This window comes from Pseudomonas sp. CFBP 13719 (assembly GCF_014842095.1).
Lineage (GTDB): Bacteria > Pseudomonadota > Gammaproteobacteria > Pseudomonadales > Pseudomonadaceae > Aquipseudomonas.
Genome location: NZ_JACYVB010000003.1, coordinates 744,203 through 936,460 on the forward strand (window position 1 = coordinate 744,203; position 192,258 = coordinate 936,460).

At 61.8% G+C, this 192,258-nt stretch carries 192 protein-coding genes, 3 tRNA genes and 2 pseudogenes (1 of these 197 running past the window's edge); 108 read left to right on the top strand and 89 right to left on the bottom strand.

The annotated features are described in order from the left end of the window. On the top strand, positions 1-1,496 hold the 3' portion of the coding sequence (locus IFT57_RS13645) for a putative bifunctional diguanylate cyclase/phosphodiesterase (RefSeq protein WP_192151734.1). It extends 748 nt beyond the left edge of the window; 1,496 of the gene's 2,244 nt are visible here — the last part of the coding sequence; its start codon lies off the left edge, out of view; its stop codon occupies positions 1,494-1,496. A 115-nt stretch (positions 1,497-1,611) separates the two neighbouring features. Beyond that, complete coding sequence (locus IFT57_RS13650) at positions 1,612-1,830, top strand: hypothetical protein (RefSeq protein ID WP_192151735.1); 219 nt, start codon at positions 1,612-1,614, stop codon at positions 1,828-1,830. Positions 1,831-1,849: 19 nt separating this feature from the next. On the opposite strand, the gene IFT57_RS13655 is transcribed toward IFT57_RS13650, so the two are convergent. The 4 genes from IFT57_RS13655 to IFT57_RS13670 are packed head-to-tail and all read right to left on the bottom strand — an operon-like array spanning position 1,850 to position 4,785. After that, the gene (locus IFT57_RS13655) at positions 1,850-2,725 is read right to left on the bottom strand and encodes a transporter substrate-binding domain-containing protein (RefSeq protein WP_122715627.1); all 876 of its coding nucleotides are present in this window, start codon (positions 2,723-2,725) and stop codon (positions 1,850-1,852) included. Beyond that, the gene (locus tag IFT57_RS13660; protein ID WP_122797098.1) at positions 2,722-3,483 is read right to left on the bottom strand and encodes an amino acid ABC transporter ATP-binding protein; all 762 of its coding nucleotides are present in this window, start codon (positions 3,481-3,483) and stop codon (positions 2,722-2,724) included. The genes IFT57_RS13655 and IFT57_RS13660 overlap by 4 nt, the downstream gene beginning before the upstream one ends. After that, positions 3,480-4,139, bottom strand: coding sequence for an amino acid ABC transporter permease (locus IFT57_RS13665; RefSeq protein ID WP_192151736.1), 660 nt, complete (start codon positions 4,137-4,139; stop codon positions 3,480-3,482). Before IFT57_RS13665 ends, IFT57_RS13660 begins: the two co-directional genes overlap by 4 nt. After that, on the bottom strand, positions 4,120-4,785 hold the full coding sequence (locus IFT57_RS13670; RefSeq protein ID WP_122477583.1) for an amino acid ABC transporter permease: 666 nt from the start codon (positions 4,783-4,785) through the stop codon (positions 4,120-4,122). The genes IFT57_RS13665 and IFT57_RS13670 overlap by 20 nt, the downstream gene beginning before the upstream one ends. A gap of 395 nt (positions 4,786-5,180) precedes the next feature. Between IFT57_RS13670 and IFT57_RS13675 the strand changes: the two genes are divergently transcribed. Further along, a complete protein-coding gene (locus IFT57_RS13675) occupies positions 5,181-7,352 on the top strand; it encodes a TonB-dependent siderophore receptor (protein WP_192151737.1) in 2,172 nt (723 codons plus the stop codon). Between the two features lie 79 nt (positions 7,353-7,431). Here the strand turns inward: IFT57_RS13675 and IFT57_RS13680 are convergent, their stop codons facing one another. Continuing rightward, positions 7,432-7,611 carry a hypothetical protein gene (locus IFT57_RS13680; protein ID WP_192151738.1) on the bottom strand — a complete coding sequence of 60 codons (180 nt, stop codon included), beginning with the start codon at positions 7,609-7,611 and terminating at the stop codon, positions 7,432-7,434. Between the two features lie 1,846 nt (positions 7,612-9,457). Here IFT57_RS13680 and IFT57_RS13685 point away from each other — a divergent pair. Together IFT57_RS13685 and IFT57_RS13690 are read left to right on the top strand one after the other, a co-directional pair. After that, entirely contained in the window at positions 9,458-10,147 is a 690-nt protein-coding gene (locus IFT57_RS13685; RefSeq protein WP_192151739.1) for a S1 family peptidase, read from the top strand. Further along, complete coding sequence (locus IFT57_RS13690; RefSeq protein ID WP_192151740.1) at positions 10,140-10,586, top strand: hypothetical protein; 447 nt, start codon at positions 10,140-10,142, stop codon at positions 10,584-10,586. The genes IFT57_RS13685 and IFT57_RS13690 overlap by 8 nt, the downstream gene beginning before the upstream one ends. Positions 10,587-10,691: 105 nt before the next feature. On the opposite strand, the gene IFT57_RS13695 is transcribed toward IFT57_RS13690, so the two are convergent. Continuing rightward, positions 10,692-11,696 (bottom strand): phage portal protein, encoded by a 1,005-nt coding sequence (locus IFT57_RS13695; RefSeq protein ID WP_192151741.1) that lies wholly within the window; start codon positions 11,694-11,696, stop codon positions 10,692-10,694. Continuing rightward, a complete protein-coding gene (locus tag IFT57_RS13700; protein WP_192151742.1) occupies positions 11,696-13,456 on the bottom strand; it encodes a terminase ATPase subunit family protein in 1,761 nt (586 codons plus the stop codon). Before IFT57_RS13700 ends, IFT57_RS13695 begins: the two co-directional genes overlap by 1 nt. Before the next feature lie 144 nt (positions 13,457-13,600). Here IFT57_RS13700 and IFT57_RS13705 point away from each other — a divergent pair, with 144 nt between their 5' ends. The 12 genes and pseudogenes from IFT57_RS13705 (at position 13,601) to IFT57_RS13755 (ending at position 20,277) form a co-directional block, all read left to right on the top strand. Then, positions 13,601-14,431: a GPO family capsid scaffolding protein gene (locus IFT57_RS13705; RefSeq protein ID WP_192151743.1), complete on the top strand. Its 831-nt coding sequence runs from the start codon at positions 13,601-13,603 to the stop codon at positions 14,429-14,431. Positions 14,432-14,456: 25 nt separating this feature from the next. Further along, positions 14,457-15,470 carry a phage major capsid protein, P2 family gene (locus tag IFT57_RS13710; protein WP_192151744.1) on the top strand — a complete coding sequence of 338 codons (1,014 nt, stop codon included), beginning with the start codon at positions 14,457-14,459 and terminating at the stop codon, positions 15,468-15,470. Positions 15,471-15,479: 9 nt separating this feature from the next. Further along, entirely contained in the window at positions 15,480-16,184 is a 705-nt protein-coding gene (locus IFT57_RS13715; protein ID WP_192151745.1) for a phage terminase small subunit, read from the top strand. 99 nt (positions 16,185-16,283) lie between these two features. Continuing rightward, complete coding sequence (locus IFT57_RS13720; RefSeq protein WP_192055442.1) at positions 16,284-16,748, top strand: head completion/stabilization protein; 465 nt, start codon at positions 16,284-16,286, stop codon at positions 16,746-16,748. Then, a complete protein-coding gene (locus IFT57_RS13725) occupies positions 16,748-16,957 on the top strand; it encodes a tail protein X (RefSeq protein WP_192151746.1) in 210 nt (69 codons plus the stop codon). The genes IFT57_RS13720 and IFT57_RS13725 overlap by 1 nt, the downstream gene beginning before the upstream one ends. Positions 16,958-16,993: 36 nt before the next feature. Beyond that, a complete protein-coding gene (locus tag IFT57_RS13730; protein WP_192055446.1) occupies positions 16,994-17,317 on the top strand; it encodes a phage holin, lambda family in 324 nt (107 codons plus the stop codon). Then, positions 17,314-18,126 (top strand): N-acetylmuramidase domain-containing protein, encoded by an 813-nt coding sequence (locus IFT57_RS13735; protein WP_192151747.1) that lies wholly within the window; start codon positions 17,314-17,316, stop codon positions 18,124-18,126. The genes IFT57_RS13730 and IFT57_RS13735 overlap by 4 nt, the downstream gene beginning before the upstream one ends. Beyond that, a pseudogene (locus IFT57_RS27000) lies at positions 18,123-18,485 on the top strand (Rz-like lysis system protein LysB); the annotation flags it as partial. The gene IFT57_RS13735 and the pseudogene IFT57_RS27000, both read left to right, overlap by 4 nt. After that, complete coding sequence (gene lysC, locus IFT57_RS26895; RefSeq protein ID WP_342030352.1) at positions 18,409-18,669, top strand: Rz1-like lysis system protein LysC; 261 nt, start codon at positions 18,409-18,411, stop codon at positions 18,667-18,669. The pseudogene IFT57_RS27000 and the gene lysC, both read left to right, overlap by 77 nt. Beyond that, positions 18,666-19,145: a phage tail protein gene (locus tag IFT57_RS13745; protein ID WP_192151749.1), complete on the top strand. Its 480-nt coding sequence runs from the start codon at positions 18,666-18,668 to the stop codon at positions 19,143-19,145. The genes lysC and IFT57_RS13745 overlap by 4 nt, the downstream gene beginning before the upstream one ends. After that, positions 19,142-19,582, top strand: coding sequence for a phage virion morphogenesis protein (locus tag IFT57_RS13750; protein ID WP_192151750.1), 441 nt, complete (start codon positions 19,142-19,144; stop codon positions 19,580-19,582). Before IFT57_RS13745 ends, IFT57_RS13750 begins: the two co-directional genes overlap by 4 nt. 305 nt (positions 19,583-19,887) lie before the next feature. Beyond that, a complete protein-coding gene (locus tag IFT57_RS13755; RefSeq protein WP_192151751.1) occupies positions 19,888-20,277 on the top strand; it encodes a type II toxin-antitoxin system RelE/ParE family toxin in 390 nt (129 codons plus the stop codon). Positions 20,278-20,298: 21 nt separating this feature from the next. Here the strand turns inward: IFT57_RS13755 and IFT57_RS13760 are convergent, their stop codons facing one another. Next, on the bottom strand, positions 20,299-20,610 hold the full coding sequence (locus tag IFT57_RS13760) for a helix-turn-helix domain-containing protein (RefSeq protein WP_192151752.1): 312 nt from the start codon (positions 20,608-20,610) through the stop codon (positions 20,299-20,301). Between the two features lie 426 nt (positions 20,611-21,036). On the opposite strand from IFT57_RS13760, the gene IFT57_RS13765 reads away from it, so the two are divergent. Genes IFT57_RS13765 through IFT57_RS13790 form a run of 6 tightly spaced genes read left to right on the top strand, consistent with a single transcriptional unit; the run spans position 21,037 to position 25,892 of the window. Next, on the top strand, positions 21,037-21,582 hold the full coding sequence (locus IFT57_RS13765; protein WP_192151753.1) for a phage baseplate assembly protein V: 546 nt from the start codon (positions 21,037-21,039) through the stop codon (positions 21,580-21,582). Continuing rightward, positions 21,579-21,932: a GPW/gp25 family protein gene (locus tag IFT57_RS13770; protein WP_192151754.1), complete on the top strand. Its 354-nt coding sequence runs from the start codon at positions 21,579-21,581 to the stop codon at positions 21,930-21,932. The genes IFT57_RS13765 and IFT57_RS13770 overlap by 4 nt, the downstream gene beginning before the upstream one ends. Further along, entirely contained in the window at positions 21,929-22,843 is a 915-nt protein-coding gene (locus tag IFT57_RS13775; protein ID WP_192151755.1) for a baseplate J/gp47 family protein, read from the top strand. Before IFT57_RS13770 ends, IFT57_RS13775 begins: the two co-directional genes overlap by 4 nt. Positions 22,844-22,851: 8 nt before the next feature. Then, complete coding sequence (locus IFT57_RS13780) at positions 22,852-23,451, top strand: phage tail protein I (protein WP_192151756.1); 600 nt, start codon at positions 22,852-22,854, stop codon at positions 23,449-23,451. Next, positions 23,448-25,208, top strand: a complete 1,761-nt coding sequence (locus IFT57_RS13785) for a phage tail-collar fiber domain-containing protein (protein WP_192151757.1) — start codon at positions 23,448-23,450, stop codon at positions 25,206-25,208. Before IFT57_RS13780 ends, IFT57_RS13785 begins: the two co-directional genes overlap by 4 nt. A gap of 12 nt (positions 25,209-25,220) precedes the next feature. Then, on the top strand, positions 25,221-25,892 hold the full coding sequence (locus tag IFT57_RS13790; RefSeq protein WP_192151758.1) for a tail fiber assembly protein: 672 nt from the start codon (positions 25,221-25,223) through the stop codon (positions 25,890-25,892). 105 nt (positions 25,893-25,997) lie between these two features. On the opposite strand, the gene IFT57_RS13795 is transcribed toward IFT57_RS13790, so the two are convergent. Next, complete coding sequence (locus IFT57_RS13795) at positions 25,998-26,285, bottom strand: type II toxin-antitoxin system RelE family toxin (RefSeq protein WP_192151759.1); 288 nt, start codon at positions 26,283-26,285, stop codon at positions 25,998-26,000. 9 nt (positions 26,286-26,294) lie between these two features. Further along, positions 26,295-26,528, bottom strand: coding sequence for a type II toxin-antitoxin system Phd/YefM family antitoxin (locus tag IFT57_RS13800; protein WP_192151864.1), 234 nt, complete (start codon positions 26,526-26,528; stop codon positions 26,295-26,297). Between the two features lie 310 nt (positions 26,529-26,838). Between IFT57_RS13800 and IFT57_RS13805 the strand changes: the two genes are divergently transcribed. From IFT57_RS13805 to IFT57_RS13835, 7 genes are read left to right on the top strand one after another with little or no spacing between them, the layout of a single operon-like run. Further along, on the top strand, positions 26,839-28,011 hold the full coding sequence (locus tag IFT57_RS13805; protein WP_192151760.1) for a phage tail sheath protein: 1,173 nt from the start codon (positions 26,839-26,841) through the stop codon (positions 28,009-28,011). A 44-nt stretch (positions 28,012-28,055) separates the two neighbouring features. Then, positions 28,056-28,571, top strand: a complete 516-nt coding sequence (locus tag IFT57_RS13810; protein ID WP_192151761.1) for a phage major tail tube protein — start codon at positions 28,056-28,058, stop codon at positions 28,569-28,571. A 27-nt stretch (positions 28,572-28,598) separates the two neighbouring features. Beyond that, positions 28,599-28,916 (top strand): phage tail assembly protein, encoded by a 318-nt coding sequence (locus IFT57_RS13815; RefSeq protein ID WP_192151762.1) that lies wholly within the window; start codon positions 28,599-28,601, stop codon positions 28,914-28,916. A gap of 8 nt (positions 28,917-28,924) precedes the next feature. Then, positions 28,925-29,047, top strand: a complete 123-nt coding sequence (locus tag IFT57_RS13820; protein ID WP_192151763.1) for a GpE family phage tail protein — start codon at positions 28,925-28,927, stop codon at positions 29,045-29,047. After that, a complete protein-coding gene (locus IFT57_RS13825; RefSeq protein ID WP_192151764.1) occupies positions 29,040-31,598 on the top strand; it encodes a phage tail tape measure protein in 2,559 nt (852 codons plus the stop codon). The genes IFT57_RS13820 and IFT57_RS13825 overlap by 8 nt, the downstream gene beginning before the upstream one ends. A gap of 5 nt (positions 31,599-31,603) precedes the next feature. After that, positions 31,604-32,044 carry a phage tail protein gene (locus IFT57_RS13830; RefSeq protein WP_192151765.1) on the top strand — a complete coding sequence of 147 codons (441 nt, stop codon included), beginning with the start codon at positions 31,604-31,606 and terminating at the stop codon, positions 32,042-32,044. Next, positions 32,041-33,243, top strand: coding sequence for a phage late control D family protein (locus IFT57_RS13835; protein ID WP_342030353.1), 1,203 nt, complete (start codon positions 32,041-32,043; stop codon positions 33,241-33,243). Before IFT57_RS13830 ends, IFT57_RS13835 begins: the two co-directional genes overlap by 4 nt. A gap of 52 nt (positions 33,244-33,295) precedes the next feature. On the opposite strand, the gene IFT57_RS13840 is transcribed toward IFT57_RS13835, so the two are convergent. From IFT57_RS13840 to IFT57_RS13850, 3 genes are all read right to left on the bottom strand, one after another. Further along, positions 33,296-33,994, bottom strand: coding sequence for a hypothetical protein (locus tag IFT57_RS13840; RefSeq protein WP_192151766.1), 699 nt, complete (start codon positions 33,992-33,994; stop codon positions 33,296-33,298). Positions 33,995-34,061: 67 nt separating this feature from the next. After that, complete coding sequence (locus IFT57_RS13845) at positions 34,062-34,250, bottom strand: hypothetical protein (RefSeq protein ID WP_192055483.1); 189 nt, start codon at positions 34,248-34,250, stop codon at positions 34,062-34,064. A gap of 80 nt (positions 34,251-34,330) precedes the next feature. After that, positions 34,331-34,669: a helix-turn-helix domain-containing protein gene (locus tag IFT57_RS13850; protein WP_192151767.1), complete on the bottom strand. Its 339-nt coding sequence runs from the start codon at positions 34,667-34,669 to the stop codon at positions 34,331-34,333. Between the two features lie 84 nt (positions 34,670-34,753). Here IFT57_RS13850 and IFT57_RS13855 point away from each other — a divergent pair, with 84 nt between their 5' ends. The 7 genes from IFT57_RS13855 (at position 34,754) to IFT57_RS13885 (ending at position 39,911) form a co-directional block, all read left to right on the top strand. Further along, complete coding sequence (locus tag IFT57_RS13855; protein ID WP_192055486.1) at positions 34,754-34,966, top strand: DNA-binding protein; 213 nt, start codon at positions 34,754-34,756, stop codon at positions 34,964-34,966. Further along, the gene (locus IFT57_RS13860; RefSeq protein ID WP_192151768.1) at positions 34,966-35,457 is read left to right on the top strand and encodes a YmfL family putative regulatory protein; all 492 of its coding nucleotides are present in this window, start codon (positions 34,966-34,968) and stop codon (positions 35,455-35,457) included. Before IFT57_RS13855 ends, IFT57_RS13860 begins: the two co-directional genes overlap by 1 nt. Before the next feature lie 49 nt (positions 35,458-35,506). Further along, positions 35,507-35,791: an ogr/Delta-like zinc finger family protein gene (locus tag IFT57_RS13865; protein ID WP_192055490.1), complete on the top strand. Its 285-nt coding sequence runs from the start codon at positions 35,507-35,509 to the stop codon at positions 35,789-35,791. After that, complete coding sequence (locus tag IFT57_RS13870; RefSeq protein ID WP_192151769.1) at positions 35,788-36,144, top strand: hypothetical protein; 357 nt, start codon at positions 35,788-35,790, stop codon at positions 36,142-36,144. The genes IFT57_RS13865 and IFT57_RS13870 overlap by 4 nt, the downstream gene beginning before the upstream one ends. Positions 36,145-36,257: 113 nt before the next feature. Beyond that, complete coding sequence (locus tag IFT57_RS13875) at positions 36,258-38,984, top strand: toprim domain-containing protein (RefSeq protein WP_192151866.1); 2,727 nt, start codon at positions 36,258-36,260, stop codon at positions 38,982-38,984. A 75-nt stretch (positions 38,985-39,059) separates the two neighbouring features. Then, a complete protein-coding gene (locus IFT57_RS13880) occupies positions 39,060-39,416 on the top strand; it encodes a DUF7673 family protein (protein ID WP_192151770.1) in 357 nt (118 codons plus the stop codon). 219 nt (positions 39,417-39,635) lie between these two features. After that, the gene (locus IFT57_RS13885; protein ID WP_192055496.1) at positions 39,636-39,911 is read left to right on the top strand and encodes a pyocin activator PrtN family protein; all 276 of its coding nucleotides are present in this window, start codon (positions 39,636-39,638) and stop codon (positions 39,909-39,911) included. Here IFT57_RS13885 and IFT57_RS13890 read toward each other — a convergent pair. Continuing rightward, positions 39,886-41,037 carry a site-specific integrase gene (locus IFT57_RS13890; RefSeq protein WP_192151867.1) on the bottom strand — a complete coding sequence of 384 codons (1,152 nt, stop codon included), beginning with the start codon at positions 41,035-41,037 and terminating at the stop codon, positions 39,886-39,888. The genes IFT57_RS13885 and IFT57_RS13890 overlap by 26 nt on opposite strands. Before the next feature lie 102 nt (positions 41,038-41,139). Here IFT57_RS13890 and dusA point away from each other — a divergent pair, with 102 nt between their 5' ends. Both dusA and tal read left to right on the top strand, forming a co-directional pair. After that, positions 41,140-42,150, top strand: a complete 1,011-nt coding sequence (dusA, locus tag IFT57_RS13895) for a tRNA dihydrouridine(20/20a) synthase DusA (RefSeq protein WP_192151771.1) — start codon at positions 41,140-41,142, stop codon at positions 42,148-42,150. Positions 42,151-42,330: 180 nt separating this feature from the next. Then, on the top strand, positions 42,331-43,260 hold the full coding sequence (gene tal / locus IFT57_RS13900; protein ID WP_122477480.1) for a transaldolase: 930 nt from the start codon (positions 42,331-42,333) through the stop codon (positions 43,258-43,260). A 76-nt stretch (positions 43,261-43,336) separates the two neighbouring features. Here tal and rssC read toward each other — a convergent pair whose 3' ends face one another. Further along, positions 43,337-43,819: an anti-sigma factor antagonist RssC gene (gene rssC, locus IFT57_RS13905; RefSeq protein ID WP_122477478.1), complete on the bottom strand. Its 483-nt coding sequence runs from the start codon at positions 43,817-43,819 to the stop codon at positions 43,337-43,339. Then, positions 43,816-45,000 (bottom strand): two-component system response regulator RssB, encoded by a 1,185-nt coding sequence (rssB, locus tag IFT57_RS13910; protein ID WP_192049041.1) that lies wholly within the window; start codon positions 44,998-45,000, stop codon positions 43,816-43,818. The genes rssC and rssB overlap by 4 nt, the downstream gene beginning before the upstream one ends. A gap of 287 nt (positions 45,001-45,287) precedes the next feature. Here rssB and IFT57_RS13915 point away from each other — a divergent pair, with 287 nt between their 5' ends. Continuing rightward, the gene (locus IFT57_RS13915; RefSeq protein ID WP_192151772.1) at positions 45,288-45,590 is read left to right on the top strand and encodes a PilZ domain-containing protein; all 303 of its coding nucleotides are present in this window, start codon (positions 45,288-45,290) and stop codon (positions 45,588-45,590) included. Positions 45,591-45,645: 55 nt separating this feature from the next. Here IFT57_RS13915 and IFT57_RS13920 read toward each other — a convergent pair whose 3' ends face one another. After that, positions 45,646-46,347 carry an MlaA family lipoprotein gene (locus tag IFT57_RS13920; protein WP_122715635.1) on the bottom strand — a complete coding sequence of 234 codons (702 nt, stop codon included), beginning with the start codon at positions 46,345-46,347 and terminating at the stop codon, positions 45,646-45,648. Between the two features lie 270 nt (positions 46,348-46,617). On the opposite strand from IFT57_RS13920, the gene IFT57_RS13925 reads away from it, so the two are divergent. Beyond that, positions 46,618-46,881: a DUF4404 family protein gene (locus IFT57_RS13925; protein WP_122477471.1), complete on the top strand. Its 264-nt coding sequence runs from the start codon at positions 46,618-46,620 to the stop codon at positions 46,879-46,881. A gap of 48 nt (positions 46,882-46,929) precedes the next feature. Here the strand turns inward: IFT57_RS13925 and queF are convergent, their stop codons facing one another. From queF to IFT57_RS13945, 4 genes are all read right to left on the bottom strand, one after another. Beyond that, entirely contained in the window at positions 46,930-47,760 is an 831-nt protein-coding gene (queF, locus tag IFT57_RS13930) for an NADPH-dependent 7-cyano-7-deazaguanine reductase QueF (RefSeq protein WP_192151773.1), read from the bottom strand. A 103-nt stretch (positions 47,761-47,863) separates the two neighbouring features. Then, positions 47,864-49,108 carry a lipoprotein-releasing ABC transporter permease subunit gene (locus tag IFT57_RS13935; protein WP_192151774.1) on the bottom strand — a complete coding sequence of 415 codons (1,245 nt, stop codon included), beginning with the start codon at positions 49,106-49,108 and terminating at the stop codon, positions 47,864-47,866. 29 nt (positions 49,109-49,137) lie between these two features. Next, on the bottom strand, positions 49,138-49,821 hold the full coding sequence (gene lolD / locus IFT57_RS13940) for a lipoprotein-releasing ABC transporter ATP-binding protein LolD (RefSeq protein WP_192049034.1): 684 nt from the start codon (positions 49,819-49,821) through the stop codon (positions 49,138-49,140). Positions 49,822-49,828: 7 nt separating this feature from the next. After that, complete coding sequence (locus tag IFT57_RS13945) at positions 49,829-51,079, bottom strand: lipoprotein-releasing ABC transporter permease subunit (RefSeq protein ID WP_122715639.1); 1,251 nt, start codon at positions 51,077-51,079, stop codon at positions 49,829-49,831. A 95-nt stretch (positions 51,080-51,174) separates the two neighbouring features. Between IFT57_RS13945 and IFT57_RS13950 the strand changes: the two genes are divergently transcribed. Further along, positions 51,175-51,762, top strand: coding sequence for a PilZ domain-containing protein (locus IFT57_RS13950; RefSeq protein WP_122799829.1), 588 nt, complete (start codon positions 51,175-51,177; stop codon positions 51,760-51,762). Between the two features lie 29 nt (positions 51,763-51,791). Beyond that, a complete protein-coding gene (locus tag IFT57_RS13955; RefSeq protein WP_192151775.1) occupies positions 51,792-52,514 on the top strand; it encodes a glycerophosphodiester phosphodiesterase in 723 nt (240 codons plus the stop codon). 42 nt (positions 52,515-52,556) lie between these two features. On the opposite strand, the gene sthA is transcribed toward IFT57_RS13955, so the two are convergent. Beyond that, the gene (gene sthA, locus IFT57_RS13960; protein WP_049859964.1) at positions 52,557-53,951 is read right to left on the bottom strand and encodes a Si-specific NAD(P)(+) transhydrogenase; all 1,395 of its coding nucleotides are present in this window, start codon (positions 53,949-53,951) and stop codon (positions 52,557-52,559) included. A 223-nt stretch (positions 53,952-54,174) separates the two neighbouring features. Then, positions 54,175-55,086, bottom strand: a complete 912-nt coding sequence (gene ptrR / locus IFT57_RS13965; protein ID WP_192151776.1) for a putrescine utilization regulator PtrR — start codon at positions 55,084-55,086, stop codon at positions 54,175-54,177. Positions 55,087-55,186: 100 nt separating this feature from the next. Here ptrR and IFT57_RS13970 point away from each other — a divergent pair, with 100 nt between their 5' ends. The 4 genes from IFT57_RS13970 (at position 55,187) to IFT57_RS13985 (ending at position 58,958) form a co-directional block, all read left to right on the top strand. Further along, positions 55,187-56,560, top strand: a complete 1,374-nt coding sequence (locus tag IFT57_RS13970) for an aldehyde dehydrogenase family protein (RefSeq protein WP_192151777.1) — start codon at positions 55,187-55,189, stop codon at positions 56,558-56,560. A gap of 68 nt (positions 56,561-56,628) precedes the next feature. Next, a complete protein-coding gene (locus tag IFT57_RS13975; RefSeq protein ID WP_192151778.1) occupies positions 56,629-57,495 on the top strand; it encodes a pirin family protein in 867 nt (288 codons plus the stop codon). A 111-nt stretch (positions 57,496-57,606) separates the two neighbouring features. Then, the gene (locus IFT57_RS13980) at positions 57,607-58,074 is read left to right on the top strand and encodes an Lrp/AsnC family transcriptional regulator (protein ID WP_122477453.1); all 468 of its coding nucleotides are present in this window, start codon (positions 57,607-57,609) and stop codon (positions 58,072-58,074) included. A gap of 365 nt (positions 58,075-58,439) precedes the next feature. After that, complete coding sequence (locus tag IFT57_RS13985; RefSeq protein WP_192151779.1) at positions 58,440-58,958, top strand: DUF4880 domain-containing protein; 519 nt, start codon at positions 58,440-58,442, stop codon at positions 58,956-58,958. Between the two features lie 2 nt (positions 58,959-58,960). Here IFT57_RS13985 and IFT57_RS13990 read toward each other — a convergent pair whose 3' ends face one another. Further along, a complete protein-coding gene (locus IFT57_RS13990) occupies positions 58,961-61,327 on the bottom strand; it encodes a DNA polymerase II (RefSeq protein WP_192151780.1) in 2,367 nt (788 codons plus the stop codon). 156 nt (positions 61,328-61,483) lie between these two features. Between IFT57_RS13990 and IFT57_RS13995 the strand changes: the two genes are divergently transcribed. Beyond that, complete coding sequence (locus tag IFT57_RS13995; protein ID WP_192151781.1) at positions 61,484-63,385, top strand: DNA topoisomerase III; 1,902 nt, start codon at positions 61,484-61,486, stop codon at positions 63,383-63,385. A gap of 110 nt (positions 63,386-63,495) precedes the next feature. Further along, entirely contained in the window at positions 63,496-63,786 is a 291-nt protein-coding gene (locus IFT57_RS14000; protein ID WP_192103543.1) for a YkgJ family cysteine cluster protein, read from the top strand. Positions 63,787-63,802: 16 nt separating this feature from the next. Here the strand turns inward: IFT57_RS14000 and IFT57_RS14005 are convergent, their stop codons facing one another. The 3 genes from IFT57_RS14005 to IFT57_RS14015 form a co-directional block, all read right to left on the bottom strand. Beyond that, the gene (locus IFT57_RS14005; protein ID WP_192151782.1) at positions 63,803-64,480 is read right to left on the bottom strand and encodes an anti-sigma factor; all 678 of its coding nucleotides are present in this window, start codon (positions 64,478-64,480) and stop codon (positions 63,803-63,805) included. A 26-nt stretch (positions 64,481-64,506) separates the two neighbouring features. Next, entirely contained in the window at positions 64,507-65,043 is a 537-nt protein-coding gene (locus IFT57_RS14010; protein WP_192151783.1) for a sigma-70 family RNA polymerase sigma factor, read from the bottom strand. Positions 65,044-65,139: 96 nt separating this feature from the next. Next, a complete protein-coding gene (locus tag IFT57_RS14015; protein WP_192151784.1) occupies positions 65,140-65,676 on the bottom strand; it encodes a DUF3455 domain-containing protein in 537 nt (178 codons plus the stop codon). Positions 65,677-65,865: 189 nt separating this feature from the next. On the opposite strand from IFT57_RS14015, the gene IFT57_RS14020 reads away from it, so the two are divergent. Further along, positions 65,866-66,783, top strand: a complete 918-nt coding sequence (locus IFT57_RS14020) for a ZIP family metal transporter (RefSeq protein ID WP_122797119.1) — start codon at positions 65,866-65,868, stop codon at positions 66,781-66,783. Here IFT57_RS14020 and IFT57_RS14025 read toward each other — a convergent pair. After that, positions 66,775-67,620: an NAD-dependent protein deacetylase gene (locus IFT57_RS14025; RefSeq protein ID WP_122797120.1), complete on the bottom strand. Its 846-nt coding sequence runs from the start codon at positions 67,618-67,620 to the stop codon at positions 66,775-66,777. The genes IFT57_RS14020 and IFT57_RS14025 overlap by 9 nt on opposite strands. 83 nt (positions 67,621-67,703) lie before the next feature. Continuing rightward, positions 67,704-67,925: a hypothetical protein gene (locus IFT57_RS14030; RefSeq protein WP_192151785.1), complete on the bottom strand. Its 222-nt coding sequence runs from the start codon at positions 67,923-67,925 to the stop codon at positions 67,704-67,706. A 61-nt stretch (positions 67,926-67,986) separates the two neighbouring features. Here IFT57_RS14030 and IFT57_RS14035 point away from each other — a divergent pair, with 61 nt between their 5' ends. Both IFT57_RS14035 and IFT57_RS14040 read left to right on the top strand, forming a co-directional pair. After that, a complete protein-coding gene (locus IFT57_RS14035; protein ID WP_342030354.1) occupies positions 67,987-68,982 on the top strand; it encodes a DHH family phosphoesterase in 996 nt (331 codons plus the stop codon). Between the two features lie 50 nt (positions 68,983-69,032). After that, on the top strand, positions 69,033-69,275 hold the full coding sequence (locus IFT57_RS14040; RefSeq protein WP_122715655.1) for a hypothetical protein: 243 nt from the start codon (positions 69,033-69,035) through the stop codon (positions 69,273-69,275). Between the two features lie 16 nt (positions 69,276-69,291). On the opposite strand, the gene IFT57_RS14045 is transcribed toward IFT57_RS14040, so the two are convergent. Then, positions 69,292-70,512, bottom strand: a complete 1,221-nt coding sequence (locus IFT57_RS14045; protein ID WP_192151786.1) for a GGDEF domain-containing protein — start codon at positions 70,510-70,512, stop codon at positions 69,292-69,294. A gap of 281 nt (positions 70,513-70,793) precedes the next feature. On the opposite strand from IFT57_RS14045, the gene IFT57_RS14050 reads away from it, so the two are divergent. The 3 genes from IFT57_RS14050 (at position 70,794) to IFT57_RS14060 (ending at position 74,777) form a co-directional block, all read left to right on the top strand. Then, a complete protein-coding gene (locus tag IFT57_RS14050; RefSeq protein ID WP_122797124.1) occupies positions 70,794-71,309 on the top strand; it encodes a sigma-70 family RNA polymerase sigma factor in 516 nt (171 codons plus the stop codon). Next, positions 71,306-72,262 (top strand): FecR domain-containing protein, encoded by a 957-nt coding sequence (locus tag IFT57_RS14055; RefSeq protein ID WP_192151787.1) that lies wholly within the window; start codon positions 71,306-71,308, stop codon positions 72,260-72,262. Before IFT57_RS14050 ends, IFT57_RS14055 begins: the two co-directional genes overlap by 4 nt. A gap of 148 nt (positions 72,263-72,410) precedes the next feature. Next, on the top strand, positions 72,411-74,777 hold the full coding sequence (locus IFT57_RS14060) for a TonB-dependent siderophore receptor (RefSeq protein WP_446731191.1): 2,367 nt from the start codon (positions 72,411-72,413) through the stop codon (positions 74,775-74,777). 109 nt (positions 74,778-74,886) lie between these two features. Here the strand turns inward: IFT57_RS14060 and IFT57_RS14065 are convergent, their stop codons facing one another. Next, the gene (locus IFT57_RS14065) at positions 74,887-75,069 is read right to left on the bottom strand and encodes a hypothetical protein (RefSeq protein ID WP_192151788.1); all 183 of its coding nucleotides are present in this window, start codon (positions 75,067-75,069) and stop codon (positions 74,887-74,889) included. Positions 75,070-75,152: 83 nt separating this feature from the next. Continuing rightward, positions 75,153-75,992 carry an undecaprenyl-diphosphate phosphatase gene (locus IFT57_RS14070; protein ID WP_192151789.1) on the bottom strand — a complete coding sequence of 280 codons (840 nt, stop codon included), beginning with the start codon at positions 75,990-75,992 and terminating at the stop codon, positions 75,153-75,155. Between the two features lie 845 nt (positions 75,993-76,837). Between IFT57_RS14070 and IFT57_RS27005 the strand changes: the two genes are divergently transcribed. After that, positions 76,838-77,038, top strand: a complete 201-nt coding sequence (locus IFT57_RS27005; protein WP_342030355.1) for a S24 family peptidase — start codon at positions 76,838-76,840, stop codon at positions 77,036-77,038. Positions 77,039-77,103: 65 nt separating this feature from the next. On the opposite strand, the gene IFT57_RS14075 is transcribed toward IFT57_RS27005, so the two are convergent. The 7 genes from IFT57_RS14075 to IFT57_RS14105 form a co-directional block, all read right to left on the bottom strand. Beyond that, entirely contained in the window at positions 77,104-77,577 is a 474-nt protein-coding gene (locus tag IFT57_RS14075; RefSeq protein WP_244657312.1) for a hypothetical protein, read from the bottom strand. Positions 77,578-78,177: 600 nt separating this feature from the next. Then, positions 78,178-78,251 (bottom strand) — tRNA-Cys (locus IFT57_RS14080). A 38-nt stretch (positions 78,252-78,289) separates the two neighbouring features. After that, a tRNA-Gly gene (locus tag IFT57_RS14085) sits at positions 78,290-78,365 on the bottom strand. A 67-nt stretch (positions 78,366-78,432) separates the two neighbouring features. Then, complete coding sequence (gene pgsA, locus IFT57_RS14090) at positions 78,433-78,993, bottom strand: CDP-diacylglycerol--glycerol-3-phosphate 3-phosphatidyltransferase (RefSeq protein ID WP_122715716.1); 561 nt, start codon at positions 78,991-78,993, stop codon at positions 78,433-78,435. Positions 78,994-79,025: 32 nt separating this feature from the next. Beyond that, positions 79,026-80,849 carry an excinuclease ABC subunit UvrC gene (gene uvrC / locus IFT57_RS14095; RefSeq protein ID WP_122715717.1) on the bottom strand — a complete coding sequence of 608 codons (1,824 nt, stop codon included), beginning with the start codon at positions 80,847-80,849 and terminating at the stop codon, positions 79,026-79,028. 2 nt (positions 80,850-80,851) lie between these two features. Beyond that, positions 80,852-81,496 (bottom strand): response regulator transcription factor GacA, encoded by a 645-nt coding sequence (gacA, locus tag IFT57_RS14100; RefSeq protein WP_122477418.1) that lies wholly within the window; start codon positions 81,494-81,496, stop codon positions 80,852-80,854. A 112-nt stretch (positions 81,497-81,608) separates the two neighbouring features. Then, positions 81,609-81,992 carry a helix-turn-helix domain-containing protein gene (locus IFT57_RS14105; protein ID WP_122796426.1) on the bottom strand — a complete coding sequence of 128 codons (384 nt, stop codon included), beginning with the start codon at positions 81,990-81,992 and terminating at the stop codon, positions 81,609-81,611. Positions 81,993-82,073: 81 nt separating this feature from the next. On the opposite strand from IFT57_RS14105, the gene IFT57_RS14110 reads away from it, so the two are divergent. Further along, positions 82,074-82,295, top strand: a complete 222-nt coding sequence (locus tag IFT57_RS14110; RefSeq protein ID WP_122796425.1) for a DNA-binding protein — start codon at positions 82,074-82,076, stop codon at positions 82,293-82,295. A gap of 10 nt (positions 82,296-82,305) precedes the next feature. On the opposite strand, the gene IFT57_RS14115 is transcribed toward IFT57_RS14110, so the two are convergent. Beyond that, on the bottom strand, positions 82,306-82,749 hold the full coding sequence (locus IFT57_RS14115) for a GNAT family N-acetyltransferase (RefSeq protein WP_192151791.1): 444 nt from the start codon (positions 82,747-82,749) through the stop codon (positions 82,306-82,308). Positions 82,750-83,086: 337 nt separating this feature from the next. Here IFT57_RS14115 and IFT57_RS14120 point away from each other — a divergent pair, with 337 nt between their 5' ends. From IFT57_RS14120 to rarD, 5 genes are all read left to right on the top strand, one after another. Next, the gene (locus IFT57_RS14120) at positions 83,087-83,236 is read left to right on the top strand and encodes a hypothetical protein (RefSeq protein ID WP_192151792.1); all 150 of its coding nucleotides are present in this window, start codon (positions 83,087-83,089) and stop codon (positions 83,234-83,236) included. 49 nt (positions 83,237-83,285) lie between these two features. Beyond that, positions 83,286-84,401 (top strand): 3-deoxy-7-phosphoheptulonate synthase, encoded by a 1,116-nt coding sequence (locus tag IFT57_RS14125; protein WP_192151793.1) that lies wholly within the window; start codon positions 83,286-83,288, stop codon positions 84,399-84,401. Between the two features lie 102 nt (positions 84,402-84,503). Further along, on the top strand, positions 84,504-84,656 hold the full coding sequence (locus tag IFT57_RS14130; protein ID WP_192151794.1) for a hypothetical protein: 153 nt from the start codon (positions 84,504-84,506) through the stop codon (positions 84,654-84,656). 87 nt (positions 84,657-84,743) lie between these two features. Continuing rightward, on the top strand, positions 84,744-86,279 hold the full coding sequence (locus IFT57_RS14135; RefSeq protein ID WP_192151795.1) for an EAL domain-containing protein: 1,536 nt from the start codon (positions 84,744-84,746) through the stop codon (positions 86,277-86,279). A gap of 76 nt (positions 86,280-86,355) precedes the next feature. Beyond that, complete coding sequence (gene rarD / locus IFT57_RS14140; protein ID WP_122799888.1) at positions 86,356-87,240, top strand: EamA family transporter RarD; 885 nt, start codon at positions 86,356-86,358, stop codon at positions 87,238-87,240. A 15-nt stretch (positions 87,241-87,255) separates the two neighbouring features. Here rarD and IFT57_RS14145 read toward each other — a convergent pair whose 3' ends face one another. Further along, positions 87,256-88,812 carry a TerC family protein gene (locus IFT57_RS14145; protein WP_122715724.1) on the bottom strand — a complete coding sequence of 519 codons (1,557 nt, stop codon included), beginning with the start codon at positions 88,810-88,812 and terminating at the stop codon, positions 87,256-87,258. 371 nt (positions 88,813-89,183) lie between these two features. On the opposite strand from IFT57_RS14145, the gene mexE reads away from it, so the two are divergent. The 4 genes from mexE to IFT57_RS14165 all read left to right on the top strand — a co-directional run bounded on the left by mexE (position 89,184) and on the right by IFT57_RS14165 (position 95,729). After that, the gene (gene mexE / locus IFT57_RS14150) at positions 89,184-90,413 is read left to right on the top strand and encodes a multidrug efflux RND transporter periplasmic adaptor subunit MexE (RefSeq protein ID WP_122715847.1); all 1,230 of its coding nucleotides are present in this window, start codon (positions 89,184-89,186) and stop codon (positions 90,411-90,413) included. A gap of 12 nt (positions 90,414-90,425) precedes the next feature. Beyond that, positions 90,426-93,605, top strand: coding sequence for an efflux RND transporter permease subunit (locus tag IFT57_RS14155; protein ID WP_192151796.1), 3,180 nt, complete (start codon positions 90,426-90,428; stop codon positions 93,603-93,605). After that, the gene (locus tag IFT57_RS14160) at positions 93,602-95,014 is read left to right on the top strand and encodes an efflux transporter outer membrane subunit (protein WP_192151797.1); all 1,413 of its coding nucleotides are present in this window, start codon (positions 93,602-93,604) and stop codon (positions 95,012-95,014) included. Before IFT57_RS14155 ends, IFT57_RS14160 begins: the two co-directional genes overlap by 4 nt. A 145-nt stretch (positions 95,015-95,159) precedes the next feature. Next, positions 95,160-95,729, top strand: a complete 570-nt coding sequence (locus IFT57_RS14165; protein ID WP_192151798.1) for a GNAT family N-acetyltransferase — start codon at positions 95,160-95,162, stop codon at positions 95,727-95,729. Between the two features lie 206 nt (positions 95,730-95,935). Here IFT57_RS14165 and IFT57_RS14170 read toward each other — a convergent pair whose 3' ends face one another. Continuing rightward, complete coding sequence (locus IFT57_RS14170) at positions 95,936-96,820, bottom strand: LysR family transcriptional regulator (RefSeq protein ID WP_192151799.1); 885 nt, start codon at positions 96,818-96,820, stop codon at positions 95,936-95,938. Between the two features lie 1,207 nt (positions 96,821-98,027). Here IFT57_RS14170 and egtB point away from each other — a divergent pair. Both egtB and ligD read left to right on the top strand, forming a co-directional pair. Next, positions 98,028-100,175, top strand: coding sequence for an ergothioneine biosynthesis protein EgtB (gene egtB / locus IFT57_RS14175; protein WP_192151800.1), 2,148 nt, complete (start codon positions 98,028-98,030; stop codon positions 100,173-100,175). Between the two features lie 39 nt (positions 100,176-100,214). Continuing rightward, a complete protein-coding gene (ligD, locus tag IFT57_RS14180) occupies positions 100,215-102,803 on the top strand; it encodes a DNA ligase D (protein WP_192151801.1) in 2,589 nt (862 codons plus the stop codon). A 28-nt stretch (positions 102,804-102,831) separates the two neighbouring features. Here ligD and uraH read toward each other — a convergent pair whose 3' ends face one another. Next, a complete protein-coding gene (gene uraH / locus IFT57_RS14185; RefSeq protein WP_122796415.1) occupies positions 102,832-103,185 on the bottom strand; it encodes a hydroxyisourate hydrolase in 354 nt (117 codons plus the stop codon). A gap of 328 nt (positions 103,186-103,513) precedes the next feature. Between uraH and puuE the strand changes: the two genes are divergently transcribed. The 4 genes from puuE (at position 103,514) to IFT57_RS14205 (ending at position 106,597) form a co-directional block, all read left to right on the top strand. Continuing rightward, entirely contained in the window at positions 103,514-104,443 is a 930-nt protein-coding gene (puuE, locus tag IFT57_RS14190) for an allantoinase PuuE (protein ID WP_192151802.1), read from the top strand. Beyond that, positions 104,440-104,955, top strand: a complete 516-nt coding sequence (uraD, locus tag IFT57_RS14195) for a 2-oxo-4-hydroxy-4-carboxy-5-ureidoimidazoline decarboxylase (protein WP_192151803.1) — start codon at positions 104,440-104,442, stop codon at positions 104,953-104,955. The genes puuE and uraD overlap by 4 nt, the downstream gene beginning before the upstream one ends. A gap of 69 nt (positions 104,956-105,024) precedes the next feature. Continuing rightward, on the top strand, positions 105,025-106,020 hold the full coding sequence (gene alc / locus IFT57_RS14200; RefSeq protein ID WP_122715734.1) for an allantoicase: 996 nt from the start codon (positions 105,025-105,027) through the stop codon (positions 106,018-106,020). A gap of 73 nt (positions 106,021-106,093) precedes the next feature. Continuing rightward, positions 106,094-106,597, top strand: a complete 504-nt coding sequence (locus tag IFT57_RS14205; protein ID WP_122796411.1) for an ureidoglycolate lyase — start codon at positions 106,094-106,096, stop codon at positions 106,595-106,597. 110 nt (positions 106,598-106,707) lie between these two features. On the opposite strand, the gene IFT57_RS14210 is transcribed toward IFT57_RS14205, so the two are convergent. After that, positions 106,708-107,904 carry an aminotransferase-like domain-containing protein gene (locus IFT57_RS14210; RefSeq protein ID WP_192151804.1) on the bottom strand — a complete coding sequence of 399 codons (1,197 nt, stop codon included), beginning with the start codon at positions 107,902-107,904 and terminating at the stop codon, positions 106,708-106,710. A 288-nt stretch (positions 107,905-108,192) separates the two neighbouring features. Between IFT57_RS14210 and IFT57_RS14215 the strand changes: the two genes are divergently transcribed. Genes IFT57_RS14215 through IFT57_RS14230 form a run of 4 tightly spaced genes read left to right on the top strand, consistent with a single transcriptional unit; the run spans position 108,193 to position 111,683 of the window. After that, positions 108,193-108,798 carry a paraquat-inducible protein A gene (locus tag IFT57_RS14215; protein ID WP_446731192.1) on the top strand — a complete coding sequence of 202 codons (606 nt, stop codon included), beginning with the start codon at positions 108,193-108,195 and terminating at the stop codon, positions 108,796-108,798. After that, positions 108,795-109,409, top strand: coding sequence for a paraquat-inducible protein A (locus IFT57_RS14220; protein WP_192151806.1), 615 nt, complete (start codon positions 108,795-108,797; stop codon positions 109,407-109,409). Before IFT57_RS14215 ends, IFT57_RS14220 begins: the two co-directional genes overlap by 4 nt. Then, the gene (locus tag IFT57_RS14225; protein ID WP_122796407.1) at positions 109,402-111,084 is read left to right on the top strand and encodes a PqiB family protein; all 1,683 of its coding nucleotides are present in this window, start codon (positions 109,402-109,404) and stop codon (positions 111,082-111,084) included. The genes IFT57_RS14220 and IFT57_RS14225 overlap by 8 nt, the downstream gene beginning before the upstream one ends. Next, entirely contained in the window at positions 111,081-111,683 is a 603-nt protein-coding gene (locus IFT57_RS14230; RefSeq protein WP_192151807.1) for a PqiC family protein, read from the top strand. Before IFT57_RS14225 ends, IFT57_RS14230 begins: the two co-directional genes overlap by 4 nt. Here the strand turns inward: IFT57_RS14230 and IFT57_RS14235 are convergent. Both IFT57_RS14235 and phnN read right to left on the bottom strand, forming a co-directional pair. Beyond that, a complete protein-coding gene (locus IFT57_RS14235) occupies positions 111,676-112,092 on the bottom strand; it encodes a response regulator (RefSeq protein WP_192151808.1) in 417 nt (138 codons plus the stop codon). The two genes, IFT57_RS14230 and IFT57_RS14235, sit on opposite strands and share 8 nt — an antisense overlap. Positions 112,093-112,255: 163 nt before the next feature. Then, positions 112,256-114,049: a phosphonate metabolism protein/1,5-bisphosphokinase (PRPP-forming) PhnN gene (gene phnN, locus IFT57_RS14240; RefSeq protein WP_192151809.1), complete on the bottom strand. Its 1,794-nt coding sequence runs from the start codon at positions 114,047-114,049 to the stop codon at positions 112,256-112,258. 250 nt (positions 114,050-114,299) lie between these two features. Between phnN and IFT57_RS14245 the strand changes: the two genes are divergently transcribed. From IFT57_RS14245 to IFT57_RS14265, 5 genes are all read left to right on the top strand, one after another. Beyond that, the gene (locus IFT57_RS14245; protein WP_192151810.1) at positions 114,300-114,896 is read left to right on the top strand and encodes a hypothetical protein; all 597 of its coding nucleotides are present in this window, start codon (positions 114,300-114,302) and stop codon (positions 114,894-114,896) included. After that, complete coding sequence (locus IFT57_RS14250; protein ID WP_192151811.1) at positions 114,856-116,151, top strand: MFS transporter; 1,296 nt, start codon at positions 114,856-114,858, stop codon at positions 116,149-116,151. The genes IFT57_RS14245 and IFT57_RS14250 overlap by 41 nt, the downstream gene beginning before the upstream one ends. A 134-nt stretch (positions 116,152-116,285) precedes the next feature. After that, on the top strand, positions 116,286-117,263 hold the full coding sequence (locus IFT57_RS14255; protein WP_244657313.1) for an aliphatic sulfonate ABC transporter substrate-binding protein: 978 nt from the start codon (positions 116,286-116,288) through the stop codon (positions 117,261-117,263). Positions 117,264-117,267: 4 nt separating this feature from the next. Beyond that, positions 117,268-118,107 carry an ABC transporter permease gene (locus IFT57_RS14260; RefSeq protein ID WP_192151813.1) on the top strand — a complete coding sequence of 280 codons (840 nt, stop codon included), beginning with the start codon at positions 117,268-117,270 and terminating at the stop codon, positions 118,105-118,107. Continuing rightward, positions 118,104-118,817: an ABC transporter ATP-binding protein gene (locus IFT57_RS14265; RefSeq protein ID WP_192151814.1), complete on the top strand. Its 714-nt coding sequence runs from the start codon at positions 118,104-118,106 to the stop codon at positions 118,815-118,817. Before IFT57_RS14260 ends, IFT57_RS14265 begins: the two co-directional genes overlap by 4 nt. A 144-nt stretch (positions 118,818-118,961) precedes the next feature. On the opposite strand, the gene IFT57_RS14270 is transcribed toward IFT57_RS14265, so the two are convergent. Further along, on the bottom strand, positions 118,962-119,819 hold the full coding sequence (locus IFT57_RS14270) for an SDR family oxidoreductase (protein ID WP_122715747.1): 858 nt from the start codon (positions 119,817-119,819) through the stop codon (positions 118,962-118,964). Between the two features lie 227 nt (positions 119,820-120,046). Here IFT57_RS14270 and IFT57_RS14275 point away from each other — a divergent pair, with 227 nt between their 5' ends. Next, complete coding sequence (locus IFT57_RS14275; protein WP_122477368.1) at positions 120,047-120,319, top strand: hypothetical protein; 273 nt, start codon at positions 120,047-120,049, stop codon at positions 120,317-120,319. A 115-nt stretch (positions 120,320-120,434) separates the two neighbouring features. Here the strand turns inward: IFT57_RS14275 and IFT57_RS14280 are convergent, their stop codons facing one another. After that, the gene (locus IFT57_RS14280; RefSeq protein ID WP_192151815.1) at positions 120,435-121,340 is read right to left on the bottom strand and encodes a polyprenyl synthetase family protein; all 906 of its coding nucleotides are present in this window, start codon (positions 121,338-121,340) and stop codon (positions 120,435-120,437) included. Between the two features lie 223 nt (positions 121,341-121,563). Here IFT57_RS14280 and fni point away from each other — a divergent pair, with 223 nt between their 5' ends. Genes fni through IFT57_RS14305 form a run of 5 tightly spaced genes read left to right on the top strand, consistent with a single transcriptional unit; the run spans position 121,564 to position 127,525 of the window. Beyond that, positions 121,564-122,610 carry a type 2 isopentenyl-diphosphate Delta-isomerase gene (gene fni, locus IFT57_RS14285; RefSeq protein WP_192151816.1) on the top strand — a complete coding sequence of 349 codons (1,047 nt, stop codon included), beginning with the start codon at positions 121,564-121,566 and terminating at the stop codon, positions 122,608-122,610. After that, positions 122,607-123,881 (top strand): glycosyltransferase, encoded by a 1,275-nt coding sequence (locus tag IFT57_RS14290; RefSeq protein ID WP_192151817.1) that lies wholly within the window; start codon positions 122,607-122,609, stop codon positions 123,879-123,881. Before fni ends, IFT57_RS14290 begins: the two co-directional genes overlap by 4 nt. Continuing rightward, positions 123,878-125,053 carry a lycopene beta-cyclase CrtY gene (gene crtY / locus IFT57_RS14295; RefSeq protein ID WP_192151818.1) on the top strand — a complete coding sequence of 392 codons (1,176 nt, stop codon included), beginning with the start codon at positions 123,878-123,880 and terminating at the stop codon, positions 125,051-125,053. Before IFT57_RS14290 ends, crtY begins: the two co-directional genes overlap by 4 nt. Beyond that, the gene (locus IFT57_RS14300) at positions 125,040-126,530 is read left to right on the top strand and encodes a phytoene desaturase (RefSeq protein WP_192151819.1); all 1,491 of its coding nucleotides are present in this window, start codon (positions 125,040-125,042) and stop codon (positions 126,528-126,530) included. The genes crtY and IFT57_RS14300 overlap by 14 nt, the downstream gene beginning before the upstream one ends. Further along, positions 126,527-127,525, top strand: a complete 999-nt coding sequence (locus IFT57_RS14305; protein WP_192151820.1) for a phytoene/squalene synthase family protein — start codon at positions 126,527-126,529, stop codon at positions 127,523-127,525. Before IFT57_RS14300 ends, IFT57_RS14305 begins: the two co-directional genes overlap by 4 nt. Here the strand turns inward: IFT57_RS14305 and IFT57_RS14310 are convergent. From IFT57_RS14310 to IFT57_RS14320, 3 genes are all read right to left on the bottom strand, one after another. Then, on the bottom strand, positions 127,407-127,943 hold the full coding sequence (locus tag IFT57_RS14310; protein WP_446731193.1) for a sterol desaturase family protein: 537 nt from the start codon (positions 127,941-127,943) through the stop codon (positions 127,407-127,409). The two genes, IFT57_RS14305 and IFT57_RS14310, sit on opposite strands and share 119 nt — an antisense overlap. Positions 127,944-128,020: 77 nt before the next feature. Then, entirely contained in the window at positions 128,021-130,150 is a 2,130-nt protein-coding gene (locus tag IFT57_RS14315; RefSeq protein WP_192151870.1) for a TonB-dependent receptor domain-containing protein, read from the bottom strand. A gap of 209 nt (positions 130,151-130,359) precedes the next feature. After that, positions 130,360-130,569 (bottom strand): hypothetical protein, encoded by a 210-nt coding sequence (locus IFT57_RS14320; RefSeq protein WP_122477353.1) that lies wholly within the window; start codon positions 130,567-130,569, stop codon positions 130,360-130,362. Positions 130,570-130,818: 249 nt separating this feature from the next. Between IFT57_RS14320 and IFT57_RS14325 the strand changes: the two genes are divergently transcribed. The 4 genes from IFT57_RS14325 to IFT57_RS27280 all read left to right on the top strand — a co-directional run bounded on the left by IFT57_RS14325 (position 130,819) and on the right by IFT57_RS27280 (position 133,170). After that, on the top strand, positions 130,819-131,079 hold the full coding sequence (locus IFT57_RS14325) for a hypothetical protein (protein ID WP_192151821.1): 261 nt from the start codon (positions 130,819-130,821) through the stop codon (positions 131,077-131,079). 106 nt (positions 131,080-131,185) lie between these two features. Continuing rightward, positions 131,186-131,452 (top strand): DUF6555 family protein, encoded by a 267-nt coding sequence (locus tag IFT57_RS14330; RefSeq protein WP_122477350.1) that lies wholly within the window; start codon positions 131,186-131,188, stop codon positions 131,450-131,452. A gap of 264 nt (positions 131,453-131,716) precedes the next feature. Further along, positions 131,717-132,943, top strand: coding sequence for a zinc-dependent alcohol dehydrogenase (locus IFT57_RS14335; RefSeq protein WP_122715757.1), 1,227 nt, complete (start codon positions 131,717-131,719; stop codon positions 132,941-132,943). A gap of 128 nt (positions 132,944-133,071) precedes the next feature. Then, positions 133,072-133,170: a hypothetical protein gene (locus IFT57_RS27280; protein ID WP_446730936.1), complete on the top strand. Its 99-nt coding sequence runs from the start codon at positions 133,072-133,074 to the stop codon at positions 133,168-133,170. Between the two features lie 100 nt (positions 133,171-133,270). Here the strand turns inward: IFT57_RS27280 and IFT57_RS14340 are convergent, their stop codons facing one another. Further along, positions 133,271-134,851, bottom strand: a complete 1,581-nt coding sequence (locus IFT57_RS14340; protein ID WP_192151822.1) for a GGDEF domain-containing protein — start codon at positions 134,849-134,851, stop codon at positions 133,271-133,273. A 260-nt stretch (positions 134,852-135,111) separates the two neighbouring features. Next, complete coding sequence (gene glgX / locus IFT57_RS14345) at positions 135,112-137,286, bottom strand: glycogen debranching protein GlgX (RefSeq protein WP_240998755.1); 2,175 nt, start codon at positions 137,284-137,286, stop codon at positions 135,112-135,114. 227 nt (positions 137,287-137,513) lie between these two features. Here glgX and IFT57_RS14350 point away from each other — a divergent pair, with 227 nt between their 5' ends. Then, positions 137,514-137,954: a response regulator gene (locus tag IFT57_RS14350; protein WP_122796387.1), complete on the top strand. Its 441-nt coding sequence runs from the start codon at positions 137,514-137,516 to the stop codon at positions 137,952-137,954. Continuing rightward, positions 137,947-138,954 carry a sensor histidine kinase gene (locus tag IFT57_RS14355; RefSeq protein WP_192151823.1) on the top strand — a complete coding sequence of 336 codons (1,008 nt, stop codon included), beginning with the start codon at positions 137,947-137,949 and terminating at the stop codon, positions 138,952-138,954. Before IFT57_RS14350 ends, IFT57_RS14355 begins: the two co-directional genes overlap by 8 nt. Positions 138,955-139,008: 54 nt before the next feature. On the opposite strand, the gene hpxO is transcribed toward IFT57_RS14355, so the two are convergent. The 3 genes from hpxO to IFT57_RS14370 form a co-directional block, all read right to left on the bottom strand. Continuing rightward, on the bottom strand, positions 139,009-140,166 hold the full coding sequence (gene hpxO / locus IFT57_RS14360) for an FAD-dependent urate hydroxylase HpxO (RefSeq protein WP_192151824.1): 1,158 nt from the start codon (positions 140,164-140,166) through the stop codon (positions 139,009-139,011). A 178-nt stretch (positions 140,167-140,344) separates the two neighbouring features. After that, the gene (gene poxB, locus IFT57_RS14365; RefSeq protein WP_192151825.1) at positions 140,345-142,063 is read right to left on the bottom strand and encodes a ubiquinone-dependent pyruvate dehydrogenase; all 1,719 of its coding nucleotides are present in this window, start codon (positions 142,061-142,063) and stop codon (positions 140,345-140,347) included. A gap of 209 nt (positions 142,064-142,272) precedes the next feature. Further along, positions 142,273-142,683, bottom strand: a complete 411-nt coding sequence (locus IFT57_RS14370; RefSeq protein ID WP_122477338.1) for a DUF3597 domain-containing protein — start codon at positions 142,681-142,683, stop codon at positions 142,273-142,275. Between the two features lie 240 nt (positions 142,684-142,923). Between IFT57_RS14370 and IFT57_RS14375 the strand changes: the two genes are divergently transcribed. Both IFT57_RS14375 and IFT57_RS14380 read left to right on the top strand, forming a co-directional pair. Further along, on the top strand, positions 142,924-143,292 hold the full coding sequence (locus IFT57_RS14375; protein WP_122477336.1) for a histone-like nucleoid-structuring protein, MvaT/MvaU family: 369 nt from the start codon (positions 142,924-142,926) through the stop codon (positions 143,290-143,292). Positions 143,293-143,380: 88 nt separating this feature from the next. Then, positions 143,381-143,707, top strand: a complete 327-nt coding sequence (locus IFT57_RS14380) for a hypothetical protein (RefSeq protein ID WP_192048937.1) — start codon at positions 143,381-143,383, stop codon at positions 143,705-143,707. 55 nt (positions 143,708-143,762) lie between these two features. Here the strand turns inward: IFT57_RS14380 and IFT57_RS14385 are convergent, their stop codons facing one another. From IFT57_RS14385 to IFT57_RS14400, 4 genes are all read right to left on the bottom strand, one after another. Further along, positions 143,763-145,994: a xanthine dehydrogenase family protein molybdopterin-binding subunit gene (locus tag IFT57_RS14385; RefSeq protein WP_192151826.1), complete on the bottom strand. Its 2,232-nt coding sequence runs from the start codon at positions 145,992-145,994 to the stop codon at positions 143,763-143,765. Beyond that, complete coding sequence (locus IFT57_RS14390; RefSeq protein WP_192059874.1) at positions 145,991-146,986, bottom strand: FAD binding domain-containing protein; 996 nt, start codon at positions 146,984-146,986, stop codon at positions 145,991-145,993. The genes IFT57_RS14385 and IFT57_RS14390 overlap by 4 nt, the downstream gene beginning before the upstream one ends. Further along, positions 146,986-147,561, bottom strand: coding sequence for a (2Fe-2S)-binding protein (locus tag IFT57_RS14395; protein ID WP_244647987.1), 576 nt, complete (start codon positions 147,559-147,561; stop codon positions 146,986-146,988). The genes IFT57_RS14390 and IFT57_RS14395 overlap by 1 nt, the downstream gene beginning before the upstream one ends. Before the next feature lie 467 nt (positions 147,562-148,028). Next, entirely contained in the window at positions 148,029-148,886 is an 858-nt protein-coding gene (locus IFT57_RS14400; protein ID WP_244657346.1) for an AraC family transcriptional regulator, read from the bottom strand. Between the two features lie 227 nt (positions 148,887-149,113). On the opposite strand from IFT57_RS14400, the gene IFT57_RS14405 reads away from it, so the two are divergent. Continuing rightward, positions 149,114-150,346 carry an MFS transporter gene (locus tag IFT57_RS14405; RefSeq protein WP_244657315.1) on the top strand — a complete coding sequence of 411 codons (1,233 nt, stop codon included), beginning with the start codon at positions 149,114-149,116 and terminating at the stop codon, positions 150,344-150,346. 37 nt (positions 150,347-150,383) lie between these two features. Here IFT57_RS14405 and IFT57_RS14410 read toward each other — a convergent pair whose 3' ends face one another. After that, a complete protein-coding gene (locus IFT57_RS14410) occupies positions 150,384-151,277 on the bottom strand; it encodes a LysR family transcriptional regulator (RefSeq protein ID WP_192151827.1) in 894 nt (297 codons plus the stop codon). 100 nt (positions 151,278-151,377) lie between these two features. Here IFT57_RS14410 and IFT57_RS14415 point away from each other — a divergent pair, with 100 nt between their 5' ends. The 3 genes and pseudogenes from IFT57_RS14415 to IFT57_RS27010 all read left to right on the top strand — a co-directional run. Then, the gene (locus tag IFT57_RS14415; RefSeq protein WP_122796377.1) at positions 151,378-152,547 is read left to right on the top strand and encodes a mandelate racemase/muconate lactonizing enzyme family protein; all 1,170 of its coding nucleotides are present in this window, start codon (positions 151,378-151,380) and stop codon (positions 152,545-152,547) included. Positions 152,548-152,648: 101 nt separating this feature from the next. Next, positions 152,649-153,956 (top strand): C4-dicarboxylate transporter DctA, encoded by a 1,308-nt coding sequence (dctA, locus tag IFT57_RS14420; RefSeq protein WP_122796376.1) that lies wholly within the window; start codon positions 152,649-152,651, stop codon positions 153,954-153,956. Between the two features lie 164 nt (positions 153,957-154,120). Next, positions 154,121-154,375: pseudogene (locus IFT57_RS27010) on the top strand (3-hydroxyisobutyrate dehydrogenase); the annotation flags it as partial. A 218-nt stretch (positions 154,376-154,593) separates the two neighbouring features. Here IFT57_RS27010 and IFT57_RS14425 read toward each other — a convergent pair. Continuing rightward, positions 154,594-155,526, bottom strand: coding sequence for a LysR family transcriptional regulator (locus IFT57_RS14425; RefSeq protein ID WP_122477317.1), 933 nt, complete (start codon positions 155,524-155,526; stop codon positions 154,594-154,596). A 121-nt stretch (positions 155,527-155,647) separates the two neighbouring features. On the opposite strand from IFT57_RS14425, the gene IFT57_RS14430 reads away from it, so the two are divergent. Continuing rightward, positions 155,648-156,574 carry an alpha/beta hydrolase gene (locus IFT57_RS14430; protein WP_192151828.1) on the top strand — a complete coding sequence of 309 codons (927 nt, stop codon included), beginning with the start codon at positions 155,648-155,650 and terminating at the stop codon, positions 156,572-156,574. 209 nt (positions 156,575-156,783) lie between these two features. On the opposite strand, the gene IFT57_RS14435 is transcribed toward IFT57_RS14430, so the two are convergent. Continuing rightward, positions 156,784-156,860: transfer RNA gene (locus IFT57_RS14435), tRNA-Arg, on the bottom strand. Positions 156,861-157,159: 299 nt separating this feature from the next. Between IFT57_RS14435 and IFT57_RS14440 the strand changes: the two genes are divergently transcribed. The 3 genes from IFT57_RS14440 (at position 157,160) to IFT57_RS14450 (ending at position 158,291) form a co-directional block, all read left to right on the top strand. After that, entirely contained in the window at positions 157,160-157,387 is a 228-nt protein-coding gene (locus tag IFT57_RS14440; RefSeq protein ID WP_192151829.1) for a hypothetical protein, read from the top strand. 10 nt (positions 157,388-157,397) lie between these two features. Further along, entirely contained in the window at positions 157,398-157,583 is a 186-nt protein-coding gene (locus IFT57_RS14445; protein ID WP_122796374.1) for a PA3371 family protein, read from the top strand. Between the two features lie 381 nt (positions 157,584-157,964). Beyond that, on the top strand, positions 157,965-158,291 hold the full coding sequence (locus IFT57_RS14450) for an Arc family DNA-binding protein (protein WP_043190613.1): 327 nt from the start codon (positions 157,965-157,967) through the stop codon (positions 158,289-158,291). Positions 158,292-158,349: 58 nt separating this feature from the next. On the opposite strand, the gene brnQ is transcribed toward IFT57_RS14450, so the two are convergent. Next, entirely contained in the window at positions 158,350-159,663 is a 1,314-nt protein-coding gene (brnQ, locus tag IFT57_RS14455; protein WP_192151830.1) for a branched-chain amino acid transport system II carrier protein, read from the bottom strand. 273 nt (positions 159,664-159,936) lie between these two features. Beyond that, entirely contained in the window at positions 159,937-161,589 is a 1,653-nt protein-coding gene (gene mqo, locus IFT57_RS14460; protein ID WP_192048915.1) for a malate dehydrogenase (quinone), read from the bottom strand. Positions 161,590-162,060: 471 nt separating this feature from the next. Between mqo and IFT57_RS14465 the strand changes: the two genes are divergently transcribed. Further along, positions 162,061-162,624, top strand: coding sequence for a GNAT family N-acetyltransferase (locus IFT57_RS14465; protein ID WP_192151831.1), 564 nt, complete (start codon positions 162,061-162,063; stop codon positions 162,622-162,624). Between the two features lie 67 nt (positions 162,625-162,691). Here the strand turns inward: IFT57_RS14465 and sucD are convergent, their stop codons facing one another. The 9 genes from sucD to sdhC form a co-directional block, all read right to left on the bottom strand. Then, complete coding sequence (sucD, locus tag IFT57_RS14470) at positions 162,692-163,573, bottom strand: succinate--CoA ligase subunit alpha (RefSeq protein WP_122796370.1); 882 nt, start codon at positions 163,571-163,573, stop codon at positions 162,692-162,694. Beyond that, on the bottom strand, positions 163,573-164,739 hold the full coding sequence (sucC, locus tag IFT57_RS14475; protein ID WP_122796369.1) for an ADP-forming succinate--CoA ligase subunit beta: 1,167 nt from the start codon (positions 164,737-164,739) through the stop codon (positions 163,573-163,575). Before sucC ends, sucD begins: the two co-directional genes overlap by 1 nt. Positions 164,740-164,917: 178 nt before the next feature. After that, positions 164,918-166,351 carry a dihydrolipoyl dehydrogenase gene (lpdA, locus tag IFT57_RS14480; RefSeq protein ID WP_122796368.1) on the bottom strand — a complete coding sequence of 478 codons (1,434 nt, stop codon included), beginning with the start codon at positions 166,349-166,351 and terminating at the stop codon, positions 164,918-164,920. 100 nt (positions 166,352-166,451) lie between these two features. Beyond that, positions 166,452-167,684: a 2-oxoglutarate dehydrogenase complex dihydrolipoyllysine-residue succinyltransferase gene (gene odhB, locus IFT57_RS14485; RefSeq protein ID WP_122715782.1), complete on the bottom strand. Its 1,233-nt coding sequence runs from the start codon at positions 167,682-167,684 to the stop codon at positions 166,452-166,454. A 42-nt stretch (positions 167,685-167,726) separates the two neighbouring features. After that, on the bottom strand, positions 167,727-170,558 hold the full coding sequence (locus IFT57_RS14490; RefSeq protein WP_122715783.1) for a 2-oxoglutarate dehydrogenase E1 component: 2,832 nt from the start codon (positions 170,556-170,558) through the stop codon (positions 167,727-167,729). Positions 170,559-170,802: 244 nt separating this feature from the next. Next, positions 170,803-171,507, bottom strand: coding sequence for a succinate dehydrogenase iron-sulfur subunit (locus tag IFT57_RS14495; RefSeq protein ID WP_043193659.1), 705 nt, complete (start codon positions 171,505-171,507; stop codon positions 170,803-170,805). An 11-nt stretch (positions 171,508-171,518) separates the two neighbouring features. Further along, positions 171,519-173,291 (bottom strand): succinate dehydrogenase flavoprotein subunit, encoded by a 1,773-nt coding sequence (gene sdhA, locus IFT57_RS14500; protein WP_122477298.1) that lies wholly within the window; start codon positions 173,289-173,291, stop codon positions 171,519-171,521. A 3-nt stretch (positions 173,292-173,294) separates the two neighbouring features. Beyond that, a complete protein-coding gene (gene sdhD / locus IFT57_RS14505) occupies positions 173,295-173,663 on the bottom strand; it encodes a succinate dehydrogenase, hydrophobic membrane anchor protein (RefSeq protein WP_043190640.1) in 369 nt (122 codons plus the stop codon). Beyond that, positions 173,657-174,043 carry a succinate dehydrogenase, cytochrome b556 subunit gene (sdhC, locus tag IFT57_RS14510; protein ID WP_185793015.1) on the bottom strand — a complete coding sequence of 129 codons (387 nt, stop codon included), beginning with the start codon at positions 174,041-174,043 and terminating at the stop codon, positions 173,657-173,659. Before sdhC ends, sdhD begins: the two co-directional genes overlap by 7 nt. A 349-nt stretch (positions 174,044-174,392) precedes the next feature. Here sdhC and gltA point away from each other — a divergent pair, with 349 nt between their 5' ends. Further along, a complete protein-coding gene (gene gltA / locus IFT57_RS14515) occupies positions 174,393-175,682 on the top strand; it encodes a citrate synthase (protein ID WP_122715784.1) in 1,290 nt (429 codons plus the stop codon). A 48-nt stretch (positions 175,683-175,730) separates the two neighbouring features. Here gltA and IFT57_RS14520 read toward each other — a convergent pair whose 3' ends face one another. From IFT57_RS14520 to IFT57_RS14560, 9 genes are all read right to left on the bottom strand, one after another. Continuing rightward, positions 175,731-176,333: an START domain-containing protein gene (locus tag IFT57_RS14520; RefSeq protein WP_122477295.1), complete on the bottom strand. Its 603-nt coding sequence runs from the start codon at positions 176,331-176,333 to the stop codon at positions 175,731-175,733. A gap of 37 nt (positions 176,334-176,370) precedes the next feature. After that, positions 176,371-176,622, bottom strand: a complete 252-nt coding sequence (locus IFT57_RS14525) for a YkgJ family cysteine cluster protein (RefSeq protein ID WP_122477294.1) — start codon at positions 176,620-176,622, stop codon at positions 176,371-176,373. 131 nt (positions 176,623-176,753) lie between these two features. Further along, positions 176,754-177,083 (bottom strand): translation initiation factor 2, encoded by a 330-nt coding sequence (locus IFT57_RS27015; protein WP_244657316.1) that lies wholly within the window; start codon positions 177,081-177,083, stop codon positions 176,754-176,756. A gap of 253 nt (positions 177,084-177,336) precedes the next feature. Further along, positions 177,337-178,776, bottom strand: a complete 1,440-nt coding sequence (locus IFT57_RS14535; RefSeq protein ID WP_122477290.1) for an aminotransferase-like domain-containing protein — start codon at positions 178,774-178,776, stop codon at positions 177,337-177,339. A gap of 112 nt (positions 178,777-178,888) precedes the next feature. Then, on the bottom strand, positions 178,889-179,695 hold the full coding sequence (locus tag IFT57_RS14540; protein WP_192151833.1) for an OmpA family protein: 807 nt from the start codon (positions 179,693-179,695) through the stop codon (positions 178,889-178,891). 8 nt (positions 179,696-179,703) lie between these two features. After that, the gene (locus IFT57_RS14545; RefSeq protein WP_122715788.1) at positions 179,704-180,042 is read right to left on the bottom strand and encodes a DUF4398 domain-containing protein; all 339 of its coding nucleotides are present in this window, start codon (positions 180,040-180,042) and stop codon (positions 179,704-179,706) included. 24 nt (positions 180,043-180,066) lie between these two features. After that, positions 180,067-180,894, bottom strand: coding sequence for a substrate-binding periplasmic protein (locus tag IFT57_RS14550; RefSeq protein ID WP_192151834.1), 828 nt, complete (start codon positions 180,892-180,894; stop codon positions 180,067-180,069). A gap of 111 nt (positions 180,895-181,005) precedes the next feature. Further along, complete coding sequence (locus IFT57_RS14555) at positions 181,006-181,950, bottom strand: electron transfer flavoprotein subunit alpha/FixB family protein (RefSeq protein WP_122796362.1); 945 nt, start codon at positions 181,948-181,950, stop codon at positions 181,006-181,008. Then, positions 181,950-182,699 (bottom strand): electron transfer flavoprotein subunit beta/FixA family protein, encoded by a 750-nt coding sequence (locus IFT57_RS14560; RefSeq protein ID WP_122477283.1) that lies wholly within the window; start codon positions 182,697-182,699, stop codon positions 181,950-181,952. The genes IFT57_RS14555 and IFT57_RS14560 overlap by 1 nt, the downstream gene beginning before the upstream one ends. Positions 182,700-183,272: 573 nt before the next feature. Between IFT57_RS14560 and IFT57_RS14565 the strand changes: the two genes are divergently transcribed. Next, positions 183,273-184,937 carry a 4Fe-4S dicluster domain-containing protein gene (locus IFT57_RS14565; protein ID WP_192151835.1) on the top strand — a complete coding sequence of 555 codons (1,665 nt, stop codon included), beginning with the start codon at positions 183,273-183,275 and terminating at the stop codon, positions 184,935-184,937. Between the two features lie 25 nt (positions 184,938-184,962). Then, positions 184,963-185,730: an SDR family oxidoreductase gene (locus IFT57_RS14570; protein WP_192151836.1), complete on the top strand. Its 768-nt coding sequence runs from the start codon at positions 184,963-184,965 to the stop codon at positions 185,728-185,730. A 5-nt stretch (positions 185,731-185,735) separates the two neighbouring features. Here the strand turns inward: IFT57_RS14570 and mrdA are convergent, their stop codons facing one another. From mrdA to IFT57_RS14600, 6 genes are all read right to left on the bottom strand, one after another. Next, on the bottom strand, positions 185,736-187,628 hold the full coding sequence (mrdA, locus tag IFT57_RS14575) for a penicillin-binding protein 2 (protein ID WP_192151837.1): 1,893 nt from the start codon (positions 187,626-187,628) through the stop codon (positions 185,736-185,738). A 99-nt stretch (positions 187,629-187,727) separates the two neighbouring features. Then, a complete protein-coding gene (locus IFT57_RS14580; RefSeq protein WP_122715794.1) occupies positions 187,728-188,801 on the bottom strand; it encodes an AI-2E family transporter in 1,074 nt (357 codons plus the stop codon). A 99-nt stretch (positions 188,802-188,900) separates the two neighbouring features. Continuing rightward, positions 188,901-190,217 carry an ATP-binding protein gene (locus IFT57_RS14585; RefSeq protein ID WP_192151838.1) on the bottom strand — a complete coding sequence of 439 codons (1,317 nt, stop codon included), beginning with the start codon at positions 190,215-190,217 and terminating at the stop codon, positions 188,901-188,903. Beyond that, on the bottom strand, positions 190,214-190,882 hold the full coding sequence (locus IFT57_RS14590; protein WP_122477273.1) for a response regulator transcription factor: 669 nt from the start codon (positions 190,880-190,882) through the stop codon (positions 190,214-190,216). The genes IFT57_RS14585 and IFT57_RS14590 overlap by 4 nt, the downstream gene beginning before the upstream one ends. Then, entirely contained in the window at positions 190,882-191,193 is a 312-nt protein-coding gene (locus tag IFT57_RS14595) for a PepSY domain-containing protein (RefSeq protein ID WP_122477271.1), read from the bottom strand. The genes IFT57_RS14590 and IFT57_RS14595 overlap by 1 nt, the downstream gene beginning before the upstream one ends. After that, on the bottom strand, positions 191,193-191,501 hold the full coding sequence (locus tag IFT57_RS14600; protein ID WP_122715797.1) for a PepSY domain-containing protein: 309 nt from the start codon (positions 191,499-191,501) through the stop codon (positions 191,193-191,195). Before IFT57_RS14600 ends, IFT57_RS14595 begins: the two co-directional genes overlap by 1 nt. A gap of 234 nt (positions 191,502-191,735) precedes the next feature. Between IFT57_RS14600 and queD the strand changes: the two genes are divergently transcribed. Continuing rightward, positions 191,736-192,092, top strand: coding sequence for a 6-carboxytetrahydropterin synthase QueD (queD, locus tag IFT57_RS14605; protein WP_122796356.1), 357 nt, complete (start codon positions 191,736-191,738; stop codon positions 192,090-192,092). The last annotated feature ends 166 nt before the right edge of the window (positions 192,093-192,258 follow it).

Below are 192,258 nucleotides of genomic sequence, written 5' to 3' on the forward strand. Positions count from 1 at the left end.
GTACCCGTTTCTGGGTGCAACTGAGCATCGTGCCAGTTGCCAACGAAAAAGGCTGGTTCACCCACTGGGTGTCCGTGCAGCGTGATATCACCGAGCGCAAGGAAGCCGAAGAAAGCCTCAAGCAAGCTCAGATCGACCGCGAGGAACAGGTAGCGCTGCGCTCACGCCTGGTGGAGCGTGAACGGATTCAGGAAGAGCTGACCTACGCCGCCTTCCATGACGACCTGACCCGGCTGAAGAACCGCGCCTACTTCATGGCGAAGATTCAGGAAGTGTTCAACCTTGACCATGCCGAGCGCGAAGCGGCTGTGCTGTACATGGACCTGGATCGCTTCAAATACATCAACGACGGCATGGGCCACCGTGCCGGTGACATCCTGCTGCAGATCGTGGCGCAGCGGCTGGAGTCCTGCCTTAACGGCAACGCCGTGCTGGCGCGCATCGGCGGCGACGAGTTCGCCATCCTCCACACCGGCAATGACTCCAAGCACGCTGCGATAGAGACCGCGCAACGGGTCATCCAGGCGCTTGGAGTCGCCGTCGACGTCGAGGGCCAGGCGATCTTCACCTCCTGCAGCGTCGGCATCGTCACACTCGACGCCGCCCACACCAGCGCCGAAGATCTGGTCCGCGATGCCGACGTCGCCATGTACGCGGCAAAGAAACGAGGCCAAGGCAAATGGACCTTGTTCGACCTGTCCATGCGCCAAGCGGCGGTCGACCTGCTGCTGATGCGCAACGCGCTCAAGCACGCCTTGGCGCGAGAAGAGTTCTACCTGGTCTACCAGCCAATCTTTGCCGCCCGCTCGCGCCGCATCGAAGGCGTCGAAGCGCTGGTCCGCTGGCAGCACCCCGTGCTCGGCAACGTGCCGCCCGACGTGTTCATCGCAGTCGCGGAAGACATCGGCATCATTCATGAAATGGGCCGCTGGGTCATGCAGACCGCCTGTGCCGAGCTCAAGCGCTGGAACGCCAACGCGGCTTGCACACTGAAGCTCAACGTCAACGTCTCGGGTGCCGAGCTCAACCATGTCGGGTTCGTGGCGAAGGTCGCGGAAATACTGAAAGACACCTCCTTCAGCGCCCACAACCTGCAGATCGAAATCACCGAATCGGTCTTCCTCAACGAACCGGAAACCGTGGCCATCGCCCTCGCCGATTTGCGCGAGCTGGGCGTGCACATTGCGCTGGACGACTTCGGCACCGGCTACAGCTCGCTGGGCTACATCGACCGCTACCCGATCGACTCGATCAAGATCGACCGCTCGTTCGTCACGCGCATGATGACCCACAGACGCACTATCGCCATCGTCACCAGCATCCTGTCGCTGGGCAGCGCCCTGGATGTCGACATCGTCGCCGAAGGCGTGGAAACCCAGGACCAGTTGGACCGGCTGCAGGCATTGGGCTGCCCGTTCGTCCAGGGCTACCTGCTCAGCCCGCCCCTGCGCGGCGAGGAAATGAAGCAGTTGATGGCAGCGCGCGACGATACCTGAAAGCTACCGCGCGCCTGATCACATCAGGCTCGCGGCGGTGAAGGCGTGTTCGCAGGTGGATAGCTTTTGAAGGCGGATCGAAGCTAAGCTGCGCGCTCTACGGAAGGAGTCTGGAATGAAAACACTGTCTGCACTATTGATCCTGGGCGTACTGAGCGGCTGTGCCTCCTACAGCGACCGAGACACCGGCGAAGGCGGTCGCGAGATCGGCAGCAAGGGCTACACGGTGCGCTGTGACGCCACGCCCGCTAATCAACCTGGCTGCTATTCTCCGCCGCCCTCCTATTCTTGGAATTTCATGAAGAATTTCCATCTCAAGCTTGGGCAGAACTGATCCGCAAGATCGGCCGCCTTCACGGCTTCCAGCGACCCCCCTCCACGATAACCAGATTAGGGTCGGTGTCCGCTGGCAAGTCCTTGCGCACGTACTGGTCATAGAGCTTGAGCAGGGCTTTCTCTTCACCCAGCTTGGCCAATTCGTCGTTCACCCAATCGCGCAGCTCGGTGTTGCCTTTCTTCACGGCCGGTGCGATAGGCGCCTCATCGCCCAGCTTCTGGGCGAGTACGCGGTAACCGGGGTTCTGTTTGGCCCAGTTGAACAGCACGAGGTTGTCCTGGGCATAGGCGTCGCCGCGGCCGCTGGCCAGGGCTTGCAGTGATTCGGAGTTCTTTTCGAACTTGAGCAGCTTCCAATCAGGGTGATTCTTGGTCAACCACAGATCGGCCGTGGTGCCGGTGGTGACGATGGTGGTCTTGTCGGCCAGGTCATCGAGCTTCTGTACGCTGCTGCCGTCCGCCACCAACGCCTGCACGGCGACACGCAGGTTCGGGTTGGTGAAGTCCACCGCCTGGCTACGCTCGGGTGTCACGGTCATGTTGGCCAGGATCAGGTCGACCTTGTCGCTCTGCAGAAACGGGATGCGGCTGGCCGGCTCGACGCTGACGAACTCGATTTTCTTCTCGTCACCCAGCAGGTCCTTGGCGAAGCGCTTGCCCAGGTCGGTGTCGAACCCGACGTATTCGCCTTGCTCATTGACGAAACCAAAGGGCGGTTTGTCGCTGAACACCCCAACGATCAGCTTGTCGCGGGCCTTGATGGTTTCCAGGTAGCTGGTGGCAGGTTTCGCCGTCGCGGCTGGGGTGGAGGCCTTGGGTTCGGCCGGTTTGTCGCAACCGGCCAGCAATCCAAGGGCGAGTACGGGTAGAACCAGGGCAGTTTTGAAGTTCACGATGCTTTCCTTTTCGGCATGTTTTCTACGTAGGAAAACCTTTCCAGGAACTGCTGCGCGCGTGCGGTCTGCGGGGCGCTGAAGAAGGTTTCGGGATCGTTCTGTTCCGCGATACGGCCGCGGTCCATGAACAGAATGCGGTCGGCCACCGCGCGGGCGAAGGCCATTTCGTGGGTAACGATGAGCATGGTCATGCCGCCCTGCGCCAGGTCGAGGATCACCTCGAGGACTTCCTTGACCATTTCCGGATCCAGCGCAGCGGTGACTTCGTCGAACAGCATGACCTTGGGGTTCATGCACAGTGCCCGCACAATGGCGATCCGTTGCTGCTGGCCGCCCGACAGCTCGCGGGGGTAGGCGTTGGCGCGTTCGGCCAGGCCAACCCGAGCCAGCAGCGCCTCGGCCTGCTGCCGCGCTTCCCGGGCATCGCGCTTCTGCACTTGCAGCGGCCCCAGCAGCACGTTCTGCAGCACGGTCATGTGAGGAAACAGGTGGTAGCTCTGAAACACCATGCCGATCTGCTGACGCACGCGGCGCCAGTCGGCATTGGCAGGCAGCAACTGCCCATCGAAAGTGAAGGTACCGCTGTGGCCCAGTTCCAGGCCGTTCAAGCAGCGCAGCAAGGTGCTCTTGCCGCAGCCGCTGGGGCCCAGGATCACCACCACCTCGCCTTCGGTCACCCGCAGATCGATGTCAGTCAGCACCGGTGTATCGGCGAATTTCTTGCTGAAGCTTGCGAGTTCGATCAATGCGCTCATGCGTGATTCCAGCGCCGTTCAAGCACGCGGGAAGCGGCCGACAGCGGATAGCAGACGATAAAAAAGAAGACAAACAGAAAGCCGTAGATCAGCACCGACTCGTAGGTGCGCTCGATGATCTGCTGGCCCACCTTGGTGATGTCGACAACGCCGATCAGCACCGCCAGCGAACTGGTTTTGAGCAAACGGGTGCAGACGTTGATGACCGGCGGCGTGAGGCGCTTGAGCGCCTGGGGCAGCAATACCCGACCGTACAACTGGCCCAGGCCCAGGCCGATGGCCAGTCCTGCCTCGCGCTGCCCGCGGGGTATGGAGCGCAGCGCGCCACGCACGACTTCGCCAATCTCGCTGGCGCCCCACAGCGACAACACCAGCACTGCGCACCAGAACGCAGGCAGGCTGAGGCCGAAGAAGATCGGCAGGCCAAAGAAGAACAGGTACAACCAGACCAGTACCGGAATGGCGCGAAACAGCTCCAGGTAGACCCTCAGCGGCACGTCCAGCCAGCGCTTGCCCAGGCTGCGCAGCACGCCATAGAACAGGCCGCCGACACTGCTGAACAGGATCGCAAGCGCGGAAATACCCAAGGTGCGACCGGCCCCGGTCAGCAGTTGAGGTGCCGATACCCAGAGCAGCTCAAGACCCGAACTGGCCATGTTGGAGCCTCCTTTCCAGCAGGCCCAGCAGCAACGACAGCGGCAAGAACAACAGCACGCACAACCCGGTCATCACTGCCAGCATCTCGTAGGTCTTGTAATACAGAGCGATGTAACTCTTGGTGGTGTAGAGAATTTCCGGCACGGCAACGGCCGACACCACCGTGGTCTCCTTGAGCAGGAACACGAAGTTGGCGAACAGCGCAGGCAAGCTGAGAATGCCTGCCTGGGGCAGCACTACATGGCGCAACAGCTGCCAGCGCGACAGACCGATGGACAGGCCAGACTCGATCTGCGACTTGGGCACCGCTTCGATGCCCGCGCGCAGTATTTCGGTCAGGTACGCACCTCCCATGAACGTCATGGCAATGACCGCCGCCGCGAAACCGGAAATCCGCACGCCCAGAGCGGGTAAGGCGAAGTAGATGAAGAACAGCTGAATCAGCAGCGGCGTATTCCGCGCAAGCTCGACGTACAGCGGCACGAGCCGATGCAGCACCGGGACCCGGAACGTGGCGATGGCCGCGTTGAGCACCGCGACGGCGAGTGAGCTCAGGATGGCGATCAAGCCGACTTGCAAAGTGACCCCCACGGCGCGCGCAAAAGCGGGAAGCGTGGACAACGCGAACGCGTAGTCGAAGGTCATCGGTTGACCTCCAGACGTGTTGAAACAGATAAAGCGGACATCGGAAAGCGCCTGCGTCTGGCTTGCGGTCGCTGAGTGTAATCGACCGTTTTCAATCCAATTAATACTGAATAAACATAAGCTTAGACGGTGATCGTCAGGCCGCTCTTGCGTGGCGGACTTGACGGTCATGATCGCCACTAGCGCTTGTAGTGACAGTTCAAGAGGGGCAATGCGAGGCGCCCTGCTCTCGGGTCGAGCATCTAAGGGGTGTAGCTTTCCAACAGATATTCCCAACAAAATATGAATAATAACCATTCCTATTTGTTACAGTTCTGCTTGTGCTGATCGTCGAGACGGAGGCGCGGCCTGATTTCGTCCTTCAGGCAAACAACGTTTAACGCACAGGAGTCCCCATGCCGGCAAAAAAAATCTTTGCCTATCACCCGCTGACACTGGCGATGCTACTCAGTGGCCTGCCACTGAGCACGGCCTACGCCGCCGACAGCGCCAGCGCTGCCATATCCAACGCCACCCTGGAGCTGCAGGAAACCACCATCGATGCCCAGGCCCTGGAAAACCCGACTGGCCGGATCCGTGGACCTGTGGCGACTCGCAGCACCAGCGCAAGCAAGGCCGACTCGGCGATCAAGGATATTCCTCAGTCGATTTCGGTCATCACCCGCGACGAGATGGACAACCGCAAGACCGACACCTTGGCCGAGGCCTTGAGCTACACGCCAGGCGTGATCGCGCAGCCAGGCGGGTTCAGCCGTGTAGCCGACGACTTCGTGATCCGTGGCTTCAACGTCGGTTCAGGCACCGGCGGCATTCTGCGCGACGGGATGAAACTGCAAGGCAGCGTGTATGACGGAGGCATCGAACCCTACGGCCTGGAGCGCGTGGAAGTGGTCAAGGGTGCTTCTTCTGTGTTGTACGGCCAACTGTCGCCGGGCGGTCTGCTCAACACCATCACCAAGCGCCCGACCGACACGCCCCTGCATGAAGTCAATGTCGAATACGGCAGCCATGCGCGCAAACAGTACAGCTTCGACCTAGGCGGCCCGATCGACGACGCCGGACAGTTCTCCTATCGCCTGACCGGCCTTTGGCGCGACAGTGGCACCCAGACCACCGATACCGACGACGACCGCCGCTACATCGCACCCGCCTTCACCTGGCGCCCGAACGACAGCACCTCGCTGACGGTCCTGGCCAACTATCAGGAAACCCGTACCGGCTTTGCACCACCGCTGGATTTCGACCTGATTACCTCGTCCAGCACTCGCTACCCCAAGGTCGACCGCGACCTGTTCACCGGCGAGCGCGGCTTCGATCACTACAACAACTACTCGACCAGTCTGGGCTACCTGTTCGAACACGATTTCACACCCGACTTGAAAATCCGCCATTCGCTACGCCACTTCGAGGCGGACCTGAGCTGGGACTACATGCAGATAGCTGATACCGGCAGCGCCGCCCTGCGCAACCGAGGCCAGCTGGCGCGCCGACCTAGCATCCGCCGCGAGCGCTCAGAAGGCTGGACCAGCGACAACAACGTGCAATGGACCCTCGACAGCGGCCGCTGGCAGCACGTCCTGCTGGCGGGCGTGGACTACTACCACAAGATCTACGACTCTCATCGCTTCGCTGGCGCCAACTCCATGTTCAGTCCGGCCAATCCGGTGTACGGCGCTGCGACCAACGTCACAACTGCCAACACCGGCTCGGACCTGCACAGCGCTCAGACCGGCGTCTACCTGCAAGACCAGATCAAGTTCGACGACAAGTGGATTCTACTGCTGGGCGGTCGTCAGGATTGGGCCGAAAGCCGAACCTACAGCTTCGCCACTGGCGCTCGCACGCCGCGCGATGACAAGAAAGCCACCGGCCGTGTCGGCCTGGTCTACCAGGCGGACAACGGGCTGGCGCCTTATGTCAGCTGGAGCCAGTCGTTCCTGCCGGCCAACGTCTTCAACGCCAACGCCAACACCTCGTTCGATCCGACCGAGGGCGAGCAGTACGAGATCGGTGTGCGCTACACCCCGCCCGGTACCACAGCGCTGCTGAGCGCCGCGGTCTACGACCTCAAGCAGAAAAACTCCCTGAGCACCGACCTCACCGGCAACAGCGTGCAGTTCGGTGAAACCCGCTCACGCGGTGTGGAGCTTGAGGCGAAAGCGGAGATCACCACGAACCTGAGCGCCACTGCGTCGTACACCTACACCGACGCGAAGATCACCGACGATGCGGTGTCCACCCGCATAGGTACGCGCATCGACGGCGTGCCGTATCACATCGCCAACCTGTGGGCCGACTACCGCTTGACTGCCTTGGGCCTGCCTCAGGTCGTGGTCGGCGGCGGCGCCCGCTACATGGGCACCAGCCGTACGTCCAGCTCGGACGCCAACGAGAAGGTCTCCGCCTACACCCTGTTCGACGCGAAAGTCACCTATGAAGTCGACAAGAACTGGACCGTGGCCATGAAGGCGCAAAACGTCGCCAACGAGAAGTACCTGTTCTGCAACGTCTCGTGCCGCTACGGCGACGAGCGAGCGCTGATCGGTTCGGTCAACTATCGCTGGTAAGGGCTGATCAGTGACACGTCGACCAGCCTCTTTGGTTGGTATCAAGTTCGCCTGGTAGATTGGGCTTTGTATCTGTCACTCACTGGAAACGAAGAACACAGGTGTACGGCACACATGCCTCTTTGAACCGGGCGTTGATTTCTTCCAGGCTCAAGGTCAAGTCAGTGTCTATGCCAGACAGACGTTCGATGGCCAGGCGTTCAGAACGCAGATCCTCAAGGTCATCCTGCAGCGCTTGATAAGCGACCTGTTTTCGCACGAACGACCGAGTGTCTTGGTAGACTTGTCTCCCGTCACGTTTCCTACGGAGCCGACCTGCATAGCAAACACCTCGCCAGCCCGTTTTCGTCCTCGAATAACGGCCCCGGCGAAAGTGGTTAAGGTCATTGTACGGTGGTAAAACTTACTACTCACCCCACGAAAACGTCCGAAAACGCCCGAAAACTGGTACAAAACGCGCAGAGTAAAATGGTACAGAATGTAGCTGAAACGCCCGCCAAGCCTGGCCTGGAGCCCTCCCGCCGCTTCAGCGTGGCGCCCATGATGGATTGGACGTACTAATTTTACAGGCCCCTGAATACGGGGCCTAACAGCCTTCTCCTGTCTCTCCGTACCACTTTTGTACCATCACCGCCCGACGCAAGCTTCTCTGCTGGCCTGGCCACCACATCGTTCCGCTCGCATCGCAAGTGGCTGTCGCTCCAATCCATCAGCGGTCCCCTCTTTCGCCTGATACCGAACCAAACCAATGCCGTTGACCCGGCTTTGCATTGCGCGGACGAGAGATGGCTTCATGGTTTGGGGGGGCAGAAAAAGAGTAACTTCGGTAACACTCCCGATGAAAAAGCCTTTAAATCATTGAAATATATAGCTTTTTCGAAAAATGCAAAGAGTAACATTTGAGTGATATTGAAGTAATCTGATTACTCCCCATAAGCGTTTTTTCACTAGATAAAAAATCTATACAGATCATATACTTATGAAAATATTACGTTTCAGGTTACAGGTTTGTTACTCCTTTCTGTAATCCCGGAATCCACGGAAGGCATGGCTTCCAGGTCTTCCAGAGCTGCTGATTACTGAAATTACTCATTTTCGAGCCCTACCCCCCATCGCCATCCAAGTGAGTGCCACAGGCCTCGGTTGATAACGCTACTCGGCGCAGGTTTCTGCAGGGGGCCAGTACCCGCTCAAACTATGACCCCAACCCACACAGCCACTGGCGGCAGAGGATCCGCAGGGCCGCAGCCAAAGCGACCCATTTAGCCCGCAGGCGAGGTGGGGGGACGACGGCGCGCTGACGTTGATCGGCCAATCTTGGCGGAGCACCTTTCAACCCGATCAATACTTATAGCGACCGATATAACAAGCGACCGTCTTGGATCATCAGCATCTATACGAGAGGCAACTGAGGACATACTCAGCATCTGAGGCCTTCATACAGGAAGCCGTTCTCTTGCGTTCGATGTATTTTTAGGGAATAGGCACTGTGTGTTTATTACCCATAGAGGTGACATAGTAAACTTACGACCACACGGTCTTTGAGAACGCAGTCGCGCAACAACAACAATAGGAGCCGTAAATACTAGACGGGCAATTTATGATCGGTTTGACTGTTGGTCAACATATGGCGACGCGGCTAAGTTGGCGCACGAAGCAAAGGTCCTCGCTCAGACCTGGAGCGAACGCGAACATCTGTCCGCAATGGCCAGCGATATGAAACCGGCAACTCTGCCAAAAAAATAATAAACGAGTCAACACGAATGAGAAGCTAGGGGCATTAAGAGTGTGACTTTTAAATTCCTTTAATAAATATCTAATCCAGAAACTATGCAACCTTAGCCTCGCATCTTAAATATATGTGCTTAAGCTTTTTTTAAAAGCCTAACACTTCAGATAGCACATTAATGTGCAGACGCTCGAACACACGGAACACATACTGACTTCATAACAATTAAATTTGCGGATTTTAGCCTCTTAGACTATCCTGAGACATGGAAAGGCGTTGCAGCACGTGTCAATAAACTAAAAAAGCAAACATTCACACCTTAGAAATTAAATTGCGCAAGCAAAACATCGAAGTTAACATTCAAAGGAGATTTTTTATGCTTCAAAGAGTCGCCCAACAATACGGAAATATAACGTCTATGCTTGTCACACTCGACAAGCACAACAAAAGCTATAACTTTATCGCTTCGGCATTTGCATGCGGCACAGCTGGCTACTTCCTAACATCCGCCCATACAATTAAGCCCCATGACAATCTTGGAATCATGATAAGTCGTGAAATAAATACATTCCAAACAACCAAAGCCGAAAGTTTAGAAGGGTTCGCGGTTACCCTTGTAGGGTTTGACCCGATCAACGATGTAGCCTTACTCAAAGCCAATGAAAAACTTGATTTTAACATGCCCTCCCCTTCAGCTTTTTTAGGTGATGAAACAGCTATTAAAGTCGGAACAAGCATAGGATACTTGGGCTACCCATATGGATCACAGGGATTAGAGACTGTCAAAATCTCATCTTCTATAATTAGCTCTAAAATCCTGACTTCAAACGGGACCAGAGCGTTGCAATTGGACTCATCCGTCAACGATGGTAATAGCGGCGGACCGTTAATCGACATTGCGTCAGGCAAAATTATCGGCATAATTACCGGCCGATATAGTCCGTCGGGACCCACACCTGTTGCGTTTATCGGAGGTGTTCCGCTTGGGCAGGATAGCAACATTTCCTACGCGGTTGGCATCAGCTACGCCGTAGATCTGATGAAAGATGAGGGCATCTATGTTTGATTTTGATAAAGCCGAATTCGAGGAGGTCATCGCGAAGCACATTCCTCAAAGTAAACGCGCCTTGATTACTAGCGCATTAGACAGCAGCGAGCAATACCTAGAAATTTTAGGTCAACAATTGAGCGGGGATAGCGCCACCAATACATTTATGGTTGTCACAGCGCGCAGAACAGCTTCAACAACAAGCGTTTGGCAAGCAGTTAAGTCTGAAATTTTTGATTTTTTCTGCACCGAATCGGCTTCTTACACGAAAGAACGAAAAGGTGGGGAAAGCGTATTAAATAAAACTATTCACGCCATAACGCTAATAGTTGCGACAAAGTTTCACATTGGACTTGCCGTTGTATCTCCAATTGTAACTATTGGCTTAATGCTTGCTCTTAAAGTTGGGAAAAATGTGTGGTGCGATTTATCAGGGTATCCAGCTGCCTCTTCATAGACGGAGACAGAGCTAAACCTTATATTAGCTAGCAAGAGCCATCAAGAGCTAATTCTTATGTACGAAGAATGCTTTTGATGGCGCAAACACTGTCACTTAACAGTATTACCGGCCAATTTCACCTGCAAATTCAAACCGCACCACCTCCTCCCCCACCCAATCATTCACCTGCCTTAACCGCGCCTGGATCGGCTCCAGCTCATTCATCGCCCAGATCTCCGCCGCTTCCTTGATCGACCCAAACCCACCAGCGTTCTGCGGGACGATGCCCATCAGCTGCGGTGGGATCCGGAGGGCGGCGAGCATGTCGTCGCGGCTGATGTTTTTGATTGAGCTGAATTCGTCTTTTGCGGCCACCTCGGAAACGGGGATCAGTTGGATGCCATCCTTTTTTCCGCCCGGGGCGTACATGAACAGGTTGCGGAAGTTGCCCGGGCCTTTGGCGGACTTGAGGGCGGCGCGCAGCGCGGCCACGTCGGTTTCGTTCTGGGCGGTGTCGGTCATGTACATGATGAAACCGGCATGGCTGCCGTTGTTGTAGTACTTGCGGCGGAACAGCGTGGCGGATTCATTGAGCAGTGCGCTCTGCAGCGCGGGGAGCCATTCGGGGAGGCCATAGATTTCCTGGTTGATGTCGGCCTCGCGCAGGTGGCAGATGGAGCCAGACAGAAACTCATGTTCATCTTTCCAGTTGCGCACTTGGTAGTAGCTGCCGGGCTCTGTGCCGCGGCGGATGTACTTGGCCAGGACCGGCTGCAGGCCCAGTGATTGGCCGAGCATGTTGCGCTGTTTTTCCAGGTAGGCGTTGCCCAGCCAGAGCCAGTCCAGGGCGAATTGCTCGAACGTCTGGCGGGACAGCAGGCGGTGGGGGATGAAGGTGCGGGCGAGCATGTTGCGTTTGAAGTTGAGGCCCGACTGCAGGAACACGCTGGCCCGGGAGGACTTGGCCAGGCCGTCGAACGAGAGGGGCGGTTCGTACCAGCGGCCGTTGGACCAGCACTCCAGGTAGTCGAGGATGCCGCGGTCATCGAGCACCGGCGTGGGGTCGCCGAAGGTGAACGCCTCTATGCGGGCGGCGGGTGCTGGCAGGTGGGCTGGGCTGTCGTTCATCAGTAGATCTCCATGAACCCGGTGTTGGTGGCGGTCTGCCCCTCCAGCGGTTCGTTGTGCAGTGCGTGGAATAGGGCCCAAGCCAGGTCGGCGTGACCGGTTTCGTCGGTGCGGCCGGCGGTGTAGGTGAACTGGCGGCCGCTGGCGGTGACGGTCTTGCGGATGGCCATGAGTGACTGGGCCATGTCGATCCAGCCGGCGTCGAATTCCAGCCGGCCTTTGTGGATGACGTCGTAGGCCTTGAGCACCAGGCGGGTTTTCACTTCGGGCGAGTAGCTGAAGGTGGTCAGGTTGGGGAAGAACTGGCGCACCAGCTGCGCCACGCCGGAGCCCATGCCGGTGATGTCGATGCCGATGTAGGTGACCCAATAGCGTTGGGTGATCTGGCGGATCGCCTCGGCCTGGGCGGCGAAGTCCATCCCGCGGAACTGGTGGCGCTCGAGCACGCGGAACTTGCCGCCAGGCACCAGCGGTGGCGCGACGACGACCAGCCCGGAGCTGTCGCCGGTTTCGGCGGGGTCGTAACCCACCCACACCTGCCGATCGGCGAACGGCCGGGCGGCGAAGGGTTTGTAGTCCTCGGCCCATTCGATCCAGCTGTCGACCATGCACGGCTGCAGGACGTTGAGCGGGAAGATGCTCGCGCCGTCGTCGACGAATTGGCACATCAGCAGGTTGGCGAAGGCCTCGGCGTTGTATTCCAGGCGCAGTTCTTCGAGGTCGAACAGTTCGCAGCCACGCTCGGAGGCATCCAGGATGGTGACGATCTGCCGCCAGATCCGGTCCTCGCACAGCCGCCCCTGCTGCAGGGCTTCGTGGGACACGTCCAGCTTGAGCCGTTGCGCTGCTGGCTTGCCCTTGTTGAAGCGCTCGCCGGTCCAGAACGTGAAGGCCTCGTGGGCCATACTCGAGGGTGTGGAGAAGTAAGTGCGACGGTAGCGCTTCTGCATCGCCATGCCGCTGGCGACCTTGTTCAGTTCGTTGAACTTGAAGGTCCAGAAGAATTCGTCGAAGTAGAAATTGCCGTGATAGCCCTGGGCGGTTCGGGCGTTGGTGCCGAGAAAATGGAGCTCTGCGCCGTTGGCCAGGATGATCGGGTCGCCGGTCAGCTCGACGCCGCACACTTCGCGGGAAAAGGCCTGGATGTAAGCCTTGAAGATATGCGCCTGGTTCTTCGAGGCCGACAGGAAAATCTGGTTGCGCCCGGTCACCAGCGCGTCGAGAAACGCCTCGCGGGCGAAGTAGTAGGTCGCGCCGATCTGGCGGCTTTTGAGGATCGCCCGGGTGCGCTGGTTGCCCGCCCGGTACCAGTCCAGCTGGTAACCGAAACAGCCATCGCGGAAAGCCTCGGTGAGCAGCTCGATCTGCCCTTCGTCGAACTCGTTGCGCGCCGCCTTCTTCTTCGGCCCGGCGTTGCGCGCCGCCAGTTTGGGGTTCAGGTCCGTCTCGGTACCGCCGCCCTTGAAGCGCTCGATGCGCGCCTGGCGCTCGAGCTGGCGGTGCAGCAGGTCGATCTCCTTGAAGTCGCCGCCGGTCTTGCCCTCCTTCAGGATCAGCTGCACCAGGCGCGCTTCCAGGGCGCCGCCGATGCGTTCGACGTTGTCGGCCCGGTCCCACTCGTCGCGGGTCTTCCAGGCGTGCACGGTCTTCTCGTTTTCCTCGAGCATTTCAGCGATCGCGCAGATGCGCAGGCCGGTCCAGTAAAGGAATTTCGCCTGGCGACGGTTATCGCGGAGGGGTGCGGGCAAAGCGGCAGTCATGGCGGCGATGCTGACGCCGCGCGCGCGTGGGGCGTAGCGGGGTCGGGTGTAGGAAACCGGACTACAACCGGCGCACATTGCCGCTCGGCCGCGCACTGCCGACGATGCACCTCAACGCACTGCCCTGCACCGAGGACATCCCGAATGAAGAAATTCCGCTCCAAGTGGTTTCGCGTCGCCACGGCCGGCGCGACCTCCGACGGCCGCAAGATCGAACCCACCTGGATCCAGGAAATGGCCGCCAGCTACAGCCCCACGCTGTATGGCGCGCGCATCTGGATGGAGCATATTCGCGGCACCCTGGCCGACAGCCCGTTCCGTGCCTACGGCGATGTCACCGCGGTGAAGGCCGAGGAAGTCGAGGTCGACGGCGAGCGGCGCTGGGCGCTGTTCGCCCAGATCGAGCCGACGCCCGACCTGATCTCCATGACCAAGGCCAAGCAGAAGATCTACACCAGTGTCGAGATTGCGGAGAAATTTGCCGACACCGGCCGCGCCTACCTGATCGGCCTGGGCGTCACCGACAGCCCGGCCAGCCTGGGCACCGAGGTGCTGTCGTTCGCCGCTCAGCACCCGGAGAACAACCCGTACAGCGGGCGCAAGCAGCATCCGGACAATCTGTTCACGGCTGCCATCGAGGTCACGCTGGAGTTCGAGGAGTACGAGCAGAAGCCCTCTGCCGGCGCTGCGCTGTTCGCCAAGGTCAGGGAGCTGATCAAGGGCAAGGATGTGCAGGTCGACGCCGAGTTTGCGCAGTTTGGCGAGGCCGTGACGGCACTCGCCGAACACGTCCAGGAGCAAGGCGAAACCCTTGCGACCGAGCAAGGCAAGCTCGCCGAGCTGGCCCACCAGCAGCGTCAATTCAGCGCCGACTTCGAGGCGCTGAAAAACACCCTCAGCACCACCGCCAACCCGCACCACACCCAGCGCCCACCGGCCACGGGTGGCCGCGGCGAGCAGCTCACCGACTGCTGAAACCCCTATCGCCACGGAGCAACCCATGCGCAACGAAACCCGCCGCCTGTACAACGCCTACCTGCAGCAGCTCGCCCAGCTGCACGGCGTGCCCGACGTCACCACCAAGTTCGCCACGGCGCCGTCCGTGACCCAGAAGCTGGAAACCCGTATTCAGGAGTCCAGCGAATTCCTGCGCCGCATCAACATCTACGGCGTCGACGAGCAGATGGGCGAGAAGATCGGTCTGGGCATTTCCGGCCCCATCGCCGGGACCACCGACACCACCGCCAAGGACCGCGAAACCCGCGACCCCAGCACCCTCGACGACCGTGGCTACCTGTGTACGCAGACCAACTTCGACACCCACCTGCGCTACGCCAAGCTCGACGCCTGGGCCAAGTTTCCGGACTTTCAGGCGCGCATCCGTGACGCGATCATCAAGCTGATGGCGCTGAGCCGGATCATGATCGGCTGGAACGGTACCAGCCGTGCCGACAGCTCCAATGCCGCGACCAACCCGCTGCTGCAGGACGTCAACGTCGGCTGGCTGCAGAAGATGCGCCTGGAAAACGCGGCGCGAGTGCTCAAGGAAGTCGAGCCCGACAGCGGCAAGATCGCCATCGGCGACGGCAAGGATTTCGCCAACCTTGACGCCCTGGTGTTCAGCATGGTCGCCGAGTTCATCGAGCCCTGGTACCAGGAAGACCCCGAACTGGTGGTGGTGTGCGGGCGGCAGCTGCTGGCCGACAAGTACTTCCCGATCATCAACCAGAAGCTCGACCCCACCGAGATGCTGGCCGCCGACATCGTCACCAGCCAGAAACGCATCGGCAACCTGCCCGCCGTGCGGGTGCCCTACTTCCCGGCCAACGGGCTGATGGTCACGCGCCTGGACAACCTGTCGGTGTATTGGCAGGAAGGCACCCGCCGCCGCACGGTGGTCGACAACGCCAAGCGCGATCGCGTGGAGAATTTCGAGTCGGTCAACGAAGCCTATGTGATCGAAGACCTGGGCTGCGCCGCGCTGGCCGAGAACATCGACCTGGTTGGCAAGTGAGGCGATGACATGAGCAACCCCTGCCGTCGCCACTTCCAGCGCACCACTGCGGCACTGGCCGCCGCCGAAGCCGTGGGCCCCGAGCAGAGCATGGAAGGCGCCAACGCCTACGAACTGCAGATGGCCCAGCTGCTGCAGGACCGCCTGCGCCTCAAGCAGATCCAGTCCACCGAGGGCAAATGCGCGCTCAAGCGCCAGTTGCTGCCGGCGTATGAACCCTACGTGCAGGGCGTGATCGAGGCCGGCCGTGGCGCCCAGGACGAGGTGCTGACCACGGTCATGCTCTGGCGCGTCGATGCCGGCGAGTTCGCCGGCGCGCTTGACCTGGCTGCCTACGTGTTGGAACACGGCCTGCTGATGCCGGACCGTTTCGAGCGCACCACGGGCTGCCTGATCGCTGAAGAAGTGGCCGAAGCGGCGTTGCTGGCGCAGAAGGCCGGTGGTTCGTTCGACCTGGCCATCCTGCACCGCACGGTTGAGCTGACCACCGACCACGACATGCCCGACGAGGCCCGCGCCAAGCTCTATTTGGCCACCGGCCGCGCCACGCTGGTGGGCCTGACGCCTGAACAACCTGGGCAACCGGGCCAGGTCAGCGCCGCCATCGAGCTGCTCAAACGCGCCATCGCGCTGAACACCAGCTGCGGCGGCAAGAAGGACCTGGAAGGCGCCGAGCGCCTGCTGAAAAAGATTGCTCCCTCAACCGGGAGCTGACCGAGCGTACCCCGCAAGCCCGGCGGCCCGGAGCCGAGCAGCCAGTAACCTGATCGCTGCACTGCAACGCTCCGGCCACCGCCGACTGAGGTATCAGACATGAGCGGATTCATTGCTGGCGGCACGCCGACCCAGCCCTTCCCGATTACCAACGACGGTTTCTGGCCGGACATCGATGGCGCCCTACTACGCGCCTCGATCCGCCTGGACGGCAGCGTCACCGACGCGCGCCTGGAGGTGGCCACGGTCAATGCGCTGATCGAGATCAATGCCGAGTTGCAGACGTTGAAGGCCATTCATTTGGCTGACGGCCACCGCACTCTGGCCGCCGTGCCCGCGCCACAGATCCAGGCGCAAAGCCAGTGGGTCTGGCAGTACAAGCGTGCCGTGTATTGCACGGTCGGCGCCGAGTTGGCCGAGCGCTATCGCAGCTTCGACAGCACCGGCGAAGGTCACAAAAAAGCCGATGACCTGACCCCGTCCGTGGACGAGTTCCGCCGCGATGCGCGGTTTGCCATCCGCAACCTGCTGGGCGCGGCGCACTCGACCATCGAGCTGATCTGATGGCCGTCCAGCTCGCTCGGCAGGGCGACACGGTCGACCTGATTTGCTGGCGCTTCTACGGCCGCACGGCCGGCGTGACCGAAGCCGTGCTGCAGGCCAACCCAGGGCTGGCGGATCAGGGCCCGGTGCTGCCCCACGGCACCCTGGTCACCCTTCCGGATGCCCCGCCCCAGGCCGAGCACCGTTCAATGGTGAACCTATGGGACTGACCCCAGCGGCCTCCACCCCCACCACCGGACAGCGGAATGAACAAGATGCCTGACAAACCGGACAACCTGGCCTGGCTCGCGACCTGGCTGGAACACAACTGGCCCGGCCTGTATGCCGGTGCGCTGGCGGCGTTCATTGCCGCTTTGCGAGTCGTCTACGGCGGCGGCAACTGGCGTCGCGTGGCCCTGGAAGCGCCGTTGTGCGGCGCCCTGGCGCTGGCGGCCAGCCATGGGCTGACGCTGGTGGGAATTCCCAGCAGCACCGGCCCCTTCTTTGGCGGCGTCATCGGCCTGCTGGGCGTCGAAGGCACCCGCGCGCTGGCCGGCCAATTCTTCAAACGCAAGGCGGAACAACCATGACCCTATTACGCCACGGCGAACGCAGCCAGGCGGTGCTGTTGCTGCAGCAGCGCCTCAACCAACGCGGCGCCGATCTGTATGCGGACGGCCTGTTCGGCGATGCCACCGAGGACGCCGTGCGTGTGTTCCAGGGCAAGGTCGGCCTGGTCAGCGATGGCATCGCCGGACCCAAGACCCTCGCCGCCCTCGGCGGCGGGCACTGTGCCCACCTGTTGCAGCAGCGCTCGCTGGTTGCCGCCGCCGAACGCCTGGGATTGGACGTGGCCACCGTCATGGCCGTTAACGAGGTGGAAAGCCAGGGCGAGGACTTTCTGGCCAACGGCAAGCCATCGATCCTGTTCGAGCGCCACGTCATGCACCGGCGCCTGAGCATGGCTCGCCGCCCGGACGATGAGGTGGCCGCGCTCCTGGTCAGCCACCCCAACCTGGTCAACCCGCGACCGGGTGGCTATGCCGGCGGCAGCGCCGAGCACCAACGCTTGGCCAACGCGCGGCTGATCGATGATGACTGCGCACTGGCGTCCACCAGTTGGGGCGCCTTCCATGTCATGGGCTACCACGCCGAACGTCTGGGCTATACCAGCGTCCAGGACTTCACCCAGCGCATGGCCCTGAACGAGAACGAACAGTTCGAAGCCTTCGTGCGCTTCATCGAAGCGGATCCTGCCCTGCACAAGGCGCTCAAGGCGCGCAAATGGGCGGTGTTCGCCAAGGGCTACAACGGCCCGGCGTATCAACGAAATCTGTATGACACCAAGCTTGAACGCGCCTATGAACGGCACGCGGCTGGGTGCCTGGTGCCCGCATGAGTCTGCTGCGCCAAGTGCTGTTCGGCGCGGGATTGCTCGCGGCGCTGGCCCTGCTGGTGTGGACGCAGAGCCTGCGCATCGCGGTTTCGGAGGGCCGCTTGGAAGTCGCCCTGCAGGCAGCGGCCTCCGCCCGTACCGAAGCCGAGCGCGCTGCCGCCGAGGTGATCGGATTGCGGGATGTGCTGCGCAATGAACGCGCGTCCCAAGTGGGCCTGCGCCTGATGCAAAACGACCTGCGCACCGCCCTGGCTGCGCGCCAACGACAGCTTGAGACCCTCACCCGTGAAAACACCGCACTTCGCCATTGGGCTGACCAGCCTTTGCCTGACGCTGCTGCTCGGCTGCGCCAGCGCCCCGCCCTCACCGGCGCCGACGCTTATCGTGACTGGCTGTCCGGCCGTGACCCCCTGCACCCTGCCAGCAACAGCCCCGCGCCATAACGGCGAGCTGCTGCGCGACCAGGACAGCCTCGAAGCCGCCTGGGCCGACTGCGCCGCCCAGGTCGACATGATCTTTCGCCACCAACAGGCCGCCACCCCATGAACAAACCCGGCTCGCTGCGCGAACATTTCTTGCGCTTGATCCCCGAACTCAAACACAACCCCGACCGGCTGATGATCTTCATCGACAACGGCACCCTGCGCAGCACCGTGGCCCACGGGCTGTCGTTCGAATACAGCTACACCCTGAACATCATCCTCACTGACTACGCGGGCCATCCAGATGCAGTGGCCATTCCCCTGTTCGCCTGGGTCCAGGTCAACCAGCGCGAGCTGATGGAGAACCTGGTGCGCGGCAAGGAGGCGATCGGCTTCGAGGCGGACGTGCTGGACAACAGCAAGGTCGACCTGTCGATCAAGCTGCCGCTGACCGAGCGCGTGGTGGTGCAGACGCGGGAGGATGGGTCGCTGTCGGTGGATCACCCGGCCGAGCCGGTGGTGGACCTGGATCCGTTTACGTTGCGGTCGTTGGAGCTGTATTTGAAAGGTGAGTTGCTGGCGACGTGGGGTGGCATATGAGCGATGAGCTGGAGGTGCTCGAGGAGTGGGCCGGGGCGTTGTTGGCGAAGCTCGAGCCGGGGGAGCGGCGGAAGTTGTTGGGGCAGGTGGCGCGGGATCTGCGGCGGAATCAGCAGCGGCGGATTGCGGCGCAGAAGGCGCCGGATGGGACGGCGTATGCGCCGCGCAAGCGGGCGCGTGGGGGGTTGAGGGGGAAGCGGGGACGGATCAGGTCGCAGATGTTTGTGAAATTGCGGACGGCGCGGTGGATGCGGACGGAGGTGGATGCTGCGGGGGTGGCGGTGGGGTTTATGGGACGGGTGGGGAGGATTGCGCGGGCGCATCAGTTGGGGCGGGGGGTGGGTGGGAGTGATTTGCCTCGTCGGCGATTGTTGGGGCTGGAGGGCGAGGATAGGAAGGTTGCTTTGGATTCGATACTGCAAATGCTTACGGTCTAACAGGTCTGCTTGGACCCTTATGGCTTCATCCTCCTTTGTGGTTCGCTCTTATGCCCCCCCACCGCCTCTCTCGCGTCAGAGCTATACCATCTCACTGCCCTGACAAGGCATAAGTCAATTAAAAGCGTATAGGTAATTGACTTTGTTATCAATTCTTGTAACACTGTATTTGCCAAAGTATGTTTTGGCAGAGAGGTTACCGTAAGGTGCCACTCCGGCGTCACTCATATCGAGGACGCCATAACTCAATAGAGGCCTTGAAATGAATAATTTCCGACTCCCTTACCGACTGCCTGGAGGTACCAATGAACAAGAAAACCAGCGACACCAACGACAACGAAAGTAAGACCCGCGTTTTAGAGTATCACCCTGAAAAAGCTGCATTCAAGGAGATGGCGACAGTACCAGAACGCATCAGGGACGCGTTCCTCCTAAGCCTCTCTATGGTTTTGAAGCACCTAGAACCTGCTTGCCAAGTAAGCCCGTTGGGCGGCTTAGGGAAGAACGTTTACGAGCTCAAAATCAACGGAAGACCAGCTTGGCGCTGCATCTACTACACAGGCATCACCGGCAAGATTGTAGTACTGCACGTCACGGAAAAAACCACCAACGGACGCGATAGTCAGATCGCCAACGTAGTGGAGCAACGCCTAAAGACCCTGAGGGATGAGCTCAAGGTCGGCAGGAAGAAATAGGATGTGAATTGGCGATGGCTTTTACAGCATCGCCTTTTTTAGGTTCATTACGAGGGGCTGGGCGCTATTTTCAGGGTCGAAATCTGCATCCAGTTTGTAGCCTATACGCACCAGCATTTCCAAGAGCGTATCGATGGAGAATTTCTCCAGGTACCCCTTGAACAGGTTGCTCATACGCGGAGCGCTGACGCATAGCTCGCTGGCGGCGGCAGCTTGACTCCAACCTTTCTGGCGGATGAGAGTGATCAGCGTCATGAAGAGCTGGGTCTTCAGATGCTTCATGTTGTATTCCACGGGATCGTCCGTGAACTGCTCGAATAGATTCTGGCTCATTTGGGTGCCTCCATTTCTTTCGGAGGTTAGGTCTCTGGGTTGTGTGTCTGCTAAGGGTAAAGGCGATGCCTTATCGTCTTATACGCTTATACTATTATCATTTCTTGTAACCTGACAAGCGAAAAACATCGTTTCGTAGGGTGTTAACGCACGTTGCAGCCTGGTTTACGACGAAAGGTTCGCAGTTGGTAGCGGCGAAACGAGCTCCGAAACCCGCTCCGAAACCTTTCCCGAATTGCCGAAAGCTATCAGGCCCGCTCGCGCAAACCGAAGCACTGCAGCTTGTTTGCCCGTTTGCTACGTGCTGAGAAGCCGCGAGCGCCACGATAGCAACGTCTGCCAGCAGGCAGGCGCCTACGAATGTATTTTCCTTTGCTACACCAGACTGTAGATGCGGCACGGACAGTCGCCCTGCACCATCCCCCCATGCCTACCCTTCCCACCCTCCTCCGCCGCCTAGAAAACCTGATCCGCCCCGGCACCATCGCCGCGCTCGATCCGGCCACCGCCCGTTGCCGTGTACAAACCGGTAACCTGCTTACCACCTGGCTCCCCTTCTTCACCCTCAACGCCGGCGAGGACTCCACCTGGCACCCGCCCAGCCCCGACGAGCAATGCCTGATCCTCTCCCCCTCCGGCAACCCGGAAAGCGGCTTCGTCCTCATCGGCCTGTACAGCGATCGCTACCCCGCGCCGAATGACAGCCCAACTCGCCACCGCCGCCGGTACCGCGACGGGGCCGTCGTTGACTACGACACCGCCACCCACACCCTCACCGCCACCCTCCCGGCCGGCGGTCAGATCGTGGCCAACGCGCCGGGCGGCATGCGGCTGATCGGTGACCTTGAGGTCGACGGGTTGATTACCGCTACAAAAGACGTCGTTGCCGGCGAGCAGAAGATCAGCCTCACCACCCACAAAACCGCTGGCATCCAACGGGGCACCAGCATCTCCGATGGGCCTGTCCCATGATCGGCATGAACGCCGCCACCGGCCGCGCGCTGAGCGGCGATGCGCACCTGCGCCAGTCCATTGCCGACATCCTCACCACGCCGATCGGTTCGCGGTTGATGCGGCGCGACTACGGCAGTCAGCTGGCCGATCTGATCGACTGGCCGGTGAACGACAGCACTCGCCTGCTGGCCTATGCCGCGACGGCCATGGCGCTGATGCGCTGGGAGCCGCGGATTCGTCTCAGCCGTGTGCAGCTGCAGATGGACGGCCTCAGCGGCCAGGCGCAGTTGGACATCGAGGGCACCAAGGTCGACACCCATGAACCGCTCAGCCTGCGCGTGCCGCTGGCGCTGGGGGCACACGTATGAAGGCGTTCACTCCAATCGACCTGGGCCAGTTGCCGGACCCGACCTTTGTCGAGCAGGTCGACTTCGAGCAGATCCTCGCCGAGCGCAAGGCGTACGCGGTGAGCCTGTGGCCCGCCGAGCAGCGCGCCGAGGTGGCGGCGACGTTGGCGCTTGAGTCCGAACCGCTGACCAAGCTGCTGCAGGAAAACGCCTACCGCGAAATGCTTTGGCGCCAGCGGGTCAACGAGGCGGCGTTGGCGACACTGCTGGCCAAGGCGCAGGGCAAGGACTTGGACCAGGTAGCCGCGAACGTGAACGTGGCGCGCCTAGTGGTGCGGCCCGCTGATCCGAAGGCGGTGCCGCCAGTGGCGGCGATCCTGGAAGCCGACGACAGCCTGCGCGAGCGCGCCCAGTTGGCGTGGGAAGGCCTGTCCACGGCCGGCCCACGCAACAGTTACATCCTGCACGCGCGCAGCGCCGATGGCCGAGTGGCGGATGCCACGGCCGAGAGCCCCTCGCCGGCGACGGTCGTGGTCACGGTGCAGGGCGCCCTGGGCGATGGCAGCGTGGATCAGTCGGTAGTGGACGCGGTGTACGCGTACCTGAGCGACGATGATCGGCGCCCGGTCGCCGACCGCCTGGTGGTGCAAGGCGCTCAGATCCTGCCCTATGTGATCAACGCCGTGCTCTATCTGGCGACGGTGGGCCCAGAGGCCGACCCGGTGATGGCCGCGGCCGAGGCCAGTTTGAACGCGTTTCTGGCCAAGCGGCGGCGGTTGGGCGTGGAGGTGTCGACTTCAGCCCTGCATGCGGCGCTGCACGTCGAAGGCGTGCGCAAGGTGCAGCTACAGGGCTGGACCGACCTCAGCCCCACCCAAGCCCAGGCCGCGTACTGCACCCACTACACGCTGACGCGCGGGGTGCTGACGTGACCGCGCTGATGCCCCCCAACGCACTCACCCTGGAACGCCTCGCGGCCGAGGCCACCGCGCAGATCCAGCGCGTACCGGTGCAGATCCGCGACCTGGTCAATCCGGATCGCTGCCCGGTCGACCTGTTGCCGTATCTAGCGTGGGCCTTGTCTGTGGACCGCTGGGACAGCACCTGGTCAGAAACCATCAAGCGCCAGGTCATCAAGTCTTCCTACTTCATCCACGCGCGCAAGGGCACGATTGGCGCCCTGCGCCGCGTCGTCGAGCCACTGGGCTACCTCATCGAGGTGGTCGAGTGGTGGGAAACCGAACCCCACGGGGTGCCTGGCACCTTCGCGCTGCAGGTGGGGGTACTGGAAACCGGCATCACCGAAGAGATGTACCAGGAGCTGACGTGGCTGATCGACGATGCCAAGCCCGTTGCCCGCCACCTGACCGGCCTGGCCATCAGCATGGAGACGGTAGGCCGGCTTTACGTAAGCACCGCCCTTCAGGAAGGCGATGAAATAGACGTCTACCCACCGCAACCGCGAGACATCGACGTGTCTGGCGTCATCGGCCGTGGCGGACGTGAACACACCCTCGAAACCGTGGATGTCTACTCATGATCGATCATACCTCGCAGTTCTTCGCCATCTTGACGAACGTGGGCACCGCCAAGCAGGCGAACGCCGATGCCCTGGGCATCGCCTGGAAGATCACGCAGATGGGCGTGGGCGACGCCAACCTCACGGATCCGATACCCGATGCGGGCCAACGCGCCCTGATCAACGAGTGGCGGCGGGCACCGCTGAACGCGCTCAAGGTCGATCCTGTAAACCCCAGCATCATCATCGCCGAACAAGTCATTCCGGCCGACGTGGGTGGCCGATGGATCCGCGAGATCGGACTCTACGATGCGGACGGCGACCTGGTCGCGGTCGCCAACTGCGCGCCGTCGTTCAAGCCGCTGCTCTCGCAGGGCTCGGGCAAGACCCAGGTCGTGCGCATGAACATGGTCGTGAGCAGCGCGGCAAACGTGGAGCTCAAGATCGACCCCAGCGTGGTGTTGGCCACCAAGGAGTTCGTGACAGAAGAGTTGGCCAAGCAAGACTTCAAGCACTCGGCCTGGGTCGCTACGACCGCCAACATCAACCTGGCCGGTCTGCAGACGATTGACGGTGCTGCCGTACCGGCGGGCAAGCGAGTACTGGTCAGAGCGCAGACCGAGGCCAGGAACAACGGCCTATACCTCACTGCTGTGGGTGCGTGGACGCGTACCAGCGATGCGAACACCCATGACAAGGTCACACCGGGGATGCTGGTGCTCATCGAGCAAGGCGTGCTTTACGGCGATAGCGGTTGGCAGCTGCTCACCGACGGGGCAATCACCCTGGGCGTCACCGCCCTGGCCTTCGGCATGGCGTTCGGTCGCACGGGCATCGCCCCAGGCAGCTATCGAAGCGTGACGGTCGATCAATATGGACGCGTGGTGTCGGCCACCAATCCAACCACGGTGGCTCAGTACGGGCTGACCGACGTCTACACGAAATCGCAGGTGTTTTCGAAGGGCGAAACCTATGCCCGGGCAGATGTGTTCACCAAGGACGAGACCTCCAGGAAGGTGGCTGACGCCGTTGCGGCCCTCGTTTCGTCCTCACCCGAAGCGCTGGATACGCTCAGCGAGCTGGCCGCAGCCTTGGGTAACGATCCGAACTTCGCCGCGTCGGTCAACAACCAGTTGGCAAACAAGGCGCCCAAGCACTCGCCGACGTTCACGGGGATTCCCAAAGCACCAAGGCCAGGGCCTGCCGATGACAGCGAGCAGATTCCGTGCACGGCGTGGGTATGGGCTTCCGTTCGCTCGAGCGTCCACGCCGCCGAGGCAAACAAGGCGGGAATGTGCGTGCATTTTGCCATGGCCTCGCCTCCTGCAGGTTATCTGCGGCGCAACGGCGCGGCGGTCTCACGAACCACCTATGCGGCCCTGTTCGCCCGTATCGGCACGATCTACGGTGCCGGCGACGGCTCCACCACTTTCAACCTTCCCGACTCGCGTGGCAGCTTTGATCGGGGCTGGGATGAGCAGCGAGGACTGGACAGCAACCGCGTGTTCGGTTCGACGCAAACCGACCAGAACGCTCGTCACACCCATAGCGGGACGACGGCATCCGCCGGTGCACACGCCCACACCCTGGGCGTCAACCTCGACCGGTCGCCTGCAGGTGACGGCAATGCCGTATTCGGCGACGAGGACTACTACGGCAAGGGCGCGCTGAGCACCGCCTCGGCCGGCGCCCACACACACGCCGTCACCATTGGCGCCTCGGGTGGCACCGAAGCCAGGCCGCACAACGTCGCCTTTTTGCCCTGCATCAGATATTGAAAGGAGCTTCATGTGGAAGACGAAACCGTTCATCCAGTCCAGTGGTGGGAGCACGCAGAGATCATCCCGCCCGTCGTCTGCAACGTATCGCCCGTGACGCGAGAGTTCGTCAGCTCAAGCGTGGCAGACCCCAGTCCACTTGAGCCAGGCGTGTGGTTGATACCCGCGCACAGCTACCTGACGCAGCCGCCGGAGTTCATCCCGGGGTATGCGGCGGTGGCCCTGCCGGATGGCAGCGGTTGGAGCCACATCGTCGACCTGCGCGGCAGCACGGTGTATTGCACTGAAACCGGCGAACCCCAGACATGGGAAGCGCTCGGCGAATTGCCAGGCGGGCTTACGCTGCAAGCGCCCGAATCTGCATTCGATACCTGGCAGGATGACCGATGGGTGCTGGACCGGCCCGCCCACACAGCTGCGCTGCAACGCACCGCCAGCAAGAAGAAACAACTGCTCAACCAGTACGCCACTGCCCTGATCGACACCCTGCTCGACGCTGTCGAGATGAAAATCGCCCAGGAGAGCGAACTGGCTGCCCTGAAGGCGTGGAAGGTCTACAGGGTCGAGCTGAGCCGTGTCGATACCACGTCGAGCACACCCGCCACCACGGGATGGCCAGTTTCCCCCGATGAAACAGCCATGCTGGCCTGGCTGACGGCGCAAGGTTTCGAAGCGTCCGATTGATGCATGTGTGACGGCTAATTTTCGGAGAGCCGGCATCGCTCTTGAATACCCACAGGGCTGGCTGATCGTGAGGCGTAAAAAACCCCGCCGAAGCGGGGTTTTGGTTCACACCCTTTTCACTGCTGCGTCGTAGACCTCGTCATCGCGTCGGGCACCTACGCACACGACCAGGATGATTTCAGTACCGTTGATGCGGTAGACGATACGTACATCGCCTGTCCGGATCCGGCGGTACCCGGCCAGTGGCCCGCGCAAGGCCTTGCCGATCTTGTCGGGTTCTCCCTCGGCAATACGCTCGCGTATGACCTTCAGGACTCTCTTGGCTTCAGCACTGCCCAGCAGCTTGAGGTCTGTCTCTACCAGTGAATGAAACCGAACAGTCCAGTTCTTCATCGTCATTGCCTATTTGAACCGGGCCTCCATGTCTTCGAGGCTCACGGTAACGTCGTTGTCGAGGCTGGGCAGGCGCTCGATGGCAAGCAGTTCAGAACGCAGATCTTCGAGCTCGTCCTGCATGGCTTGGTAGGCGTCGATGCCCACCAGCACAGCGGCCGGCTCGTTGTCCTTGAAGATCACCAGGTGCGAGATATCGCCGCTGGTGACGTCCTTCAAGCGCGCGCTGAAACCACGAACCATGGCCGTAGCGGAAACCGCCTGCTCAGCCCGGTTGAGGAGTGCACTCATGCCGTATTCCTTCGTCGTCAGTTATTTAGTCGTTTATTAGTAGTCAGTAGTCAGTAGTCAGTAGTCAGTAGTCAGTAGTCAGGAAGCTTGGTGTAGAGTACTTCCACAGCGGCAGTATCGCGCACAATCATACGTACAACAATACACATACTCGTTCTTCCGATGACTGGATGTAACGTCGGCCTCTACACACGCCATACCTCGCGCCTGTCAGGCCCAAGCGACAACCTAGTGCTGTCTCCAACAGCACAGGCTCGCCAACATGGCCACCGACTACCACCACGGCGTTCGCGTCGTCGAAATCAACGAAGGCTCGCGCCCCATTCGCACGGTGGCTACCGCTGTGGTGGGGATGGTTTGCACCGCTGACGACGCAGACCCCGCCGTCTTCCCGGTGAACAGGCCCGTACTGCTCACCGACGTCCTCACCGCGAGCGGCAAGGCCGGAGTGAAGGGCACATTGGCGAAAAGCCTGGACGCCATCGCTGGCCAAGCCAGCCCGCTCACCGTTGTGGTTCGCGTGGCGGCCGGTAACGACGCCGCTGCAACTGCCGCCAACGTCATTGGCGGCGTCACTGCGAGCGGGCAATACACTGGCTTGAAAGCGCTGCTGGCGGCCGAGGCCCAACTGGGAGTGCGCCCGCGCATCCTCGGCGTCCCCGACCTGGACTCTCTGCCGGTCGCCACAGAGCTGGTGGCCATCGCTCAGAAACTGCGAGGCTTCGCGTACGTCAACGCGTGGGAGTGCGAAACAGCATCGGACGCGATGGCCTATCGGGAGAATTTCGGCGCCCGGGAACTGATGACCATCTGGCCAGACTTCGTCGGCTTTGACGGCGCCACCGGCGGTGCTGCACCTGCATCGGCCATTGCCCGCGCACTGGGCCTGCGGGCCAAGCTGGACCAGCAGGTGGGCTGGCACAAAACCCTGTCCAATGTGGCTGTGAACGGCGTCACCGGCCTGAGCAAGGACGTCTACTGGGATCTGCAGAACCCGGCCACCGATGCGGGCCTGCTCAACGCTGCAGGCGTCACCACCTTGATCCGCCGCGAGGGCTTCCGTTTCTGGGGCTCGCGCACCTGCAGTGCGGATCCGCTGTTCGCCTTCGAAAGCTACACCCGCTCCGCCCAGGTACTGGCCGACACCATGGCCGAAGCGCATTTCTGGGCCGTGGACGTGCCGCTGCACCCCAGCCTGGCCCGCGACATCATCGAGAGCATCAACGCCAAGTTCCGTGAGCTGATACGCGGCGGGTACCTCCTGGGGGGCGAATGCTGGTACGACGAAGCCGCCAACGACAAGGACACCCTCAAAGCCGGCAAGCTGTTCCTGGACTACGACTACACGCCCGTACCACCACTGGAAGACCTCACCCTGCGTCAGCGCATCACCGACCGCCACCTCATCGACTTCGCCAGCCGCGTCAGCGCCTGACCCCTCGCCCCGCGTGGCTGCGGCCGCGCCATTGGAGCCTGCCCATGGCCTTGCCCAAGAAACTCAAGAACATGAACCTGTTCAACGACGGCGTCAGCTACGTCGGCCAGTGCAAGAACGTCACCCTGCCCAAGCTGGGCCGCAAACTGGAAGCATGGCGCGGGGGTGGCATGGACGGCCCGGTCAAGGTCGACCTGGGTCACAGCGACGACGGCCTCCAGCTGGAGTGGACCCTGGGCGGCTGGGACCTCACCGCGCTGCGCCAGTACGGCGCCGTCTCGGCCAGCGGCGTGCTGCTGCGCTGGGCAGGCTCGGTACAGCGCGACGACACCGGCGAGGTGTCCGCAGTCGAGGTGGTGGTGCGCGGCCGGCACGAAGAGATCGACCTGGGTGAATCCGAGTCCGGCGAGGACACCGAGCACAAGTTCACCACCACCTGCACCTACTACAAGTTGACCATCGACGGTAACGAAGAGATCGAAATCGACCTGCTCAACTTCCTCTTCAAGGTCAACGGCGACGACCGCTTGGCCGAACACCGCAAGGCCATCGGCCTGTAACCCCTATCCCATACACGAGCCCTGCCAATGACCACCGAAGCCTCGCAAACACCGAACCCGAACGTCGTCACCCTGGACACGCCCATCAAACGCGGTAGCGTCGAGATCAACGAGGTCACCCTGCGCAAACCCATGGCCGGCGAGCTGCGCGGCGTGACCTTGGCCGATCTGCTGCAGATGGACGTGCTGGCCCTGCGCAAGGTCCTGCCGCGCATCAGCAACCCCGCCCTCACTGACCAGGAGCTGGGCCAGATGGACCCTGCCGACCTGGTGCAGCTGGGCGGCGTGGTCACCGGTTTTTTGTTGCCGAAATCGGCGAAGACGGACGCCTCCCTCGGTGCGTAGATGACGCCATGGCCGACATTGCCGTGATCTTTCACTGGGCCCCCGAGGCCATGGCGTCGCTGTCGCTCACCGAGCTGATGGCCTGGCGCGAGCGGGCACGGGTGCGAAGCGGGGCCAAGGACGATGGATAAGCTCAGGCTGCAGGTGCTGCTCTCGGCCGTGGACAAGGTCACCGGCCCGCTCAAGCGGATTCGCGGCGGCAGCCAGGTCACGGTGCAGGCGCTCAAGGCTGCGCGCGATCAGGTCAAAGCGCTCAACGCCCAACAGGCCGACGTGGCCGGGTACCGCAAGCAGCAAGCGGCAATCACCGGCACCTCGCAAAAGCTGGTCGACGCCCAAACTCGGCTGCGAGAGATGCGTACCGCGCTGCGCCAGACCGGCGAAGCCGCCACGGGCAAATTTCGCACCGACTACCGCAAGGCGCACGAAGCGGTGCGCGACCTGACCCTCAAGCTGCAGAACCAACGGCGCAACCTGGCGCCGCATGCCACGCGTCTGCGCGAAGCCGGCATTGCCGTGGGCCAGCTGGGGCAGCATGAGGGCCGGCTCAAGCAGCAGCTGGACGCGGCCAACCGCTCGCTGCTGCAGCAACAGGAGCGGCTGGCGGCGGTGACGCGGCGGCAGCAAGCCTTGACCAAGGCCGAGCAACTGCATGATCGCCAGCAGCGCTTCGTCGGCAGCATGGCGGGTGCTGGCGCGGCAGGTGTGGCCGGTGCGAGTGCGCCGTTGTACGCCGGTGCACGGCTGCTAACGCCGGGGCTGGAGTTCGAGGCAGGGGTCAGCCGGGTTCAGGCCATCACTCGGCTCGAGCAGGATGCGCCTGACCTCAAGGCGCTGCGCGATCATGCGCGCGAGCTGGGCGGCAGCACCAAGTTCACGGCGGGCGAGGCCACCGGGGCGCAAGGTTTTCTCGGCATGGCCGGCTTCGATCCCAAGGCGATCCAGGCGGCCATGCCGGGCATGCTGGACCTTGCCGCTGCGGGCGGTACCGAGCTGGCCGAGACCGCCGACATCGCCTCCAACATTCTGTCCGGCATGGGCCTGCACGCCTCGCGCATGGGCGAGCTGGGCGATGTCCTGGTGGGCACGTTCACCCGCTCCAACACCGATCTGCGCATGCTTGGCGAAACCATGAAGTACGCCGCGCCCATGGCCAAGACCTACGGTATCGAGCTGGAAACCGCCGCGGCCATGGCCGGCAAGCTGGGTGACGCAGGGCTGCAGGGCAGCATGGGCGGCACGGCGTTGAGCAGCATCATGAACCGCCTGGCCGCGCCGCCGAAAATGGCCGCCAAGGCGCTCGAGCAACTCAACATCACCACCGCCGACGCCCAGGGCAATCTGCGCGAGCTGCCGGACATCCTCAAGGAGATCCACGACAAGACCGCCGGCATGGGCACGGCCGTGCGCGGTGGCTTGTTCAAAGCGATCGCCGGCGAAGAAGCGGTCAAGGGCATGGCGCACCTGGTGGACCAGGCCGGCAGCGGCGAGCTGCAACAGTTGGTGGCGACGTTGCGCAAGACCCAAGGCGAGTCGGCACGCACCGCCCAGGTGATGGCCAACAACCTCAAGGGCGACCTCACCACCCTCAAGAGCAGCTGGGAAGACCTGGGCATCGAGCTCGAAGGTCAACAAGACCACGCCCTGCGTGACCTGGTGCAGTCGATCACCGAGCTGGTGCGCAGCACCAAAGCCTGGGCGCAGGAAAACCCTGTGTTGGTCAGCGGCCTGGTAAAGGCTGCCGCCATCACCGCCGGCCTGGCCCTGGCGTTCGGCACCGTGGCCTTGACGTTGGCGGCGCTGCTGGCGCCGATGATCGTGGTGCGCCTGATGTTGGCCAGGCTCGGCATTCACCTGCCTGGGCTGCTAGGCCTGTTCTGGAAATTGGCCAGCAACGTTTTGCCGTTCGTGGCCAGGGCCTTGCTGCTGGTCGGCCGCGCCTTGCTGCTCAACCCCGTTTCACTAGTGCTGGGGTTGCTGGCCGGCGCGGCCTACCTGGTCTACCAGAACTGGGATGCGGTCAGCGGCTTCTTCAGCAGCACCTGGGCCGAGATCCGCACTGGGTTCAGTGGCGGCATCACCAGCCTTATGCAGACCTTGGCCAACTTCAGCCCGATGGGCCTGCTCTATCGCGCCTTCGCCCAGGTGATGCAGTACCTGGGCGTGGAGCTGCCCGACCGTTTCACCGCCATGGGCGGCCAATTGATGGACGGCCTGGCCAGCGGCATCACCCGCAAACTGAGCGTGGTGCGCGAAGCCATCAGCGACATGGGCCAGGCTTCCGTCGACTGGTTCAAGGACAAGCTGGGCATCCACAGCCCCTCGCGCGTGTTCGCAGAACTGGGCGGCCACACCATGCAGGGCCTGAGCAACGGCTTGACCGAGGGCGCATCGGGCCCGCTGCAGGCCGTCGCCAGCGTCGGCAAACGGCTGGCCCAGGCCGGCGCGCTGTCGGTCGGCCTGGCCAGCGCCGGCACTGCCGTCGCGGTGGACAACCGGCCGCCGATATCGGCTGCGGCAACGCCTGTGGTGCAGGTTGCCGGTGACACCATCTCGATCCAGATCCAACCCGCACCCGGCGCCGACCCCGCCGCCATCGCCCGCGCCGTGGCCGCCGAGCTGGACCGCCGCGACCGCGCCAAGCAAGCCCGGGCGCGCAGCGCCTTTTCCGATCAGGATTAAGCCCCATGATGATGGCCATCGGCATGTTTATTTTCAGCCTGGAAACCCTGGTCTACCAGGAGCTCCAGCGTCAGACCGACTGGCGCCACGGCACCACCTCACGCATCGGCACCAACCCGGCCCGCCAGTTCCTCGGCCGCGGCGAAGACGCCATCACCCTCCCCGGGGTCCTGCTGCCCGGGCTCAAGGGCACACCGCTGAGCCTGGACACGCTTCGCTACATGGCCGACAGCGGCAAGGCCTGGCCGCTGGTCGAAGGCACCGGCCGCGTGCTGGGGTTGTGGGTGATCGAGAGCATCAGCGAAACCCGCACGTTGTTCTTCCAGGACGGCGCCGCGCGGCGGATCGAGTTCAGCATTGCCCTCAAGCGCATCGACGACGGCCGCGTCGACCTGATCGGCAGCCTGCTCGGCGCGGCAGGTGATGTGCTCAGGCGCGCCCTGTGAGGTGGCCAGATCTGGGGGCCCACCCGGTGCCCCTCTGCCGTCTGCTAGTGGACGGTCGCGACATCACCTCGACGCTGATGCCGCGCCTGGTCAGCCTGCAGCTGACGGACAACCGTGGGCTCGAGGCCGACCAGCTGGACGTGACCCTGTCCGACCACGACGGCGCCTTGGTGATCCCGCCTCACGGCGCCAGGCTGCAGCTGTGGCTGGGCTGGAGCGACAGCGGCCTCATCGACAAAGGTGTGTACGTGGTCGACGAGACCGAACACAGCGGCGCGCCGGACGTGTTGAGTATTCGCGCGCGGGGTGTCGACCTGCGCGCCGGCTTCAAGGCACGCCGCGAGCGCAGCTGGCACGCGTGCACCTTGCATCAGGTCCTGCAGGACATCGCCACGGCCTACGGATTGAAAGCGGCCATTGCCCCCGTGCTCGGCGCACACCCCATCGCTCACCTGGACCAGGCCAACGAGTCGGACGCCAACCTGCTCACCCGCCTGGGCCAGGCCTACGACGCGCTGGCCACCGTCAAGGCCGACCGCTTGCTGTTCATGCCGATCGGCGCGGCCACCAGCGTCAGCGGCGTGGCCCTGCCGCACATCACCCTCACCCGCCTGGATGGCGACCAGCACCGCTACCTGCAGGCCGATCGCGACAGCTACAGCGGCGTGCGTGCCTTCTACTACGACGTCAACAGTGCCGAAAAGAAGCACGCCATCGCCGGCGAGGGCGACAACTACAAGGACCTGCGCCACACCTACGCCGACCGCGACAGCGCCCTGGCCGCCGCCCGCGCAGAACTGCAACGCCTGCAACGCGGCTCGGCCACGCTCAGCTACACCCTGGCCAAGGGCCGCCCGGAACTGATACCCGAGCTGACCTATTCGCTGCTGGGCGTAAAGGATGAGATCGGGGCCATCGTCTGGCTGGGCGGCAACGTCTCCCATGACTTCACCAGCGATGCGTTCGTCACACGGCTGGAGCTGGAATCAAAGCTGCCGGACGGCGACGAGATCGCGGAGCTGGCCACCGATGAGGGCACGTATACGGGGGTCGTGGCGTACTACCGGGATGAACGCGGTGCACAAAAGTCCGTGACCCAAGGCGACCAGACGAAGGCGAAGCGGCTGGTGCGGTTGTATGCGAGCAAAGACAGCGCGGTGCGGGCGGTGCAGCGGGAGTTCGGGCGTTTAAGCGGATGAAGGGATTGACGAGAAACGACGCGAGGCCGTGTGACCGGCCTCGCGGTGGGGCTCACACCGGTTCAGCCAGGAACCAGGTGCCGAGCGCCTCCATCTTCATCGTGCTCAAGCGCACATTGCCGAAGCGAACCGGCTTGCCCCCGAGCAGGGACGGCATGTGTTTCATCACCTCCCCCACAGACGCATCAGGCACGGCCGCACTGAGTGCCGCGCTCGCTTGAATGAGGATCTCGATGCCCGACGCATCGGTGCCATTCCCGACGCCGATGACCGTGACGGCATTGACGTTACCGGTGTGCTTGTCGAGGCCCAACGTGATGCTGACCACTGGGCTGAGGACGATGGACCGCGAGTTGTTCACCTCCCCTTCTTTGACCGGCCGGGCTTCAACTGGACGCGTGTGATCCACCGTCTTCAGCGCCTGCTCGAGCCGCTCCAGGTATCGCTCGTCATTGAAGCCGAAGGTCTTGCTGGCGGGTGGCGTCGATGCAGGAGGGAGCTCGGATCGCGTGCCCTCGGAAATCGCCTCGACAACCGGTGGCATGGATACATCCTCCACTTCCCCAGCTGGCGGTGCGTTGATCAAGCCCAGCGCCAGCACCACCACGAAAAATGCCGCAACGGTCCCCAAGGTACCGCTCACCAGCTGACTCACCACCCAACCCCAGGCCCGCCTGCGATACATCCGATACAGCTGTACCCAGACCACACCCCAGACGATCAATGCCGCCAGAAAAACTACAAAGTCCATATTGTCTTCTCCACCGCTGCCGCTGCGGGCAGTCCCTCATTGATGACGCTCGATGACGCGCGAGCCTTCATTTGCGACGTGTGTGCGCAAAGGCAGCAGCAATACGCTGCAGGTGCGCCTTGTCGCCATCAGACGATTCGCGGAAGTGCGTGAGCAGGGTGAGTTCTTCACGTACGACGATGAAGCGCCCTGCGGTGCGCGGGCGCGGTCGTTTTCTGCAATCCATTTTGCGAGACATCCGGGTCACTCCATTCATGTTGGAGTACCGGAGAATTAGCAACGCGAGGGGCGTGGCAATCGGACTGGGTCGACGCGATCCTGGTGAATCGATACCAATTATTTGCTACTGGCAGCGGCCATGGCTTCAGCCACGCGCAGCACCGCGCCCTGATCATCTGCACTCAGGCTGCGCAGCTGCTCGATCAGACGTTGCTCGGTGGCATTGAGGGTCTCGACCGCGCCGGGGGTGGGCTGACCGGTGAGTACGAACGTGATGTCCAGGCCCAACTCGCCAGCCTTGATCAAGTACTGCGCACCAGGCTCGCTGCCGCCCGCTTCATAGGCCGCCTGGGTCCGCTTGGACACGCCAAGCTGCGCGGCAAACAGTTCCTGATTCATGCCCAAGCGCTTGCGCTCGGCCTGCAGGCGCTCACCAATCATCTGTGAAAGATGCAATTATTTTCATCTCCGCTATTTACAAGTGCAGATTTGTGCATCATTCTTCGCTCGTCGCCACATGATATTGCACGGATCTGCACTATGCCCAATGCCACTACACCAGAGCAAGCACGCCTCCAGGCCCGTCAGGCCCTGGAGCGACGCGGGGAAACCGTCATGGCCTTCGCCGAACTGCACAGCCTGAACCCCAGCACCGTGTACGCCGTGTTGAGTGGCCAAAACAAAGGCCGACGCGGCGATGCGCACAAGGCAGCGGTATTGCTGGGGATCAAGGACGGGGAGATCACAAACTAATGGCCTCCAAACGAATAGCCAACCAGAGCCTCACCCGGCCGGTTCTAGAAACCCGTCGCCAGGTGGTCAGTGCAGTTATCTGCGCCTACCCCGGCGGCCGCGAATGCGCCGCCGCCCGCCTCGGCTTGCCGTTGAAGAAATTCGACAACCACGCCTACGAAAGCGCCGGCAGCCGCCCGCTGACCGACGAGCAGATCCTGCTGCTCGAGCAGGAAGCAGGCACCCACCACCTGGCCGACTACATCACCGCCCTGTACCGCGGCGTCTTCGTGGCCCTGGCCGACCCGGAACAGCTGGACAACCTGGACCTCTACGCCCGCTCGGTGAAGACCGCCGCCAAGCGCGGCGCCGTCGACGCCATGCTCGCCGAGGCGCTCAAGGACGGTGCGATCGACGCCCGCGAGATCGAACAGATCCTCACCGCCCACCGCGCCCACGTGGCCGCGCGGCATGAAGAGATCAATGCAGTGATCACCCTGCATCGGCAATGAACCTGGACTTAGCAAGCGGCGCCGGCACGAAGGTTCGGCGGGGAGAATTATGAGTACCTACAAGCTGGTGTGCCCCCATTGCGGCGGCGTCCTGCGCATCCGGACCAGCGTGGGGCAGCACATCTTCCTGCGCACCGCCTACCTGCAGTGCTGCACCGTGGCCTGCGGCGCCACCTTCCGCGGCCAGTTCGAAATCACCCACGAAATGAGCCCCTCAGGCATGCCCAACCCCACGGTGCAGCTACCGGTGGCCCCGCAATCCCTGCGCCGAGAATCGATGCGCAAGGACGATGAAACACAGATGGATCTACTCGACCTGGAGAATGCGTCATGAATAGCGTGATCGATGCGATGGAATACCGCGAAACCATGCAGCGGGCAGCCCTGGCTTATCTCAAGCGCCACCAGAAAGAACATCTGGACCACGATGACCAGCTGTTCAGCCGCACGATCACCCACTTGCGCCTCGCCCTGGGCGTACCCGAGCACCTGGCAGAGTCGCTGGCCGGGCTGGCCTACAGCGAACTTCACGACACCGCCGATGAGCGAATGCTGGACGTCAGCCGCAGCACCGGAGCGACTGCCGTGCTGACGGACCCCCTCACGGGCAATGTGTACACCCTTCCGGTCGCGCTGATTTTTCAGCACCTGATCGATGGTCGCGCACTCCCTCGATCTGCCCTTTGATACCTGATTGTTGAGCCGCTCGCCGCTGGTGGCCTACCCGTGCTGGCGGCAAAAAAACGTCTGATAGGCGCTCTCAAACACAGCCTCGACACAGCGAACTGATCCCGATGGAAATGGAACACAGGCTGCGAGCCAACGTCATCCAACGCCTTGAGCGCGACTACCAGCTCAGGCACATGGCTGGCACCCAGTACATGCGCAAAGGCATCTGCCCAGCACCTCACTGCGGCCAGAAAACGCTGTACACCTTCCACGATTCACCTTGGGTGCTGATCTGCGGGCGCCCGGAAAAATGCGGCCACCGCGTGCATGTCAAGGACATCTACGACGACCTGTTCAACGACTGGAGCAAGACCGCCCCGTCGACGCCGGAAAACCCACTGGCCACGGCCCGCGCCTATCTGGAATTCGCACGCGGCTTCAAATACGAACTGATCGCCGGATGGTTTACCCAGGAGAACTACTGGGACCACCGTCTGAACGCCGGCAGCGCCACAGTGCGGTTTGCCTTGGAGAAAGGTGGTTACTGGGAACGGCTGATCGACCAGCCCGAACGTTTTGGAAAAATGAAGGCGCGCTTTCGTCCTACGGGCGATGGCCTTCCAGGCTACAAAGGCGTCTGGTGGTGCCCGCCCAGCGTCGACCTGCTGGTAGAGAACGAACTGTGGATCACCGAAGGCATCTTCGACGCCATCGCCCTGCTGCACAACGCCGTGCCTGCCGTTTCCATGATGTCGAGCGCGCCCTGCCCGACCGAGTCTCTGAAAGCCCTGATCAAACTGCACCACGACGCCGACCGGCGTTTGCCTCACCTGGTGTGGGCCCTGGACAACGAACCGGTGGCCAAGACCAACATGCGGCGCTGGGCCAAGGAAGCTCGCGAGCTAGGCTTCACCTGCTCGGCGGCCCTGGTCCCGCAGCAGCAAAACGGTAGGAAGCTGGACTGGAACGATCTGCATCAGCGCTGGCAGTCGATCGAGGACGAGGCCAAACGTACGGATCGCATCGAACAAGATCTGGACGAAGCGCGTCATCTGGGCGACCTGCTGCTTGCGGACTCTGCCGAGGAAAAAGGTTTTCTGATCTACCAGCGCGATGAGCGCAAGGCGTTCCACTTCTCGTTTCAAAAGCGCCTGTACTGGTTCCAGCTCGACCTCGAACAATACGACCGGGCCGTCAGCGACCTCGACAGTTCGGAGCGCCACGACGACCAGTTGCTGACCGATGACCAGCGCCGGCACAAAGCCCTGCGCCAAGCCGGAGCGGTGAGCCGCATATCCAACTGCAACTTCCAGGCGCTGTACTACATGCGCAACGACTTGACCGACGAGGCCTGGTACTACTTCCGCATCGAGCGCCCACAGGGGCCTGCCATCAAAAGCACGTTCACGGCCAAGCAACTGACCTCGGCACCCGAGTTCACCAACCGCTTGCTCAACGTCTCCAACGGCGCAATGTTCGAAGGCAGCGCGCAACAGCTCAAGCGCATCCTCGGCCCTCAGCTCGACTGCCTGAAAACCGTCAACACCATCGAATGGATCGGCTACTCCCGCGAGCACGGAGCCTATGTGTTCAACGACCTGGCATTCGCCGGCGGCAAGCTGCAGAAGCGCAACAAGGAAGACTTCTTCGACCTGGGCAAACTCAGCATCAAGTCGCAGAGTCAGTCGCCAGTGCTGCAGATCAATCCCGACCTGAACGACTACAACGAAGGCTGGTTCGAGGTCTACTGGCGGTGTTTTGGAGTTCAAGGCGTGGTCGTCCTGGCATGGTGGCTGGGCGCTATGCACGCCGAGCAGATTCGCCAGATCCACAAATCGCTGATGTTCCTGGAATTGGTAGGCGAAGCGGGCTCAGGTAAGACCACACTGGTAGAGCTGCTGTGGAAACTGGTCGGCCGCACCGATTACGAAGGCTTCGACCCCTCCAAGGCCACACCGGCAAGCCGGGCCCGCAATTTCTCCCAGGTGGGTAACCTGCCGGTGGTGCTCATCGAATCCGAGCGCGAGCAGCGCGAAGGACAACCGGTCAAGCACTTCGACTGGGACGAACTGAAAACCGCCTACAACGGCCGCAGCGTCCGTTCCACGGGCGTGAAGAACAACGGCAACGACACCCACGAACCGCCGTTCCGCGCCGCCCTGTTGATCGCGCAGAACAACCCGGTGAATGCGTCTGAACCCATTCTGCAGCGCCTCTGCCATATTCACCTGACCCGCGAGCACCACACCCCGGAAACCAAACAATTCGCCGAACAACTCGAACGCATGCCGATGGACCGAATCAGCGGCTTCCTGGTGAAGGCGTTGACGCGCGAGGCCAACACGATGCGGATCATGGAAGACAACACCTCGGGCTACGAGCAGGAGCTGCTGGCACTGCCCGACATCCGCACGGTGCGCATCGCCAAGAACCACGCTCAACTGCGCAGCCTCGTAGACGCCTTGGCCGACATCGTCCCTTTGGGTGAGCAGCGCAAGGCTTTGGCCCATGCAGAGATCAAACGAATGGCCGTGGAGCGTCAACAAGCAATCAACGCCGACCACCCCACAGTGCGTGAATTCTGGGACCTGTACGACTTTCTCAACGGCATGGACGAGAAAGGCGCCCTCAATCATGCCCGCAAGGACGGGCTGATTGCCGTGAACCTCAACGAGTTCGTCGAGACAGCCGCCAACAAGCGACAACAGGTGCCGGTCCTCAGTGATCTGAAACGCCTGCTCAAAACCAGCAAGTCGCCCAAGTTTCTGGAATCGAACAAGCCTGTGAATTCCGCGCGAGCGCTGGACGCATTCGACAAGCCGAAAACCATCCGCTGCTGGGTCTTCCAGGGCGTGTAGGCAACGCAACGACAGACGCAGAAAACACCCCGGCCAAGCGCTGCAACGCAACGGCCCATTCAAAGGAGAAGCACCATGCAATCACACCACTACTGCCCGGCCAGCCAGATCGCGGCACTGCTTCAAATCGAAGGACGCGAGCGCCTTGCCATAAGGTCTGCAGGTGTCGCCGCACTCAACCGATTGCTCCTGGTTGCCCAGCGCAACACAGGCCAAAGCCGAATCATCGGCAGGTTTCTGCTGAGCCTCTACAACGGCCATGCGTTCCCCTTCCCCCTCACAGATCTGCGAAGCGTGGACACGACGTTGTTCGACGACTGCATCGCCTTATTGAACATGGATCGATGCCCAGAGAAAGAGGTGCACGAGTACTTCGAGAATGGCGACGCGTTGTGGTCGCAACTGAAGACAGATTGGGCGGCAAGGGATTAACGGACGGCTCAAAGCCAAAAGAAGTGGTGGCGTGGGGCTGCAACCCCCGCCACCGACCACCTCAAGGAGAAGCACCATGCAAATGAAGCAACCCCGAGGCGGCGCCGCGAAGGCTATCACACTGTGGTGGACTTCCAGTGCCGCACCAACATCTGGTCATCAACTCGATCGTTCGCTGATCGGTCATGCGGTCACCTACCCCACTACGAGCCAACCATCATGAATACCGCTTTTATCTTGATGGCCCAGTATGACGGTCAGGCCATCATCCCTCTCGAACTGGTGTGCCGCGATTACTTCACTCATCTGACGCCGGAAATGTTCCAGCGCAAGGTCATGAGCGGCCAGATCAAACTGCCGATTACCCGCATGGAAACGAGCCAGAAGTCGGCCAGAGGTATCCACCTCAGTGACCTGGCTAGTTATCTGGACCTGCAGCGCGCCGCTGCGGTAAAAGAACACTGCCAGCTCAACGGCTTAAAACACGCCTATTGAGCCATTTAATCGAAGCGGCGCCCAACTGGACGGGCGCGCTGACGATTTTCTCAAGCCAGGCCCACTGCGCATAGCGATCGCCCTGACCGCGCAAGTGCGTATAACGCCGCAGCGAATTCCAGTCCCGGTGGCCCGACACGCTGGCCACCCGCGGGATATCCCACGCCATTTCGAAAAGCCTGCTTACCCCTTCATGTCGAAGGTCGTGAAAGTGCAGATCCGCGATGTTCAAAAACTTGCAGGCTTTCGTCCAGGACGTGGAAATCGACTCTGGGCTGTAGGGGAATATGTCGTCTCCTACCCTAGGCATCGTCTGCAGAATCTGCCACGCCTCATCAGGCACATAGCACCAGACGTCATTGCCGATCTTCTGCCCCGGGTTCTTCATGTCACGCACCAGGACACGTTGCCCGGCCTCGTCGATATCGGCCCAGCGAATGCGCGTAATCTCGTCGAGCCGACGTGTCGAGAACAAGGCAAAGCCCACCACTTTCAGCATATTGATGACACTCGGGCGGCGCGCCTGCATGTCCTGATAGTGCTGCAGAATGCTTTCCAGCTCATCCAACGTCGGCCGGCGGTCGCGCTCTCGACTTTTCAAGTTATAGCCCAGCTTGCGCAGCACGCGCCTGGCGCCACTCATCGCCAGCGGATCGACGTGGTAGCCCCAAGCATCCCTAGCAATCGAAAGCACAGCCCCAAGATGCGCAAGGTCGTTGCCGGCAGTCTGCGGCTGCACGCCACCGCCTTCGACGCTCATACGCCACAGGGCATAGTCGACCAGCGCCTGGGTATTGATGTCGGTGTCGCTCAGCCCGCCGAAATGCGAATTGCCGATCGCGGTGAGCGTGCCCCGCTTGGTCTTGCCCAATGGCCGGGCTTTTTCCACTTCGACCAGGTAGCGATCGATCATGTCTTTGACGCTGACACCAGTGCGGGAGAGACGCGCGATAGCGCCAGGCTCATCGAGTTCAGCCTCCCGTCGACGTGCCCAGACCTGAGCGGCCTGTTTTCGGGCGAAAGTCTGGCTCTCTTGATAGACTTGCTGCCCTTCACGGGCCAAGCGGATCTGAACGGTATAACTGGCCGATCCATCGGCTCTGAATCGCTTTCTTATCGTAGCCATGGGCAACTGGTACACGTCTGTTTTGGACTGGTACATTGTACCAGTGACCCCTAAAAAACGTCCGAAAACGCCCGAAAACTGGTACAAAACGCGCAGAGTAAAATGGTACAGAATGTAGCTGAAACGCCCGCCACGCCTAGCCTGGAGCCCACTCGCCGCTTCAGCGTGGCGCCCATGATGGATTGGACCGACCGCCACTGTCGCTACTTCCTGCGCCTGCTCTCGCGGCACACCCTGCTCTACACCGAAATGGTCACCACCGGCGCTTTGCTCAATGGCGATCACGAGCGCTTTCTGCGCTACGACGATGCCGAGCACCCCATCGCGCTGCAGTTGGGTGGAAGCACGCCGGCCGACCTGGCCGCGTGCGCGCGCATGGCGCAGGCGCACGGTTACGACGAGGTCAATCTGAACGTGGGCTGTCCCAGTGATCGCGTGCAGAACAACATGATCGGCGCCTGCCTCATGGCGCACCCTGCGCTGGTGGCCGACTGCGTCAAGGCCATGCGCGATGCAGTGTCGATTCCGGTCACGGTCAAGCACCGCATCGGCATCAATGGCCGCGACAGCTATGAGGCGCTGTGCGATTTCGTCGGACAGGTGCGCGAGGCAGGCTGCCGCAGTTTTACCGTGCACGCACGGATCGCCATCCTTGAGGGCCTGTCGCCCAAGGAGAACCGCGACATCCCCCCGCTGCGCTATGACATTGCCGAGCGCTTGAAGGCGGATTTTCCGGACCTGGAAGTGATACTCAACGGTGGCATCAAGACGCTGGAAGCCTGCGCCGAGCATCTGCAGACCTTCGATGGTGTGATGCTGGGACGCGAGGCCTATCACAACCCATACCTGTTGGCTCAGGTCGACCAGCAGTTGTTCGGCAGCAACGCGCCGGTGATCAGCCGTTTCGACGCGCTGCGGCAGATGCGGCCGTACATCGCCGCGCATATCGCGTCAGGCGGTGCCATGCACCACGTTACCCGGCACATGCTCGGTTTGGGTACGGGCTTTCCCGGCGCGCGCAAGTTCCGCCAGCTGCTGTCGGTGGACATCCACAAGGCCGATGACCCGCTGGCGCTGCTCGATCAGGCCGGGGCGTTGCTCGAAGGGCGCTGATCGCCCAACGATGCATCATTGGCCGGATCGGAGCGCATACTCGATCCATTGAACCGTCGCGCGGCGCGACACTCGAATGTAGGTCTTTCCGCCGCCCTCCCCCTGCTGCACGCCCTTGGCCCTTGAGCCGGACGCAGCGCTCGGGTAACGTCATTCATTCGCACAGGACAGAGCACGCTCATGACTTCCAAGCTGGAACAACTCAAGCAAATGACCACCGTGGTCGCCGACACCGGCGACTTCGACGCCATCTCAAAGCTCAAGCCGGTCGACGCCACCACCAACCCGTCGCTGCTGCTCAAAGCAGCCTCGCTGGAAGCCTACAAGGACATGCTGCGCAAGACCATCAGCGACAGCAACGGTGATGTCGGCTTGGCGTCGGATACCTTCGCGGTTGCCGTGGGTACCGGGATCCTCAAGGCCATCCCAGGCCGCATCTCCACCGAAGTGGACGCGCGCCTCTCTTTCGACGAGCAGGCCCTGCTGGCCAAGGCCAGCCAGATCATCGACCTGTACGAGAAGGCCGGTGTCGGTCGCGAGCGTGTGCTGATCAAGCTGGCGTCTACCTGGGAAGGCATCCGCGCCGCCGAGAAGCTGGAAAAGGCAGGCATCCAGTGCAACCTGACCTTGCTGTTCTCCTTCGCCCAAGCGCAAGCGTGCGCCGATGCCGGTGTGTTCCTCATTTCACCGTTCGTGGGTCGCATCTACGACTGGTACAAGAAATCCACCGGCCAGGAATACACCGGTTCGGACGATCCAGGCGTGCAGTCGGTGACGCGCATCTACAACTACTACAAAGCCAACGACTACAAGACCGTGGTCATGGGCGCCAGTTTCCGCAACATCAACCAGATCGAGCAACTGGCCGGTTGTGATCGCCTGACCATCAGCCCTGAGCTGCTGCACAAGCTGGCAGAAGATGAAGGCACGCTGGAGCAGAAACTCAAGCCAGGCAATGCCGGCGAACCCAAGCAGATCCTCACCGAGGCGCAGTTCCGCTGGGCATCGAACGAAGACGCAATGGCCACTGAAAAGTTGGCTGAAGGCATTCGTCAATTCGCTCGCGACCAAGAGAAACTCGAAACCTTGCTGACCGCCAAGGTTTCCTGATTCCAGCCTGCCGCACACGAAAAAGGCGACCGCAAGGTCGCCTTTTTTTATAGCCGAGCGAGTCGCCCGAAGGTACTCAGCTGCGTTCCAGGGCGTTGACCAGATCGTGGAAGGCTTCGCGGTTGGACTCGTTCAAGCCCATGAGAATCTTGTGCGCTTCCAGCACCTTGGCCCTGACCACATCTTCGGACAGATCCTGTGAAGGCAGATCCGTCAGGCAATCGGGGCAAGGAATCGGGCGACCGACGATGTTGAACACCTGATCGAAACCCATGGACTGCAGCAGGCGCGTGATGTCCTCGTGGGTCGTCACCACCGTAGGCAGCAATCCGACTTTTTGACGAGACATGATCGACAACTTGGCCAGCAAGCCCAAGGTGGTGCTGTCGATGCTGCGGGTTTCGGTCAGGTCGATCACGATGGCTGAAAAGTCCAGAGCGGTGAAGATCCGCTCTATTGTCGCATCCAGCGCCGAGCATAGCGTGAGGCGCACCTCACCCACGAATTTCAACACGAACGTGCCGCTTTGTTCCGCAAACTGGATTCTACCAGTACTCATGCAAGGTTCCTGCTCAGCACCATCAGGGCGATATCATCCGGCATCTCCCCGAGTGTGGCCAGTCCAAACTTTTGCCGCAAGCCATCCAGGCTGCCGCCCGCTGCACTGACGATCTCAGGCAATGCAGCTTCTTTTTCCTTCAGCGTTTCGCCTGGCAGCAAGTCCAGTATCCCATCGGAAAGCAGGGTAAGGCTGAACTGCTCCGGCAACGCCATGACGTGATCGGTGTACGTGGCTTCGTTGAACAGACCCACCGGCAGGCCGCGTCCCTGCAGGTACTGCGTTTGCTCGGGGGTGTACAGCACTGGAAGCGGCAGATGCCCGCCGATGCTGTAGGTCAACAGCCCGGTGTGCTCGTCGATCACTCCGCCGACCATGGTGACATGCTTGCCCAGACGGGTATTGATCAAACCCCGGTTGATATGGCCCAACACGTCCGACGGCTTGAATTCGGGCATCGACCCACCGCGCCTTGATTCGAACATGAGGCGGGTGGTCATGAATTTCAACAGCACCGTGACGAATGCCGACGAAGCACCGTGGCCGGATACGTCGGCCAGATAGAACGCCACGCGGTGCTCATCGACGCGAAAATAGTCGACGAAATCGCCCGACAGGTACAGCGACGGGATGATCTGGTGTTCGAAACGGAAGCCGTCGGTGCTCCAGGGGCTCTGAGGCAGCATGTTCATCTGCACTTGCCGACCGGCAGTCTGGTCTTCCTGCAGCAGATGCAGGCTGGCTTCCAGTTCACGATTGGCCGTTTCCAGCTTCTCGCGGTAGCGACGATTTTCCAGCAGCAGCCGCGAGCGGTCCAGGGCCCGGCGAACCGAGTGCTCAAGCACGGCCAGATCTTCAAGAGGCTTAATCAGGTAATCGGCGGCACCCAGGCGCAACGCTTCGACTGCGTCGTTCATCACCCCGGCACCGGACAGCACGATCACTGGAATATCGGGAGAACGCTCGGTCACCTGGCGAATCAATTCAAGGCCGCCGACCTGCGGCATGCGCAGGTCACAGATGACGAGATCGGGCTGTTGTTGCTCGAATACCTGAAGGCCCTGCAGGCCATTGTTCGCCTGCAGCACGCTGAAGCTGCTGTCTTCGAGGTAGGCCGCAAGGCTTGCGCGCACCACATCGTCGTCATCGATGATCAGCAGCGTTGCACTGGTTTTCTGCATGTGGGCAAACGGCGCCAGAAATTGGTTGTCGTAAGTAGGTCAGCAAGGTAAAAACTGGCGACGAAAGCAATGCATCGCCTACCTTTACTTCTAGCCTCTCGCGGAGGCGAATACAAGCGCTGGGTGCCCTGAGCATTCGGATGCAGAGGTGCCTTGTAAGGCGCAGACGGTACTCCCATCCGGCAAGCGTTTCAAGGGTGTTGCGACACGGGCCAGGGCGGGCCGATTGGCCTATTACCTTGGGTTATAAGAACGTTAACAATAGCAACCAGATCGAAGGACAAACCATGAGCCACAGTGATCGTGACTACAGTGAGAAACGTGATTTCATCCGCATGACTGTGGATGCAAAGGTCGACCTCAGGGTCGGTGACGTTGTCGTTCCCGCCGTATGCAAGGATCTTTCGAGCACCGGTATGCAGTTGCAAGCCCAGACTCAATTAAGCGTGGGGGATCAGGTTGGTGTGCATCTGCCTTCGAACCATCCTACGCTCAGCGATCTGAACATCCAGGCTGAAGTGATACGCGTAGAGGATTCGAACGAGGCTGGCCTGCAGATCATAGGCCTGCACACGCTCAGCATGGACTAAACCGCGCGCATGAAAAAGGCGACCCTCGGGTCGCCTTTTTCATGCCTGGTAACAATTAAAAATCGTCTTCGACTTCGCCATCTTTGACGCGGAATTCGCGGTTCTGCAGGTAAGCGTTACGCAGGAAAATGTACTTGTCACCGTTGATCAGCTTTTCGGCCGACAGCAGGCTCGCACGTGTATCGACCAGGTTCACACCCAGCGTGGTATTGCGGGTCGGCACGTGGTCGATGTAGCGGTACGGCGAGGTGTAGGTGTCAGGATACTTGGCGAACGCATCGCGCACGGTGCTTGGGCCCATCAGCGGCAGGACCACATAAGGCCCGCTGCTCACGCCCCAGTAGCCCAGGGTCTGACCGAAATCTTCATCGCTGCGCTGCAGGCCCATCTTGGTGCCCACATCGAAGAAGCCGAACAAGCCGAACGTTGTGTTGAAGATCAGGCGCGCAGTGTCGGTACCGGCAGCGGCAGGCTTGAGCTGCATGACGTTGTTGGCGAGGTTGCCGACGTCGCCGATGTTGCTGAATACGTTATGAATGCCGTCTTCCAGAAACTGCGGCGTGATCCACTGGTAGCCCTGAGCGATGGGCTTCAGCGCGTAGGTATCCAATGTATCGTTGACCCGGAAAATCGCACGGTTGACCGGCTCCCACGGATCTTCTTCGGCGGCCTGTGCTACCACGGGCGCCACGGCAAGTCCCAGGAGCAGACAGGCTCCAGCCACTCGGTCGATGACAGCTGAACCGGTCAGACGCATACGTGTTACTCCTTGAGATACGATTGGGTCGCATGCGACCGCCAACAAAATGTGGCCCAGTATAAAGTGTCCAGGCCGGATTAGGCAGTGCGCTGGCAAACGCAGCGCTGCCGATCAATCCTCGACATACCCATGCCAGACTACACGCTCGCTCTCGAGTTCATTCGCAGCCCCGTTGCAACGGTATGGAATTCCAATGATGCGACCTGACACGGACCTTTGCGCACGTGCCGCGGTCCATGTAAGTGCCTATCACTCAAGGAGAACGTCATGCCAGCCCGCGAATTGCAGGAACAACTCGATGAACTGCGCGAGCAACTGGAAAAGAACCAGACGCTGTCGCTCGAAGAGCGCGAAGACATGCGCGTCCTGATGGAGCAGATCAAGGCGCGCATGGAGCTGGAAAATGCCACGGCGGACCCGTCGGTCGCCGACAGCGTGAACCTGGCCGTCGAGCGCTTCGAGGTGGATCACCCTGGCGTGGCCGGCGCACTGCGCAATATCGTGCAGACGCTCGGCAACATCGGTATCTGAAGACTGTACAACTGCAGCCGCCTGCCCAAGCGGCTGCTGGATGCATCCTTACTGGCGAACCAGCCTGCCATTGGCAGCAGGCACTGCATCAGTGCTGCGGTAAGGGTTGATGTCCAGGCCGCCGCGACGTACATAGCGCGCGAACACGGTCAGTCTTTCTGGCTGCAGGAGTCGCTGCAGATCAGTGAAAATCCGCTCGACACATTGCTCATGGAAATCGGAGTGCTGACGAAAGCTGACCAGGTAGGCCAGCACGCTGGCGTGGTCCAGCGCCGGGCCACTGTAGGCAATACACACGCTGCCCCAGTCCGGCTGGCTGGTGACCGGGCAATTGGACCGCAGCAGATGGCTATGGATGGTTTCTTCCACAATGGAGCTCGGGTCGCAACGCAGCAGCTCAGGCTGTGGGTGATCGTAGCTGCTGACCGTGATGTCCAGCTCGTCGATGCACATCCCAGGCAGTTGAACCACGCCCTCGGCCTGCACTTCCTCCAACCGACGCACATTGACGCCCACCGACTTGCCGGCCACCTTGGAAAGATCTTCCACCAGCACGGCTTGAAGGTCATCCACCGAGACGAACGCGGTCTGGTTGAGCGAATTCAGGTACAGCTTGAACGACTTGGATTCGATGATGTTCGGTGAATCCGCAGGAATGCTGAACTCACCAATGGCCACGACCGGCTTGCCCGAAGGCAGCAACCAGGAAAGCTCGAAGCAGTTCCACACGTCCACGCCGGTATAGGGCAGGGTTTCCGCGCTCAAGCCCAGCTCGGCCCACTTCGCTGCGCGAGGAATGGGAAAAAGCAACGAAGGGGTGTAGGTGGAAACGTACTCGCTGGACTTGCCCAGGGGGGAATGTTCGGCTGCGGGATGCATGAAATAAACCTGACTGAATGAACGACAGCAGTTTAGCGAATTTGCCGCGTTGCTGCATGGCGACGACGGCGCGGCTGCACGACCGCACCGTGGTCATCATGGATCATTCGTAGCGCAAGGCGTGCGCCGGTTCGATCTGTGAGGCTCGATACGCAGGGTAGATGGTCGCAAGGAAGCTCAGCACCAGCCCTGCCCCGCAGATCAGCATGACATCTCCACCTTGCAGCTCGGAGGGCAGATTGCTGATGAAATACACGTCCGAGGTAAAGATGTGCTGGCCGCTGACGCGCTCCACCCAGCCGACGATGGCGCTGACGTTGATCGCGGCGATCACGCCCAGCACGCCTCCGATCACGGTGCCGGCCACGCCGATGACCGTACCCTGGACCATGAAGATCCCCATGATCTGCCTCGGCGTGGCGCCGATGGTACGCAGGATGGCGATGTCCGCGCCCTTGTCGTTCACCACCATGATCAGGGTGGCAATGATGTTGAACGCCGCCACCGCAACGATCATCAGCAACAGCAAGCCAATCATGGTCTTTTCCATTTTCATGGCACTGAACAGACTGCCCTGGGTGTGGGTCCAGTCGTCGGCCTTGTAGGCCGTACCGAGGTCCTTGACGATAGCCGCACTGACCTCCGGCGCCGTGTACAGGTCCTTTAGCTTGAGCCGCACACTCTGCACCTGACCCGGCTGCCAGCGCTGCATTTCGGCTGCATCCGCCGCGTTGATCAGGCCCATGGAGCCATCGAGTTCGGCGCCGACCTTGAACACGCCGACCACGTTCAGGCGCTGCATGCGCGGGGTGATGCCACCCGGCGCGGTGCTGACTTCCGGCACGATGAGGGTGATCTTGTCGCCCACATTCAAGCGGAAGCGCCTGGCGGTGATTTCACCGACGACGACGCCGAATTCGCCTGGCCTGAGATCGCCCAGGCGGCCCTGGACGATATGGTCGGCGACGATCGACACCTCGCCCTCGCGGGCCGGATCGACACCGCTGATCTGGATCGGCTGCATCATGCCCTTGTACGAGAGCATGCCATCGAGCTCGGTGAACGGCACGGCCGCCAGCACCTCGGGGTTTTTCATGGCGGCGGCAGCCACGGGACGCCAGTCGTCCAGCGGCTTCACGCCCTGAATCATGGCGTGGGGCACCATGCCCAGGATGCGCGAGCTCATTTCGCGCTGGAAGCCGTTCATCACCGAGAGCACCACGATCATCGCCAACACGCCCAGAGCAAGGCCGATCATCGAGGTCATGGAGATGAACGAAATGAAGTTCTTGCGCCGCTTGGCGCGGGTGTAGCGCAAGCCGATGAAAATTGACAAGGGTCTGAACATGCAGAGGTAACCCGTTAGAAAAGAAGAAGCTAGATCGGCACCAGACGCCCGTCTTCCAGACGCAGTACGCGGTCCATCTGTCGTGCCAGGCTCAGATCATGGGTGACCACCAGGAACGCGGTGCGCAGCGAAACGCTGAGTTCGAGCATCAAGTCCTGAATGCCTTGCGCGGTGTGGTTGTCGAGGTTGCCTGTGGGCTCGTCGAGCATCACCAGCCCCGGCGTGTTCACCAAGGCGCGGGCGATGGCCACGCGCTGACGTTCGCCGCCAGACAGCTCCGCCGGCTTGTGCTGCAGCCGATGCCCCAGGCCTACCCGCTCCAGCAGCGCAGTGGCGCGCTGTTTGGCCTCGGGGATGGCCGTCTTGCCGATCAGCAGCGGCATGCAGACGTTTTCCAGCGCAGTGAATTCGGGCAACAGGTGGTGAAACTGGTAGACGAAACCCAAGGCACGATTGCGCAGCAGCCCGCGAGCACGCTCGTTCAGCGCCGAAAGCTCTTCACCCGCCAGCCATACGCTGCCGCGGCTGGGCGTATCGAGCCCGCCAAGCATGTTGAGCAAGGTACTCTTGCCCGAACCGGAGCTGCCGACGATAGCCACGCGCTCACCGGCGTGCAGCTCCAGTTGCAGGTTGTCCAGCACGACCACGGATTCAGGGCCTTCCTCGTAGGATTTACCCAGGTTGCGACAACTCAGTACTGCTTGTTCACTCATGCCCGACTCACTCATAACGTAACGCCTCCGCCGGCTGGGTACGCGCAGCACGCCAGGCCGGATACAGGGTGGCGAGGAAACTCAGGACCAATGCCGCGCCGCAGACCATGAACACATCCTTGGCCATGAGCTGCGAAGGCAGGTAATCGATGAAGTAGACATCGGCATTGAGAAATTTGTGGCCGATGGCTTTTTCCAGCAGGGCAATGGCAGCGCTGACGTTCAAGGCCGCCAGAATACCGACCACGGCGCCGATCAAGGTACCGACCACGCCGATCACCGTGCCTTGGACCATGAAGATGCGCATGATCTGCCCCGGCGTCGAGCCCAGGGTGCGCAGAATGGCGATATCGCCCTTCTTGTCGTTTACCACCATCACCAGCGTGGAAATGATGTTGAACGCAGCCACGGCCACGATCAGCAGCAATAGCAGGCCAATCATGGCTTTCTCCATGCCGATGGCCTGGTAGAGATTGCCGTGGGTACGGGTCCAGTCGCGCGCATAGTAGGTCTGGTCACCCAACTGCTTGGCGATTTGCCAGGACACTCGCGGAGCCTGGAACAGATCTTCGAACTTCAAGCGCAGGCCCTGAACCTCGCCCGCTTTCCAGCGGTGCAGCTTGCCCAGGTCTTCGAGGTTGGCCAGGCCCAGGTAGCCGTCGAGCTCGCCGGCGCCGACGTGAAAGATGCCGGTCACGGTGAAGCGTTTCATGCGCGGGAACATGCCGGCCGGAGTCACCGTAACTTCGGGTGCCACGAAGGTGACCTTGTCGCCGATACCCACGCCCAGCTTGGTCGCCGCCTTGTCGCCGATCATCAGGCCGAACTCGCCAGCCTTGAGGTCATCGACCCTGCCCTGTTTGACGAAGGCGTCGATGATCGAGACGTTGTGTTCCTGCGCAGGGTCGATGCCATTGAGCAGGATTTTCTGCACCTGGCCGGCATGGGTCAGCAGACCCTGCATCTGGGTGAACGGCGCGACCGCCGCCACCTGCGGGTTCTGCCGGACCTGAGCCGCCAGCGCCGGCCAGTCGGCAATTGGCTGGCCGGATTCGACGGTGGCGTGGGGCACCATGCCCAGCACGCGGGTGCGCATCTCGTGATCGAAGCCGTTCATGACCGACAGTACGACGATCATCACGACCACGCCCAGGGCGAGGCCGATCATCGAGGTGAGGGAGATGAACGACACGAAATGATTGCGCCGCTTGGCACGGGTGTAACGCGCGCCAATGAAAACGAAAAGAGGTCTGAACATGTCGGGGCTTGTTCGGGTGAAAGAGGAGACGTCCTGCTGGCAGGGCGTGACGAGCAGCTTTACACTCGGACCATCGCCTCTACCCTGGGTTCGTCATGTCGACATCAGATGAAGAAGATCGCCGCGAATACTATCGCATCGATGACCGCATCGCACTGGAAATCACCATACTCCCGGCCAGCGAGACGGCGGGTGAAGACATGTTGCAGGATGCGTCGCCGCTGTTCGACCTGCTTGGCGAAATGCACCTGGCCGAGTTCGAAACCCAGCATCTGCTGCGCCAACTCGGCGAAGCCGACCGCGCGGTGGAAGCCGTGCTCAAGGCCCAGAACAAGCGTATCGACCTGCTCAGTCAGATGGTTGCGCAGACGCTTGTGGAGCGTATCGGCGAGGCCCGGCCAGTGGTGCTGTCCGAAGGCGGCCTGGCGTTCTTCCAGCAACAGCCAATGGTGGAGCATACGCGCCTGGCGTTGCGGATCGCGCTGATGCCGCAAGCGCTGGGGCTATCACTCAAGGCAAGCGTCACCAACTGCATCGCAGTGGGCAACGACCAGTTCGAGATCGGTACCCAATTCGTCGACATCAGTGATGCCCAGCGCCAGCTGCTCGCCCGTTACATCCTGCACAAGCAGCAAGTCCAACGGCGTCAGGCGCGCGAGCGGCAAGACGCGACCACTGACTGACACCCACTCTTCTCATTCAAGGAGCGAACGTGACGCTTATCTATGGCCATCGCGGTGCCAAGGGCGAAGCCCCGGAAAATACCCTCGCAAGCTTCAAGCAATGCCTGGAACACGGCGTGCGCCGATGCGAGCTGGACCTGCATCTGTCCAGGGACGGCGAACTGATGGTCATCCATGACCCCACCCTCAAGCGCACCACTGGCCGTGGCGGCAAGGTCGTCGAGCACGATGCACAGGCGCTGACCAGCTATGACGCGCGCAAGGGTGGGCCGGGATGGGTGTCACCCTGCCCCATTCCACGCCTCGAGGAACTGTTCGAACACTGCGCCTTCGATCACTGGCAGCTGGAAGTGAAGAGCGCATCGCGCACGCGCGCGGCCACTACTGTGCTGGCTATCCGCGAGCTGGCACAACGCATGAATCTGCTGGACAAGATCACCATTACCTCCAGCTCCCGGGAAGTGCTGCGCGCAGCTCTGGAGTTGACCCCGGACGTGGCCCGCGGGTTGGTGGCCGAATACGCCTGGCTGGACCCGATCAAGGTGGCGCAAGGTTATGGGTGCGAGCTGCTCGCCTTGAACTGGACGCTGTGCACACCCGAGCGCTTGCTCAAAGCCCAGGGCCAGGGTCTGCATGTGTCGGTATGGACGGTCAACGAGCCTGCACTGATGCGCAGACTCGCCGACTTCGGCGTGGACAGCCTGATTACAGACTTTCCCGGTTTGGCCAGCGCCACCCTCGAGAATCGCTGAAATCGGTCTCCCCGGCCGGCTCAGGCCACCGGCCGGAGCCGCTCAAAAAAGCCGGTTGAGGCCGTCGTAGGCTGCAACCCGATAGGCTTCGGCCATGGTCGGGTAGTTGAAGGTGGTGTTGACGAAGTACTTCAGGGTATTGAGCTCGCCGGGCTGGTTCATGATCGCCTGGCCGATGTGCACGATCTCCGAGGCCTGGTCACCGAAGCAATGCACGCCCAGCACCTGCAGGGTTTCGCGATGGAAGAGGATCTTCAGCATGCCCACCGGCTCGCCGGAAATCTGCGCGCGGGCCATGCCCTTGAAGAATGCCTTGCCCACCTCGTATGGCACCTTGGCCTGGGTCAGTTCGTGCTCGTTCTTGCCGATCGAGCTGATCTCGGGAATGGTGTAGATCCCGGTCGGCACGTCGTTGACGAAGCGCCAGCTGCCGTTGTCGACCACGCTGCCGGCTGCCGAGCGGCCCTGGTCGTGGGCAGCACTGGCCAGGCTCGGCCAGCCGATCACATCGCCTGCCCCATAGATCGTCGGCACCGAGGTGCGGTAGGCCTCGTCGACGCTGATCTGGCCGCGACCGTTGACCTTGATGCCGATGTTCTCCAGACCCAGGCGGTCGGTGTTGCCGGTACGGCCGTTGCACCAGAGCAAGGCATCGGCCTTGATCTTCTTGCCCGACTTGAGGTGCAGCACGACGCCGTTCTCGAGGCCTTCGACTTTCTCGTATTCCTCGTTGTGCCTGACCATCACGTTGTTGTTGCTGAAGTGATAGCTCAGGCCCTGGGAAATTTCGGCGTCAAGGAAACTGAGCAATTGCTCGCGGTTGTCGATCAACTCGACCAGCACGCCCAGGCCGCTGAAAATCGACGCGTACTCGCAACCGATGACGCCGGCGCCGTAGATGATCAATTTGCGTGGGGTGTGGGTGATGCTCAGCACGGTATCGCTGTCGTAGATGCGCGAATGGCTGAAGTCGATGTCGGCGGGCCGGTAAGGCCGCGAACCGGTGGCAATGATGACGCTCTTGGCGATGAGCTTCTCTTGCGCACCATTGGCGCAGATCACTTCGACCGTCTGCTCGTCGGAGAAACTGCCGGTGCCGAAGAACACGTCGACGCGGTTGCGCGCGTAGTAACTGGTGCGCGAGGCCACCTGTTTGGCGATCACCCGCTCGGCGCTCTTGAGTACGTCCGGGAACGAGAACCAGCGCGGCTCGCCGATGGCACGAAACATCGGGTTGGTGTTGAACTGGATGATCTGCTTGACCGAATGGCGCAGGGCCTTGGAAGGAATGGTACCCAGGTGGGTGCAGTTGCCGCCGACCTGGCGCCGACTGTCGACCATGGCCACCTTGCGCCCGGCCTTGGCGGCGTTCATTGCCGCCCCTTCTCCGGCGGGGCCGGAACCCAGCACCACTACGTCGTAGTTGTAGACAGCCATGCGTACTCCTTCAAATCTGGCCGGGCGCCACGACGGCGCCAACGGCTGGCGTGCCCTCATCGGGCATCGAAAAACTTGCGGTGCATTCTATAGCAAGCGCAGGCACCGCGAACATTTACCCTGGGTCGGCGCGTAGCCTATTTTCCGTGGCCGGCAACGTCAACGTTTGCCTGCGACATTTCGCCACCCTGCGACCGTCGAAGATCCCCGCCCCGGTGAATGACTAAGTCAGCGCCGTGCCAGATGCCGAAGCCTTGGAGGTCGTCGAGGCCTGCAGGACGCTGTCGTCGAGCAGTTCGAGCATCGCCGCCAGGTTGGGCGAACCTGCGCCACGGCGCCAGATCAGCCAGGTGTGCAACCAGCGAAACTCTTCGGCCAGGGTCCAGACACTGACGTTGCTGCTGCCGGGCATGCTTTCCAGCATGCTGCGCGGCATCAAGGCCAGGCCGGCGCCGGCACTGACGCAGGCGAGCATGCCGTGATAGGACTCCATTTCGAAGATCTTGCCGGGCGCCGCGCCGTCGGCGACGAACCAGTTTTCGAAGTGCCGACGGTAGGAGCAGTTGGCGCGAAAGGCATAAATGGTTTCGCCATTGACGTCCTGGGCTCGGGACACAGGCGCGTGACTGCGCGCGCTGACCAGCACCATTTCTTCGTCGTACACCACACGCCCATCGAGCAGCGGATGACGCAGCGGGCCGTCGACAAAGGCAGCGGCCAGCCGCCCGCCGAGCACGCTGTCGAGCATGTCGCCCGACGGTCCGGTGGACAGGTCCAGCTCGACCTTGGGATAACGATGATGGTACGCCGCCAGCAACGGTGGGATGCGCACGGCTGCCGTGCTTTCCAGCGAGCCCAGTGCGAACGAGCCCTGCGGCTCGGTACCCGACACCGCCTGGCGCGCCTCCTCGACCAGATCGAGGATGCGTCGCGTGTAGTCGAGAAAACTCCAGCCATTGGGCGACAGGCGCAAGCGCAGCTTTTCGCGGATGAACAGATCGACCCCCAGTTCGCTTTCCAGTTGCTTGATCCGCGTCGTGAGGTTGGAAGGCACCCTATGCACGCGCTGGGCGGCGGCGGCAATACTGCCTTCCTCGGCTACGGCGCGAAACAGCTCCAATTGGGTCAGGTCCATACATTCTCCAAAAGAGATGGTTTCGGTTATTATTATTCAGTTTTCATGATTTAACCATGCCCGTATCGTGGCCGACATCTTCCTTCGACAGGTGAACGCCATGACGCATGCCATCTCCATGAACCCCGCCACCGGCGCCGAGCTGCAACGCTACCCCTTCGACAGCGAGGCGCAGCTTGAGCAGACACTGGCTGGCAGTTTTGCCGCCTTCGAACAATGGCGCTACGTTGCGCTCGGTGAGCGCGCTGCAGCCATCGCACGCATGGCAGACGTGCTGCGCGAAATGAGTGAGCCGCTGGCGCAGATGATCACCCAGGAAATGGGCAAGCCCATCACCCAGGCGCGCGCCGAAGTCGAGAAGTGCGCCGGACTGTGCCAGTGGTACGCCGAACACGGCCCGGCGATGCTCGCCGCCGAAGCGACCCAGGTGCCAGGCCAGAAAGCGCGCATCGAATACCGCCCGCTGGGCCCGGTGCTGGCGGTGATGCCGTGGAATTTCCCGCTCTGGCAAGTCTTGCGCGGCGCCGTACCGGTGATCCTGGCCGGCAATGGCTATTTGCTCAAGCACGCGCCGAACGTGATGGGCAGCGCCACGCTGCTGCGTGAGGCGTTCGACCAGGCGGGCCTGCCCCACGGCCTGTTCGGTGTGCTCAATGTCGAGCCCGCTGGCGTATCGCGCGCCATTGCCGACCCACGGGTTGCTGCCGTGACCGTGACCGGCAGCGTCGGTGCAGGCTCGGCGATTGCCGCACAAGCCGGTGCGGCATTGAAGAAGTGCGTACTTGAGTTGGGCGGCTGCGACCCGTTCATCGTCCTGGCCGATGCCGACCTGGACGAAGCGGTCAACGCTGCCCTGCTCGGCCGCTTCCAGAACACCGGTCAAGTCTGCGCCGCCGCCAAGCGCCTGATCGTCGAATCCAGCATTCTGCCGGCCTTCACCGAGCGCTTCCTGGCCGCCACCCGTGCGCTGAAGGTCGGCGATCCGCAGCTCGACGACACCTACATCGGCCCGATGGCGCGTTACGATCTGCGCGACGAGCTGGATGGCCAGGTCCAGACCTCCATCGAGCAAGGTGCCGAACTGCTGCTGGGCGGGCACAAACTCCCCGGCGATGGCAATTTCTACGCACCGACGGTGCTTGGTAACGTGCAGCCCGGCATGACCGCCTTCGATCAGGAGCTGTTCGGCCCCGTGGCGTCCATCATTGAGGCGCGCGATGCACAGCACGCGCTGGCACTGGCCAATGACAGTGAGTTCGGGCTGTCAGCGACGGTATGGACGGCCGATGGCGAACTGATCGAGTACTTCACCGAGCGCCTGGAGACCGGTGCGATCTTCATCAACGGCTATGGTGCCTCGGATGCCCGCGTGGGCTTCGGTGGCATCAAGAAAAGCGGCTTCGGGCGCGAGCTGTCGCACTTCGGGGTGCGCGAGTTCTGCAACGCCCAGACGGTCTGGCTCGATCGCCGCTGAGCTGTTCAGGCGGCGGGCTTGTGCGGCATAGTCATGCACCGCAGTGATTATCCGCACCCCGAGGCCCCATGACCCGAACCGTCCTCCAGCAGTTCCCCGCGCAGCGCGACGATATCGGTGACCTGATCACCCGTCGCCCGCTGCCGGGCCCCGGCATCGAGCAGCTCGATCCGTTCCTGTTTCTCAATCACCACGGTCCGCAGACCTACCCACCCAACAACCAGGGCCTGCCGTTCGGACCGCATCCCCATCGTGGCTTCGAGACGGTCACGTTCATCCTTCAGGGCGAGCTGTCGCACCTGGACAGCGGCGGCCATGAAAGCATCATCGGCGCAGGTGGCGTGCAGTGGATGACGGCGGGTTCCGGGCTGGTGCATGCCGAGCTGTCGCCGCAGTCGTTCAAGCGTGAAGGCGGCCCGCTGGAAATTCTCCAGTTGTGGGTCAACCTGCCAGGGCGTTTGAAGATGACCCCTCCGGCCTATGTCGGCCTGCAAGGCGCGGACATCCCCACGATCACCGAGCCTTTGGCCGAGGTCCGGCTGATTTCCGGGGACTATGTTTCCGCCCAGCATGGCGCCAGGCGCGGACCGATCGAGTCCTTGACCGGCCTGTGCCTGATGACCGTACACCTGCAACCCGGCGCCCGACTCTCGCTGCCGGCACCCTTGAGCGAAAACGTCTTTCTGTACGTGGTCGATGGCGAGGTCGAGATCGCCGGTGCCTCGCTGCAGTGCCATCATCTGGTCAAACTCAGTGACACACACGACACGGTAACGGTCGATGCCACTGGCCCGGCCACGCTGCTCTATGGCCACGGCGCGCCACTGGGCGAACCGGTGGCCAGCTACGGTCCGTTCGTGATGAACACCCGCGAGGAAATCCAGCAGGCGTTTGCCGATTATCAGGCGGGCAAGTTCGGTCATATCGCAGGCTGAGCGTGCCGCGTTGTCTTGGGCCAATCAGCGAGGGTGACTGGAGCAGAACGTCAGAAACGAGCCATACTCTGCATGAAGTCGACCCGATAACCACAAGAACCGGACTCATTCATGCAAACCAGTCTCAGCCCGATCGATCGGCGCATCCTGCGCCTGCTCCAGCACGACGCGGACCTCTCGGCGGCCCAGGTCGCCGAACGTGTGGAGCTGTCCCAGTCACCCTGCTGGCGACGCATCCACCGCATGCAGGAAGAAGGGCTGATCGAGCGCAAGGTTGCCCTGCTCAACCCGAAAAAACTCGGCCTGAGCATGACCATCTTCGTCAGCATCAAGCTGTCCGGGCACGGCCGGCGGCACCTGACCGAATTCGAGGAAGCCATCATCGGCTACCCGCAGGTGCTCGAGTGCTACACGATGGCAGGCGGCATGGATTTCATGCTCAAGGTGGTGGCCAAGGACATTGCCAGCTACGAGCGGTTTCTGCGCGACCATCTGCTGCAGAAGCCCCATGTGCAGGAAGCCTACTCGAACATTGCCATGAGCGAAGTCAAGCGCACCACCGAGCTGCCGCTGGAGTGAGGGATGGGCACAGAAGAAAAAGAAGAAACCACAGACAAATCATTTGACATGCAAATGATAACGATTATTATTGAGCTCAACCGGTCGAGAGATCGGTTGGATAATCCGAAGGGCCTTAGGTCGGACCTTCAGATTATCTCCTCATCAGGCTAATCACGGTTTTTGACCCGGCTTTTTGCCGGGTCTTTTTTTTGCTCTTCAGGCTAATGAAGAGTGTTGCACGCCGTCGGTTTCGAACTTCACCGACTTGAAGGCGCCACTGCAAAGATGGCGGGCATGATATCAAAAGAACATCGGAAAACGGAAGTCCGAACTCTCTTTCTCTCTACAGATGACCAGGTTTCGCGCAAAAGGAGGTGTCACCGATGACCCCACTGCTCACGCCCTCGCATGATCTGTCAGACCTCATCCACGGCCAGCCACACCCGGACCGCCTCTATCGACGGGTGCAGAACCTGCCCAGGCGGACTCGACAAGTCCTGCTATACAGCCGTCTCGACGAACTCCCCTACCTCGCCATCGCCCAGCGCCTGCACACGACACTCGCCGACGTCGAAGCCAGAATGCAGGACGCACTGCGTGCCTGCTGCAAACCAGCCCTGACAGGCCAAGGCATGGCCATTCACTGGTACGTCAAGCTGCAGAGCCCATTGACCACCGCCAGCGAGCGCATCGACTTCCGCCGCTGGCTGGACAGCGACGTCGCACATCTGGCCGCCTTTCATGCCACCGAGCTGCACTGGCGCCAACTGATCGCCCCCGCGACGCTGCTGGGCCACGACCGCTGGCATCACAAGGCACGCCAGGGGCTGGGGTTGCGGGGCTGGGTGACAGCTGGCCTGGCCATGGCGCTGGCCATGGAGCTCATCAGCCAAAGCCTTTGAGCCTACTGGAACAGACCAAGCTGGCCGCCGATCAGCGTATTGAAATCGTCGTTGACGAACGGCAGGATCGCATCGGCAACAGGCTGCAGCTGTCGGGTCAGGTAATGGTCGTAGTCGATGGCCGAATGTCGCACTTCCAAGGGCTCGGGGCCCGCCACCGTCATCACATAGCTGATCCAGCCGCCGCGCTGATACTGCAGGGGCCGCCCCATCGAGCGGTTGAGTTCATCGGCGATGCGCGCCGCTCGTACGTGCGGTGGCACGTTGCGTTGATAGTCGTGCAACGGCCTGCGCAGTCGCTTGCGGTAGATCAGCAAGTCGTCCAACTCACCCGCCAGGGTTCGTTTCACGTAATCGCGGACATACGCCTGATAGCCTTGATACTGGAAGATTCTCGAGTACAGCGCCTTCTGGAACTCACGGGCCAGCGGCGACCAGTCGGTACGTACGCTTTCCAGCCCCTTGTAGACCATCTCGTCCTGACCGTCGGCACGCCTGACCAATCCCGCGTAGCGCTTCTTGCTGCCCTCTTCCGCGCCACGGATGGTCGGCATCAGGAAACGCCGGAAATGGGTCTCGAACTGCAGCTCCAAAGCGCTGTTCAATCCATATTCATGCTGAAGATGCTGTCTCCACCAAAGGTTGACCTCGGCCACCAGTTCCTTGCCGACGCGGCTGGCCTCGGCTTCGTCGTGGGCGCTGTTGAGCCAGACAAACGTTGAGTCGGTGTCGCCGTAGATCACCTGGTAACCGCGCGCCTCGATGAGCTCGCGGGTACGGCGCATGATCTCGTGGCCGCGCAGGGTGATCGACGACGCCAGGCGTGTGTCGAAAAAGCGACAGCCACTGGACCCCAGCACGCCGTAGAACGCGTTCATGATGATCTTCAGCGCCTGCGACAACGGCGCGTTGCCCTGCGCCTTGGCCGTCTCGCGGCCATCCCAGACGCTGGCGACGATGGCCGGCAGGCAATGCCGGGTACGTGAAAAGCGCGCGCCGCGAAAACCTTCGACCGAGTGTTGATCGGCGGGGTTGGCCAGACCTTCCGCCAGACCTACCGGGTCGATCAGGAACGTGCGGATGATCGACGGATACAGGCTCTTGTAGTCCAGCACCAGTACCGACTCGTACAGGCCGGGCCGCGATTCCATGACGAAGCCGCCGGGGCTGGCCTCGGGCGGGCGTTGCCCGATATTGGGCGCGACGAACCCCTGGCGATGCATCGCCGGCAGATACAGATGCGTGAAGGCCGCAATCGAGCCACCGCTGCGGTCCGCCGGCAGGCCCGTGACGCTGGCGCGTTCGAGCAGGAAGGTGAGCAGTTGGGTCTTGGCGAAGATCCGCGTGACCAGGACGCAATCCTTGATGTTGTAGCGCGCCAGGGCCGGTTTGTCCTCGGCAAACATGCGGTTTATTTCGTCCATGCGCTGGTACGGCGTGGAAATGTCCTTGCCCTCGCCCAGCAGCGTCCGCGACACGTTTTCGAGACTGAAGGAGGGAAAGCTCCAAGTCGCCGAACGCAGCGCCTCGACTCCGTCGATGATCAGCCGACCTGGCGCGCCGGCGAAATAGTGATCGTTGCCACTGCCGTGTTCGCGCCAGGTCATCTCCGCGCCCCCGCGGCCCAACAGCAAGGGCACGTTGAGGCGCCTGGCGTGTTCGTGCAGGACGCGCAGGTCGAACTGCACGACGTTCCAGCCGATGATTACGTCCGGGTCGTGTTCGGCGAACCAGGCATTGAGGCTTTGCAGCAGTTCCACCCGGCTTTGCCGGTAATGCAGGGCAAAATCCAGGGTGCGCGCATCGCCATTGGGCGGGCCGAGCATGAACACATCACGTTGGCCGCAGCCCTCGATGCCGATGCAGTACAGCTCGCCCTGGGCGGTGGTTTCTATGTCCAGCGACGCCAGCCGTAGCTGTGGACGGTAGGCCGACGCCGGCTTGAGCCTGGCCTCATGGTATTGGCCGTCGGCTTGCAGTTGACCATCGAAGACCACGGCCGCCGTGATGAAGCGCTCCATCAGGTAGCGCTCCGGTGGACGAATGTCGGCCTCGTAGACCGTTATGCCAGCTTGCCTGAGCATTGTTTCCAGCCGTTGCAACTGGCCGTACTGCCGGCAATACAGGCCTGACACGGGCTGCTGGTCGAAATCGCGCAGCGTCAGCGGCTTGAGCTGTATGCCGGCCTCGTCCTCGAGCAGACGCCGGGCCTGCTCCTGCTGCCCCGTAGGCAGGAAGGCGACCGAGGGCTGGGGCGGCAGGCGTACCAGCCGCGGCCCGGCATCGGTCGCCAGCCACAGCTCAACCTCAGTGCCTTCGGCGGTGTCGCGCCAATGTCGGGTCAGGATGAAACCCTGTTGTGGGGTCACGGCGGCGGGCCTTTAACGAAGAAAGTAGGAGCGGCGACTGCAGGCCGAGCTCATATGAGGCAACATCATAAACTGTACATCCATACACATAAAGCTTGCCTGTCTTGACACGTCTGGCATGCTACGGCTCTGCACAGCTTCTTCATCAGGGTACCTATGCGGCTGTTTCTCTGCGAAAAACCTTCCCAGGCAAAAGACATCGCCAAGGTGCTGGGCGCCACGCGCCGCGGTGATGGCTGCTGGATCGGCAATGCCGTCACGGTGACCTGGTGCATCGGGCACCTGCTGGAAACCGCACCGCCCGATGCCTACGACGCGCGCTACAAGCGTTGGGTGCTTGCCGATCTGCCGATCATCCCGCAGCAATGGAAAATGCAGGTGAAACGCAAGACGGCCAGCCAATTCAAGGCGGTCAAGCGCTTGTTGGGTGAAGCCCAGGCACTGGTGATCGCAACGGACGCCGACCGCGAAGGCGAAATGATCGCCCGCGAGCTCGTCGATCACTGTCGCTACCGTGGTCCGGTGCAGCGCCTGTGGCTGTCGGCGCTGGACGACGCCTCGATTCGCAAGGCGCTGGCGGCCCTCAAGCCGGGCGCCGAGACATTCTCTCTTTATCACAGCGCCCTGGGACGTTCGCGTGCCGACTGGTTGATCGGCATGAACATGAGCCGCCTGTTCACCCTGCTCGGGCGTCAGGCCGGTTACCAGGGCGTGTTGCCCGTGGGGCGAGTACAAACCCCAACCCTGCGCCTGGTGGTGGACCGTGACCGCAGCATTGCCGATTTCGTCCCTGCCGCCTATTGGGCCATCGATGTGCAACTGCTCGGCGAACAAACCGAGTTCACGGCGCAGTGGATACCGCCAGCGGACAACTGTGACGACAACGGTCGCTGCCTCAACCAAGTGCTGGCGCAGCAGGCCGCTGCAGCGATCAGCCAGGCAGCCCACGCAACGCTGAGCAAACTGCGTACCGAGCGCGTGAAGGAAGCAGCCCCCCTGCCCTTCGACCTGGGCACCCTGCAGGAGGTCTGCTCGAAGAAGCTCGGACTGGGGGCGCAGGAAACCCTGGATGTGGCGCAGTCGCTGTATGAAACCCACAAGGTCATTACCTATCCACGCAGCGACTGCGGCTACCTGCCGGTCAGCCAGCACGGTGATGCCGGGGCGATCATCGCAGCCCTGGGCCGCGCCGACCCGGGGCTGGCAGCGTTGCTTCCCCACCTCGATGCGCAGCGGCGCTCACGCGCCTGGAACGACGCCAAGGTCGGCGCCCACCACGGCATCATTCCAACCGCGGTCGCCGCAACGCCCGACAAGCTGCAGGGCAAGTACCGCGCGGTGTATACCCTGATCCGCGCCCGCTACCTGGCGCAGTTTCTTCCCAACCACGAATACGACCGCACCCAGGCCGACTTCGACTGCAGCGGCCAGGCGTTGCGCGCGGTCGGCAAGCAGGTGGTCGAACCCGGATGGAAACGCGCCATACCGCAGGCGCTCGGCGCTGCCAAGGGTCGCGAAGCGCCGGCTCCCCAACCATTGCCGCGGCTGACCGAGGGCCAGAGCTGTGTGGTACGCGACGTGAAGCTCAAGGACCTGTGGACCCAACCACCCAAACCCTTCACGGAAGGTGATCTGATCAAGGCGATGAAAAACGTCGCCAAGCTGGTCGAAGACCCGCGCCTGAAGCAGAAACTCAAGGACACCACCGGAATCGGCACCGAGGCCACCCGTGCGGGCATCATCCAGGGCCTGCTGGACCGCGGCTACCTGACCAAACAGGGCAAGGCTCTGGCCGCGGCACCCGCCGCCTTCAGTTTGATCGACGCGGTACCTCGAGCCATCGCCGACCCAGGCACCACTGCCATCTGGGAGCAGGCGCTGGACATGGTGCAGAGCGGTGAGATGTCGCTGGAAACCTTCGTCGCCAAACAATCGGCGTGGATGAGCAAGTTGGTGGAGCGTTGCGCCGGGTTGCGCATGGTCATCAGCGGTCCTGCGCCCAAAGGCGCGACGCCGTGGAAAAACAAGCGCAAGCGCAAACCTTCCAAAGCGGCCTGACCTGCAATCCGTCGCCTGAAGCCTGAAGGTGCACGGCTTGCTTTGTGAAACGGCGCAACTACCGGTACGCTGCGCCGATCATTTCCTGCCAGGCACTGCCCTTGATTGCGCTGCATGACATCGCTGTAACCAGCGACATCGACCCTTCCATCAGCTGTGACCGCTGCGCCGCCAAGTGCTGTCGTCTCGAAGTCATGCTGATCACCGACACCGGCGTACCGGAGCGCTTCATTGAAGTGGATGAATGGGGCTCGGAAACCATGTCGCGCCTGGACGACGGATGGTGCGCGGCACTGGACCGACGCTCCATGAGCTGCAGTATCTACCTGAATCGCCCGCTGATCTGTCGCGAGTTCGACATGGGCGGGCCGGACTGCCAAGAAGAGCGCATGCGCCCGTAGGCAGCCCGATCACGCGTCAGATCACCTTGACCGCACGGCCGATGAACTGGATGGGGCCGGTTGGCCTGCCTGTCGTAGAGCCTGACTTGGGCTCCAGGGTCAGCTCGAACAACTGGTTGTTCTCCAGCGGCGGAAGCTTGTCCAACGCCACATGCACGCTCTGCCCCGGTTCCACCAGACCCAGCGAAACGGGGCCTTGCCAGCTGTCGGCCTTGGTCCAGAACTGCAAGGCGCGGTCGGCCGGCACTGGCGCATCGTTCAATGGAATCAGCTGGACTTCCCTCGAGTCGCTGGCCTGCACCACCCAGCCCGGCGCCTTGTCCTGCGGCGCGATGAGCACGACGACATAGGCTGGACCCGGCACTGGCGCGCGGACATTGAACAACAAGGCCCCCAGCACCAGCGTTGCCGCCAGCCCGGCGCCCGCCAACCCGCGCCAGACACCCAGGCGATTCCACCAGATCGGGATCGGCTGCGCGCCTGCGCCGTCGAGGCTGCGCTGGATGCGTGGCCACAGCATCGCCGACGTCTGCACAGGCGTGATGCGCTCAGCCAGTGGCAACAGGCGCGCTTCCCATGCATCAACGGCCGCACGCAGTTCCAGGTCAGTCGGCAGTCGCCGTTCGACGTCTGCCCGCCGCTCTGCATCGAGCGTTCCCAGCACGTACTCGCTGGCCAATTCTTCAGTATTCATGGGTTCTACCGTCTCGCTTCGTTCGCTCATCCCATGCACTCGCGCAGTGATGCCAGGCTGCGCTTGATCCACGCCTTGATCGTGCCCAGCGGCGTTTCCAGCCGCTGGGCGATCTCGGCATGGGTATAGCCATCCAGATAGGCGTGGTACAGGCACTGACGCCGCTGCGGCTCGAGCTGCTCCAGACACCCATCGATCCGCGCGCTGCCCAGGGCCACGTCCGCCGTCTCGTCGGTGAACAGCGACTGCAGGTCGTCCTCGTTCAGCTCGCGCAACCGGGCGTTGCTGCGAATGTGGTTGAGCGCAAGATGGCGCGTAATGGTGAACATCCACCCCCGTGCCGAACCGCGTTGCGCATCGAAACTGGCGGCTTGCGTCCAGATCCGCAGGAACGCATCGTGGACTATGTCCTCGGCCAGCGCCCGATCGCCGACGATACGCAAGGCCACGGCCAACAGGCGTCCGCCTTCGCGCTGATACAAGCCGTGCAGTGCCTGGCGATCGCCACGGGCACAGTTTTGCAGGGCAACTTCGTAATCGAATGGATTTTCCGGCAAGGACAAGAAAGACCGCCATGGCAAGTGGGAGAATGAAGCTCGCTCGGCAGTGTAGACCAGGCGCGCGGACTTGCCGTTCCGCGCGCCGTGTCTATGCGACTTTTACTTGGCGGACCAGAAAATGTAGTCGGCCTGGTATTTGACGATTTCTTTCTGACCCTTCTGCGCGGTGGTACACGCGCTGGTCGGGGCAACGCCGCCCTTGAGTGCGGTGCGCTGGATGTAGGTCACGCCCTGCATGGCGCCCTTGCCTTCGACCGGATTGGCTTTGACCAACTGGTAAGGCAGATTGCCGTCGCCGGCCGGTGCGACAGCAACCTGAGTGCCGGTCACCTTGGAGCCGTCAGCCGACTGCCAAGTGGCGGGCGGGCCGAAATAAGTGCCTACTTGCTTGCCGGAGCGATCATTGAGAACGGCCTTGGGGCCGACGAACGTCCACTCGGTCTGGCCGGCGGCATTGGCTTTGTCACGGCATTCATAAGTGATTTCGCCCATGCCGACGGTTTCCATCGCGACCTTGTTGCCTGCGGGAACCTGAACCGGAGCTGGCAGATCCATCTGCGCGTGGGCAGTGGTAGCCAGTGCGAAGGTGGCGGCAAAGAGGACGTTGGTCAGGCAGAAACGGTGTGTGCTGTTCATCTCGTAAGCTCCATAAGAGTGATCGAACCGGCAGCGCCTTGTGTAGCTGCTGTAGGTACTACGCATCAGCCGGGCATTTGGATGCAGTTAAAAAAAAGAATTTTCCTACGGCGCCCATTCACATGCAGCGCAACCCCTGTCGCTTATTCGGGTCCATGCTTAAGCCCGCAGCAATTTCCAGAGAGCCCTATGCCTTCCAACACCGCCACCAGCGACAGCTGGCCACAGCGTTTTCGCGACAAACCCTGGTTATGGACCCTCACCGGCCTGCTTCTGGCCGTCAGTGCGGTGGTCGTGGTATGGAGCATCGTCAATGCCCTGCTGCACGCTGACCGTCAGCATGCCTGGTATGCACTGCTGGGCGGTACCGGCGGCTTTGCAGCCACGGCCCTGGGCGCATTGATCGCCCTGGCACTCAGAGAAATATCCTCCAAGGTACAGGACGTGATGCTCGGCTTCGCCGGCGGCATGATGCTGGCGGCCAGTACCTTCTCGCTGTTGCTGCCAGGCCTGGCAGCCGCCAATACCCACACAGACAGCCCAGCCGTCGCCGCCTTGGTGGTGATCCTCGGCCTGGGGCTTGGCGTGGGCTTGATGCTGGCGCTGGACAAGGTCATTCCCCACGAGCATGAAAACGCGGGCAGACACGGCCCGAACTCCGAACGAATTCACCGGGTGTGGTTGTTCGTTCTAGCCATTACCTTGCACAACCTGCCTGAAGGCATGGCCATCGGCGTGAGCCTGTCCGACGGCAACCTTGCGGTCGGCATCCCTCTGACCAGCGCAATCCTGTTGCAGGACATTCCCGAAGGTCTGGCCGTGGCCATGTCGCTGCGGGCGACGGGGCTGAGCGCGGGCAAGGCGGCCTTGGTGGCGATGGGTTCAGGTCTGATGGAGCCGCTTGGCGCGATGGTGGGACTTGGGCTGTCGAGCGGTTTCGCGCTGTCTTACCCGATCAGCATGGGACTGGCCGCTGGCGCGATGATTTTCGTGGTGTCTCACGAAGTGATTCCGGAGACCCACCGCAATGGTCACCAGACACCGGCAACACTGGGGCTGATGCTGGGGTTCGCGGTCATGATGTTCATGGACACCGCACTAGGTTGACGACTGACTGCCCTGGACCAGCCTTTGCGCTATCTGGGGCAGGACCTGCTCGCACGGCTGCGTGACCTTGATGCTGAGCAGTCCATCGGCACGAGTGCGGCCCATGTTGATCGCCAGGAGGCGTTTGCCTTGGCGAGACATCTCCTGACACAGGCGAAAGCTCGAGTAGGCCATCAGCGATGAGCCGACGATCAGCATGCCTGGCGCTGCCTCTACCGCCTTCCAGGCTGCCTGAGCATGCTCCGGCTCGACCCCTCCGCCAAAGAAGACCACATCGGGCTTGAGCAGGTCGCTGCCGCAGCAAGGACAATGGGGCATACGGAAGGCTTCCAGAAAGCGTGCTGCCAATTGCGCGTCGCCGTCAGGCGCGAGTACCGCATGCACATCCTGCAGGTAGGGGTTCTGTTCTTCGAGCAGCGACTGCACATCATCGCGCCGCAGTCGCATGCCACAGTCCAAACAGACCACCCGATGCAGGTTGCCATGCAGTTCGACCACATTTCGGCTGCCCGCTGCATCGTGCAGCCCATCGACGTTCTGGGTGATCACGCCGCTGATCAGGCCTTGCGCCTGCAATGCGGCCAGCGCTTGGTGAGCAGGGTTTGGCGTGGCCTGGTGCACACCCCGCCAGCCCACCATCGCGCGCGCCCAGTACCGCTTGCGCGTGGCGGCGCTGGCGATGAAGTCCTGATGCATGATGGGCGCGCTGCCACGCCGGACCCCGTCGGTATCGCGATAATCGGGAATGCCGGAAGCGGTACTGATGCCTGCTCCGGTCAGTACCAGATAAGGCGCCTGCACCATTTGCTGGTAGAGGGCATCGGCGAGTTCGACCATGGCTGCAAGTACCTCGGGTTGGCGTCATCTCAGGGTTCGATGTCTGCATGCAGACGGCCACACGGCCATGCAAAAGCGAAGGTTCAGGGTTGCGCGGCAGTGGCCTGGTCCATCAGCTCGTCGACTGCCTTGGCACACTGGACGCGATAGTCGGCAGGCAGCAGGCAGAGCTGCGGGCTGCCCAGCAGCCTGAGCTTCGCCGCTTCGGCAACCGCGCGCATGTCGACCCCACGCAGCGAAAATTCCTCTAGCAATGCCTGGATCGCATGCAGACGCTGATCCGGGCTGGACGTTGAAATCGACATGGTTCTTTCCACGATAAAGTGCCTATATGAAATGCACTGCTTGAGATGACAATGACTGCCAGTGTCGACTAAATACTTCGCCGTGGCGATGGACGGTCGCCCGAGCACGGATTGTCTGGCGTTGGGAATCACGCGCTGGGCCCTGCAATCGCTTAGAATGCTCGACCTGCACTACCCGTCGATTCCGGAGCCTTACATGACCGCAGCCCCCACCACTACGCTTTGCATCTACCACGGAAACTGTGCCGACGGCTTCGGCGCAGCCTGGGTAGTGCGCAAGGCACTTGGGCCTGACGTCGAATTTCATGCCGCCGGACACGGTCAACCGCCACCCGATGTCAGCGGCAGGCGTGTGCTCATCGTCGACTTTGCCTACGATTACGAAACGCTCATGGCGATGGCGGTCCAAGCTGTTTCGATCCTCGTGCTCGATCACCACAAGACTGCCCAGGCCGACCTGCTCAAAGTACCGCCGGCTCCAGCCTTCGGCGAACAAGCAGCAGGTGGCAATGTGCATGCGCTTTTCGACATGAGCCGCTCGGGCGCAGGTCTGGCCTGGGACTACTTCTTCGCTGGCCAGCCGCGCCCTGCCCTGATTGATCACATCGAGGACCGTGACCTGTGGCGGTTCAACCTGCCGGGTACGCGCGAAGTTCTGTCCAATCTGTTCAGTTATCCGCAGGACTTTGCCGTGTGGGATGCGCTGCTGGCTGCGCCCGTGGAGACGCTGCTGGCGGACGGTATTGCGATCGAGCGGCAGCGGCAGAAAACCGTGGCCGATCTGCTGCGCGCCACCGCGCGTCGAATGTCGATCGGTGGCCACGACGTGCCAGTGGCCAACATACCCTCACTGTTCGCCAGCGATGCCGGCAACATCATGACCCAGGGCGAGCCGTTTGCCGCCTGCTACTCGGACGGCCCCAAAGGTCGCTCGTTTTCGCTGCGCAGCACCGATGAAGGCATGGATGTCTCGGAAGTTGCCAAACAGTTCGGCGGTGGCGGTCATCGCAATGCGTCGGGCTTCCGCGTACCGTACGGCCACGAATTGACGCGCTAGGCGCAGGTGGAATGACCACCGAACACCCCTATTTAGCTGGAGAGCGTCACATGCCGCAGGAACGACTGGATCTACTGAAACTGCCCAAAGACGTCCGAGGCTCGGTCAATGGCCTGGTCCGCGCGTTGAATGCCGCCAGCACCAAGGCGGATGTGGAGCGCGAGGGCGCGCTCGAGATTGCCCTGATTCTGGGACTCGAACAGTCGCGCAAACTCAAGCCGGCCGACATCGAAGCGCTTTACATGATTTTCGATGACGCCAAGGAGGCACGACTGCAAGCGTTGCAGAATTGAGCCTTCAGGTGGCCCTTCAAGCCGCAGCGCTGCCTTCGAAAGGGGCCTGACGCAGGCAGTTGCGCCCGGCGTTCTTGGCGGCATACAGGGCCTTGTCGGCAGCCCCTATCAGGTTGTGCGCCGATACATAGGGCGCGATGCCCATCGCTATGCCCACGCTGATGGTTACCCGAGCTCCAGCACCCAGGGCCGGATGGGCAAGCCCCAGGTCCGCCACCGCCGTGCACAGGTCCTGCCCCAACTGCCTGGCCTGCTGGCTGTCAGCCCCCACCAGCAGCACCAGCATCTCCTCACCCCCGAAACGGAACGACACGGCGTTGGACTGCCTGGACAACTCCTTGATGGTTGCACTGACCTGCTTGAGACAGCTGTCCCCCTGCAGGTGGCCATAGCTGTCGTTGTAGAGCTTGAAGTGATCGATATCGATGAGGATTGCCGTCACACAGGTCGCTTCGGTCGCCGCTGCCTGCCACAGTTGGGCCGTGACATCACCCTGATGCCGCCGGTTGAACAGTTGAGTCAGTGGGTCGGTGCGAGCCATCTCGGTCAGTTGCACTTCCAGCAGGCGCCCGCGCAAGGCAAACAGATAGCTGAGTCGGCTTGCACGCTCGAGGAAATACGAAGCCATCAGCAACAGTACCACCGTGGAGCCGTACAAGAAGGCATTGGCGCGCCACGTCACCGGGTCCATGAAGCCCGCGATGTGAGTGGTCAGCAACTGAATGCCGAGCATGCTGGCCATGGCAGCGACGGCGAAGCGAAACGGTAACTGTTGAATCATCGTGCAATACACCATCAGCAGCAGCATGCCTAACTGATAGTGCAGGCGATAGGGACTGTCGCTGTAGATCATCACCACCAGCGGCATCAGCGAGGACAATACCGTGGCCAGCGCCGAGACCGTCTCCAGCGCTCGACGCGAGGTCAGGCGCTGGGCCAACAGCAGGATGGCAACGATCATGGGAGTGATCAGCAGCAGGCGCCCTACAGCGACATAGGCGAACACATCTTCGAGGGCCAGCCAGTCGCTGATCAGGAACAGGTTGTAGATGACTGCCCCGCAGATGCCTGTGGACGTCAGGAACTGCAACCGCTGGCGTTGGGTGTCGGCCTCGTAGCGGCGCTCCAGTTCACGGTCGAACGTCAGACCACCCACGCCACTTGCGATGGCCTGCTCAACCAATGCCATGGTGTGCGGTTCGGGGGAATGAGCCGGTTGAGCTTGAACGGCTTGCATGAGGCACCGGAAAATATGATTCAGAATTTTACTAGACTGCCCAATGATATCTTAGTGCCATTATTGTGGGGCAATAGTTTGGCGCCAATGGAGTGAACGGTCGTCGGGTTGTACCAGCGGTCGGGCCAGTTCGGTCGTTCACTGCGTCCGCTGTTCTGGTCAGGGATCAGTTTTCCCGGATGTGCCGGTGAGTAACCGAAGATTCAAATCGCAGGTTTCAAACTGCGGGTCATCAGATGATAATGCGAGACTTTATCATCTGATGCTCCATGAGATCCTGCATGCACCTTTCGCACACCGGCCCAGGCTTGGAACGACTCTATCAGGATCACCATTCCTGGCTCCGAGCCTGGCTGTATGGCCGATTGCGCAACACCGCCGATGCCGCCGATCTGGCGCAGGACACCTTCGTGCGCCTGCTGCAGCGCCGCACCCTGCAAACCATGGAGCAGCCGCGTGCCTATCTACGAACCGTGGCACGTGGTCTGGTCATCGACCTGTGGCGGCGTCGGGATATTGAAAGAGCCTGGCTGGAGACGGTAGCGGAACTGCCCTGCGAACAGGCGCCCTCGCCTGAAACGGGACTTCTGGTGATCGAGGCGCTGGTGGCCATCGACTGCCTGCTGGACAGCCTGCGCCCCATCGTGCGTCGTGCTTTCCTGCTTGCGCAGCTCGAGGGCTTGAAGTGCCCCGCCATTGCCAAAGAGCTTGGGGTGTCCGTGCCAAGCGTGGAGCGTTACATCGCCCAGGCGCTGCGGGCTTGCTACACCGCGACCTTCGCGCAGGAAACACGGTGAGCACGCCATCTACCCTGGTGTCGCCGCAGATACTCGATGCGGCCATCGACTGGTCGCTCAAGATCAGCTTCAACACAGCCGACGCGGCAACCCACGACGCCTTCCAGCACTGGCTGGCGGCCGACGCCCGGCATGCCCTGGCCTGGCAACGGCTGCAGGGTCTCAACGAGCCCTTCGCGCGGCTGCCCGCCAGTACCGCCATGAGCGCCCTGAACCGACTACCCACCGAACGCCTGCAGCGACGTCAATTGCTCAAGCTGCTCGTGCTGGGTTCATGTACCGCCGCGATTGGCTGCGGCACCCAACGATACGCGCCGTGGCAACGCCTGCTCGCCAACTACAGCACCCGCACGGGGGAATACCGCCGCTGGACACTCCCCAGTGGCACCCTGCTCGAACTCAACACCGACAGCGCGGTGAAAACCGACGTCGAAGGCGCGCAACGCTTCACGCTGTTGCGCGGCGAGATCAGTGCGACAACAGGGGGCAGCGGCACGCCCCTGCAGTTGACCACGCCGCACTGCCGGGTAAATGCGCTTCATGCACGCTTCGAGGCCAGGCTGCTCGGCGACCACACGTGCCTGACAGTCGCCGAGGGGACCATCAGCCTGGAGGCGAGTGCCGGGCGCCCAGCGCTTGAGATGCACGCAGGCGAGCAGTGGCTGGTCAGCCAGTCAGCGGCGCGGCGCACACCCGGGCCTGATAGCGACCACGGTGCCTGGCGCGACGGTATGCTGATCGTTCGCAACCGGCCATTGGCCCAAGTGCTTGGCGAACTGTCGCGCTACCGGGTCGGTTACCTGAACTGGGAGCAACGCATTGCCACGCTGCCTGTCAGCGGTAACTTCAGTACCTCACACGCCGATCAGTCGGTGGCGCTGATTGCCCGTGCGCATGGTCTGCACGTGCGAAAGATCACCCGCTATTGGTCCCACGTCGGCAAGGCAGCGTGAAACAACGTGGCGCTGTGATGGGATTTCGAATCTGGGACGGCATAGCTCATTGAATGCCTCACTCAATCCGTTCGAGATCCTCAAAGTGACCCAGCGCCTCCCGTCTTGCCTCCGCCCTCGCCTGTTAGGCCGAACCGTCTTCCCTGCCGTGCTCTGCTGGAGCCTTGCCGGTATCGCCGCCTCTGCGGTGCAGGCAGCCGACCTGCAGCAGATCGATATCCAGCCGGGCAGCCTGGACAGTGCCCTGACCGAGCTCAGCCGCAGCACCGGTGTGACCATCGTGTTCGATCCGCAACTTCTGGACAGCAAGCACAGCGCTGGCCTGCACGGCCGATTCAGTACTGACCAAGCCCTCGAGATGCTTCTGGGCGCCAGCGGGATCGGCGCCGTCAAACAGGGCGATGGTTTCGTCCTGATTGCCTTGACGACCGCCGGTGTCGGGCTCGACCTGGCGCCCACCCAGATCACCGGCAACCAGCTGGGCAATATCACCGAAGGCACCGGCTCCTACACCCCCGGCCTGATCGCCACGGCCACGCGGCTGGTCCTCAGCCCCAGGCAGACGCCGCAATCGGTCACCGTCGTCACCCGCCAGCACATGGATGACTTCGCGCTGGACAATGTCGACGACGTGATGCGGCACACCCCAGGCATTACCGTCTCGGCCTATGACAGCGATCGCTCCAACTACTACGCCCGCGGTTTTTCGATCAACAACTTTCAGTACGATGGCATTCCATCTGCGGTGCGCAATGTCGGCTATTCGGCCGGCAACTCGCTCAGCGACATGGCGGTCTACGACCGCATCGAAGTGCTCAAGGGGTCGCCCGGCCTGCTGGTCGGTGCAGGCTCGCTGGGTGCCACGATCAACCTGATCCGCAAGAAGCCCACCACCGGTTTCCAGGGGCATCTGAGCCTGGGCGCGGGCTCATGGGACAACTACCGCAGCGAAGTCGACGTCAGCGGATCGCTGACGCCGACCGGCAACGTACGCGGGCGTGCCGTGGCGGCCTATCAAGACAAGAATTCCTTCATGGACCGCTACAGCAGCCAGGCCGAGGTGTACTACGGCATTCTCGAGTTCGACCTTTCCCCGGATACCTTGCTGACCGTGGGCGGCGACTACCAGGACAACGATCCGCGCGGCTCGACCTGGTCTGGCAGCTTCCCTTTGCTCAACGCCGCTGGCGAGCGCAACGACGTCAAGCGCTCCTTCAGCAATGCCGCCGACTGGAGCAGCTGGAAACAATACACGCGCACGGTATTCGCGATGCTGGAGCACCAGTTCGGCGATGGTTGGGTAACCAAGTTGCAACTGGACCACAAGATCAACGGCTATGACGCACAACTGGGCTCGATCCAGGGCGATACCCCAGCCGCCGACGGCACGGCTCGGCTCAATGGCCAGCGCTACCGTGGCGAAACCAGCAGCGATTCAGCCGATGCCTATGTCAGCGGTCCCTTCCAGCTCCTGGGCCGCGAACACGAGGTGGTACTCGGCGGTTCGATCAGCAAGGCGCATTGGGATGGCAAGGGCTTCTGGGACGTGACCTATCCCAACGGCAACCAGCTCGACTTTTTCAACTGGCACGGCAACGTCGACAAACCGGCCTGGGGTACCGCGCAGCAGATCAGCGACGATGTCGTTCGGCAGACCGGCGTCTACCTGACCACGCGCTTGAACGCGACCGACGATCTGCACTTCATTCTCGGCGGGCGCCTGGTCAACTACACCGTGACAGGCAATACCGACACCTATCGCGAAAGCGGCCGACTGATCCCTTATGCAGGGGTGGTCTACGACCTGAACGAACAGTTGTCGGTGTATGCCAGCTACACCGACATCTTCATGGCGCAGGATTCCTACAACCTGGATCGAAACCGCAAGTTGCTCGAGCCCGACGAAGGCGAGAACTACGAAGTGGGTATCAAGGGCGAGTTCTTCGAAGGCCGGCTGAACGCCAGCCTGGCCTACTTTGAAGTCAAGGAAAGCAATCGGTCAGTGCCCGATGACGACTACAACAACCTTACGCCCACGCCTTCCAACTACGCGTTCAAGGGTACCGATGCGCAAACCAAGGGCTTTGAACTCGAAGTCTCCGGCCAACTTGCGCAAGGCTGGCAAATGCAGGCCGGCTTTACTCATAAAGTCGTACGCGACGACAGCGGCGTGAAAATCTCGACATTCGAGCCGGAAAACCAGTTCACCTTGTTCACTACCTACAACCTGCCCGGTGCGCTCAACCAGTGGACAGTAGGCGGCGGTGGACGCTGGCAAAGCAAGGCGTGGCAGGAGATCTGGAATTCGCCACGCGATACCTACGAAACCTTCGCCCAGAAGCAATACTGGGTGGTGGACCTCATGGCCAAGTACCAGATCAGCCCGGCGTTATCGACCACGGTCAATCTCAACAACCTGTTCGACAAGTACTACTACACCAACATCGGGTTCTATAACTCGGCAGTCTATGGCGAGCCCAGGAATGTGATGATCACCACCCGATGGGATTTCTGACGAGTGCCTGCGCCGTTTTGAATGCGCGGGTTGTTCGATGAACTGTTGGCAGCCTGCCTTCGGGCGTTCGAGCGAAGTCTCTGCTCGCGCCGAAGCAGGCCGCCGCCGCTCAGGTAGCTCGACGCCTGCGCAGAGCACCTGTGATCAGCAAAACAATGCCGGGCACAAACAGCCCGATTGCTGTCCATCCGAACGCTTCCTGACCCGATGCGCCAAGCGCGGCAAAGACGCAGCCCACTACAATCAATGGGGCAGCGGCGATGTAGAAAGGCTTTTCGGCATTCTTGCCCATAACGGATCCTCCTGATTTCTTTCCATTGAAGCACATAGCTTTGCCAGCTTGAAGCGAGGGCGCATCCTGCGCGCCGCAACAAGTCACACAGCGCTGAGCGCGCCCACGCTCAGAAGCCCGATGACGCCCAGGCCAAGCGCGATGCGGTAGTACACAAATGGCATGTAGCTCTTGGTCGAAACCAATTTCAGGAAGACCACGATCACCCCGTAGCCGACGACAAACGCAATGATCGTTGCCAGCAATGTTGGGCCGCCGGAGAAAGTGCTGGATTCACCCCAGCTGCGGTACAGCTGGTAGAAGCCCGAAGCAATCACCGCCGGCACTGCCAGCAGGAATGAATAACGCGCTGCAGCCTCACGCGTGTAGCCCATGATCAGCCCGGCGGTGATGGTGCCGCCTGAGCGCGACACGCCCGGAATCAAGGCGAGCGCTTGGGCAAAGCCGAAAACCAGGCCATGGGTCCAGGTCAGTTGATCGAGTTTGCGCTCCTTGCGTCCCATCTTGTCCGCTGCGGCCAAGATCAGCGCGAACACGATGAGCATGGTTGCCGTCAGGTAAAGATTGCGCAGGCTTCCCTCGATGTAGTCCTTGAACAGCAGCCCAAGGATCGAGATAGGCAAGGTGCCGATGATGATCAGCCAGCCCATTCTGGCGTCCGGATGGCTGCGGTAAGAAGCGTCGCCAAGCGACTTGATCCAAGCCATGGCAATGCGCAGGATGTCCTTTCGAAAGTACAGCAGCACTGCAGCCTCGGTACCGAGTTGAGTGATGGCGGTGAATGCAGCGCCTGGGTCACCGCCAGAGGGTAACAATGGTCCGATAATGCGCAGGTGCGCGCTGGAGGATACCGGTAAGAATTCAGTCAGTCCCTGGACCAGCCCCAGAATGATGGCTTCCAGCCAAATACTTAATTCACTCATGCCTCAGCAGCTCCCAATTAGTTTCATCAGTTGGTCTGCCGCACATGGCAACACACAGGATAGATTGGCAGTAACTGACCTCTGAATCGGATAAAGATTCTTGAGTGCCAGCAATCCGCCCATGATGCGAGGCTGATCTGCGGATCAAATGGCAGCGGGCGCGCGCCAGTAGATCAAGCGGTTGGCATATAACCCGGCAATCAGAATGAGGAACCCATGCTCAGGCGCTTCGCGGCAGCATTCAGAGAAACGAAACCCGCAGTCTTGGCCAACCGTCGCAGATCAAGGACTTTCGGCGCCTGCAACCGGATGACACCAATCAAGCGCTCATTCTCTTCAGCCTTACCGACAGCCAGGCACAGGGGCGTCGGCAAGATTGGTCGGGATGGCGTGAGGCGCAGCCAGCTGATCTTAGAGCTGTCGCAGGCGCTTGATCACTAGATAACGGAGCTTGACATTGTAACTGATATTAGAGTCTCGGTCAGCATGCGCCATGGTCATGGCGCTTCCAGACTAGATCATGGATCTCCGGAGAGCACATAACGGGACGCGCTTGAGTACGCGGCCACGGTGTAGCTGATGCCTGAGAGGATGGCCTCACCAACTTATGAAGCAGGACTGGACATCGGCTATGCGATTGAGATGCACCCAGACACCTGAAGCTGTAAAGGCATCTGAAATGGATTTTCAGTCTAGTGTTCTTGGCAAGTGGCACGGCCGTCTTCAGCAACTTTGCAGCGCTGGGTCGGTAAGCAACGTGTTTCGGAGCTGCAATCGCGCTATGCGCGATTGCTGAACCCCAGCTTGGGCCCGCAGAAAAGATCGCAAAGCATGCCGATGGCTCTGTGGTCGATGCCAAGATGTGTGCCTTGAAGCACGTTGGCGAGCTCCGTGTGAAGATGCTCTATCGCCTACCTGGTGGCGGGATAAGGATGCGCAGCTACAACCGGGAAGAGCATCCTGATGACGAGTATTCAGCCCAAGACATGGTGGACTGCGAGATCCACGTGCTTGGCCGAGTCTTCTGGCCTTCTGTTCTCTGGTAGGGATAGCAGATGCTTCCTATAGACAGGCAGCTTGTGCCGACCGGCTATAGGGGCGAATGGAGGTGTTACTTAAGCGGGACCAGCGATGCACGCTGCGAATCGGTGATCGAATCGATTGTTGCAACAGTAATGCTGTTGTTCGGCGCGCCCGCAACGGGTTTGCCCATATCAGCGGTAACCCCCTCAGGCAGCTTGAACATCGCCCCAGTCGCAGGATCGACGATCAACAGACCAATCACTCCGCCGAACACAATATTTCCCCAATACCAGCCGCTGACGCTGGAGTCGAGCGTTACGCTGCGATCGGGATAACCATCCTTCTTAAATCGCAAGGTGTAGGTCTGGCCCGAAAAGTAGCCCTTGCCTGATTTTAGCGTAACTGTGCTGGGCGTGTTACCCGAATGCACGACCTGTCCGCTCTTGTCTGTGATCTCAAAAGAGGCGCCTGGCGGAGCGCTTGTTACCGATACAGGATACCTGGAGTCGCCCAAGATGCTCGCGCAACCCTGAAGGCCCAACATCACTGCCACCGCAGCCATCCCCACTACATTCCTAGCTGTCATTGCAATACGCCCCGTGCCGTCATTGGCATGGCCATCATTGGCCGGCGGCGATTGTATCCGAATGGTAGCAATTAGCTAGTACCTACCGATATGCCCGTCGCTGAACGGCCTTTTTCATACCGGTGATGTGCACATGAATTCAGCGCGAAGCGTAGGGAAGTAACCAATATAAACAAACAATGTTGAATTGTTTACAAACGATTTTTTTGCTGTGTACATGAACGCGCAATTGCCTATAACTAGGAGGGCATTGTCCGCCGCCGGCAAGATGCTGCCCACCACTACGCCGGTCGCGTTGATCCCGGATGCTATTCACGTGGCCGACCTTGAGCGCTACATGGCCGGTCGGAGTTGCTTCGCGGCACCTTCTCCACCTACTCCCTGGCTGGTGCGGATATTTGTCCGCCAGGTACCGTTGGGGCGCTGTTCGATAGCAGCCATGTTGTGGATTTTGCAGGGACACCGTGGGACAGGCAAACAATCTCAATGTCCCAAGATTGTCCCCAATATCCCAACCTACAAAATCCGCAGGCACAAAAAAACCCCCGCAGCCCAATAGCTACGGGGGTTCAATGATGGAGGCCGAGGTCGGAATCGAACCGGCGTAGGCGGATTTGCAATCCGCAGCATAACCACTTTGCTACTCGGCCCCAAACGTGAAGCAAGAAACTGCTGCACGCAAACAAACTGGAGCGGGAAACGAGACTCGAACTCGCGACCCCGACCTTGGCAAGGTCGTGCTCTACCAACTGAGCTATTCCCGCATCGTGTTGACGGGCGCCATTCTATCTAATCGGCGACACCCGTCAAGCCTTTGATTCAAAAATAGTTTTATTTCTTCTCGGCCGTGATGCGCAAGTGCGGCCAGGCGGCGCGCAGGTATTGCAGCATCGACCACAGGGTCAGTGCGGCGGCGACCAGCAAAAGGGCGTAGCCCACGATGACCCAGAAGGTTGCGGCCTTGGGATTGGCCAGCAGGATGACCAAAGCCAGCATCTGCGCGGCGGTCTTCCATTTGCCCATGTTGGACACTGCGACCTGGGCACGCGCACCGATCTCGGCCATCCATTCGCGCAGCGCCGAGACGACGATTTCGCGACCGATGATGATCGCCGCCGGCAGGGTCAGCCAGAAGTTGGCATGTTCCTGCACCAGCAGCACCAGGGCCACCGCAACCATGAGCTTGTCGGCCACCGGATCGAGGAACGCACCGAATGGCGTGCTCTGCTCCCAACGGCGGGCCAGATAGCCGTCCAGCCAATCGGTTGCCGCCGCTATCGCGAACACGGTGCTGGCTGCCATATAGCTCCAATGGTAGGGCAGATAGAACAGCAATATGAAGAACGGTATCAGCAGGACGCGCAGTACGGTAAGCAAGTTAGGGATATTCATCGGCACAACTGGCTGCAAGGTGAGATGGCATTCTACTCGCTGTGCAGGTTTGCATAAATCGACTCTGCCAGCTTTTTACTGATTCCCGGTGCCTTGGCGATTTCCTCGACGCTGGCGCGGGCGATTTCCTGCAGCCCGCCGAAATGCTTGAGCAACTCGCGGCGACGCTTGGGGCCCACGCCTGCAACCCCTTCCAGGGTCGAGGTGCGACGTGTCTTGCCGCGCCGCGCGCGGTGACCGGTGATCGCAAAACGGTGGGCTTCGTCACGAATCTGCTGGATCAGGTGCAGCGCCGGCGAGTCGCCCTTGAGGGTGAATTCATGGGCGACGTCGTTCAGGTACAGCGTTTCGAAGCCGGCCTTGCGGGTCGTGCCCTTGGCCACGCCGAGCAGGATGAGGTCGGGGATGGCCAGTTCGTTCAGCACTTCCCGGGCCATGTTCAACTGGCCCTTGCCGCCGTCCACCAACAGCACGTCGGGCAGCTTGCCCTCGCCTGCCTTGATCTTGCTGAAGCGGCGCATCAGGGCCTGGTGCATGGCCGCATAGTCATCGCCTGCGGTCACGCCCTCGATGTTGTAGCGGCGGTAGTCCGACTTGATCGGCCCTTCGGGGCCGAACACCACGCACGACGCCACGGTGGCTTCGCCGCTGGAGTGACTGATGTCGTAGCATTCCAGCCGCTGTGGTGGCTCGTCCAGGTTCAGTACTTCGGCCAGCGCGTCGAACCGCGCGGCCACGTGCTGGCGATTGGCGAGCCGTGCGCCCAGCGCCTGCTCGGCGTTGGTCACGGCCAGTTGCTGCCAGCGTGCGCGGGTGCCGCGCACGCGATGGCTAAGGCTCAGTTCACGACCACGCAAAGTATCGAGGGCATCGAGCAACGCTTCGTGGTCTTCGGGAATGACGTTGACGATCAACTCGCTCGGCAGGTCGCGCTCGGAGCTGCCCAGATAGTACTGCGAAAGAAACGCCGACATGACTTCGGCGACTTCTTCTTCGATACCCACCTGCGGAAAGAAATTCTTGCTGCCCAGCACCCTGCCGGCGCGCACGGTGATCAGGTGTACACAGGCGCCGCCCGGGTTGACGAAGGCAGCGATGACGTCGACGTCGCCGCTGCCGCCCTCCATGCTTTGCTGGTCCTGCACGCGTCGCAGCAGACCGATCTGGTCGCGCAGCTGCGCTGCCTCTTCGAACTGCAGGTCCATCGCGGCTTTCTCCATGCTAGCGGAAAGCTCATTGGTCAGCTGGTTGCTGCGTCCCTCCAGGAACATCACCGAATGGCGCACGTCTTCGGCATATTCAGGCGCCTCCACGAGCCTTACGCAGGGCGCCTTGCAGCGCTTGATCTGGTGTTGCAGGCATGGACGCGTGCGGTTTCTGAAGTAGCTGTCCTCGCACTGGCGAACGAAGAAGGTCTTCTGCAACAGGCTCAGGCTCTCGCGAATGGCTCCTGCGCTCGGATAAGGACCAAAGTAGCGCCCCTTGGCCTTCTTGGCGCCACGATGGATGCTCAGTCGAGGAAACTCTCCGTCGGAAAGAAACACGTACGGGTAGGATTTGTCGTCGCGCAGCAGAATGTTGTAAGGCGGCCGCCACTCCTTGATCAGAGTCTGCTCAAGCAGCAACGCCTCGGTTTCGTTGGCCGTGATGGTGGTTTCGATCTGCTGGATCTTGCCCACCAGGGCAGCGGTCTTGGGCGCCTGGCCGGTTTTGCGAAAATAGCTGGCCAGGCGCTTCTTGAGGTTTTTCGCCTTGCCCACGTAAAGCAGACGCATGGCGTCGTCGAACATCCGGTACACGCCCGGACGTCCGCTGCAGGTGGCAAGAAAGGCACTGGGATCGAATGCAGCAGTCATGGTCAAAGGTTGGTGTCTACCATGCCATGCCGCACCGCCAGCAGGGTCAATTCCACATCGCTGGTCACGGAGAGCTTCTCGAAGATCCGGTAGCGGTAGGTGTTGACCGTTTTTGGCGACAGGCACAGCTTATCTGAGATGATCTGGACTTTCTGGCAGCCGACGATCATCAGGGCAATCTGGATTTCCCGTTCGGACAACAGATCGAACGGTGAGTTGCTGGTCTGTGGCTGGAACGACTTGAGGGCCAATTGCTGGGCAATCTGCGGGCTGATATAACGCTGGCCGGCGAAGACCAGGCGAATCGCCTGGACCATTTCGGCAAGCCCCGCACCCTTGGTCAGGTACCCTGCGGCACCGGCTTGCAGCAGGCGCGTGGGAAACGGGTCTTCCTCGCAGACGGTGACAGCCACCACTTTGATATCTGGATGGCTGCGCAGCAGTTTGCGCGTCGCCTCGAGACCACCGATACCGGGCATCTTGACGTCCATCAGCACCACGTCCGGCTTGAGGTCGCGAGCATATTGCAGCGCCCCCTCGCCCGACTCGGCCTGCCCCACGACCTGAAGGTCGTCGATATCGGCCAGCATGCGGGTGATACCGGTACGGACCAGGTCGTGATCGTCGACTACTAGAACCCGAATCAAACGGACACCTCGTAATAGTGGTCTCGGGGAATGGCGCCACATTACCAAACATTGCCGCTTCGGACCTAGCTGAAAGCGTCATGAATATGGCGTGGGGCGTCGGCGCGGAAAATCAGTCCCGGGTATTTCTCGTCCGTATTTTTTTCTGGACCGTACCGCGCGCGGAATAGTTCGCCGCCATCTCTGCAAGGCTGTTGGCCAGATTACTCAAGACGGCCTGCCCAGAAGTAGGAAGAGTCCGATATGTTTCTAGGACTTTTTCCTCTCCACCACTGAGAGCCTGCTCGGCCAATGGCGTCCGGCTACCGAGCACCACATAGAGAACGTCGACGCCTATCGTCGAAACGGCAGCCAAGTAATCGGCTCGGGGTGATCTGTCACCGTTTTCGTACTTGCCCTGCGCATTGGGTTCGACACCGCCCACTTGGCCAAACTCGCGTTGCGTAAGCTCCAGACGCTCACGCTCTTCCCTTAGTCGGGGACCGATTCCAGTCATTTGAATGTATAATCCTTTATCGAAACACCCGAAACGGTGCGAAATAAAACCACTTTGAACCCTCTAAAACGGACTTGAACTATGCATGGTATACGGACTGCCGCACAAGCCAGAGCCTGGCTCGATCAGCAAGGGAAATCGGTACAAGAGTTTGCGCGCGAGAATGGCGTGGACCCTGCCACCACCTACCAGGTGTTGGCGGGACGCAAGAAGGGGCGGCGTGGCGAAGCCCATCGAGTCGCCGTGCTGCTGGGCATGAAGCTGGGCACCATCACCGCTGCGCTGGAGGGCGGCCAGCGCTGAGCGCACGCAGTCAACGGTCGGGGCTGGGCAGAACGCGCTCCATGCGCAGAAAGCTGTCCTGCTCCCCCACCACCTCGAAACCGTGGCGGCCATAGAGCCGCTGCGCGGGGTTGTCCTTGAACACCATCAGACGCACCCGCGGCAAGCGTTCGCTACGCGCTTGCCTCACCACCTGCTCGAGCACCCAATGGCCTACGCCCTGGCCACGATGCACCGGCAGCAGATGCACCTCGCGAATGAACAGTGCATGGGCATCCCTGGACAGACTGATGTAGCCCAGCGGCACGGCGTCGCGACAGATCAATCGGTTGTCGCGCCAATGCCAGGCCTGATCGAAACCCTCGTCCAGCCACAGCAGATCGTGACGGCCGTAGTAAGGCAGCATCGCTCGCCGAGTGAGGTCTCGGGCGAAACGCAGATCCTGATCGGTAGCCGCCCGCAGGTACAAAGTCATTGCATCCTCCCCACGTCAAGAATGAGCTTGAATCCTTCGCCATGGCTGAAGTAAGCTCCAGCCATCCACCGGAGACTATCAATGTCGCACAACACCTTCAGCCCTGCATCCTTGCCTGCGACCTGCGCAGCGATGACGGCTGTCCGTGCACCGGCAAACGTTTATTTTGGGTATTGGTTTAGCCACTGGCGCGCCTGATACCCATATCGGCGCCCATTTCACAGGGGTCGCCGACAGAGAATTCTCAACCCCCAGTCGGCCTCCCGACTGGGGGTTTTTGCTTTTCAGGGCTTCATGTTTTTTTCGGCACTTTCGCCACGAAATCGAGGAACGCTTCATGAACAACTTCACTTATTACCGTTTCGACATCCGCAACCTCTGGCGATTTAGCAACCTCCGTTCGGGCCAGCCTGCCGCCTCCGACCGGTCGTTGATCGGTGGCATGACCCGCAGTCCAGACTCCCCGGCACTTTGTCGAACACCTTGACAGGGCAGCGCATGCGGGCAAGCGCCCGCCGCTGTCCAGGACCCAGACCATGAACAACAGCCTGACCACTCTGCACCCTACCCCTGCTGTCCAGACTCGCGCAGCCGCAACTGCCGCCGCGGCAAAAGACGCCGCCAACACGCCGGCGACTCACCGCCTGCCCACGCATTTCGCGCTCAAGCAGCAACTGCCCCTTGCCGATCACCTGGGTACCCAGGTCCAGGCTCATCGCCAAGCCATCCGCGCCATTCTCGAAGGCCGTGACCCACGCCTGCTGGTCGTAGTGGGCCCCTGCTCCCTGCACGATCCGAAGTCCGCGCTGGAGTACGCACGCAACTTGAGCCGGCTGGCGCAGGAGCTCGAGGGCGAAATGCTGCTGGTGATGCGCGCCTACGTGGAAAAACCACGCACCACGGTGGGCTGGAAAGGCCTGGCTTACGATCCTTACCTCGATGGTACCGACGACATGGCGGGCGGCCTGACCCTGTGCCGCGACCTCATGCGCGAAATGCTGCGCCTGGGCCTGCCGCTGGCCAGTGAGGTGTTGCAGCCCATGGCCTCAGGCTACTTCGACGACCTGTTGAGCTGGGTGGCGATCGGTGCGCGCACCACGGAATCGCAGATCCATCGCGAGCTGGCCAGCGGCCTGGGAATCCCGGTCGGCTTCAAGAACGGTACCGACGGCGGCGTTGCAGTCGCGTGCGATGCCATGCGCAGTGCGGCTCATGCCCATCGCCATTTCGGCATCGATCCGCAGGGGCACCCGGCCATGATCGACACCACCGGCAATCCCGACACCCACCTGGTGTTGCGCGGGGGGCACCGCGGCCCCAACCATGACCGTCAGAGCATTGCCCAGGTGCACAACGATCTGGCCAAAGCAGGTGTGAAGGCGCGAATCATGGTCGACTGCAGCCATGCCAACAGCGGCAAGGACCCACTGCGCCAGCCAGCGGTCTTCGACGACGTGCTGCAGCAGCGCCTGGACGGAGATCGTTCATTGGTTGCGGTCATGCTGGAAAGCCATCTGCAGGAAGGCAGCCAGCCGATCAGCGGGCACATGCGCTACGGCGTGTCGGTCACCGACGGCTGCCTGGGCTGGGCCGCCACCGAGCGACTGCTGCGTCAAGGTGCCGAGCGCCTGCGCGGCGCTGCCCAGGTTTGATGCACCTGCGTGTGCGTGCGCCGATCCGGATCGAGCTCGGCGCAGGCAACCAATCGGGCAGGGTCGAGTCCAATCTGCACGTTCTGAACATCGGAGATCACCATGAAAATCATCCCCTGCGCCGGTCTGGTGCTGTGCCTGGCACTGTTGCAAGGCTGCTTCGACAGCGCCGACAAGAGCACTACCAAAGGCAACAATGACGGTACCCCTTCCTCGGTACAGATGCAGAAGCCCGATCAGTCCAAGGATAAATAAGCCCCGGCGCCTGCCCCCGCAGGCGCTTTCATGAAATGATGGCGGCTTTCCCGCTCGCATCTCCTGCGCACAAGGACTGTCGCCAGCATGCCGTTGACCCTCGCTGCTTCCAAACGCAAATTTTCGCGCCTGCTGCTGCCCTGGCTGGCGGCCGCAGTACCGCTGGCCTGTGGTGCAGTCATGCTGAACTGGGAGGCCGGTCGTTCACTGCAGCTGGCGGCGGCGCGCACCAGCCAGTTGGCGGTGGAGCAGTTCGAGCTCATCCTCGACAACGTGGCGGCGGCTGCGGATGCCGTTCTGCCCCTGTCTGGACAACCCTGCGCGCAGGTACAACCGGCGCTGCTGGACCAGGTGACTCGGCGGCCCTTCGTGCGCTCGGTGAATCTGATCCAGGGCGACACACTTTACTGCAGCTCCCTGTCGGGCGCAGTGAGCGAAAACGTGAATCCGCTCGATTACGTCGATGGACAACTGTGGCTGATGCCCGGCAATCCGGTGACGCCCGACCGCGGCTTGTTGATCTACCGCGCCGTCCGTGGCGAGGCCAGCGCGCTCAGTACCGTCGATGGTTATCACCTGGCCAACGCCTTGCGCATGATGGGCTCGACCCATTCGATCACCTTGCACGTCGGCCGCAGCTGGATCGAAGCCAGCGGCAACGTTCATCAGGGGACGCCGCTGCCTGCCGCAGGCGGGCAAACTCGACTGCAGTCCACGCGCTACCCGTTCAGCGTGGTCAGCGGCATCCCGGAAGGTGCGCGCTGGACGTTGATACGCGAGCAGTACGCCGGCATGTTCGGCCTGCTGCTGCTTGTCTCGGCGGTGGTCGGCCTGCTCTGCCGGTGGGTGATGAGTCGTTCCGGCTCCCGCTATCAGGAGTTGCAGCGTGCCCTGGATGCCGAAGAGTTCGTACCTTTCTTTCAACCGGTGGTGTTCAGCCAGGACGGCCGCTGGGCGGGTGCCGAAGTGCTCATGCGCTGGCAGCATCCCCGCGAAGGCCTGGTCCGGCCCGACCTGTTCATTCCCTACGCCGAGGACTGCGGGCTGATCGTACCGATGACCCGCCTGCTGATGAAGCGCACCGCGCAGCAGTTGGGAACCTGCCTGGACCGGCTGCCGCAAGGCTTTCATGTCGGCATCAATATCACCGCCCAGCATTGCCTGGACCCGGCACTGTTCGATGACTGCAAGGCGTTCCTCGATGCGTTCCCGAAAGACCGGATCGCCTTGACCCTGGAATTGACCGAACGCGAGCTGATCCAGCCCTGCGCGCAGATTCACGCGCTGTTCGAACGGTTGCGCGGGTTGGGCGTGAGCATCGCCATCGACGACTTCGGCACCGGACAGTCAAGCCTGAGCTACCTGCAGCAGTTCAAGGTCGACTTTCTCAAGATCGACCAGAGCTTCGTGGCCATGATCGGCGTCAATACGCTTTCGCGGCACGTGCTGGACAGCATCATCGAGCTGTCGGCCAAACTCGAACTGCAGGTGGTCGCCGAAGGCGTGGAAACCGACGAACAACGCGCTTACCTCGCCGCTCGCCATGTGAAGTACCTGCAGGGCTATCTGTTTGCCAAGCCGATGCCACTGGCGGATTTCGAGCAAGCCTTGCGCAGTCTCTGAAACCAGTGGTTGTACCCTGCCCGCCTGGCTGAGATCATTGTCGGCTCAGTCAGGTTTTTCGCGCTTCGAGGCTCCCGTGTCCAAAGGCATCATCACGTCCGTCACAGCGTCCACTCTGTTCGCCGTGATGTATTTCTATACCTCGCTGCTGACACCGCTGAGCGGCGAAGAGATGTTCGGCTGGCGCATGCTGCTGACCCTGCCGTGCGTGACCCTGTTCATGTGGCTCAGTGCCGATCTGCATCTGGTCGCCAGGGTGTGGCGCAACATTGCCCAGCGCCCGGTGCTGCTGCTGGGCTCGATAGGTACCTCGGCGCTGATGGGTGTGCAGCTGTGGCTATTCCTCTGGGCGCCGCTGCACGGGCGCAGCCTGGAAGTGTCGTTGGGTTATTTTCTGCTGCCGCTGACCATGGTCCTCACAGGCCGCCTGGTGTATGGCGAACAGCTCTCGCACCTGCAGAAGCTGGCGGTGTTCTGCGCAGCCTGCGGTGTAGGCCACGAGTTGTTCCAGCATGGTCGGTTCGCCTGGGAAACGCTGCTGGTGGCTGCCGGTTATCCGGTGTACTTCGTGCTGCGCCGTGCTTGCGGCAATGATCACCTGGGCGGTTTGTGGACGGACATGTGCCTGATGCTGCCGGCCGCGCTGCTGTTCATCGTGCAAGGGCAGCTGTCGCCGGCCGACATGCAGGCGCGACCGCTGCTGTACGCTCTGATACCGATTCTTGGCGTCATCAGTGCATCGGCGTTGATCTGCTACGTGATGGCCAGCCGTCTGTTGCCATTCAGCCTGTTCGGGCTGCTCAGCTACGTCGAGCCGGTGCTGTTGGTGGGGGTGGCATTGCTGCTGGGCGAGAGCATCGCGCCAGACCAGTGGCTGACCTACTTGCCGATCTGGCTGGCGGTGCTGGTGCTGATGTTCGAAGGCGCCAAGCACCTGGCGCGCTCGCGTCGCGCCGTGTGATTGCGCGCGGTTTCGCTACACCTCCAGCGCTTGCTTGCGCAGGAGCACCTGTTTGACCCGGCGCTCCTCCACGGTCAGCACGGTCAGGCTCCAGTGTTCCCATTGCAGCGTGTCGCCTTGCTTGGGCAAACGGTCGAGCAGACTCATGACCATGCCCGCCAGGGTCTGGTAGTCATTGGTCGGCGCTGCATCGAAGCCGATGCGCGTCTGCAGCTGCTTGAGGTCCAACGCTGCACTCACGCGATAGCCATCTTCCTGCTCGACGATATCGGGGGCCTGCACTTCGCTGGCGTCGGGCAGCTCGCCGGCAATCGACTCGAGAATGTCGGTCATGGTCAGAATGCCGATGAAGCCGCCGAACTCGTTGACCACGAAGGCAATGTGCGTGGACTGCGCACGCATCTGCTCCAGGGCGTTGAGAATGCTGAAGGTCTCGAGCAGGTTGATCGGCTGGCGCGCCAGGCTGGCCAGGTCCGGTGCGTCGCCCGCCAGCAGCTGCTTGAGCAACTCCTTCTTGTGCACGAAACCCAGCGGTTCATCCACTTGGCCTTGTGCGATCAATGGCAGGCGTGAGTAGGACGACTGCATCAAGGTCTGCTCGGTGACCTCGCGCGACGCACCCAGGTCCAGGCAATCCACTTGGGCACGCACGGTCATGATGCTGCGGATGGGTTTTTCGGCCAGGTTCAACACCCCGCTGATCATCACCCGCTCACGCCGATCGAACAGCGCTTCGCTCTGCTCCTGGCCCACCAGGTCTTCGATCTCCTCGTCCATGGCTTCGCTGGCCGGACGACGACCGCCCAGCAGGCGCAAGACGGCGTGGGCGGTACGTTCGCGCATCGGCCGATCCTGGTGCTTGTGCTTGCGCCGGGCCCGCGCGATCTGGTTGAACACCTCGATGAGAATCGAGAAACCGATCGCGGCGTAGAGATAACCCTTGGGAATGTGGAAGCCCAGGCCTTCGGCGGTCAGGGCGAAGCCGATCATCATCAAAAAGCCCAGGCACAGCATGATCACCGTCGGGTGGCTGTTGACGAAACGCGTCAGCGGCTTGCTGGCGATGATCATCAGGCCGATGGAGAAGATCACCGCGATCATCATGATCGACAATTCGTCCACCATGCCCACGGCGGTGATCACCGCATCCAGGGAGAACACGGCGTCCAGCACGACGATCTGCGCGACGATTGGCCAGAACAGGGCGTAGGTCTTGACGCCAGCGCGCTGCGCGACATGGCCTTCGAGCCTTTCATGCAGCTCCATGGTGGCCTTGAACAGCAGGAAGATACCGCCGAACAGCATGATCAGGTCGCGTCCGGAGAACGTCTTGCCGAACACCTCGAACAGCGGCTCGGTCAGCGTCACCATCCAGGAAATGCTGGCCAGCAGGCCCAGGCGCATGATCAACGCCAGCGACAGGCCGATCACCCGCGCGCGGTCACGCTGATGCGGCGGCAGCTTGTCGGCGAGAATCGCGATGAATACCAGATTGTCGATGCCCAGTACCAGTTCCAGGACGATCAGGGTCGCCAGGCCTAGCCAGGCCGTGGGGTCGGCTAGCCATTCCATGAAAGGGTACTCATCAGGCAGAAGGGGGGTATTGCGTGAAGCGCGGGACTGGGAGGTTCCGTGACGGGGTTCATAGAGGTCTTGAGTAGTTTCGGAATCTGATCCTACCGCCCGCCGTACTAATTCCTACAGCGAGAAAGTATTTCAAGGCTTGTACGGCTGTGCCTTGAGGGTCTGCCCTGCCGTCAGGTGCTGGAATGAATAAATCGTTAGCTAGCTTTGTATTTTTCCAGAAAATCAAGCACTTCCAGCGATGTTTATCATTCGCGATGATAGTTACCTTCGAACCATTCGATTCGTCGATTGTCACGTCTGCGCCGCATGATCCGCCCATCGTTGATGCTCCCTTACTTCACTTGGCGGATCTGCACATGCACCAGTCACTCACTCCGTTGCGTTTTCCGTTGGCGGCCCTTGCGCTGATGGTGATCGCGGCTTGCGGAAAAACACCCGATGTCGCTCAGGCGCCTGCTGCACCCAAGGTTACCGTGGCCCAGGTACTGGAACAGCCGGTCAATGAATGGGACGAGTTCACCGGGCGCCTGGAAGCACCGGAAACCGTTGAGATTCGCCCACGCGTGTCGGGCCAGATTGACCAGGTAGCCTTCACCGAGGGCGCCCTGGTGAACAAGGGCGACCTGCTGTTCCAGATCGATCCGCGGCCCTTCCAGGCCGAAGTGCGGCGCCTGGAAGCGCAGCTGCAACAGGCCCGCGCCAGTTCGGCGCGTAGCGACAACGAAGCGCAACGCGGCCAGCGCCTGCAGGCGAGCAACGCGATTTCCGCCGAGCTGGCCGAGACCCGTGCCACCGCGGCGCAGGAATCGCGCGCGGCGCTCGCCGGCATCCAGGCACAGCTTGACCTGGCCCGGCTGAACCTGAGCTTCACCCGCGTGACGGCGCCGATCTCCGGACGCGTCAGCCGTGCCGAAATAACCGCAGGCAACATCGTCACCGCCGACGTGACGCCGCTGACCAGCGTGGTTTCTACCGACAAGGTGTATGCCTACTTCGATGCCGACGAGCGCGTGTACCTCAAGTACACCCAGCTCGCCCGCCAGGGTCAGCGTGGCCAGACCACCCCGGTCTACCTGGGGCTGTCCAACGAGGCCGGCAACCCGCACCTGGGTCACATGAATTTCGTCGACAACCAGGTCAATCCCAAGACCGGCACCATTCGTGGTCGCGCCGTGTTCGACAACAAGGACGGCAGCTTCACCCCCGGCCTGTACGCACGGCTGAAACTGGTGGGCAGCGCCACCTATTCGGCAGTGCTGATCAAGGACGAGGCGGTGGGCACCGACCTGGGCAAGAAATTCGTGCTGGTGATGGATCAGGACAACAAGGCCGCCTACCGCAGCATCGAACTGGGGCCCAAGCTGGAGGGCCTGCGCATCGTGCGCAGTGGCCTGAACAAGGATGAGCGCATCGTCATCAATGGCCTGCAGCGCGTTCGCCCCGGTTCCCAGGTCGATCCCGAAGTCGCCCAGATGGCCAGCCCTGCCACCCTCGCCGCCCTGGCCGAACAGCGCCATGCCCTGGAAGCCAGCAACACGCCCGCTGCTGCGGTCAAGGTTGCCAGCGTTTCGACTCCACGCGGTTAAGAGATCACTGCGATGAACTTCTCTCAATTCTTCATCAAGCGGCCGATCTTCGCCGCCGTGCTGTCGCTGATCATTCTGATCGCCGGCGCCATCTCGCTGTTCCAGCTGCCGATAAGCGAGTACCCCGAAGTGGTCCCGCCGACCGTGGTGGTGCGTGCCAGCTTCCCCGGCGCCAACCCCAAGGTCATCGGTGAAACCGTGGCCGCGCCGCTCGAGCAGGCCATCACCGGTGTGGAGAACATGCTGTACATGTCCTCGCAGTCTACCGCCGACGGCAAGCTGACCTTGACCCTGACCTTCGCTTTGGGCACCGACCTGGACAATGCCCAGGTGCAGGTGCAGAACCGAGTGACGCGCACCCAACCCAAGCTGCCCGAAGAAGTCACGCGGATCGGCATCACCGTGGACAAGGCTTCACCGGACTTGACCATGGTGGTCCACCTGACCTCCCCCGACCAGCGCTACGACATGCTCTACCTGTCCAACTACGCGACCTTGAACATCAAGGACGAACTGGCCAGGCTCAATGGCATCGGCGACGTGCAGTTGTTCGGCATGGGCGACTATTCATTGCGCGTTTGGCTGGATCCTAACAAGACCGCTTCCCGCAACCTGACCGCTACCGACGTGGTCACCGCCATTCGCGAGCAGAACCGTCAGGTTGCCGCTGGCCAGCTGGGCGCGCCGCCTGCGCCCAACGCCACCAGTTTCCAGATGTCGGTCAACACCCAGGGTCGCCTGGTCACCGAAGAGGAATTCGAAAACATCGTCGTGCGCGCCGCCGACGATGGCGAAATCACCCGGCTCAAGGACATTGCCCGCGTGGAGCTGGGTTCCAGTCAGTACGCGTTGCGCTCGCTGCTGAACAATCAACCGGCGGTGGCCCTGCCGATCTTCCAGCGGCCTGGTTCCAATGCCATCGACGTGTCCAATCAGGTTCGGGCGAAAATGGCCGAACTCAAGCAATCGTTCCCTGAAGGCATGGACTACAGCATCGTCTACGACCCGACCATCTTCGTGCGAGGCTCGATCGAGGCGGTGGTGCACACCTTGTTCGAAGCGCTGATCCTGGTCGTGCTGGTGGTGATCCTGTTCCTGCAGACCTGGCGCGCCTCGATCATTCCGCTGGTCGCCGTGCCGGTGTCGCTGATCGGCACCTTCGCCGTCATGCACATGTTCGGCTTTTCACTTAACGCGTTGTCGCTGTTCGGACTGGTGCTGGCCATCGGTATAGTCGTGGACGACGCCATCGTGGTGGTGGAGAACGTCGAGCGCAACATCGAGCTGGGGCTGGAACCGGTGGCTGCGACCGAGCGGGCCATGCGCGAAGTGACCGGGCCGATCATCGCCACTGCGCTGGTGCTGTGTGCGGTGTTCGTGCCGGCGGCGTTCATCTCCGGGCTCACCGGGCAGTTCTACAAGCAGTTCGCCTTGACCATCGCCATTTCCACGGTCATTTCGGCGTTCAACTCGTTGACCCTGTCGCCAGCCCTGGCGGCCGTGCTGCTCAAGGCTCACGACGCACCGAAGGACCGTTTCTCCAGATTGCTCGACAAGCTGCTGGGTGGCTGGCTGTTCCGACCATTCAACCGCTTCTTCGAAAAGGCCAGCCATGGCTATGTCGGCACCGTGGCGCGGGTGATCCGCAGCAGTGGTATCGCCATGCTGTTGTATGCAGGGTTCATGGTGCTGACCTGGTTCGGTTTCGCCAACACCCCAACCGGTTTCGTACCCTCCCAGGACAAGCAGTACCTGGTGGCGTTCGCGCAGTTGCCGGACGCCGCCAGCCTGGACCGCACCGAAGATGTGATCAAGCGCATGTCGGACATTGCCTTGAAACAGCCGGGCGTGGAGAACGCCATTGCTTTCCCGGGCCTGTCGATCAACGGTTTCACCAACAGCCCGAACAACGGCATCGTGTTCGTCGCGCTCAAGGACTTCGATCAGCGCAAGGACGCCAGCCTGTCGGCCAATGCCATCGCTGCCGAGCTCAACGGCAAGTTCGCCGGTATCCAGGACGCCTACATGGCGATCTTCCCACCGCCGCCGGTGATGGGCCTGGGCACCATCGGTGGATTCCGCCTGCAGGTCCAGGATCGCGGCAACCTGGGCTATGACGAGTTGTACAAGCAGACCCAGAACATCATCGCCAAGAGCCGCAGCGTGCCGGAACTGGCCGGGCTGTTCACCAGCTACACGGTGAACGTGCCGCAGGTGGATGCCTCGATCGATCGGGAAAAGGCCAAGACCCATGGGGTGGCCATCAGCGATATCTTCGACACCTTGCAGGTGTACCTGGGCTCGCTGTACGCCAACGACTTCAACCGCTTCGGGCGCACCTATCAGGTCAATGTCCAGGCCGAGCAGCAGTTCCGCCTGGAGGCCGAGCAGATCGGCCAGCTCAAGGTGCGCAACGACCGCGGCGAGATGATCCCGCTGGCCACGTTCATCAAGGTCAGCGACACCGCAGGGCCTGATCGCGTGATGCACTACAACGGCTTCGTCACGGCGGAAATCAACGGCGCTGCCGCACCGGGCTACAGTTCGGGTCAGGCCCAGGCAGCCGTGGAGAAACTGCTCAAGGACGAACTGCCCAACGGCATGGCCTACGAATGGACCGAGCTGACCTATCAGCAGATTCTGGCAGGCAACACCGCGCTGTTCGTGTTCCCGCTGTGCGTGCTGCTGGCCTTCCTGGTGCTGGCGGCGCAGTACGAAAGCTGGAGCCTGCCACTGGCAGTGATCCTGATCGTGCCCATGACCCTGCTCTCGGCGATTGCCGGGGTGATGATCGCGGGCAGCGACAACAATATCTTCACCCAGATCGGCCTCATCGTGCTGGTCGGACTGGCGTGCAAGAACGCGATCCTGATCGTCGAATTCGCCAAGGACAAGCAGGAGGAAGGCCTCGACCCGCTGGCCGCCGTGCTGGAGGCGTGCCGCTTGCGGCTGCGGCCGATCCTGATGACCTCGTTCGCTTTCATCATGGGCGTGGTGCCGCTGGTGCTGTCGTCCGGCGCCGGTGCCGAGATGCGCCATGCCATGGGTGTAGCGGTGTTCTCCGGCATGTTGGGGGTGACCTTCTTCGGCCTGCTGCTGACCCCGGTGTTCTTCGTACTGATCCGTCGCCATGTCGAGCGTCGCCAGGCCCGCAAGGCAGACCGCGCGCTCAAGCTTGAGGTACAACCATGAATCGCTTGAAACCCCTTCTGCCCAGCCTGCTGGTGATGGCCCTGGCCGCGTGTGCGGTGGGCCCTGACTACCGCGCGCCGCAGGAGCTGGATGCGTCCGTGGCGGCCGCCCAGGATGCGCGTTACTACCGCGCCGAGCAGTTCGATGCCGTGTGGTGGCAGCAATTCGACGACCCGACGCTCAATCGCCTGGTCAACGAATCGCTGCAGGGCAACCGCGAGCTGCGCGTGGCCTTCGCCCGTCTCAAGGCGTCGCGGGCGATCCGCGACGACGTGGCCAACGACCGCTTCCCGGTGGTGACCAGCCGCGCCAGCAGCGAGATCGGCAAGAGCCAGATACCGGGCCAGACCAACGACCGGGTCAATACCGAGCGCTACGACCTGGGCATGGACATGGCCTGGGAAGTCGACCTGTTCGGGCGCATCCAGCGTCAGTTGGAAGTCAGTGATGCCCAGCAGGGTGAAGCCGCGGCCAACCTGCAGCAGTTGCAGGTGACGTTGATCGCCGACCTGGTGGACGCCTACGGACAACTGCGCGGCGCTCAGTTGCGCGAGAAGATCGCCCTGGCCAACCTGAAGAACCAGCAGGATTCGCGCGGCATCACCCGCAGCCTGGAGGAAGCCGGCGTCGGCAATCAACTGGACGTGGTGCGTGCCGATGCACGCCTGGCCGCGGTCGAAGCGACCGTGCCGCAGCTGCAGGCCGAGCAAGTGCGGGCACGCAACCGCATCGCCACCTTGCTCGGTCAGCGCCCCGATCAACTCAGCGTGGACCTGAGCCCAGCGCAGCTGCCGGCCATTGCCAAGGCGCTGCCGATCGGTGATCCGACCCAGTTGCTGCGCCGTCGTCCGGACATTCGCAGTGCCGAACGCCGACTGGCAGCCGCCACCGCACAGATCGGCGTGGCCACGGCCGACCTCTTCCCACGGGTCAGCCTCAGCGGTTTCCTCGGTTTCACCGCGGCCCGTGGTTCGCAGATCGGTTCGTCGGCGGCCAACGCCTGGGGCCTGGGGCCGAGCATCACCTGGGCAGCTTTCGATCTGGGCAGCGTGCGCGCGCAGATTCGTGCGGCCGACGCCGATGCCGAAGGCGCGCTGGCCAGCTACGAGCAGGATGTGTTGCTGGCGCTGGAAGAATCGGAAAACGCCTTCAGTGACTACGGCAAGCGCCAGCAGCGTCTGCAGGCCCTGATGCGCCAGAGCGACTCCAGCCGCGCTGCGGCGTCGCTGGCGTCGATCCAGTACCGCGAAGGCACAGCCGATTACCTGGTGCTGCTCGATGCCGAGCGCGAGCGCTTGAGCGCCGAAGACGCCCAGGCGCAGGGCGAAACCGAGTTGTACCGCGGCATCGTGGCGATCTACAAGGCACTGGGCGGTGGCTGGCAGCCAGACACACTGGCACGCCTGTAGCCTGGGAAGGCGCCTGTCGCGCGGGAAAAACGTCAGCGGCCGATGGTAGGATAGGCGCCATCCAGGCACCTCGGGGGCCGCTGTCGGGCATCTCTGCCTGGCGGCGGCCTGCGGTGGGCCGACCCCGATCCGCAGCGAGCGCCCCATGATCAGCATCCGCCCCATGACTCCCTCCGATTTCGAACGTTTCTGGCCCACCTTCAATGCGGTGGTCCAGGGTCAGCAGACCTACGCCTACGATCCGGCCATGACCCGCGAGGCCGCCGAGCACACCTGGCTGCAACTGCCCTTGCATACCTTCGTTGCCGAGGATGAACAAGGCCAGCTGTTGGGCAGCTACTACCTCAAGGCCAATGCCGCAGGCCCCGGCAATCATGTGTGCAACTGCGGCTACATGGTCACCGAGGCGGCGCGCGGTCGTGGCGTGGCGCGGCTGATGTGCGAGCACTCGCAGCAAGTGGCTCGCGACAGCGGTTTCCTGGCCATGCAGTTCAATTCGGTGGTAGCCAGCAACGAAGTGGCGGTGGCCCTGTGGCACAAGCTGGGGTTCGAAACCGTCGGGCGCCTGCCGCGGGCTTATCGGCATGCGCAGCACGGGCTGGTGGATTGCCTGGTGATGTACAAGTGGCTGGCCGAGGAGACTGCGCCGCCGACCCGGTTGATCGGCCGCAAGAACATCGAGTCGGTGGTGTCGCGGCCGCGGCGCGCGCGGTGAACCGTTACCTGCATCACGGAAGTCGATGATGGCTATCGAAAAACGGAATTTTTCTTCAGGGCGTGGGATCAGCAGTATAGGCCCCTGACTACCCCCAAGGATTTCGTACCGATGAATATCAACCTGACTCTGTGCTGCATGATCGTCGTTTCATTCGGTATCGCATTGAGCCACGTCTGATCTTGCGCACGGGCGTGACGCAGGCCTCAAAGATTGCCCAAATGCTCGCGCAGGAACTCGATCAATACCTGCACTGGCCGTGATGTCTGTCGATGCTGCGGATACACCGCCGAAAGGGCCAGCGGCTCGGTGACGAAGTCATCGAGTACGGTCTGCAACTGTCCCGAGCTGATCGCCTGCTGGACGATGAACCGAGGCAGGTAGGCGATACCCATGCCGGCCACGGCAGCCTCGCAGAGCAGTTCGCCGTTGTTGGCACGCAGGCGCCCGCCCACACCGATCACCAATGGCTTGCCGTCCACCTGGAAGCGCCACTGTACCTGCCGCGCATGACCGTAGGGCAGGCAGTCGTGGGCTGCCAATTCCTGGGGGGTGTCCGGAATGCCGCGTGCGGCCAGGTAGTCGGGACTTGCACAGTAGACACGAGCGATGGAGGCAATGCGCCGGGCGATCAGCGATGAGTCTTCCAGCACGCCGATACGCAGGACCAGATCGTAGCCTTCACCGAGCAGGTCGACCGGGCGGTCGTTGAGATCCATTTCGACCTGGACCTGGGGATAGCGTTGGAGGAATCGAGGCATCAGCACGCTGAGTTGCGCCATGGCGAACGACAATGGCGCACTCACTCGCAAGATGCCACGCGGTTCGGCAGCCTGCCCTGCTATCCCCTGCTCGATCTGTTCCACTTCGGCCAGCAGGCGCACGGCCGAGTCGTAATAGCTCTGGCCCAGCGCAGTCACATCGAGGCGCCGTGTAGAGCGATTGAGCAAGCGCGCGCCGAGACGGCTTTCGAGTTGCATCAAGCGACGACTGATGTACTGCTTGGAAATCCCCAACTGCTCGGCAGCGGCGGTGAAGCTGCGCGATTCCAGCACCTGGACGAACAGCCGCATGTCTTCGAAAGCGTTCATCGTCACTCCTTGGTTGACAATGCATTGTGGGACAGCCTTCCGGCTCTCACAACCGGCCGCAACCTTTCTCCCGTGGGAGCGGTCCTCGGCCGCGAAAGGGGCACCGCGGATTGGCTGATCCACCGCGGCGCCTGGTTCGCGGCCACGGACCGCTCCTACAGCGGAGGTTGCATCCCGTAGGGGCGGTCATCGGCCGCGAAAGGGGCACCTCGAATGGGCTGGTCCACCGCGGCGTCTGGTTCGCGGCCACGGACCGCTCCTACAGCGGAGATTGCATCCCGTAGCAGCGGTCATCGGCCGAGAAAAGGGCACGGCGGATTGGCTGGTCCACCGCGGCGTCTGGTTCGCGGCCACGGACCGCTCCTACAGCGGAGGTTGCATCCCGTGGGAACGGTCATCGGCCGCGAAAGGGGCACCGCGGATTGGCTGGTCCACCGCGGCGTCTGGTTCGCGGCCACGGACCGCTCCTACAGCGGAGATTGCATCCCGTAGCAGCGGTCATCGGCCGAGAAAAGGGCACGGCGGATTGGCTGGTCCACCGCGGCGTCTGGTTCGCGGCCACGGACCGCTCCTACAGCGGAGATTGCATCCCGTAGCAGCGGTCATCGGCCGCGAAAGGGGCACCGCGGATTGGCTGATCCACCGCGGCGCCTGGTTCGCGGCCACGGACCGCTCCTACAGCGGAGGTTGCATCCCGTAGGGGCGGTCATCGGCCGCGAAAGGGGCACCTCGAATGGGCTGGTCCACCGCGGCGTCTGGTTCGCGGCCACGGACCGCTCCTACAGCGGAGATTGCATCCCGTAGCAGCGGTCATCGGCCGCGAAAGGGGCACCGCGGATTGGCTGATCCACCGCGGCGCCTGGTTCGCGGCCACGGACCGCTCCTACAGCGGAGGTTGCATCCCGTAGGAGCGGTCATCGGCCGCGAAAAGGGCACCGCGGATTGGCTGGTCCACTGCGGCGTCCGGTTCGCGGCCACGGACCGCTCCTACAGCGGAGGTTGCATCCCGTAGCAGCGGTCATTGGCCGCGAAAGGGGCACGGCGGATGGGGTTTTCGATGAGCGGGCGAACCTGCCGGGGGTTGCACAGTCACACCCTTTAGCCCGTCGTTGAAGCCCAACGGCGGTCGTGCGGAAAGCGATAGAAAAGCGCTCCCGCGCCCGTTTCCCATCGTCGCCATCGACGGAGCCGTCGGAGCAGCCTCTTGATGAATAGTCTTTCCCAGCACGCCGTGCCCGTCATTCCCCTGCACGACCTGCTGCAACGCTTCAACCAGGTGCGTCGCCACAGCGAACACCTGGCCAGCCCGCTCAGCGCCGAAGACATGGGCGCGCAATCGATGCCCGATGCGAGCCCGGCCAAGTGGCACCTGGCGCACACCACCTGGTTCTTCGAGACGTTTCTGCTGGCCGAACAACTGCCGCACTACACGCCCTTCGACCCCGATTTCTGTTACCTCTTCAACTCCTATTACGAAGCCGTCGGACCGCGCCAGCCACGTCCACAACGTGGCCTGATGACGCGTCCGGGACTGGACCGAGTACGCGCCTACCGCGCCCATGTCGACCAGCATATGCAAGACCTGTTGAGCGGCGACCTTGCGCCTGAAGTGCAGGCGTTGATCGAACTGGGCCTGTCCCACGAGCAACAGCACCAGGAACTGTTGCTGATGGACATCCTGCACTTGTTCAGCCTGTCTGCGCTCAAACCGGCCTACGACCCGGCATGGCCCGTCGACGCAAGCGGCCAGCGTGGTCGGTTCATCGGCCATGCCGGCGGATTGGTGGAGATCGGTCACGCCGGCGACGGCTTCGCCTTCGACAATGAAGGCCCGCGGCACAAGGTATTCGCCCAGACGTTCGAGATCGCCGATCGCCTCGTCACCAACGGTGAGTGGCTGGAATTCGTCGAAGCCGGCGGCTACACCCAGGCAGGGCTGTGGCTGGCCGACGGCTGGGCGACGGTGCAGGGCGAAGGCTGGCATGCGCCGTTCTACTGGCAGCAGGACAACGCCGGCAACTGGCTGGAGATGAGCCTGCGCGGGCTGCAACCCCTGCAACTCGACGCCCCCGTGGTGCACATCAGCTACTACGAAGCGGCAGCCTTCGCCCAATGGGCCGGCGCGCGCCTGCCCACCGAAGCGGAATGGGAAATTGCCGCTGGCACCGGGCAGCTGCAGCAGCTCGACGATGTGGCCTGGCAATGGACGCAAAGTGCCTACAGCGCCTACCCCGGTTTTCAGCCAGCGGTCAGCGCAGTGGGTGAATACAACGGCAAGTTCATGATCAACCAGATGGTGCTGCGCGGTGGCGCCAGCATCACTCCGGTGGGCCATACGCGGCCTACCTACCGCAACTTTTTTGGGCCTGCCTGCCGCTGGATGTTCTCGGGCCTGCGCCTGGCCCGCGACGTCACGCCGTACAGCGCAAGAAACGATGGCAGCGACGAATTCGCCCGCGATGCAGTGACCGGGCTGTCGGCGCCACAGAAGTCGATTTCGCCGAAGTATTTCTACGATACCCAGGGCTCGCAGCTGTTCGAAGCCATCTGCACCTTGCCCGAGTACTATCCAACACGTGCGGAAACGGCCCTGCTCACCGAAATCGCACCGCAGCTCGCCGCATTGATCGCCGTAGATGCCGCCCTGGTCGAATTCGGCGCCGGTGCCTGCGACAAGGTACGGCTGTTGCTGGATGCCGTGCCGCAGATCGGCCTGTACGTACCGATCGATATCTGCAGCAACGCGCTGGAGCGCGCCGGCGCCCAGTTGCGCCAGCGCTACCCTGCCCTGCGTATCGCCCCGCTGGTCGATGATTTCACGCGTGCCCTGCACCTGCCGGAGGAAACCCGTGGCCATCCGCGCGTGGGCTTCTTCCCGGGGTCGACGCTGGGCAACTTCACCCGCCCGCAAGCCGTACGCTTTCTGCGTTCGGCCCGCGAGCTGCTGGGGCGCGATGCGCGTTTCATCATCGGGGTCGACATGGTCAAGGACATCGCTACGCTGGAGGCTGCCTACGATGACGCTGCCGGGGTTACGGCACGCTTCAACAAGAACCTGCTGACGCGCATGAATCGCGAGCTCGACGCCGACTTCGACGAACAGGCCTTCGACCATTTGGCGCTATGGAACCCCGACTACGAACGGATCGAAATGCACCTGGTCAGCCGCAAGGCGCAACAGGTCCGTGTGGCGGGACGCACGTTCGCCTTCAAGGCGGGCGAACGGCTGCACACCGAGAACTCGCACAAGTTCACCGTGCAATCCTTTACCGAACTGGCCGCTGCGGCCGGCTGGGAAGTCAGCGATCAATGGATCGGAGAGGCGCCGCAGGTGGCGCTGTTCTGTCTGCGCTGACAGCCCTGCAGCGCAAGCGCATCATGAGTGAGGAACGCCATGAGCAAGGCACTGGAGGAGTACAACCGCAAGCGTGATTTCGATGCTACCCCGGAGCCTTCGGGCGGCAGAAGCAGCGGCAAGCGCGGCAAGGCCGCGCAGGCCTTGCAGTTCTGCATCCAGAAGCATGATGCCAGCCACTTGCACTACGACTTTCGCCTGGAACTCGATGGCACCCTGAAAAGCTGGGCGGTGCCCAAGGGTCCATCGCTGGACCCAAACGCTCGACGCCTGGCCGTGCATGTCGAAGACCACCCGCTGGATTACGCCAGCTTCGAAGGCAACATTCCCGAGGGGCACTACGGCGCCGGAGACGTGATCGTCTGGGACCGCGGCACCTGGATCCCCGAGGGCGACCCTCGCCAGGGCTATGAAAAGGGCAAGCTCAAGTTCGTGCTGCAGGGCGAGAAATTGGCTGGCGCGTGGAACCTGGTCAAGACCCATATGCCTGGCAAGCGTGAGCAGTGGTTCCTGATAAAGTCCAAGGACGAGGCCGCGCGTCCCTCGGCCGAATACGATGTGCTGGAGGCCCAGCCCGACAGCGTCCTCAGCGAGCGCACTCTGGTTCCGCGCAAGCACAAAAGCAAAGGATCGACCAGAACAGCCAGCAAATCCATGGCCAAACCGACTGCCAAGCCCAGGGCCACTGGCAAAGGTGTGCAGCTGCAAGGCGCACGCGCCGCTGCGTTGCCGGCCAGCCTCAAGCCCGAGCTGGCGACCTTGGTGGACACCGCCCCGGACGGTGACTGGCGCTACGAGATCAAGTTCGACGGTTACCGTATCGTTGCGCGCATCGAAGACGCCGAGGTCAGGCTGTTCACGCGCAACGGGCACGACTGGACCGCCAAGATGCCGCGCCAGGCCAAGGCACTTGCAGCCCTGGGCTTGCAGTCGGCCTGGCTGGACGGTGAAGTGGTCGTGACCAACGAACAAGGCGTGCCGGATTTCCAGGCCTTACAGAACGCCTTCGAGCAGCAACACAGCGGTGACATCGTCTTCTACCTGTTCGACCTGCCCTACCTCAACGGCATGGATCTGCGCGAAGTCCCTGTCGAGCAGCGCCGCAGTGCCTTGGCCAAGGTACTGGAAGCCAACGAGGACGATGCCCTGAAATTCTCCGACGACTTCGCCGACTCGGCCGAGTCGCTGCTCGCCAGCGCATGCCAGATGAACATGGAAGGACTGATCGGCAAGCGTGTCGGCAGCCCCTATGTGTCGCGGCGCAGCAGTGACTGGATCAAGCTCAAGTGCAAGCGCCGCCAGGAGTTCATCATCGTCGGTTACACCGAGCCCAAGGGCAGCCGCAGCGCATTCGGCGCCTTGCTGCTGGGTCTGCATGACGCCGACAGCGGCGAGTTGCGCTATGCCGGCAAGGTCGGCACCGGCTTCAGTGAAGCCACGCTGCGAACCCTGCTGACGCAGTTGCAGCCGCTGGAAACCGACGACCCGGCGCTCAGCAATCCACCCAAGGGCGCCGACGCACGGGGCGTGCATTGGTTGCAGCCGACTCTCGTGGCTGAAGTGGCGTATGCCGAAATGACCCGTGACGGCGCCGTCCGTCATGCGGTTTTTCATGGATTGCGCAGCGACAAGCCCGCCAGCAACATCACGTCGGAGGCGCCCGCTGCGAAAATCAGCGCGCCCACCCAACCGGTGAAGCCGAAGAAGACACCTCGCAAGGCGGCTACCAAAGCAGACGACGCGGACCTGGTCGGTCAGGTGCGCATCACCCACCCGGAACGGGTGATCGATGCCACCAGCGGTACCACCAAGATGCAACTGGCCGAATACTACGGACGCATTTCACCCTGGTTGCTGCCGCACCTCAAGCAGCGTCCGGTGGCGCTGGTACGAGCGCCCGACGGGGTGGGCGGCGAACTGTTCTTCCAGAAGCACGCAGGCCATCTGGCGATCCCGCACATCGTCACCTTCGACAAGGAAGAGGCAGGCCAGGCCGCCATGGTCATCAACGACGGCCAGGCACTGCTCGGCGCGGTGCAGATGGGCACGCTGGAGCTGCACACCTGGAACGCGACCACCAAGGATTTCGAACATCCGGACCGGTTCGTGCTCGACCTGGACCCCGATCCAGCCCTGCCCTGGAAAAGCATGGTCGAAGCCACCCAATTGACCCAGACCCTGCTCGACGAACTGGGCCTCGCATCGTTTCTCAAGACCAGCGGCGGCAAAGGCATGCACGTGGTGGTGCCGATCACCCGCAAGCTGGGTTGGGACGAGGTCAAGGCATTCAGCCGCGCCGTGGTCGAGCACATGGCCAGGCTGATGCCGGAGCGCTTCAGCGCCGTGTCCGGCCCGAAAAATCGTGTCGGAAAGATCTTCATCGACTACCTGCGCAATGGCCTCGGCGCGACCACGGCCTGCGCCTACGCCGCACGGGCGCGTGACGGCTTGCCGGTTTCGGTGCCGGTCAGCCGTGACGAGGTAGCGCAGATCAAGGGAGGCGACCATTGGAACATCGACAGTGTGCTCGAACGCCTGGCAGAGATGGATGAAGATCCGTGGGCGGATTTTTTCACCACCCGCCAGAGCATCACCGTGGCGATGCGCAGGAAGCTCGGGCTCAAATGAGCGCACACCGGCCTGGCCACTGAGTTAATCAGCTGCCGCGGTAGGTGGAGTAGCTGTAGGGTGAAAGCAGCAGCGGCACATGGTAGTGCGCCTGGCTGGCGTCGATGCCGAAGCGCAGCACGATCTCGTCGAGAAAGGCCGGCGCCGCCATGGGCGTGCCACGGGCACGGTAATAGTCGCCGCCAGCAAAGTGCAGCTGGTACACCCCCGAACGATAATGCTCGCCTTCCAGCAAGGGCACGTCACAGCGGCCGTCGGCATTGGTCACGGCCGTTGCCAGCAGTTGCAGCTGCTCGCCCTCGACCCGGTACAGGCGCACCTGGATGGCGTTACCAGGGCACCCATGTGCGGTGTCCAATACATGTGTGGTCAAGCGTCCCATGGTCGATGTTCACCTGATGAAGGGGTGCTTCCAGCGCGCACCGTGGTAGAGCGGGAACGTGCGACTCGCGCCGAAACGGGGCATGGCGCGTAGCACATTGCAAAGGAGCCGAGCCAAAAACCCCGAAAGATCCTTATTGCTGACCGACCGGGCAGGTTTTTTGCAAGACTCTGGGCAAGTGCTTCTGCAAGGATGAAGCCATCTACCCGTCAGTGATGCGAGCTTACAAATTGCCCATGCCGATGTATACACTCCATTCAAGCGCGACGCGGCCCCTTCTCGGGTACGTCGTCGAGCCCGTTCTGCCACGTACAGAAGGAAGCCTGCGGTGAGCCCCGACTACCCCCGCGACCTGATCGGCTACGGTGACACCCCCCCTCATCCACATTGGCCGGGCAACGCCCGCATTGCAGTGTCGTTCGTGCTCAACTATGAAGAAGGCGGCGAACGTAACGTGCTGCATGGCGACAGCGAGTCCGAGGCGTTCCTGTCGGAAATGGTCGCAGCTCAACCGTTGCAGGGCCAGCGCAACATGAGCATGGAATCGCTCTATGAATACGGCAGCCGCGCCGGCGTATGGCGGGTGCTCAAGCTGTTTCGCCAGGCCGGTATTCCCTTGACCGTCTTTGCCGTGGCCATGGCCGCGCAGCGCCACCCTGAGGCCATTCGGGCCATGGTCGCCGATGGCCATGAAATCTGCAGCCACGGCTATCGCTGGATCGACTACCAGAACGTCGATGAAGCGCAGGAGCGCGAACACCTGCTCGAAGCCATCCGCATCCTCACCGACATCACTGGCCAGCGACCGCTGGGCTGGTACACCGGTCGCACCGGCCCCAATACCCGGCGCCTGGTAATGGAAGAAGGCGGTTTTCTCTACGACAGCGACGCCTACGACGACGACCTGCCCTACTGGCAACCGGGCAGCGATGCGCGCCATGGGCATCTGGTGATCCCCTACACGCTGGACACCAACGACATGCGCTTCACCCAGGTACAGGGCTTCAACAAGGGCGACGACTTCTTCGACTACCTCAAAGACGCCTTCGACGTGCTGTACGCCGAAGGCGCGGACGCGCCGAAGATGCTCTCGATAGGCCTGCACTGTCGCCTGATCGGCCGCCCGGGACGCCTGGCGTCGCTCAAGCGCTTCATTGACTATGTCCAGGCCCATGAGCAGGTGTGGTGCGCGCGGCGTGTGGACATCGCCCGTCACTGGCAAAACGTTCATCCCTACCCAGGCAGCCTTCGCCCATGAGCCACTTCCGTACCCTGCAACCCTCACGGCTGAGCCGCGCCGATTTCATCGCCGCGTTCGGTGACATCTACGAGCACTCGCCCTGGGTCGCCCAGCAGGCCTTCGACCGCTTGCCAGTGGAGCGGCGCGACGATATCGAGGCGGTGCACGCCTGCATGGGCCAGGTGGTGGCCGACGCCGACCGTGCCAGGCTGATGGCATTGATCAATGCGCACCCCGATCTGGCCGGCAAGGCTGCGGTACAGGGCCAGCTTACCGCTGCCAGCACCCAGGAGCAGGCTGGTGCCGGCATCAGTCAATGCACCGCCGAGGAGTTTCAGCGCTTCACCGAGCTCAACGACGCGTACCGACTCCGTTTTGGCTTTCCGTTCATCATGGCGGTCAAGGGCAGCGACCGGCAGCAGATCCTGGCGGCGTTCGAGATACGTATCGGCCATTCTCCCGAGGACGAATTCAGCTGTGCATTGCGCGAAATCGACAAGATTGCGCTGTTTCGCCTGCAAGCGCTGTAACCGCTGCAGCCATGCCATCGCGCCCGGCGCGATTTTCATCTCACCACCGTTCAAGGCAGACCCGCATTCATGAAAGCCTACGCCGCACCGTTTCAGAAATACGTCAACCTGGCGGATGCCCGCCTCGGTACCCGCGCCATTTCGGTGACCGATGATTGGTTTGCCGACGTCAACCGGTTGTTCCAGCCCACCCCGGCGGTGTGGAAGGAAGGCGTGTTCGACGACAACGGCAAGTGGATGGATGGCTGGGAATCGCGGCGCAAGCGCTTCGAAGGCTATGACACGGCGGTGATCCGCCTGGGCGCGCCGGGCTCGATCAAGGGCGTGGATATCGACACATCGTTCTTCACCGGCAACTTCCCTCCTTCGGCGTCACTGGAAGCGTGCTTCATCAGCGAAGGCGAACCCGACGAGCAGACGCAGTGGGTCGAGATCCTCGGCGCGGTGGAACTGCAGGGCAACAGCCATCACTACCACGGCATCGACAACGACAGCGCCTTCAGCCATCTGCGCTTCAACATCTACCCGGACGGCGGCGTGGCGCGCCTGCGCGTGTATGGCGTACCGTTCCGCAGCTGGTCGAGCGTCAGCGACGAGGAGCCGCTCGACCTGGCCAGCGCGCTCAACGGTGGACGCGCACTGGCCTGCTCGGACGAGCACTATGGCAGCATGAGCAACCTGCTCAATCCCGGCCGCGGGGTCAACATGGGCGATGGCTGGGAAACCGCAAGGCGGCGCACGCCAGGCAATGACTGGGTCATCGTGGCCTTGGGTCATGCCGGGGTGGTGCAGCAGGTGGTGGTCGATACCTTGCACTTCAAGGGCAACTACCCCGACAGTTGCTCGATCCAGGGCGCGTTCGTCAAAGGCGGCACCGACAGCCAGATCGAGACCCAGAGCCTGTTCTGGCGCGAGCTGCTACCCAGCCAGAAACTGCAGATGCACCAGGAACACAGCTTCGCCGAACAGATCAAGGCACTGGGGCCGATCACTCATATCCGCCTGAACGTTTTCCCCGACGGGGGTGTAAGCCGCCTGCGCGTACTGGGCACGCTGGCCAGATAGCCGGATCGGTATCCGTTCGCCTGCCTGGGTGGATCGACCACCCAGGCAGCGTCAATTAACGACAAGGCCCTTCATGCGTACATTAACGATCGAACCCCTGAGCAAAGCCGCGTTTGCCCCCTTCGGCGATGTGATCGAAACCCAGGGCAGCGCGCACTTCCTGATCAACAACGGCTCCACGCAACGCTTCGATCGCCTGGCGGACGTGCAGCTTGGCACTGCGCAGGATCAGGCCGTGATCAGCATCTTTCGCGCCCAGACCCTGCCGATGCCGCTGACCGTGCGCATGCTGGAACGTCACCCGCTGGGCAGCCAGGCGTTCATCCCGTTGCAGGGCAAGGCGTTTCTCATCGTGGTCGCCCCGGCCGGTGAGGTGCCGCACAGTGAAGCGGTGCGGGCTTTTCGTAGCGACGGGCATCAGGGCATCAACTACCATCAGGGCGTCTGGCACCATCCGATATTGGCCCTGGCCGATGGCGATGACTTTCTGGTGGTGGACCGTAAAGGCCCTGGCAATAACTGCGACGAGTTCTTCTTCGAGGAGCGCGATTTATTGTCCCTGGATCCATCACGGTAATTCTTGCCACGCAGGGCTCGGCATGTCTGTAGCAGCGGCGCGAGCCGCGTCCGGCGTCTACGGGTTGTTTCAGATAGACCACAGCGCCGGTGACGCGGCTTGCGCCGCTGCTACAGGAAGGCGCGGCGCAGGCGTTCGAGGCCTTCGTCGATGTCGGCAAGCCCCGGTGCGGCGAACGAAAGGCGAATACTGCTCGGGTCAGGGTCGTGTGCATAGAACGCGCTGCCCGGCACGAACAGCACCTTCTGCTCGATCGCACGCGGCAGCAGCGCCTTGGCGTCCAGCCCGTGACGGCAGCGGCCCCAGACGAACATTCCCCCTGCAGGCGCGCTGACCTCCAGGTATTCCGTCAGCGGCTGCAACCCTGCCAGCATCCGCTCGCATTTCTGCCGGTAGCCCTCGGCCAGGCCCGGCAAGGCCCGCTCCAAAGCCCCTGCCGCGAGGTAATTGGCCGCGATGCGCTGTGCCCAGGGCGAGGTGCACAGGTCCACGGTCTGCTTGGCCACCAGGCAGCGCTGGCGGATGGCCGCAGGTGCCACCATCCAGCCCACCCGCAGCCCCGGTGCCAGTACCTTGGACAGACTGGACAGGTGGATCACCCTGCCCTCGGCGCCCTCGACCTGCCGACTCAGCGCCAGCAACGACGGCACGTCCTCACCGGCGAAACGCAACGCACCGTAGGGATCATCTTCGACCAGCAGAAAATCGTGCGCGACCGCCAGCTTCAGCAGCGCCATGCGCCGCGCCAACGGCAGGCAGGCGCCGGTAGGGTTGGCGAAGGTCGGCACGCAATAGAGCATGGCCACATCGCCAGGCGTACGCTGGGCCAGCTGTTGCGCCAACGCGTCGGTGTCCAGGCCGTTGGCATCGGTCGCCGCACTGAGCACCTGCGCCCCGGCCAGGCGCAACGCCTGCAGCGCTGCAGGATAGGTCGGGCATTCCACCAACACCGTGGCGCCGGGTGCCAGCAACACTTTGAGCAACAAGTCGAAGCCTTGCTGCGAGCCGGTTGTCACCACCATGTCCTCGGCCTTCACCACGGCACCGCGCCGCGCCATCAGCTCCACCAGTTGCTCGAGCAGGGCCGGCAGGCCTTCGGTGGCGGCGTATTGCAGGCAGTCCAGAGGCGTCTCGCGCATTGCCTGGTCTGCCGCGTCACGCAGGCCGGACTGGTCGAAGAACGTCGAGGCCGGATAGCCGCCGGCGAAGGAAATCATGCCCGGCAGCGAGAGGTACTTGAACAGCTCGCGTATGGCCGAGCCCGTAGGGTTTTCGAAGGCTGGGGTGAAACGGTAGTCCAGGGCCATGACAGTGCTCGACAACGGAGGTGCCGAAAGTATCGAGGCGGGCGAATGCCTGTCGCAAGCGAGGATAATTCCAGATGTCATGCCATTTGGTGCTGACAGCGACCGCGCGATAAAAACACAGCCCATCACCGGTCTGACGCGCACGGCTATCGCCAGACGGAACGCACACCTCTATCATGACTCAGATACTCATGGCACCGCGCCACTGGACTAGACAGGTCGTGTCGAATCTGGGGAAATGCGCGCCCTCGTCCGCAGGCCCTCACTCATGCCCATTGTCGAATGAATATGTCTTCGCGCCGCATCATCTGTGAACATTGTGATTCGCTGTTCGAATCGGTGACGCTGGCCCATGGTCAAAAATCCGAATGCACCCGCTGCGGCGCGGTGCTCGAGCGTGGCCATCGCCTGAGCATCCAGGCGTTGTTCGCCCTCGCGTTGACCGCAGCCATGCTGTTCCTGCTGGCCAATGCCTTTCCAGTGATCAGCATCAGCATGGAGGGCCTGAGCAACCAGGCCACGCTGCTCGCTTCGGTCGAGGCGCTGGCACAGGGGCGCATCACGCCCATGGCCGCGGTCACCGGGCTGACCATCATTCTTGCACCGCTGTTGCAGATCTGCCTGTTGTGCTGGCTGCTCGGGTTCGCCACGGCAGGGCGTGCCGCGCCCGGTTTTCGCACCTGCATGCGAGCCCTCGAATACCTGCGCCCATGGAGCATGCTCGAAGTCTGCCTGCTGGGCATTCTGGTCGCCATCATCAAACTGGCGGGCATGCTCGATGTGCACCCCGGCGTCGGTCTGTGGGCGCTGGCCATGGTCACCGTGCTGCTGATCCTGATCTCGGGCAAGGGCATCCGCCGACTCTGGGATGACCTGGATGGACAGCTGCGATGAGCGAGCCGGTCTACGCCCGACAACTGGGCCTGGTTCTGTGCCATACCTGCGGGCATGTCTGCCAGGCAGGCGAACACCATTGCCCACGTTGCCATTCCACAGTTCACGCGCGCAAGCCCAAGAGCATTGCCCGCACCTGGGCGCTGCTGATCGCCGCCTTGATCCTCTACATCCCCGCCAACCTGCTGCCGGTGATGCGCACCAACATGTTCGGCAATGCCAGCGAAAACACCATCATGAGTGGCATCATCGAGTTCTGGCATGGCGGCTCGTGGGACATCGCCGCGCTGATCTTTTTCGCCAGCGTGGTCGTACCCTGCATGAAGTTCCTGATCCTGGGCACGCTACTGATAACCTGTCAGCGCAAAAGCCACTGGGCCATGCGCGAGCGGGCCCGGCTGTATCGCTTCATCGAGTTGATCGGCTATTGGTCGATGCTCGACGTGCTGGTGGTGGCGCTGGTGGCCGCGCTGGTGCAGTTCCGTTCGCTGAGTTCCATCGACCCGTTGCTGGGTATCGTGTTTTTCGGTCTGGTGGTGGTACTCACCATGCTTGCCGCCATGAGTTTCGATCCCCGGCTCATCTGGGATGTAGAGGTTGAAGATGTCTGATCGTCCAGGTTCCACTCCCGCGTCCCCTGCCGCTGCGCCGGCGGTCAAGACGCGTCGTTTCAATGTCTCACTGGTGTGGATCGTGCCGATCATCGCCGCCGTGGTGGGCGCCTCGATGCTCATCAGCAACGGCCTCAATGCCGGGCCGCAGATCGAGATCAGCTTCCAGACCGCCATGGGCCTGGAAGCCAACAAGACCCAGGTGAAATACAAGAACGTAGTGATCGGCCAGGTGACCGCGATCGCGCTCAGCGACGATCGCAGCCATGTGGTGGCCAAGGTTGACCTGAACAAGTCCGCCGAAGGCTTCACCGCCGAAGACTCGGTGTTCTGGGTGGTGCGCCCGCGCATCGGCGCCAATGGCATTTCCGGCGTCGACACCCTGCTCTCCGGTGCCTTCATCGGCGCCGACGCGGGCAGCGCCGAAGAGCGCAAGAAACAGTTCGTCGGCAAGGAAACCCCACCGCCGATCACCTATGGCGAGCAAGGCAAGCGTTTCACCCTGCACACCGAAGACCTGGGTTCGCTGGACATCGGCTCGCCGGTCTACTATCGCCGCATCGAAGTCGGCCAGGTGGTGTCGTACCAACTGGCCGAGGACGGCAAGGGTGTCGACGTGGAGATCTTCGTGCATGCGCCGAACGACAAGTTCGTCACCACCGACACGCGCTTCTGGAACGCCAGTGGCATCGACCTGACCGTGGGTGCCAGCGGCCTGAAGGTGAACACCGAATCGCTGTCGACCATCCTTGCCGGCGGTGTCGCTTTCGTCGAGCCCAAGTACAGCCCCAACGCGACACCGGCTACCGAACGCTCGCGCTTCGACCTGTTTGGTGATCAGGAAACCGCACTGGCGCCGCCCGATGGCGATCCACGTTACATCAGCATGAACTTCAATCAGTCGCTGCGCGGGCTCACGGTCAATGCGCCGGTGGAATTCATGGGCGTCAATATCGGCCGCGTGGTGTCGGTCAACCTGGACTATGACGCCAAGACCAAGAGCTTTCCCAGCGTGGTCGGCGCGGTGATCTACCCGGATCGCCTGGGCAAGGCGCACGAGAAGCTGCTCAAGCAGATGGGCACCGAGGACGACGAACGTTCGGCCCAGCTGATGTCGGCCTTCGTCAAGCAAGGCCTGCGCGCTCAGGCTCGCAGCGCCAACCTGATCACCGGCCAGTTGTATATCTCGCTCAGCTTCATACCCAATGCCACCCCAGTGGCCTTCGACATGGCCGCCCGGCCGCTGCGCATCCCCACGGTGCCCGGCAGCCTGGACAAGGTCCAGGAACAACTGCAGGGGGTGGTCGACAAGATCAGCAAGCTGCCGCTCGACGAGATCGCCAATAACCTCAATGGCAGCCTGAGCGAGATGCAGAAGACCTTGCGCCAGGTCAATGGCGAGGTGCTGCCGCAGATGCGCGGCACCCTGCAACAGACCCAAAAGACCCTCGCCGCCGCCAATTCGACGTTCGCCGACGACTCGCCCGAGCGCCAGCAGCTGAGCCAGGCCATGGATGAAGTCCAGCGCACCGCGCGCTCGGTGCGCGTACTGACCGACTTCCTCAGCCGCAACCCGGAAGCGCTGATCCGTGGCCGCACCAAGCAGGGCGAGCCGGACGCCTTCCGCAGCCCGGGCAATACTTCACGTGAAATCCAACCGGAAGCTCAACCATGATCAAACGCACCCTGATGCTGGCTGCAAGCATAGGCCTGAGTGCCTGCAGCTCGCCGGTCACCCACTACTACACGCTGCAGGACACCGCGCCGAGCGCCCCGGCCCGCCTGGCCGCACCGTCGTTTCAGTTCGAGATGCTGGGTGTGCGGATGCCGGTACAGGTCGATCAGCCACAGCTGGTGGTGCGGCAGAACCAGGGCAACCTGGCCATTCTGGAAAACGATCGCTGGAGCGCGCCGTTGGCCGACGAGTTTCACGATGCCCTGACCGATCGCCTCGAACGCCAGTTGGGCACACGAGACCTGGCCGGATTACCCAAGGACGCGCAGCGCCCAGTGCTGTCGCTGCAGACCGACGTGCGGCGCTTCGACTCGCTACCGGGGCAATATGCGCTGGTCGATGTGGTGTGGAGCCTGGGCTTGCGCGGTGGTGCGCAACCGCGCCGTACATTGACCTGTGCGAGTCAGATCCGCGAAACGGCGGGGGTGGAATTGAGCAGCCTGGTGGTGGCACACCAGCGGGTGATCGATCAATTGGCGAAACAGATCGCGACGACCGCTCGCCAATGGGCGCAGGGAAGCGGCGGTTGTCCTAGCTGACAGCGCGCGGCACAGTGGCCAGGGCCTTCTCGACACCGGCCAGTAGCTGGCCCATGGTCCACGGCTTGCGAACGAAACTGACCGGAATGGTAACGCCAGAGCTTTCCGGAGTTTCGTGCCCCGACATGATCATGATCGGAATATTGGGCCAGGTCTGCGCCGAATAGTTGGCCAGGCCTGCGCCATTCATGCTGCCTGGCATCAAGATGTCCGTCAGCAACAAACCGACTTCGTTGGAATGCTGGTTCAGAAACGCGAGCGCATCATCCGCAGATTCGACACCCTCCGCCTTCCAACCCTCGTCGGTCAGGAGCTCGCAGACGAATTCGCGAATCACCACTTCGTCTTCCACCACCAGAACCAGGTTCGCTCCCTTGGAGGCACCGTCGATGCGCGGCGAATCAGTCATTGCCAAATCCTTCTGTGTACTTGAATTGATTGAGGAAAGTAACCGCCGCGATGGCGACTCCCACACTCAGGTTAGGAGAGCGGAAAAGCTTACGAATTCCATTTGTCGAGGTTGCGCCGACGAACGGTAACCAGCGCCCCCGGCGCGGCTGCTGCAACGGCGATCAGCGCAGGGCCACAAGTGCGATTGCGCTGCCGTCCCGGGCGAGCCGAGCCGCAGATTCCAGGCTATCTGCGCTCGCGCCATGGATGACGTAAAGTACGTCACCCTGCGCCACTAATGCGTCCTTGTTTACCTTCAGATCGATGCCGGCGCCCTTGTCCCGGGGTGCTCCGGCGCACCGGGCAATTTCCGCCAGACGCCAGCCGTCGAGTTGCCCGACGTGGCCGTCGCAGGGTGCACGCACTGCGCACGTCAACGCGCTGGGCATGACAGGCGCCCTGCGGCCCTGGGCGTCGATCATGCGCTCGAGCGCAGCGAGGGCGCAGCCATCGTCCAACAGTTGCTCGGCGCGTCGCCGACCCGCTTCGATGCTGCCGACCTGCGGATCCCAGGCCAGAATGCGTGCGGCGAACAACAGGGCTTTTTCGCGCAGGTCGGCGGGTGCCTGCAGCGAGCCTTCGAGCACCCAGCGTACATCGCGTACTTCAAGCGCCGGCCCGATACCGCGCCCGACCGGCCGCGATCCATCGGTGACGAGCGCCACCACCGTCAAGCCCAGCAGCGCACCGACCTGCTCGAACAGCTCGGCCAGTGCCTGCGCCTGTTCGCGGGTCGCAAGCTTGGTGCGCGGGCCGAACGGCAGATCGACGATGACATGGGTCGAACCGGCAGCCAGTTTTTTGGACAGAATGGAGGCCACGGCCCAGCGTGTGGAGTCGATGCGCAGCGGGCGCGTGATGGTGTTCATCACCTCGTCGAGGTGTGAATGGTTGAGGCGACCGTTACATGCAATGCAGGCGCCGGTTTCGGCCACGCAGCGGCGTACCTGCTCCGGCGTCAATTCAACCTCGGCCAGAACTTCCATGGCGTCGGCCGTGCCGGCCGCCGACGTGATCGCCCGTGACGAGGTCTTGGGCATGACCAACCCATGCGCCGCGACGATCGGCACCACGATCAGGGTGATTCGGCTACCGGGGACGCCACCCATCGAGTGCTTGTCGACCACCATGGGGCGGTCCCAGCGCATGGCGGGTGAAAACCGCGTGCGCACCTTGGCCAATGCCACCACTTCAGCATCCGACAGGTGCTGGCTCGCGCTCACCAGGAAGGCGCTGATTTCGCTGTCCGCATAGCGACCCTCGATGATGTCGCGCAGCAGCCACTCGTACTGCATCTCGTCCAGCGCGTGACCCTGGAGCTTGCGTGCCAACAACGGCTGGCTGGTCGGCGGGCAGGCATGACGGCGAGCAACGGCCTGAACGGCATCGATGAAACGATCGATGCCTTCGGCCAGCGTGCCGTCGTTGTCGACGCGCTGGGTCTGGATGTCCGTGGGTAGCGCGTCCACCTGTCGCAGCACCCGCGCACTGGCCTGCTCGGCGTTCTCCCGCCCGCGCCCCAGAATGCGCGCGGCGAGCACCTCTGGCGCGGCAGTGACCTCGATCACCACCAGCTGCGGGACACGTGCGGCGGCCTCGCGGATCATCCGGCGCGAACCATTGGCGATGACGTGGCCGCCCGCCTCCAATACCTGCAGCAGATCGGCGGACAAGCCGTAGCTCAAGCCGTGGGCATGCCAACTGAGCAGGAACTCGCCCGCTGCGGCGCTGGCCTGGAACTGCTCGGCGGTCACGCCTGTGTGGTCTTCGCCGGGCGCGCCGTTCGGGCGGGTGATGGTGCGTCGGGCGAACAGGTACCGACCGGTGCTGCCCAGGCGGGCACGGGCGCCTTCGATGAGCGAATCCTTCCCCGCTCCGCTAGGGCCGACTACGAAGAAAAAAATGCCCTGCGCCATGAAGATGCTCCGCCTTGCCCGGACCGATGCCGTTCGGCGCCTGGCCGAATCGAGCGTGTGGATGAAAGCGACGCGGCGCGAACCCGCTCGCCGACGCCGGCAGTCTACCGCACTCCGGGCTGCCTGAATTATTTGCACCCAACCCTGGCCCCCCTGCTGCATGCAGCGAGCACAGCGTTTATCATCGCGCGCACTGAGCGGCGCGACATTCGCGGCCACGGACCGCTCCTACGAGGGTCCGGGTTCATCCGTGGGAGCGGTCATCGGCCGCGAAACAGGCGCTGCGGTGTATCAGGCAGACCGCGGTGCCGCGTTCGCGGCCACGGACCGCTCCTACCAGGGGCCGCGTTCATCCGTGGGAGCGGTCATCGGCCGCGAAACGGGCGCTGCGGTGTATCGGACAGACCGCGGCGCGGCGTTCGCGGCCACGGACCGCTCCTACCAGGGTCTTTGTTCATCCGTAGGAGCGGTCATCGGCCGCGAATCAGACGCTGCGGTGTATCAGGCAGACTGCGGTGCGGCGTTCGCGGCCACGAACCGCTCCTACCAGGGGCCGCGTTCATCCGTGGGAGCGGTCATCGGCCGCGAAACGGGCGCTGCGGTGTATCGGACAGACCGCGGCGCGGCGTTCGCGGCCACGGACCGCTCCTACGAGGGTCCGGGTTCGTCCGTAGGAGCGGTCATCGGCCGCGAATCAGACTCTGCGGTGTATCAGGCAGACCGCGGTGCGGCGTTCGCGGCCACGGACCGCTCCTACGAGGGTCCGCGTTCATCCACCCCTCTTCCAATGCTTCAGGAGTTCTTGCATGTCATCCATCTCCGGCCTGCCCGAGCACTCAAGCGCTGAAACGTATCGCAAGATCGTCTGGCGGTTGATCCCGTTCCTGTGCTTCTGCTACCTGGCCTCGTACCTCGACCGCATCAACGTGGGCTTCGCCAAACTGCAGATGCTCGACACCCTGCACATGAGCGAAACCGCCTACGGCCTGGGCGCCGGCCTGTTCTTCGTCGGCTACATCCTGTTCGAGGTGCCGAGCAACCTGGTGCTGCAGAAGGTCGGCGCGCGCCTGTGGATCGCACGTATCATGATCAGTTGGGGCGTGCTCTCCGGGCTGACCATGTTCGTCACCAGCCAATGGCACTTCTACCTCCTGCGGTTTCTGCTCGGCGCCGCCGAGGCCGGGTTTCTGCCGGGCGTGCTGTTCTACCTGAGCCAATGGTTTCCGTCGTACCGACGCAGCCGCATCATCGCCCTGTTCATGATCGGCCTGCCGCTGTCGAGCCTGATCGGCGGCCCTCTCTCGGGCTGGATCATGGGCAGCTTCGACGGTGTCGGCGGCCTGCATAACTGGCAGTGGCTGTTCCTCCTCGAAGCCATTCCCACCGTGGTGCTGGGCGTGCTCTGCCTGGCCATTCTGCCCAATGGAATTGGCGATGCAAAATGGCTGAGCGAGCGCGAGAAACAGCAGTTGCAAGCGGTACTGACCAAAGACGAAAGCGAAAACCGCGGCGGCCACTCGTTTCGTGCAGGCTTCTTCGACATCAAAGTGTGGATGCTTGGCGGCATCGATTTCTCGATTCTGCTGAGCGCCTACGCCATGGGGTTCTGGCTGCCCACTTTCATTCGCAATGCCGGCGTCGCGAATGCTGGCGACATCGGCCTGCTGGTGGCCATTCCCAGCCTTGCCGGACTGATCGGCATGCTGGCCATCGGCGCCAGCTCGGACCGATACCGCGAGCGGCGCTGGCACATCATCGTGCCTTTCATCGTCGGCGCCGCAGCGATGTTTCTCAGCACCTTCTTCACCCAGAACGTGGCGATCACCGTCCTGCTGTTCTCGGTGGCTTCGCTGGCCATCATCGGCGCAGTGCCGGTGTTCTTCAGCCTGCCGGCGACCTTCCTCAAAGGCACGGCAGCGGCCACCGGTTTTGCCCTGGCCTGTTCGCTGGCCAACATTGCCGGCCTGGTCAGCAACTCGCTGATGGGCGTGGTGATGGACCGTTTCCACAGCCCGCAGATCGCCCTGTGGATCTTCGCCGCCTGCCTGCTGCTCAGTTGCCTGCTGGTGCTGGCATTGCCGGCCAAGACCGTCAATCGCTGAGGATGGGTGACTCACAAACGATTGATCGGCAGTCTAAGCTAAGACCCAAAAGGTATTTACAGTTGGTTTTTTAGATCATTTAGGATTGGGATCCGGCGTGCCAGCCGGCTCTCCCCTGCCAAGGAATGATCACCATGACCCTGCTCTCACGCCTGTCCAAACCCCTGCTGGCCGCCGCCGTGGTGCTGGCCGCCTTCGGCAGTACCGCCCAGGCCGCGGCGCCCGCCGAGGTTCGCCTGGACTATGCCTATTACTCGCCCACCAGCCTGGTCCTGCGGCATTTCGGCTGGCTGGAGAAAGCCCTGCCCGGTACCAAGGTCGACTGGGTGCTCAGCCAAGGCAGCAACCGCTCCCTGGAATACCTCAACGGTGGCAGTATCGACTTCGCCTCGACCGCCGGCCTTGCGGCAGTGCTCAGCCGCGCCAATGGCAGCCCGATCAAGACGGTGTACATCGCCAGCCGCCCGGAATGGACGGCCCTGGCCGTGCGCAAGGACTCGCCGATCAAGAGCGTGGTCGATCTCAAGGGCAAGAAGATCGCCGCCACCAAAGGCACCGACCCTTTCCTGTTCACCTTGCGCAGCCTGCAGCAAGCTGGGCTGAGCAAGGACGACGTGGAGCTGGTCCACCTGCAGCACGCCGACGGTCGCATCGCCTTGGAACGCGGCGACGTCGACGCCTGGGCCGGGCTCGACCCGCTGCTGGCGGCCAGCCAGCTGCAGGCCGGCTCGCAGTTGCTGTATCGCAACATCGAGTTCAACAGCTACGGGGTGATCAGCGTCACCGAAAAATTCGCCGCGCAACATGCCGACACCGTCGAGCAGGTGATCAAGGCCTACGAGCAGGCACGCACCTGGGCGCGAGCACATCCCGATGATCTGGCGGCGCTGTTGGCCAAGGAATCCGGACTGCCGCTGGATGTGGCCAAGCTGCAGCTTTCGCGCACCGATTTCAGCGATGCGCAGCCAGGCCCCAAGCAGGTCGAGGCGCTCAAGGCTGCGGCACCGATCCTGACCGCCGAAGGCCTGGTGCGCAAAGGCGTGAACGTCAACGAGGTGGTCGATCGCCTGATCGAGCCGCGCTTCAGCGCTGACGTCATCGGGAAGCAATGAAGCCATGAGCACCTCGGAAGAAACCCTGTCCAGGGTTGCCGCAGCGTCCCCTCGACGCGTCTCGACCGCCTGGCGACGCAGCGCCAAAGGCTGGCTGCTGCCCTGCGTGATCGTCGCGGTGCTGGAAATCGTGGTGCGGGCCGGCTGGATTCCACCCTATCAGATGCCGGCGCCCAGTGATGTGGCATTGACGCTGGTCGAGCTGGCACAGGGCGCGCTGGGCAAGCACGTGCTGGCCAGCGTGGGCCGAGTGCTCGCAGGCTTCGTCATCGGCGCCTCGCTGGCCTTGGTATTTGCCGCCTGGGTGGGCCTGAGCCGAGAAGCCGAGGCCTATCTGGAGCCGACCTTCGCAGGTCTGCGCGCCATACCGAGCCTGGCCTGGGTGCCCTTGTTGCTGCTGTGGCTGGGCATCGACGAGACGTCCAAGATCGTGCTGATCGCCATCGGCGCGTTTTTTCCGGTGTACGTCAACGGCGTTGCCGCCATTCGCAACATCGACCGCAAGCTGGTCGAGGTCGGCCAGATGTACGGCTTCAATGCCCGTCGACTGACCGTGCGCATCCTGTTACCGGCAGCCATGCCGGGATTGTTCACTGGCCTGCGCAGCGGTTTGAGCATGGCCTGGATGTTTCTGGTCGCCGCCGAATTGATTGCCGCGACCAAAGGCCTGGGTTACCTGCTCAGCGACGGACGCGAAACCTCGCGGCCGGACATCGTGCTGGCGGCAATCCTGGCCCTGGCGGTGCTCGGCAAGCTCAGCGACGGCGTGCTCGCGGCCGTCGAACGGCGTTGCGTCAGCTGGCGCGATGCATTCACCGGTGAAGCCTCGGGGAGCCGCTCATGAACGAGGCCCTGTTGAGCCTCCGCGTCCGGCGCAAGGCATTCGGCGACACGGTGGTGCTCAAGGATCTGGAGTTACGGCTGCAACCCGGTGAGCGGGTCAGCCTGCTGGGGCCCAGTGGTTGCGGCAAGAGCACCCTGCTGCGCATCGCCGCAGGCCTCGATCGGGACTACACCGGCGAGCTCGACAGCGCCGGCGAGTCGGTGGCATTCGTGTTTCAGGAACCGCGCCTGATGCCTTGGCTGAACGTGGAGCGCAACATCGGCTTTCACGATGATGGCCGCTACGATCCAGCCTGGGTGCGGCAATTGATCACCGAAGTCGGCCTGGACGGCTTCGCCGAGGCGCTGCCAAAGGCGCTGTCTGGTGGCATGGCGCAACGTGTGGCGATTGCCCGCGGGCTTTATTCCAGGCCTAAAGTGCTGCTGCTGGACGAGCCATTCAGCGCGGTAGATGCGTTCACCCGGATGAAGCTGCAGGATTTGTTGCTCGATTTAGCCGAGCGCCATGGCATCGCGTTGTTGCTGGTGACCCATGACGTGGATGAAGCGCTTTATCTGAGCGATAGGGTGTTGGTGATGGGGCATCGGGGCAGTGGTATAGCCAATGACATCGAGGTTGGGTTGGCGCGGCCAAGGGATCGGCGAGATTCTGTGTTGGCGGGGTTGAAGGTGCAGGCGTTGACGCAGCTGCAGTTGGCGCACGTGGTTTGATCACTGTGTATGGCTTGAAGGCCCCTTCGCGGGCAGAGCCCGCTCCCACATAGACCCAAGTACACACGGGATCCTTGTGGGAGCGGGCTCTGCCCGCGAAGAGGCCCCAGCGGCCAAAACAAGGACCGCCAACCGGGCGCAGCCTTACAGAATCGGCTTGCCCCCTGTCACCGCATAGCGCGAACCAGAGATATAGCTGCTCTCATCCGACCCCAGCAACACATAGATAGGCGACACCTCAACCGGCTGGCCCGGACGACCCAGCGGGGTTTCTTCGCCGAAGGTCTTCACTGCTTCCGGGGGCATGGTCGCTGGAATCAATGGCGTCCAGATCGGGCCAGGGGCCACGCTGTTCACACGGATGTTTTTCTTGCCCAGCAGTTGCGCCAGGCCTGCGGTGAAGTTGGCAATCGCCCCTTTGGTGGTCGCATAGGGCAGCAGGGTCGGCTTGGGCATGTCCGAGTTCACCGAGCTGGTGTTGATGATCGAACCGCCGGACGGCATGTGCGGCACTGCTGCCTTGCAAATACGAAACATCGCCGTGATGTTGATATCGAAGGTACGCACCCACTCCTCGTCAGGAATCTCGTCCAGGGTTTCGTGGCTCATCTGGAACGCGGCGTTGTTGACGAGGACGTCAATACGGCCGAAACGCTCGACCGTCTTCTCCACGATGGCCAGGCACTGCTCTTTCTCGGCCAGATCGCCTGGCAGGAGCAGGCACTGACGCCCGGCTTCCTCGACGTAACGCGCGGTGTCCTTGGCGTCTTCATGCTCATCGAGGTAGGAAATCACCACGTCGGCGCCTTCGCGGGCGTAGGCAATTGCCACAGCGCGGCCAATGCCGCTGTCGCCACCGGTAATCAGGGCGATCTTGTTGGCCATCCGTCCTGAGCCTTTGTAGCTGGTTTCGCCACAGTCGGGCACGGGGTTCATCTTCGACTGCGAGCCAGGTACCGATTGCTGCTGCGGCTCGAACGGCGGAGTTGGATAATTGGCCATGAGTATCTCCATAGGTTGGCAAAGAAAAAGGTGCGCAAAGATGCTTTGCGAAAACGTCCCTCTAAATGGACACGCGTGCAAAGTCGACTTCCCTGCCTGCGGAAAAGTTTGGTTTTTTTCTGCGGCGCCTGTGCAGGTGGGATTGCAAACGCAAGGAATCTCTCGCGCCTGATCGAGTCACAATGGCGTAACCGATGCATTTTCATTCAGCAGTCAGAGAGGCATTCATGAGCAACGTCGAACTTGAGCACGAAGTACTCACCCGTTTGCTGCACGCGCATCCCCACGGTCTGGGCAAGGAAATCCTCGACAATTACCGCGGCGAGAAGGCAGTGGCCGGAATGATCAAGACGCTGCAGGAAAAAGGCCTGATCCAGGGCAAGCCGGTCACGGTCGAAGACCACGAACCTGCACTCGAATACCCGATCAAGCTGAGCAGCGCCGGCGTCGACGCCGCGAAGAAACACGATGCGGAAAAAGGCAGCAACCCGCACGCCTGATCATCAGGTAGTGCAGATCTTCAACCGATCGAGCAGCAAAGGGCATCGAGCGTACTCGATGCCCTTTGTCGTGAAGGGGCTTTATTCGGGAAGAAGTAGTACTGACAGGTGAAGGTCACGCGCAGGTGACGGCCTTGACGAATATCAGCTGCAGGAAGCGGCTGATGTGATCATCCTGCGCATAGGCATCGGCCAGGCAGGCGCGGGCCTTGTCCAGGTGCTCCTGCAGGCGCCGCTTCACCTCATCCTCACCGCACAACGCCATGAAGGTCGACTTGCCGTCATCCTTGCCCTGATCCTTGGCGGTGGTTGGGCTGTGATCGTGAAGATCGTCATACAGCTGGAAGGCCTGCCCCAGCTCCAGGGCGAAGCATTGCAGCACGGCGCGTGTAGGCGGTGGTGCATCGCTGATCAGGTAGGCCATGTCCATGATCGCGCTGAACAGCACACCGGTCTTGAGGTTGTTGGTGGCGGCAATTTCCTCTGCGGTGCGTGGGTGCAGGCCTTCGCGCAGGTCTTGTAACTGACCACGGGCCAGGCCTTGGGCGCCGATAGCGTTGGCGAGTATTTCCACCAACTGGGTACGGATCGAAGGGTTCAGCCCCTCGATGCCTGCCACCACGGCGAAGGCTCGCGACAGCAGTGCCACTGCAGCCAGAATGGCAACGTCTTCGCCGAAGGCCAGGTGCGTGGTGACACGACCCCGACGCAGCCTGGCGTCGTCCATGCAGGGCATGTCGTCGAGCACCAGCGACGCGGCATGCACCATCTCCACCGCACAGCCCAGGTCCAGCGCCGCCCGGTCGCTGGCCCCCAAGCCGTTCGACGCCAGGATCAACAAGATCGGGCGCATGCGCTTGCCCGGCGCCAAGGCACCGTCGCGCATCGCCGTGGCCACCAGGTCGCGCTCGTTGCTGGCCATGGGCAGCAAGGCATCAAGGCGCGCTTCGATGGTCGTGCGCAACAAGGCCATGTGCTCGGTGAAACCGCTATCGCTGGTCGCAGACGTATCAGCTGTCATCGTTCCCTCTGTTCTTGTTTCGAGTCCTGCGGCAGCCGGAGACGAGGTGTCGGCATGGCCTGGCGCGGACAGCTGCGTTCGCAAACAAGGAACGACTGCGCAGCGACGGTGCCTGAGCCTGTGAAGATGGACATACGTTATGCGAATATGAGCGCGCCGTACAACTCTCTACCATGGACAGACCGCAGGCGGCCGTAAATGATTCCTGAGCAATGGAGCTGACATGAAGCACGACGAGTTGAGCCGACGCAAGGATGACCATCTGGACATCGTTCTGGACCCGCTCAGGGCCGGTACACGCGTGGGCGCCGGCTGGGACGCGGTGCAGTTCGAACACTGCGCGCTGCCCGAACTGGACTTGGCAGACATCGACCTGAGCAGCTCATTGCTCGGCATCGACCTGCGCGCGCCGCTGCTGATCAGTTCCATGACCGGCGGCGCCTTCCGCTCAGTGGCGATCAACCGTCACCTGGCCGAAGCGGCGCAAGCCCTGGGCATCGCCATGGGTGTCGGCTCGCAGCGGGTCAGCCTGCAGACCGGTAACGATCAGGGGCTCACCCGCGACCTGCGGCGCATCGCCCCGGACATTCCGCTGCTGGCCAACATCGGTGCGGCGCAGTTGCTCGAGCACGGCGGCATGGACCTTGCCCAGCGCGCGGTCGACACCCTCGAAGCGAACGGCTTGATCATCCATCTCAACCCGCTGCAAGAAGCTGTGCAGCCCGAAGGCGACCGGCACTGGCGCGGCGTGCTGGCGCAGATCGCCCGTGCAGTGACTGTTTTGAAAGTGCCGGTGGTGATCAAGGAAGTCGGCGCCGGGCTCTCGGCCGGCGTGGCCCAGACCTTGGTCGAGGCCGGCGTGCAGGTCATTGACGTCGCGGGCGCGGGCGGTACCAGTTGGGCTGCAGTCGAAGGCGAGCGGGCCACTCGAGCGGCCGATCGCGCGGTGGCCATGGCATTCGCCGGCTGGGGCATTCCCACGGCGACCTGCATCCAGACCGTGCGCCAGGCCTTGCCGCAGGTCCGCCTGATTGCCTCCGGCGGGGTGCGCGATGGCGTCGATGCGGCCAAGGCCATTCGCCTGGGCGCGGACATCGTTGGCCAGGCCGCTGCCGTGCTGCCGGGTGCGACGCTGTCCACCGAAGCGGTCATCGAGCATTTCGAGGTGGTGATCCGCCAACTGCGCGTGGCCTGTTTCTGTACCGGCTCGGCCAATCTGACGGGTCTGCGCCATGCCCGCCTGCTGGGTCCGCAGGCCCCGCCCCGATGAGCCACTTCGGTGTCGTGGCGCCCGCCTATTTCAGTCATTTTCACGCCTTGCAAGCCTTGGCCGAGGAACTGACGCAGCGGGGCCATCGGGTCACCTTCTTCCATCAGGCCGACGCCGCACGCTGGGTCACTGCCCCCGGCATCGGCTATGCGGTGCTGGGCCGGGCCAGTCACCCGCCCGGCAGCTTGCAGCGCAGTCTGCGCCTGGCGGCGAACCCAGGCACACCATGGGGCCTGCGGCAGATCATCGAGCAGTTGGCAGCGACCACCCGCATGTTCTGCGACGAGCTGCCGGCCGCGCTGGCGCAGCACGGTGTCGACGCGCTGCTGTGCGATCAGATGGAGGCTGCAGGCGGCCTGGTCGCAGAGAGCCTGGGGCTGCCCTTCGTCTCGATAGCCTGCGCCCTGCCGGTCAACCGTGAGCCGGGCCTGCCGTTGCCGGTAATGCCCTTCGCCTATGCCACGGACGAGCGCAGCCTGCACATGTACCGCGGCAGCACTCAGGTCTACGACTGGTTGATGAAGCCCCATGCGCGCGCCATCCAGAGCGCTGCGAAAACCCTCGGCCTGGCACCGCGCAGTGCGCTGCACGAGTGCCTTTCGCCGCTGGCGCAGATCAGCCAGACCCTGGCCGGCTTCGACTTTCCCCGCCAGCACGCCCCGCCCCACCTGCACGCCGTCGGCCCGCTGCGCAACGCTGCCACTCAGGGCCAAGGGCACTGGCCAATCGACCCGCAACGCCCGTTCGTCTTCGCCAGCCTGGGCACCCTGCAAGGCCAGCGCCTGGGCATGTTCGAGCAGATCGCCAAAGCCTGTCGACGACTCGACGGGCAGTTGCTGATTGCTCACTGCGGCCTGCTCGAACCTGCTGCGGAGCAACGCCTGCACCGCCTGGGCGCAACCTGGGTGACCGATTTCGCCCCGCAGCAGTGGGCCCTCGAGCAGGCCGATGCGGTGATCACCCACGGCGGGTTGAATACGGTCATGGATGCCATCGCCAGCTCGACGCCCATGCTGGTGATGCCCATCGCCTTCGACCAGCCAGGAGTGGCCGCGCGGGTGCGCCATCATGGCCTGGGTCGCCAGTTGCAACGCCGCGCGCGGTCTCCACGCATCGCTCAGGTGCTGCGCGAGGTCCTGGAGATGCCGACACCGGCCTTTTCCCGCTTGAAGGCAGAACTGGCCAGCGCGGGCGGCACCAGCAAGGCTGCGGATATCGTCGAAACCGCAGTGCGCACGCGACAACCCGTAGTGGCCGGAGCCCTGTCATGACCTACGACCTGATCCTCGCCGGCGCCGGTTTGGCCAATGGCCTGATTGCCTGGCGACTGCGCCAGGTGCGCCCGGAACTCAAGGTACTGTGCATCGATTCGCAGCAGAGCCTGGGTGGCAACCATACCTGGTCGTTCCACGATGGCGACCTGAGCGCCGAGCAGCATCACTGGATCGAGCCGCTGGTGGTCAAACGCTGGCCTTGCTACCAGGTGCATTTCGCTGAGGTTTCGCGGCGGCTCGACAGCGGCTACGCCAGCATCACCAGCGAGCGCTTTGCCGAGGTCATTACCCAGGCACTGGGCTCGAGCCTGCGCCTGGGCGAAACCATTGCCGAACTGAGTCCGCGACACGTGCGCCTGACCAGTGGAGAGACGTTGCAGGCCCACGCAGTGATCGACGGCCGCGGCGTGCAGCCCAGTCGCCACCTGGTGCTGGGCCAGCAGGCATTCGTCGGTCAGCTGCTGCGCCTGCAACGACCGCACGGCCTGCTGGGGCCCATCATCATGGACGCGCGGGTCAGCCAGGGCGAAGGCTATCGCTTCGTCTACGTGTTGCCTTTCACGGCTGATACGGTGCTGGTCGAAGACACTCACTATGTAGATCGCCACACCTTGACCACCGAGCAGTTGCGCGAGCACATCGCCGACTACGTGCGCTGGCAGGGCTGGAAAATCGCCGAATGCCTGCGCGAAGAACAGGGCGTGTTGCCGATCACCCTGGCCGGCGATTTCGATGCGTTCTGGCAGCAAGCCGCCGGCCAGCCCCTTTCCGGCCTGCGCGCCGGCCTGTTTCACTGCACCACCGGCTACTCGCTGCCCCATGCGGTGCGCCTGGCCCAGTGGCTGGCGGAGCAGACCGACATGGATGCCGATCGACTGTTCACCGGTATCCGCGAACACGCACGCCAGCAATGGCAGGCGCAAGGGTTCTACCGCTTGCTCAACCGCATGTTGTTCCTGGCCGGCAGGCCGCAGGATCGCTGGCGGGTGATGCAACGCTTCTACCGCTTGTCGCCTGCGCTGATCAGTCGATTCTATGCAGGCCAAAACCACTGGCGTGACCGCGCCCGCATTCTCGTCGGCAAGCCTCCCGTGCCCGTCGACGAGGCCGTGCGCGCCGCCCTCAGATTTTCTCCCCGGCAGTTCGAGAACCTCCATGAATCCAGCTAAAACCGCCATCGTCATCGGCGCAGGCTTCGGCGGCCTGGCCCTGGCGATCCGTCTGCAGGCTGCAGGCATCCACACCACCTTGCTGGAAAAGCGTGACCAGCCCGGAGGCCGAGCCTATGTCTACCGTGACCAGGGCTTTACCTTCGACGCCGGCCCGACCGTGATCACCGACCCTTCGGCCATCGAAGAGCTGTTCACCCTCAGTGGCAAGCGCATGGCCGACTACGTCGATCTGCTGCCGGTCAAGCCGTTCTACCGGCTGTGCTGGGAAGACGGCACGAAGTTCGACTACGCCAACGACCAGGCCGAACTGGATCGACAGATCCATGCCCTGAATCCCCCGGACGTCGCCGGCTACCAGCGCTTCCTGGCCTACTCGCAGGCGGTGTTCAAGGAAGGTTACCTCAAGCTTGGCGCGGTGCCCTTCCTGTCGTTTCGCGACATGCTCCAGGCAGGTCCGCAACTGGCCCGGTTGCAGGCGTGGCGCAGCGTCTACTCGATGGTTTCAAGCTTCATCGAGCACGATCAGTTGCGCCAGGCATTCTCGTTCCACTCACTGCTGGTGGGCGGCAACCCGTTCGCTACCTCGTCCATCTATACCCTGATCCACGCCCTGGAGCGCGAATGGGGCGTGTGGTTTCCAAAGGGCGGCACCGGCGCGCTGGTGCAGGGCATGGTCAAGCTGTTCCAGGACCTGGGCGGCACCGTGGAATTGAATGCCGAAGTGGCGAAGATCGACGTCGAAAACGATCGGGCCACGGCTGTGCATGCGCGCGACGGTCGCAGCTGGCGCGCCGACTGCCTGGCCTCCAACGCCGACGTGGTGCATACCTACGCCGACCTGCTGGGCGAACACCCGCGCGGTCGACGCGAGGGCAAGCGCCTCAAGGGCAAGCGCTTCAGCAATTCGCTGTTCGTCATCCATTTCGGTCTGAAGCGCCCGCAACCGCAGTTGCAACACCATACGGTGTGCTTCGGTGCGCGTTACCAGGCGCTGATCCACGAGATTTTCAACGGCGCCGAGCTCGCCACGGATTTCTCCCTCTACCTGCACGCGCCCTGCGTCACCGACCCCAGCCTGGCGCCACCGGGCTGTTCGAGCCACTACGTGTTGTCGCCGGTTCCGCATCTGGGCAATGCCGCCATCGACTGGTCGGTGCAGGGCCCGCTGTACCGCGACCGGATCTTCGAGTACCTGGAAGAGCACTACATTCCCGGCTTGCGTGAAGATCTGGTCACCTGTCGTATTTTCACCCCCGATGATTTCCAGACCGAACTCAATGCGCACCTGGGCTCGGCGTTTTCGCTTGAGCCGGTGTTGCAGCAGAGTGCCTGGTTCCGCCCGCACAACCGCGATGCGCAGTTGAGCAACGTGTACCTGGTGGGCGCTGGCACCCATCCCGGCGCTGGCGTGCCGGGGGTGATCGGCTCGGCCAAGGCGACCGCCGGGCTGATGATCGCGGACCTGCATCCATGAGCACGTCGGCGCCGGATCCGGCGCTGCGCGAACACGCCGAGCAGAGCATCGCCGTCGGTTCGAAAAGCTTCGCTGCAGCCGCCAAGCTGTTCGACGAACGCACGCGGCGCAGTGCGGTGATGCTGTACGCCTGGTGCCGCCATTGCGACGACGTGATCGACGGGCAACAGGCCGGCCACGACGCGGTACCGATCAGCCCTGAGCAAGCGCAGCGTCGGCTGGCCCTGCTGCAGGCCCAGACCCGTGCGGTGTATGCCGGGGAGCCTGCGAGCGAGCCGGCGTTTGCCGCGTTTGCCGAGGTCGTGCGCGAGCACGGCATTCCCGAGCACAACGCAATGGAACACCTGGCCGGGTTTGAAATGGACGTGGTGGACCGCCGCTATCACACCCAGGACGACACGCTGCAGTACTGCTATCACGTGGCCGGCGTGGTCGGCCTGATGATGGCGCGGGTGATGGGCACTGACGATCCACGTACCTTGGATCGGGCCTGTGACCTGGGGCTGGCGTTTCAGCTGACCAATATTGCCCGCGACATCGTCGAGGACGCGCGGGTCGGCCGCTGCTATCTACCGGCACAGTGGCTGGATGAGTTGAACATTCCGCTCCAGGACCTGGCGGCGCCGGAGCATCGCCCGGCGGTGGCGGTACTTGCCCGGCGCCTGGTCGACCTGGCCGAACCCTACTATGCCAGCGCCCAGGCGGGACTGGCTGCCCTGCCCTGGCGCTCGGCCTGGGCCGTGGCAACAGCTGCTGCCGTTTACCGACAGATCGGGGTGAAGGTGGTTGCAGCGGGCAGCCGTGCCTGGGATGCCCGCGTTTCAACCTCGAAGGCGGAAAAGCTGGCGGCCGTGAGCCAGGGCGGCTGGCGCGCCGTCAGCGCTCGCTGGCGGCAGTGGCCGCAGCGCCCCGCGCAGCTGTGGAGTCGGCCTCATCCGCCTTGCGCAGCGGCCCCTGGTGCAACGCGCGAAGCTGCGCACGCAAACGCGTCGTAGAGGGCGCAAACAGAAAACCGAAGGAAACGCAGCGCTCCTTGCCCTCTACCGCGTGGTGCATCAAATGCGCCTGGTAGAGGCGCTTGAGGTACCCGCGTCGCGGCACCAGGTGAAACGGCCAGCGCCGATGCACCAGACCATCGTGGACCACGAAGTACAAGGCGCCGTAGGCAGTCATGCCCGCGCCGATCCATTCCAGCGGATGCAGGCCTTGGGTCCCCAGGGCAATCAGCACGATCGCAAGCCCTGCGAACACCACCGCATACAGGTCGTTCTTCTCGAACCAGCCGGTGCGCGGCTCGTGATGGGAACGATGCCAGCCCCAGCCCCAGCCATGCATGAGGTACTTGTGGGCCAGGTAGGCAACGCCTTCCATGGCCGCCAGAGTGATGAAAAAAACCAGGCTGTTGAGGATCACTGCTGCTCTCTGCCAAGACGGATAGGCCACCATCTTAACGCAACCGGCGCGACCCTGGCCGGCTGCTCATCGCCTGGCTAGCGCAAGCTCCAGGAAATGCCGGCGTAGACACCCAGGCCGTCGCCGGGGGTCGAGCGCGCCACGTCACGGCCCTGATCGTCGTAGCCCGGAGTGACGGTGCTGGCATAGCGTTTGTTGGTCAGGTTACGAACGTCCAGCCAGGTCTGCCAGGTGTCGTCCGGCGCGGCGTAGCCGAGGCTGGCGCCGAGCAGGGTGTAGGGCGCCGCGTAATAGGAATTGGCGTAGTCCACGGCGACGCGCGATGCGTGCTGCACGTTGAGACCGGTATACACGCCGCTGGGGTGGTCATAGCGCAGTTCGGCCTGGTAGTAATGCTTGGGCAAACCCGGCAGGCGGTTGTCGCCGAAACGCGCATCGTCCCGGTAGTGGAAGTCGCTGTAGGTATAGGTTTGCCGCAGTGCCAGGCGACCGGCCTGGCGGCCGTCCCACAAGAGGCTGTCCAACGCCAGCTCGACACCCTGATGCACCGTGGGGCTGGCATTGGCCTCGCCAATCACCTGCGAGCGCGTGGCCGTGGCCGCCTGGGTCTCGACGCTGAGCAGTTCGTGGCGCACCTGCGAGTAATACCAGGCCAGGTCCCATTGGCCGAACCAGGCCTCCCCTCGCCCGCCCAGTTCCAGAGTGGTCGCACTCTGGTTGTCGAGTTCGACGCCGTTGCTCTGCAAACCCGTGGCCGCACCGCTGCCCGGCGCGAAGTAGCGGTTGGAACCCCAGATCATCGACCACGGGTGCGGCGGTTCCACCGAACGGCTGAGGTTGCCGAATACCTGCAACTGCGGGCTGTAGTCGTAGCGCAGGCCCAGCCGTGGCGCGTAGTCCCAGGCGTGCAGGCTGACGCGGTCATTGGTCACCGGGTAGCTGACTTCCGTCTCGCGGCGCGTGTACAGGGCGGCCAATCCACTGGTCAGCCAGAGGTCCGGCAGCAGCTCCAGTTCGTTGCTGAAGTACAGCGTATGGTCGGAACCCTGGTAGCTGTAATCGCGGGTGCGCGTGCCAGGTGTATACCCAGCCGTGTTGCCGACCGGCACGCGGACGAATTCCGACACGCCGGAATTGGGCAGTGCCTCGGTGCTGCGCCACCCCACTGTGGTCTTGCTCGCATGGCCGAGCAGGACATCCTGGCGCACATAGTTCAACGTGCCGCTGACATCGGTGTAGGCCACCTTCATGCGATTGGTGCCTTCGCGCAGGTCCATCGGGTAGTCGTGATAGACCAGCCCGGCTTCCAGGCGGGCATCGTCGTCCAGGTGCCAGGTGGTCTTGTTGGCCAGCCAGGTACTGCCCGGCTGGATGCGCTTGGAGTCACGCGCCAGGTTCAAGCCATTGGCCGCGCGAGGGTCGTGGGCGATCTGCGCACGGGTCAGTCTGCCGGGCGTGTCGTTATCGGTTTCGCGATAGCGGAAGAAAAACCGGGTCTCCAACTGCGGGCTGAAGCGATAGCCGAAGTTGCCTGCAGCGCCACGGCTACCGCCGGTGCTCTGGTCCTGGAAGCCATCGTAGCTGGAGTCGGTCACGCTGAAATAATAGTCGGCATCCCCCAGCACCTGGCCGGAACTGAGCTGACGCTTGCTGTAGCCATGGCTGCCCACTTCGTAGCGCAGCTGCAATCTGGCGGCGTCGTAGCCGGTACGCGTGACATAGTTGATGGCGCCGCCCAGGGCCAGCGCGCCACGGTCGAAGCCATTGGCTCCGCGCAGCACCTCGACACGGCTCAGCCACAGCGGTTCGAGCAACTCATAGGGCGTGCCACCAGGGCCGGTCAGCGGCAGGCCGTCGAACATCTGGTACAGCCCCGAAGAATGCGCGCCGGGACCTCGGTTGATGCCCGAACCGCGGATGGAGATTTTCGCACCTTCGTTGTTGGCAGAGCGGGCATAGATGCCTGCCTGATTTCTGAACAGGTCTTCGTTGCCCGCCAGCCGGCCGCGTCCGGTTGTGGCGGTGTCGATGATGTTGGTACCGCCCGGTACCGAGTGCAATGTCAGCCCCGCCTCGTCCAGCTCGCTCAAGCGGGCCTCGCTGACCTCGACAGCCGGCAACTCCATGACCTGAGCCGCGAGGGCGCACGAAGGTACGCCGAATACGGCTGCCAGGCTCAAGGCGGGCCATCGGCGCGCGCAAGGCATGGCAATTGAAGACAGGCAGTGGAAACGGCCCCGGACGTGAAGAAGGGGCGCAGAGGGTTGCGGCATGGAGCAGATCCTTGAAGAACGGTATACCCGAGTGACAGTCCGGGTCTGGCAAACAGCGCGGCCCCAGCCTCGGGCCCATCGGGGAGGATTGACGCTCGTGATGGCCCAATGAGCACATCGATGGGGGAAAAGCCCCGCAGCGGTCAGACTTCGCTGCGCAGTTCCTCGAGATAGCGGGTGCCGCGCACGGTGAGGGCCAGCCGCGTTCGGCTATCTGGGGTGACCGTGGTCACCACGTAACCGACCAGCAGCAAAGCGCGCAAGGCGAAACCGTCCTCGCTGCCGAATGCCTGCCATTGAGCGCTCTCTATCAGCGTCAGCAACCGCTTGTAGTTAGCCTGGTCTTCCGTCATCGATACCCAGCCTCCGTTGCATCCATTGCACGTGCCGCCAGCTTACTCAAAAGCATCGACCAGGGCACAGGAAAAAGCATCCCGGACGTTCTCCGGCATTGCTGTAGCTTCTCCTGCCGAGCCGTGGAAAAACTAATGGCTGCGGGGAGGCGGTTTCGGCCAACATCGGCTATAGCTTGTACAGCCCCGGGCGATTTCTGCCGGCTTCTTCCCCCCGCCTTCTCGACATCGACCGTCAAGGGTGACTCCATGGCTTCCATCGAAGCGGTACTAGCAGGGCTCGACCCGCCACTGAAACATGAAACCCACATGGAGGAAGGGCTGCTCAACCTGACCCTGATCGACCCCAGTGTCCCCGCGCAAGTGATGCGCAGCCTGGCGCCCCATGAGTACAAGGACAGCACCACGTTTCGCCTGCTGGTGCTGTATGCGGTCAACGAAATCCGTGGCAAGGGCTCCCATGCGCCACTGGAAGTGATGCCCGCCATGGAATGGGACTCGCACACCTGATTGCAGAGGGCTTGCCAGGCAAGCGACAACTCGTCGCTGTCCTGCACATTTTCTGAATTTTTCCTGCGTATCACAACTCAATGATGAGTCAACGCAGGAGATCACCATGCCGAACCCAACACTGTTCATCATTGACTACCGGCTCCATGGAGCGGAAAAGTCGTTCATCATCCGTCTACCGACCCTGAACAATGCCGATGCCTGGCATTGGGCGAGTTGCGATGCAGGGGTCGGTGTCATACCCAAGTTCGGCCGCGAACGGGTGCAGAAAGTCAGCAAGCCCAAGGCCGAGCAATATGGCATTACCGATGTGCGCTGGAGGCCGTCCGGCCAGCAGGCGCGTGAAGAGCTGGGAATCGAAACGGCTCATTGAGCCGTCTGATCTCCGCTTCGCTGCGCCGCCTTCGTTTCATCCGTTGTTGCAGGACCGTGCCGGGGGTCGCCCACGCAACCCCCGCAGTCAATCCCTTTCGCAGCCAATCCCCTCCGCATTCGATCAGAAATTCCCCTCGCCGCTCCTCGTTCATTCATCCAATATCGCAATGATTCGCGATTCCGCTGAGCACATCCGCTTGAACTTCCCGGTTTTCGTATCCCTCTGCTGATAACCACCCCTGAACAAGAGGCTGCGAAGAGCATGAGAGCACTTACCTACCACGGCGCTCACGACGTCAAGGTCGACACCGTTCCCGACCCCCAGCTGCAGGATGCCGACGACATCATTCTGCGCGTCACGGCCACCGCCATCTGCGGCTCGGACCTGCACCTGTACCGCGGCAAGATACCCACGGTCGAACACGGCGACATCTTCGGCCACGAGTTCATGGGTGTGGTCGAGGAAGTCGGCACCGGCGTCACTGCCGTCAGCCCCGGCGACCGGGTGGTTATCCCCTTCGTGATTGCCTGTGGCAGCTGTTTCTTCTGCAATCTCGACCAATTCGCCGCATGCGAAACGACCAATACCGGTCGCGGGGCGATTATGAACAAGAAGTCGATTCCACCGGGGGCGGCATTGTTCGGTTTCAGCCACCTCTATGGCGGTGTGCCTGGCGGGCAAGCCGAATACGTGCGCGTACCGAAGGCCAACACCGGTCCGTTCAAGGTGCCAGGCACGCTTGCCGACGAGAAGGTACTGTTTCTTTCCGACATTCTGCCGACCGCTTTCCAGGCCGTGAAGAACACCGAGATCGGCCAGGGCTCGAGCATCGCCATCTACGGCGCTGGCCCCGTCGGACTGCTTTGCGCTGCCGTGGCGCGGATGCTCGGTGCCGAGCGTATCTTCATGGTCGATCACCACCCCTACCGCCTGGCGTATGCGCAACAGGCCTACGGTGTGATTCCGATCAATTTCGATGAAGACGATGATCCGGCCGACACTATCATCCGCCAGACTCCCGGCTCGCGCGGTGTCGACGGGGTGGTGGATGCGGTGGGCTTCGAAGCCAAGGGCAGCACCACCGAAACCGTGTTGGCGGCACTGAAACTGGAAGGCAGCAGCGGCAAAGCGCTGCGCCAGTGCATCGCAGCCGTGCGTCGCGGCGGCGTGGTCAGCGTGCCGGGTGTATACGCCGGGTTCATCCACGGCTTCCTGTTCGGCGATGCATTCGACAAGGGCCTGACGTTCCGCATGGGCCAGACCCATGTGCAGCGCTATCTGCCGGAGCTGCTCGAGCATATCGAAGCGGGCCGCCTGACGCCCGAAACCATCATCACTCACCGCATGTCGCTGGAACAGGCTGCCGAAGGCTACAAGATCTTCGACAAAAAGCAGGAAGACTGCCGCAAGGTCATTCTCACGCCGGGCGAGCCGACCATCGAAGCTCCAGTCGTCGAGCCGACCGCAGGTGTCATTCCGGCGCTTTGAGGTAACGCACAGCAAGGCTGGGTGATGCCTGGCCTTGGCTGCTGCGCGCCAACGGACAGGGAACACTGATCGACATTGGATGAAACGAGCGCTGCAGGTGGCTGTCTAGAGCAGTAACACCCATTGAAGTGAGTCATCCCATGTTGAAGTTTCTTGGCAGTACCGTCGGTATCATCTTCCTGATCGGCCTGGTCGTGGTCATCGGCCTGTTCAAGCTGGTCTTCTGAACCCTGTCGGGGCGCTCATCGAGCGCCCCTGCCCTGCCCGGGCCGCTGTGCACTGCACGCTATTTCCCGCACTTCCTCCGCAAGCCCCAGTCACTGCCTGTCAAACGGCGCCTGCCATTGCCACGCCCTGCCGACCTTCCAGCTTGACCTGATACATCGCCTGATCTGCCGCCTTGAGCAACGTGTCCAGGTCTTCGCCGTGGACGGGGCACAGCGAGATCCCGACACTGCCCGACAGTGAAAGCGCGCCGACGCTGGTAGTGATTGGCAGCTCGATAGCATCCAGCAGTTGCTGCGCCTTGAGAATCACGCTGTCCGGATTGGCCAGATCGGACACCAGCGCCACAAACTCATCACCCCCGTAACGGGCGACCGTGTCGTAATGGCGCACCGTCTCGCGCATGCGTCTAGCCAAGGTCTGCAGAACCTGATCACCGACCGCATGGCCGTGTTCGTCATTGATCTGCTTGAAATGATCGAGGTCGATCAGCATGACCGCGAACGGCACCCCTTGCTCGGTCCATTGCTGCAGTGCCTGAGCGAAGCGATCTGCCAGCAGGTAGCGGTTGGGCAACTGGGTGAGCACGTCGTGGGTGGCCAGAAATGCCGAACGTTCATGCTCCAGTTCAGCGGCCTCTATGGCCGAGAAGTGCCTGACCAGAACCAGCGGCACTACAACCAGACTGGCCATCAGGATGGCCAGAATCAATAGATTCCCAGGCCCCAGCACATCCATCAGGCGCAGTTGTCGCTGAAAGCTGAGTGAGACCGGTTGCGTAGGGCTGTCCACGTACACACTGTCGGTCAGCCGCGGCAAGGCGAGTTCGTCCCACCAACGTCCGGCCACCGGCTCCATGGCAACCACCTGACTGGGGTTGTCATCGCTGTGCAACTGAGCACTCACTGCCACGCGCGCGTCGCTGTTGTGGCGCACGATGGCGCCCAGCAGTGCATCGGTCTTGATCAGCAGCATGGCCACCATGGTGCTGCCGAAGAAATTCGGCAAGGTGTGCTGGGTATCCTCATCGGAACGCGACACCGACTTCATCAGAATGTAGGCGTCGCCGCCTTCATGCAGGGCGAACACCGGCGACACCACCGGCAGCGAGTTCTGACGAATGCGCGCCAACGCGTTGGCCAGGTATGGCACTGTTTCCAGGCGCACGCCATAGATGACGCTGGCTTGCGGCAACTGCGGCGACATGAACAGAATGGGCCAGGTCGCCTCCGCTGCGGCTCGCGAATCACCGGTTGCTGGCGCGGCCGCCACGAGCCGATTCAGCTCGACGCCTTGCGCAGCGAAATTCTTCAATTCGAAATCGGGCAGCCAGGTGCGTCGCAGCAATGCAGCAAAATCGAATTGCTCGTTCACCGGTACGCTACGCGCCACTTCCAGCATGTAGATGTGCGGGTACGCCGCCAGCACGGCCGCGCCGTAGCGGGCTGCCGCATCGGTATCGCTCTGCTTGACCGCCTGCAGGAAAGCCGCAAAGCCTGCCAGCACAGCATCATTGGTGTCGAGCTGATTGCGCACAGTGCCGGCGATGCTCTGCACATATTCGGAAAAGCGCGTCTCCTGCCGCTGGATTTCGGACCGCAACAGCGAGAACGCCGAAAACACGATCAAGCCGAGCGCCAGGCCGATAAAACCTGCGAGCGATGGGCGGCGTCTGATCAACATCGTAGCGGTATCCAACGCACGGGGGTGCACGGGCAGTGAGATTCGGGGTCGTCGAAGGGCGTCATGGGTGGCTGCGCAAGGGCAGCAAAGGATGATGTCGACGGTACGCACGGCCGCCAGTCAGAGGTTTGACCGGCGCCTGCAGAGCAAGCTAGCAAATTGCCATCTCAGCGTCTACAGCGTCTCGTCGCTATCGAGGAAGGACAGATGCCCCACGGTGGCCAGGACTGGCCAACGTGGGGCATCGGGTTGCAGCGGTATCAGCGACGCTTCTTGCTCACTGGCTTGGCCAGTTCGAACATCAGTACCGAACGTCCGGTGACGGCGTACTCGGTGCCGAAGTCGAACGACTCACCGGCTTCGAAGTCGGTCTGGTTGGTGTCCAGTTGCAGGATCCAACGCTTGCCTTCCGGCACTTCCGGCAAGGTGAAGCCAACCACGTCGTGGTGCGCGTTGACCACGATCAACAACGAATGGTCGACCCCGGCGCGACGGATACCACTGGACTGGGTACGGCCATCGAGCAGGATGCCCATGCAGCGGTTGCTGCCGTCCTGCCATTGCTCGACGCCCATCTCGCTGCCGTTCGGCTGGATCCAGCTGACATCCTTGATGCCCAGGCTTTCGTCATAGGCACCGGTGAAGAAGCGATTGCGGCGCAGCAGCGGATAGCGATTGCGCAACTCGATCAAGTATTTGACGAAGTCCTGCAGCTCACTGCTCTGCTCGCTGATGTTCCAGTCAACCCAGCCGATTTCGCTGTCCTGGCAATAGGCATTGTTGCTGCCACCCTGGGTGCGAGCGAACTCATCGCCAGCCAGCAGCATCGGCGTACCCTGGGCAAGGAACAGCGTCGCCAGCAGGTTGCGCATCTGCCGGTAGCGCAGCGCGACGATTTCCGGATCATCGGTCGGGCCTTCGACGCCGCAGTTCCATGAGCGGTTGTCGGAGTGACCATCGCGGTTGTCTTCACCGTTGGCTTCGTTGTGCTTCTCGTTGTACGACACCAGGTCGTTCAGCGTGAAGCCATCGTGCGCAGTGATGAAGTTGACCGAGGACGCCGGCTTGCGACCACGGCGGTTGAACTGATCGCCCGAGCCGAGGAAGATTTTCGCGAAATCGCCAAGCATCTCGTCGTCGCCCTTCCAGAACGCACGGGAGATATCGCGGAACTTGTCGTTCCATTCCATCCAGCCCGGCGGGAAGTTGCCCACCTGATAGCCGCCCGGCCCGCAGTCCCACGGCTCGGCAACCAGCTTGACCTTGGCCAGGACCGGATCCTGGCGGCAGGCATCGAGGAAACCGCCGCCTTCGCTGAAGCCATGGGCTTCACGACCCAGAATGGTCGCGAGGTCGAAGCGGAAGCCGTCCACGCCCATTTCCGAACTCCAGTAGCGCAAGGAGTCGGTGACCATCTGCAAGACGCAGGGGTGGCTCATGTTCAGGGTGTTGCCGGTGCCGGTGTCATTGATGTAGTAACGCGCATCGTCTGGCATCAAGCGGTAATAGTTGGCGTTGTCGATACCCTTGAGCGACAGGGTCGGGCCCATCTCGTTGCCTTCGGCAGTGTGGTTGTAGACCACGTCGAGAATCACTTCCAGTCCGGCCTTGTGGAAGCGCGAGACCATGACCTTGAATTCGGCGATCGACGAGCCAGCCATGAAACGGGCGTGCGGCGCGAAGAAGCCCAGGGTGTTGTAGCCCCAGAAATTGTGCAGGCCCTTTTCCAGCAGATGGTTGTCATCGAGGAAATAGTGAACCGGCATCAGCTCGACCGACGTGACACCCAGGGAACGGATGTATTCGACCACGTCATTCTCGTGGAAGGCCGCAAAGGTACCGCGCTCCGACTCACGTACCGAAGGATGGCGCATGGTGAAGCCGCGCACGTGGGTCTCGTAGAAAATGGTCTTTTCCCACGGCACGTTAGGCTTGGCTGTGTTGCCCCAGGTGAAGGCCGGATCGATCACACGGCAGCGTGGCATGAACGGTGCACTGTCACGCTCGTCGAACGACAGGTCGCCGTCTTCGTGACCCACGGTGTAGCCGAACAGCGCGTCGTCCCACTTCAATTCGCCCGAGATCTGCTTGGCGTAGGGGTCGATCAACAGTTTGTTGGCGTTGAAACGGTGGCCGTTGGCAGGATCATATGGACCGTGCACGCGGTAACCGTACAATGTGCCCGGGCGCGCATCGGGCAGGTAACCGTGCCAGATCTCGTTGGTGAATTCAGGCAGCGCGATGCGTTCGATCTCTTCGACGCCGTCGGCATCGAACAGGCACAACTCAACCTTGGTGGCGTTGGCGGAAAAGATTGCAAAATTGACGCCCGACCCATCCCAGGTCGCGCCCAATGGGTACGGCAAGCCCTCGCTGACACGGCTGGCGGGACGTTCCTGGCTTGACGCACTGTCATTCATTGATTGATCAGACATGATCAAACACTCCGGAAATAGGTTGAGCCTGAGCTCTGAGGTAGACGACCAAAACGGTCTACTGATAGAAGCGCGCACAGCCGAACAGTTCAGGATATTTTTCAGCCGTGAATGAGGGTCTGGTTGGAAGCCGGCGACGCGAGATTGAACGCACTGGTTTATTGACGCTCTTAAAACAAGCTTTGCAAGAAGAGCGCAAGCGCCCTTGAAGAGAATGAGTTAACTCAATGCGTATCCTGCTGATAGAAGACGATCCAATCCTGGCGCTACTGGCCGAGATAGCTCTGGAGGAAGATGGCCATGAGATCATCGGTCCTGCGTATGACGTCGCCGGAGCGCTGTCGCTGGCGCACGACCATGCCATTGACGTGGCATTCGTCGACATCAATCTGGATGGTCACGACGAAGGCGTAGGCCTGGCGCAGACACTCTACGAGCAATTCAAGATCCACTCGCTGTTCGTCAGTGGCCAGATCGATGTGGCCAAGGCCAACAGCGGCTACGCGTTGGGTTTGCTGTCCAAGCCCTACAGCCCCAATGACCTGTCGCGCAGCGCACACATCGTGCATTCGCTGGTCAAAGGTGAACTACCCTTGAATCGACCGCTGCCAGTGCCCTTGAAGCTTTTCACAGAATCGCGCGGCCTATATGGAAAGAAGCATGAGTGAACCCACAGATCTCCCGGGCATGGGACCAGGACTTGGTGAAACCGAGTTTCGCGAGTTGGCTGACAACGCGCCGGTATTGATCTGGCGTGCGGGTACCGACAAACAATGCGACTGGTTCAACAAACCCTGGCTCGACTTCACAGGCAAGACCCAGGACCAGCTCTGCGGCTATGGCTGGGGGGATGACGTGCACCCCGATGATCTGGAGATGTGCACGCGCAACTACGAACAGGCCTTCGACGCCCGGGAGCCCTTCACTACCCCGTATCGCCTGCGCCGCCACGACGGCAGCTACCGGTGGTTCCTCGACCACGGCGCGCCGTTCTATCGGCAGGGAGTGTTTGCCGGCTACTTCGGCAGCTGCACCGATATCACCGCACAGAAAGAGCTCGAGGCGCATCAGGACGTGCTGGTTTCCGAGCTGAATCATAGGGTCAAGAACAACCTGCAACTGATCATCGCTTTCCTGCAGATGTCCAAGCTGCGCGCTCAGGGCGACGAAGCTCGGCAGCTGCTCGAATCCGCCATCGCGCGCATCCAGGGCGTGGGCACGGTTCAGGCCGAGCTGTATCGCAACGCGTCCGGCACCGTCGATCTGGCGCATTACCTCCCCCACCTGGTGCGGGCATCGATCCAGGCAGAGCGCGACGACAGCATTCATCTGACCGTCGATACCGAAACTGTCCACGCCCCGTTCAAGCTGGCCTCGGACCTGGGCTTGATCGTCAACGAGCTGGTGGCCAACGCCATCCATCACGGCAACCAACGCACCACCCACATCCATTTTGCCTTGAAGCGCCTGGGTAGCGGTGAGCTGCAGTTGACGGTGAGCGATCGCGGACCAGGCTTCTCCCCGGCTCAGTTGTCGAATACAGGTGCGTCGGGGTCCAAGCTCAGCGGCCAGGGCCTGATCGGCGCGCTGGCCAAGCGCTGCGGTGCAGTGCTCAACCGCAGCAACGCAGAGGGCGCCGTGGTCACACTGACCTTGCCGCACCCCTAGGCTGGCTTTGCCGCACTCCTGGTTTGCCGCACCCCTGGACAGTGCAGCTGTGCGCTACAGCGGGCTGCCCTCGTCGGTCTTGATCAGGCCACCCAGAATGTCGCTGCCGTCGCTGCCTGCCAGCGCTGCGTACCATTGGCGGGTGTCTTCCGGAACTTCACCGTGGATGATCGCCGCCCGCTCGCGGGCCTTGATCACCAGAGCGGCGACGCGCTCTGCGCGTGCAGTCTCATAGGCCGCCAACGCGGCTGCCGGGGTCTGCTCGCGTTCGATGCAGCGGGCCAGCACCCACGCATCTTCCATGGCCTGGCAACCACCCTGTCCTATATTGGGAGTCATGGCATGGGCGGCGTCGCCAAGCAGCGCAACCCGCGCGCCGACCAAACGAGGGACTCGCTCGGTGTCATGGATTTCCACCCGTGCAACGCCTGCCGGATCCAGCCGTTGCAGCAGGCGCTGCACCGGCTCGGGCCAATCGGCAAAGTGCTGCTCGAGTTCGGCGCTGTAGTCTTCACGAACGTTGGGCGTGCCTGCCGGCAGCGGCACGTCGAAGAAATAATACAGCTCACCGTTACCCATGGGCATCAGTGACACCCGCTTGTGCTCGCCGACGTACTGCACCCATTCGTCTGCGGGCGCGAGGTCGGCGGCTGACCGGATCCGACCATTCCAATTGACGTAGCCGCAATAGCGCCGAGGAATCGGTCGGCCGGCAATCTTGTCGCGCAGCACCGAGTGGGTGCCGTTTGCCGCTATCAGCAGGTCGGCTGTCACCGTTTCACCCGTCGACAGCATGATTTGCACATGGGTCTGGCTTTCTTCGTAATCCAGGCACGCAACCCCCAAGGTCACGTTCTGCATCCCCACCGCCTCCAGCAGAATGCCTTGCAGGCGTGCGCGCGCAATCGGAAACGCTCGCCGCCGAGCATGGTTGTACAAGGGTTGCAGATCGAAACGCGTGAGCAGACGGTCCTGGTGGTCGCTGTAACTCATGCTCTGCATGTGGCCACCTGCGCGCTCGATGGACTCACCCAGGCCCAGTGCATCCAGCACCCGCACACCGTTGGGCCAGATGGAAATGGCCGCGCCGACCGGCGCCAGTTCGGCCGCACGTTCGTAGACGTGAACCCGGTGACCAGCCTGTTGCAGGGCCGCAGCGGCACTGAGGCCGCCCATGCCGGCACCGGCGATGACGATATTCAAGGATTCCATGGCTTCTCCACTCAGATCGGTTTGATCCGGGACCGTGCAAAAAGCTGTCCAATTGATCAGAAACCGTCAACGGCAGAGATTACGCCGGTAAGTCAGACGCGCCCAGTGAGACTGGGCGTCAAACCAGTGCGACGCTGGGCGGTGCGCACCGGTTTGCACCGGTTTGCAGCGTCCGGGTTCAACGCAGCAGGTTGTTCTTGGCCAGATTGACCAGCTCCTTGGCCCGTCCGTCGAGCACTGCGCGCATCATGAACAAGCCGAAACCTTTGACGTTTGCCGCCGTGATTTCCGGCGGCATGATCAATTCCTGACGCTCGCTGACCACATCCACCAATACCGGCCCATCGTGCTCGAACGCCTCGATCAGGGCGGCACGCAGATCCTGCGGTTTCTCCACGCGGATGCCCTTGATGCCCATGCCCTGTGCGAACGTCGCGAAGTTCGGATTCTTCAGCTCGCAGCCCACATCCACCAGACCGCTGGCCTTCATTTCCATTTCGACGAAGCCCAGCGTGCCGTTGTTCAGGACGATGACCTTGACCGGCAGGTTGGCCTGGCTGAGGGTCAGGAAGTCACCCATCATCATGGCGAAGCCGCCGTCCCCGGACATCGACACGACCTGGCGATCAGGGTAGGCCGCCTGCGCGCCGATGGCCTGCAGCATGGCGTTGGCCATCGAGCCATGGTTGAACGAGCCGATCAGCCGCCGCTTGCCGTTCATTTTCAGATAGCGCGCGGCCCAAGCCGTGGGCGTGCCCACGTCACAGGTGAACACTGCATCATCGGCGGCCAGCTCACTGACCAGTCGACTGACGTATTGCGGGTGGATGATCGTGCTGTTCGGACCGCTCTCGGCGAGGTCGTCGAGGCCCTTGCGCGCGCTGTCATAGTCCGCCAGCGCCTTGTTCAAATGCATGGTGTCGGTGCGTTCTTCAAGGCGTGGCAGCAGCTGCTGCACGGTGTGCTTGATGTCGCCGATCAAGCCGATAGCCAGTGGGCAGCGGTTGCCCAGGGCCTCAGGCTGCAAATCGATCTGGGCAATGCGCGAGTGCTCCGGAAAGAACTGCCGGTACGGAAAGTTGGTACCGAGCATCAGCAGGGTGTCGCATTCCTTCATGGCATTGAAGCCGGAAGCAAAACCGATCAGGCCAGTCATGCCCACGTCGTAGGGGTTGTCGTACTCCAGGTGCTCCTTGCCGCGCAAGGCGTGGACGATGGGCGCCTTGAGCTGCTTGGCCAGCGCCACGACTTCGCTGTGTGCCCCTGCGCACCCGGCCCCGCACAGCAGGGTGACGCGCTTGCCACCGTTGAGAAACTGGGCGAGCTCATCGAGCTGCAGCGGGGTCGGCACCACCACCGGTGCCTGGGGTGCAATCCACTGGCTCACCGGTGCGTCGAGCGGACTCAGCGCCACATCGCCTGGAATCACTACCACCGCAACGCCGCGGCGACTGATGGCAACGCGCATGGCACGCTCAAGAATCTGCGGCAACTGCTCGGGCCGCGAGACCAGCTCTACATAGTGGCTGCAGTCTTTGAACAGCGACTCGGGGTGGGTCGCCTGAAAGTAGTCTATGCCAATCTCACTGCTGGGAATGTGTGCTGCAATCGCCAGCACCGGCACACCGCTGCGATGACAGTCGAACAAGCCATTGATCAAATGCAGGTTGCCCGGTCCGCAACTGCCTGCACAGACAGCCAGTTCACCGGTCAGATGCGCCTCGCCGCCAGCGGCAAAAGCCCCGGCCTCTTCGTTGCGCATATGTATCCAGTCCAGCCCACCGAGCCGACGCATTGAATCGGTCAGACCATTCAAGGAGTCCCCCACTACACCATAGACGCGTTTGACGCCGGCGTGCTTGAGGGTATTGACCATGAAATCGGCTGCAGTAGGCATGTGGCGCTCCTTTGAAAATATAAGTTCAAGGGGTCTGAGTACCGACACGCCGAGGGTGTTCCGCTCGATTCATTAACAAAAATTATAGAATTGGCCCACGGGTTCTATAAGGGCGCGTGCGCACTGCACGCTGACCAGGTTTTGAAATGCAAGAAAGCCCGACCAGGGTCGGGCTTTCTTATAAGCGGTGCAGCGCGCTGAGCGATATATCAGTTCAGCAATTCCGCAGGCACGGTGCCGCCATTTTCGGCGAGCTTCTTCATCACGGCAGAATGCAACCAGGTGTTCATGGCTGCCGAATCATCGGTGGAACCGGTGTAGTGCAACTCTTCGGCAAGTTCCTTGCGCGCGGTCAGGCTGCTGTCCAGGCCCAGCAATTTGAGCAAGTCGACGATCGATGTACGCCAGTTCAAAGTTTCGCCGTGGCTGGCGGCCATGGCTTCGAGCTTTTGAGCCACATCCACCTGGGTGATCGGCGCAGCGGAAGGCTGGTTAGTGACGGTCGTGGTGGGCGATGCACCTGGCGCAGGGGCGACGGGGGTTTGTGTAGAAGCGTCTGCGTCCGGAACAGCGTGCTTGCCGATACCCAGTTTCTCGAGGATGCTGCTAAAAAAGCTCATTTCGTATCTCCAGATTTCTTGGCTGCTGCCGTGGATTCGACAGCCTACTTAAGACCTGACACCCCTGGCCGCCGAAAAGTTTAATCGAGCCTGCGACATTCCTTGTCCTCGGCCGGATACGAAGGTGGTCACACATTGTAATAAACGTTATTTAGTTGTGGCATCGCTGCGCACACTGCGCCAGAATCACGCCTCGATACCTTTACCTTTTTTATCCACGATCCATGCCTGGGGATACTCATGTCCAAACTTGCTGAATACCGTCAACTCGAACGTCATCTGGCCGAACAACTTGCAGCACTTGAGGCCATGAAAGGCGACAAGGGTCTGGAACAGGAAATCGAGTTCGAGACCAAGTTGCGTTCGCTATTGGGCGAATACAATAAAAGCCTCAGGGACATCGTTTCCATTCTCGACCCGCAGCAAGGCGGCAAACCAGTCAAGGCCAGCGCAGCGCCTGAAAAAGCCACGCGCAAGCCGCGCTCGCTGAAAACCTACAAGAACCCCCACTCGGGTGAAGTCGTCGAAACCAAAGGCGGCAACCACAAGACCTTGAAGGAATGGAAAGCCGAATACGGTTCCGACACTGTCGAAAGCTGGTTGAGCTAAGCCACACCCACCGGCAAGCAGCGACATACGGCCCGCTTGCCGGATTGCATCACCCTCCCCTCACACCGTCCTTGTCGATGATCCCGCGATGTATCCCACCACACCCGATGGACGCTATTTCGTCGTACGCGGCCGGCTCTGGCGATGCAGCAACCCTGCCCTGCCCGAGGCCGTGCGCGAGCATTGGGTCAAGGTGCTCATGGATGCACGGCGAGCGGTCAAGGCCGCCAAGCGCTCGGAAGATCCCGAGGCTCTCACGCAGGCGCGCGCGCAAGTCGATGCCGCCAAGCAGGCTTTGGGCGAACGCGGGGAAGTCTGGTGGGACGACGGCAGCGCCGACGTCAACCGACGCATGGCGCGCAACACCGACTACGCAGAGTGGTATGCGGGGCTGGATGAAGCGTCACTGAAGTAGCTGACACCTGCGTCGTTCAACCGCGCCGAGAGAACCCCGGCGCGGCGACGAGCGATTAAACGCTGACGGTCGGTACCCCATCCATCAGTTTTTCCAGGCTGATCGGCAGGTCACGCACACGCTTGCCGGTGGCATGGTAGACCGCGTTGGCCACTGCAGCCGCCAACCCGGTCACACCGATTTCACCCACACCACGCGCACCGTATTCGTTGAGGTTGTAGTCGGGGTAATCGAGCAGGATCACATCGATGTCCGGCTGATCGGCGTGCACTGGCACCATATACTCCGCGTAGTTGTTGTTCACCGGCATGCCGTTGCGCTCGTCGTAGTCGGTCGACTCGAACAGCGCCATGCCGATGGCCATGACGATGGCGCCTTCGACCTGATTGCGCGCGGTCTTGGCATTGATGATCTTCCCCACATCAATAGCGCTGACCACGCGCGACACGCGCAGGCGGGAGATACCCGGATCCCAGCGCACCTCGACGAAATGCGCGCCGAACGAGCTGAACGCGTGTTTCTTGGTATCGGCCATGCCGGTGTGTGCCTCGCCTTCTGCACTGGCGATCTTCAGCTTCTTGAGTACTTCAGCGAACTCCAGGCTGGTCGAACCGTCCTGCAGACGCCCGTTGCTGACCGTGATCGCTTCTGGCTTGGCATTGGCCAGCCCGCCCTCTTCCGAGGCTGCGAAGCTCTTGAGCTGGGTGAGCGCGGCGCGCGTGGCCTCTGCCACGGCCGGCAAGGCACTGGCGGTCATCCACGAACCGCCGGAAACAGGCGCGGGCGGGTAGGACGAGTTGCCCAGCTCTACCGTGATCCGCTCCAGCGGCAGACCGGTGATGTCACTGACGCACTGGGCAAGCACCGTGTAGGTGCCGGTACCGATGTCCTGGGCACCGCAGTACACCACGGCGCGACCGTCGGAGGTCAGCGAAACCCGTGCTTCGCACGGCGTGCGGAAGGCATCCCAGTTGCACTGCGCCATACCGTAGCCGACGATCTCATGGCCATCGCGCATGCTGCCGATACCCGGCGTACGCTTGGCCCAACCGAAACGCTCGGCGCCTTGCGCCAGCGCTTCGCGCAGATGGTTGCCGGACCACGGCAATTTCTCCTGCTCGTTCTGCTCGGCCCAGTTCAACTGGCGAAACGCGAGCGGGTCCATCTTGCAGCGTTCGGCCAGCTCGTCGATGGCCGACTCCAGCGCGAACAGGCCAGGGGCTGCGCCAGGAGCCCGCATCGAGGTCGGTGCTCCGCGGTTGACCTGCACCGTGCCATGGGTGACTTCGACGTTGGCACACGAGTACAGACTGGCACTCATGCCACCGCAGTTCTCGACATACTGGTCGCCGATCCCGGTGGTGTTGAGTGATTCATGACGCAGGGAAACCAGCTTGCCCTTGCCATCGGCCGCCAGGCGCATGCGCTGGCGGGTCTCCGGACGATGCCCAACCGTGGTGAACATCTGCGCGCGCGGAAGTACCAGTTGCACGGGTCGGCCGACGATCTTGGCTGCTGCACAGGCGGCTACCGAGTGCGGCCAGATCCATAGCTTGCCGCCGAAGCCCGAACCAATGAACGGCGCGCGGACTTCCACGCGCTCGGTGGGCAGACCGAAGATCTGCGCCAGGGTGTTGCGGTGAACCACGACCGATTGGGTGGATTCATACACCACCAGTCGGCCGTTGTCCCACAGCGCAACCGTGGCGTGCATTTCCATCGGGTTGTGGGTTTCCACGGGCGTCGTGTAAGTGGCGTCTACCGTCTGCGCGCCGCCATCGAAGGCGCTGGCTGGATCGCCGCGCTTGTGACCCTGCCCGCCATCGGCAGCTGCCTTGCGCTTCAGACCCTGCTCCAGATTGGCTGCAGCGGCGCTTTCGCTGTAGCTGACCTTGACCTTGTAGGCCGCTTCGCGCGCGTGCTCGAACGTGTCGGCAACCACCAGCGCCACGAACTGCCCGGCATAACGCACGACGTTATCCTCGAACGGCAGCCTTTTCTCGTCGGTACGCGAGCCTGTCAGCACCCCTGCCAGGGAAAAAGGCACGGGCGAGGTATGGAACGCCTGGGGAAAGTTGCCGTGGTGAAGAATTTCCAGCACGCCAGGCGAGCGGCGCGCCGCCTCGATGTCCAAAGATGTGATCGAGCCACTGGCCACGGTGCTGTAGACGCCATAGGCGAAGACCATGCCCTTGGGCTGATGGTCGGCCGCATACTGCGCGCTGCCGGTGACTTTCAGGCGACCGTCGATGCGGCGTGGGGACGCCCCCATGATTGACTCGCTCATGCCATGGCTCCTGTGCTCAGGGTGGAGAGGTTGCGCACGATGGCCTGCTGCCCAAGGGGAATCTTGTAGGCGTTGTGTGCATATGGCTTGGCCCCTTGCAGCGCGATGGCTGCGGCCTTGGCAAAGTTTTCCGGGGTAGCGGCCGCACCGCGCAGTGCGCGCTCGGCTTCCAGCGCACGCCACGGCTTGGTGCCGACGCCGCCCAGCGCGATGCGGGCCTCGCGAATGACCTGCCCGTCCATGACCAGAATCACCGCGCTGGAAGCCAGCGCAAACTGGTACGACGCGCGATCACGCAGCTTCAGGTACGCCGATTTGCCGTTGGCCAATGGTGCATTCAGGGTGACGTGGGTGATCAGTTCGTCAGGCTGCAGCGCATGCTCCTTCCACGGCGTGGCGCCCGGCAGCAAGTGGAAATCCTGGAAGTCGATCTCGCGTTTGCCGTTGGGGCCTTGCACCTGGACGGTCGCGCCAATGGCCGCCATGGCCACGCACATGTCCGAAGGATGGGTGGCAATGCACTGGTCGCTGGTGCCCAGTACCGCGTGCACGCTACGGTTGTGCCCGCCGATGGCAGCACAGCCCGAGCCCGGCACGCGCTTGTTGCAGGCGGAAACGCCGTCGCGGAAATAATTGCAGCGCACCCGCTGCATAACATTGCCGCCAGTGGTCGCCTTGTTGCGCAGCTGGGTGGTCGCCCCTGACAGCAGCGCCTGGGACAGCACCGCGTAATCACTTTTGATACGCGGGTGGTTGGCCAGACGCGTGTTGCTGACCATGGCGCCGATACGGGTCCGGCCATCGCTCAAGGTCTCGACCTGATCCAGCGCCAGGGTATGCACGTCGATCACCCGATCAGGCTGCATGATATCGATCTTGACCAGGTCCAGCAGGGTCGTACCGCCGGCGAGAAACGCCGTGGCTTCATTGCGGGCATGGGTCGCAACGGCCTGTTCGGGGCTGGTTGCGCGGGTGTATTCCAAGGCTCTCATCAGCTGGCTCCCTGTACTTTGCCACGGGCATCCTGTACGGCGGCAAGGATGTTCTTGTACGCGCCACATCGGCAGATGTTGCCGCTCATGGCCTCGCGCACGCTGGCGTCGTCGGCGCCGATGTCCGGGTCCTTGATGATCGCCGCAGCGGTCATCATCTGACCCGAGGTGCAATAACCGCACTGGAAAGCGTCGTGGGCCCAGAAGGCTTCCTGAATGGGGTGCAACTGACCATTGCGCTCCAGGCCTTCGATGGTGGTGATGTCATCGCCCTGGTGCATGGCCGCAAGAGAAAGACAGCTGTTCACCGGCTGACCATTGATGTGCAACGTGCAGGCCCCGCACTGGCCGTGGTCGCAGCCCTTCTTGGTGCCGGTCAGCATCAGGCGGTCGCGCAACACGTCCAGCAGCACGGCGTTGCCGGGCACGTTGAGCGTGTGCGGCTGGCCATTGACTTTGAGCGTGATCCGCTGCTCGCCCTTGGCCAGCGGCTTGTCACTGTCGTCGATAGGCGCCAACTGGGCGGCCTGGGCCCACACCGGGGCGGTGGCAGCGGCCATGCCCGAGATGCCCATGGTGCGCAGGAAATTGCGCCGCGAGGGCGTGGTCAGCTCCTTGAACAGCTCACTGGAACCGTCTGGATCGGGGGAACACTTTTCGGTCGGATCGGTCATGTTGCGGTCCTCATCTATTTTTTATGTCTCGAATCACGGTATTGCTTCGCCTAGTGCAGACACCTGGATGACGCCATTGGTTGAGGTCGTACGTCAGGTGACAGGGCACTATGGTTTCAAAGCGTGTCGCGGATCACGCCATTAAGGACCCACACGATGCTCGACATGGCAGCGAGGGCAGCGTTTGCCGGTGTCTTGCAGAGCGGGTTCAAACCTGCGGGGGCGTCGATGCACTACGGGGAGGCGTCATCGCGTTCGCCGATCCGGCGAATCAGTATGCAGTCGGCTGCGGGACGCCACTTGCCCAATCGAGTGGCGTTCTTGCCTATTTCAGTGAAGGCGACCAGGTAGGCGATAAAGCGGCCAGGCTAGCCGTTTCCGCGCAGGGCCGCGATGTCGCGCTTGGGTGGCGCGCCGAACAGACGCCGGTATTCGCGACTGAACTGCGACGGACTTTCATAGCCCACCTTGAAAGCGGCGCTGGATACGTCCTGATGTTCGCTGAGCATCAATCGTTTCGCTTCATTGAGCCGCAGCCACTTTTGATACTGCAGCGGGCTCATCCGGGTGAGTTGGCGGAAATGATGATGAAAGGTCGGGGTACTCATCTGCACCCTGGCCGCCAGTTCATCGACGCGCAGCGCTGACGTGTAATTCAACTTCAGCCAGTCGATCGCCCTGCCTATCCGATAACCCTGGCCGTCGACCGCGGTGATCTGTCGTAGCCGATCCGCCTGGTCACCTTGTAGAAGCCGGTAGTGGATTTCGCGCTGGATCAGCGGAGCCAGGACGGGAATGGACTGTGGCTCGTCGAACAACGCCAGCAGCCGTTCGAACGAGGCCAGCAACGGCATCGTTACCGAACCGATACCTACACCCTGCACCGCGGCGCGATCACGGGTGGGCGGCAGATCACCCAGCGCTATCAGCTCGGCCAGCATGCGCATATCCAGCTTGAACGTCAGCCCCAGGCATGGCTGTTCGTGGCTGGCAACCAGCACTTCGGAGTTGGCAGGCAGATCCAGCGACGTGATGAGAAACTTCGAGGTGCTGTAGCGATAACCTTCGCCCCCCACCCACAGCCGTTTCTCGCCCTGTGCAACCAGAATGATGCTGGGCTCCACCATGCAGGTCATGGGCGGCGCCGGGCAGTCGCGTCGAAAAAAACCGAGACCTGCAATGTCCGTTCGGTAATCACCCGGCGCCTTGGTGTGCGAAGCGATCATCCGCGTCAGCGCTTCGTGCGTCGCTGAGCCTGGGCCAGTCGTGTCGAATTCGTTCGTCATATTCACCTTGCTCCCGTGTCACGAACTCTAACCCGCCTCTGCTCTTTCGTCCCGCCATCCAGTGCAGACTCATAGGATCAGGCAAGTAATCCAGCGCAATGCGCTACGCAATGACCCATCGGACCACGACAATGTTGGCCGACAAGTCTTTGGAAGAGAACACCCGAATGAACCGATCTTTGACCTCCACCGCTCAGACCGGGGGATCATGGGGCGCCGTCTTCGCCATGTCGCTGGCCGCCTTCGTGCTGGTGGCCTCGGAGTTCATGCCCGTCAGCCTGCTCACCCCCATTGCATCGGACCTGCACATCACCGAGGGCCAGGCCGGCCAGGGCATTTCCGTATCGGGGCTGTTCGCGCTTTTCACCAGTCTTCTGATCTCATCTGTGGCCGCTCGGGTCGACCGTAAACCGCTGCTGGTGTCACTCACACTGCTGATGATCGTTTCCGGAACCGTCGTTGCGTTTGCACCCAACTATTGGGTTTTCATGGGCGGACGTGCACTTATCGGCGTCGCCATCGGCGGATTCTGGTCATTGTCTGCAGCAACCGCCATGCGCTTGGTGCCGGAAAGCCAGGTTACCCGGGCCATGGCTATCGTCAACGGCGGCAATGCTTTGGCAACGGTCGTGGCAGCGCCCCTGGGCAGCTTTCTCGGTGCCATGATCGGCTGGCGCGGCGCGTTCATGGCCCTTCTTCCCGTGGCCGTGATTGCCTGTGCATGGTTGTTGATGAGCCTTCCAACCATGAAAGCGCAAAGCGGGTCGGGCACCGGCAACGTTCTCACGTTGATGAAACGCACCCCGGTAGCCTTGGGCATGATTGCGGTGAGCGTGTTTTTCATGGGCCAGTTCATGCTGTTCACCTATCTGCGTCCGTTTCTGGAAACGGTTACACACGTCAGCGTTTCCATGCTGCCGTTGATGCTGTTGGTGCTGGGCCTGGCCGGGCTGGCAGGCACCTTCCTGATCGAAGCGTTCCTGAAAAATGGCTTGCACCGAACGCTGGCTGTCATCCCTGTCCTGATGGCAGCCATCGCGTTGGCGCTGGTTTCATTTGGCAGCTCGACCGCCATCACCGTAGTCCTGCTGGGGCTTTGGGGAGTGGTTGCGACGGCCGCACCGGTGGGATGGTGGACGTGGCTGGCAAGAACACTGCCAGACGATGCAGAGGCAGGCGGAGGCTTGATGGTAGCAATCATCCAACTGGCCATAGCGTCCGGGGCCATTGTCGGAGGGCTGGTATTCGACGCAAGCGGCTACCGGGCGACCTTTGAAACGAGCGCCGGGTTGCTCGGCGTGGCAGCGGTACTGGCCTGTCTGGCGGGACGCGCGGCAACCCGCGCAGCTGCAGGCGGCACGTCGGTAACAACGCAGCGCGACGCATCGGTCGCCAGGTAGGCGAAGCGCAGAATCAGCGTATCGCACGACCGGTGAGTCAGCTGACAGGCCGCAAATCCATACCTGCTCTCGTCCAAAACGCTTCAGCGGACTGACCCAGGTCCGCTTTCGGCCGAGTCAGATGCACTTCCAGCGGTATGTCCCAGCTCTCGTCGAGCGCCCTCACCAAGCGTCCCTCGTGAAGCTCCTGCTCGGTCAGGCTCTTGGGCAACCAGGCCACGCCTTTGCTTTCAAGGGCCATGGACATGAGCACCGCCGCCAGGTGGCTGCTGAACAGCGGGCGCAGGTGCAGGTAGTCCTCCTTGCCCCGCAGCCTGTGGGCGACGATCCGCCCCAGCCCCGACTCATGGGTATAGGCAAGATACGGCAGTGCGGCGGGCGAGGTGTCGAAGTGCGAGGAGGCACTGGCAAGCGGTACCAGAACGTCTTCTCCGACCTTCTTGCTGATGAACTGATCGGGCGCCAGCAGGGGCGGAACATCGGGATGGCGATGGCAGAGCAGAAACTGGACTTGGCCGTGTATAAGCATCTGCTCGCAGACAGCCATGCTGTCGGAGTGCAGCTGCACCGCTTCGATGGGTGCACCGCTTTCCGAACTGCGCAGCCACCTCGGGAAAAACGTGAACGACAGCGAGTGAGTGGCGGCGAACTTCAGTGAGCGTGCCGACACGCCCGCCACTTCCTGCGCCTCGTTGCGCAGCCGATACAAGTGGCGCGCCGCCTCCTGTGCACCGGGCAGAATCTGCCTCCCTGCCTCTGTCAGGGTCGCGCCATGGGGCGTGCGCACGAACAGTTCCACCCCCATCCAGTTTTCAAGCGAGCGAACCCTGCGGCTGAAGGCCGGCTGGGTGATGTGCCGGGCTTCGGCCGCGCGCACGAAGCTGCCGTATTCGGCAAGCGCCGAAAGGTCTTCAAGCCAGACGAGTTCCAAGGGCCATGCCTTCTGTGCATAGGGTTCGGCATTAATAGCATTGGGCGGGTGACTTCGCAAAGCCTAACGTGGGGCCACAACCCATAAGAGGAACCCCTCCATGCGCATCGTCGACATTCGTGAGAAGACCGTTTCCATCGCCTCCCCCATTGCCAACGCCTACATCGACTTTTCCAAGATGACCTGCTCGGTCGTGGCGGTCATCACCGACGTGATCCGCGATGGCAAACCGGTCATCGGCTACGGCTTCAACTCCAACGGTCGCTATGGCCAGGGTGCGCTGATGCGCGACCGCTTCCTTGCCCGTATCACCGACGCCGACCCCGATACCCTCGTCGATCACGAAAACAACAACCTCGACCCGTTCGCCATCTGGAAAGCGCTGATGACCAACGAAAAGCCTGGAGGCCACGGCGAGCGCTCGGTGGCCGTTGGCACCATCGACATGGCGGTGTGGGATGCGGTCGCCAAGATCGAAGGCAAGCCGCTGTATCGCCTGCTGGCCGACCGCTATCGCAACGGCGTGGCGGACGACAAGGTCTGGGTGTATGCCGCCGGTGGCTACTACTACCCCGGCAAGGACCAGACCAAGCTCAAGGCTGAAATGCAGAGCTATCTGGACCGTGGCTACGACGTGGTCAAGATGAAGATCGGCGCGGTGCCGCTGGATGAAGACATCCGGCGTATCGAAGCAGTGCTCGAAGTGGTCGGCGATGGCCGGCGCCTGGCGGTCGATGCCAATGGTCGCTTCGACCTGCAAACCGGTATCGCCTACGCCGAAGCCATCAAGAAGTACAACCTCTTCTGGTACGAGGAGGTCGGCGATCCGCTGGACTACGCCCTGCAGGCCGAGCTCGCCAATCACTACGAATTGCCCATGGCCACCGGCGAAAACCTGTTCTCCCACCAGGACGCCCGCAACCTGCTGCGCCATGGCGGCATGCGCCCCGACCGTGACTACTTGCAGTTCGACTGCGCACTGTCCTACGGCCTGGTCGAGTACATGCGCACCCTGAAAGTAATGGAAGACATGGGCTGGTCATCGCGCCGCGTGGTCCCGCACGGCGGCCACCAAATGTCGTTGAACATTGCCGCGGGCCTGCACCTGGGTGGCAACGAATCCTACCCGGATGTGTTCCAGCCGTTCGGTGGCTTCGCTGACGGTATCCAGGTCGAAAACGGCTATGTCGGCCTGCCGGACATTCCCGGTGTCGGTTTCGAAGCCAAGTCGGCCCTCTACGCCGTCATGCGCGAGCTTGGCGAAGGCTGATCGCCTCCCTCTGCGGCCTGTGCCAAACAGGCCGCGAACGCTGGCGTCAGGCACTGACGTCACGCCACATGCCCATCACAACAATAAAATGAGGTGCTCTCGTGGAAATCTCCAGAACCCGCTGGTACGGCCAGCTGTATGTGCAAGTGTTGATCGGTATCGTCATCGGTGCCGCCATTGGATACTTCGCTCCCAACATAGGCGCCAAGCTGCAACCGTTTGCCGACGGTTTCATCAAGCTGATCAAAATGCTGCTGGCACCGATCATCTTCGGCACGGTGGTGGTCGGTATCGCCAAGATGGGCAGCATCAAGGAGGTCGGGCGAATCGGTGTGAAAGCCCTGATCTACTTCGAGATTCTGTCGACGATTGCGCTGGTCGTCGGGTTGATCGTGGTCAACATCGTCAAGCCTGGTGTCGGCATGAACATCAACGTCAGCGCCCTGGATGCCAGCGCCATCAATAAATACAGCCAGGCCGCCAGCGAGCAAGGCGGCACCGTCGAGTTCTTTCTCAACATCATCCCGCACACGTTCATCGGCGCCTTTTCCAACGGCGTGATGCTTCAGGTGATACTGCTCTCGGTGTTGATGGGCATTGCCTTGGTTCAGCTGGGCGAAACCAGCAAGCCTCTGATCAATACCATCGATCTGTTCCTGCAAGGGCTGTTCAAGATCGTCGCCATGGTCATGCGTCTGGCTCCGCTTGGCGCCGGTGCCGGTATGGCGTTCACCATTGGTAAATACGGTATCGGTACGCTGCTCTCACTCGGCCAGTTGCTGGTGGCGCTATACATCACCACGTTGATTTTCATCGTCGTGATACTGGGCACGGTCGCCAGGTGGTCAGGCATGCCGTTGATGCAGTTCCTACGCTACTTCAAGGATGAAATCCTCATCACCCTGGGCACCTGTTCCACAGAAGCCGTGCTGCCCCGCATGATGGTCAAGCTGGAAAAACTGGGTTGCAAGAAATCGGTGGTAGGTATGGTGCTACCTACTGGCTACACCTTCAACGCAGACGGTACCTGCATCTACCTGACCATGGCCGCGATCTTCATTGCCCAGGCGACCAACACCCCGCTGACGTTCGCGGACCAGATGATTCTGCTGGCTGTGTTTCTACTGACCTCCAAAGGCTCGGCCGGCGTGGCAGGCGCCGGGTTCGTAACCCTGGCCGCCACGCTCACCACGATCCATTCCATTCCTCTGGTTGGCCTCGTCCTGTTGCTGGGCATCGACCGGTTCCTCAACGAGGCTCGGGCGGTCACCAACCTGATCGGCAACGGCATCGGCACCATCGCAATCGCCAAATGGGACAACTCATTCGATGTCGAGGTGTGTCAGCGTGAGCTTGCCGCCATGAAAGACGAAAAGGCTGCCAGGAAAGCCCTGCTGGCGCAGAAATGACCCATTGCCGAGCCGGCGTTGGCGCGGGTTTCAAAGCACCGGTTGACAGCAATCACCTGCCGTGGACGAGCGACGTGTGGTCGTCGATCTGACTCGACAGACGAAACCTGGAAGCGGCCGTCCGAGCCGTCACTCGCCAGATCAAGTCAGCCTGCCACCTCGATGCCCAGGACCTCGTCGAAGACACCGGCTTTACGGCGCTTGCCGCCGGCAGCCTTGAAGATTCATGGCGTCAGCAACCGGGGACGCCGGCTTACTGTACCGAGCTGACGCTCCCTCAATTGCGACTGGCACTGCAAGCGGCAGACAAGGCGCGGGCGCCTGTGAACCGCGACGCGTTGCTGCTAAAGTTCATGGCACCGGCCAGTCAATTCACACACGAGCAGATCGTCGCCGCCAATCGCGCCGTAACGACCTGAGGCGACCTGAGGCGATAGAGTCGCCGGGGGCTCAGGTAAAGCTACCCATGAACCCCTGCCGCAGCTCCTTCCCTAGGGGGATAGGCCCCTGCATCGATCCCGACCCTGCCCGAGTCCGATATCGCTGAAGGGCAGCGGCAAACCTAGGCGGCGCCGGGTACCTCTCGCAGAGCCTCCAACCCCTGAAAAACAGGCCGAACCACGGAAGGCCTGTGTACTCAAGGTCGGGCAGCGCCAGCGCGTTGTTCCCAAGGTGGGCAGGGTGACCAAGCCTCTACAAGCTTATCGATGAAGAGTCGAATCTTTGGAGAGAGGTGTCGCTTGCTGGGGTAAATAACCCGAATGGGCTCTGCGGCCTCTGCATACACGGCGAGCAATTGAACGAGCTTGCCGTTTCTCAAATCCTCATTTATCACGTAAGACGGCAGCGTAGCGATGCCCAGCCCCGCGACAACAGACCGGTGCAACGACTCAGCGCTGTCCATTTGCAGCCTTCCACTACAAGTGAACGATACACAGCGCCCATTCACTCGAAAATTCCAGGGAAGCAATCTTCCACCACTCACGAAATGCAGGCACTGGTGCTCGGATAAATCCTCAGGGGTTTCAGGCTCTGCATGGTCAGCCAGATACTGGGGTGAGGCGCAGGTGATCATTTGTTGGTAGGCCACCGTGCGCGTCAGTAAACCAGAGTCTTCCTTGGGCGGACCGATGCGCATGGCCAAATCAAATCCCTCATCGATCAGATCGACCAGCCTGTCGGAAAAGCTGATGTCGACGCTCAGCGCAGGCCATTCTTCGAGACAGCGCTCGACGTGCTCAAGGATATGAAGCCTGCCTAGCGCGACAGGCAAGCTCATCCGCAGCCGTCCACTGGGTGTCGAACGGCGAAACGCAAGGGCATCCTCTACCTCGTCCAGGTCCTGCAAAACACCCACACAACGCTCATAAAGAACCTGGCCGTCATCCGTCATGCTCAAACTGCGCGTGGTGCGATTGAGTAGACGTACCTGCAGACGCGCCTCGAGCCTGACTATCGATTTGCCTACCGCTGAACGAGTGAGGCCAAGTTGCTTGGCCGCCGCAGTGAAGCTTCCAGCATTGACCGAGCCTACAAAAGCGGCGATATCGTTTAGGTTGTGGAGTTCCATAGGGCCTCTCTGTCCTCACCGCCAGGGCGGGCTGGCGCCTTTAATGGGGAACCCTATTCCCCAATACCAAGCATAGTATCTCGATTAGCTTATCCACACCCAAAGATCGATTGAGGTCATTATGAATATAGAAGTCCAAGCAGCCGTCCAAACCTGGGCCAACAGCCTTAGCGATCTGGTACCCGTTCTCAAGGGAATCGATACGACCACAAAGCTAAGCGACATCCGCGACGCCTACGCAAAAATGCTCGGACATAATCCAGCGCCCGATGGCGTCAGCTTCGAAGCAGTCGACATGGGTGGAGTGCCTGGCATCCTGGTGACTCCGCAGGAGATCAAAACCGACGCGGTAGTGATGTACATACACGGCGGGGCTTACATCGTTGGCCGTCCAGACGGTTACCACGGGATCGGCGGCAATTACGCGAAAATGCTGGGCGCTCGTGTATACATGCCGGACTACCGCCTTGCCCCTGAGCATACATTTCCAGCGCCCATCGACGACACATTGCGCGCCTACGAGTGGTTGCTCGAGCAGAACATTCCGGCCAGCAAGATTGCCTTTTCCGGCGAGTCAGCGGGCGGCGCGATGGTTGTCAGCGTAATGGTGGCGGCAAAATCCAAAGGCTTGCCATTGCCTGCCGTTGGCTCCTCGATTTCTCCGTGGGCAAACCTTGAACACACCGGCGCAGCCATGAGCAATCGTGAAGGACTGGATCCGCTGAACTCCAAGCCCGTGCTGGATATTCTCGCCAGAGCGTTTCTGGGCGACACGCTGGCCAATCATCCTCTGGCCTCTCCGGTCTTCGCGGACGTCACAGGCCTTCCGCCGATTCTGGTGCAGATAGGCGAAAACGAGTTGATGTTGACTGACGCCATGCGTCTTGCAACTCACCTTGCCGATAACCGTGTTCGCGTCAACCTGGAAGTATGGCCTGCGATGTTTCACGCCTGGCACTTTTACGCCGCGATCTTGCCAGAGGGTCAGCAGGCCATAGAGAGTTCGGTACGTTTCATCGAGAAAGGCCTGGCGGATGCCCACGGCTGAAACCCAGAACGCTCACTGCAGAAGGATCATTGGATAAGTTGACGCGGGCTCACGCCATTGCATCGGACGGGCGGGCCTCATCAGAACATCGTCTAACGGACTGCTCAGTACGTGAAGTCTGGGCTCCCTGTCGCTGAGGCGGGAACACTCGCCTCCTCGCAGTGCATGTTCAAGGCACTTGCGCAGCTAAAACAGTTGACGCGCAAGAATGGTGTCCCAGGCGGGGTTCGAACCTGCAACCTTCCCCTTAGGAGGGGGATGCTCTATCCAATTGAGCTACTGAGACACACGGCGTCGTGCCAGGCGGCACGACGAACGGCGTGCATGTTACCCAGCCACGCGTGGTTTGTCATGCAACGTGGACAGTTTTATCCGTGGCAAATGCCGATCAAGGACGAACGCGACAGTCATGCATTTTGCAATGCCTGCAGGGACCCAGGTATGCAGAATGCAATATCAATGTGCCTGCCTTCCTTGGTATGGCTCTGAATTCCCTAGAGATTTCGCTAACTAAAGAGTTGGCACGCGCCCTGCTATGCTCCTGGCTGAACACTGATTTGCCACCACCAGCCATGGAGCGTCCCAATGAACAACGTCCTCGTCATGCTCAACGTTATGGCATTGGTCACCTTCATTGGCTTTCAGTTCCACACTCAAGCCGACGATCCTGCACTTGTCCACATCGACGCTGCTCGACTAATCCCTGCGCCTGTTGCCCGCGTCGCGGCTTCGGGCCCTGAACGCCCTGTCATGGCTGCACAGGGTGTCAACGAGACCGCGACGAAGCAACGGTCTGAACGCTACATATTTTAAGGAGTTGTCGATGTCGAGATACGCCTTGGCGTTCATGTTAGTGGCTGCCGTGTGCTGGATCGGCGCACTCACCCTCGAGCAGAACGCCGTCGCTTTGGGGACAACGCTGCAAGTGCTGGGAAGCATAAGCGCTGTGGCATTTTTGCTGGCAATGGTCAAAGGCCGCAGGATCAAATTCGATCCATACCTGCATTGATTTCAACCCAATTGCCGCGTAGCGAAAATCAATACTAGCAAATGGCCCAAATGTCACTATGCTAGCCCAAGGGTAGCTCGCACGTGCTGTGCGCGGTGTGCACAAGACGGGTCAGAGCACCTCTCGAACGAATCTTCGACTTTATTCGAACGGCGTGATCGCAAATTTCCACCGGCCTTGTAAAATACCTGCCGCTGGGGACTGGCAAAATGCCACGATTCGGATCATTATTTGTCACAGATTTGGCGTCAAGGTTATGTCGCAATAAGGCATCATAGCGTGGCATCGGCAGGCTGGAACAATTTGCCGATCGGCGTGTCCTAACCGACATCCTGCGGCCTACTTCGAGAACCGCTCCCCCTGAACTTATCGGTCAACACTATGCGCCCACTCAAACAGGCTGTTTACTCCAGCCGCACGGCTGACAAATTTGTAGTACGTCTTCCCGACGGGATGCGTGAGCAGATCGCTGAGGTGGCTCGTAACCATCACCGAAGCATGAACTCCGAGATCATCGCACGCCTGGAACAGAGCCTGATCCAGGAAGGTGCCTTGGGTGAAGAGTTGAGCATGAAGATGGACAGTCCGGAGCTGTCGCTGCACGAGCGTGAGCTTCTGCAGCGTTTCCGTCAGTTGTCTCACCGACAGCAGAATGCGCTGGTGTCTTTGATCGCCCATGACGTCGAGGCTGCAGCCGAAGCGTCATGAACACCGCTGCAAAAAAAAGCCAGCTCTAGAGCTGGCTTTTTTGTGGGTGGAGCACAGCTCAAGCCGCTGCTTGAACCCTTGCGCCCATCAGGCGATCGATCAACACCGCCACCACCAGGGTTGCCACCGAAGGCACCAGCCAGGCCAGGCCTTGCTCGCTCAGGGGAAGATCGAGCAGAGATGTCGGCAGCCATTGCGAGAACCCCGCCCCCTTGATCGCATCGATCAGGCCGAACAGCAACGACACGAACATGACCGGCCCGAGAATGCGCGACTGCGAATGCCACAGCCCTGCGCAGAAGCTCAACGCCACCAGCACAATGCACGGCGGGTAGATGGCCGTCAGCACTGGAATCGAAAAAGCGATCAGCTTGGTCAACCCCAGGTTCGACACCAGCAGCGAAAACAGCGCGAGCAACAGCACCAGCGTCTTATAGGACAGCGGCAGCACTCGGCTGAAGTACTCGGCGCAAGCGCAGGTCAGACCCACTGCAGTCACCAGGCAGGCCAGCGAGATCAGCACGGCCAGGAAACCACTGCCCAGGGCACCGAATGTGTGCTGCACGTAAGCATGCAACACCGCTGCGCCATTGGTAGCACCGGCAGCTACAGCGTGGCTGCCCGATCCCAGACGAAACAGACTGACATACACCAGCGCCAACCCTACCCCGGCGATCAGACCCGCAATGATCGCATAGCGCGTAATCAGCTTGGGTGATTCAACGCCTCTGGAGCGGATGGCATTGACGATGACAATGCCGAACACCAAAGCGCCCAGCGTATCCATGGTCAGGTAGCCATTGATGAAACCCAGTGAGAACGGCGCCGCAACGTACTCGGGTACCGCATCACCGGTGGGGCCCACTGGCAGGGCAAACGCTGCAATACCCAGCACCGCCAGAGCGATGATTTTCAGCGGTGCCAGAAAGCGCCCCACGGTATCGAGCAGGCGTCCCGGATAGAGCGAAACGAAAAACACCAGCAGGAAGTACACCGCACTGTAGAGAAACAGCGCCAGCGGCGTCTCACCGGTCAGCGGCGCCATCCCCACGGCGAACGACACGGTGGCCGTGCGCGGTGTGGCGAACAGTGGACCGACGGCCAGATAGCACACCGCTGCAAGCAAACCGCCCGCCACCTTGCCGATCGGGCTGCTCAACGCATCCATCGAGCCGCCAACCCTCGCCAGAGCGACCACGGTTATTACCGGCAGACCCACTGCAGTCACCAGGAAGCCCAGCGCTGCCATCCATACGTTCGGGCCAGCCTGCAGACCAACGAAGGGAGGAAAAATGATATTGCCTGCGCCTACGAACAAGGCGAATGTCATGAAACCAAGTGCCAGAATATCCTGGCCTTTAAGCACTTTCATTGGAAGGAAACCACGTCAATAGATTGGAATTGAGAGAGGTTTTCCCCATGGATGAGGGAAAGACGGTCAACCGGATGAGGCCAGACCTGGTGCACGGACTTCAGCCTTGTGGGCAAGCCGGGCAAAACGGCGCGTAGAGTAGCGAAAATGCGCGCTCATCGCACTGTTGCAGTGCGAAGTGTCCGCTGAGTGCACCTGTGTGTCGCATCGGTGCAAGACTCAGCGGAAACGGTACAGCCAATCCTTTCACCCCCGAAACCGAGGGCTTGGGGATTACAGGGCCATGTCGGCCGCTGGATTGCTTTCAGCCTTCGGTGCAGCCTGACCTTCGATCGGGTTGGCAGCAGCGGCCGCCTGGTCGATTACCGGCGGTGCAACAGCCAGCTGCAGGATCTTCGCGGTGTAATTCCACTCCTTCTGCACAGCTTCTGGCGAGTTGTTCAGGGCGGTACCGTAACTAGGCACGATCTGACGCAGCTTGGCTTGCCATTCAGGCGTGGCAACCTTGTCCTTGAACGCTTTTTCCAGCACGTTGATCATGATCGGTGCCGCAGTCGATGCGCCCGGCGAAGCACCCAGCAAACCGGCAATGCTGTTGTCCTTGGACACCACGATTTCGGTACCCAGTTTCAGCACGCCGCCCTTCTCTTCGTCGCGCTTGATGATCTGCACGCGCTGGCCGGCCTGCCACAGACGCCAGTCTTCTTTCTTGGCGTTGGGGAAGTACTGCTTCAGTGCCTGGTAGCGATCATCGTCGGACAGCATGACCTGACCTGCCAGGTATTCGATCAGTGGATACTGTTCGATACCGACCTTGGTCATCGGCCATACGTTATGCAGGTTGGTGCTGGTCAACAGGTCCAGGTACGAACCGTTCTTCAGGAACTTGGTCGAGAAGGTTGCGAATGGGCCAAACAAGACCACGCGCTTGCCGTCCAGCACGCGGGTGTCCAGGTGCGGAACGGACATGGGCGGCGCGCCAGTCGACGCGATACCGTAGGCCTTGGCCATATGCTGCATGGCGACGGTCGGGTTCTCGGTCACCAGGAACGAGCCACCCACCGGGAAACCGCCGTATTCCTTGGCCTCGGGAATGCCCGAATCCTGCAGCAGATGCAGCGCGGCACCACCAGCGCCGATGAACACGAACTTGGCGTCGGTTTCGGTCTTGGTACCGTCTTTCAGGTTCTTGTAGCTCACGCGCCACGAACCGTCGGCGTTGCGCTTGATGTCTTGCACTTCGCTGGACAGCTTCAGATCGAAGCCGTTCTGACCCTTCAGGTGACCGACGTACTGGCGAGTGATCTCGCCGAAGTTCATGTCGGTACCCAGCGGACTCCAGGTGACGGCCAGTTTCTGATTAGGGTCGCGGCCCTCCATCATCAACGGCACCCACTTCTTGATCTGCTCGTGATCCTGGGAGAACTGCATGCCGGCGAACAGCGGGCTGGCCTTCAGCGCCTCGTAGCGCTTCTTGAGGAACTCGATGTTGTTGTCGCCCCACACGAAGCTCATGTGCGGCGTGGAGTTGATGAACGTACGTGGGTTCTTCAGAACACCGGCAGTAACCTGGTGCGCCCAGAACTGACGGGAGATCTGGAAGGCTTCGTTGATCTCGATCGCCTTGGCGATCTGGACCTTGCCGTCCTTGTCTTCCGGGGTGTAGTTCAACTCGGCCAAGGCAGAGTGACCGGTACCGGCGTTGTTCCAGCCGTTGGAGCTTTCTTCGGCAACGGCGTCCAGGCGCTCGACCATTTCCATCGACCAGCTTGGCTCGAGCTCGTTGAGCAGCACGCCCAGCGTGGCGCTCATGACGCCGCCGCCGATCAGCAGGACGTCGACTTTCTTCGCTTCGGCCGCTTGTGCCGACACCATCCCGATGGACAGAGCCAGACCCAGCAGCGCTGTGTTCGCTTTCTTCAACATACAGAAATTCCTAGGATTGAACGCCATTGGCTCGATCCGACAACGCTGACGTTTCAAGCTGCCCAGAGCGGGCCGCGAAACGAGTCGTCGGCAAACCGTGTAAATGGCATAGAAGGCCAAATTCGTTGCATCGGCCTCACATTCATGTCCTTAGCGTGCTGACTTTCTTGTTGAATATTGTCTTCAGCGACTTCAGTGACATCGACCTTGGCATGCCTTGCAGCACAAGGTCACTGCTGGCAGCCGGCCAGAATCCACAACCTGAACTTTCGTTCATGGGCTGCGACATTATGGCGGGTCGACATATTACATGAGAGTGGCTACCCGCAACCAGATCAATGTGGCCGATTGCCTCAATCGATATAAATGGTGATATCAATTAAGGAAAGCCCCTACATCGTTTAATGATATTTCCTACATGCGAGACTTCGTGAGCTCAGTAAAGTCCTCGGTTTTCATGAGCATTAAACGATGACCGACTGTACGGACCCACTCATACCCACGCTCACTACTCGCAGGCTGCTGTTGCTCCCGCTCACCCTGGCCGACGCGCCACGCTACCAGCAGCTGATCGCAGACTGGGACATGGTTCGCTACATCACTGCCAACATGCCGTGGCCCTACCCCGCCGGCGAAGGGCTGCGCTACATCCGCGACGATGCGCTGCCGGCCATGGCCGACGCCGAAGAATGGCACTGGACACTCCGGCTGCACGCTGCGCCTGAGACGATGATCGGCGTGATCAGCCTGATGGACGAATGCGACGACAACAGAAGCTTCTGGATCGCCAAGCCCTGGCAAAACCAGGGGCTCGTTGGCGAAGCATGCGAAGTGGTGACTCGTTTCTGGTTCCAGACCTTGGACAGACCCCTCTTGAGGGTTGCCAAGGCTGTGGCTAACGAGGCGTCCCGACGGATCTCGATGCGCGAGGGCATGCAGGTGGTTCTTCGGCGAGAACAGGACTTCGTATGTGGCCGCATGGAAGAGGAAGTCTGGGAGTTGACGCGCCAGCAGTGGCTGGCCCGGCAAGGTTAGCCTGCGCTGAAAACACAAAAGCCACCCGAAGGTGGCTTTTGCGACTACGCGAGCAGGTAAGCGAAGCTTACTTGACCGCCCAGCCAGTCAGCTCGGCCAAAGCCTTGCCGATGTCGGCCAGCGAACGCACGGTTTTCACACCGGCGTCTTCCAGTGCTGCGAACTTCTCGTCTGCAGTACCTTTGCCACCGGAGATGATTGCACCCGCATGGCCCATGCGCTTGCCCGCAGGGGCAGTTACACCAGCGATGTAGGAAACAACCGGCTTGGTTACGTGTGCCTTGATGTAGGCAGCCGCTTCTTCTTCAGCCGAACCGCCGATCTCGCCGATCATCACGATCGCTTCGGTCTTCGGGTCTTCCTGGAACAGTTTCAGGATGTCGATGAAGTTCGAGCCCGGGATCGGGTCGCCACCGATACCAACGCAAGTCGACTGACCGAAACCGGCATCAGTGGTTTGCTTCACAGCTTCGTAAGTCAGGGTGCCGGAACGCGACACGATGCCTACTTTGCCTGGCAGGTGAATGTGACCTGGCATGATGCCGATCTTGCATTCGCCCGGAGTGATCACGCCTGGGCAGTTCGGGCCGATCAGGACCACGCCCAGCTCGTCGCACTTGACCTTGGCATCCAGCATATCCAGGGTAGGAATGCCTTCGGTGATGCACACGATCAGCTTGATGCCGGCGAACGCTGCTTCAAGGATGGAATCCTTGCAGAAAGGAGCCGGTACGTAGATGACCGAAGCAGTTGCGCCAGTGGTGTCGACAGCTTCCTGGACGGTGTTGAACACCGGCAGGTTCAGGTGAGTGGTACCACCCTTGCCCGGGGTCACGCCGCCGACCATCTTGGTGCCGTAGGCGATAGCCTGTTCGGAGTGGAAAGTGCCCTGCGAGCCGGTGAAGCCCTGGCAGATGACCTTGGTGTCTTTATTGATCAGGACGCTCATTACTTGCCCTCCGCAGCTTTGACAACTTGTTGAGCAGCGTCGGTCAGGCTGGTGGCTGCGATGATGTTCAGACCGCTTTCCGCCAGTACTTTAGCGCCCAGTTCAGCGTTGTTGCCTTCAAGGCGCACAACCACCGGGATTTTCACGCCGACTTCCTTCACTGCGCCAATGATGCCTTCGGCAATCATGTCGCAACGAACGATGCCGCCGAAGATGTTGACCAGTACGGCCGCGACGTTGGCGTCGGACAGGATGATCTTGAACGCTTCGGTTACGCGTTCCTTGGTAGCACCACCGCCAACGTCGAGGAAGTTGGCTGGCTTGCCGCCATGCAGGTTGACGATGTCCATGGTACCCATGGCCAGGCCAGCACCGTTGACCATGCAGCCAATGTTGCCTTCCAGGGCCACGTAGTTCAGTTCGAACTTGGCGGCATGCGCCTCACGCGGGTCATCCTGCGATGGGTCATGGAAACCCTTCAGCTTGGGCTGACGGTACATGGCGTTGGCGTCGATGTTGATCTTGGCATCAAGGCAATGCAGATCGCCATCAGCCTTGATGACCAACGGGTTGACTTCCAGCAGGGCCAGATCGTGGTCCTGGAACAGCTTGGCCAGGCCAACGAAGATCTTGGCGAACTGAGCAACCTGCTTGCCTTCCAGACCCAGCTGGAATGCCAGCTCGCGGCCCTGGAACGGCTGTGCGCCGACCAGCGGATCGATGGTGGACTTGAGGATCTTCTCGGGAGTGTCGTGAGCGATCTTCTCGATGTCCACGCCACCTTCGGTGGAAGCCATGAACACGATGCGACGGCTGGAACGGTCCACTACGGCGCCCAGATACAGCTCTTTGGCGATATCGGTGCAGGACTCGACCAGGATCTTGGTGACGGGCTGACCGTTGGCGTCAGTCTGGTAGGTCACCAGACGCTTGCCCAGCCACTGCTGAGCGAAAGCCTTGGCGTCTTCCTTGCTGCGAACCAGTTTCACACCACCAGCCTTGCCGCGACCACCAGCGTGGACCTGGGCCTTGACGACCCACTCGCTGCCGCCGATCTTGTCGCAGGCTTCTGCGGCGTCTTCGGGGGTGTCTACCGCGTAACCCTTGGATACTGGCAGGCCGTATTCAGCGAACAGCTGCTTACCCTGATACTCGTGAAGATTCATGCTTATTACCGTCTTCGTTAGGTACTGCGCTTTTCGGCGCTGCGCTTCATGATTGAAGTGCCGCGCCACCTGTGACTGCTACTCGCCGGTTGACCGGCGAGGTGAGTCCGGCGGACGTTCCGCGGCAGGCCCTGTGAACAGGACATGCGACGGGCAGGACGCCGTGGTTTCTTATTGTTTAACGCTTCTTGCGGTTGGCGATGTGAATGGCGCCGCCATTCACGGCCAGGGCCGCTTCGTGCAGGGCTTCCGACAGGGTCGGATGCGAGAAGACCATCATGCCCAGGTCTTCGGCACTGGTGCCGAATTCCATGGCGATGGCGCCCTGCTGAACCAATTCTGCCGCGCTAGGGCCGATCACGTGTACACCCAGTACGCGGTCGGTCTTGGCATCGGCGATGACCTTGACGAAACCGCCGGTGTCGTTGGCCGCCATGGCGCGACCGCTGGCCGCGAACGGGAAGCTGCCGACGTTGACTTCAACGCCTTCGGCCTTCAGCGTCTGTTCGGTCTTGCCGACCCATGCGATTTCCGGGTGGGTATAGATGACCGAAGGGATCAGATCGTAGTTCATCACGGCCTTGTGGCCCTTAATGCGCTCGACGACCATGATGCCTTCCTCGGACGCCTTGTGCGCCAGCATCAGGCCACGCACCACGTCGCCGATGGCGTAGACGCCAGGCACGCTGGTGGCGCAATAGTCATCGACATAGATGAAGCCGCGCTCGTCGATGTCCACGCCGCTGTCCGAAGCCAGCAGGTCGGTGGTCACCGGGCGACGGCCCACGGCAACGATCAGCTTGTCGAAGGTGATCGTCTGTTCGCCGTTGGCGTCGGTGTACTTGACCAGGACTTCTTCGCCCTGCACTTCGGAGCCAGTCACGCGAGCGCCGAGCTTGATGTCCAGACCCTGCTTGGTGAAGGTCTTCAGGGCTTCCTTGGACACCGCAGTGTCGGCAGCCATGAGGAATGTGTCCAGCGCTTCGAGGACGGTGACTTCGGAGCCGAGGCGCGACCATACCGAACCCAGCTCCAGGCCGATCACACCGGCGCCTATGACGCCGAGACGCTTGGGCACCTGCTGGAATTCCAGCGCGCCGGTGGAGTCGACGATGATCTTCTGGTCGACAGGGGCCGGCGGGATGTCGATCGGACGCGAGCCGGACGCCAGAATGACGTTGTCGGCCTCGACGATTTCAACACCGTTGGGGCCGGTGACTTCGACTTTCTTGCCGGCCAACAGTTTGCCGTGGCCTTGCAGCACGGTCACGCCATTGGACTTGAACAGGCCGGCGACGCCGCCGGTCAGGTTCTTGACGATGTTGGACTTGCGACCAATCATCGCCGGTACGTCAATGGTCACGCCGGCGTGGTTGATGCCATGGATGGCAAAGCCATCCTGTGCTTCGTGGAATTTCCACGAGCTGTCCAGCAGTGCCTTGGAGGGAATGCAACCCACGTTCAGGCAGGTACCGCCGAGGGCCAGCTTGCCCTCGCCGTCTTGATATTTTTCGATACAGGCAGTCTTCAGGCCCAGTTGTGCGGCCTTGATGGCAGCGACGTAGCCACCGGGGCCTGCGCCAATCACTACCACGTCGAATTTCTGAGTCATAAAACGATTCCTATTAACGGCATGCTTGAAGCCCAGGTGCCGGGTTCCGTATCAAGCTGCGTGGGCTCGATGGCAGATCCCGGGACCTGTGGCTGCCTTATCAGATATCCAGCAACAGACGCGCTGGATCTTCCAGCAGGTTCTTGATGGTCACCAGGAACGTCACGGCTTCCTTGCCATCGATCAGGCGATGGTCATACGACAGCGCCAGGTACATCATCGGGCGGATGACCACCTGGCCGTTGATAGCCATCGGGCGCTGCAGAATGTTGTGCATGCCCAGGATAGCCGCCTGCGGCGGGTTGACGATCGGGGTCGACATCATCGAACCGAAGGTACCACCGTTGGTGATGGTAAAGGTACCCCCGGTCATTTCGTCCATCGACAGCTTGCCGTCACGCGCCTTCTTGCCGAAGGTGGCGATGCCGCCCTCGATTTCGGCCAGGCTCATGGCCTCGGCATTGCGCAGGACCGGAACCACCAGACCGCGGTCGCTGGAAACCGCCACACCGACGTCGGCATAGCCGTGATAGACGATGTCCGAACCATCGATCGAGGCGTTCACCGCCGGGAAGCGCTTCAGCGCCTCGGTGGCCGCCTTGACGAAGAACGACATGAAGCCCAGGCGCACGCCATTGTGCGACTTCTCGAACAAGTCCTTGTACTTGGAGCGCAAGGCCATGACTTCGGTCATGTCGACTTCGTTGAACGTGGTCAGCATGGCCATGTTCGACTGGGCTTCCACCAGACGCTCGGCAACCTTGGCGCGCAGACGGGTCATCGGCACACGCTTTTCAGTGCGGTCGCCGACGCTCTGCACGATGGCAGCGGCAGCGGCCGGCACGGCTGGCTTGGCGGCCGGGGCAGACTTCTTGGCTTCGATGGCGGCGACCAGGTCTTCCTTGGTGACGCGACCGTCTTTGCCGGTGCCCTTGACGCTGTTCAGATTGATGCCGTTTTCTTCGGCCAGCTTGCGTGCAGCCGGGCCGCCAATGGCGTCATCGTCGCCAGCGGCAGGTGCTGAAGCCGCCTGCGGTGCGGCAGCCTGAGGCGCAGCAGCGGCCTGAGGTGCGGCAGCAGGTGCAGCGGCGGCGCCGCCTGCCTCGATGGAGCCCAGGACTTCGTCCGACAGAACGGTGTCGCCTTCGTTCTTGACGATCGCGCCCAGTACGCCGTCAGCGGTGGCCAGCACCTCCAGGACGACCTTGTCGGTCTCGATGTCAACGATCAGGTCATCGCGCTTGACCGCGTCGCCCGGCTGCTTGTGCCAGGTGGCAACGGTGCCGTCGGCGACCGATTCCGGGAAGGTAGGGGCTTTGATCTCGATAGCCATTATCAGTATTTCCTTAAATTCGGTTTCAGGTGCGCGTTGGCATTAAACGGTGAAGGCATCTTGCAGCAATTTGGCTTGCTGCTCGGCGTGCATCGAAGCGTAACCACAAGCCGGGGCAGCCGATGCGTCACGGCCGGCATACTCGAGGACCAGAGTCTTCTTGTGATTGCTCATGCTGCGGCGCAAGTGATGCTGACTGCTGTACCAGGCACCCTGGTTCATCGGCTCTTCCTGACACCAGGCCACATGTTCCAGATTGGTGTAGGCAGCAATCGCTTCCATCAAGTCGTCTTCAGGGAACGGATACAGTTGCTCGATACGCACGATGGCCACGTCTTCACGGCCTTCGGAGCGGCGCTTCTCCAGCAGGTCGTAGTAGACCTTGCCGCTGCACAGCACCAGACGCGTCACCTTGGCGGCGTCCAGGTTATCGATTTCCGGAATGACCGTCTGGAACGAGCCTTCGGCCAGGTCTTCAAGGGTCGATACGGCCAGCTTGTGCCGCAGCAGCGACTTGGGCGTGAGCACGATCAGCGGCTTGCGCAACGGACGAATCACCTGGCGACGCAACAGATGGTAGATCTGCGCCGGGGTGGTCGGCACGCATACCTGGATGTTGTGCTCGGCGCACAACTGCAGGTAACGCTCCAGACGCGCGGACGAGTGCTCCGGGCCCTGCCCTTCGTAGCCGTGCGGCAGCAGCATGGTCAAGCCGCACAGACGGCCCCACTTGTGCTCGCCACTGGTGATGAACTGGTCGACCACGACCTGCGCACCGTTGGCGAAGTCGCCGAACTGGGCTTCCCAGATCACCAGCGCATTGGGCGAGGTGGTCGAGTAGCCGTATTCGAACGCCAGCACCGCTTCCTCGGAAAGGAACGAGTCGTACAGGTCGAAACGCGGCTGGCCGCTGTAGAGGTTCTGCAGCGGGATGTAGGTCGCCGCATCCTTCTGGTTGTGCAGCACCGCGTGACGGTGCGAGAAGGTGCCGCGGCCGATGTCCTGGCCGGTCATGCGGATCGGATGGCCTTCGAACGCCAAGGTGGCGTAGGCCATGGTCTCGGCATAGCCCCAGTTGATCGGCAAGCCACCGGCCTGCATCTTCTGCCGGTCTTCGTAGATCTTCGCAACCTGACGCTGAACCACGAAGCCTTCCGGGATCTCCAGCAGCTTGGCGGACAGTTCCTGCAAGGTCTTGAGGTCGAAGCTGGTGTCGTGACGCGCCGTCCAGGCATGGCCCAGGTACGGACGCCAGTCGACGAACAATTCCTTGTTCGGCTCCTTGACCAGGCTCTTGACCACGTGCAGACCGTTGTCCAGTGCGTTGCGGTATTCGTCGATCTGACTCTGCACGCTGCCTTCGTCGAGCACGCCGGCCTTGATCAGGCTTTCGGCGTACAACTCGCGCGTAGTGCGCTGCTTGGCGATCTGCTGGTACATCAGTGGCTGGGTGCCGCTAGGCTCGTCAGCTTCGTTGTGACCGCGACGGCGGTAGCAAACCAGGTCGATGACCACGTCACGCTTGAACTGCATACGGTAGTCGATCGCCAGCTGGGTGACGAACACCACGGCTTCCGGATCATCGCCGTTCACGTGCAGGATCGGCGCCTGGATCATCTTGGCCACGTCGGTCGCGTATTCGGTGGAACGCGCGTCGTACGGGTTGCTGATGGTGAAACCGACCTGGTTGTTGATCACGATGTGCACGGTGCCGCCGGTCTTGAAACCGCGGGTCTGCGACATCTGGAAGGTTTCCATGACCACGCCCTGGCCGGCGAATGCAGCATCGCCGTGCAGCGAGATCGGCAGCACCTTGTCGCCGACCGCGTCGTTGCGACGGTCCTGGCGGGCACGTACCGAACCTTCGACCACCGGCGATACGATTTCCAGGTGGGACGGGTTGAACGCCATGGCCAGGTGAACTTCGCCGCCTGCGGTCATCACGTTGGACGAGAAGCCCTGGTGATACTTGACGTCGCCGGAGCCCAACTCGACCTTCTTCTTGCCTTCGAATTCGTCGAACAGATCGCGCGGGTTCTTGCCGAAGGTGTTGACCAGCACGTTGAGACGGCCACGGTGGGCCATGCCGATCACGACTTCCTTGGTGCCGTACGAGCCCGAACGCTGGATCATCTCGTCCAGCATCGGAATCAGGCTCTCGCCGCCTTCCAGACCGAAACGCTTGGTGCCCGGGTACTTGGTGCCCAGGTACTTCTCCAGGCCCTCGGCTGCGGTGACACGCTCAAGCACGTGGCTACGGCTTTCGGCCGAGAACGATGGACGACCGCGCACGCTTTCCAGGCGCTGCTGGAACCAGCTGCGCTGCTCGGAATCGGTGATGTGGGTGAACTCGGAGCCAATGGTGCGGCAATATGTCTGCTGCAAAGCCTCGAGAATTTCACGTAGGCTCGCCTCCTCTTTGCCGATGAACAGGTCGCCGGCACGGAAGGTCGTATCCAGATCGGCATTGGTCATGCCGTAATGGTTGATTGACAGGTCTGCCGGAGCAGGCCGTTGCCACAGCCCCAACGGGTCCAGTTGGGCTGCCTGGTGGCCGCGCATCCGGTAAGCCTGAATCAATCGCAGCACTTCCACCTGCTTCTTCTCGTGCTCGCTGCTCACGCTACCGGCGGAAACCGGTTGGGCACGGCGCTGGTTTTTGGCCAGCAGGACGAAATGGTCGCGGATGGTGGAGTGTGCAACGTCGGTGGCAGTGCTGCCTTCGGCAGGCAACTTCTGAAAGTAGGTGCGCCATTCTTCTGGCACAGCGTTAGGGTCGTGCAGGTAAAGCTCATAGAGCTCTTCCACATAGGCAGCGTTACCACCGGATAGGTGGGCGCTGTTCCACATGCGCTGCATCACGCTTTCTTGCATGCTTGGTCACCCTCGGTTAGGGGACACCACCGGCGCTCACACCTTGGGCGCATTGACGCGGTCCATGTACAGCGACCGTGCAAGCCACCTCAGTTGTACGCTGGTAGTCCGGGTACCAGCCCGGAGCCCCTGCTGGTCTTGTTTCTTCGAAAGTAAAAGCGAAGCCTTACACAGCCACGCTCGGGTTTTCATCACAGCGCAGGATCGGTCCTGCGCTGTGATGGCTTGCGGTGTAGCAGATGAATCAGACGCCGTTGGACAACAGCATGTTCCGCACGTGGCCAATGGCTTTTGTGGGGTTCAGGCCCTTGGGGCAAACGCTGACGCAGTTCATGATGCCGCGGCAGCGGAATACGCTGAACGGATCATCCATCGACGCCAGGCGCTCGCTGGTCCGGGTGTCACGGCTGTCGGCCAGGAAACGGTAGGCCTGCAGCAGCGCCGCCGGGCCGAGGAACTTGTCGGGGTTCCACCAGAACGAAGGGCAGGAAGTCGAGCAGCAGGCGCACAGGATGCACTCGTACAGACCGTCAAGCTTCTCGCGCTCTTCCGGAGTCTGCAGACGCTCGATGGCCGGGGCCGGCGTGTCGTTCTGCAGGAACGGCTTAACCTTCTCGTACTGCTTGTAGAAGATGCTCATATCCACGACCAGGTCACGGATCACCGGCAACCCTGGCAGCGGGCGCACGATCAACTTGTTACCTTTTACGACAGCGGACAGCGGCGTGATGCATGCCAGGCCGTTCTTGCCGTTGATGTTCATGCCATCGGAACCGCATACGCCTTCACGGCACGAGCGACGATAGGAGAAGCCTTCGTCCTGTTCCTTGATCAAGGCCAGCACGTCCAGCACCATCACATCCTTGCCACCGGTGTCGACCTGGAATTCCTGCATGGACGGCGCTGCGTCCTGGTCCGGGTTGTAGCGATAAACACTGACTTGCAACATGGCGGCCACCCTCAGTAAGTCCGGATCTTCGGTTCCATGGTCGGAACGGTTTTCGGCGAGAAGTTCACGGCGCGTTTGGCAACACGTTTTTCACCCGGGAAGTACAGGGTGTGGCACAGCCAATTTTCGTCGTCGCGATCTTCGAAGTCTTCACGGGCGTGAGCGCCGCGGGACTCTTTGCGATGCTCGGCGGCAATCGCGGTGGCTTCCGCCACTTCCAGCAGGTTCTGCAATTCCAGCGCTTCGATCCGGGCGGTGTTGAAGCCCTGGCTCTTGTCGTTGATCTTGACGTTGGCGATGCGCTCGCGCAGGCCGGCCAGCTGATCGATACCTTTCTGCATGTACTCACCGGTGCGGAACACACCGAAGTAGTTCTGCATGCAGCTCTGCAGCTCTTTGCGCAGGCTGGCGACATCTTCGCCCGTGGTGCGCGCATTGAGGCCGTCCAGACGCGCCAGGGCGACTTCCAGATCGGTGTCGCTGGCGCGGCGGTATTCGATACCTTCGCTCAGCGCCTGCTCCAGGTGCAGGCCTGCGGCACGACCGAACACCACCAGGTCGAGCAGCGAGTTGCCGCCCAGGCGGTTGGCGCCATGGACCGACACGCAAGCCACTTCGCCCACGGCGAACAGGCCCGGGATGATGGCGTCGTTGCCATTGGCGTCCTGAGTGATTGCCTGACCGTGGATGTTGGTAGCGACACCCCCCATCATGTAATGACAAGTTGGCACGACAGGAATCGGCGCAACGGCCGGATCGACGTGGGCAAAGGTCTTGGACAATTCCATGATGCCTGGCAGGCGGCTGTGCAGTACTTCCTCGCCCAGGTGATCGAGCTTGAGCATCACGTGATCGCCATCCGGACCACAGCCGTTGCCGGCGATGATTTCCTTGACCATCGAACGCGCAACCACGTCACGACCGGCAAGGTCCTTCGCGTTCGGCGCGTAGCGCTCCATGAAACGCTCGCCATGCTTGTTGATCAGGTAGCCGCCTTCACCGCGGCAACCCTCGGTGACCAGTACACCTGCCCCGGCAATGCCGGTCGGGTGGAACTGCCACATCTCGATGTCCTGCACCGGCACACCGGCGCGCAAGGCCATGCCCACGCCGTCACCGGTGTTGATCAGGGCGTTGGTGGTAGACGAGTAGATACGTCCTGCCCCGCCGGTGGCCAACACGGTGGCGTTGGCGCGGATGTACGAGGTCTCGCCGGTTTCGATGCAGATGGCGATGACGCCAACGATCGCGCCGTCCTGGTTCTTTACCAGATCGACCGCGTAGTACTCGTTCAGGAACACGGTACCGGCCTTCAGGTTGGCCTGGTACAGGGTGTGCAGCAGCGCATGGCCGGTACGGTCGGCAGCGGCGCAGGTACGCGCGGCCTGGCCGCCCTTGCCGAAGTCTTTGGACTGGCCACCGAACGGACGCTGGTAGATGCGACCCTGCTCGGTACGCGAGAACGGCAGACCCATGTGCTCGAGCTCGAAGACCGCTTCCGGGCCTACCGAACACATGTACTCGATAGCGTCCTGGTCGCCGATGTAGTCGGAACCCTTGACGGTATCGTACATGTGCCAGCGCCAGTCATCGTTCGGGTCGGCCGAGGCGATGGCGCAGGTGATCCCGCCCTGCGCCGACACGGTGTGCGAGCGAGTCGGGAATACCTTGGTGACAACGGCGGTCTTGTGACCACCCTGGGCCAGCTGCAGCGCTGCGCGCATGCCGGCACCACCACCACCAATGATGATGGCGTCGAAGGAAAGCGTACTAATGTTAGCCATGAATCAGATACCCCAAAGAATCTGCACACCCCAGACGAAGTACGCGAACATCGCGACGCCGCATACCGCCTGGAACAGGAAGCGTATAGCCGTGGCCGACTTGCCGAACGCCATTGGCGTCAGGTAGTCGGTGGCAATGGTCCACATGCCGACCCAGGCGTGGGCGCCGAGGGCGACCAGGGCCAGAAGGCTGAAGATGCGCATCCAGTTGCTGCTGAACAGCGAGTGCCATTGGGTGTATTCGATGCCTGGATTGGCAACGATGTAGCCGATCAGAAAAAGAAAATAAGCCGCGAGAACGACCGCAGACACACGCTGTGCCATCCAGTCATAGAGGCCCGAACGCGAAAGGTTCGTAACGTTGGTTACCATACCCAAACTCCTGCCAGAACGATCAGCACCACCGAGATGATGAGAACGATTTTAGAGCCCAGCTTGCCGCCTTCCAGCGTCTCGCCGATGCCCATGTCCATGATCAGGTGGCGCACACCGGCCACCAGGTGATACAGCAAGGCGGACAGCAGGGCCCAGATCACGAACTTGGCCAGCGGGCTGGTCATATACGCCTTCACCTCGCCGAAGCCTTCCTCCGAACCCAGGGATTTGCCCAATGCGTACAGCATGAGAGCGATGCCCAGGAACAGGATGACACCGGATATACGATGGAGAATGGACGTGTAAGCAGTGACAGGGAGTTTGATGGTCCTTAGGTCTAGGTTTACAGGTCGTTGGCTATTCACGGCTTTTTTCACACTGAAGAGCCCCTAGCAAGCAGGGCAAGTTGTAGGGAAGTGTACTGGTCAGGTACTCACCACCCAGGGAGTGACGACCCCGTCGAAATGGCTCGGAAAAGCCCCCGGCGGTCGGCTGCCGAGTATAGACAGTTAGGATACTAATGACAACGCACCACAGGCCCCGGACAGCGGATTGCGCAAGCGTGGCAAAAGGTTTGAACGGGGCGGAATTTCGCGAAAAAAGCGCGCTCGCGGCGCTCTGGAGCCTTACTTTAAGCAAATTGACATTCGAATTTATCTCACTATAGTGGTGCGGGCCCTGCGTGGGGGGTCTGTCTGATGATTCCAAGCATTAATAGGAGGCCACATGGCTGACAAAAAAGCGCAGTTGATCATCGAGGGCGCAGCCCCCGTCGAACTGCCGATTTTAACCGGCACCGTTGGTCCCGATGTAATCGACGTCAGGAGTTTGACTGCCACGGGCCGCTTCACTTTCGACCCAGGCTTCATGTCGACCGCCTCGTGCGAGTCGAAGATCACCTACATCGACGGCGATGCCGGAATCCTGCTGCACCGCGGCTATCCGATCGAGCAGCTTGCCGAACAATCCGACTATCTCGAAACCTGCTACCTGCTGCTTAATGGCGAATTGCCTACGGCCGAGCAGAAAGCGAAGTTCGTCGGCAACATCAAGAACCACACCATGGTTCACGAGCAGTTGAAGACCTTCTTCAACGGCTTCCGCCGCGATGCCCACCCGATGGCCATCATGTGCGGCGTAGTCGGTGCGCTGTCCGCGTTCTACCACGACTCGCTCGACATCAATAACCCGCAGCACCGCGAGATCTCTGCAGTGCGCCTGGTGGCCAAGATGCCGACCCTGGCTGCCATGGTCTACAAGTACTCCATGGGCCAGCCCATGATGTACCCGCGCAACGACCTGTCATACGCGGAAAACTTCCTGCACATGATGTTCAACACGCCGTGCGAGATCAAGCCGATCAGCCCGGTGCTGGCCAAGGCCATGGACCGCATCTTCATTCTGCACGCCGATCACGAACAGAATGCGTCCACCTCCACCGTGCGCCTGGCAGGCTCGTCGGGTGCCAACCCGTTCGCCTGCATCGCCGCCGGCATCGCAGCACTCTGGGGCCCTGCCCACGGCGGTGCCAACGAAGCCGTGCTGACCATGCTCGACGAGATCGGCGATGTGTCCAACATCGACACTTTCATCGCCAAGGCCAAGGACAAGAACGATCCGTTCAAGCTGATGGGCTTCGGCCACCGGGTCTACAAGAACCGCGACCCGCGGGCCACGGTGATGAAGCAGACGTGCGACGAAGTGTTGAAGGAACTGGGCATCAAGAACGATCCGCAACTCGAACTGGCCATGCGCCTGGAAGAGATCGCCTTGACCGACCCCTACTTCATCGAGCGCTCGCTCTACCCGAACGTCGATTTCTATTCGGGCATCATCCTCAAGGCCATCGGCATCCCAACCAGCATGTTCACGGTCATCTTCGCCTTGGCGCGTACCGTGGGCTGGATCTCGCACTGGAAGGAAATGCTGTCGAGCCCCTACAAGATCGGCCGCCCGCGCCAGCTGTACACCGGCGAGAAAAGCCGCGACGTAACGGCTCTGGACGATCGCGCCTGAGCCTTCGCGCCACAACGAAAGGCCGCCTCCGGGCGGCCTTTTGCGTTGTTACTGTTCCGCTTTGGCGCGCAATGCCTTGAGCGTATTGAATGGGGCATCCACGACGAACTTGTTGGCAAGCCAGGAGGGCACACTGCCGCCCGGCTCGGTGTGGACCTGGTAGATCACCTGGGTCTGATTGGCACCCTGGGGCACCATCTTCCAGAAGCCCTCCACCTGAGCCACACGCACGAAGCCCTTCTCCTGCGGCACGTAGTCGGCCGCCCCAGCGAGATTGCGGGTGACGCTGCCATCACTGCCATCGACCGTGGTGATATGCAGCACCGAGTCCCGCGGGGTGACCGGCCATGGCGTATTGAATTGGGTGTAGGTCCAGGTCTGGTCGCCTTGATGCTTGAGCAGCTTCTGCGCCTTGCACTCATGAATCCAGGTACAAGCCCCGGCGACGTCCTCCTGCATGGCTCGCAGCTTCGCCACGCTGGCCTTGATAGTGGTCTCGCCCCGATAGGCCTTGTACTTGGAGCCTGCAACTTCACTCAAGGAAACCTTGATCCCCTCCTCGTCCTTGGCCACCGACCACTGCTCGGCGTGGGCAGACAGGTGGACACTGCCCAGCAGGGCCACCAGCGCTATACGATGCATCGCTCTCATTGTTGTTGTTCCTTGTTGTCGAGGATCGAGCCTTTGCCTACGCGGTCATCTGCTCCCACCAGCCCAGGATGCGCACGGCGTCCTGGTCGCTGTCGCCACACACCTCGGGATCGGCATGAAATGCCGAGCACACGGCCGGCCGCTCGGGCAGGCCGAACAAGGCACACAGATTGTCCAGAGAAAGCTGCACGCAGCGCTGCCCGGCCGGTTTACCCAAAGGCATCCCGGGGATAGGCGAACTGATGGAGGGGGCGATACAGCAGGCGCCACAGCCTTCGCGGCATTTCATGACGTCATGACCTCACAGGCACAAAATGTTGTAGAACACCCATGGTAGTGACCCAACGAGCGTTTGAAAATGCCTGAGTCGATAATTCGGTCGTCGAAAACGTTACGGCAGACTAAACAGGCCAACGTCGTTCATTGCTTGAAGTTGAAGTCCAACGCAGCGCCCTCGACTTCACGGCCGTCACTGCGCCGCTGCAACTGCATCTCGTTGTTCAGCAAGCGACCATTGAGCTGGAAGTCTTCGCTGCCCTTGTCACTGAAGAAGGCAGGGAGAATCGGCTTGGGTGCAGGCTCGGCCAGCGGCGCAGGGTGTACGGCAGCGTTGACGGGCTGGGTCGGCGGCTTGAGGTCCTTGACGATGTCCTTGGGCAGGCTCAGGTCCAGGTTGGGCTTGGGCACCGGCGTGGCGATGACATCCGCTTCCTTGCGCGACCGGCTCTTGGCAGCCTTCTTGCGTACCACGGGCTTTTTCGCGGCAGGCTTCTTCGCCCCAGAATCAGCCTTAGCGGGCGACTTTGTGGCATCTGCCGAGCGTGTCGCAGCCGGCGGGCTGTCCGGCGTTTGCGCGTGAACACCGGGCACAGCAAAGCAGCCCAGATTCAAGCAGAAAACCAGCAATGCGAGACGGCGCTTGGTGTTCATAGGGGCACGACAACAACGACGGAGCCTCTATGCTCCCTGTTCAGCGTCGCGCTGACAAGCCCCTCGAGCGCTTTCAATAGGAAACTCCAGACTCCTGGCACAATTGCCGCGCCAGCACACCGAGCGTTGCCAGTGCCCGTTCGGCTTCACGGTTCCACGGCACACCACAGTTAAGGCGAATGCAGTGGTTGAACTGCTCTGTATTGCTGAAGATCAGCCCAGGCGCAATGCTGATCCCTTGTTCAAGTGCACGCACATGCAGCTCCTGGGTGTTGACCCGCCCCGGCAGGCTCACCCACAGAATGAACCCCCCGGTAGGCCGCGTGATCTGCGTACCTTCGGGAAAGTGCTGCTGTACGGCCAGCTGGAACGCACTCAGGTTCTTGCGGTATTCCTGGCGAATGAAGCGCAAGTGCCGGTCGTAGCCACCATTTTCCAGGTAACTGGCCACACCCATTTGCGTGACGCTGCAGGCCGAGTGCGTGCTGAACGTCTGCAAGCGCTGGACCTCGGCCTGATATTTGCCGGCAATCATCCAACCGATGCGCACGCCGGGCGACAGGGTCTTGGAGAAGCTGGAGCAATAGATGACATGGCCCAGTCGGTCGAACGCCTTGAGCGCCTTGCTCTTGCCCTGTTCGAACATCAACTCGCCGTAGATATCGTCTTCGATGATCTGGATATCGAAATCGGAGGACAGCCGCAGCAGTTGTTTCATACGCTCTTCGGGCATGGTTCCACCCAGCGGATTGCTCAACCGCGGCGTCAGTACCAGCGCCTTGATCGACCACTGGTTGGCCGCCAATTGCAGCGCTTCCAGACTGATACCGGTGGACGGATCGCTGGGAATCTCGATGACCTTGAGCCCGAGCAGATCCGCAAGCTGCAGCAAGCCATAGTAGGTAGGTGACTCGGCCGCGATCAGGTCGCCCGGCCGGGTGAGCACGCGCAGGCTCATCTGCAAAGCATCGACGCAGCCATGAGTGATGACGATCTCCGAGGGATCGACCACCACACCCGCATCACGCATGCGGATCGCCACCTGCCGGCGCAGCGGCTCGAAGCCTGGGCTGAACATGTAGCTGAAGGCACGCGGGCTTTGGAAGCGGGTGACTTTGGCCAACTGCTGATGCAGCGCGCGTACCGGTAGAAATTCGACATGAGGCACTGCGGCCCCCAGCGGAAATACACCTTCGCGACGGGATTCGTCGAGTACCTGCTGGATGATACTGCTGCGGGTGACCAAGCCGGGACGCTCTACTCGAGCAATATCGGGTGTCGGCGCGGTCAGCGCCGGGGTCTGGTGGACGTAGTAGCCGGACTGTGGCCGCGCGCGAATCAACCCCTGGTCCTCGAGGTTGGCGTACGCCTGCAATACCGTGGCGTGGCTGACATTGAGCTGGGCGCTCATCTTGCGCACCGAAGGCACGCGCTCGCCTGGCTGGTATACGCCGCGACGGATGTCATCAGCCAACTGCTGGGCGATACGCTGGTAGAGCAAGAGGTTGGTCATGGCCGGACCTTCGATGTGCCAGAAGACCCCTACAGATACGAACTGTACGGGGACAGCTGGCAGGATAGCAGAGCTGATCCTGCAACTGCACGGGCCACTTGCAACCTTGCGTTCAACCGCGGGGCAGCGCCAACTCGCCCTTGGAATTGGAAAAGACGATCTCGACCCGACGATTCTGCGCCCTGCCCCGCTCGGAAGCATTGGCGTCCACCGGGTAGGCATCGCCATAGCCCTGTACCTGGATGCGCGACTCGTCGATACCCAGATCGACCAGCGTGTCCGCCACCGACTGCGCACGGTCGGCCGAGAGCTTCAGGTTGAACGCTTTCTCTCCGGTGTTATCGGTATAGCCTTCGATACGCACCACGCGCTTGGGATTGAGCTGCAGGAACTGCACGAGCTTGAGGATCGTGCGATTGGCCTGGGGCTTGAGCTGGGCCTCACCGGTATCGAACAATACGTCGCCCAGGGTCATGACCAGGCCACGGTCCGCCTCGACGTTGGCCAGCGCCAGGATCTGCTCTTCCAGCCATTTACCCTGCTGCTGCACGCTTTCCAGCTTGGAGTCGCGCAAGGCCAATTGCAGGCGCTGCAGGTCCATCTGCGCCTTGGTCAGACGCTGCTGGTTAAGCAGTTGCTCGCTTCGCTCGCGAGAGATCTCGCTATAGCGCAGGCTCAAGTAGGCATAATGCTGGGCGTCGCTGCCGGTGCCCCAATAGCTGGCAAGTCGCTCGGCACGGGCCAGTGATTCGCCTGCACGGATGACATCCTTGGGTGCGCTGCGCAGAACACTGGAATCATCGCGCACAGCCTGGAAAGCGGTCTCGGCCCGCTGCACCGCCTCGCTGTTGGCGCGCTGGCTGGAGCAACCCACTGTCATCAAGCCGGCGGCCAGCAACAGCCCCGCGCGCATTGCCATCAACTGCCTCACTGCATGTCCCCCAATTGTTTACGCAGGCGCTGGATACGCGCGTCCAGAACCTTGAGCTGCTCCTGCCCCTTGGCGGTCAACAACTGATCCTCGGCCAGGCGTGCGTCCAGTTCAGCCTGTTCGGCGTTGAGCCGGGCGCCCTTGTAGTTGCCGTCAGCCATTTGCGCACGAGCCTGGGCAAGCTTGTCGACCGCCAGCTTCATGGCCGGGTTGTCTTCTGTCGCGCCGACGGCCCGCGCCTGGTCTACGGTCTGGTCGGCCAGGCGCAATTGCTGCGTGGGCGCCGGATCGCTGGCGCAACCAGCGAGCAGCAAGAGCAGCGAACCTGCGGTCATAGCTTGAACGTTCACGAAAAATTCCTACTGTTGAGGGGCTGCAGGCGGGGGCGATTGTTGGGCTTTCCAGCGCTCGACATTGCGCGAGAACAACTCGGCCGAGATACCTGAAGCGGTCAATTCTGTCATTTTTTTCGCCAGCTGTCCGCGCAGCCAGGCATCGTTGCATGCTGAGTCGTGAGACAACGCCAGGTACAACCCCGGCCGGTCGACGGGTAACTCGCTGCTTTGCAACTTGTCGGCCACACCCTGTGCCTGAGCCATTGCCGCACCGGAATAGCGTCCGGCGATCACGTATTCGACCTCGCCACGCACCAGGCGGCCGAAGGCCTGCGGCAGGTTTTCGGTACTGGCGAGTTTCAGATGTTCGGTGGCCAGGGTCATGAATGCCTGCGTTGGCCGTGCTTTAGCCGATATGGCACCGGCGTGACCGTGCAGGTCGGCGAGGCTGCGATACGGCAACGGCGCCGAACGCAGCGTCCATACCAGGTAATCGTTCGGCACCAGCGCAGGATGCACGTAATCCAGCGACTCGAGTTCGCTCACGGTCAGTGGCGCGTCCACCAACAGGTCCATTCGCCCGCTGCGCACTTCTTCCAGCGCCTGCGAACGTTTGCCTGCATAGAGGATGTCGATTTTGACGCCGATCTGGGCTGCCACCTGCTGCAGCAGCTCGGCGTTGACGCCGATCAGGCGCTCGGGGTCCCCCGGGTCCCGCCACAGATACGGCGGTGCGTCGGGACTGCCGCTGGCAATCAACCGTTCACACTTGCCTGCCCCCTGCGCCGCCAGCGGCAATAGCGCGGCAGCCACGCACAGCGCCGTACGGCGTAGACCGCCTTTTTCAGTCATGCTCAACCTCTTGCGACCCTGTCACATACAAAAAAGCCTGGTCACTGCGCGCTGCCCCATGGGCAACAGACCGCGACCAGGCTTGAATCAACCGCAGCTGAAAGCGCTGGGTCAGACCAGCTTCTCGAGCTCGGGCACTGCTTCGAACAAGTCCGCGACCAGGCCGTAATCGGCGACCTGGAAGATCGGCGCTTCCTCATCCTTGTTGATTGCGACGATCACCTTGGAATCCTTCATGCCCGCCAGATGCTGGATGGCTCCGGAAATGCCCACGGCGATGTACAGCTGCGGCGCGACGATCTTGCCGGTCTGCCCGACCTGCATGTCGTTGGGCACGAAGCCGGCGTCAACGGCTGCACGCGACGCACCCACGGCAGCGCCCAGCTTGTCGGCCAAGGTGTACAGGTGCTTGAAGTTGTCGCCGTTCTGCATGCCGCGACCGCCGGATACGACGATCTTGGCAGCGGTCAGCTCGGGACGATCGGACTTGGCCAGCTCTTCACCGACGAAGCTCGATTTGCCAGCATCGTGGGCCGCGCCTACCGCTTCCACGGTAGCCGAACCGCCTTCGGCAGCGACGGCGTCGAAACCGGTAGCACGCACGGTGATGACCTTGATGGAGGCACTGGACTGCACGGTGGCAATGGCGTTGCCCGCGTAGATCGGACGCTTGAAGGTGTCCGGCGACTCGACCGAGACGATCTCGGAAATCTGGTCGACGTCCAGCTGGGCAGCCACCCGCGGCAGAATGTTCTTGCCGTTGGCGGTCGCGGCGGACAGCACATGGCTGTAGCCGGAGGCCAGCTCGACGATCAGCGGCGCAACGTTCTCAGGCAACTGATGTGCATAAGCGGCGTTGTCTGCCACCAGCACCTTGCTCACGCCGGCGATCTTGGCGGCGGCTTCGGCAACACTGGCGACCTGCACGCCGGCGACCAGTACGTGGATCTCGCCGCCGATCTTCTGCGCAGCGGCCACGGTGTTCAGGGTCGAAGGTGCCACACCCGTGTTCACCTGACCTTCGGTTACATAATCGGCGATAACCAGGATAGTCATTAGATTACCTTCGCTTCGTTTTTCAGTTTTTCGACCAGTTCGGCAACCGACTTGACCTTGATCCCGGCACTGCGAGTCGCCGGAGCCTCGACCTTGAGGGTCTTGTTGGTGGAGGTCACGGATACGCCGAGCGCCTCGGGCGTGAAAGACTCGAGGGGCTTCTTCTTGGCCTTCATGATGTTGGGCAGGGAGGCGTAGCGCGGCTCGTTCAGACGCAGGTCAGTGGTGACGATGGCCGGCAGGGTCAGGCCGACGGTCTGCAGACCGTCATCGACTTCACGAGTGACATTGAGCTTGTCGCCAACCACTTCCACCTTGGAGGCGAAGGTGCCCTGCGCGTATCCGCTCAGCGCAGCCAGCATCTGGCCAGTCTGGTTGTTGTCGCTGTCGATCGCCTGTTTGCCGAGGATCACCAGCTGCGGCTGTTCCTTGTCGACAACGGCCTTGAGCAGCTTGGCCACGGCCAGGGCGTTCAGTTCCTCGGCGTGCTCGATCAGTATTGCCCGGTCGGCGCCCAGGGCGAGCGCGGTGCGCAATTGCTCCTGCGCAGTGGCCGGGCCAACGGTGACCACGACGATCTCGCTGGCGATGCCCTTCTCTTTCAAGCGCACGGCTTCTTCAACAGCGATTTCGCAGAAAGGGTTCATCGACATCTTGACGTTGGCAAGGTCGACGCCAGAGTTGTCCGCCTTGACGCGAACCTTGACGTTATAGTCGACCACTCGTTTGACAGCTACAAGAACCTTCATGGATTCCTCGTTACTCTCCGGTGAAAAGAATGTCGCCCAGGCAGACCGGACGATGACGTGGGCGCAAGGGCACCATTGAAACGTTTGCAGCGTTGCGAAGTGCCGGCAAAAACCTGATTTTTCAAGACCTTGACCAGCAAAACGGGGCAGCCTTCAACAAGTATGACGTGTAAACTCGACCGCGTGTGCGTCCGGCGTATGCAAACGGCTCGGGATCGGGTCGAGATTCGATGCAACCGGTACTGCGCGCGGCAACTGCACCGAACATGAAGCTGGCCGTATCTTGACCGCTGTGCCCTGACCGGTCAATACGCGGAACTCACCGGTCACGCCCCCTGACCACCTTGATTTTACTGGGCTGCAGCGGATTCAAACAAACGTTTGTATTGGACCTGCCAAGTGGTGTAGATATACTGCCCACAAGCATATCCTCGCCTGCAGCTGCCGAGATGCAGTACTGCCCGCACGGATCACCGCACCGCAATGTCGCGCATGACCGCTACACACCGGATGACCGTTCCGGCAGCTTCACCCATTAGAAAGGCCTGATGAGCCCTGAGTAGGAGAGACCCCGTGGAACGCGAATACATGGAATTCGACGTCGTCGTCGTCGGCGCAGGCCCTGCCGGCCTGTCCGCCGCATGCCGACTGAAGCAGAAAGCCGCCGACGCCGGACAGGAAATCAGCGTCTGCGTGGTTGAAAAAGGCTCCGAAGTCGGTGCTCATATCCTCTCCGGCGCGGTCTTCGAACCCCGGGCGCTCACCGAGCTGTTCCCGGACTGGAAAGCCTTGGGTGCACCGCTGAACACCCCGGTGACCCGCGACGATATCTTCATCCTGAAGAACGCCGAGAGCGGTTCCAAAATTCCCAATGCCTTCGTGCCCCAGACCATGCACAACGAAGGCAACTACATCATTTCCCTGGGCAATCTGTGCCGCTGGCTGGCTCAGCAGGCGGAAAACCTGGGTGTCGAGATCTATCCGGGGTTCGCCGCCCAAGAAGCATTGATCGACGAGCAAGGCGTGGTACGCGGCATCATCACTGGTGACCTGGGCGTGGATCGCGAAGGCAAGCCCAAGGACGGCCTGTATACCCCCGGCATGGAACTGCGCGGCAAATACACCCTGTTCGCCGAAGGCTGCCGCGGCCACATCGGCAAGCAACTGATCGAGCGGTTCAAACTCGACAGCGAAGCCGACGCACAGCATTACGGGATTGGCCTGAAGGAAATCTGGGACATCGATCCCGCCAGGCATCAGCCTGGCCTGGTCGTCCACACCGCCGGCTGGCCGCTGGAGGTCATGGGCACCGAGAATACCGGCGGCTCGTTCCTCTATCACTTGGAAAACAACCAGGTGGTGGTGGGCCTCATCGTCGACCTGTCCTACGCCAACCCCTTCCTGTCGCCTTTCGACGAGTTCCAGCGACTCAAGCACCATCCGGTCCTCAAGCAGTACCTGGAAGGCGGCAAGCGCGTCAGCTACGGCGCTCGCGCCATCTGCAAGGGCGGCTTCAACTCGCTGCCCAAGATGGTCTTCGCCGGCGGCGCCCTGATCGGCTGTGATCTGGGCACCATGAACTTCTCCAAGATCAAGGGCAGCCACACCGCCATGAAATCCGGCATGCTCGCCGCCGAGGCGGTGGCCGATGCGCTGTTCCAGGGCTCCGAGGGCGGTGATGTGCTCGACGGCTACGTGTCCGGTTTCAAGGCCAGCTGGCTGTATGAAGAGCTGTTCGCCAGCCGCAATTTCGGCGCCGCCATCCACAAGTGGGGAGCCATCGTCGGTGGCGCCTTCAACTTCGTCGATCAGAACCTGTTCAAGGGCAAGATCCCCTTCACCCTGCACGACAACAAGCCTGACTACGCCTGCATGAAGCTGGCAGCGGACAGCAAGCGCATCGACTACCCCAGGCCTGATGGCAAACTGAGCTTTGACAAGCTCAGCTCGGTGTTCATCTCCGGTACCAACCACGAAGAAGAACAGCCGTGCCACCTCAAGCTCAAGGACCCGAGCATTCCCATCGGCAAGAACCTGCCGCTGTACGATGAGCCCGCGCAACGCTACTGCCCGGCCGGCGTGTATGAGGTGATCACCCAGGAGGACGGCGCCAAACGCTTCCAGATCAACGCCCAGAACTGCGTCCACTGCAAGACGTGCGACATCAAGGACCCCTCGCAGAATATCGTCTGGGTGACACCCGAGGGATCGGGCGGACCTACCTACCCGAACATGTGATCCTTCAGCCACGGCAGGAGCGGATATGCCCAAGACCACGATGTTCGACCTGGACGGCAAGATAGCGCTGGTCTCCGGCGCCAGCCGCGGGATCGGCGAGGCGATTGCCCGCTTGCTTGCACAGCAGGGCGCGCATGTCATCGTCGTCAGCCGCAAACTGGAAGGCTGTCAGCGCGTCGCCGACAGCATCAACGCCGGCGGCGATCGAGCCACTGCGATGGCCTGCCACATCGGCGAACCGGAGCAGATTGCGGCGCTGTTTGCCGCCGTCCGCGAAACGTTCGGGCGCCTGGACATTCTCGTCAACAACGCCGCCACCAACCCCCAGTTCGGCAGCGTGCTGGACGTCGACCTGGGCGCGTTCCAGAAAACCGTGGACGTCAATATCCGCGGCTATTTCTTCATGTCGGTGGAGGCTGGCAGATTGATGCGCGAACACGGTGGTGGCAGCATCATCAACGTGGCGTCCATCAACGGCGTATCACCCGGCATATTCCAGGGCGTCTATTCCATGACCAAGGCGGCGGTGGTCAACATGACCAAGGCCTTCGCCAAGGAGTGCGCCGGCTTCAACATCCGCTGCAATGCCCTGCTGCCAGGGCTGACCGACACCCGCTTCGCGTCAGCCCTGGTCGAGAACCAGGCCATCCTCAAGACGGCGCTGGCGCAGATCCCGCTCAACCGTGTTGCCCAGCCCGACGAAATGGCCGGGGCCGTGCTGTACCTGGCCAGCGCGGCTGCCAGCTACACCACGGGTACAGCGCTGAACGTTGACGGTGGTTTCCTTTGCTGAAGCGGTCAGACCTTGGGGTCCGCAGGCGTCTTGGTCGGCGCCGCGTACTTGGGCTTCAGGTGACCGTCGCTGTCCAATAGCCAGGCATCCATGATCTCGCGCACCACAGGTCCTGCTACCCGCCCGCCTGCTTCACCGTTCTCGATCATCACTGCCACCACGATCTTTGGCCGATCGGCCGGCGCGAATCCGACGAACAAGGCGTTGTCGCGGTTGCGCTCCAGCGTTTTCAGCCGGTTGTAGCGTTCGCCCTGCTTGATGGCAACCACCTGCGCCGTACCCGACTTGCCGGCGATGCGATACTGCGCGCCAGCGGCAGCCTGACGGGCGATGCCGCGCGGATCGTGCATGACCAGTTGCATGCCGTGGTTGACCTGATCCCACTCGCGGTTGTCGCGCAGTACGATATTGGGAATCGGGTTGTCGTCCACCGGCACCTCTCCCCCCACAGTCTCGGCCAGGTGCGGTCGGCGCCACACGCCCTTGCTGGCGATCAGCGTGGTGGCCTGGGCCAACTGCAACGGAGTGACCTGCATGTAACCCTGACCGATGCCCAGGATCAAGGTCTCGCCCGGAAACCAAGCCTGACGCCGCGTGGCACGCTTCCACTGCTGGGACGGCATCAATCCTGGCGCTTCCTCGAACATGTCCAGTGAGACCTTCTGGCCCAGGCCGAAGCGGGTCATGTAGTCATGCATCCGGTCCACGCCCAGTTTGTGTGCGAGGTCGTAGAAATAGGTGTCGTTGGAACGCATGATGGCCGCGTCCATGTCCACCCAGCCATCACCACTGCGGTTCCAGTTGCGGTACTTGTGATCATAGTTGGGCAGCTCGTAGTAGCCAGGATCGAACACACGTGTCTGCGGCGTGACTGCACCGCTGTCCAGGCCGGCGATTGCCACTTCCGGCTTGATCGTCGAGCCGGGCGCGTACAGGCCTCTGAGCACTCGATTGAACAGCGGCCGGTCGATGGAATCGCGCAACGCCGCGTACTCCTTGAAGCTGATACCGGTCACGAACAGATTGGGGTCGAAGCTTGGCTTGCTGACCATTGCCAGCACATCGCCGGTCTCCGGGTCGATGCACACCACCGCCCCGCGGCGGTCACCCAGAGCCTTCTCGGCGGCTTCCTGCAGATGCACGTCGAGGCTCAGCACGATCTTCTTGCCCGGCACCGGGTCATGGTGGTTGAGCACCCGCATGACCCGCCCCTGGGCATTGGTCTCGACTTCCTCGTAACCCACCTGGCCATGCAGCTGGGTCTCGTAGAAGCGTTCGACACCGGTCTTGCCGACCGACTGGGTGCCGCGGTACTGCGTCTGGTCCAGCGTCTTGGACTCTTTCTCGTTGATCCGTCCGACGTAGCCTACCGAATGGGCAAAGTGCTCCTTGCGCGGGTATTCGCGCACGAACTGCGGTTCAACATCGACGCCCGGCAGCAGAAATTGATTCACCGCAATCTTGGCGATCTGGTTCTCGTTCAGTTCATACATCAACGTGACGGGTTCGAAGGGATGGCGTACACGCTTCAATTCCTTGTCGAACTGCCTGCGCGCTTCATCGCCCAGTTCCAGCACTTTGGCCACCTCATCGAGCACCTGTGCAGTATTGCCGGCGCGCTCGCGCGTGAGGGTCAGGTTGAAGCTGGGTCGATTGTCGGCCAATACCACGCCATTGCGGTCGTAGATCACACCGCGCTCGGGCGGGATGGGCAGCACATGCACCCGGTTGTTCTCGGACACCGTCGAGTTGTAGGTGAACTCGATGACCTGCAGGAAGTACAGACGCCCTACCAGGGCGATGCTCAAGGCCAGCACCAGCAAGGCGCAGGCGATCAACCGACGGTTGACCAGGCCTTGTTCCTTGCCATGGTCTTTGAGAGGAATGGGCTGAGGCATGCGGACCGCTCTGAAAAAGCGCCGATGGTAACCAAGCAGGCCCCTGCCCTCAAGCGCCGGCTCCCCCGGGCTGACCAAGGGAGTCGGACAGTACTGCCGTCAGGTGCGATCCTGGGGCAGACGCACCTGGCGCTTGGTGCTGACGAAGATACCCCAGCTGGACATGAACAGCGCCGCGATCAGCGGACCGATCACGAAGCCGTTGAGCCCGAAGACTGCCAGGCCGCCCAGCGTCGAGACCAGGATCAGATAGTCCGGCATCTTGGTGTCCTTGCCCACAAGCAGTGGGCGCAACACATTGTCGACCATACCGATGACCAGAATGCCGAACAGCGTCAGCGTGACCCCCTGCCAGATGTAACCGCTCAGCAGGAAATAGGCGGCTACCGGCGCCCAGACGATACCTGCTCCGACAGCAGGCAACAGCGACAGGAACGCCATGAGCACGGCCCATAGCAATGCGCTGGGAATGTCCAGGAACCAGAAGATTATCCCACCCAGGGCACCCTGGGTGACCGCAACCAGCAGATTGCCTTTCACCGTGGCACGAACCACACGGTTGAACTTGAGTTGCAGACGACGCTTCTGCTGCTCGGCCAACGGGATCGCCGTGCGGATCTTGCGTGACAGTTCCGGACCATCACGCAGGAAGAAGAACAGCAGGTACAACATGATGCCGAAGCTGATCACGAAATCCAGCGTCCCTTGGCCGAAGCTGAAGGCCTGCGTCGCGAAATACTGGCTGCCCTGCATGGCACCTTTGGCGACCTTGTCGCGCAGGCCCTCCAGGTTGCCCATCCCCATGCGATCGAGCAATTGCTGCCCGGATGCCGGAAGCAGTTGTTTGAACTGGTCGATATAGCCTGCCACGTCGAGCTGGCCGTTCTCGATGTTCTTGTACAACACCGCACCTTCCTGAACCAGCAAGGCACTGATGATGATCACCGGCAAGATGGCAATGATCAACGTGATGGTAAGGGTTATCAGCGAACTGACATTGCGACGCCGATTCAACTTCCTCATGACCAGTCGCTGCAACGGCGCAAATACGATACCCAGAATCACTGCCCAGAAGACCGCGCCGTAGTAAGGCAGAAGAATCCAGATGAAAGCGATGGTGACCAGGATCAACAGTAACAACAGCGTTTTGTTTTGCAGGTTGGTTTCGTTCATGTTCGATCCATGTCGATGAGCTACAGAGCCGTCATTCGGCTCTGTGAGTTAGTCCTCCGGGCTGCGCGCTAGTTTAGTCTTCGCCAAGATAAATCCGCGTCAGACGCGTTTATCCAACTCGACAGTGACGCGCAACCCACCCAGAGGGCTTTCCGACAGGCTCAAGCGAGCAGACCAGCTTTCGACGATGTCTCGAACGATCCCCAGCCCCAGGCCGTGACCATCGACCTGCTCGTCAAGCCGAGAGCCGCGATCCAGCACCGCCTGGCGCGCATCTTCGGGGATACCCGGACCGTCATCGTCCACCCAGACGCTGTACCCATGCTCGTGCTCGACGATCGTCAGGCAGACCTGCGCATCAGCCCACTTGCAGGCGTTGTCGAGCAGGTTGCCGAGCAGCTCCAGCACGTCCTCCCGATCCCACGGCAGGCGAACATCCGCGGCCACCTCGTAACTCAGGCTCAAGTGGCCGCCATGGATCATTTCCAGCGTGGCAAACAGACCTGGAATCTCTCCCGAGCAATCGAACTGAACACCGGGCAGCGCGTCGCCGGCCAGACGCGCGCGGTTGAGTTCACGACTCAGCCGCAGCTGGATGTGCTCCAACTGCTCACGCAACAGGCGGCTGACTTCCGGCTGGTCCCGCAACCGCTCGCTGCTGGCCAGGCTCAATAGCACAGCCATGGGCGTCTTCAGCGCGTGCCCCAGATTGCCCAGCGCATTGCGCGATCGCTTGAGGCTGTCCTCGGTGTGCAACAACAGATGGTTGATCTGCGCTACCAGCGGCTCGAGTTCCACCGGTACTGCACTGTCCAGCTGCGAGCGTTGACCAAGCTGCAATTGCGCGATCTGTTCGCGCGTGCGCTCCAGCGGCTTGAGCGAACGTGTGACCGTGATGCGCTGCAGCACGAGCACTGCAATCAAAGCAGCCAGACCCATGCCCAGACCAATCTGCCGTACCCGTTGAAAACTGGTACGTACCGGCGTGTAGTCCTGGGCGACGATGATCGACAGCGGCTGCCCGAGTCGACGGTAATCGGCACGCAATACAAGCAGCAACTGACCCTCCGAACCCAGCTTCAAACCCGAATACAGCCCTGACTGATCCGGTACGGGCAGCTCCAGATCCCATAGCGAACGCGACCGCCAATGCCCATCGGGAAAGTCTATCCGGAAGTAGTGCCCCGAGAACGGCCGTTCGTAGGCGGGAGAAATACGGTGCTGATCCAACTGCAGACCTTGTGGCCCACGCTGCATCGCAACCAGAAGGTTCTCGCTTTCGTTGCGTAACCCCGCTTCCAGATAGCGCTGCAGGCCCATCTCGAACAACCACAGGCTCAATTGAGCGAGGACCAGGCCCACGATCACCAGAACACTGATCAACCCGACGCTCAATCGCGCCTGGATGGATCTCACTGCACGACTCCAGCGAAGCGGTAGCCCTGCCCTCGGCGGGTTTCGATCACACTGCGACCCAGTTTGCGCCGCAGATGGTTGACGTGAACTTCCAGCACATTGGAATCGCGCTCGGTTTCGCCGTCATACAAGTGCTCGGCCAGATGGCCTTTGGAAAGAATCTGCTCCGGATGCAGCATGAAGTAACGCAGCAGGCGAAACTCGGCAGCCGTCAGCTGAATATCGACCCCGGCCTGCTGCACGCACTGGCGACCCTCATCCAGGTGCAGACCGGACGCTTCCAGGCGCGGCATGTTGGACAAGCCACGGGCGCGGCGCACCAGTGCCTGGGCGCGCAACTGCAGCTCCTCAGGATGGAAGGGCTTGGTCAGGTAATCGTCGGCCCCCGCTTTCAACCCTTCGATCCGCTCCGCCCATGAGCCCCTCGCGGTCAAAATCAGCACGGGGGTAGAGAGGTTGGCCGCTCGCCATTGAGCCAGCACCTCCAGCCCAGGCAGGCCGGGCAGTCCAAGATCGAGGATGATCAGATCATACGGTTCGGTCTGACCCTGGTACACCGCATCTCGACCGTCTGCCAGCCAATCCACAGCGTATCCCTGACGACTGAGGCTGGCGCTCAGCTCATCGGCCAGGGGGACGTTGTCTTCCACCAACAGCAAGCGCATCAGTCATCTTCCTCGTCTTTGAGCAAATCGCCTGTGGCCGCATCCAGCTTTATCTCGCGAACCACACCTGCCGTGGTCAGCAACTCAACCTCATACACCAGCTTCTGTTGCTTCTCTTCCAACTCGGCCTCCAGCAGGCGTGCGCCTGGGTAACGCGCCATGGCCTGACCGAGCAATTGTTCAAGAGGAAGGATTACACCTTCCTGTCTGAGTCGCAGCGCTTCATCCTGGTCCAGATCGCGAGCCACCGCCAATGAGCAGAATGCCAGCAGCCCGACCATCATTGCGCGACCCGCTGGCGATATGTTCATTAGGTGTCCTGATGGTCTTTGAGCACTTGGCCGGTGGTTGCATCAAGTTCCACATCCCACTCGACACCCTTGTTGTCGCGCAGCTCGACTTGATAGATATATTTGCCGTATTCCTCTTCCAGCTCGGTCTCGTGGATAGTGCCGCCTGGATGCTTGGCCAGTGCCGCAGCATTGAGCTTCTCGAACGACTGGATGGTACCAGCATCGCGCAGGCGAAGCGCTTCGTCGGGTCCCAGATCTTTGGCCTGGGCACTGATGGCCACGAAACTCATGGAAGAAGCGAGCAGCAGAGCAGTCAGAGTTTTCATTTGGTTCACCTTCGGGATGTGTGGGGTATATAGGCTTTACGAGAGACACAATACCGAAGGTGACTTAACTCAAACTTAATGGCACAACGCTAGCTTGCCAATGATCTGAGCGCTGAAGCACCCGGGTGCAAGCCTGCTGGATCGATGCCGTCCCCACCTGCCCAAGTCCACTTACCGCGCAGGTTGGACACCTGATAAACTGCGGCACTGCCCCATCAACACATTGGAACAAACGTGGAAATTTTCAAGGAATTCACTTTCGAGTCTGCCCATCGGCTTCCTCACGTACCCGAGGGGCATAAATGCGGTCGCTTGCATGGCCATTCCTTCAAGGTCGCCGTCTATTTGAAAGGCGACATTGATCCCCATACCGGCTGGATCCGCGACTTCTCCGAGATCAAGTCGATATTCAAGCCGCTTTACGAGCGCCTTGATCATAACTACCTGAACGACATCCCGGGCCTCGAAAATCCAACCAGCGAGGTCCTGGCGAAATGGATCTGGCAGGAGCTCAAGCCGCTGTTGCCCGAGCTTTCCAAGATCCGCATCCATGAAACCTGCACCAGTGGCTGCGAGTACACCGGCGACTGATCTGCGCGATAAAAAAACCACCCGGTCGGGTGGTTTTTTTTGGCTTGCTTGTTCTTTTCGAGCACAAAGACAAAACCCCTACCTGCTCGCGCAGATAGGGGTTTCGGAATTTAATCTTGACGATGACCTACTCTCACATGGGGAAACCCCACACTACCATCGGCGA

Excerpts from the sequence above, each read along its gene's own strand:
- IFT57_RS13855 (WP_192055486.1), top strand. The coding sequence starts at position 34,754 with ATGCCCAATGCCACTACACCAGAGCAAGCACGCCTCCAGGCCCGTCAG.
- ptrR (WP_192151776.1), bottom strand. The coding sequence starts at position 55,086 with ATGGACCTGACCCAATTGGAGCTGTTTCGCGCCGTAGCCGAGGAAGGC.
- IFT57_RS14390 (WP_192059874.1), bottom strand. The coding sequence starts at position 146,986 with ATGAGAGCCTTGGAATACACCCGCGCAACCAGCCCCGAACAGGCCGTT.
- sthA (WP_049859964.1), bottom strand. The coding sequence starts at position 53,951 with ATGGCTGTCTACAACTACGACGTAGTGGTGCTGGGTTCCGGCCCCGCC.
- IFT57_RS14395 (WP_244647987.1), bottom strand. The coding sequence starts at position 147,561 with ATGGGCATCTCGGGCATGGCCGCTGCCACCGCCCCGGTGTGGGCCCAG.
- IFT57_RS14075 (WP_244657312.1), bottom strand. The coding sequence starts at position 77,577 with ATGGCTGCGGTGGCAGTGATGTTGGGCCTTCAGGGTTGCGCGAGCATC.
- IFT57_RS13890 (WP_192151867.1), bottom strand. The coding sequence starts at position 41,037 with ATGGCTACGATAAGAAAGCGATTCAGAGCCGATGGATCGGCCAGTTAT.
- IFT57_RS14065 (WP_192151788.1), bottom strand. The coding sequence starts at position 75,069 with ATGGGCAAGAATGCCGAAAAGCCTTTCTACATCGCCGCTGCCCCATTG.
- IFT57_RS14600 (WP_122715797.1), bottom strand. The coding sequence starts at position 191,501 with ATGAAAACTCTGACTGCTCTGCTGCTCGCTTCTTCCATGAGTTTCGTG.
- IFT57_RS13970 (WP_192151777.1), top strand. The coding sequence starts at position 55,187 with ATGACGCATGCCATCTCCATGAACCCCGCCACCGGCGCCGAGCTGCAA.
- IFT57_RS14300 (WP_192151819.1), top strand. The coding sequence starts at position 125,040 with ATGAATCCAGCTAAAACCGCCATCGTCATCGGCGCAGGCTTCGGCGGC.
- IFT57_RS13670 (WP_122477583.1), bottom strand. The coding sequence starts at position 4,785 with ATGACCTTCGACTACGCGTTCGCGTTGTCCACGCTTCCCGCTTTTGCG.
- IFT57_RS14230 (WP_192151807.1), top strand. The coding sequence starts at position 111,081 with ATGATCAAACGCACCCTGATGCTGGCTGCAAGCATAGGCCTGAGTGCC.
- IFT57_RS14560 (WP_122477283.1), bottom strand. The coding sequence starts at position 182,699 with ATGAAGGTTCTTGTAGCTGTCAAACGAGTGGTCGACTATAACGTCAAG.
- IFT57_RS13810 (WP_192151761.1), top strand. The coding sequence starts at position 28,056 with ATGGCCTTGCCCAAGAAACTCAAGAACATGAACCTGTTCAACGACGGC.
- IFT57_RS13915 (WP_192151772.1), top strand. The coding sequence starts at position 45,288 with ATGAGCCACAGTGATCGTGACTACAGTGAGAAACGTGATTTCATCCGC.
- IFT57_RS14120 (WP_192151792.1), top strand. The coding sequence starts at position 83,087 with ATGAACAACTTCACTTATTACCGTTTCGACATCCGCAACCTCTGGCGA.
- phnN (WP_192151809.1), bottom strand. The coding sequence starts at position 114,049 with ATGGCGCAGGGCATTTTTTTCTTCGTAGTCGGCCCTAGCGGAGCGGGG.
- IFT57_RS13730 (WP_192055446.1), top strand. The coding sequence starts at position 16,994 with ATGAACAAGATGCCTGACAAACCGGACAACCTGGCCTGGCTCGCGACC.
- IFT57_RS14235 (WP_192151808.1), bottom strand. The coding sequence starts at position 112,092 with ATGACTGATTCGCCGCGCATCGACGGTGCCTCCAAGGGAGCGAACCTG.
- IFT57_RS13795 (WP_192151759.1), bottom strand. The coding sequence starts at position 26,285 with ATGAAGAACTGGACTGTTCGGTTTCATTCACTGGTAGAGACAGACCTC.
- IFT57_RS13665 (WP_192151736.1), bottom strand. The coding sequence starts at position 4,139 with ATGGCCAGTTCGGGTCTTGAGCTGCTCTGGGTATCGGCACCTCAACTG.
- IFT57_RS14280 (WP_192151815.1), bottom strand. The coding sequence starts at position 121,340 with ATGACAGCTGATACGTCTGCGACCAGCGATAGCGGTTTCACCGAGCAC.
- glgX (WP_240998755.1), bottom strand. The coding sequence starts at position 137,286 with ATGTCTGATCAATCAATGAATGACAGTGCGTCAAGCCAGGAACGTCCC.
- uraD (WP_192151803.1), top strand. The coding sequence starts at position 104,440 with ATGAGCCACTTCCGTACCCTGCAACCCTCACGGCTGAGCCGCGCCGAT.
- lolD (WP_192049034.1), bottom strand. The coding sequence starts at position 49,821 with ATGAGTGAACAAGCAGTACTGAGTTGTCGCAACCTGGGTAAATCCTAC.
- IFT57_RS14170 (WP_192151799.1), bottom strand. The coding sequence starts at position 96,820 with ATGAACGCTTTCGAAGACATGCGGCTGTTCGTCCAGGTGCTGGAATCG.
- IFT57_RS14250 (WP_192151811.1), top strand. The coding sequence starts at position 114,856 with ATGTCATCCATCTCCGGCCTGCCCGAGCACTCAAGCGCTGAAACGTAT.
- IFT57_RS14370 (WP_122477338.1), bottom strand. The coding sequence starts at position 142,683 with ATGAGCTTTTTTAGCAGCATCCTCGAGAAACTGGGTATCGGCAAGCAC.
- IFT57_RS14340 (WP_192151822.1), bottom strand. The coding sequence starts at position 134,851 with ATGTTGATCAGACGCCGCCCATCGCTCGCAGGTTTTATCGGCCTGGCG.
- IFT57_RS14550 (WP_192151834.1), bottom strand. The coding sequence starts at position 180,894 with ATGACTGAAAAAGGCGGTCTACGCCGTACGGCGCTGTGCGTGGCTGCC.
- uraH (WP_122796415.1), bottom strand. The coding sequence starts at position 103,185 with ATGGGACGCTTGACCACACATGTATTGGACACCGCACATGGGTGCCCT.
- IFT57_RS14450 (WP_043190613.1), top strand. The coding sequence starts at position 157,965 with ATGCGCCCACTCAAACAGGCTGTTTACTCCAGCCGCACGGCTGACAAA.
- IFT57_RS14580 (WP_122715794.1), bottom strand. The coding sequence starts at position 188,801 with ATGAACGAAACCAACCTGCAAAACAAAACGCTGTTGTTACTGTTGATC.
- IFT57_RS13750 (WP_192151750.1), top strand. The coding sequence starts at position 19,142 with ATGAGCGATGAGCTGGAGGTGCTCGAGGAGTGGGCCGGGGCGTTGTTG.
- IFT57_RS13925 (WP_122477471.1), top strand. The coding sequence starts at position 46,618 with ATGCCAGCCCGCGAATTGCAGGAACAACTCGATGAACTGCGCGAGCAA.
- IFT57_RS13920 (WP_122715635.1), bottom strand. The coding sequence starts at position 46,347 with ATGCGTCTGACCGGTTCAGCTGTCATCGACCGAGTGGCTGGAGCCTGT.
- IFT57_RS14425 (WP_122477317.1), bottom strand. The coding sequence starts at position 155,526 with ATGGAACTCCACAACCTAAACGATATCGCCGCTTTTGTAGGCTCGGTC.
- IFT57_RS14520 (WP_122477295.1), bottom strand. The coding sequence starts at position 176,333 with ATGAGAGCGATGCATCGTATAGCGCTGGTGGCCCTGCTGGGCAGTGTC.
- IFT57_RS14030 (WP_192151785.1), bottom strand. The coding sequence starts at position 67,925 with ATGTCGATTTCAACGTCCAGCCCGGATCAGCGTCTGCATGCGATCCAG.
- fni (WP_192151816.1), top strand. The coding sequence starts at position 121,564 with ATGAAGCACGACGAGTTGAGCCGACGCAAGGATGACCATCTGGACATC.
- IFT57_RS14275 (WP_122477368.1), top strand. The coding sequence starts at position 120,047 with ATGAGCAACGTCGAACTTGAGCACGAAGTACTCACCCGTTTGCTGCAC.
- IFT57_RS13805 (WP_192151760.1), top strand. The coding sequence starts at position 26,839 with ATGGCCACCGACTACCACCACGGCGTTCGCGTCGTCGAAATCAACGAA.
- IFT57_RS14465 (WP_192151831.1), top strand. The coding sequence starts at position 162,061 with ATGACCGACTGTACGGACCCACTCATACCCACGCTCACTACTCGCAGG.
- IFT57_RS13800 (WP_192151864.1), bottom strand. The coding sequence starts at position 26,528 with ATGGTTCGTGGTTTCAGCGCGCGCTTGAAGGACGTCACCAGCGGCGAT.
- IFT57_RS13715 (WP_192151745.1), top strand. The coding sequence starts at position 15,480 with ATGAGCAACCCCTGCCGTCGCCACTTCCAGCGCACCACTGCGGCACTG.
- IFT57_RS13765 (WP_192151753.1), top strand. The coding sequence starts at position 21,037 with ATGCCTACCCTTCCCACCCTCCTCCGCCGCCTAGAAAACCTGATCCGC.
- IFT57_RS14005 (WP_192151782.1), bottom strand. The coding sequence starts at position 64,480 with ATGAATACTGAAGAATTGGCCAGCGAGTACGTGCTGGGAACGCTCGAT.
- IFT57_RS14555 (WP_122796362.1), bottom strand. The coding sequence starts at position 181,950 with ATGACTATCCTGGTTATCGCCGATTATGTAACCGAAGGTCAGGTGAAC.
- IFT57_RS14350 (WP_122796387.1), top strand. The coding sequence starts at position 137,514 with ATGCGTATCCTGCTGATAGAAGACGATCCAATCCTGGCGCTACTGGCC.
- rssC (WP_122477478.1), bottom strand. The coding sequence starts at position 43,819 with ATGAGTACTGGTAGAATCCAGTTTGCGGAACAAAGCGGCACGTTCGTG.
- sdhD (WP_043190640.1), bottom strand. The coding sequence starts at position 173,663 with ATGGTAACCAACGTTACGAACCTTTCGCGTTCGGGCCTCTATGACTGG.
- IFT57_RS14430 (WP_192151828.1), top strand. The coding sequence starts at position 155,648 with ATGAATATAGAAGTCCAAGCAGCCGTCCAAACCTGGGCCAACAGCCTT.
- IFT57_RS14355 (WP_192151823.1), top strand. The coding sequence starts at position 137,947 with ATGAGTGAACCCACAGATCTCCCGGGCATGGGACCAGGACTTGGTGAA.
- IFT57_RS14045 (WP_192151786.1), bottom strand. The coding sequence starts at position 70,512 with ATGCAAGCCGTTCAAGCTCAACCGGCTCATTCCCCCGAACCGCACACC.
- IFT57_RS13980 (WP_122477453.1), top strand. The coding sequence starts at position 57,607 with ATGCAAACCAGTCTCAGCCCGATCGATCGGCGCATCCTGCGCCTGCTC.
- IFT57_RS13830 (WP_192151765.1), top strand. The coding sequence starts at position 31,604 with ATGATGATGGCCATCGGCATGTTTATTTTCAGCCTGGAAACCCTGGTC.
- IFT57_RS13845 (WP_192055483.1), bottom strand. The coding sequence starts at position 34,250 with ATGAATGGAGTGACCCGGATGTCTCGCAAAATGGATTGCAGAAAACGA.
- IFT57_RS13735 (WP_192151747.1), top strand. The coding sequence starts at position 17,314 with ATGACCCTATTACGCCACGGCGAACGCAGCCAGGCGGTGCTGTTGCTG.
- gltA (WP_122715784.1), top strand. The coding sequence starts at position 174,393 with ATGGCTGACAAAAAAGCGCAGTTGATCATCGAGGGCGCAGCCCCCGTC.
- odhB (WP_122715782.1), bottom strand. The coding sequence starts at position 167,684 with ATGGCTATCGAGATCAAAGCCCCTACCTTCCCGGAATCGGTCGCCGAC.
- IFT57_RS14330 (WP_122477350.1), top strand. The coding sequence starts at position 131,186 with ATGCCGAACCCAACACTGTTCATCATTGACTACCGGCTCCATGGAGCG.
- mrdA (WP_192151837.1), bottom strand. The coding sequence starts at position 187,628 with ATGCCTCAGCCCATTCCTCTCAAAGACCATGGCAAGGAACAAGGCCTG.
- crtY (WP_192151818.1), top strand. The coding sequence starts at position 123,878 with ATGACCTACGACCTGATCCTCGCCGGCGCCGGTTTGGCCAATGGCCTG.
- IFT57_RS14105 (WP_122796426.1), bottom strand. The coding sequence starts at position 81,992 with ATGACTGGAATCGGTCCCCGACTAAGGGAAGAGCGTGAGCGTCTGGAG.
- IFT57_RS14255 (WP_244657313.1), top strand. The coding sequence starts at position 116,286 with ATGACCCTGCTCTCACGCCTGTCCAAACCCCTGCTGGCCGCCGCCGTG.
- IFT57_RS14205 (WP_122796411.1), top strand. The coding sequence starts at position 106,094 with ATGCGTACATTAACGATCGAACCCCTGAGCAAAGCCGCGTTTGCCCCC.
- IFT57_RS13875 (WP_192151866.1), top strand. The coding sequence starts at position 36,258 with ATGGAACACAGGCTGCGAGCCAACGTCATCCAACGCCTTGAGCGCGAC.
- egtB (WP_192151800.1), top strand. The coding sequence starts at position 98,028 with ATGAATAGTCTTTCCCAGCACGCCGTGCCCGTCATTCCCCTGCACGAC.
- IFT57_RS13880 (WP_192151770.1), top strand. The coding sequence starts at position 39,060 with ATGCAATCACACCACTACTGCCCGGCCAGCCAGATCGCGGCACTGCTT.
- pgsA (WP_122715716.1), bottom strand. The coding sequence starts at position 78,993 with ATGAATATCCCTAACTTGCTTACCGTACTGCGCGTCCTGCTGATACCG.
- IFT57_RS13815 (WP_192151762.1), top strand. The coding sequence starts at position 28,599 with ATGACCACCGAAGCCTCGCAAACACCGAACCCGAACGTCGTCACCCTG.
- IFT57_RS13975 (WP_192151778.1), top strand. The coding sequence starts at position 56,629 with ATGACCCGAACCGTCCTCCAGCAGTTCCCCGCGCAGCGCGACGATATC.
- poxB (WP_192151825.1), bottom strand. The coding sequence starts at position 142,063 with ATGCCTACTGCAGCCGATTTCATGGTCAATACCCTCAAGCACGCCGGC.
- IFT57_RS13995 (WP_192151781.1), top strand. The coding sequence starts at position 61,484 with ATGCGGCTGTTTCTCTGCGAAAAACCTTCCCAGGCAAAAGACATCGCC.
- IFT57_RS14260 (WP_192151813.1), top strand. The coding sequence starts at position 117,268 with ATGAGCACCTCGGAAGAAACCCTGTCCAGGGTTGCCGCAGCGTCCCCT.
- IFT57_RS14265 (WP_192151814.1), top strand. The coding sequence starts at position 118,104 with ATGAACGAGGCCCTGTTGAGCCTCCGCGTCCGGCGCAAGGCATTCGGC.
- IFT57_RS14145 (WP_122715724.1), bottom strand. The coding sequence starts at position 88,812 with ATGGAATGGCTAGCCGACCCCACGGCCTGGCTAGGCCTGGCGACCCTG.
- IFT57_RS14050 (WP_122797124.1), top strand. The coding sequence starts at position 70,794 with ATGCACCTTTCGCACACCGGCCCAGGCTTGGAACGACTCTATCAGGAT.
- IFT57_RS13700 (WP_192151742.1), bottom strand. The coding sequence starts at position 13,456 with ATGACTGCCGCTTTGCCCGCACCCCTCCGCGATAACCGTCGCCAGGCG.
- IFT57_RS14415 (WP_122796377.1), top strand. The coding sequence starts at position 151,378 with ATGCGCATCGTCGACATTCGTGAGAAGACCGTTTCCATCGCCTCCCCC.
- IFT57_RS13690 (WP_192151740.1), top strand. The coding sequence starts at position 10,140 with ATGTTTGATTTTGATAAAGCCGAATTCGAGGAGGTCATCGCGAAGCAC.
- uvrC (WP_122715717.1), bottom strand. The coding sequence starts at position 80,849 with ATGACTGCTGCATTCGATCCCAGTGCCTTTCTTGCCACCTGCAGCGGA.
- sdhA (WP_122477298.1), bottom strand. The coding sequence starts at position 173,291 with ATGGCTAACATTAGTACGCTTTCCTTCGACGCCATCATCATTGGTGGT.
- IFT57_RS14380 (WP_192048937.1), top strand. The coding sequence starts at position 143,381 with ATGTATCCCACCACACCCGATGGACGCTATTTCGTCGTACGCGGCCGG.
- IFT57_RS13695 (WP_192151741.1), bottom strand. The coding sequence starts at position 11,696 with ATGAACGACAGCCCAGCCCACCTGCCAGCACCCGCCGCCCGCATAGAG.
- IFT57_RS14135 (WP_192151795.1), top strand. The coding sequence starts at position 84,744 with ATGCCGTTGACCCTCGCTGCTTCCAAACGCAAATTTTCGCGCCTGCTG.
- IFT57_RS14525 (WP_122477294.1), bottom strand. The coding sequence starts at position 176,622 with ATGAAATGCCGCGAAGGCTGTGGCGCCTGCTGTATCGCCCCCTCCATC.
- lpdA (WP_122796368.1), bottom strand. The coding sequence starts at position 166,351 with ATGACTCAGAAATTCGACGTGGTAGTGATTGGCGCAGGCCCCGGTGGC.
- brnQ (WP_192151830.1), bottom strand. The coding sequence starts at position 159,663 with ATGAAAGTGCTTAAAGGCCAGGATATTCTGGCACTTGGTTTCATGACA.
- IFT57_RS13760 (WP_192151752.1), bottom strand. The coding sequence starts at position 20,610 with ATGAGCCAGAATCTATTCGAGCAGTTCACGGACGATCCCGTGGAATAC.
- IFT57_RS13770 (WP_192151754.1), top strand. The coding sequence starts at position 21,579 with ATGATCGGCATGAACGCCGCCACCGGCCGCGCGCTGAGCGGCGATGCG.
- hpxO (WP_192151824.1), bottom strand. The coding sequence starts at position 140,166 with ATGGAATCCTTGAATATCGTCATCGCCGGTGCCGGCATGGGCGGCCTC.
- IFT57_RS13710 (WP_192151744.1), top strand. The coding sequence starts at position 14,457 with ATGCGCAACGAAACCCGCCGCCTGTACAACGCCTACCTGCAGCAGCTC.
- mexE (WP_122715847.1), top strand. The coding sequence starts at position 89,184 with ATGCACCAGTCACTCACTCCGTTGCGTTTTCCGTTGGCGGCCCTTGCG.
- IFT57_RS13825 (WP_192151764.1), top strand. The coding sequence starts at position 29,040 with ATGGATAAGCTCAGGCTGCAGGTGCTGCTCTCGGCCGTGGACAAGGTC.
- IFT57_RS14215 (WP_446731192.1), top strand. The coding sequence starts at position 108,193 with ATGTCTTCGCGCCGCATCATCTGTGAACATTGTGATTCGCTGTTCGAA.
- IFT57_RS14305 (WP_192151820.1), top strand. The coding sequence starts at position 126,527 with ATGAGCACGTCGGCGCCGGATCCGGCGCTGCGCGAACACGCCGAGCAG.
- IFT57_RS13945 (WP_122715639.1), bottom strand. The coding sequence starts at position 51,079 with ATGTTCAGACCTCTTTTCGTTTTCATTGGCGCGCGTTACACCCGTGCC.
- IFT57_RS14070 (WP_192151789.1), bottom strand. The coding sequence starts at position 75,992 with ATGAGTGAATTAAGTATTTGGCTGGAAGCCATCATTCTGGGGCTGGTC.
- IFT57_RS14290 (WP_192151817.1), top strand. The coding sequence starts at position 122,607 with ATGAGCCACTTCGGTGTCGTGGCGCCCGCCTATTTCAGTCATTTTCAC.
- IFT57_RS13775 (WP_192151755.1), top strand. The coding sequence starts at position 21,929 with ATGAAGGCGTTCACTCCAATCGACCTGGGCCAGTTGCCGGACCCGACC.
- IFT57_RS14165 (WP_192151798.1), top strand. The coding sequence starts at position 95,160 with ATGATCAGCATCCGCCCCATGACTCCCTCCGATTTCGAACGTTTCTGG.
- IFT57_RS14405 (WP_244657315.1), top strand. The coding sequence starts at position 149,114 with ATGAACCGATCTTTGACCTCCACCGCTCAGACCGGGGGATCATGGGGC.
- IFT57_RS13675 (WP_192151737.1), top strand. The coding sequence starts at position 5,181 with ATGCCGGCAAAAAAAATCTTTGCCTATCACCCGCTGACACTGGCGATG.
- IFT57_RS14315 (WP_192151870.1), bottom strand. The coding sequence starts at position 130,150 with ATGCCTTGCGCGCGCCGATGGCCCGCCTTGAGCCTGGCAGCCGTATTC.
- IFT57_RS14375 (WP_122477336.1), top strand. The coding sequence starts at position 142,924 with ATGTCCAAACTTGCTGAATACCGTCAACTCGAACGTCATCTGGCCGAA.
- IFT57_RS13935 (WP_192151774.1), bottom strand. The coding sequence starts at position 49,108 with ATGTTCAGACCCTTGTCAATTTTCATCGGCTTGCGCTACACCCGCGCC.
- IFT57_RS14225 (WP_122796407.1), top strand. The coding sequence starts at position 109,402 with ATGTCTGATCGTCCAGGTTCCACTCCCGCGTCCCCTGCCGCTGCGCCG.
- IFT57_RS14125 (WP_192151793.1), top strand. The coding sequence starts at position 83,286 with ATGAACAACAGCCTGACCACTCTGCACCCTACCCCTGCTGTCCAGACT.
- IFT57_RS14400 (WP_244657346.1), bottom strand. The coding sequence starts at position 148,886 with ATGATCGCTTCGCACACCAAGGCGCCGGGTGATTACCGAACGGACATT.
- IFT57_RS13725 (WP_192151746.1), top strand. The coding sequence starts at position 16,748 with ATGGCCGTCCAGCTCGCTCGGCAGGGCGACACGGTCGACCTGATTTGC.
- IFT57_RS14385 (WP_192151826.1), bottom strand. The coding sequence starts at position 145,994 with ATGAGCGAGTCAATCATGGGGGCGTCCCCACGCCGCATCGACGGTCGC.
- IFT57_RS14130 (WP_192151794.1), top strand. The coding sequence starts at position 84,504 with ATGAAAATCATCCCCTGCGCCGGTCTGGTGCTGTGCCTGGCACTGTTG.
- tal (WP_122477480.1), top strand. The coding sequence starts at position 42,331 with ATGACTTCCAAGCTGGAACAACTCAAGCAAATGACCACCGTGGTCGCC.
- sucD (WP_122796370.1), bottom strand. The coding sequence starts at position 163,573 with ATGAGCGTCCTGATCAATAAAGACACCAAGGTCATCTGCCAGGGCTTC.
- IFT57_RS13685 (WP_192151739.1), top strand. The coding sequence starts at position 9,458 with ATGCTTCAAAGAGTCGCCCAACAATACGGAAATATAACGTCTATGCTT.
- IFT57_RS13820 (WP_192151763.1), top strand. The coding sequence starts at position 28,925 with ATGGCCGACATTGCCGTGATCTTTCACTGGGCCCCCGAGGCCATGGCG.
- IFT57_RS14015 (WP_192151784.1), bottom strand. The coding sequence starts at position 65,676 with ATGAACAGCACACACCGTTTCTGCCTGACCAACGTCCTCTTTGCCGCC.
- IFT57_RS13985 (WP_192151779.1), top strand. The coding sequence starts at position 58,440 with ATGACCCCACTGCTCACGCCCTCGCATGATCTGTCAGACCTCATCCAC.
- dusA (WP_192151771.1), top strand. The coding sequence starts at position 41,140 with ATGGTACAGAATGTAGCTGAAACGCCCGCCACGCCTAGCCTGGAGCCC.
- IFT57_RS13705 (WP_192151743.1), top strand. The coding sequence starts at position 13,601 with ATGAAGAAATTCCGCTCCAAGTGGTTTCGCGTCGCCACGGCCGGCGCG.
- IFT57_RS13865 (WP_192055490.1), top strand. The coding sequence starts at position 35,507 with ATGAGTACCTACAAGCTGGTGTGCCCCCATTGCGGCGGCGTCCTGCGC.
- IFT57_RS13840 (WP_192151766.1), bottom strand. The coding sequence starts at position 33,994 with ATGGACTTTGTAGTTTTTCTGGCGGCATTGATCGTCTGGGGTGTGGTC.
- mqo (WP_192048915.1), bottom strand. The coding sequence starts at position 161,589 with ATGTTGAAGAAAGCGAACACAGCGCTGCTGGGTCTGGCTCTGTCCATC.
- alc (WP_122715734.1), top strand. The coding sequence starts at position 105,025 with ATGAAAGCCTACGCCGCACCGTTTCAGAAATACGTCAACCTGGCGGAT.
- IFT57_RS14590 (WP_122477273.1), bottom strand. The coding sequence starts at position 190,882 with ATGCGCTTGCTGTTGGTGGAAGACAACGTCCCCCTGGCCGATGAGCTG.
- IFT57_RS14110 (WP_122796425.1), top strand. The coding sequence starts at position 82,074 with ATGCATGGTATACGGACTGCCGCACAAGCCAGAGCCTGGCTCGATCAG.
- IFT57_RS13860 (WP_192151768.1), top strand. The coding sequence starts at position 34,966 with ATGGCCTCCAAACGAATAGCCAACCAGAGCCTCACCCGGCCGGTTCTA.
- IFT57_RS13720 (WP_192055442.1), top strand. The coding sequence starts at position 16,284 with ATGAGCGGATTCATTGCTGGCGGCACGCCGACCCAGCCCTTCCCGATT.
- IFT57_RS14440 (WP_192151829.1), top strand. The coding sequence starts at position 157,160 with ATGAACAACGTCCTCGTCATGCTCAACGTTATGGCATTGGTCACCTTC.
- IFT57_RS14545 (WP_122715788.1), bottom strand. The coding sequence starts at position 180,042 with ATGACCGCAGGTTCGCTGCTCTTGCTGCTCGCTGGTTGCGCCAGCGAT.
- IFT57_RS14325 (WP_192151821.1), top strand. The coding sequence starts at position 130,819 with ATGGCTTCCATCGAAGCGGTACTAGCAGGGCTCGACCCGCCACTGAAA.
- IFT57_RS14160 (WP_192151797.1), top strand. The coding sequence starts at position 93,602 with ATGAATCGCTTGAAACCCCTTCTGCCCAGCCTGCTGGTGATGGCCCTG.
- IFT57_RS14210 (WP_192151804.1), bottom strand. The coding sequence starts at position 107,904 with ATGGCCCTGGACTACCGTTTCACCCCAGCCTTCGAAAACCCTACGGGC.
- ligD (WP_192151801.1), top strand. The coding sequence starts at position 100,215 with ATGAGCAAGGCACTGGAGGAGTACAACCGCAAGCGTGATTTCGATGCT.
- IFT57_RS13650 (WP_192151735.1), top strand. The coding sequence starts at position 1,612 with ATGAAAACACTGTCTGCACTATTGATCCTGGGCGTACTGAGCGGCTGT.
- IFT57_RS14155 (WP_192151796.1), top strand. The coding sequence starts at position 90,426 with ATGAACTTCTCTCAATTCTTCATCAAGCGGCCGATCTTCGCCGCCGTG.
- IFT57_RS14220 (WP_192151806.1), top strand. The coding sequence starts at position 108,795 with ATGAGCGAGCCGGTCTACGCCCGACAACTGGGCCTGGTTCTGTGCCAT.
- IFT57_RS13870 (WP_192151769.1), top strand. The coding sequence starts at position 35,788 with ATGAATAGCGTGATCGATGCGATGGAATACCGCGAAACCATGCAGCGG.
- IFT57_RS14025 (WP_122797120.1), bottom strand. The coding sequence starts at position 67,620 with ATGGTCGAACTCGCCGATGCCCTCTACCAGCAAATGGTGCAGGCGCCT.
- IFT57_RS14535 (WP_122477290.1), bottom strand. The coding sequence starts at position 178,776 with ATGACCAACCTCTTGCTCTACCAGCGTATCGCCCAGCAGTTGGCTGAT.
- IFT57_RS14540 (WP_192151833.1), bottom strand. The coding sequence starts at position 179,695 with ATGGCAATGCGCGCGGGGCTGTTGCTGGCCGCCGGCTTGATGACAGTG.
- IFT57_RS14595 (WP_122477271.1), bottom strand. The coding sequence starts at position 191,193 with ATGAACATATCGCCAGCGGGTCGCGCAATGATGGTCGGGCTGCTGGCA.
- IFT57_RS13780 (WP_192151756.1), top strand. The coding sequence starts at position 22,852 with ATGCCCCCCAACGCACTCACCCTGGAACGCCTCGCGGCCGAGGCCACC.
- IFT57_RS14040 (WP_122715655.1), top strand. The coding sequence starts at position 69,033 with ATGCCGCAGGAACGACTGGATCTACTGAAACTGCCCAAAGACGTCCGA.
- IFT57_RS14495 (WP_043193659.1), bottom strand. The coding sequence starts at position 171,507 with ATGTTGCAAGTCAGTGTTTATCGCTACAACCCGGACCAGGACGCAGCG.
- IFT57_RS14320 (WP_122477353.1), bottom strand. The coding sequence starts at position 130,569 with ATGACGGAAGACCAGGCTAACTACAAGCGGTTGCTGACGCTGATAGAG.
- IFT57_RS13745 (WP_192151749.1), top strand. The coding sequence starts at position 18,666 with ATGAACAAACCCGGCTCGCTGCGCGAACATTTCTTGCGCTTGATCCCC.
- IFT57_RS14020 (WP_122797119.1), top strand. The coding sequence starts at position 65,866 with ATGCCTTCCAACACCGCCACCAGCGACAGCTGGCCACAGCGTTTTCGC.
- IFT57_RS13950 (WP_122799829.1), top strand. The coding sequence starts at position 51,175 with ATGTCGACATCAGATGAAGAAGATCGCCGCGAATACTATCGCATCGAT.
- IFT57_RS14270 (WP_122715747.1), bottom strand. The coding sequence starts at position 119,819 with ATGGCCAATTATCCAACTCCGCCGTTCGAGCCGCAGCAGCAATCGGTA.
- IFT57_RS14335 (WP_122715757.1), top strand. The coding sequence starts at position 131,717 with ATGAGAGCACTTACCTACCACGGCGCTCACGACGTCAAGGTCGACACC.
- IFT57_RS13785 (WP_192151757.1), top strand. The coding sequence starts at position 23,448 with ATGATCGATCATACCTCGCAGTTCTTCGCCATCTTGACGAACGTGGGC.
- rssB (WP_192049041.1), bottom strand. The coding sequence starts at position 45,000 with ATGCAGAAAACCAGTGCAACGCTGCTGATCATCGATGACGACGATGTG.
- queF (WP_192151773.1), bottom strand. The coding sequence starts at position 47,760 with ATGCATCCCGCAGCCGAACATTCCCCCCTGGGCAAGTCCAGCGAGTAC.
- sucC (WP_122796369.1), bottom strand. The coding sequence starts at position 164,739 with ATGAATCTTCACGAGTATCAGGGTAAGCAGCTGTTCGCTGAATACGGC.
- IFT57_RS14115 (WP_192151791.1), bottom strand. The coding sequence starts at position 82,749 with ATGACTTTGTACCTGCGGGCGGCTACCGATCAGGATCTGCGTTTCGCC.
- IFT57_RS14570 (WP_192151836.1), top strand. The coding sequence starts at position 184,963 with ATGCCCAAGACCACGATGTTCGACCTGGACGGCAAGATAGCGCTGGTC.
- IFT57_RS13755 (WP_192151751.1), top strand. The coding sequence starts at position 19,888 with ATGAACAAGAAAACCAGCGACACCAACGACAACGAAAGTAAGACCCGC.
- IFT57_RS13660 (WP_122797098.1), bottom strand. The coding sequence starts at position 3,483 with ATGAGCGCATTGATCGAACTCGCAAGCTTCAGCAAGAAATTCGCCGAT.
- IFT57_RS14490 (WP_122715783.1), bottom strand. The coding sequence starts at position 170,558 with ATGCAAGAAAGCGTGATGCAGCGCATGTGGAACAGCGCCCACCTATCC.
- IFT57_RS14445 (WP_122796374.1), top strand. The coding sequence starts at position 157,398 with ATGTCGAGATACGCCTTGGCGTTCATGTTAGTGGCTGCCGTGTGCTGG.
- IFT57_RS13885 (WP_192055496.1), top strand. The coding sequence starts at position 39,636 with ATGAATACCGCTTTTATCTTGATGGCCCAGTATGACGGTCAGGCCATC.